The 226,861-nt window shown below is 72.9% G+C and carries 201 protein-coding genes, 1 tRNA gene, 3 rRNA genes, 6 pseudogenes and 1 riboswitch (2 of these 212 cut by a window edge); of the genes and pseudogenes, 114 read left to right on the top strand and 97 right to left on the bottom strand.

The window, feature by feature from the left end; translation table 11 throughout:
* The 5 genes from GXW83_RS32305 to GXW83_RS32285 all read left to right on the top strand — a co-directional run.
* On the top strand, window positions 1–294 hold the final stretch of the coding sequence (locus GXW83_RS32305) for an anti-sigma factor domain-containing protein (protein WP_182446540.1). Its footprint begins 480 nt before the window's first position; the window shows 294 of its 774 coding nt (coding positions 481–774); its start codon lies off the left edge, out of view; it ends in the stop codon at window positions 292–294.
* Between the two features lie 105 nt (window positions 295–399).
* Entirely contained in the window at window positions 400–966 is a 567-nt protein-coding gene (locus GXW83_RS32300) for a TetR/AcrR family transcriptional regulator (RefSeq protein WP_182446539.1), read from the top strand.
* Window positions 967–984: 18 nt separating this feature from the next.
* Window positions 985–1,569 carry a DUF4865 family protein gene (locus GXW83_RS32295; protein WP_182446538.1) on the top strand — a complete coding sequence of 195 codons (585 nt, stop codon included), beginning with the start codon at window positions 985–987 and terminating at the stop codon, window positions 1,567–1,569.
* Window positions 1,569–1,967 (top strand): carboxymuconolactone decarboxylase family protein, encoded by a 399-nt coding sequence (locus GXW83_RS32290; protein WP_182446537.1) that lies wholly within the window; start codon window positions 1,569–1,571, stop codon window positions 1,965–1,967. The genes GXW83_RS32295 and GXW83_RS32290 overlap by 1 nt, the downstream gene beginning before the upstream one ends.
* A complete protein-coding gene (locus GXW83_RS32285) occupies window positions 1,964–2,956 on the top strand; it encodes a phosphotriesterase (protein WP_182446536.1) in 993 nt (330 codons plus the stop codon). Before GXW83_RS32290 ends, GXW83_RS32285 begins: the two co-directional genes overlap by 4 nt.
* 138 nt (window positions 2,957–3,094) lie before the next feature.
* Here GXW83_RS32285 and GXW83_RS32280 read toward each other — a convergent pair whose 3' ends face one another.
* Window positions 3,095–4,747 carry an LCP family protein gene (locus GXW83_RS32280; protein ID WP_182446535.1) on the bottom strand — a complete coding sequence of 551 codons (1,653 nt, stop codon included), beginning with the start codon at window positions 4,745–4,747 and terminating at the stop codon, window positions 3,095–3,097.
* A gap of 431 nt (window positions 4,748–5,178) precedes the next feature.
* Between GXW83_RS32280 and GXW83_RS32275 the strand changes: the two genes are divergently transcribed.
* From GXW83_RS32275 to GXW83_RS32265, 3 genes are read left to right on the top strand one after another with little or no spacing between them, the layout of a single operon-like run.
* Window positions 5,179–6,312, top strand: a complete 1,134-nt coding sequence (locus GXW83_RS32275) for an ABC transporter ATP-binding protein (RefSeq protein WP_182446534.1) — start codon at window positions 5,179–5,181, stop codon at window positions 6,310–6,312.
* A complete protein-coding gene (locus GXW83_RS32270; RefSeq protein WP_182446533.1) occupies window positions 6,309–6,947 on the top strand; it encodes an ABC transporter permease in 639 nt (212 codons plus the stop codon). Before GXW83_RS32275 ends, GXW83_RS32270 begins: the two co-directional genes overlap by 4 nt.
* Window positions 6,944–7,615 carry an ABC transporter permease gene (locus GXW83_RS32265; RefSeq protein ID WP_182446532.1) on the top strand — a complete coding sequence of 224 codons (672 nt, stop codon included), beginning with the start codon at window positions 6,944–6,946 and terminating at the stop codon, window positions 7,613–7,615. The genes GXW83_RS32270 and GXW83_RS32265 overlap by 4 nt, the downstream gene beginning before the upstream one ends.
* A 66-nt stretch (window positions 7,616–7,681) precedes the next feature.
* Here the strand turns inward: GXW83_RS32265 and GXW83_RS32260 are convergent, their stop codons facing one another.
* From GXW83_RS32260 to GXW83_RS32245, 4 genes are all read right to left on the bottom strand, one after another.
* Entirely contained in the window at window positions 7,682–8,329 is a 648-nt protein-coding gene (locus GXW83_RS32260; protein ID WP_182446531.1) for an ATP/GTP-binding protein, read from the bottom strand.
* Window positions 8,271–8,654: a DUF742 domain-containing protein gene (locus GXW83_RS32255; RefSeq protein ID WP_225447595.1), complete on the bottom strand. Its 384-nt coding sequence runs from the start codon at window positions 8,652–8,654 to the stop codon at window positions 8,271–8,273. The genes GXW83_RS32260 and GXW83_RS32255 overlap by 59 nt, the downstream gene beginning before the upstream one ends.
* 324 nt (window positions 8,655–8,978) lie before the next feature.
* Entirely contained in the window at window positions 8,979–9,455 is a 477-nt protein-coding gene (locus tag GXW83_RS32250; protein WP_182446529.1) for a roadblock/LC7 domain-containing protein, read from the bottom strand.
* Entirely contained in the window at window positions 9,452–11,989 is a 2,538-nt protein-coding gene (locus GXW83_RS32245; RefSeq protein WP_182446528.1) for an ATP-binding protein, read from the bottom strand. Before GXW83_RS32245 ends, GXW83_RS32250 begins: the two co-directional genes overlap by 4 nt.
* Window positions 11,990–12,295: 306 nt before the next feature.
* Here GXW83_RS32245 and GXW83_RS32240 point away from each other — a divergent pair, with 306 nt between their 5' ends.
* Entirely contained in the window at window positions 12,296–13,252 is a 957-nt protein-coding gene (locus GXW83_RS32240) for an ABC transporter substrate-binding protein (RefSeq protein WP_182446527.1), read from the top strand.
* A gap of 159 nt (window positions 13,253–13,411) precedes the next feature.
* Here GXW83_RS32240 and GXW83_RS32235 read toward each other — a convergent pair whose 3' ends face one another.
* Window positions 13,412–13,933 (bottom strand): MarR family winged helix-turn-helix transcriptional regulator, encoded by a 522-nt coding sequence (locus tag GXW83_RS32235; protein WP_370466903.1) that lies wholly within the window; start codon window positions 13,931–13,933, stop codon window positions 13,412–13,414.
* Between the two features lie 131 nt (window positions 13,934–14,064).
* On the opposite strand from GXW83_RS32235, the gene GXW83_RS32230 reads away from it, so the two are divergent.
* The 5 genes from GXW83_RS32230 to GXW83_RS32210 all read left to right on the top strand — a co-directional run bounded on the left by GXW83_RS32230 (window position 14,065) and on the right by GXW83_RS32210 (window position 19,157).
* Window positions 14,065–15,444, top strand: a complete 1,380-nt coding sequence (locus tag GXW83_RS32230; RefSeq protein WP_182446525.1) for an MFS transporter — start codon at window positions 14,065–14,067, stop codon at window positions 15,442–15,444.
* A 192-nt stretch (window positions 15,445–15,636) separates the two neighbouring features.
* Complete coding sequence (locus GXW83_RS32225) at window positions 15,637–16,572, top strand: undecaprenyl-diphosphate phosphatase (protein ID WP_182446524.1); 936 nt, start codon at window positions 15,637–15,639, stop codon at window positions 16,570–16,572.
* Window positions 16,573–16,764: 192 nt separating this feature from the next.
* The gene (locus tag GXW83_RS32220; protein ID WP_182446523.1) at window positions 16,765–17,397 is read left to right on the top strand and encodes a co-chaperone YbbN; all 633 of its coding nucleotides are present in this window, start codon (window positions 16,765–16,767) and stop codon (window positions 17,395–17,397) included.
* Between the two features lie 145 nt (window positions 17,398–17,542).
* Window positions 17,543–17,887: a VOC family protein gene (locus GXW83_RS32215; RefSeq protein ID WP_182447703.1), complete on the top strand. Its 345-nt coding sequence runs from the start codon at window positions 17,543–17,545 to the stop codon at window positions 17,885–17,887.
* 155 nt (window positions 17,888–18,042) lie between these two features.
* Window positions 18,043–18,194: riboswitch (cyclic di-AMP (ydaO/yuaA leader) on the top strand.
* A gap of 12 nt (window positions 18,195–18,206) precedes the next feature.
* Complete coding sequence (locus GXW83_RS32210; protein ID WP_304940979.1) at window positions 18,207–19,157, top strand: M23 family metallopeptidase; 951 nt, start codon at window positions 18,207–18,209, stop codon at window positions 19,155–19,157.
* A 104-nt stretch (window positions 19,158–19,261) separates the two neighbouring features.
* Here GXW83_RS32210 and GXW83_RS32205 read toward each other — a convergent pair whose 3' ends face one another.
* The 8 genes from GXW83_RS32205 to GXW83_RS34985 all read right to left on the bottom strand — a co-directional run bounded on the left by GXW83_RS32205 (window position 19,262) and on the right by GXW83_RS34985 (window position 28,626).
* Window positions 19,262–19,564 carry a hypothetical protein gene (locus tag GXW83_RS32205; protein ID WP_182446522.1) on the bottom strand — a complete coding sequence of 101 codons (303 nt, stop codon included), beginning with the start codon at window positions 19,562–19,564 and terminating at the stop codon, window positions 19,262–19,264.
* 391 nt (window positions 19,565–19,955) lie between these two features.
* The gene (locus GXW83_RS35180; RefSeq protein WP_182446521.1) at window positions 19,956–21,593 is read right to left on the bottom strand and encodes a hypothetical protein; all 1,638 of its coding nucleotides are present in this window, start codon (window positions 21,591–21,593) and stop codon (window positions 19,956–19,958) included.
* A gap of 128 nt (window positions 21,594–21,721) precedes the next feature.
* A complete protein-coding gene (locus GXW83_RS32195; RefSeq protein ID WP_225447372.1) occupies window positions 21,722–23,476 on the bottom strand; it encodes a PrsW family intramembrane metalloprotease in 1,755 nt (584 codons plus the stop codon).
* Between the two features lie 107 nt (window positions 23,477–23,583).
* Window positions 23,584–24,351 carry a tRNA (guanosine(46)-N7)-methyltransferase TrmB gene (trmB, locus tag GXW83_RS32190; RefSeq protein ID WP_370466832.1) on the bottom strand — a complete coding sequence of 256 codons (768 nt, stop codon included), beginning with the start codon at window positions 24,349–24,351 and terminating at the stop codon, window positions 23,584–23,586.
* Window positions 24,352–24,451: 100 nt separating this feature from the next.
* Window positions 24,452–25,651 carry an L-2-hydroxyglutarate oxidase gene (gene lhgO / locus GXW83_RS32185; protein ID WP_182446520.1) on the bottom strand — a complete coding sequence of 400 codons (1,200 nt, stop codon included), beginning with the start codon at window positions 25,649–25,651 and terminating at the stop codon, window positions 24,452–24,454.
* Between the two features lie 129 nt (window positions 25,652–25,780).
* Window positions 25,781–27,316: a hypothetical protein gene (locus GXW83_RS32180; RefSeq protein ID WP_182446519.1), complete on the bottom strand. Its 1,536-nt coding sequence runs from the start codon at window positions 27,314–27,316 to the stop codon at window positions 25,781–25,783.
* A 728-nt stretch (window positions 27,317–28,044) separates the two neighbouring features.
* Complete coding sequence (locus GXW83_RS32175; protein WP_182446518.1) at window positions 28,045–28,452, bottom strand: hypothetical protein; 408 nt, start codon at window positions 28,450–28,452, stop codon at window positions 28,045–28,047.
* A 45-nt stretch (window positions 28,453–28,497) separates the two neighbouring features.
* A complete protein-coding gene (locus GXW83_RS34985) occupies window positions 28,498–28,626 on the bottom strand; it encodes a hypothetical protein (protein ID WP_255431339.1) in 129 nt (42 codons plus the stop codon).
* Between the two features lie 219 nt (window positions 28,627–28,845).
* Here GXW83_RS34985 and GXW83_RS32170 point away from each other — a divergent pair.
* The 3 genes and pseudogenes from GXW83_RS32170 to GXW83_RS32160 all read left to right on the top strand — a co-directional run.
* Window positions 28,846–30,243, top strand: a pseudogene (locus GXW83_RS32170) (asparagine synthase-related protein); the annotation flags it as partial.
* 961 nt (window positions 30,244–31,204) lie between these two features.
* Entirely contained in the window at window positions 31,205–31,702 is a 498-nt protein-coding gene (locus GXW83_RS32165) for a universal stress protein (RefSeq protein ID WP_182446517.1), read from the top strand.
* 52 nt (window positions 31,703–31,754) lie between these two features.
* On the top strand, window positions 31,755–32,429 hold the full coding sequence (locus GXW83_RS32160) for a DsbA family oxidoreductase (RefSeq protein ID WP_182446516.1): 675 nt from the start codon (window positions 31,755–31,757) through the stop codon (window positions 32,427–32,429).
* Window positions 32,430–32,489: 60 nt separating this feature from the next.
* On the opposite strand, the gene GXW83_RS32155 is transcribed toward GXW83_RS32160, so the two are convergent.
* Window positions 32,490–34,457: a sigma-70 family RNA polymerase sigma factor gene (locus tag GXW83_RS32155; RefSeq protein ID WP_182446515.1), complete on the bottom strand. Its 1,968-nt coding sequence runs from the start codon at window positions 34,455–34,457 to the stop codon at window positions 32,490–32,492.
* Window positions 34,458–34,648: 191 nt separating this feature from the next.
* Entirely contained in the window at window positions 34,649–35,434 is a 786-nt protein-coding gene (locus tag GXW83_RS32150) for a TetR/AcrR family transcriptional regulator (protein ID WP_182446514.1), read from the bottom strand.
* A gap of 376 nt (window positions 35,435–35,810) precedes the next feature.
* Here GXW83_RS32150 and GXW83_RS32145 point away from each other — a divergent pair, with 376 nt between their 5' ends.
* The 5 genes from GXW83_RS32145 (at window position 35,811) to rrf (ending at window position 44,875) form a co-directional block, all read left to right on the top strand.
* A complete protein-coding gene (locus GXW83_RS32145; protein ID WP_370466831.1) occupies window positions 35,811–37,154 on the top strand; it encodes an NAD(P)/FAD-dependent oxidoreductase in 1,344 nt (447 codons plus the stop codon).
* 191 nt (window positions 37,155–37,345) lie between these two features.
* Window positions 37,346–39,193, top strand: a complete 1,848-nt coding sequence (locus tag GXW83_RS32140; protein WP_225447371.1) for a SpoIIE family protein phosphatase — start codon at window positions 37,346–37,348, stop codon at window positions 39,191–39,193.
* Between the two features lie 523 nt (window positions 39,194–39,716).
* Window positions 39,717–41,235, top strand: a 16S ribosomal RNA gene (locus GXW83_RS32135).
* A 310-nt stretch (window positions 41,236–41,545) separates the two neighbouring features.
* A 23S ribosomal RNA gene (locus GXW83_RS32130) occupies window positions 41,546–44,670 on the top strand.
* 88 nt (window positions 44,671–44,758) lie between these two features.
* Window positions 44,759–44,875 (top strand): 5S ribosomal RNA (gene rrf, locus GXW83_RS32125).
* Together the 16S, 23S and 5S rRNA genes form the textbook arrangement of a ribosomal RNA operon.
* Before the next feature lie 72 nt (window positions 44,876–44,947).
* Here rrf and GXW83_RS32120 read toward each other — a convergent pair.
* From GXW83_RS32120 to GXW83_RS32085, 8 genes are all read right to left on the bottom strand, one after another.
* Entirely contained in the window at window positions 44,948–45,715 is a 768-nt protein-coding gene (locus GXW83_RS32120; protein WP_182446512.1) for a phosphotransferase, read from the bottom strand.
* A gap of 43 nt (window positions 45,716–45,758) precedes the next feature.
* Window positions 45,759–47,105 carry a glycerophosphoryl diester phosphodiesterase membrane domain-containing protein gene (locus GXW83_RS32115; RefSeq protein WP_182446511.1) on the bottom strand — a complete coding sequence of 449 codons (1,347 nt, stop codon included), beginning with the start codon at window positions 47,103–47,105 and terminating at the stop codon, window positions 45,759–45,761.
* A 76-nt stretch (window positions 47,106–47,181) separates the two neighbouring features.
* Complete coding sequence (locus tag GXW83_RS35175; RefSeq protein ID WP_182446510.1) at window positions 47,182–49,305, bottom strand: TraM recognition domain-containing protein; 2,124 nt, start codon at window positions 49,303–49,305, stop codon at window positions 47,182–47,184.
* A complete protein-coding gene (locus tag GXW83_RS32105; RefSeq protein ID WP_182446509.1) occupies window positions 49,305–50,663 on the bottom strand; it encodes an ATP-binding protein in 1,359 nt (452 codons plus the stop codon). Before GXW83_RS32105 ends, GXW83_RS35175 begins: the two co-directional genes overlap by 1 nt.
* 28 nt (window positions 50,664–50,691) lie before the next feature.
* Window positions 50,692–52,233, bottom strand: coding sequence for an SCO6880 family protein (locus GXW83_RS32100; RefSeq protein ID WP_182446508.1), 1,542 nt, complete (start codon window positions 52,231–52,233; stop codon window positions 50,692–50,694).
* Entirely contained in the window at window positions 52,230–53,318 is a 1,089-nt protein-coding gene (locus GXW83_RS32095; protein ID WP_370466829.1) for a hypothetical protein, read from the bottom strand. Before GXW83_RS32095 ends, GXW83_RS32100 begins: the two co-directional genes overlap by 4 nt.
* 204 nt (window positions 53,319–53,522) lie before the next feature.
* Window positions 53,523–54,347: a hypothetical protein gene (locus tag GXW83_RS32090; protein ID WP_225447370.1), complete on the bottom strand. Its 825-nt coding sequence runs from the start codon at window positions 54,345–54,347 to the stop codon at window positions 53,523–53,525.
* A 251-nt stretch (window positions 54,348–54,598) separates the two neighbouring features.
* Complete coding sequence (locus tag GXW83_RS32085; RefSeq protein WP_182446507.1) at window positions 54,599–54,907, bottom strand: hypothetical protein; 309 nt, start codon at window positions 54,905–54,907, stop codon at window positions 54,599–54,601.
* Window positions 54,908–55,248: 341 nt separating this feature from the next.
* Here GXW83_RS32085 and GXW83_RS32080 point away from each other — a divergent pair, with 341 nt between their 5' ends.
* On the top strand, window positions 55,249–56,301 hold the full coding sequence (locus GXW83_RS32080; protein WP_182446506.1) for a bifunctional lytic transglycosylase/C40 family peptidase: 1,053 nt from the start codon (window positions 55,249–55,251) through the stop codon (window positions 56,299–56,301).
* Between the two features lie 201 nt (window positions 56,302–56,502).
* Entirely contained in the window at window positions 56,503–57,243 is a 741-nt protein-coding gene (locus tag GXW83_RS32075; RefSeq protein ID WP_225447369.1) for a phosphatase PAP2 family protein, read from the top strand.
* 85 nt (window positions 57,244–57,328) lie between these two features.
* Here the strand turns inward: GXW83_RS32075 and GXW83_RS32070 are convergent, their stop codons facing one another.
* Window positions 57,329–58,957: an FAD-binding oxidoreductase gene (locus GXW83_RS32070; protein WP_182446505.1), complete on the bottom strand. Its 1,629-nt coding sequence runs from the start codon at window positions 58,955–58,957 to the stop codon at window positions 57,329–57,331.
* A gap of 91 nt (window positions 58,958–59,048) precedes the next feature.
* Entirely contained in the window at window positions 59,049–59,435 is a 387-nt protein-coding gene (locus GXW83_RS32065) for a hypothetical protein (protein ID WP_182447758.1), read from the bottom strand.
* Window positions 59,436–59,569: 134 nt separating this feature from the next.
* On the opposite strand from GXW83_RS32065, the gene GXW83_RS32060 reads away from it, so the two are divergent.
* Together GXW83_RS32060 and GXW83_RS32055 are read left to right on the top strand one after the other, a co-directional pair.
* Window positions 59,570–60,463: a hypothetical protein gene (locus GXW83_RS32060; RefSeq protein WP_182446504.1), complete on the top strand. Its 894-nt coding sequence runs from the start codon at window positions 59,570–59,572 to the stop codon at window positions 60,461–60,463.
* A gap of 115 nt (window positions 60,464–60,578) precedes the next feature.
* The gene (locus GXW83_RS32055; RefSeq protein WP_182447757.1) at window positions 60,579–60,824 is read left to right on the top strand and encodes a hypothetical protein; all 246 of its coding nucleotides are present in this window, start codon (window positions 60,579–60,581) and stop codon (window positions 60,822–60,824) included.
* Window positions 60,825–60,920: 96 nt separating this feature from the next.
* On the opposite strand, the gene GXW83_RS32050 is transcribed toward GXW83_RS32055, so the two are convergent.
* The gene (locus GXW83_RS32050; RefSeq protein WP_182446503.1) at window positions 60,921–61,259 is read right to left on the bottom strand and encodes a metal-sensitive transcriptional regulator; all 339 of its coding nucleotides are present in this window, start codon (window positions 61,257–61,259) and stop codon (window positions 60,921–60,923) included.
* 263 nt (window positions 61,260–61,522) lie between these two features.
* On the opposite strand from GXW83_RS32050, the gene GXW83_RS32045 reads away from it, so the two are divergent.
* Both GXW83_RS32045 and GXW83_RS32040 read left to right on the top strand, forming a co-directional pair.
* Window positions 61,523–62,143 (top strand): DUF47 domain-containing protein, encoded by a 621-nt coding sequence (locus tag GXW83_RS32045; RefSeq protein ID WP_182446502.1) that lies wholly within the window; start codon window positions 61,523–61,525, stop codon window positions 62,141–62,143.
* A gap of 5 nt (window positions 62,144–62,148) precedes the next feature.
* Window positions 62,149–63,144 carry an inorganic phosphate transporter gene (locus tag GXW83_RS32040; RefSeq protein ID WP_182446501.1) on the top strand — a complete coding sequence of 332 codons (996 nt, stop codon included), beginning with the start codon at window positions 62,149–62,151 and terminating at the stop codon, window positions 63,142–63,144.
* Window positions 63,145–63,269: 125 nt separating this feature from the next.
* Here the strand turns inward: GXW83_RS32040 and pstB are convergent, their stop codons facing one another.
* The 8 genes and pseudogenes from pstB to mshD form a co-directional block, all read right to left on the bottom strand.
* Window positions 63,270–64,046: a phosphate ABC transporter ATP-binding protein PstB gene (gene pstB / locus GXW83_RS32035; protein ID WP_182446500.1), complete on the bottom strand. Its 777-nt coding sequence runs from the start codon at window positions 64,044–64,046 to the stop codon at window positions 63,270–63,272.
* A 54-nt stretch (window positions 64,047–64,100) separates the two neighbouring features.
* The gene (pstA, locus tag GXW83_RS32030) at window positions 64,101–65,171 is read right to left on the bottom strand and encodes a phosphate ABC transporter permease PstA (RefSeq protein ID WP_182446499.1); all 1,071 of its coding nucleotides are present in this window, start codon (window positions 65,169–65,171) and stop codon (window positions 64,101–64,103) included.
* Window positions 65,171–66,235, bottom strand: a complete 1,065-nt coding sequence (gene pstC / locus GXW83_RS32025; RefSeq protein ID WP_182446498.1) for a phosphate ABC transporter permease subunit PstC — start codon at window positions 66,233–66,235, stop codon at window positions 65,171–65,173. Before pstC ends, pstA begins: the two co-directional genes overlap by 1 nt.
* Before the next feature lie 154 nt (window positions 66,236–66,389).
* Complete coding sequence (pstS, locus tag GXW83_RS32020; protein ID WP_182446497.1) at window positions 66,390–67,535, bottom strand: phosphate ABC transporter substrate-binding protein PstS; 1,146 nt, start codon at window positions 67,533–67,535, stop codon at window positions 66,390–66,392.
* Between the two features lie 259 nt (window positions 67,536–67,794).
* Window positions 67,795–68,235: an NUDIX hydrolase gene (locus tag GXW83_RS32015; RefSeq protein WP_182446496.1), complete on the bottom strand. Its 441-nt coding sequence runs from the start codon at window positions 68,233–68,235 to the stop codon at window positions 67,795–67,797.
* Entirely contained in the window at window positions 68,220–69,191 is a 972-nt protein-coding gene (locus GXW83_RS32010) for a CHAD domain-containing protein (RefSeq protein ID WP_182446495.1), read from the bottom strand. Before GXW83_RS32010 ends, GXW83_RS32015 begins: the two co-directional genes overlap by 16 nt.
* A gap of 43 nt (window positions 69,192–69,234) precedes the next feature.
* Window positions 69,235–71,334 (bottom strand): annotated as a pseudogene (locus GXW83_RS32005) (RNA degradosome polyphosphate kinase); the annotation flags it as partial.
* 403 nt (window positions 71,335–71,737) lie between these two features.
* Window positions 71,738–72,628: a mycothiol synthase gene (mshD, locus tag GXW83_RS32000; protein WP_182446493.1), complete on the bottom strand. Its 891-nt coding sequence runs from the start codon at window positions 72,626–72,628 to the stop codon at window positions 71,738–71,740.
* A gap of 156 nt (window positions 72,629–72,784) precedes the next feature.
* On the opposite strand from mshD, the gene GXW83_RS31995 reads away from it, so the two are divergent.
* Both GXW83_RS31995 and GXW83_RS35495 read left to right on the top strand, forming a co-directional pair.
* On the top strand, window positions 72,785–73,081 hold the full coding sequence (locus tag GXW83_RS31995; protein WP_255431338.1) for a type II toxin-antitoxin system RelE/ParE family toxin: 297 nt from the start codon (window positions 72,785–72,787) through the stop codon (window positions 73,079–73,081).
* A gap of 92 nt (window positions 73,082–73,173) precedes the next feature.
* The gene (locus GXW83_RS35495; RefSeq protein ID WP_225447591.1) at window positions 73,174–73,401 is read left to right on the top strand and encodes a helix-turn-helix transcriptional regulator; all 228 of its coding nucleotides are present in this window, start codon (window positions 73,174–73,176) and stop codon (window positions 73,399–73,401) included.
* A gap of 144 nt (window positions 73,402–73,545) precedes the next feature.
* Here GXW83_RS35495 and GXW83_RS35490 read toward each other — a convergent pair.
* The 5 genes and pseudogenes from GXW83_RS35490 to GXW83_RS31965 all read right to left on the bottom strand — a co-directional run.
* Window positions 73,546–74,541, bottom strand: a pseudogene (locus tag GXW83_RS35490) (sensor histidine kinase); the annotation flags it as partial.
* A gap of 556 nt (window positions 74,542–75,097) precedes the next feature.
* Window positions 75,098–75,919, bottom strand: a complete 822-nt coding sequence (locus tag GXW83_RS31980) for a response regulator transcription factor (RefSeq protein ID WP_182446492.1) — start codon at window positions 75,917–75,919, stop codon at window positions 75,098–75,100.
* A gap of 92 nt (window positions 75,920–76,011) precedes the next feature.
* The gene (locus GXW83_RS35170; RefSeq protein WP_182446491.1) at window positions 76,012–77,316 is read right to left on the bottom strand and encodes a S1C family serine protease; all 1,305 of its coding nucleotides are present in this window, start codon (window positions 77,314–77,316) and stop codon (window positions 76,012–76,014) included.
* An 88-nt stretch (window positions 77,317–77,404) separates the two neighbouring features.
* Window positions 77,405–78,451: a LacI family DNA-binding transcriptional regulator gene (locus tag GXW83_RS31970; protein ID WP_182446490.1), complete on the bottom strand. Its 1,047-nt coding sequence runs from the start codon at window positions 78,449–78,451 to the stop codon at window positions 77,405–77,407.
* Between the two features lie 105 nt (window positions 78,452–78,556).
* Complete coding sequence (locus tag GXW83_RS31965) at window positions 78,557–79,291, bottom strand: response regulator transcription factor (protein WP_182446489.1); 735 nt, start codon at window positions 79,289–79,291, stop codon at window positions 78,557–78,559.
* A 200-nt stretch (window positions 79,292–79,491) separates the two neighbouring features.
* Here GXW83_RS31965 and GXW83_RS31960 point away from each other — a divergent pair, with 200 nt between their 5' ends.
* The 7 genes from GXW83_RS31960 to GXW83_RS31935 all read left to right on the top strand — a co-directional run bounded on the left by GXW83_RS31960 (window position 79,492) and on the right by GXW83_RS31935 (window position 85,633).
* Entirely contained in the window at window positions 79,492–80,301 is an 810-nt protein-coding gene (locus tag GXW83_RS31960; RefSeq protein ID WP_182446488.1) for an alpha/beta hydrolase, read from the top strand.
* 59 nt (window positions 80,302–80,360) lie between these two features.
* The gene (locus GXW83_RS31955) at window positions 80,361–80,666 is read left to right on the top strand and encodes a MoaD/ThiS family protein (RefSeq protein ID WP_182447694.1); all 306 of its coding nucleotides are present in this window, start codon (window positions 80,361–80,363) and stop codon (window positions 80,664–80,666) included.
* A 1,399-nt stretch (window positions 80,667–82,065) separates the two neighbouring features.
* Window positions 82,066–83,037, top strand: a complete 972-nt coding sequence (locus GXW83_RS31950; RefSeq protein ID WP_182446487.1) for a hypothetical protein — start codon at window positions 82,066–82,068, stop codon at window positions 83,035–83,037.
* Between the two features lie 214 nt (window positions 83,038–83,251).
* A complete protein-coding gene (locus GXW83_RS31945; RefSeq protein ID WP_182446486.1) occupies window positions 83,252–83,977 on the top strand; it encodes a DUF2993 domain-containing protein in 726 nt (241 codons plus the stop codon).
* Window positions 83,978–84,218: 241 nt separating this feature from the next.
* Window positions 84,219–84,335, top strand: a complete 117-nt coding sequence (locus tag GXW83_RS35485; RefSeq protein ID WP_370466902.1) for an Ms5788A family Cys-rich leader peptide — start codon at window positions 84,219–84,221, stop codon at window positions 84,333–84,335.
* Between the two features lie 132 nt (window positions 84,336–84,467).
* Window positions 84,468–85,310, top strand: coding sequence for a sulfurtransferase (locus tag GXW83_RS31940; protein ID WP_182446485.1), 843 nt, complete (start codon window positions 84,468–84,470; stop codon window positions 85,308–85,310).
* 32 nt (window positions 85,311–85,342) lie between these two features.
* Window positions 85,343–85,633, top strand: a complete 291-nt coding sequence (locus GXW83_RS31935; protein WP_182446484.1) for a DUF1416 domain-containing protein — start codon at window positions 85,343–85,345, stop codon at window positions 85,631–85,633.
* Window positions 85,634–85,704: 71 nt separating this feature from the next.
* Here the strand turns inward: GXW83_RS31935 and GXW83_RS31930 are convergent, their stop codons facing one another.
* Window positions 85,705–86,067, bottom strand: a complete 363-nt coding sequence (locus tag GXW83_RS31930; protein ID WP_182446483.1) for a DsrE family protein — start codon at window positions 86,065–86,067, stop codon at window positions 85,705–85,707.
* A 217-nt stretch (window positions 86,068–86,284) separates the two neighbouring features.
* Between GXW83_RS31930 and GXW83_RS31925 the strand changes: the two genes are divergently transcribed.
* The 3 genes from GXW83_RS31925 to GXW83_RS31915 all read left to right on the top strand — a co-directional run bounded on the left by GXW83_RS31925 (window position 86,285) and on the right by GXW83_RS31915 (window position 88,443).
* Window positions 86,285–86,887, top strand: a complete 603-nt coding sequence (locus GXW83_RS31925; protein ID WP_182446482.1) for an FABP family protein — start codon at window positions 86,285–86,287, stop codon at window positions 86,885–86,887.
* 84 nt (window positions 86,888–86,971) lie between these two features.
* Window positions 86,972–87,472 carry a Fur family transcriptional regulator gene (locus GXW83_RS31920; protein ID WP_182446481.1) on the top strand — a complete coding sequence of 167 codons (501 nt, stop codon included), beginning with the start codon at window positions 86,972–86,974 and terminating at the stop codon, window positions 87,470–87,472.
* Window positions 87,473–87,474: 2 nt separating this feature from the next.
* Complete coding sequence (locus GXW83_RS31915) at window positions 87,475–88,443, top strand: folate-binding protein YgfZ (protein WP_182447693.1); 969 nt, start codon at window positions 87,475–87,477, stop codon at window positions 88,441–88,443.
* A 63-nt stretch (window positions 88,444–88,506) separates the two neighbouring features.
* Here the strand turns inward: GXW83_RS31915 and dtd are convergent, their stop codons facing one another.
* Entirely contained in the window at window positions 88,507–88,932 is a 426-nt protein-coding gene (gene dtd, locus GXW83_RS31910; RefSeq protein WP_182446480.1) for a D-aminoacyl-tRNA deacylase, read from the bottom strand.
* Window positions 88,933–89,148: 216 nt separating this feature from the next.
* Here dtd and GXW83_RS31905 point away from each other — a divergent pair, with 216 nt between their 5' ends.
* Both GXW83_RS31905 and GXW83_RS31900 read left to right on the top strand, forming a co-directional pair.
* Entirely contained in the window at window positions 89,149–89,697 is a 549-nt protein-coding gene (locus GXW83_RS31905; protein ID WP_370466828.1) for an aerial mycelium formation protein, read from the top strand.
* 6 nt (window positions 89,698–89,703) lie between these two features.
* Window positions 89,704–90,720 (top strand): asparaginase, encoded by a 1,017-nt coding sequence (locus GXW83_RS31900; protein WP_182446479.1) that lies wholly within the window; start codon window positions 89,704–89,706, stop codon window positions 90,718–90,720.
* 27 nt (window positions 90,721–90,747) lie between these two features.
* Here the strand turns inward: GXW83_RS31900 and GXW83_RS31895 are convergent, their stop codons facing one another.
* Together GXW83_RS31895 and GXW83_RS31890 are read right to left on the bottom strand one after the other, a co-directional pair.
* The gene (locus tag GXW83_RS31895) at window positions 90,748–91,320 is read right to left on the bottom strand and encodes a YbjN domain-containing protein (protein WP_182446478.1); all 573 of its coding nucleotides are present in this window, start codon (window positions 91,318–91,320) and stop codon (window positions 90,748–90,750) included.
* Window positions 91,307–92,677 carry a glycosyltransferase gene (locus GXW83_RS31890; RefSeq protein WP_182447691.1) on the bottom strand — a complete coding sequence of 457 codons (1,371 nt, stop codon included), beginning with the start codon at window positions 92,675–92,677 and terminating at the stop codon, window positions 91,307–91,309. Before GXW83_RS31890 ends, GXW83_RS31895 begins: the two co-directional genes overlap by 14 nt.
* Before the next feature lie 318 nt (window positions 92,678–92,995).
* Here GXW83_RS31890 and GXW83_RS31885 point away from each other — a divergent pair, with 318 nt between their 5' ends.
* On the top strand, window positions 92,996–93,739 hold the full coding sequence (locus tag GXW83_RS31885) for a class I SAM-dependent methyltransferase (RefSeq protein WP_225447590.1): 744 nt from the start codon (window positions 92,996–92,998) through the stop codon (window positions 93,737–93,739).
* A 45-nt stretch (window positions 93,740–93,784) separates the two neighbouring features.
* Here the strand turns inward: GXW83_RS31885 and GXW83_RS31880 are convergent, their stop codons facing one another.
* Window positions 93,785–94,363 (bottom strand): O-acetyl-ADP-ribose deacetylase, encoded by a 579-nt coding sequence (locus GXW83_RS31880; RefSeq protein ID WP_182446477.1) that lies wholly within the window; start codon window positions 94,361–94,363, stop codon window positions 93,785–93,787.
* Between the two features lie 251 nt (window positions 94,364–94,614).
* On the opposite strand from GXW83_RS31880, the gene GXW83_RS31875 reads away from it, so the two are divergent.
* Window positions 94,615–96,018, top strand: a complete 1,404-nt coding sequence (locus GXW83_RS31875; protein ID WP_182446476.1) for a PP2C family protein-serine/threonine phosphatase — start codon at window positions 94,615–94,617, stop codon at window positions 96,016–96,018.
* A 72-nt stretch (window positions 96,019–96,090) separates the two neighbouring features.
* Here the strand turns inward: GXW83_RS31875 and GXW83_RS31870 are convergent, their stop codons facing one another.
* The 3 genes from GXW83_RS31870 to GXW83_RS31860 all read right to left on the bottom strand — a co-directional run bounded on the left by GXW83_RS31870 (window position 96,091) and on the right by GXW83_RS31860 (window position 97,568).
* Window positions 96,091–96,456: a DUF2516 family protein gene (locus GXW83_RS31870; protein ID WP_182446475.1), complete on the bottom strand. Its 366-nt coding sequence runs from the start codon at window positions 96,454–96,456 to the stop codon at window positions 96,091–96,093.
* Between the two features lie 122 nt (window positions 96,457–96,578).
* Window positions 96,579–97,151, bottom strand: a complete 573-nt coding sequence (locus GXW83_RS31865) for a hypothetical protein (RefSeq protein ID WP_182446474.1) — start codon at window positions 97,149–97,151, stop codon at window positions 96,579–96,581.
* Between the two features lie 24 nt (window positions 97,152–97,175).
* Window positions 97,176–97,568, bottom strand: a complete 393-nt coding sequence (locus tag GXW83_RS31860) for a helix-turn-helix domain-containing protein (protein ID WP_182446473.1) — start codon at window positions 97,566–97,568, stop codon at window positions 97,176–97,178.
* Between the two features lie 753 nt (window positions 97,569–98,321).
* On the opposite strand from GXW83_RS31860, the gene GXW83_RS31855 reads away from it, so the two are divergent.
* Window positions 98,322–98,549, top strand: coding sequence for a hypothetical protein (locus GXW83_RS31855; protein WP_182446472.1), 228 nt, complete (start codon window positions 98,322–98,324; stop codon window positions 98,547–98,549).
* Window positions 98,550–98,599: 50 nt separating this feature from the next.
* A complete protein-coding gene (locus GXW83_RS31850) occupies window positions 98,600–99,277 on the top strand; it encodes a hypothetical protein (RefSeq protein WP_182446471.1) in 678 nt (225 codons plus the stop codon).
* A gap of 104 nt (window positions 99,278–99,381) precedes the next feature.
* Here GXW83_RS31850 and GXW83_RS31845 read toward each other — a convergent pair whose 3' ends face one another.
* From GXW83_RS31845 to GXW83_RS31835, 3 genes are all read right to left on the bottom strand, one after another.
* Window positions 99,382–99,681, bottom strand: coding sequence for a hypothetical protein (locus tag GXW83_RS31845; RefSeq protein WP_182446470.1), 300 nt, complete (start codon window positions 99,679–99,681; stop codon window positions 99,382–99,384).
* 198 nt (window positions 99,682–99,879) lie between these two features.
* Entirely contained in the window at window positions 99,880–100,017 is a 138-nt protein-coding gene (locus tag GXW83_RS31840; protein ID WP_182446469.1) for a hypothetical protein, read from the bottom strand.
* Between the two features lie 519 nt (window positions 100,018–100,536).
* Window positions 100,537–101,166 (bottom strand): TetR/AcrR family transcriptional regulator, encoded by a 630-nt coding sequence (locus GXW83_RS31835; RefSeq protein ID WP_182446468.1) that lies wholly within the window; start codon window positions 101,164–101,166, stop codon window positions 100,537–100,539.
* 101 nt (window positions 101,167–101,267) lie between these two features.
* Between GXW83_RS31835 and GXW83_RS31830 the strand changes: the two genes are divergently transcribed.
* From GXW83_RS31830 to GXW83_RS31820, 3 genes are all read left to right on the top strand, one after another.
* A complete protein-coding gene (locus GXW83_RS31830) occupies window positions 101,268–102,893 on the top strand; it encodes an FAD-dependent oxidoreductase (RefSeq protein WP_182446467.1) in 1,626 nt (541 codons plus the stop codon).
* Window positions 102,894–103,018: 125 nt separating this feature from the next.
* Window positions 103,019–104,230, top strand: a complete 1,212-nt coding sequence (locus GXW83_RS31825; RefSeq protein WP_182446466.1) for an NAD(P)/FAD-dependent oxidoreductase — start codon at window positions 103,019–103,021, stop codon at window positions 104,228–104,230.
* An 88-nt stretch (window positions 104,231–104,318) separates the two neighbouring features.
* A complete protein-coding gene (locus tag GXW83_RS31820) occupies window positions 104,319–104,993 on the top strand; it encodes a class I SAM-dependent methyltransferase (protein ID WP_182446465.1) in 675 nt (224 codons plus the stop codon).
* Between the two features lie 90 nt (window positions 104,994–105,083).
* Here the strand turns inward: GXW83_RS31820 and GXW83_RS31815 are convergent, their stop codons facing one another.
* On the bottom strand, window positions 105,084–106,379 hold the full coding sequence (locus tag GXW83_RS31815; RefSeq protein ID WP_182446464.1) for an amidase family protein: 1,296 nt from the start codon (window positions 106,377–106,379) through the stop codon (window positions 105,084–105,086).
* Between the two features lie 104 nt (window positions 106,380–106,483).
* On the opposite strand from GXW83_RS31815, the gene GXW83_RS31810 reads away from it, so the two are divergent.
* Window positions 106,484–107,137 carry a cysteine hydrolase family protein gene (locus tag GXW83_RS31810; RefSeq protein ID WP_182446463.1) on the top strand — a complete coding sequence of 218 codons (654 nt, stop codon included), beginning with the start codon at window positions 106,484–106,486 and terminating at the stop codon, window positions 107,135–107,137.
* A 9-nt stretch (window positions 107,138–107,146) separates the two neighbouring features.
* On the opposite strand, the gene GXW83_RS31805 is transcribed toward GXW83_RS31810, so the two are convergent.
* Window positions 107,147–107,653, bottom strand: a complete 507-nt coding sequence (locus tag GXW83_RS31805) for a DinB family protein (RefSeq protein WP_182446462.1) — start codon at window positions 107,651–107,653, stop codon at window positions 107,147–107,149.
* Window positions 107,654–107,781: 128 nt separating this feature from the next.
* On the opposite strand from GXW83_RS31805, the gene GXW83_RS31800 reads away from it, so the two are divergent.
* From GXW83_RS31800 to GXW83_RS31790, 3 genes are read left to right on the top strand one after another with little or no spacing between them, the layout of a single operon-like run.
* Window positions 107,782–108,204 carry a hypothetical protein gene (locus tag GXW83_RS31800; protein ID WP_182446461.1) on the top strand — a complete coding sequence of 141 codons (423 nt, stop codon included), beginning with the start codon at window positions 107,782–107,784 and terminating at the stop codon, window positions 108,202–108,204.
* A gap of 9 nt (window positions 108,205–108,213) precedes the next feature.
* Window positions 108,214–108,819 carry a thiol-disulfide oxidoreductase DCC family protein gene (locus GXW83_RS31795; protein WP_182446460.1) on the top strand — a complete coding sequence of 202 codons (606 nt, stop codon included), beginning with the start codon at window positions 108,214–108,216 and terminating at the stop codon, window positions 108,817–108,819.
* A gap of 10 nt (window positions 108,820–108,829) precedes the next feature.
* Window positions 108,830–109,654, top strand: a complete 825-nt coding sequence (locus GXW83_RS31790) for a TetR/AcrR family transcriptional regulator (protein ID WP_225447367.1) — start codon at window positions 108,830–108,832, stop codon at window positions 109,652–109,654.
* Window positions 109,655–109,677: 23 nt separating this feature from the next.
* Here GXW83_RS31790 and GXW83_RS31785 read toward each other — a convergent pair whose 3' ends face one another.
* Both GXW83_RS31785 and GXW83_RS31780 read right to left on the bottom strand, forming a co-directional pair.
* Window positions 109,678–110,976 (bottom strand): GNAT family N-acetyltransferase, encoded by a 1,299-nt coding sequence (locus GXW83_RS31785; RefSeq protein WP_182446458.1) that lies wholly within the window; start codon window positions 110,974–110,976, stop codon window positions 109,678–109,680.
* A gap of 10 nt (window positions 110,977–110,986) precedes the next feature.
* Entirely contained in the window at window positions 110,987–112,369 is a 1,383-nt protein-coding gene (locus tag GXW83_RS31780) for an MFS transporter (protein ID WP_225447366.1), read from the bottom strand.
* A 108-nt stretch (window positions 112,370–112,477) separates the two neighbouring features.
* Between GXW83_RS31780 and GXW83_RS31775 the strand changes: the two genes are divergently transcribed.
* A complete protein-coding gene (locus GXW83_RS31775; RefSeq protein ID WP_182446456.1) occupies window positions 112,478–113,239 on the top strand; it encodes a phosphoglyceromutase in 762 nt (253 codons plus the stop codon).
* A gap of 110 nt (window positions 113,240–113,349) precedes the next feature.
* Here the strand turns inward: GXW83_RS31775 and GXW83_RS31770 are convergent, their stop codons facing one another.
* A complete protein-coding gene (locus GXW83_RS31770; RefSeq protein ID WP_182447756.1) occupies window positions 113,350–113,526 on the bottom strand; it encodes a hypothetical protein in 177 nt (58 codons plus the stop codon).
* A gap of 122 nt (window positions 113,527–113,648) precedes the next feature.
* The gene (gene phoU, locus GXW83_RS31765; protein WP_182446455.1) at window positions 113,649–114,320 is read right to left on the bottom strand and encodes a phosphate signaling complex protein PhoU; all 672 of its coding nucleotides are present in this window, start codon (window positions 114,318–114,320) and stop codon (window positions 113,649–113,651) included.
* 172 nt (window positions 114,321–114,492) lie between these two features.
* Between phoU and GXW83_RS31760 the strand changes: the two genes are divergently transcribed.
* Both GXW83_RS31760 and GXW83_RS31755 read left to right on the top strand, forming a co-directional pair.
* Entirely contained in the window at window positions 114,493–115,788 is a 1,296-nt protein-coding gene (locus tag GXW83_RS31760) for a cell wall metabolism sensor histidine kinase WalK (protein ID WP_182446454.1), read from the top strand.
* Window positions 115,785–116,471, top strand: coding sequence for a response regulator transcription factor (locus GXW83_RS31755; RefSeq protein ID WP_034089141.1), 687 nt, complete (start codon window positions 115,785–115,787; stop codon window positions 116,469–116,471). The genes GXW83_RS31760 and GXW83_RS31755 overlap by 4 nt, the downstream gene beginning before the upstream one ends.
* 111 nt (window positions 116,472–116,582) lie before the next feature.
* Here GXW83_RS31755 and GXW83_RS31750 read toward each other — a convergent pair whose 3' ends face one another.
* On the bottom strand, window positions 116,583–117,230 hold the full coding sequence (locus GXW83_RS31750; RefSeq protein WP_182446453.1) for a hypothetical protein: 648 nt from the start codon (window positions 117,228–117,230) through the stop codon (window positions 116,583–116,585).
* Window positions 117,231–117,650: 420 nt separating this feature from the next.
* Between GXW83_RS31750 and GXW83_RS31745 the strand changes: the two genes are divergently transcribed.
* The 6 genes from GXW83_RS31745 (at window position 117,651) to GXW83_RS31720 (ending at window position 123,863) form a co-directional block, all read left to right on the top strand.
* The gene (locus tag GXW83_RS31745; RefSeq protein ID WP_030255707.1) at window positions 117,651–118,133 is read left to right on the top strand and encodes a CarD family transcriptional regulator; all 483 of its coding nucleotides are present in this window, start codon (window positions 117,651–117,653) and stop codon (window positions 118,131–118,133) included.
* A gap of 307 nt (window positions 118,134–118,440) precedes the next feature.
* Window positions 118,441–119,163, top strand: coding sequence for a 2-C-methyl-D-erythritol 4-phosphate cytidylyltransferase (gene ispD / locus GXW83_RS31740; protein ID WP_182447689.1), 723 nt, complete (start codon window positions 118,441–118,443; stop codon window positions 119,161–119,163).
* A complete protein-coding gene (ispF, locus tag GXW83_RS31735) occupies window positions 119,153–119,713 on the top strand; it encodes a 2-C-methyl-D-erythritol 2,4-cyclodiphosphate synthase (RefSeq protein ID WP_182446452.1) in 561 nt (186 codons plus the stop codon). Before ispD ends, ispF begins: the two co-directional genes overlap by 11 nt.
* Window positions 119,714–119,777: 64 nt before the next feature.
* Window positions 119,778–121,166 (top strand): cysteine--tRNA ligase, encoded by a 1,389-nt coding sequence (gene cysS, locus GXW83_RS31730; protein ID WP_182446451.1) that lies wholly within the window; start codon window positions 119,778–119,780, stop codon window positions 121,164–121,166.
* A 44-nt stretch (window positions 121,167–121,210) separates the two neighbouring features.
* Window positions 121,211–122,179, top strand: coding sequence for a 23S rRNA (guanosine(2251)-2'-O)-methyltransferase RlmB (gene rlmB / locus GXW83_RS31725; protein WP_182446450.1), 969 nt, complete (start codon window positions 121,211–121,213; stop codon window positions 122,177–122,179).
* Window positions 122,180–122,489: 310 nt separating this feature from the next.
* Complete coding sequence (locus GXW83_RS31720) at window positions 122,490–123,863, top strand: DoxX family protein (RefSeq protein WP_182446449.1); 1,374 nt, start codon at window positions 122,490–122,492, stop codon at window positions 123,861–123,863.
* A gap of 179 nt (window positions 123,864–124,042) precedes the next feature.
* Here the strand turns inward: GXW83_RS31720 and GXW83_RS31715 are convergent, their stop codons facing one another.
* From GXW83_RS31715 to GXW83_RS31705, 3 genes are all read right to left on the bottom strand, one after another.
* Complete coding sequence (locus tag GXW83_RS31715; protein WP_182446448.1) at window positions 124,043–124,807, bottom strand: nucleotidyltransferase family protein; 765 nt, start codon at window positions 124,805–124,807, stop codon at window positions 124,043–124,045.
* Between the two features lie 203 nt (window positions 124,808–125,010).
* Window positions 125,011–125,466, bottom strand: a complete 456-nt coding sequence (locus GXW83_RS31710) for a hypothetical protein (RefSeq protein WP_182446447.1) — start codon at window positions 125,464–125,466, stop codon at window positions 125,011–125,013.
* Between the two features lie 152 nt (window positions 125,467–125,618).
* Window positions 125,619–126,731 carry an ABC transporter ATP-binding protein gene (locus tag GXW83_RS31705; protein ID WP_182446446.1) on the bottom strand — a complete coding sequence of 371 codons (1,113 nt, stop codon included), beginning with the start codon at window positions 126,729–126,731 and terminating at the stop codon, window positions 125,619–125,621.
* Between the two features lie 336 nt (window positions 126,732–127,067).
* Between GXW83_RS31705 and GXW83_RS31700 the strand changes: the two genes are divergently transcribed.
* Together GXW83_RS31700 and GXW83_RS31695 are read left to right on the top strand one after the other, a co-directional pair.
* Window positions 127,068–127,141 (top strand) — tRNA-Thr (locus GXW83_RS31700).
* 722 nt (window positions 127,142–127,863) lie between these two features.
* Window positions 127,864–128,838, top strand: coding sequence for a hypothetical protein (locus tag GXW83_RS31695; protein WP_182446445.1), 975 nt, complete (start codon window positions 127,864–127,866; stop codon window positions 128,836–128,838).
* Window positions 128,839–128,953: 115 nt separating this feature from the next.
* Here the strand turns inward: GXW83_RS31695 and GXW83_RS31690 are convergent, their stop codons facing one another.
* The gene (locus GXW83_RS31690; RefSeq protein ID WP_182446444.1) at window positions 128,954–129,727 is read right to left on the bottom strand and encodes a class I SAM-dependent methyltransferase; all 774 of its coding nucleotides are present in this window, start codon (window positions 129,725–129,727) and stop codon (window positions 128,954–128,956) included.
* 100 nt (window positions 129,728–129,827) lie between these two features.
* Entirely contained in the window at window positions 129,828–130,988 is a 1,161-nt protein-coding gene (locus GXW83_RS31685; RefSeq protein ID WP_182446443.1) for a damage-control phosphatase ARMT1 family protein, read from the bottom strand.
* Window positions 130,989–131,316: 328 nt separating this feature from the next.
* Between GXW83_RS31685 and GXW83_RS31680 the strand changes: the two genes are divergently transcribed.
* The gene (locus tag GXW83_RS31680; RefSeq protein WP_182446442.1) at window positions 131,317–132,249 is read left to right on the top strand and encodes a phosphorothioated DNA-binding restriction endonuclease; all 933 of its coding nucleotides are present in this window, start codon (window positions 131,317–131,319) and stop codon (window positions 132,247–132,249) included.
* A gap of 147 nt (window positions 132,250–132,396) precedes the next feature.
* On the opposite strand, the gene GXW83_RS31675 is transcribed toward GXW83_RS31680, so the two are convergent.
* From GXW83_RS31675 to GXW83_RS31665, 3 genes are all read right to left on the bottom strand, one after another.
* Complete coding sequence (locus tag GXW83_RS31675; RefSeq protein ID WP_182446441.1) at window positions 132,397–132,948, bottom strand: hypothetical protein; 552 nt, start codon at window positions 132,946–132,948, stop codon at window positions 132,397–132,399.
* Window positions 132,949–133,204: 256 nt separating this feature from the next.
* On the bottom strand, window positions 133,205–137,245 hold the full coding sequence (locus tag GXW83_RS31670; protein ID WP_182446440.1) for a glycoside hydrolase family 3 C-terminal domain-containing protein: 4,041 nt from the start codon (window positions 137,243–137,245) through the stop codon (window positions 133,205–133,207).
* A 426-nt stretch (window positions 137,246–137,671) separates the two neighbouring features.
* Complete coding sequence (locus GXW83_RS31665) at window positions 137,672–138,277, bottom strand: TetR/AcrR family transcriptional regulator (RefSeq protein WP_182446439.1); 606 nt, start codon at window positions 138,275–138,277, stop codon at window positions 137,672–137,674.
* Between the two features lie 94 nt (window positions 138,278–138,371).
* On the opposite strand from GXW83_RS31665, the pseudogene GXW83_RS31660 reads away from it, so the two are divergent.
* Window positions 138,372–138,812 (top strand): annotated as a pseudogene (locus GXW83_RS31660) (anthrone oxygenase family protein); the annotation flags it as partial.
* 32 nt (window positions 138,813–138,844) lie between these two features.
* Here GXW83_RS31660 and GXW83_RS31655 read toward each other — a convergent pair.
* Complete coding sequence (locus GXW83_RS31655) at window positions 138,845–140,608, bottom strand: LCP family protein (RefSeq protein WP_182446438.1); 1,764 nt, start codon at window positions 140,606–140,608, stop codon at window positions 138,845–138,847.
* 148 nt (window positions 140,609–140,756) lie between these two features.
* Window positions 140,757–141,308, bottom strand: coding sequence for a hypothetical protein (locus GXW83_RS31650; protein WP_182446437.1), 552 nt, complete (start codon window positions 141,306–141,308; stop codon window positions 140,757–140,759).
* A 318-nt stretch (window positions 141,309–141,626) separates the two neighbouring features.
* On the opposite strand from GXW83_RS31650, the gene GXW83_RS31645 reads away from it, so the two are divergent.
* Genes GXW83_RS31645 through GXW83_RS31635 form a run of 3 tightly spaced genes read left to right on the top strand, consistent with a single transcriptional unit; the run spans window position 141,627 to window position 144,125 of the window.
* A complete protein-coding gene (locus GXW83_RS31645) occupies window positions 141,627–142,835 on the top strand; it encodes a sensor histidine kinase (protein WP_182446436.1) in 1,209 nt (402 codons plus the stop codon).
* A complete protein-coding gene (locus tag GXW83_RS31640; RefSeq protein ID WP_182446435.1) occupies window positions 142,832–143,542 on the top strand; it encodes a response regulator transcription factor in 711 nt (236 codons plus the stop codon). The genes GXW83_RS31645 and GXW83_RS31640 overlap by 4 nt, the downstream gene beginning before the upstream one ends.
* 34 nt (window positions 143,543–143,576) lie before the next feature.
* Complete coding sequence (locus GXW83_RS31635) at window positions 143,577–144,125, top strand: DUF1990 family protein (RefSeq protein WP_182446434.1); 549 nt, start codon at window positions 143,577–143,579, stop codon at window positions 144,123–144,125.
* A 4-nt stretch (window positions 144,126–144,129) separates the two neighbouring features.
* Here the strand turns inward: GXW83_RS31635 and GXW83_RS31630 are convergent, their stop codons facing one another.
* The 6 genes from GXW83_RS31630 to GXW83_RS31605 form a co-directional block, all read right to left on the bottom strand.
* Window positions 144,130–145,458 carry a cytochrome P450 gene (locus tag GXW83_RS31630; protein WP_182446433.1) on the bottom strand — a complete coding sequence of 443 codons (1,329 nt, stop codon included), beginning with the start codon at window positions 145,456–145,458 and terminating at the stop codon, window positions 144,130–144,132.
* Between the two features lie 24 nt (window positions 145,459–145,482).
* Entirely contained in the window at window positions 145,483–146,745 is a 1,263-nt protein-coding gene (locus GXW83_RS31625) for an MAB_1171c family putative transporter (protein WP_182446432.1), read from the bottom strand.
* Complete coding sequence (locus GXW83_RS31620; RefSeq protein ID WP_182446431.1) at window positions 146,742–147,272, bottom strand: hypothetical protein; 531 nt, start codon at window positions 147,270–147,272, stop codon at window positions 146,742–146,744. Before GXW83_RS31620 ends, GXW83_RS31625 begins: the two co-directional genes overlap by 4 nt.
* 38 nt (window positions 147,273–147,310) lie before the next feature.
* Window positions 147,311–147,808, bottom strand: coding sequence for a hypothetical protein (locus GXW83_RS31615; protein WP_182446430.1), 498 nt, complete (start codon window positions 147,806–147,808; stop codon window positions 147,311–147,313).
* Window positions 147,809–148,169: 361 nt separating this feature from the next.
* Window positions 148,170–150,035 (bottom strand): carbohydrate-binding module family 20 domain-containing protein, encoded by a 1,866-nt coding sequence (locus tag GXW83_RS31610; RefSeq protein ID WP_182446429.1) that lies wholly within the window; start codon window positions 150,033–150,035, stop codon window positions 148,170–148,172.
* A gap of 180 nt (window positions 150,036–150,215) precedes the next feature.
* Entirely contained in the window at window positions 150,216–150,635 is a 420-nt protein-coding gene (locus tag GXW83_RS31605; protein WP_182446428.1) for a helix-turn-helix transcriptional regulator, read from the bottom strand.
* A gap of 110 nt (window positions 150,636–150,745) precedes the next feature.
* Here GXW83_RS31605 and GXW83_RS31600 point away from each other — a divergent pair, with 110 nt between their 5' ends.
* The 3 genes from GXW83_RS31600 (at window position 150,746) to GXW83_RS31590 (ending at window position 156,996) form a co-directional block, all read left to right on the top strand.
* Window positions 150,746–151,384, top strand: coding sequence for an HdeD family acid-resistance protein (locus GXW83_RS31600; protein WP_182446427.1), 639 nt, complete (start codon window positions 150,746–150,748; stop codon window positions 151,382–151,384).
* 394 nt (window positions 151,385–151,778) lie between these two features.
* On the top strand, window positions 151,779–153,134 hold the full coding sequence (locus GXW83_RS31595; protein ID WP_182446426.1) for a S1C family serine protease: 1,356 nt from the start codon (window positions 151,779–151,781) through the stop codon (window positions 153,132–153,134).
* Between the two features lie 259 nt (window positions 153,135–153,393).
* Complete coding sequence (locus tag GXW83_RS31590) at window positions 153,394–156,996, top strand: putative Ig domain-containing protein (RefSeq protein WP_182446425.1); 3,603 nt, start codon at window positions 153,394–153,396, stop codon at window positions 156,994–156,996.
* Window positions 156,997–157,112: 116 nt separating this feature from the next.
* On the opposite strand, the gene GXW83_RS31585 is transcribed toward GXW83_RS31590, so the two are convergent.
* The 3 genes and pseudogenes from GXW83_RS31585 to GXW83_RS31575 all read right to left on the bottom strand — a co-directional run bounded on the left by GXW83_RS31585 (window position 157,113) and on the right by GXW83_RS31575 (window position 160,808).
* Complete coding sequence (locus tag GXW83_RS31585; RefSeq protein WP_182446424.1) at window positions 157,113–158,294, bottom strand: beta-propeller fold lactonase family protein; 1,182 nt, start codon at window positions 158,292–158,294, stop codon at window positions 157,113–157,115.
* A gap of 280 nt (window positions 158,295–158,574) precedes the next feature.
* Window positions 158,575–159,333 (bottom strand): SDR family oxidoreductase, encoded by a 759-nt coding sequence (locus GXW83_RS31580; RefSeq protein ID WP_182446423.1) that lies wholly within the window; start codon window positions 159,331–159,333, stop codon window positions 158,575–158,577.
* 39 nt (window positions 159,334–159,372) lie between these two features.
* Window positions 159,373–160,808, bottom strand: a pseudogene (locus tag GXW83_RS31575) (PLP-dependent aminotransferase family protein).
* A gap of 47 nt (window positions 160,809–160,855) precedes the next feature.
* On the opposite strand from GXW83_RS31575, the gene GXW83_RS31570 reads away from it, so the two are divergent.
* A complete protein-coding gene (locus GXW83_RS31570; RefSeq protein WP_182446422.1) occupies window positions 160,856–161,359 on the top strand; it encodes a carboxymuconolactone decarboxylase family protein in 504 nt (167 codons plus the stop codon).
* 202 nt (window positions 161,360–161,561) lie between these two features.
* A complete protein-coding gene (locus tag GXW83_RS31565) occupies window positions 161,562–162,860 on the top strand; it encodes a hypothetical protein (protein ID WP_182446421.1) in 1,299 nt (432 codons plus the stop codon).
* A gap of 85 nt (window positions 162,861–162,945) precedes the next feature.
* On the opposite strand, the gene GXW83_RS31560 is transcribed toward GXW83_RS31565, so the two are convergent.
* Window positions 162,946–164,040, bottom strand: a complete 1,095-nt coding sequence (locus GXW83_RS31560) for an NADH-quinone oxidoreductase subunit D (RefSeq protein ID WP_225447589.1) — start codon at window positions 164,038–164,040, stop codon at window positions 162,946–162,948.
* Between the two features lie 109 nt (window positions 164,041–164,149).
* Window positions 164,150–165,259: an SAM-dependent methyltransferase gene (locus GXW83_RS31555; protein ID WP_182446419.1), complete on the bottom strand. Its 1,110-nt coding sequence runs from the start codon at window positions 165,257–165,259 to the stop codon at window positions 164,150–164,152.
* A gap of 111 nt (window positions 165,260–165,370) precedes the next feature.
* Here GXW83_RS31555 and GXW83_RS31550 point away from each other — a divergent pair, with 111 nt between their 5' ends.
* Both GXW83_RS31550 and GXW83_RS31545 read left to right on the top strand, forming a co-directional pair.
* Window positions 165,371–166,690: a sensor histidine kinase gene (locus GXW83_RS31550; RefSeq protein ID WP_182446418.1), complete on the top strand. Its 1,320-nt coding sequence runs from the start codon at window positions 165,371–165,373 to the stop codon at window positions 166,688–166,690.
* 52 nt (window positions 166,691–166,742) lie between these two features.
* Window positions 166,743–167,432 carry a response regulator transcription factor gene (locus GXW83_RS31545; RefSeq protein ID WP_182446417.1) on the top strand — a complete coding sequence of 230 codons (690 nt, stop codon included), beginning with the start codon at window positions 166,743–166,745 and terminating at the stop codon, window positions 167,430–167,432.
* A gap of 101 nt (window positions 167,433–167,533) precedes the next feature.
* Here GXW83_RS31545 and GXW83_RS31540 read toward each other — a convergent pair whose 3' ends face one another.
* Complete coding sequence (locus tag GXW83_RS31540) at window positions 167,534–168,703, bottom strand: low specificity L-threonine aldolase (RefSeq protein WP_182446416.1); 1,170 nt, start codon at window positions 168,701–168,703, stop codon at window positions 167,534–167,536.
* A gap of 110 nt (window positions 168,704–168,813) precedes the next feature.
* On the opposite strand from GXW83_RS31540, the gene GXW83_RS31535 reads away from it, so the two are divergent.
* The 15 genes from GXW83_RS31535 to GXW83_RS31470 all read left to right on the top strand — a co-directional run bounded on the left by GXW83_RS31535 (window position 168,814) and on the right by GXW83_RS31470 (window position 185,326).
* Window positions 168,814–169,500 (top strand): 1-acyl-sn-glycerol-3-phosphate acyltransferase, encoded by a 687-nt coding sequence (locus tag GXW83_RS31535; RefSeq protein ID WP_182446415.1) that lies wholly within the window; start codon window positions 168,814–168,816, stop codon window positions 169,498–169,500.
* Window positions 169,501–169,598: 98 nt separating this feature from the next.
* The gene (locus GXW83_RS34650; RefSeq protein WP_225447364.1) at window positions 169,599–170,540 is read left to right on the top strand and encodes a Rossmann-like and DUF2520 domain-containing protein; all 942 of its coding nucleotides are present in this window, start codon (window positions 169,599–169,601) and stop codon (window positions 170,538–170,540) included.
* Window positions 170,537–171,454, top strand: a complete 918-nt coding sequence (gene panC, locus GXW83_RS34645; RefSeq protein ID WP_370466824.1) for a pantoate--beta-alanine ligase — start codon at window positions 170,537–170,539, stop codon at window positions 171,452–171,454. The genes GXW83_RS34650 and panC overlap by 4 nt, the downstream gene beginning before the upstream one ends.
* Before the next feature lie 82 nt (window positions 171,455–171,536).
* Entirely contained in the window at window positions 171,537–172,028 is a 492-nt protein-coding gene (panD, locus tag GXW83_RS31525) for an aspartate 1-decarboxylase (RefSeq protein ID WP_182446413.1), read from the top strand.
* The gene (locus GXW83_RS31520) at window positions 172,025–173,725 is read left to right on the top strand and encodes an L-aspartate oxidase (protein ID WP_182446412.1); all 1,701 of its coding nucleotides are present in this window, start codon (window positions 172,025–172,027) and stop codon (window positions 173,723–173,725) included. Before panD ends, GXW83_RS31520 begins: the two co-directional genes overlap by 4 nt.
* Window positions 173,722–174,699 (top strand): carboxylating nicotinate-nucleotide diphosphorylase, encoded by a 978-nt coding sequence (nadC, locus tag GXW83_RS31515; RefSeq protein WP_182446411.1) that lies wholly within the window; start codon window positions 173,722–173,724, stop codon window positions 174,697–174,699. The genes GXW83_RS31520 and nadC overlap by 4 nt, the downstream gene beginning before the upstream one ends.
* Window positions 174,700–174,767: 68 nt before the next feature.
* Window positions 174,768–175,553, top strand: coding sequence for a type III pantothenate kinase (locus GXW83_RS31510; protein ID WP_182446410.1), 786 nt, complete (start codon window positions 174,768–174,770; stop codon window positions 175,551–175,553).
* 93 nt (window positions 175,554–175,646) lie between these two features.
* Window positions 175,647–176,585: a hypothetical protein gene (locus GXW83_RS31505; RefSeq protein ID WP_182446409.1), complete on the top strand. Its 939-nt coding sequence runs from the start codon at window positions 175,647–175,649 to the stop codon at window positions 176,583–176,585.
* A gap of 327 nt (window positions 176,586–176,912) precedes the next feature.
* A complete protein-coding gene (locus GXW83_RS31500) occupies window positions 176,913–178,670 on the top strand; it encodes a hypothetical protein (RefSeq protein WP_182446408.1) in 1,758 nt (585 codons plus the stop codon).
* Between the two features lie 111 nt (window positions 178,671–178,781).
* A complete protein-coding gene (lysX, locus tag GXW83_RS31495) occupies window positions 178,782–180,305 on the top strand; it encodes a bifunctional lysylphosphatidylglycerol synthetase/lysine--tRNA ligase LysX (protein ID WP_182446407.1) in 1,524 nt (507 codons plus the stop codon).
* Between the two features lie 116 nt (window positions 180,306–180,421).
* Entirely contained in the window at window positions 180,422–180,580 is a 159-nt protein-coding gene (locus GXW83_RS31490) for a hypothetical protein (protein WP_182446406.1), read from the top strand.
* Between the two features lie 132 nt (window positions 180,581–180,712).
* The gene (locus GXW83_RS31485; RefSeq protein WP_182446405.1) at window positions 180,713–181,201 is read left to right on the top strand and encodes a BlaI/MecI/CopY family transcriptional regulator; all 489 of its coding nucleotides are present in this window, start codon (window positions 180,713–180,715) and stop codon (window positions 181,199–181,201) included.
* Window positions 181,202–181,219: 18 nt separating this feature from the next.
* Window positions 181,220–181,723 (top strand): amino-acid N-acetyltransferase, encoded by a 504-nt coding sequence (locus GXW83_RS31480; RefSeq protein ID WP_182446404.1) that lies wholly within the window; start codon window positions 181,220–181,222, stop codon window positions 181,721–181,723.
* A 134-nt stretch (window positions 181,724–181,857) separates the two neighbouring features.
* The gene (locus tag GXW83_RS31475; protein WP_182446403.1) at window positions 181,858–182,202 is read left to right on the top strand and encodes an Lsr2 family protein; all 345 of its coding nucleotides are present in this window, start codon (window positions 181,858–181,860) and stop codon (window positions 182,200–182,202) included.
* A gap of 610 nt (window positions 182,203–182,812) precedes the next feature.
* The gene (locus GXW83_RS31470; RefSeq protein ID WP_182446402.1) at window positions 182,813–185,326 is read left to right on the top strand and encodes an ATP-dependent Clp protease ATP-binding subunit; all 2,514 of its coding nucleotides are present in this window, start codon (window positions 182,813–182,815) and stop codon (window positions 185,324–185,326) included.
* 82 nt (window positions 185,327–185,408) lie between these two features.
* Here GXW83_RS31470 and GXW83_RS31465 read toward each other — a convergent pair whose 3' ends face one another.
* The 4 genes from GXW83_RS31465 to GXW83_RS31450 all read right to left on the bottom strand — a co-directional run bounded on the left by GXW83_RS31465 (window position 185,409) and on the right by GXW83_RS31450 (window position 190,127).
* A complete protein-coding gene (locus tag GXW83_RS31465) occupies window positions 185,409–186,518 on the bottom strand; it encodes a ferritin-like domain-containing protein (protein WP_182446401.1) in 1,110 nt (369 codons plus the stop codon).
* 220 nt (window positions 186,519–186,738) lie between these two features.
* A complete protein-coding gene (locus GXW83_RS31460) occupies window positions 186,739–188,307 on the bottom strand; it encodes an aldehyde dehydrogenase family protein (protein ID WP_182446400.1) in 1,569 nt (522 codons plus the stop codon).
* Between the two features lie 195 nt (window positions 188,308–188,502).
* Window positions 188,503–189,105: a TetR/AcrR family transcriptional regulator gene (locus GXW83_RS35165; protein ID WP_182446399.1), complete on the bottom strand. Its 603-nt coding sequence runs from the start codon at window positions 189,103–189,105 to the stop codon at window positions 188,503–188,505.
* Window positions 189,106–189,152: 47 nt separating this feature from the next.
* Window positions 189,153–190,127, bottom strand: coding sequence for an A/G-specific adenine glycosylase (locus GXW83_RS31450; RefSeq protein ID WP_182446398.1), 975 nt, complete (start codon window positions 190,125–190,127; stop codon window positions 189,153–189,155).
* Between the two features lie 159 nt (window positions 190,128–190,286).
* Between GXW83_RS31450 and GXW83_RS31445 the strand changes: the two genes are divergently transcribed.
* A complete protein-coding gene (locus GXW83_RS31445) occupies window positions 190,287–191,228 on the top strand; it encodes a hypothetical protein (protein ID WP_182446397.1) in 942 nt (313 codons plus the stop codon).
* A 33-nt stretch (window positions 191,229–191,261) separates the two neighbouring features.
* Here the strand turns inward: GXW83_RS31445 and disA are convergent, their stop codons facing one another.
* Together disA and radA are read right to left on the bottom strand one after the other, a co-directional pair.
* Window positions 191,262–192,320 carry a DNA integrity scanning diadenylate cyclase DisA gene (disA, locus tag GXW83_RS31440; RefSeq protein ID WP_182447688.1) on the bottom strand — a complete coding sequence of 353 codons (1,059 nt, stop codon included), beginning with the start codon at window positions 192,318–192,320 and terminating at the stop codon, window positions 191,262–191,264.
* Between the two features lie 176 nt (window positions 192,321–192,496).
* Entirely contained in the window at window positions 192,497–194,083 is a 1,587-nt protein-coding gene (gene radA, locus GXW83_RS31435) for a DNA repair protein RadA (RefSeq protein ID WP_182446396.1), read from the bottom strand.
* Window positions 194,084–194,192: 109 nt separating this feature from the next.
* Between radA and GXW83_RS31430 the strand changes: the two genes are divergently transcribed.
* Complete coding sequence (locus tag GXW83_RS31430; RefSeq protein ID WP_182446395.1) at window positions 194,193–195,887, top strand: sigma-70 family RNA polymerase sigma factor; 1,695 nt, start codon at window positions 194,193–194,195, stop codon at window positions 195,885–195,887.
* Window positions 195,888–195,901: 14 nt separating this feature from the next.
* On the opposite strand, the gene GXW83_RS31425 is transcribed toward GXW83_RS31430, so the two are convergent.
* A complete protein-coding gene (locus GXW83_RS31425; RefSeq protein ID WP_370466823.1) occupies window positions 195,902–196,729 on the bottom strand; it encodes a hypothetical protein in 828 nt (275 codons plus the stop codon).
* A 181-nt stretch (window positions 196,730–196,910) separates the two neighbouring features.
* On the opposite strand from GXW83_RS31425, the gene GXW83_RS31420 reads away from it, so the two are divergent.
* Window positions 196,911–197,591 (top strand): heme oxygenase (biliverdin-producing), encoded by a 681-nt coding sequence (locus GXW83_RS31420; RefSeq protein ID WP_182446394.1) that lies wholly within the window; start codon window positions 196,911–196,913, stop codon window positions 197,589–197,591.
* Window positions 197,592–197,597: 6 nt separating this feature from the next.
* Here GXW83_RS31420 and GXW83_RS31415 read toward each other — a convergent pair whose 3' ends face one another.
* The gene (locus GXW83_RS31415; protein WP_182446393.1) at window positions 197,598–198,413 is read right to left on the bottom strand and encodes an AIM24 family protein; all 816 of its coding nucleotides are present in this window, start codon (window positions 198,411–198,413) and stop codon (window positions 197,598–197,600) included.
* Window positions 198,414–198,546: 133 nt separating this feature from the next.
* Here GXW83_RS31415 and GXW83_RS31410 point away from each other — a divergent pair, with 133 nt between their 5' ends.
* The 5 genes from GXW83_RS31410 to GXW83_RS31390 all read left to right on the top strand — a co-directional run bounded on the left by GXW83_RS31410 (window position 198,547) and on the right by GXW83_RS31390 (window position 204,087).
* Window positions 198,547–199,482, top strand: a complete 936-nt coding sequence (locus GXW83_RS31410) for a Ppx/GppA phosphatase family protein (protein WP_182446392.1) — start codon at window positions 198,547–198,549, stop codon at window positions 199,480–199,482.
* A 414-nt stretch (window positions 199,483–199,896) separates the two neighbouring features.
* The gene (locus GXW83_RS31405) at window positions 199,897–200,733 is read left to right on the top strand and encodes a sugar phosphate isomerase/epimerase (protein WP_182447686.1); all 837 of its coding nucleotides are present in this window, start codon (window positions 199,897–199,899) and stop codon (window positions 200,731–200,733) included.
* 22 nt (window positions 200,734–200,755) lie between these two features.
* Window positions 200,756–201,520 carry a class I SAM-dependent methyltransferase gene (locus GXW83_RS31400; RefSeq protein ID WP_182446391.1) on the top strand — a complete coding sequence of 255 codons (765 nt, stop codon included), beginning with the start codon at window positions 200,756–200,758 and terminating at the stop codon, window positions 201,518–201,520.
* 116 nt (window positions 201,521–201,636) lie between these two features.
* On the top strand, window positions 201,637–203,481 hold the full coding sequence (ilvD, locus tag GXW83_RS31395) for a dihydroxy-acid dehydratase (protein WP_182446390.1): 1,845 nt from the start codon (window positions 201,637–201,639) through the stop codon (window positions 203,479–203,481).
* A gap of 93 nt (window positions 203,482–203,574) precedes the next feature.
* The gene (locus tag GXW83_RS31390) at window positions 203,575–204,087 is read left to right on the top strand and encodes a hypothetical protein (RefSeq protein ID WP_182446389.1); all 513 of its coding nucleotides are present in this window, start codon (window positions 203,575–203,577) and stop codon (window positions 204,085–204,087) included.
* Window positions 204,088–204,094: 7 nt separating this feature from the next.
* On the opposite strand, the gene GXW83_RS31385 is transcribed toward GXW83_RS31390, so the two are convergent.
* Window positions 204,095–204,544 (bottom strand): hypothetical protein, encoded by a 450-nt coding sequence (locus GXW83_RS31385; RefSeq protein ID WP_182446388.1) that lies wholly within the window; start codon window positions 204,542–204,544, stop codon window positions 204,095–204,097.
* A gap of 164 nt (window positions 204,545–204,708) precedes the next feature.
* Here GXW83_RS31385 and proC point away from each other — a divergent pair, with 164 nt between their 5' ends.
* A complete protein-coding gene (gene proC / locus GXW83_RS31380; protein WP_182446387.1) occupies window positions 204,709–205,518 on the top strand; it encodes a pyrroline-5-carboxylate reductase in 810 nt (269 codons plus the stop codon).
* Window positions 205,519–205,560: 42 nt separating this feature from the next.
* Window positions 205,561–206,211, top strand: a complete 651-nt coding sequence (locus GXW83_RS31375; protein ID WP_182446386.1) for an HAD family phosphatase — start codon at window positions 205,561–205,563, stop codon at window positions 206,209–206,211.
* Between the two features lie 3 nt (window positions 206,212–206,214).
* Here GXW83_RS31375 and GXW83_RS31370 read toward each other — a convergent pair whose 3' ends face one another.
* The gene (locus GXW83_RS31370) at window positions 206,215–207,777 is read right to left on the bottom strand and encodes a M23 family metallopeptidase (protein ID WP_182446385.1); all 1,563 of its coding nucleotides are present in this window, start codon (window positions 207,775–207,777) and stop codon (window positions 206,215–206,217) included.
* Between the two features lie 214 nt (window positions 207,778–207,991).
* Between GXW83_RS31370 and GXW83_RS31365 the strand changes: the two genes are divergently transcribed.
* The 6 genes from GXW83_RS31365 (at window position 207,992) to GXW83_RS31340 (ending at window position 213,947) form a co-directional block, all read left to right on the top strand.
* Window positions 207,992–209,215 (top strand): MFS transporter, encoded by a 1,224-nt coding sequence (locus tag GXW83_RS31365; protein ID WP_182446384.1) that lies wholly within the window; start codon window positions 207,992–207,994, stop codon window positions 209,213–209,215.
* Complete coding sequence (locus tag GXW83_RS31360; protein ID WP_182446383.1) at window positions 209,212–210,384, top strand: acetoin utilization protein AcuC; 1,173 nt, start codon at window positions 209,212–209,214, stop codon at window positions 210,382–210,384. The genes GXW83_RS31365 and GXW83_RS31360 overlap by 4 nt, the downstream gene beginning before the upstream one ends.
* 570 nt (window positions 210,385–210,954) lie before the next feature.
* Window positions 210,955–211,164 (top strand): helix-turn-helix domain-containing protein, encoded by a 210-nt coding sequence (locus GXW83_RS31355; protein ID WP_030261033.1) that lies wholly within the window; start codon window positions 210,955–210,957, stop codon window positions 211,162–211,164.
* 266 nt (window positions 211,165–211,430) lie between these two features.
* Window positions 211,431–211,529: a 30S ribosomal protein bS22 gene (locus tag GXW83_RS31350; protein WP_182446382.1), complete on the top strand. Its 99-nt coding sequence runs from the start codon at window positions 211,431–211,433 to the stop codon at window positions 211,527–211,529.
* 121 nt (window positions 211,530–211,650) lie between these two features.
* Window positions 211,651–212,721, top strand: a complete 1,071-nt coding sequence (locus GXW83_RS31345; RefSeq protein WP_182446381.1) for an NAD-dependent epimerase/dehydratase family protein — start codon at window positions 211,651–211,653, stop codon at window positions 212,719–212,721.
* On the top strand, window positions 212,721–213,947 hold the full coding sequence (locus tag GXW83_RS31340) for a lysophospholipid acyltransferase family protein (RefSeq protein WP_182446380.1): 1,227 nt from the start codon (window positions 212,721–212,723) through the stop codon (window positions 213,945–213,947). The genes GXW83_RS31345 and GXW83_RS31340 overlap by 1 nt, the downstream gene beginning before the upstream one ends.
* Before the next feature lie 93 nt (window positions 213,948–214,040).
* Here the strand turns inward: GXW83_RS31340 and GXW83_RS31335 are convergent, their stop codons facing one another.
* From GXW83_RS31335 to GXW83_RS31325, 3 genes are all read right to left on the bottom strand, one after another.
* Window positions 214,041–215,243 (bottom strand): DUF5667 domain-containing protein, encoded by a 1,203-nt coding sequence (locus tag GXW83_RS31335; protein ID WP_182446379.1) that lies wholly within the window; start codon window positions 215,241–215,243, stop codon window positions 214,041–214,043.
* A gap of 257 nt (window positions 215,244–215,500) precedes the next feature.
* Window positions 215,501–216,319: an ECF subfamily RNA polymerase sigma factor, BldN family gene (locus GXW83_RS31330; RefSeq protein ID WP_370466822.1), complete on the bottom strand. Its 819-nt coding sequence runs from the start codon at window positions 216,317–216,319 to the stop codon at window positions 215,501–215,503.
* Between the two features lie 405 nt (window positions 216,320–216,724).
* Complete coding sequence (locus GXW83_RS31325; protein WP_182446378.1) at window positions 216,725–217,615, bottom strand: HAD family phosphatase; 891 nt, start codon at window positions 217,613–217,615, stop codon at window positions 216,725–216,727.
* Window positions 217,616–217,723: 108 nt separating this feature from the next.
* On the opposite strand from GXW83_RS31325, the gene GXW83_RS31320 reads away from it, so the two are divergent.
* From GXW83_RS31320 to hemB, 6 genes and pseudogenes are all read left to right on the top strand, one after another.
* Entirely contained in the window at window positions 217,724–218,005 is a 282-nt protein-coding gene (locus GXW83_RS31320) for a glutaredoxin family protein (RefSeq protein WP_182446377.1), read from the top strand.
* A 314-nt stretch (window positions 218,006–218,319) separates the two neighbouring features.
* Window positions 218,320–219,110 (top strand): annotated as a pseudogene (locus tag GXW83_RS34635) (redox-sensing transcriptional repressor Rex).
* A 22-nt stretch (window positions 219,111–219,132) separates the two neighbouring features.
* Window positions 219,133–220,566 (top strand): glutamyl-tRNA reductase, encoded by a 1,434-nt coding sequence (locus tag GXW83_RS34630; protein WP_225447587.1) that lies wholly within the window; start codon window positions 219,133–219,135, stop codon window positions 220,564–220,566.
* Between the two features lie 7 nt (window positions 220,567–220,573).
* Complete coding sequence (gene hemC / locus GXW83_RS31310) at window positions 220,574–221,599, top strand: hydroxymethylbilane synthase (protein ID WP_182446375.1); 1,026 nt, start codon at window positions 220,574–220,576, stop codon at window positions 221,597–221,599.
* The gene (locus tag GXW83_RS31305) at window positions 221,596–223,263 is read left to right on the top strand and encodes a bifunctional uroporphyrinogen-III C-methyltransferase/uroporphyrinogen-III synthase (RefSeq protein WP_182446374.1); all 1,668 of its coding nucleotides are present in this window, start codon (window positions 221,596–221,598) and stop codon (window positions 223,261–223,263) included. The genes hemC and GXW83_RS31305 overlap by 4 nt, the downstream gene beginning before the upstream one ends.
* 6 nt (window positions 223,264–223,269) lie before the next feature.
* Complete coding sequence (gene hemB, locus GXW83_RS31300; protein WP_182446373.1) at window positions 223,270–224,259, top strand: porphobilinogen synthase; 990 nt, start codon at window positions 223,270–223,272, stop codon at window positions 224,257–224,259.
* 153 nt (window positions 224,260–224,412) lie between these two features.
* On the opposite strand, the gene GXW83_RS31295 is transcribed toward hemB, so the two are convergent.
* The 3 genes from GXW83_RS31295 to GXW83_RS31285 all read right to left on the bottom strand — a co-directional run bounded on the left by GXW83_RS31295 (window position 224,413) and on the right by GXW83_RS31285 (window position 225,527).
* Window positions 224,413–224,751: a rodlet layer protein gene (locus GXW83_RS31295; protein ID WP_182446372.1), complete on the bottom strand. Its 339-nt coding sequence runs from the start codon at window positions 224,749–224,751 to the stop codon at window positions 224,413–224,415.
* An 85-nt stretch (window positions 224,752–224,836) separates the two neighbouring features.
* Window positions 224,837–225,178 (bottom strand): rodlet layer protein, encoded by a 342-nt coding sequence (locus GXW83_RS31290; protein WP_182446371.1) that lies wholly within the window; start codon window positions 225,176–225,178, stop codon window positions 224,837–224,839.
* Window positions 225,179–225,188: 10 nt separating this feature from the next.
* Window positions 225,189–225,527 carry a rodlet layer protein gene (locus tag GXW83_RS31285; protein ID WP_182446370.1) on the bottom strand — a complete coding sequence of 113 codons (339 nt, stop codon included), beginning with the start codon at window positions 225,525–225,527 and terminating at the stop codon, window positions 225,189–225,191.
* Window positions 225,528–225,941: 414 nt separating this feature from the next.
* On the opposite strand from GXW83_RS31285, the gene GXW83_RS31280 reads away from it, so the two are divergent.
* On the top strand, window positions 225,942–226,655 hold the full coding sequence (locus tag GXW83_RS31280) for a hypothetical protein (RefSeq protein ID WP_182446369.1): 714 nt from the start codon (window positions 225,942–225,944) through the stop codon (window positions 226,653–226,655).
* Window positions 226,656–226,759: 104 nt separating this feature from the next.
* On the opposite strand, the gene GXW83_RS31275 is transcribed toward GXW83_RS31280, so the two are convergent.
* Window positions 226,760–226,861: the final stretch of a hypothetical protein gene (locus GXW83_RS31275; protein ID WP_182446368.1), read on the bottom strand. Its footprint extends 282 nt past the window's final position; only the last 102 of its 384 coding nucleotides appear in the window; the start codon falls outside the window, past its right edge; it ends in the stop codon at window positions 226,760–226,762.

The following is a 226,861-nucleotide window of genomic DNA, read 5'->3' as shown; positions in this document are numbered from 1 at the left end:
CTGGTCGGCGGCGGCAGCAGCACGGTGGTGGCCTCGCAGCAGCTGGGACAGGCGGCGTTCGTCTACCACGACCTGCCGACGCTGCCGAACTCCAAGGTGTACGAAATCTGGTACAGCCGGGGCGGGGTGATGGTCCCGGCCGGTCTGCTGGGCTCCGCGCAGGCGAGCGGGGCGACGCTGCTGCACGGTTCGCCGAGCGGCGCGGCGGGCGTGGGTGTGACGGTCGAGCCGGCCGGTGGTTCGCCGAGGCCCACCACCTCGCCGATCCTGCTGACCGCGCTGCCGGGGGCGTGACCGCCGCAGGCAACGGCCTGCGGAGTCCGCACAGGGGCCTGCCCGGGGTGCCGGGCGGGATCCCCGCGCTTGTGCGCTGTACATACTAGTAGGTACAGTTTTTCCATGAGCACACCCGAACGGCTGATCGAGAGCACTCAGGAACTGCTCTGGGAGCGCGGATACGTCGGCACCAGCCCCAAGGCCATCCAGCAGCTCGCCGGGGTCGGCCAGGGCAGCATGTACCACCACTTCAGCGGCAAGCCCGATCTCGCGCTGGCAGCCATCCGCCGCAGCGCCGAGCAGCGCATGGCGCAGGCCGACCAGGAGCTGTCAGGACCGGGCACGGCCCTCGAGCGGATCACCGTCTACCTGCGGCGCGAGCGGGACGTCCTGCGCGGCTGCCCGGTCGGGCGGCTCGCCCAGGATCCGGACGTCGTCGCCGACGAGACGCTGGTGCGGCCGGTCGCGGAGACCTTCGCCTACCTGCGCGCCCGCGTGGCCTCCGTCCTGGACGAAGGGCGGGAGCGGGGCGAGCTGGACCCGGGCCTCGATCCGGTCGCCACCGCCGCCACCGTCATCGCCGTGCTCCAGGGCGGTTACGTGCTGGCCCGGGCCGCCGGCTCGGTCGAGCCCTTCGAGCAGGCCGTCGAGGGCGCCGTCGCGCTCATCGCCGCCCGCGCCGCCGACTGAGCCGGGAGGACCCGCACCGTGCAGGCCATGCAGTACACCATCACCCTGCCCGCCGACTACGACATGTCGATCATCCGTGAGCGCGTCCGCACCCGCGGGCACCTGCTGGACGGCTTCCCCGGCCTCGGCTTCAAGGCGTACCTGATCCGCGAACGCGGTGTCGACGGCTCGCCGGTCAACGCCTACGCGCCGTTCTACCTGTGGCGCGACACCGGGGGGATGAACCGGTTCCTGTGGGGCGGCGGCGGCTTCGGCGGCCTCGTCGCCGACTTCGGCCGCCCGGCCGTCCGCAGCTGGACCACCGTCCACGAGGCGTCAGGACCGGCCCGGACGCGGCCGCCGGTCACTGCGATCCGCAGGCTGGAGGCCGTCCCGGACGGCGCCGACCCCGCCGAGGCGGTCACGCGCGCCCGCGCCGCCGCCGAGGCCACCGCCGGGACGCCGGGCGTGCACCGCACCCTGGTCGCGCTCGATCCGGACCGCTGGGAACTGGTCCTCCTGACGCTGTGGGCCGAACCAGCCGAACCGGCCGAACCGGAACCGGCCGGAACAACCGACCGCTACCGGATCCTCCACCTCTCCCAGGGAACGGACGAGAGCTGATGCAACCGCTCACCGAGGCGACGCTCGACCGCGCCGCCGGATACGCCCTGCTCGGACAACTCCAGGACGAGGACGCCCAACTCACCACGCTGCAGGCCCTGGACGGGCTCGCGCCGGGCTTTCCCGACTGGATCGTCACCACCCTCTTCGGCGGCACCTACCAGCGCGAGGGCCTCTCGCTGCGCGACCGGCAGGTCGCCAATCTGGCGGCGCTCACCGCGCTCGGCGGGGTCGAGCCGCAGCTCGCCCAGCATGTGCGGGCCAGTCTGCGGGTGGGGATGGCCCCGGCCGAGGTGGTCGAGGTGCTGGTGCACCTCGCGCCGTACGTCGGCGTGCCCAAGGCGCTGGCCGGGCTGCGGGTCGCCGCGCAGGTTCTGCCCGAGGACGGACAGCCGTGACCGCCGTCGTCCGCACCGTCCTCGGGGACGTCCCGGCGGCGGAGCTGGGCGTGGTCGACTCCCATGACCACCTGTTCTTCCGCAGCGTGCAGTTCCCGCCCGACCAGGCGCTGGACGATCCGGCGGCCGCCGTGGCGGAGCTGCGGGCCTTCGCCGGGCTCGGCGGCGGCACGGTCGTCCAGTGGACGCCCTTCGGCCTGGGGCGCGGTTCGGCGCGGCTGGCCGAGGTCTCCCGGGCCGCCGGGGTGCACCTCGTCGCGGCGACCGGGATGCACCAGGCCCAGCACTACCCGCCCGGCGCGGTGGAGCGGGCCACCGCGGGCGGCCTGGCCGCCCTCTTCGTCCGCGAGCTGACCTCGGGCCTGGTCCGCGCCGACGGCGAGGAGGGCGCGGAGGGCGAGCGGACCGCCCGGGGCGGCGAGGGCGAACTGCCCTGCCGGGCGGGCCTGATCAAGGTCGCCGGCTGCTTCCACAGCCTGGACCGGCACGCCCGTACGACCATGGCCGCCGCCGCCGAGGCGCACCATGCCACCGGCGCGCCGATCGGCGTCCACCTGGAGCACGGCTCGGCCGGGGCAGACGTGCTGGATCTGCTCTGCGACGAGCTGGCCGTGCCCGCGGAGCGGGTCGTGCTGGGGCACCTGAACCGGTTCCCCGAGCCCCGGGTGCAGCGCGGGCTGGCCGAGCGCGGGGCCTTCCTCTGTTTTGACGGTCCGTCACGGGCCAACCACACCACCGACTGGAGGCTGGTCGACGCCCTGGTCGAACTGGTGGAGGCGGGCCACGCAGGGCAGTTGCTGCTGGGCGGGGACACCACCACCGCCCAGGCGCGCGCGGCCACCGGCGGCGGACCCGGCATCCCCTACCTGCTGAAGACCCTCCGGCCGCTGCTGGTGCGGGAGTTGGGCCAGGAGACGGTGGACAGGCTGCTGGTCGGCAATCCGGCCCGGGCCTTTGCCACCGCCTGGCGGACCGCCCCGCCGCGCTGACCCGGCTGGGCCGCCCCCGCGCCGGGGCAGATTGCCCGTGGGCCCGACTGTCAGTGGGGCCCACTAGGGTCGGCGGACATGGAGGAAACAACCCGCTCCGGGGCGGGCGACCACCCCGGAGCAGAGCCGGCGGCCCGGTCAGGGCGCCGAGTCGGGCACCTTCGGGCTGTCGTTGTACGCCTGGGTCGGGGTCATGCCGACGCCGTTGAGCGCGACCGTGTACTGGGTGCTGACCGGCGCGCAGCTGTTCGTCTGGTTGCCGGTCTGGTCGTGGGCGCCGCTGAGCGCGACCTTGGTGTCGGCGGCCGCCGGGGACGCCTTGCCGCCGGGGAAGGTGCTGCCGCTGGTCCAGTCCCTGCCGATGACCAGCGTCAGCTGCGAGCCGCCGCCCTGCTTCAGCGCGGAGCCGGGCAGGCCCAGGCTGGCGGCGACCTCCTTGGCCTCCCCGGCCTCGGCGGCCGGGTAGCTGAGCGAGGTGGTCGCAGCCGAGGGGGCGTCGCCGACGCTGCTGTTGCTGCTGTAGCCCTGGTTGACCAGGGCGCTCTCGACGGTTCCGGCCCGGCCGCCCAGCCCGGTGCCGTTGAGCACCTGGACGGCGATCTGCGCGGCCGGGACGGTCGGCGCGGGCGCGGCGGTGGCGGTCGCGGTCGCGGTGGCGGCGGTGGACTTGCCGCCGCCCGCGGTGGTCAGCGACTGGTCGTTGGCGATGGTCCGGAACAGCGTCTGCGCGCCGGGGCCTATCACCACGCGGTTGTTGTTGGCGGGGTCCGGCTGGTTCTGCATGGTGGTGAAGGTGATCCGGTCGGTCGGCACCTTGTTGAGGTCGTCGGCCAGGTCGACCAGCTTGGGGATGCTGTCCAGACCGGTGTCCACGGTCAGCGCCTTGGTCGCGGCACCGGCCAGGTCGAGCAGCTTCACCGGGTTGCTCAGGGTGTCGGCGCTCTTCAGCTTGTTGATCATCTGGGTGAGGAAGATGTGCTGGGCGTAGGTGCGGCCGAGGTCGCTGCCGTCACCGAAGCCGTGGCGGGTGCGCAGGAACTCCAGCGCGCCCAGCCCCTGCAGGGTGTGCGTGCCCTTGGACAGCTTCAGGTGCGAGTCGGGGTCGTAGACGTTGGCGCTGACGCAGACGCTGACGCCGCCGATGGCGTCGGACATGTTCACGACGCCGCTGAAGTCGACCATGGCGAAGTGGTCGATGGGTATGCCGGTCAGCTGCTCCACGGCGGCCACGGTGCAGCCGGGCCCGTACTGCAGACTGCTGTTGATCATGCCCACGCCGCCGCCGAAGCTGGTGTGGTCCTTGGTGTCGGTGCAGGCCGGGAGCGTGGTCTCGAGGTCGCGCGGGATGCTCATCACCGTCGCGTTGCTGCGGTCCGCGGAGAGGTGGACCACCATCTCGACGTCGGCGTTGGCGCCGACGCCGCCGTCCGAGCAGTCGCCGCCGATCTTGCAGTCCGCGGCGGAGGAGCGGGTGTCCGAGCCCAGCACCAGGATGTTCAGCGGGGTGCGACCGAAGGCGTCCGGCTTCTCGGTCAGCGCGGGCTTCTTGCTGCCGTTGAAAAGGTTGTCCGCGGTGATGTTGCCGTTGAGCTTGTTGTACTCGTAGCCAACCCCGGCGGCGGCCAGCACCACCACGCCGGCCAGGGATATGCAAACGATCTTGACGGTCTTCTTACGCTTCCCCTGCCGGTTCTTGCGTGCGGCCGCCCGTCCGACCAGGCCGCTCGCGTCCGGAGGGGTACCGCCGCGCCGGGCTGCCGCCCGGCCGCTCGGCGCCTTGGTTCCGCTCATGAACGGGCCGCCTGACGGCTCCCGGTCGCCTCGGGGGGAACTCGTTCATGGTCACATCCTCGGTACGCCGCAGCGCCGGGTCTCGGTCGGCTGCACTGTCGGGCAGAGCCCAGGGGCTCCGGTTCGGTGTGCGCACCGCTGTAGTGCGGTGGACCCCGATGCGCGGGGGTCGGCTCTGGCGGCCCGAGCGGCTGGTTCCACGGGTGGGCAATCTAGCAAGCGATCGTGAGTAATACATAAAAGCTAGGTATCGAAGTTCACTTCTCAGGTGTAAGGGTCAACTCTGCCACACGGGTGAACGGACGCGACAGGGAGCACCGCGGTTCCCAGGGGCACCCAAGTCGAACAAATGAACGTTGACGGGCGTACCACGCGTCTCGGAAAATGTCAGGGTCCTGAACTTTGACATGCCCGAAGGGTTATGTACGGCTTTGATACTGATCGACGCGGTGACGAAGCGATACCCCGACGGCACGACTGCGGTGGATCGACTGACGCTCGAAATCCCGGCCGGTTCCATCACCGTCCTGGTCGGCCCCTCGGGCTGCGGCAAGACCACCACCCTGCGCATGATCAACAGGATGATCGACCCCACCGAGGGCCGGATCACCCTGGACGGCCAGGACATCCGCGACCGCCCGGTGACGGCCCTGCGCCGGTCCATGGGCTACGTCATCCAGCACGCCGGCCTTTTCCCGCACCGGACCATCGTCGAGAACATCGCCACCGTGCCCCGGCTGCTCGGCTGGGACCGGGGCAAGGCGCGCGCCCGGGCGATGGAGCTGATGGAGCGCGTCGGCCTGGATCCGGCGCTGGCCCGGCGCTACCCCTACCAGCTCTCCGGCGGACAGCAGCAGCGCGTGGGCGTGGCCCGGGCGCTGGCGGCCGACCCGCCGGTGATGCTGATGGACGAGCCCTTCTCCGCGGTCGACCCGATCGTCCGCAAGGGCCTGCAGGAGGAGCTGCTGCGGATCCAGGCCGAGCTGGGCAAGACCATCGTCTTCGTCACGCACGACATCGACGAGGCCACCGGCATCGGCGACATGGTCGCGGTGCTGCGCGAGGGCGGCCGGCTGGCCCAGTACGCGCCCCCGGCCGAGCTGCTCTCCGCGCCCGCCGACGCCTTCGTGGAGGACTTCCTGGGCCTGGACCGGGGCATCCGCAGGCTCTCCTTCTTCACCGCGGCCGGGCTGGAGCTCACCTCCCAGCCGATCATCGCGGTGGACAGCACCGCCGACCAGATCGCCGCCCGGACCCTGCCGCAGACCCCCTACCTGCTGGTCACCGACACCGAGGGCCGCCCGCTGGGCTGGGCGCACGGCCAGGAGCGGGCCGCGGGCGGCACCGAGCTGATCCCGTTCGGCCACAGCTTCCGGGCCGGCGGCGACTCGCTGCGCGCCGCGCTGGACTCCGCCGTGCTCTCGCCGACCGGCTGGGCCGTCGCGGTGGACGCGGACGGCCGGGCCGTGGGCGTGGCCGCGCAGGAGACCATCGCCGCCGCCATCCGCGCCGCCCACGCCGAGCGCTCCGGCGCCGCCCGCGCGGGGGATGTGGCCGTCCGATGAGCGGCTTCTTCACCATGCCCAGCGACCTGCAGCACACCTACCTGGGCCTGGTCGTCTGGCACCTGCAGCTGGCGCTGGTCCCGGTGCTGCTCGGGCTGCTGATCGCGCTGCCGATCGGCCAGCTGTGCGTCCGCTTCCGCTGGCTGTACGCGCCCATGCTGGGCGTCACCACCGTCTTCTACGCCGTGCCCTCGCTGGCCTTCTTCGTCGTGCTGATCGACTGGACCGGCCAGAGCGACACCACCGTGGAGATCCCGCTCACCGTCTACACCCTGGTGATCCTGGTCCCGGCGATCATCGACGGCGTCCGCTCGGTGCCGGTGGAGACCCATGCCGCCGCCACCGCCATGGGCTTCGGCCCGGCCCGCCGCTACTTCCAGGTGGACCTGCCGATCGCGGTCCCGGCCATCGTCGCCGGGCTGCGGGTGGCCACCGTCTCCAGCATCAGCCTGGTCAGCGTCGGCGCGCTGATCGGCGACCAGGGCGCGCTGGGCAACCTGCTGGAGGACGCGACCCTGTACCACCGGACGATCCTGGCGTGGAGCTCGGTGGTCACCACGGCCGTCCTGGCGATCCTCATCGACAGCCTGCTGGTGCTGCTGCGCCGGCTCCTCACCCCCTGGGCGGCGCGGTGAACCTGCTGCACTACATCGATGTCTTCTACACCAGCAAGGCCAACTGGAGCGGGGCCAACGGCATCCCGCAACGGCTGTGGGAGCACGTGCTGTACACGCTGATGGCGCTGGGCATCGCCGCCGCCATCGGGCTGCCGATCGGCCTGGCCACCGGCCACACCGGGCGCGGCGGCAACGCGCTGGCGTTCGTCGCCACGGCCGCCCGGGCGCTGCCCAGCTTCGGCCTGCTGGTGCTGCTGACGCTGCTCATGGGCCTGGGGCTGACGCCGGTCATGGTGCCGCTGGTGGCGCTGGCCGTCCCGCCGATCCTGGTCACCACCTACGAGGCGGTGCGCGCCGCGGACCGCTCGCTGGTGGACGCCGCCCGGGGCATGGGCATGGGCCCGATGCGGGTGCTGTTCCAGGTGGAGCTGCCGGTGGCGCTGCCGCTGATCCTCAGCGGGATGCGCTCGGCGGCGGTGCAGATCGTCTCGACCGCGACCATCGCCGCCTACGTCTCCTTCGGCGGGCTCGGCCGCTACATCGTCGACGGCCTCTACCAGGAGGACTACGGCAAGGTCGTCGGCGGGGCGTCCCTGGTGGCCGGGCTGGCGCTGGTGACGCTGGGCCTGTTCTGGCTGGCGGCGCGGGTGTTCGTCTCGCCCGGGGTCAGGCGCAGCGGGCGCTGACCGGCCCGCCCCGGGGCGCGGCGGCCGCACTGCGGGCCGCCGCGCCGGGAAGCCGGGCGGGGGTGTTCAGTGCTCGGCGCGGGCCAGGGCGAGTTCCAGCACGACCAGCAGCGCGTCGCGCACCGAGCCCCGCTCGCGGGCGTCGAACAGCACCAGCGGGACGTTGTCGTTGACGTCCAGCGCCCAGCGCACCTCGTCCAGGTCGTGGGTCAGGCTGCCGTCGAAGACGTTGACCCCGATGGCGAACGGCAGGTTGCGGTTCTCGAAGAAGTCGACGGCGGCGAAGCAGTCGTCCAGCCGCCGGGTGTCCACGATGACCAGGCCGCCGAGGGCGCCCTCGACCAGGTCGTCCCACATGAAGCCGAAGCGGTCCTGGCCGGGGGTGCCGAAGAGGTAGAGCTTCAGCGTCGGGTCCAGGGTGATGCAGCCGAAGTCCATGGCCACGGTGGTGGTGGTCTTGTGCGGGGTGTGGGTGAGGTCGTCCACGCCTGCGGCGACCTCGGTGATGCTGGCCTCGGTGGTGAGCGGTTCGATCTCCGATATCGACGCCACGGTCGTCGTCTTGCCGACGCCGAAGCCCCCGGCGATGACCATCTTGACCGGCAGCGGCGGGCGGAGCTGCGGCGCGGCGTGCCTGCCTGCGGCCGTGGCGGCGCTAGGCGGGGCGGTTGCCACGCGGTAGCCCTCGGGAGTCGGGGACGGCGCGGAGACCATCGATAACCCTTCGCAGTACGGATACATCCTGGGCGGTGCTGGCCTGGGGTACGTACACGGCCAACTGTCGTGCGCTGTGCAGGTCTCCGGCGATGACCCGGACCACGTTCAGGTGCAGGTGCAGCCGGGCGGCGAGCTCGGCGAGGGACTGCGGCACCCGGCACGCGGCGACGATGGCCTGGTGCTCGAAGGTCAGGCCGTCCAGTGCGGTGAGGCCTTCGGCCGTGGCGACGACCTGGGTCTCCAGCGGCAGTGGGGGGCTCTCGCTCCCGGAACCGCTTCCGGCGACGCGTCCGGCGGTGAGCAGGAACGGCCGCAGGGCCAGGCTGCTGCGTCCGGAGGGCGAATCGCCCTCGCCCGGGGGTCGGCGGCGGTGCCTGCGGGGACTGCCGGGGTCTGCGCGCCCGGTGCCGGGGGCCCGGGGGTGCGGGGGGCGCAGGGGGCGCGTGGGGCTCGGGAGGAAGGGCCGGGACGGGCTCCGGGTCGTCCGCCATGACATAGGGGCGCAACGGGCGGACGAGCCCCGCGTGCGGGAAGCCCTGCGCGCCCTCGGCGGGTGGTGCGCTGGCCACGATGCCGTTCCTCCCATGGTCGCCCCCGTGGTTGATGGATCCGTCCTGTCCGGTCGCCTCCGGCCGCACGCTGCGGCTCAGTTGGCGACCGGCGAGCCCACGCCGTTCTTCAGCTCGATGATCAGCTGCGGGCTGAGCGCGGCCCCGGCCCGGTTGGCGAACAGCGTCATCTCGTACGCGATGTTCCCCAGCTTGGCCTCCTTGGAGGCGACGACGCCGAGCACCGAGCCGTGACCGATCGCCGAGACCAGCAGGTGGCCGCCCTCCAGGTCGATGATGACCTTGTTGAGCGAGCCGAGCCCGTAGTTGCCCGAGGCGCCGGCGGCCAGGCTGGTGATGCCGGAGACGATCGCCGCGAGGCGCTCGGAGTCGGCGTGGTCGCGCAGCCGGGAGACGGCGATGAGCAGCCCGTCGGAGGACACCGCGATGGCGTCCACCACCCCGGCCGTCTCCGTGGCGAAACGGTTCAGCAGCCAGGTGAAGTCGGCCGCTGCGCTGCGCAGGTCACCGGGGACGGCGGGCTCGTTGGGGCTGGGGTCTGTGGGCGTGGTCATGAGCCCGTTCCTTCCGGACGTTCTGGTGTGCGTAGATCCTTGCGGGTGCTGTCCAGTTCGGCGCGACGGACGGCCTCCTCGAACTCCTCCATGGAGTCCCGGACGGCCTCGGCGTCCACCTCCCGCGGCGCGGGCGCCGCCGGTGCGGCGCCGGGACGCCCCTCCAGGGTGGCCCCGCGGACCCGGCGGCGCAGGCCGCCCGAGGGCTCGGCCGCCGGGCGGGCGGTGTCGGTGGCGGCGGGCTCGGCACTGGCCTGGCCGTGCTCGGGCTCGTCCGGCGCGCGGCGCGGCGCCCGCCGAGGCAGCGCCCCGCCGGTCGCCGGCGGCACCACCGGCACCGGCGCGGGCCCGGTCGCCGCCGGGGCCTGCGCGGCAGGGGCGTACGCGGCCGGGGCGGCGTGCGAAGGAGCGTTGTACGGGAGGCCCGAGGACGCGAGGGCCGTCGCCCGGGCCGGTGCGGACGGCGCCGGCACGGCCAGCGCGGCCGGGGTCGGCAGCGCCGGGGCGGGCTGCTGCGCGGCGGCCGGAGCGGCCGTCACCAGCTCCGGCGGGACGGTCACGGTGCTGGTCACGCCGCCGCCCGGGGTCCGGGCCAGGGTGACGGTGATGCCCCAGCGCCGGGCCAGGGTGCCCACCACGAACAGTCCGAGCACCTTGGTCGGCACCAGGTCCAGGCGTTCGCGCCGCACCAGCCGGGCGTTCTCCTCGGCCATCCGGTCCGAGCCCATGCCCAGGCCGTGGTCCACGATCTCGATCACCGCGCGCCCGCCCGACGCGCTGCGCACCGTCACCTCGACGTCGCTGTGCGCGGGGGAGAAGGAGACGGCGTTCTCCAGCAGCTCGGCCAGCATCAGCACCAGGTCGCCCAGGGCGTCCGGGGAGACCGAGGCGTCCGAGCGGGCGTGCAGCGACACCCGCTGGTAGCCCTCGATCTGCCCGAGGGCGGCCCGCACCGCGTGGCTCACCGGCGCCGGACGGCCGTCCAGCTCGGTCTCGCGGATGCCCGCCAGCAGCATCAGGCTGTCGGCGTTGCGCTGCATGCGCACCGCGATGTGGTCGATCCGGTAGAGCCGCTCCAGCAGCTCCGGATCGGTCTCGCTGCGCTCGGCCGCGTCTATCAAGGACAGTTGACGTGTCGTCAGATTGCTGACCCGGCGGCCGACGTTGCCGAACATCTCGGCGATGTTGCGCCGGCTGGTGACCTGGCGCTCCAGCAGCCCGGCGGCGGTGACCTGCACCTGGTTGAACGCCGAAGCCAGCTCGCCGATCTCGTCGTCCGCCAGCACCGGCACGGCCTCCAGCCGCGGTGGGCTCTCGTCGGTGGCGTCGTCGTCGGCGACCCGCGCCAGCTCCCGCCCGGAGACCTCGGCGACCTTGCGCGCGGCGCCCGTCAGCCGCTGCACCGGGCGCACCACCGAGTGCCTGATCAGCACCGACAGGGTCAGCCAGGTGGTGAACACCAGCAGCGCCAGGGCCAGCAGGAAGATCGCCCGCCACCCGGCGGAGGCGGCGTCGCCGTCGGCGCTGGACGCGATCTGCCCGGCCAGCAGCTGCACCGCGTGCTGCCGGATCGCCGCCTCGGCGGCGATCGTCGGGTACAGCGCCAGCGCCTGCGGCACCCCGACCGCGTCGTTCGGGTCGTCCGACAGCGGCGCCGGGTTGTCCTCCAGCACCGAGTAGGCGTAGGTGAGCTGGCTCTGCGAGGAGTTGTAGTCCACCGCGGAGAGCGCGGTGGACTGCGCGGCGTCGGCCAGCTCGTCGAAGCGCTGCTCCTGGTACTGGTACTGGTTGAGCTGGCCGACGGTGGCGACGAACTCGATCAGCGACTCGGAGTCGTAGGTCTGTGCGGACAGCAGCCCGGTCTCGTACGCGGCGTGCGCGCCGTCGGCCCGCAGCAGCGCGTCCAGGGTCTGCGACAGGGTGATGTCGCCGCTGTGGTTGCTGGTCAGCCCAAGGCCGTCGACCAGGTCGTTGGCGGCCGAGTTGTAGGCGTCGTCGATGTTGGCGGCGGCCATGGCGCCGGTGGTGATCTGCGAGCGGACGTCGCGCAGGTTGCCGACCTCGTTGAGCGCCTGCGCCTCGTCGACCGGCAGGTTCGCGCCGAAGGAGTTGCTGACCACCAGCGCCTGCGCGTCGGTGGCCTGCTGGGCCTGGCCGTAGGCGCTGCTGTCGACCGGCCCGGCGCCGTGCACGGTCGACTTCAGGTCGAAGCGGGTCCACAGCAGGATGGCCTGCTGCTGCTCGGCGCGGACGTCGTCGGCGAGCAGCGCGACCTGGGCGCTGCTGCGCATCAACTGGGCCTGGTTGCCGGTGGATTCGGCCTGGCCTATCTCATTGGCGATGATCACGCCGAACAGCACCGAGATGACCACGACCGGCACGATGACCAGGGCGTTGAGCTTGCGCCGGAACGGGGTCCGGTCGAGGCTGCGGCCGATCCTGGCGCGCAGGCCGGGCTCGTCGGGGGCGAGGGCAGCCGGTCCGGCCGGCGCCTGGACGCCGGATGTCTCCGGATGCGCGTCCTGGGGGGACATGCGGGGCTCCTCGTTCAGCTCCGTACCTGCGACATGACGATGCATCAGTAAATGTCCGACTCGCACGGGTACCCGTTCGTCCGAACGCGCAATCGTGCGGAGACTACCGGCAATGGTCGCTTCTTGTCAGAGGTGACTCTGTGAACATTGTGATACGAAGTCATCAAGATGCTTCCGGAACAGGGGGAAGGCACTCCAGTATCACCGGGTACGGAAGTTGGCTGCCGGTCCGGCAGACGGGCCGCACAGGCCCGTGAGCATGATCTCTAGCACCGCCCATAACCCTTGAACATCCGGAATGGAACAGTGACTACGACTACCAGCGGCCGTCCCACTCGTATCGCCGCCGCCCTCATCGCCTCTGCCGCCGCGGTCACGCTGGCGGCCTGCGGCTCCTCATCGAGCTCGAGTTCCGCGAACCCCCTCGCGCCCAAGACCTCTGCAGCCGCCGGTTCCATCGTCATCGGCTCCAACGACTTCACCGAGAGCACCCTGCTCGCCGACATCTACGGCGTGACGCTCAAGGCCCAGGGCGTCAAGGTGACCTACAAGTACAACATCGGCAGCCGCGAGGTGACCTACGGCCTGCTGCGGAACGGCGACATCCAGCTGATGCCGGAGTACAACGGCGCGCTGCTGGCGTACCTGGACAAGGCGGCGACGCCCACCAGCGTCTCCGACACCGACAACCAGCTGACCGCCAAGCTGGCCCCGGGCCTGGAGCTGCTGGACCCCTCCCCGGCGCAGGACAAGGACTCGCTGACGGTCAACGCCCAGACCGCCGCCAAGTACCACCTGACCAGCGCCTCCACCATCGCCGACCTGGCGCCCTTCGCGGGCGACCTGACCATCGGCGCGGCGCCGGAGTTCCAGACCCGGCAGGAGGGCCTGATCGGGCTGTCGGCCGAGTACGGGCTGAAGTTCAAGGGCTTCAAGGCCCTGGACGCGGGCGGCCCGCTGACCGAGGGCGCGCTGAAGGCCAACAACATCCAGGTCGGTGACATCTTCACGACCGACACCACGGTCACCGCCGACAAGTGGGTCGTTCTGCAGGACCCGAAGAACCTCTTCGGCTTCCAGAACGTCGTGCCGGTCGGCCAGAAGAGCGTGCTGACCCCGGCCGTGGTCTCCGCCCTGAACGCCGTCTCCGCCAAGCTCGACACGGCGACGCTGCTGCAGCTGGACAGCCAGGTGAGCGCCAAGGGCGCCGACCCGCTGCCGGTCGCCACCGCCTGGCTGCAGTCGGTCGGCCTGCCGTCCTGACCCGTTCCGCCCGCTCGGCCAGTGCCGCCCGCCGCGCTCCCGCGGCCGGGCGGCACTGTCGTTCCCGCCCGCGCCGGCGCTCGCCCGCCCGCGCCGGCGCTCGCCCGCCCGCGCCGGCGCTCGCCCGCCCGCGCCGGGCCCGCGCGCCGGGGTGACTGATCAGTCCAGGTCGTCGCAGCGGCCGAGGGCGTCCGGCTGGTGCTGCTCGACCCGGCGCAGCATCCGGCCCAGCTGCCCGGCCAGCACCGCGCGCTCCTCGGTGGAGGCGTCCTGCAGCACGTCCTCCTCGAAGACGGCCGCCATCCGCATGGACTCCAGCCACTTCTCCCGGCCCAGCTCGGTCAGCTCGATGATCACCCGGACCCGGTTGCTCTCGTCCCGGCTGCGGGTGACCAGGTCCGCCGCGGCCATCCGGTCGATCCGGTGCGTCATCGCGGCCGGGGTCAGCCCGAGCCGCTTGGCCAGCTCGCCCGGGCCCAGCCGGTAGGGGCTGCCGGCCACGATCAGCGCCTTCAGGACCTCCCAGTCGGCCGAGCCGATGCCGAGGTCGGTCAGCTGCCGCCCGTACGCCACCGACATCCGCCGGGCGAGCCGGGACAGGGTGCTGACGATCGTCTCGACCTGCGGATCGACGGTCGGGAACTCGCGCTGGTACGCCGCCACCTGCTCGCCGATGTCCAGCTCGGACGTCGGGGAGAGCGGGGGCCCTGCGTTGGCTCGGTCATGGGTCAAGTGTATAGCCTTGCGTTCTGAAGACTTTAGGTGTTTACTCTTTCATGAGAAACAGGATCGAGAGCGAAAGGCGGTGCAGCATGACCCGCACCCTGCGGCAGCAGAAGCAGGCAGGACAGTCCAAGAGCAACGGGCAGAACGGAACGGCGGCGTCCACGCTGCGCCGCGTCCAGCTCGGCAACGCGCTCAGCGCGTTCGGCAGCGGCTTCACCGTCCCCTACATGTTCGTGTACGTGGACCAGGTGCGCGGCCTCGGTTCGATGACCGCGTGGCTGATGTTCACCGTGTTCGCGCTCGCGGCCCTCGCCGTGCTGCCCTTCAGCGGGCGCGGCATCGACCGCTGGGGCCCGCGCCCGGTGCTGGTCGTCGGCGCGGTCACCGCCGCGCTCGGCGCCTTCGCCTTCGGGCACGCCACCGGCAGCGAGCACATCCTGGCTGCGGCCTTCCTGTTCGGGGCCGGAGTCACCACCGTGCAGCCCGCGCTGGCGACGATGATCGTCCGCTGCTCCACCCCGGCCACCCGCTCGCACGCCTTCGCCCTGCAGTTCACCCTGGTCAACCTGGGTATGGGCATCGGCGCGATGATCGGCGGCCAGATCGTGGACGTCCACCGCCCCGCCAGCCTGACGCTGCTGTTCAGCATCGAGGGGCTGATGTTCCTGGTGCTCGCGGCCGTCACCGGCAGCGTCCGGATCCCGGGCGCCCCGGCGCTCGCCCCCGCACCGGCCGCCCGGAGCGACCGGGGCACCGAGGCCCGCTCGGGCTTCCCGGCGCTGCTCCGGGACAAGGCGATGATCCGGGTCTGCCTGCTCGCCGGGCTGATCTTCTTCACCTGCTACGGCCAGTTCGAGTCCGGCGTCGCCGCCTACGCCACCTCCGTCGTCGGCACCTCGCCGTCGATCCTGGGCTTCGCCCTGGGCGCCAACACCCTGGTGATCGTGGTGCTGCAGATGATCGTCGTGCGGATGACCGCGCGCCGCCGCCGCAGCGCCGCCATCGCCGCCACCGGCCTGGTCTGGCTCGGCGCCTGGGCCATGGCCGGGGTGGCCGGGCTGATCCGCGGCGACGCCATGATCGCCACCGTCGCCATGGTCTCCGTCTACGCGCTGTTCGGCGTCGGCGAGGCGCTGCTGGCGCCCACCCTCGGGCCGATCGTCGCCGACCTGGCCCCGGCCCGGCTGCTCGGCACCTACAACGCGGCCTTCGCGCTGGTGAAGCAGATCGCGGTGGCCATGGGCCCGGCGGCCGGCGTGCTGCTGGTCGGCGCGGGCGCCTCGGTCGCCTACCTGGCCGTGATGGCGGGCTGCACCGTCCTGATCACGGTGCTGGCGCTGCGGCTGCGGCACCAGCTGACGCCGCTCCAGGACAACGCGGTGCACCCGGAGCGGGTGGTGGCAGGCTCCGCCGCGCTGCCCCGGCCCCGGCCCGAGCTGCGGCCGGAGCTGCAGTCCGTCGCCTGACCGGGATGCCCGGGCCGCCCGAGGCCGCCCGGCCCGTTCACCGGAACCTTCGACCGCCCCACGGCGGCCGGAGGTTCCGGTGAATTCGGGGCGTCCGAGCGGTGAACAAGGACGGCCCGGCGACGGGGGGTCTACAGCTCTGTAGTACTTTCTGACTGCCCAGTGTTTGCCCCTGTCTGCTGAAGGCCGTCGATGTCCGTCCTCACGTATCCAGAAGCGATCGGCGTCGGCCTGCTCCAGGGCGTCACGGAGCTTTTCCCCGTCTCCAGCCTCGGCCACAGCATCCTGGTGCCCGCCCTCATCGGCGGCTCCTGGAAGCGGGACCTCAATGTCTCCGCCGCCGGCTCCCCGTACCTGAACGTGCTGATCGGCCTGCACCTGGCCACCGCGCTGGCCCTGGTCGTCTACTTCTGGCGGGACTGGGTGCGGATCATCCGCGGCCTGCTCACCTCCGTCGTCCAGCGCCGGATCGAGACCGTGGACCAGAAGCTCGCCTGGCTGCTGATCGTCGCCACCGTCCCGGTCGGCATCGTCGGGCTGGCCCTGAACAAGGTGTTCCAGGACGCCCTCGGCACCCCCAAGGTCGCGGCCGCCTTCCTCGCCCTCAACGGCCTGGTGCTCTACGGCGCCGAGCGGCTGAAGCGCGGCGGCAGCGGCCGCCGCCGGGCCGGGGACGCCGCCGTCGACGAGCTGGGCCCCGACGGCCTGCCGCTGCACCCGGACGAGGTGTCCGACCTGCGCATCACCGGCAAGCTGAACTGGAAGCAGGCCGCCATCGTCGGCGGCGCCCAGGTGCTGGCCCTGCTGCCCGGCATCAGCCGCTCCGGCGTCACCATGAGCGCCGGGATCTTCAAGGGCCTGCGCCACGAGGACGCCGCCCGCTTCGCCTTCCTGCTCGCCACCCCGGTCATCGGCGCCGCCGCGCTGCTCAAGGTCCCCTCGCTGCTCGGCCCGGCCGGGGACGGCATCCGCGGGCAGGTGCTGGCCGGCTCGGTCGCCGCGTTCGTCGCCGGCTACGTGGCGACGCGCTTCCTCACCAAGTACTTCGAGACCCGGACGCTCACGCCGTTCGCCATCTACTGCACCCTCGCCGGGCTCGGCAGCCTGGCCTACCTCAGCTGGGGCTGACCGGCGCCTGGCCCGGCGGCCGTCCCGTCCCGTCCTGGTTGCGCCCGCCGGGCGGTGAGCGGCCCGGCAGTCACCCGACGGGGTGATTGCCGCACCGCGCCCCGGCGATGCACCGGGCGCGGCGCGGCCCGGCTGCTCAACTGATGCCGGGGCGGTAGGCGCCCCGGAGTCGGACCGAGGAGGGCCCCGCCGATGACCGGCCTCCGCGCCGCGTCCCGGGCGCTCGCCTGGGCCCTGGCCGTACTCGTCCTCGGCGGCTGCCTCGGCGGCTGCGTCACCGTCGTCGGCCGTGGACGCCCCGCAGCCGGGGCCGGCGCCGCCGGACGCCCCGGGCAGCCGTCGGACGAGAGCCTGGGCCTGGCCCGGCCGTTCCTGTCGCTGCCGCCGGTCACCCTCGACCCCGTCCCCGACAGCTACGACCCGGCCGCCGACGCCTCCGACGACGTCGCCCGGGCCCTCGCCGCCGCCCGCGCGGACGGCAGGCCGGTGCTGCTGGACTTCGGCTCGGCCTGGTGCGAGGACTGCCGCGCGATGTCCGCGTTGGTCGACACCCCCGGCGTGCACCAGGTACTGGCCCGGAACTACCACACCGTCGCCATCGACGTCGGCCACTTCGACCACAACCTGGCCCTCGCCCAGCGCTACGTCGACCTGGGAAGCGTCGGCATCCCGGCCCTGGTCGAGCTCGCCCCCGACGGCAAGCTCCTCGAAGGCGACAGCGACGGACGCTTCGCCAACGCCCGCGCCTTGGCCGCCGACCAGCTGGCCGACCTCCTCGTCGACTGGCTCTACAGCGGCGCGGGCCCGGCCGCCGCCCAGCACTGACCGGCGCGCCCGCCCACGGCTTCACCCGCCCGCAGCTTCACCCTTCGGCAGCTTCACCCGCCCGCGTCGCGCCGGAACCTCGCAGTCCCGGGCCGTACGGCGCTAGCGTGGCGGAGTGGTGACGAGCGAGGGCCCGACCGCGGGCATGGGCCGGTTGGACGAGATCGTGGTGGACTGCGCCGAGCCCGCGCGGCTGGCCCGCTTCTGGGCCGCGCTGGTGGGCGGCCTGCCGGTGGACCGCGCGCCCGACTGGTCCTACGTCGACCCGCCCGGCGGCCAGCCCCGGCTGGCCTTCCAACGGGTGCCCGAGGGCAAGCAGAGCCGGAAGAACCGGCTGCACCTGGACATCGACGTCCCCGACATCGCCACCGCCCGCACCGCCCTGATCGGGCTCGGCGCGCGGGCCGTCGGCGAGGTCCGGACGGACGACCAGGGCGCGTTCCAGGTCATGCTCGACCCGGAGGGCAATGAGTTCTGCCTGGTCCGCTGATGACAGGCGTGTGTCGATCCGGTGCACCGATGCGGACAAAAGCCGCGTATGCAACGTGAGTTGCCAGCTGCCTCCCCGAACCACTTGGAATCAATCGTCTCTAGGATTAACGTTTGATAACGCAGCACGAAGTTCTGCCGTTCGACGAGCGGCGTCGTGCTCTGTCGCCTAATCCTGCTGGGCGCCGCCCCGTGCGACGCCCAGGAGCCGGGGAACCACGTACCTGGGGTGAATCAGCCGCGAGGCTGTAGGGGACCTTCCTCCCCGAACCCGTCAGCTAACCCGGTCGGCGCTAGGGAAGGAAAGGAGCACGCCGATCGTGGCGTCGTACCAGTCCGCGTGGGCACCCGTGCAACCCGAGGCGCCGCAGCGCCCCGCAGGGATCGCGCCCTCGGCCGTCCTCGGCCTGGCGGCCATGGCCGCGGTCGGCGCCACCGGCGCGATCGGCCTGGCCACCCCGGCCCACGCGGCGACCATCGGCGACGCCAGGCCCACCGGCGCCAAGCCCTCGCTCAGCGTCCAGGACCACGCCACCGCTGAACTGTCCACCGGGACCACCGCGCTGATGGAACGCGACGCCACCGCCGCCGACCCCGGCACCGCCCTCGCCGACCGCATCCGCGCCCAGGCCGCGCAGCAGCGCGCCGACTCCGACGACGCCGCCCGCCGCCAGGCCGCGCAGGCCGCCGCCGCCAAGCTCGCCGCCGCCCGGGCCGACGCCGAGGCGGAGGCCCACGCCTCCGCGCAGCACGCCGCCGAGGCAGCCGCCCAGGCCGAAGCCCAGGAGGCCCAGGCCAGGGCCGAGGCCGAGGCCGCCGCGCAGGTCGTCCAGGCCGAGCAGCAGGCCCGCGCCGCCGCCGACCAGCAGCAGCTCGGCACCCTGGTCACCCCGGTGCAGGGGGCCGTGGTCGGAGCGGGCTTCGGCCAGTCCGGCACCTACTGGGCACAGTTGCACACCGGCCTGGACCTCTCCGCCGCGACCGGCGCGCCGGTCGTCGCCATCGGCGCGGGCACCGTCACCTCGGCCGGCTGGGCCGGCTCCTACGGCTACCGGGTCGTGGAGACCCTGCCCGACGGCACCGAGCTCTGGTACTGCCACCTCTCCGCGATCGGCGTCGGCTCCGGCGAAGTGACGCCCGGTCAGCCCATCGGCCGGGTCGGCGCCACCGGCAACGTCTCCGGCCCGCACCTGCACCTGGAGGTCCGCCCCGGCGGCGGCGAGCCGGTCGACCCGGCGCAGTGGCTCTCCGAGCGCGGCCTCAGCATCTGACCGCGGGTCCTCTTTGTCCTCTGATCCTCTGATCGGACTGCAGACACGAGAGGTCCGGACGGCTCAGCTGCCGTCCGGACCTCTCACCTCTCGCGTCCGGGCTGTCAGGCCCGGCGGTCCACCGCGGCCCAGGACGCCACCGCAACGCCACCGGCGACGGTCAGCACCGACGGCCAGGCGCCCAGCTTCTTCGCCAGCGGGTGCGAGCCCGCGAACGCGGCCACGTACAGGCCGCTCAACGCACCGGCCGTGACCGGCCCCGCCGTCCGCTTCCACTGCGTCGCCGCGACCGCACCCGCGGCGAGCAGCGCCGCACCGCCCAGCTCGCGCCGCTTCGTCGCCCGCGCGACACCGTAGCCGCCGATCAGGCCGGCTGCCGCGACCAGGGATGAGGGAATCCGCGCCATGTCCGTACGACCTCCTGCACTAGTCCTCCCAGCACCCTAACCCGCCCCCGGCCACCCCAATTGGCGCGGGGGCTGCGCCGAGCTAGTTGGTGCGGGTGTTGTGCAGGTGCAGGCCCATGTAGCCGATGCTCCATCCCCCGGGGGGCAGCCCCCGGACCCCCGGCGGGGTCGTGGGTCGCGCTGGGCTAGTTGGTGCGGGTGTTGTGCGGGTGCAGGCCCATGTAGCCGATGCTCCATCCCCCGGGGGGCAACCCCCGGACCCCCGGCGGGGTCGTGGGTCGCGCTGGGCTAGTTGGTGCGGGTGTTGTGCGGGTGCAGGCCCATGTCGCCGATGCTCCATCCCCCGGGGGGCAACCCCCGGACCCCCGGCGGGGTCGTGGGTCGCGCTGGGCTAGTTGGTGCGGGTGTTGTGCAGGTGCAGGCCCATGTAGCCGATGTAGATGCGGCCGGTGCCTGAGCAGTCGTCGTGGTAGTGGAGCCGGGGGGCGGTGCCGCCACCGCCTATGCGCAGGTGGGCGCCCATGAAGACTTCGCCGGCCGGGTTGACGTCCAGCGGGACCGGGAGTTCGCGTTCGCTCTTCCATTTGCCGTGGGAGCGGACGGTACGGGACTCGTCGCGGATCACCTTGCGCGGGGGGAAGGCGTGGCAGTCGGCCGGGGTGTTCTCGCACCAGCGGCGGAAGTCCCCGCCGGACTCGCCCCGGACCGCCGCCTCGGCGTAGTCCTGGAGGGCGAGCAGGGCGTCCCAGGCCATACGGACCCAGGTCGGGTGGTCCGTCTGCTGGTCCAGGTCGCGGGTCAGCCGGGGGTCGCCGGTGAACCGGAGCAGCGGGAACTCGTCCATCCGCTCCAGCAGCTCGGCGAAGGACGCCGGGTCGTTGTGCAGGTCGCGTTCGGCCGGGGCGTGGTCGGCGAGGTCCGGGTACCCGGCGGCGGCGAGGCGCCCGCGCAGCGAGCGGACCTCGGTGCGGGCCTCGCGCAGCTCGCTGTACTGCTCGTCGTACTCCGCGGCCAGCTCCGACTCGCGCTCCTCGGCCGCCCGCAGCCAGCGCCGTACCTCCTGGATCTCGCCCGCGCGCGCCCGCTCCTCCAGCGCCTCCTCCTCGTGCGTGTCCACCAGCAGCGATCCCGGCTGCACGCCGTCGATCTCCGCGCCGCTGTCGGTCAGCCCCCGGGCCCGCAGCGGCGGCAGCGCCGCCAGCGCGTCCGGCATGGGCGTCTGCACGGCGAGCCGGCGCGGCAGCCAGGCCAGCAGCCCGGAGGCGCGGCGCAGATCCGATTCGAAGGTGTGCCGGGCCATCACCCGGTGCCGCTGGGCGTCCGGCTGCCAGGCCGGGTCGAGGCCGGGGAGGTAGGTGCGGACCGCGCCGCCGAACACCCGGTGGTGCTCCAGCGCCCGGTTGAACTCCCGCTCGGCGCCGGGGGCCAGGGCGTACAGGACGGCCAGCCCGGCGCAGCCGCGCAGCAGCGGGTCGACGGTCTCGGCCAGCCAGTCGTCGAAGTCGGTGTGGGAGGGGGTGCTGGCGACGACGATGGGCAGCCGGCGGTCCGGATCGCACAGCTCGTCCAGGACCTCGTCCAGGTCGCCGCGCTCGATCACGGTCGGCATCGCATGCAGGGAGGCGGCGCCCGGGTGCTCGCCCTCGGTGGCGGAGAGGACGTCCAGCAGGCCGCGGGCCAGGGAGGGGACGGGCGCCTTGGCGACGGCCACGCCCCGCGCCGGGAGCAGCTCGGCATCCAGCCGCACCCAGGTGCGTCCGCCGGTGGGCGTGCTCACCGTGAGCGAGGTCTGCCAGATGCCCTGGAGCGTGAACTCCCGCAACCGCCAGCGCGCGAGTGACTCCTTCGCGCCCTTCGCGCCCCGCACGCGCTCCTTGAGCGAGCAGTCCAGAACAGCCTGCGAGCCGACGCGATGTCGGCCCTCCTCGGCGACCGGGCCGTCGTAGTGCTGCGCCTTCAGCCAGTGCCGGACCTGCTCCTCGGCCAGGGAGACGGTGTCTCTGTGGGCGTGGCCGCTGGTCACAGCCATGCGATAGATGCCATCCGTCATCCGCGGGCCTCCTGACGCATTGTCGGCGTCCCGCACGCAGCGTGCGGATAAAAGGGACAACGCCGGGGGCGACCCGGAAGGTTCCGACGGGCCGGGGATACGGAGGCTCAGTGGGAGGGATGCGCGGGCGGCTGGTGCGGCTCGGACGCCGGTGCGGGCTGCTCCGGGCCGGGCGCGGGCAGGGGCGCGGGAGCTGCCGACTGCGGCTGCGGTTGCGACTGCGGGAGGGGCGGGTGCGCGTGCGGCTGCGGCTGGTACGGGAACGGTGGCGGCTGGTGGCCCGCGCCCGGCACCGGCTGCGCCGGGAGGAAGCCGCCCGGTGCGCCGTACGGCGCCGGATACCCGGGCCCGTACGGCTGCGGGTACGCCTGCGGGTAGGGCTGCGGCGCGTACGGCTGCGATGCGTACGGCTGCGGCGCGTACGGCTGCGGCGCGTACGCCTGCTGTGCGTAAGGCTGTGGGTACGGCTGGGGGGCGTACGGCAGCGGCTGGCGGCGTGCGGCCTGCGGCGGCACGCCCCGATAGCCGTACACCGGCCGTACCGGCGGGTGCAGCCGCTGCCACTCCTGCTCGCCGACCCGCGCCAGCACCTCCCGGACCGCCTCCCGCCGCTCCCACAGGTGGTGCAGCAGCTCCTGCTCGCGCTCCGGGAACTCCGGGCCGACCAGGCCGCGTTCGGCGCGCTGCCGCAGGAACGCCAGCGAGGTCGCAAAGCCCAGGTACTCCCGCATGGTCCTGGCGCCGCTCGGGCCGAGCGTGAAGCGGGCCAGGTCCAGCGCCTGCCTGCGGGTGCGCATGGACGACAGCACCAGCGGCACCGGCGGCGATATCCAGCCCGCGCCCGCGTACACCGGCAGCTGACGGCCCACCGCCTTCAGCTCGTTCCGCCGGGACCACACCGCCAGCCACACCATCAGGCCGAACACCGGCACCATGAACAGGAAGTACACGCCGATGAAGCCGAGCGACCCCAGCACCGAGGAGCCGTTCCAGGTGCCGTGCATGAACATGGCCACGGCCCAGCCGCCGATCGGCGCGAGCACCTTCAGCCAGCGGCGGCGGGTCATCGCCGCGATCCCGAAGCCCACCCCGGTCATCGAGGTGAACAGCGGGTGCGCGAACGGCGACATCACCTCGCGCAGGATGAAGGTGACCACGGTCACCTCGATTCCCAGGCCCTCGTTCCGCCCGTCCAGCACCGAGCGGCCGATGTAGAGGATGTTCTCGGTGAAGGCGAAGCCGGTCGCGGTGAACCCGGCGTAGACCACGCCGTCGACGATGCCGCTGAAGTCCTTGCGGCGGAACAGGAACAGCAGCAGGACGGCGGAGCCCTTGCAACTCTCCTCGACCAGCGGCGCGACCAGGCTGGCCCCGAGCGTCTGCCCGCCGCCGATCTGGTGGCTGATCAGCAGATCCGTCGCCCAGGTGTTGGCCATGATGGCGACCAGGGTCGCCGCGCAGGAGCCCCAGGCGAAGCAGAACAGCAGGTTGCGCAGCGGCTTGGGCTCCACCCGGTCCAGCCAGGAGAACGCGGCCAGCACCAGCGGCACCGGCACCAGCGCCAGGCACATCCCGATGAGCAGCCCGGAGCCGCCGGTCTGCCCCTCGACCTTCCACAGGATGCCGACGCCGCACAGCGCCAGCAGCAGCGTCAGCGCTACCAGCCGCAGCGGCTTGCTCTCGAGGAGTTGCCGGCGCGGCGCGTAGCGGAACCGGCGCGGCAGCGGGAAGTCCGGGCCCCCGGCGGCCTGCGGCACGGGGAAGGCGCCGACCAGCGGAGCCGGGCCCGCGCCCGGCTCCCCGGCGGCCGGCGGGGGTATGTCGTCGCTGGGTACGGACCGGTCGGGAAGGGGGCTGCTCACCGTATGACCTTATCGGGGTCGCCGACGGCTGGGTACGGCGTTTCTGCTGTTCGCCAGGGTCGGACGCGGCCTTCGCCAGGGCCCGGACGGACCGCGCCAGGGGCGGGTCAGCGGCGCCGGAACAACAGGTCCTGGACGACGTGCCCCTTGTCGATCCCCTGCCGTTCGAACTTGGTCACCGGACGCCACTCGGGGCGCGGCGCGTAGCCGTTGCCGCCGGGGTGCAGGTTCTCCAGCTCCGGGGCGGCGCTCAGCACCTCCAGCATCTGCTCCGCGTACGGCTCCCAGTCGGTGGCGCAGTGCACGACCGCGCCGGGGCGCAGCCGGGAGACGGCCAGCGCCAGGAACGCGGGCTGCACCAGCCGCCGCTTGTGGTGCCGGGCCTTGGGCCACGGGTCCGGGAAGAAGATCCTTAGCCCGGCGAGCGACTCCGGGGCGAGCTGGTCGCGCAGCAGGACGACGGCGTCGCCCTCAGCGAGGCGGACGTTGTCCAGGGCGTCGGCCTCGATCCGGCGCAGCAGGTTGCCGTGGCCGGGGGTGTGCACGTCCACCGCGAGGATGCCGGTGGAGCGGTCGGCGGCGGCCATGGCGGCGGTGGCGTCGCCCATGCCGAAGCCGATCTCCAGCACCACCGGGAGGCCGGGCGAGCCGAACAGCCGGTCGAGGTCGAGCAGCCCCTCGCCGTCGACGCGGACGCCGTACGCCTCCCACAGCCGCGCCAGGGCCGCCCGCTGGGCGTCGCTCATCCGCCCCTTGCGCGGGTGGAAGCTGCGGATCCGGTGCTCGGAGTGCAGCGACGCGGGAACGGGCGCGCCGAGCGAGGGGATGTCCTCGGGGCGCACGGGAGCAGCTGGTGGCAGGAGATGGCGGGTCACAGTGCGGACCAGTCTACGTGCCGCCCGACGCCCGTCCCCTGGCCTCCGGCAGGCCCGGGCCCGGGCCCTGCGGTCAGCAGGGGCTGCGGTCCGGGGGAGGTCAGGCGGCGGCGAGGGCGGTCAGGGCTCGGCGGGCGACTTCGCGGCCGATCGGTAGGGAGGCGGTCGCGGCGGGGGAGGGCGCGTTCAGCACGTGCACGGTGCGCGGCGCCTCGGCGAAGGCGAAGTCGTCCAGGAGCGAGCCGTCCCGGCCGACGGCCTGGGCCCGGACGCCCGCCGGGGCCGGCCGCAGGTCCGCCTCGGCGCAGTCCGGCAGCAGCCGCTGCACCTCGCGGGCGAAGGCGCGCCGCGACAGCGAGCGGTGCAGCTCGGCCGTCTCCGCGCGCCAGTGCCGGGCGCCCAGCCGCCACGCGCCGGGCCAGCCCAGCGTCCCGGCCAGGTCGCGCGGGCTGATGGCACGCCAGTCGTAGCCCTCGCGGGCCAGCGCGGGCACGGCGTTGGGCCCGGCGTGGACGCCGCCGTGCAGGTCGCGGGTGAGGTGCACGCCGAGGAAGGGGAACGCCGGGTCGGGCACCGGGTAGACCAGCCCGCGCACCAGCTCCCGGGCGCGCGGCGCCAGCTCGACGTACTCGCCGCGGAACGGCACGATCCGCACGCCCGGCTCGTCCCCGGCCAGCCGGGCGATCCGGTCGCTGTGCAGCCCGGCGCAGTTCACCAGGACCCTCGCCCGGACCTCGGCGAGCGTGGTGCCGACCGTGACGCCGTCCGCCCGGCGGGCGATGCCGGTCACGGTGTTGCCGGTCCGCAGCTGCGCGCCGGAGAGCGCGGCGTATGCGGCGGCGACCGCCGGGTAGTCGCAGATGCCGGTGCTGCCGACGTGCAGCGCGGCGATCCCGGCGACATGGGGTTCGTATTCGGCCATTCCGGCCGGGCCCAGCTCGCGCACCGGCAGCCCGTGCTCGCGTCCGCGCTGCGCCAGCGCGTGCAGGCGCGGCAGCTCGGCGCTGGTGGTCGCCAGCACCAGCTTGCCGGTCTCCCGGTACGGCAGCCCGTGCTCACGGCAGAACGCGGCCAGCTCCCGGCCGCCCTCGACCGCGAACCGGGCCTTCAACGACCCGGGCCGGTAGTACAGGCCGCTGTGCACGACACCGCTGTTGCGGCCGGTCTGGTGCGCGGCCAGGCCGGTCTCCTTCTCCAGCACGATCACCCGCACCCCGGGGTCGGCCCGGCTGATCGCGTACGCCGTGGAGAGGCCCACGATGCCGCCGCCGACCACAACCACCTCAGCGTCGAACCCCACACTGCTCCTCTCCCGATCCCGAGCGGTCCCGAGCCCGCATGTCAGGGATCGTCCCACGAGGGTCCGACAATCCCGCCGGCCGGTCGTGGTCCCGGTCCCGGTCGCGCTTCGGTCGCGGTACGGCCGGGCTCAGGCGGGGGCGGCCAGCACCAGCCGGGCCCGGCGGGCCAGCTCCTCGGCCTGGACCTCGCCCTGGTAGCGCTCCAGCCGGCGCAGCATCTCCTGCACGTACTCGCGGGTGCGCTGCGAGGAGATCCGCCCGGCGACCTCCACCGCCCGGCTGCCGGCCGCGACCGCCGCGTCCAGGTCGCCGTCGTCCAGCTCGGCCAGCGCGGAGACCACCAGCCGCAGGCCGTGCGAGCGGACGTACTCCTCGGTCGGGCGGGCCAGCGCCTGCGCGGTGTACTCGCGCACCTTCAGCGGCATGCCCAGGTCGCGGTAGCACTCGGCGGCGTCGGCGGCGAGCCGGTCGTAGGAGTGGAAGTCGATCCAGGCCGGGTCGGCGTCGCCCGGGCGGGAGCGCTCCAGGCAGCTCTCCGCCGCCGAGAGCGACAGCGCGCAGGCGTGCGCGCTGCCCGCGCGGGCGTGCGCCCTGGCCTCCACCAGGTGGAAGAAGCTCATGGTCCGGGCCGTGGCCAGGCCCCGGTTGCGCTCGATGGCGGCCTGCGCCAGGTCCACGCCCTCGTCCGCCGCGCCCCGGTAGGTGGCCTGCAGGCTCATCGAGGCGAGCACATAGCCGCCGAGCGGCACGTCCGCCGCCGCCCGGGCCAGCCGCAGCGCCTGGATGTAGTAGCGCTGGGCGGCCTCGTGCTGACCGGTGTCGAAGGCCATCCACCCGGCCAGCCGGGTCAGTTCGGCGGTCGCGCCGAACAGCGCCCGGCCCACCTCGTCGCTGTAGGAGCCGAGCAGCAGCGGCGCGGCGTCCTGGCGCAGGCACTCGGGCACCATCGAGGAGCGCCAGTCGCCGCCGCCGTAGCGGGAGTCCCAGCGCCGGGCCTCCTCGGCGGCCTGCCGCAGCTTGGCTGCGTCGGTGTGCCCGACCCGGTGGCCGACGCCCCCGGCCGCGATCCGCCCCGCGCCGCCCGCCGCCGTACCGCCGCCGGCACCCGTCGTACCGCCCGCGCCGGGCACGATCAGCCCGGGACCGGCGCCGCCGCCCGCGCCGGGGGCCGGGGGCGCGCCCGGGGCCTCCCGGGCCACCGAGCCGTCCACGGGGGTGATCAGCCAGCGCGACACCGGGGTCGCGTACGCCGTGACCGAAAACGTACCCGAGAGGCTGTCCCACCATCCGCCCTTGCGGCTCCCCGCGGCGTCCGGATCCAGCAGCCACAGCTCGGTCGCGTGGTGCACGGCCTCCTGGACGTCCCGGGGGAAGGCCAGCCCGATCTCCGGCACGGGATCGCTGCCGCCGAGCCCGATCTCCTCCAGCGGGACGCTGCGCCCCAGCTTCCCGCCGATCGCCGTGGCGATCAGGTGCGGCACCGCCCCCTGCGGCACCATGCCCTTGGTCACCCACCTGGCCACCGACGTCTTGTCGTAACGGTAGGTCAGCCCCCGCTGCGCGCCGAGGTCGTTGACCCGGCGGGCGAGCCCGGCGTTGCTGATCCCGGCAAGCGACAGCAGCGTGCCGAGCTTCTCGTTCGGTCCTCGTACGCTGGTGGTCATACCTGGTGCCACCCCCTCGCGCCTCGCCGTCGATGCCCGGTTACACCCAGAGTAGTTCCCCGCGTTCCCAGGGTTAAGGGGCGGTGAGGGGGATGGCGGGATACCGATGCCGGGAGTACCGGTGCCATGCCCCTGCGGGGTGTGGCCGTGCGCCCCGCCGTGCCCCCTGCCGGGCCCTTCCGCGCGGAGGTTGGATGGCGCTTGTGGGTCGGCCTGCCGGAGCGGAGCCCCAGCCTTGAGGACCCGGTGGGCCGGGGGACACTGCCGCCGTACATTCCCCGCGCGGTGGCAGCTGGGACCGGGGGGTGTGCGGACACCTCCCGGTCTGCGTCAGGGGTTCCAGAGGATCGGCTCCGCCCGGGCGGAGCCGTGTTCGTCGTCTCGGCGCGGGCCTGTCCGGGCCGGGGAGGGAGCGGTCCGGGCATGCGCCCGACGCGTGCGTCCGACCTGTGCGCGGGGCCCGTGCGCCGGTGCGCGCCGGAGTGCGCCCCGCGGCGGGCGCCGGCCGGGAACGGCTGATCCCGGCTGTCGGCTGCCGTGCTCGCGGCGATCTGCCCCGGTTGACCCGTCCTGCCCGGAATCTTCCGCAAATCGATCGCGTCATCCCTGCGGATGACTCGCCGAGCCGGTGGCACCATGTCTCCTGACGGTGCAACAGCAGGCCGCGAGATCTTTGTCCACAGGCTGTGGAGGCGACCATGCGGTGGTTGGTGGGGTGGAACGGCGCGTCAGCCGTCGGAGAGCCGGTCCTGCGCGACCTGCGCCCCCTCGGCGGACGGCTGCTCTGGCCCGGCCCCGACCCGCTGTGGGCGGTCGGCGACTGGCGGCCCGAGGAGATCACCACCGTCAGCGTCTACCGGCAGCACCACCACACCACCGACCGCGTCGCCCGGGGCTTCCCGGACCTCCCGGCCGACCCCGACGAGCCCGCCGCCGACGACGGCGCGGTCGCCCGGCTCGCCGTCCTCGGCCGCTGCGCCGCCGGCGACCGCGAACTGCGCGCCGCCCTGCTCGCCGCCAGCGGCGGAGCCCTGCGCCACCTCACCACCTGGCCCGGCAGCTACACCGTCGTCCTGCAGCAGGGCGCCCGGACCACCGTCCTCGGCGACCTCGCCGGCGTCCGCGCCGTCTTCCACACCCCCTGGTGCGGCGGAACCGCCTACGCCACCGCCGCGCTCCCGCTAGCCGACCTGGTCGGCGCGCCGGTCGACCCGCTGCACCTGGCCGCCCGGCTCGCCCTGCCCGACTCGCTCGACGCCCTCGGCGACGGCAGCCCGTTCGCCGGCGTACGGCGCGTACTCCCGGCGCACGCGCTCAGCATCCGCTCCGGCTCACCGCAGACCTCCCTCTACGAACCGCTGCCCGGCTCCGTCGGCAGCGCCTCCGCCGTCAACGGCCCCGCCGCCACCGGCGAAGTCACCCGCAGCCTGCTGGAGGCCGTCCGCTGCCGGGTCCGCAACGACCCCGACGCGCCGCCCGCCCCCGACCGCCGGGTCAGCACCGACCTCTCCGGCGGCAGCGCCTCCAGCGTGGTCACGCTGCTCGCCGCCGGCATCCCCGGCCGCGTCCCCTCGCCCTCCTGCGAACCGGCCCCCGACCCCGCCCCGGCCGAGCCGTACGACACCGCCGAGGCATACCGGACCGCCGACGCGTACCGCACCCCGGGCGACGCCCACTGGGGCACCGCCCGTCCCAGCGTCGAGGAGCGCTGGGGCGACCCGCGCAGCTACCGCACCGTCCACCACGGCCCGCCCGTGCCCAGCGAGGAGCCCCGCACTACCGGCGCGGTCCGCGGCTCCTGGGTCCGCCCCGCCCCCGGCGCCGACACCCCGCGCCCCGCCCCGCCGGACCGGCTGCTGCTCGCCGTCACCTCCACCGACACCCACGAAGCCGCAGGCCGACCGCCCGCCCCCGCCCGCACCGCCGAACTGCTCCGGGCCCAGGCCCTGGCCGCCGCCGACCCCCGGCTGCGCCACCTGGTCGTCCCCGGCGGTCCCGAGGCCCTGCCCTACGCCGACCTGCTGGACGACCCGCTCTCCGGCCCGCTCACCGACGAACCCGGGCCCGCGCTGGTCAGCGCGGTACGACAGCGCCACCGCCTGGCCGAGGCCGGCACCGACCACCTCAGCGGCCACGGCGGTCGCCAGGTCCTGGACGGCCACCCGGCCCGCCTCGCCGACCTGCTGCTGGAACGCCGACGGCTGCCGCTGATGCGCCCGGTCGCCGCGCTGGCCCGCGCCGACGGCCAGGAGCACCCCGTCCACGGCACCCTGGGCACCCCCGTCGCCGTGCTCCGCGCCGCCCGCCGCCTGGCCCGCACCCCGTACGCGGACGGGCTGGAGGACGCCGCGGTCGCGCTCATGGCCCGGCGCACCCCGCAGCCGGACAATGCGGGCGGGGCCTCCGTCGAGGCCCTCAGTTGGTGCATCCCCGGGCCCGCGGTCCGCTGGCTCACCGACGACGCCCTGTCGGCGGTCGCGGTACGCCTGCGACTGGCCGCCCGGCGCGCCGGGCCGGACGAGCGCCCCGGCGCGCGCCGGGCCAGGCTCGCGCTGCACCGGCAGGCCGCCGAGTTCCGCGTCCTCACCCAGATCATCGAGGAGTCGCACGGGCAGCGGCTGCACGCCCCCTTCCTGGACAACCAGGTGGTCCGTGCCTGCCGCCTGGTGCCCGACTCCGCCCGGGTCCAGCCCGGCGCCCGGCACGAGATCCTGCGCACCGTGCTCACCGGCGCGGGCGTCACCGGCATCCCCGAGGGCTGGGGCCACGGCGTCCCACCCGGCCCGTACGCGGCGGTCGAGACCGTGCGCGCCGGGCTGAACCGCGCTGCGGGCGCGCTGGACCGGCTGTTCGCCGCGCCGCTCCTGGCCGAGCTGGGGCTGCTCGACCCGGACGCCTTCCGGGCCGCGCTGCACCGCGCCTGCGGCGGCGCGGCGGTGCCGCTGGACGGCCTCGCCGACATCGTCTCCACCGAGCTGTGGCTCCGCCGACTGCGCGCCCGGCAGGGCTCCTGCTGGACCGGCATGCCGCTGCGCGAACGCCTCGCCCTGATCAGCAACAGCCACGCTCCGGCTGCCGCTCCCGAGGCCGTTCCCGCTCCGGCAGGGGCCGACCGGGACGAGATCCCCGACTGGGCCCGAGCGGCGTTTTCCAGCCATCCCGCAGCCACCCCGACCGGGACCGCGTCCGGACCCGCCGACACCGCGCCTGCCCGGCTCCGCCCCACCGCCGCTCCCCACCGCCGCACCCCCGCCGCGACCGACGAGACCGTCCCCCGCCCCCGCCCTATCCGCCCTACCCCCCTGCCACCCCCCGCCCCCGCCGCACCCCCACCCCGCCCGAGCCCGCCGTCCCGCCGCCGTACCCGCCTGCCGCCGCCCGTCCCCGCCGCGCCCCCGCGCCGCCCGAGCCCGCCACCCGCGCCGAGGCCGCCGTCCCGCCCGCTTCTGCTCCGCCCGCCGAGGCCGCCCCTCCCGTGCCGCCGTACCCGCCTGCTGCCGCCCGTCCCCGCCGTACCCCCACCCCGCCCGCGCCCGCCGCCCGCGCCGAGGCCGCCCCCGCCGCCCCGACCGCGCCGCTCCACCCGCCTGCCGGGGCGGCGCGGCACGTGGCTGCGCCGGGTGGGCACGCTCCGGCGTCGGCCGGGCACGGGCCGGTCGGGGTCGGGGCGCCCGCCGGGCATGCCGGGGCTGCCGAGCACCGGGCGCACGGTCGGCCCGCCGCTGCCACGGGCCCCGCGCCCGGCGCCGGGGCGGCTGCCGACCCACGGCCCGACCCACGGCCCGACCCACGGCCCGACCCACGGCCCGACCCACGGCCCGACCCGACGCCCGACCCCATCGGCGTGCCCTGACCTCCCGCGCCCCCCCACCGCGCACGATGGGCTGCATGTACCTCGTCTCCCGCGAACTGCCCGCAGCCGGTGCGACCCCCGGGGTCGTCGTCGGAGTGGACGGCTCGGACGGCTCGCTGTGGGCGCTCGACCGCGCCGTCACCGAGGCCGCCGTCCACGGCGTCCCCCTCTATGTCGTCGCCGCCGTCAACCCCGCCCCGACCGGCTACACCCCGGGCATGGTGGACCTGGTGCAGGAGAGCGTCGAACGGCTGCTCGCCGGGATGTCCGAGGTCGCCACGCGCGGCATCGAGACGGTGCTTGCCCGCCACCCGGAGCCGCCCCGGCTGTCGCTGCACACCGTGCTGGGCAACCCGGTGGAGGCCCTGCTCGCGGCGGCCGCCGCCCACCACACGCTGGTGGTCGGCACCCGTGGCAACGGCGGCTTCGCCCGGCTGCTGCTGGGCTCCGTCTCGACCGCCCTGGTGCACCACTGCACCTGCCCGGTCCTGGTGGTGCCCGCGCCGGAATACCCGGCCGCCGCCCAGCGTTGAGTTCTCTGACCGCGCAGAGAAGTGCAGAGAAGTCGAGTCTGGGAGCCACCCCGTGAAGGTCGAGATCTACAGCGACATCGCATGCCCGTGGTGCTACATCGGCAAGCGACGCTTCGAGCGCGCCCTGGCGGCCTTCCCCCGCGCCGAACAGGTCGAGGTGGTCTACAAGCCGTTCCAGCTGGTACCGGACGCGCCGACCACGGCCGTGCCGCACCGGGCCTGGCTGGAGCAGCGCTACGGCCCGCAGTCGCGCGCCATGGACGACCGGGTCGCCGCGCTCGGCCGGGCCGAGGGCATCGGCTACGACTTCGACGCCGCCCTGCACGTCACCACCCTGCACGCGCACCGGCTGCTGTGGCTCGCCGCCGCCGAGTACGGCCTGCCCGTCCAGCACGAGCTGAAGGAGCGGCTGCTGTCCGCGCACTTCGCCGAGGGCGTCGACGTCGCCGACTTCGCCGCGCTGACCGAGGTGGCGGTGGCGGCCGGGCTGGACCGGGCCCGGGTCGAGGCGTTCCTGCCCTCGGACGAGGGCACCGCCGAGGTCCGGGCGGAGCTGGCCGGGGCGCACGCGCTGGGCATCACCTCGGTGCCGACGTTCGTCTTCGACGGCACCTGGGCCGTGCAGGGCGCGCAGGAGACCTCCACCTTCCTGCAGGCGCTGGAGCAGGCCGTGCCCGCCGCAGCGGCCGCGGGCGCCTGCGGCGACGACGGCGTCTGCGCCGTCTGACCCCGCGCGGTCCGACCCCGCGCCGCCCGACAGCCCGCCGCCCGCTCAGCCGCCGCCCGCTCAGCCGCAGCTGAAGCGGGCGTCCGCCCAGTCCGCGACGTCCGGCAGCAGCGAGCCGTCGCCCGGCGCGGTCACCAGCCGGATCGCCGACACGCCGCGCAGCGCGACCCGCACCGACACGGCCGGATCGTCGCCGTCCACCGTGCCGGACTGCCACAGCGTCCGGCCGGTCGTGTCGTCCAGGACCGAGAAGCGCACCGCGCCCAGGCCCAGCTCCATGTCGTCGACCCCGGCGAAGGCGTCGAACTCGGTGCAGCCGCCGTTGAGGTCGATCACCGTGGACGACGGCGCGGTGATGGTGATCCCGCGCGGGTAGGCCACCCCGCCGATCCGCACCTCGCCGGTCCGCTGCCACACCCCGCTGCCCGCGTCGGCCCGCAGGCTGGGGCCCTGGGCCGGGCCCTGCCCCGGCGCGGCGTACGGGAGCGCGTCCACGTAGTAGTCGGCGAGCGGTACCGGCGCCGGGGTGGGCTTCGGCCGGGGCCTGGGCGCGGGCCGGGCCACCACCGGCCGGGGCTTCGGCTTCGGCCGGGGCACCGCCCGCACCGCTGGACGCGGCGGCGCGGGCACCGGCGCGGGCCGCAGCACCGGGGGCGGGGGCGGTGTGGGGGACGGCGACGGCGTCGGCGCCACCACCGCCGGGACGGACGCGGCGACCGCCCGGCGCGGCTTGGGCGGCGCGGGCTTGGCATGGCCGCCGGTGAGCGCGAACACCAGCCCGGCCACGGCCACGACCGTCACCGCCGCCGCGATCCCCGCCTTGGCGGGCAGCCCGAGCGCCTCGGCCGCCGCCCCGCCCCCGGCCGCGCCGGCGGACCCGCCGCCTCCGGCCGCGCCCGCGGCACCCGCCGCAGCAGCCCCACCGGCCCCGGCCGCGCTGGTCGAACCGGCCGCGCCCGCCGCGCCCAGCGCCGCGCCGCCGACGGCCGCGCCGCCCGCCAGCCCGGCGGCGACCGCCGCGAAGTAGCCCGAGCCCACCCACACCAGCGCACCCACCGGGAGCAGCTCGCGCAGGCTGTGGTTGAGGTCCACCAGCTCCAGGTAGGCCGCCGAGCACCGGTCGCAGTCCTGAAGGTGCGCCCGGACGTCGGTGGCGGCCCGCTTGCCCAGCGAGCCGCGGGCGAACGCGGCCAGCCGGCCCGCGTGCGTCCGGCAGTCCGAGTCCTGCGCGTCCGCGACGTGCGCCTGCAGGAAGGCGGTGGCCAGCCGGTCCCGCGCCCGACTCGCCTGGACGGCGGTGGCGTTGGCGGTCTTGCCGATCAGCAGCGCCACCTCGCGCGGCGGCTCCCGCTCGACCTCGGTGTGCCACAGCAGCATCCGGTCGTCGGCGTCGAGCCGGCTGAACGCCTGCACCACCAGCGAGTGGTCGATCTCGGCCATCGCCCAGGTGTCCGCGCCCGGGTCGGTGACGTCGACGCCCGCCACGGCGGGCGAGGTGGCCGCGAACGCGGTGAAGTCGTCCACCAGGTGCTCGCGCCGGTCGCTGCGGCTCCAGGTGGCCGCGATGTTGCGGACCGCCGTCAGCAGGTAGGCGCGGACGGCCAGGTCCGGGCCCTTCCCGGCACGCAGCGCCTGCAGGGTGCGGGCGAAGACCTCGCCCGCCAGGTCCTCGGCGGTGAAGGCGTCCCGGCAGCAGGTCCGGGCGTAGCGGCGGACGGCGTCGGCGTGCCTGCGGTACAGCTCCTCGTAGGCGGAGTCCTCGCCGGCCCGCACGGCCGCCGCCAACAGCGCGTCCGACGGCGGCAGTTCGTCCTCGTCGACCGGGCCGCCGGGGGCCGGGACGACAGCCTGCGCCGTGCGTCGCCGACGGCCCGGCCGGGGCCCCGGCCCGTCGCCCTGCGTCGGCACCTGCGGCCCGGGCGGGGGCGGGACGTCCGGTCCGGGGTCCTGCGCACCGGGCGCGTCCGTGTCTGCGTCGTCCACTCCGGTGCCGCCCGAGTCACGCTCGTCCTGGCCGCCGTCACGCATGGCAGCCCTCGTGTCGATCCACGGCGAAAGAGTCCCATGGTGAACGCACGGCACCTGCCCGGTACGGCAGTTACCACTCGTCCGGGGAACGCCGACCGGAACGCCCGTACGACTCCCGGGCGGATGTCGCCGGGCGGCCCGGTCGGCGTTCCGGACCAGCGTTCCAGGTCGACGTTCCAGGACCCCGCGCGCTAGGCCCCCGCGCGCAGCCCCGCCAGCAGGATGCCCAGCAGCCGTGCCGCGGTACCGTCCGGGGCCGCGCCGACACCCGCGTGCGCGCCGTCGTCGTCAGCGCCGCCGCCGATCCCGCCACCGGCGCCGCCCGCGGCGCGCGGCGCGCCCGGCTGCGCGGGCACGGACGCGGTCAGCACCAGCACCACGTCGGCGACGCTCACCCCGGCCCGCAGCTCGCCCGCCTCCCGCGCCCGCTCCACCAGCCGCGACAGCAGCCCCAGAAGCTCCACCAGGCTGGCCGGATCGACGTCCGCGCCGGAGGCCGACGCGCCGTCACCCCCGGCGTCCGGCAACGCCGTCTGCGGCCCCGAGGCCCGGTCCAGCACCTCCGCCCGCCGGTACGCCTCCGGCGGCAGCAGTCGGCCCGCGCCGCTGGCCACCGCGCGCGACAGGTACCCGGCCAGCGCCTCCCACGGCTGCGGATCGCCCTCGAGCGCCTCCCGCGCCTGGGTGGTGAGCCACTGCACCTCCTCCGAGGCGATCCGGTGGACCAGCACCTCCTTGCTCGGGAACCGCCGGTAGACCGTGCCGACGCCCACCCCGGCCCGCCGCGCCACCTCCTCCATCGGCGCGCCGTAACCGAGTTCGCCGAAGACCTCGCGCGCCGCGCGCAGTACGCTCTCCAGATTGCGCCGCGCATCCACCCGCAGCTGGGTGCCGCGCCTGGGCGCGGCCACACCGTTCCGCTGCTCCGGGATCGCGCCTTCCGCGGCATGCGAAAGAACCTGCTCCTGCTGAACCATGACGATCGTCCTCCCCCCGTGGGCACCCCGTCTGATGCGATGCCCCCACACGCACACTCTATGTAGCGAACCATGCGGCGCTTGCCGAGCCCATTGATTCACAGACTTACTGACCCTAGTTGAGAGCGGAACTGACGGAACAGAGGACGTCCCGCCATCCGGCCGCACCGCCCGGCCACACCACCCGGCCGAAAGGCGCCCATCCGCACACGCGACCGGCCCCGGAGCCGGACCGGATCGTCTGCGCAGATCAGCGGAGCGCCCTGCGGACGCCCGACCAGCCACGACCGTTCCGCGCCCGACAACCGTCCCAACAGATCCGGCACAGAGTATGTACAAGCAGCCGCCGAGGGTGCGGAATGGAGCGGTGACACCGGTGACCCCACCCACCCGTATCCTGATCGTCGGCGGCGGCCATGTCGGCCTCTACACCGCACTGAGGCTGCAGCAGCGCCTGCACCCGGGCGAAGCCGAGGTCACGCTGGTCGACCCCAAGTCCTACATGACGTACCAGCCGCTGCTGGCCGAGGCCGCGGCCGGGGCGGTCGACCCCCGGCACGTGATCGTCCCGCTGCGCCGGGTGCTGACCGGGGTGCAGGTCGTGCACGGCCGCCTCAGCGGCCTGGACCACCCGGCGCGCACCGCCGCCGTCACGGTCCCGTCCGCCGTCGCCGGACTGCCGCCGCGGGAGCTCAGCCTGCCCTACGACGTGCTGGTCCTGGCCCCCGGCTCGATCGCCCGGATCCTCGCCGTGCCCGGGCTGGCCGAGCACGGCATCGGCTTCCGCAGCGTCGAGGAGGCCGTGTCGCTGCGCAACCACGTGCTCACCCAGCTCGACCTGGCCGCCTCCACCCGCGACCCGGCGCTCCGCGAGGCTGCGCTGACCTTCGTCTTCGTCGGCGGCGGCTACGCCGGCACCGGCGCCCTCGCCGAGCTGGAGGACATGGCCCGCTACGCCGTCCGGCACTACGAGGGGCTGAAGCCCGAGGACATGCACTGGGTGCTGGTCGAGGCCGGCAAGCGCATCCTGCCCGAGACCGAGCCCGACGTCGGCCTGCGCACCACCGAGGAGCTGCGCGGCCGGAACATCGAGGTCCGGCTCGGCACCCGGCTGCTGTCGGTCGCCGACGGCGTGGTGGAGCTCTCCGACGGCAGCCGCCTCGCCGCCCGCACCCTCGTCTGGACGGCCGGGGTGCGGGCCAACCCGGTGCTCCGGGCCACCCGGCTGCCGGTCGACGCCCGCGGCCGGCTGCGCTGCGACGCCAGCCTGCGCGTCCTCGGCACGCCGGGGGTGTGGGCGGCGGGCGACGCCGCGGCCGTGCCGGACGTCACCCGTCCGGGGGAGTGCTGCGCGCAGAACGCCCAGCACGCCGTCCGGCAGGCCCGGGTGCTCGCCGACAACCTGCTGGCCGAAATGCGCGGGCAGCCCGTCGGCGAGTACCGGCACGAGCTGAAGGGCTCGCTCACCTCCCTCGGCCTGCACCACGGCGTCGCCCAGCTCCGCGGCCGGGCCCTGCACGGCCGTACGGCCTGGCTGCTGCACCGCGCGGTGCACCTGCGCCGGGTGCCGACCTGGGACCGCAAGGCGCGGGTCCTCGCCGACTGGGTCCTGGCCGGTCTGCTGAAGCGGGAAATTGTTTCCATGGGAGCCCTGGAGCAGCCCCGCGCGGTGTTCGAAAGCTATGTCGAACGTGAACTCCGGGACAGCGATGGGGGATAGCGCGGACGGGGGCCGAAAGCGGTCCTGGAATCAGCCGGGGGACCGTGCTGATCGGGATCAGTCCGTGCTGCGGGCCTGATGTCGCACGGCGGAGTCTTCCGCCACACTGGTCCGAACGTCCGTCACCGCACCCCGACCCAGGGGCGTCGAGATGACCAAGCCGTGCCGACCGACCTGCCAGGAAAGGCCCTGTGAATCTCACGCGCTGGAGCGCCCGGCTCCCCGGAGGACAGAGACGCGCCTCGGCCGCCCCCAAGCCGCCTGCCCCGCCGCAGCCGGTACGGCGCGGCGGCGCCGGCACCCCGGGCAGCGCGGACGCCCCGCCTGTCATGGACCTTCCCGAACAGCACCCGGAGCCGGACGCCCCGGCCGCCCACGACCGCCTCACGGTCAAGGACGTCCTCGGGCACCTGCCGGCCCTGGTCGCCGTCGGCTACGGCCCCAACCACCGCATCGGCTACCTCAACCGCGCCTACACCGACGTCTTCGGCCCCCGGCCCACCGGCGTCCCCGCCCACCAAGCCATGCCCGAGCTGGACGAACTCGGCCTGTTGCCGCTGATGGACCAGGCGTTCCGCACCGGCCGGGCGCGCACCGTCAAGGCCCGCAAGGTCACTCACTCCTCGCCCACCAGTACGGATCGCCCCCGCTTCTACACCTTCGTCTGCGCCCCCGTCCGCGACAGCGAGGACCTCGGCCGGCAGCTCGACGCCCTCGCCGAAGCCCACCAGCACCACGGACGCGGCGCCGTCGCCCGCACGCCGCTCGGCCCGCTCAGCACCCTCGGCCCGCTCGGCGCCCTGCGCCGCAGCAGCCACGCCGCCGACGTCTGCGGCGTCCTGGTCTTCGGCGCCGAGGTCACCGACCAGGTCCAGGCCACCGAACGGCTCCGCGAGAGCGAGCGCCGCCACCGCGAGGCCGCCGTCACGCTCCAGCGCAGCCTGCTCCCGCAGAAGCTCGAACAGCCCGACGACCTCCGCGTCGCCGCCACCTACCAGCCCGGCGGCCCCGACGCCGCCGTCGGCGGCGACTGGTACGACGTCATCACCCTCGGCGGCGGACGCACCGCCCTGGTCATCGGCGACGTCATGGGCCGCGGCATGCGCGCCGCCGCCGTCATGGGCCAGCTCCGCACCGCCGTCCGCGCCTACGCCCGGCTCGACCTGCCCCCGCACGAAGTCCTGCAACTCCTCGACGGCCTCGCCTCGGAAATCGACCCCACCCTCATTGCGACCTGCGTCTACGCCGTGTACGACCCGAGCGAGCAACTGCTCACCTACTCCTCGGCCGGACACCTGCCGCTGATGATCCGCGAACCGGACGGCTCCGTCACCCGTCCGGAGGAACCCTGCGGGCCGCCGCTGGGCACCGGCGGCTGGCTGCACACCTCCGCCTCGGTCTCCCTGATCACCGGCGCCACCGGCGTCCTCTACACCGACGGCCTGGTGGAACGCCGGGGCCAGGACATCGACGAGGGCCTGGACGCCCTCGCCACCACCTTCGCCGGCGCCACCGGCCAGCCCGACGTCATCTGCGCCCGGCTGCTCCGCGCCATGGGCGTCACCCCCGACCACGACGACGACGTCGCCGCCCTCGTCTTCCAACTGCCGGAACGCGACAGCGAGACCGCCGAACTCTTCCGCGGCGCCTCGCTCGAGCTGCTCGGCGGCGCCGAGGCGGTCTCCAGCGCCCGGGCCTTCACCAGCGGCGTCCTGGCGTCCTGGCGGCTCGGCGAGGAACTGCTCGACCTCGGCGTCCTCGCCGTCAGCGAGCTGGTATCCAACTCCTTCACCCACGGCCACCCGCCGATGCGGCTGCGGCTGCGCCGCACCGACCGCCGGCTCACGGTCGAGGTCACCGACGCCGACGACCACCTCCCGCGCCGCCGCCAGGCCGCGCCCGCCGACGAATCCGGGCGCGGCATCGCCATCATCGCCACCATCGCCTCCAGCTGGGGCACCCGCCGCACCCCGGACGGCGGCAAGGCGGTGTGGTGCGACTTCCTGCTCCCAGCGCCCCGCCAGACACCCCGTCCCTGACCGGTTTGACATCACGTCACGCGCCGCCTAATGTACGTCGAGCTGTCTGGGCAGGAGCCCCGAACGCGCTGAGCGCGGCCGGTCCTGTGACAGCCATCCCCGGAAGAACCAGAACATGCGACCTATGGGTCTGCCATGTCCTGCTGCCTTTTCAGCGGCTAAACCCGGGAATGCGGTGGAATTCGCGTCGATGGCGTGGTTCCGCTAGAGTTTCACTCGTCGGAACGGGCCGGAAACGGCGCGGGACGGCGGGAAATCGGGCCGGAAACGGTCTGGTAGGCTTCATAACGAAGAACGAAGCGCCCGGAGAGACCGTTGAAAGGGTCTTGAAGGAAGCGTCCGTTCCTTGAGAACTCAACAGCGTGCCAAAAGTCAACGCCAGATATGTTGATACCCCGTCCGTTTTTTGGACGTGGTTCCTTTGATGCACAAAACACTAGCGAGGACGCAGTGCACGAGGTCGGCTGTTCCGCTGACTGTCGTGCCGCTCTTTCGCGGGTGTGCTCCGGATATCCGGAATACATTCACGGAGAGTTTGATCCTGGCTCAGGACGAACGCTGGCGGCGTGCTTAACACATGCAAGTCGAACGGTGAAGCCCTTCGGGGTGGATCAGTGGCGAACGGGTGAGTAACACGTGGGCAACCTGCCCCAGATTCTGGGACAACACCGGGAAACCGGTGCTAATACCGGATACGACGCATCTCCGCATGGGGTGTGCGTGGAAAGCTCCGGCGATCTGGGATGGGCCCGCGGCCTATCAGCTTGTTGGTGGGGTGATGGCCTACCAAGGCGACGACGGGTAGCCGGCCTGAGAGGGCGACCGGCCACACTGGGACTGAGACACGGCCCAGACTCCTACGGGAGGCAGCAGTGGGGAATATTGCACAATGGGCGAAAGCCTGATGCAGCGACGCCGCGTGAGGGATGACGGCCTTCGGGTTGTAAACCTCTTTCAGCAGGGAAGAAGCGCAAGTGACGGTACCTGCAGAAGAAGCACCGGCTAACTACGTGCCAGCAGCCGCGGTAATACGTAGGGTGCGAGCGTTGTCCGGAATTATTGGGCGTAAAGAGCTCGTAGGCGGCTTGTCGCGTCGGATGTGAAAGCCCGGGGCTTAACTCCGGGTCTGCATTCGATACGGGCAGGCTAGAGTGTGGTAGGGGAGATCGGAATTCCTGGTGTAGCGGTGAAATGCGCAGATATCAGGAGGAACACCGGTGGCGAAGGCGGATCTCTGGGCCATTACTGACGCTGAGGAGCGAAAGCGTGGGGAGCGAACAGGATTAGATACCCTGGTAGTCCACGCCGTAAACGTTGGGAACTAGGTGTGGGTCACATTCCACGTGGTCCGCGCCGCAGCTAACGCATTAAGTTCCCCGCCTGGGGAGTACGGCCGCAAGGCTAAAACTCAAAGGAATTGACGGGGGCCCGCACAAGCAGCGGAGCATGTGGCTTAATTCGACGCAACGCGAAGAACCTTACCAAGGCTTGACATATACCGGAAACGGCCAGAGATGGTCGCCCCCTTGTGGTCGGTATACAGGTGGTGCATGGTTGTCGTCAGCTCGTGTCGTGAGATGTTGGGTTAAGTCCCGCAACGAGCGCAACCCTCGTTCTGTGTTGCCAGCGGGTTATGCCGGGGACTCACAGGAGACTGCCGGGGTCAACTCGGAGGAAGGTGGGGACGACGTCAAATCATCATGCCCCTTATGTCTTGGGCTGCACACGTGCTACAATGGCCGGTACAATGAGCTGCGATACCGCGAGGTGGAGCGAATCTCAAAAAGCCGGTCTCAGTTCGGATTGGGGTCTGCAACTCGACCCCATGAAGTCGGAGTTGCTAGTAATCGCAGATCAGCATTGCTGCGGTGAATACGTTCCCGGGCCTTGTACACACCGCCCGTCACGTCACGAAAGTCGGTAACACCCGAAGCCGGTGGCCTAACCCGCAAGGGAAGGAGCTGTCGAAGGTGGGACCAGCGATTGGGACGAAGTCGTAACAAGGTAGCCGTACCGGAAGGTGCGGCTGGATCACCTCCTTTCTAAGGAGCACTTCTTACCGCCTCGGCGGTCAGAGGGCCATATCGTCAGCGCATGTCTGACGGTGGTTCGCTCATGGGTGGAACGTTGACTATTCGGCACGATCGGCTTGTCGCCGCTAGTACTGCATCTTTCGGGGTGCGTGGAACGCGGGGTCGGGTGGATCGGGTCGGGCACGTTGTTGGGTCCTGAGGGCACGGCCGTGAGGCTGGTCTTCAGCGCCGGCCCCAGTGAACTCCACGGCCTTCGGGTGTGGGGGTGATGGGTGGCTGGTCGTTGTTTGAGAACTGCACAGTGGACGCGAGCATCTGTGGCCAAGTTTTTAAGGGCGCACGGTGGATGCCTTGGCACTAGGAACCGATGAAGGACGTGGGAGGCCACGATAGGCCCCGGGGAGCTGTCAACCGAGCTTTGATCCGGGGGTGTCCGAATGGGGAAACCCGGCAGTCGTCATGGGCTGTCACCCGCTGCTGAACACATAGGCAGTGTGGAGGGAACGCGGGGAAGTGAAACATCTCAGTACCCGCAGGAAGAGAAAACAACCGTGATTCCGAGAGTAGTGGCGAGCGAAATCGGATGAGGCTAAACCGTTGTGGTGTGAGACCCGGCAGGGGTTGCCACTTCGGGGTCGTGGGAGAATTCTTGACCGGTCTGCCGGCCGGTCGGAGAGTCAGAAACCGTATGGGTAGTCGAAGGACATGCGAAAGGTCCGGCGTAGAGGGTAAGACCCCCGTAGACGAAACCTGTGCGGCTCTCTTGAGTTTTTCCCAAGTAGCACGGATCCCGTGAAACTCCGTGTGAATCTGGCGGGACCACCCGCTAAGCCTAAATATTCCCTAGTGACCGATAGCGGACAGTACCGTGAGGGAATGGTGAAAAGTACCGCGGGAGCGGAGTGAAATAGTACCTGAAACCGTGTGCCTACAAGCCGTGGGAGCGTCGCAGCGTGTGCTTGCACACAGCTGTCGTGACTGCGTGCCTTTTGAAGAATGAGCCTGCGAGTTTGCGGTGTGTTGCGAGGTTAACCCGTGTGGGGTAGCCGTAGCGAAAGCGAGTCCGAATAGGGCGGTTGAGTAGCGCGCCCAAGACCCGAAGCGGAGTGATCTAGCCATGGGCAGGTTGAAGCGCGGGTAAGACCGTGTGGAGGACCGAACCCACCAGGGTTGAAAACCTGGGGGATGACCTGTGGTTAGGGGTGAAAGGCCAATCAAACTCCGTGATAGCTGGTTCTCCCCGAAATGCATTTAGGTGCAGCGTCGTGTGTTTCTTGCCGGAGGTAGAGCACTGGATAGGCGATGGGCCCCACCGGGTTACTGACCTTAGCCAAACTCCGAATGCCGGTAAGTGAGAGCGCGGCAGTGAGACTGTGGGGGATAAGCTCCATGGTCGAGAGGGAAACAGCCCAGAACACCGGCTAAGGCCCCTAAGCGTGTGCTAAGTGGGAAAGGATGTGGAGTCGCAGAGACAACCAGGAGGTTGGCTTAGAAGCAGCCACCCTTTAAAGAGTGCGTAATAGCTCACTGGTCAAGTGATTCCGCGCCGACAATGTAGCGGGGCTCAAGTACACCGCCGAAGCCGTGTCATTGCAGTGTCAACTCCTAACGGGGGCTGTGATGGGTAGGGGAGCGTCGTGTGCCGGGTGAAGCGGCGGCGGAAGCCAGTCGTGGACGGTATACGAGTGAGAATGCAGGCATGAGTAGCGATACAAGAGTGGGAAACTCTTGCGCCGATTGACCAAGGGTTCCTGGGTCAAGCTGATCTGCCCAGGGTAAGTCGGGACCTAAGGCGAGGCCGACAGGCGTAGTCGATGGACAACGGGTTGATATTCCCGTACCCGCTTTGAAGCGCCAACGTCGAACCCGGTAATGCTAAGCCCGTGAAGCCGTCCCGGAGTCTTCGGACAAGGGGAAGTGGTGGAGCCGGTGAACCGAGCTGGTAGTAGGTGAGCGATGGGGTGACGCAGGAAGGTAGTCCAGCCCGGGCGGTGGTTGTCCCGGGGTAAGGGTGTAGGACGAACGGTAGGCAAATCCGCCGTTCACATAGTCTGAGACCTGATGCCGAGCCGATTGTGGTGAAGTGGATGATCCTATGCTGTCGAGAAAAGCCTCTAGCGAGTTTCATGGCGGCCCGTACCCCAAACCGACTCAGGTGGTCAGGTAGAGAATACCGAGGCGTTCGGGTGAACTATGGTTAAGGAACTCGGCAAAATGCCCCCGTAACTTCGGGAGAAGGGGGGCCGGTTGTGGTGATGGGGTTTACCTCCGGAGCTGTGGCCGGCCGCAGAGACCAGCGAGAAGCGACTGTTTACTAAAAACACAGGTCCGTGCGAAGCCGTAAGGCGATGTATACGGACTGACGCCTGCCCGGTGCTGGAACGTTAAGGGGACCGGTTAGCTGCACTTCGGTGTGGCGAGGCTGAGAACTTAAGCGCCAGTAAACGGCGGTGGTAACTATAACCATCCTAAGGTAGCGAAATTCCTTGTCGGGTAAGTTCCGACCTGCACGAATGGCGTAACGACTTCTCGACTGTCTCAACCATAGGCCCGGTGAAATTGCATTACGAGTAAAGATGCTCGTTTCGCGCAGCAGGACGGAAAGACCCCGGGACCTTTACTATAGCTTGATATTGGTGTTCGGTTCGGCTTGTGTAGGATAGGTGGGAGACTGTGAAGCGGCCACGCCAGTGGTTGTGGAGTCGTCGTTGAAATACCACTCTGGTCGTGCTGGATGTCTAACCTGGGTCCGTGATCCGGATCAGGGACAGTGTCTGGTGGGTAGTTTAACTGGGGCGGTTGCCTCCTAAAATGTAACGGAGGCGCCCAAAGGTTCCCTCAGCCTGGTTGGCAATCAGGTGTTGAGTGTAAGTGCACAAGGGAGCTTGACTGTGAGACCGACGGGTCGAGCAGGTGCGAAAGCAGGGACTAGTGATCCGGCGGTGGCTTGTGGAAGCGCCGTCGCTCAACGGATAAAAGGTACCCCGGGGATAACAGGCTGATCTTCCCCAAGAGTCCATATCGACGGGATGGTTTGGCACCTCGATGTCGGCTCGTCGCATCCTGGGGCTGGAGTAGGTCCCAAGGGTTGGGCTGTTCGCCCATTAAAGCGGTACGCGAGCTGGGTTTAGAACGTCGTGAGACAGTTCGGTCCCTATCCGCTGCGCGCGCAGGAGTCTTGAGAAGGGCTGTCCCTAGTACGAGAGGACCGGGACGGACGAACCTCTGGTGTGCCAGTTGTCCTGCCAAGGGCATGGCTGGTTGGCTACGTTCGGGAGGGATAACCGCTGAAAGCATCTAAGCGGGAAGCCTGCTTCGAGATGAGGACTCCCACCACCATCGAGTGGGTAAGGCTCCCAGTAGACGACTGGGTTGATAGGCCGGGTGTGGAAGCCCTGTGAGGGGTGGAGCTGACCGGTACTAATAGGCCGAGGGCTTGTCCATAGTTGCTACGCGTCCACTGTGTTGTTCTGAAGCAACGACCCCTTCCCGGGAGCGTCATGCCGGGGAGTGCGGGTCAACTTCATAGTGTTTCGGTGGTCATAGCGTGAGGGAAACGCCCGGTTACATTCCGAACCCGGAAGCTAAGCCTCATAGCGCCGATGGTACTGCAAGGGGGACCTTGTGGGAGAGTAGGACACCGCCGAACAACCTTTCGTGAAAGGCCCTCTGACCTCGAGTCAGAGGGCCTTTCCGCGTTTCCGGGCAGGTGCGCTCGGCTTCAGTCGGCGAGCTGGTCCGCATGGGCGGTGATGTATTCGGCGTCGGCCAGATAGCGGCGGTGATGGCCGTCGGCCAGGTGGCGGGCGAAGGCGAGGTTCCCGGCGGCGGCCCGCGTGGTCATGAAGTCCACCAGCGCGGTGAGCCGTTCGGCCACCGTCGCGGGCAGCAGCGCGCGGTGCTCGGCGCTGAGCCCGTACGCGTCGGCGAACAGCCGCAGTCTGCGGGCCTGCTCGGGCAGCGGCAGGGTGCCCTCGTCGGCGCCGGGGGCGTGCAGCGGGACAAAGCGGTAGGCGGTGTAGCTCGCGTCCCAGAGCCGTGGGCCCGGGTGGGCGGTGTCGAAGTCGATGAACGCCACCGGCAGGCCGTTACGGAAGACGCAGTTGTAGGTGGCCGCGTCCCCGTGACAGACCACCTCGACCGGCTCGCGGGACGGCAGCATCCACACGTCGTCCGGCCGGTGCGGGAAGTCGGCGGCGGCGTCGTGCAGGCCGCGCAGCAGCCGGGCGGCGGCGCGCAGGGCGTCGTCACTGCGGGCGTGGGCGGGCAGCGGGTAGTGGCCGACCTCGCCGTCGATGTAGGAGACGGTCTCCTCGTTGCCGTCCTCGCTGATGCCGAGGGCGCGCGGCGCGCCGGTGAAGCCCTGGGCGCGGAGGTGGTCCAGCAGCCGGTGCACGCTGGGCGTCCAGGGGCCGGCCGGGCGGGTGACGGTGTCGTCATGGCGCACGACATGGTTGACCCCGCCGACGAATTCGGTCTCCTCCTGCATGGAGTCGACGATAGCGGCGGGGCCGGTCCCTCGGGTCGGTCGGTCAGGCGGGCGGTGTGTCGTCGCTCGGGGAGGAATCCTGCGGCGGTTCGGCCGGGGCCGGCGGGGTCAGCGGCTCGGGCGCGACCGGCGGCGCGGGCGGCGCGGGCTGGTAGGCGGGCGGCCAGCCGGCGGGGGGCTGCTGTCCGGGCCAGCTGCCGTAGGGCTGCTGACCGGGCTGCGGCTGCCCGTAGGGGGCCGACTGTCCGTACGGCGTCGGCTGACCGTACGGGCCGGGCTGTCCGTACGGCCCGGGGCGGCCCGGCCAGCCGCCGTAGCCCGGCGGCGGGACGGGGACTGCCGCCAGGTCGATGCCGGCGTCCTCGGCGAGCTGCACGTCCAGGCTCTCCCGGCGGATCCGGCGGTCGATGTAGAGCAGGCCGTTGGTCAGCGGGGTCAGCGGCATCAGCACGACACCGGAGATGTACCCGGCCGCGAGCGTGCCGACGATGTACAGCCAGAGGCTGCCGAAGCTGGGCAGGTCGGAGACGCTCCACGGCTGGCCCGGCTGCGGGAACGTGGCCACCACGGGGCTGCTGGTCAGCAGCGAGACCGGGGCGCTGACCAGCTGGGTGACGAGCGAGCCCATGACCGACACCAGCAGGGTGATGCCCAGCGTGCGCCACCAGTGCCCCTGGTTGAGCCGCCAGGCCCGGGCGATCGCGGCGAACGGCCGCTGGTTCTCCAGGATGACGACCGGCAGGACCAGGGCCAGCCGGATGATCGCAAAGAGGAACCCGGCGTACGCGGCGATGACCAGCAGCATGCCGAGCAGTGCGCCCGCCGTGCCGAGCAGCGCGCCCAGGACAATGAACAGCACGGCCGCGACCGTCAGCCCGACCACGGCGCCTGCGGCGATCAGCAGCATCACGCCGAGCGTGCGCCACAGGTGCGGACGGGCCTCGGCCAGGACCTGCCGCATGGTGGCCGGGCGTCCGATCGCGGCGTGCCGCAGCACGGTGGTGGAGGTCAGCGAGGTGACGGCATAGCAGACGAAGACGCACAGGGTGAGCACCAGCAGGGCGCCCGCACCCAGCCCGAACAGCTCCATGCCCTGGTGCCTCGTCACCGTGTCCCGGTCGGCGATCTCCTGGTACACGTGGTGGAACGTGGAGTAGCACAGAGCGGTGTAGACGGCGGTGACGGCACCCGCAGCGAGGAAGATCAGCGCCAGCGGGCCGTAGATCGCCCAGAAGTACCGGCGGATGGTCCCGAAGATCCCATTGAGGATGTCGGCCAGGGTCAGGGGGTGCAGCGGTATGACGCCTGGCTTGGGTGCGAGGGGTACGTAGTTCCAGCCGCCGGGCCCCGGCCGCCCCGGCTGGCCGGGCCAACCCCCGTAGTTGCTCATGCTGCTCGTACTCGCTTCCCGCTGTCGCCGACACGGCGCGTTGATCACATCTGTGGCCCCCGAGAGTACGGGAGTGTCATGTGTTCGCGGCAGTCGGTTCGCCGGTTGCGGGCTCCGGCGGCAGGGAGAGGCGTTCGGCGGGGTGGCGCGGGCGGAGCAGCAGGAGTTCGCCGGCGGTCAGGGCGGGGGTGAGCTCGGCGTCCAGCTCGGCGGCCGGGCCGGTGGTCTCGGGCGGGCCGAACAGGGGCCCGGACGCCGGTCCCAGGACTCCCCGGGCGTCCGCGCTTGTCCACAGGCTGTGGACGGCCCGGTCGCCCCAGCGGGCCCGGGCCTGCTCGGGGGAGCGGAGTACGGCGACGGTGTTGATCCCGAGCGGGCCGCCCCGGGCCATCAGATCCGGCAGTCCGGGCAGCGGGGCGACGGCGGCGACGCTGTCCAGGACGCAGAGCAGTGGTGGGTCGAGCCGACCGGAGGATGACCGTACGGCCATGCGCCGGCCGAGCTCGGCCACGTCTTCCACAAGCGCGGTCAGGAGCGGCATCGCGCTGTGCGCTGAGCGGCTGACCCGGGACTCCTCCGCGCGGCCCGCCAGGTACAGCGTTCCCCGATTGCGCAGGAACGACTCCAGATCGAGGGCATCATGTGCCGACTCGGGCGTGCACGCCTTGAGGACGTGCAGATCGGAGAGGACGTCGAGGGCGGACAGCACCCGCTCCAGCGCCGCCTCGCGGACGTCGGTGGCGTTGGCGAGGACGGACTGCAGCTCGCCGCTCCAGCCCGGCGCGGCCGCGTGCGGATCGGCGGTGCGCAGGATGGTCACCGCCTCCTGCCGGGCCGTTCCGGCGGCCCAGCGCAGGACGTGCCGGAACGGGCGCCGGTCCAGGGCGGCAGCGTGCAGCCAGCAGCGCAGCAGGGTCTGGGCGGCCTCCTGGACGCCCTTCTCGCCGGGCGAGTTGCCCGGGCGCGTGGTCGGTGCGAGCAGGGCCCGGGCGCGGGCCAGCGCGACGGTCGGGTCCTCGCAGCGGTCGTGCGGGGCCCAGCGGACCCGCGTCTCGCTGTCGGCGTCGGTCAGCCGCAGGGGGTCGAACAGCCGGGCGTCGCGGTGCGCGGGCCGGGCCTCCCAGAGCGCCAGGTCGTCGCTGACGACCAGGACGGCCCCGGTGGCCTGGTCGACCGCCCGCCGCAGCAGCCGGCGCCTGGCCCCGGCGGACGCGGCGGGTTCGGGGGCCAGCAGGCAGACCGCGCCCGGCGGCAGTACCAGGGCCCGGCCGCCGGACCGGGTGCCGGGCGGGGAAGCCTTCGTCAGCGCCGTCGCCCCCGCAGGCACAGCCACGGGCGGCGGCGTGGACGGATCGGCGACGGGTACGGCGGGTCGCGCAGGGGCGGGCGCAGGCGGATGGGCGGGCGCGGGCACGGCGGGTGCGGCGTGGGCGCTGGGGGCCTCCCGGTCCGGTACCGGGCGCGGCGCGGGCACCTCGTACCCGGCCGGCCGCTCCGGAGCCGGGCCGGGCCCGGCGGCCGAGGGCGTCCCGTACGGGGGCGTCCCGTACGGGGGTGTCCGGTACCCGGGCGCGCCCGGCGCGGGCGCGGCCTGCCCGGCTGCCGGATACGGTCCTGCCGCCGGGTAGGGACCGGCCGCCCACGGGTCATCAAGCCCCGGCGGCTGCGGCTGCGGCTGCCGACCGGCGCGGGAGCGGTCACCCCGGCCACCGTCGGCCTGCTGCCGGTAGGGCTGCTGGTGCGGTTGCTGGTGCGGCTGGCCGTACGAGGGGTCGTACGGCGGCTCCTGGCGGGCCCTGGCCGCGGCGGTGGCGCGCCTCAGCCGGGTCCAGGCCGTGAGCATCGTCAGCATCAGCGCGATCAGCAGGGCCAGCAGCACGAAGAAGGTCGACCAGAAGGCCGTCGGCGAGGGCAGCTCGGCGGTGGGCGTCCCGGGCCAGGCCGCCACCAGCCGGTTGGGCTCGGTCGCCAGGACCCGGATCGCCGTGGGCGTGCCCTCGAACGGCAGCGGGTGCGGCAGGTGGCCGTGGCTGAACAGCCCGGCCAGCGCGGTCGCCGTCCACACCAGCACGGTGGTGCCCAGCAGGGTCGCCAGCAGCCCGACGATCGCCCCGTCCGGGATGCCGCGTCCGGGGGGCGGTGCCTGCGGCCCCCGACTCCGGGGGCCGTACGGGCGGGGGCCCGGTGCCTGTCCGACCATCAGGCAGCCGGGTCGTCGGCCAGATGTTGGGAGGCGCGGGTGCGTTCGATGATGGCGTCCTCCGTCATGGCCCGGTCGGTGAAGACGAGCGGGCGCTCCTGCTCCGTGATCAGGTGCTTGACGACCTGGACGTTGCCGTTGACGTCCCAGACCGCGATGCCCGGCGACAGCGTGGGGATGATCTCCACCGCCCAGCGCGGAAGCCCCAGCACCCGCCCGGTGGCCCGGGCCTCGTCTGCCTTCTGCATGTAGATGGTACGGGTGGAGGCCATCTTCAGGATCGCCGACGCCTCCTTGGCCGCAGCGCCGTCCACGACGTCCGAGAGGTGGTGGACGACGGCGATGAACGACAGGCCCAGGCGGCGGCCGAACTTCAGCAGCCGCTGGAACAGCTGAGCCACGAAGGGCGAGTTGATGATGTGCCAGGCCTCCTCCACCAGGAAGATCCGCTTCTTGCGGTCGGGCCTGATCCAGGTGTGCTCGAGCCATACTCCGACGATCGCCATCAGGATCGGCATGGCGATCGAGTTGCGGTCGATGTGCGACAGGTCGAAGACGATCAGCGGGGCGTCCAGGTCGATGTCGGTGGTGGTCGGCCCGTCGAACATGCCCCGCAGGTCGCCGTCGACCAGGCGGTCCAGCACCAGGGCCACGTCCAGGCCCCAGGTCTGGATGTCCGTCAGGGAGACCCCGAGCGGGTCGATGAAGTCGGTGTTCGGGGTGCGCAGCGTGTCGATGATGTCGGCCAGGACCGGCTGCCGGTCGGTGATGGTCGCGGTGATGTGCGCGTGCGCCGCCTTCAGCGCGAAGCCGGCGCGCTCGCCCAGGCCGCGGCCCATCGCCACCTCGACGATGGTGCGCAGCAGCGCCAGCTGGCCGGTGGTGGTGATCGCCGGGTCGAGCGGGTTGAGCTTCACCCCGCCGGCGAGGGCCGCCTGCGGGTCGAGCCGGACCGGAGTTATCCCCAGCGCGCGGGCGATCAGGTTCCACTCGCCGACGCCGTCCTCGCCCTGGGCGTCCAGGACGACGACCTGCCGGTCGCGGAACCGCAGCTGCCGCAGGACGTAGGTCTTCTCCAGCGCGGACTTGCCGTTGCCGGACTCGCCGAGGACCAGCCAGTGCGGCGCGGGCAGCTGCTGGCCGTAGAGCTGGAACGGGTCGTAGACGTAGCCCTTGCCGCTGTAGACCTCGCGTCCGATGATCACACCGGAGTCGCCGAGTCCCGGCGCCGCGGTCGGCAGGTACACGGCCTGCGCCTGTCCGGTCGAGGTGCGGACGGGCAGGCGCGTCGTCTCGTTCTTGCCGAACAGGAAGGCGCCGAAAGCGTCGGTCAGGCCGCCCACGGGTGCTGCTGCCATGCGATGCCTCCAGTGGGCGGGTCGGGGGTTAGCGGCGGATGCCGGTGGCGAAGGGGAGCGTGTTGACGAAGGCCCGGTGGTGCTCGCGGTCGCACCATTCGAGCTTCAGATAACTCTTACCCGCTGAGGCGCGGATTGTCCGCTTGTCCCGGGCAAGTGCCTCCGGCGTACGGGAGCTGACGGTGATGTAGCCGACGATGTTCACGCCCGCCGCGCCCGAGGCGAGATCCTCCCCGCGCTGGTCCACGCGCCCGCTGTGCGCCGCGTCGCGCGGGTCCACCGTGCGGTTCAGCTTCGCCTGCCGGCTGGCCTCGGCGTCGTCGTTGGTCTTCTCGGTCAGCATCCGCTCGATGGCGACGTCGGTCGGCTCCAGGTCCATGGTGACGCCCACGGTCCGGATCACGTCCGGGGTGTGGACCAGCAGCGGGGCCAGGAAGTTGACCCCGACCGGTGTCAGCGGCCACTCCTTGATCCAGGCGGTGGCGTGGCACCAGGGCTCCCGGGTGGCCGACTCGCGGGTCTTCGCCTGCAGGTAGTTGGGGTGGGTCGCGTCCAGCTCGGCGGGCCAGGCGTTCCGCTTGGACATGGCCTGCAGGTGGTCGATCTGGTGGTCCGGGTCGTACATGGAGTGCAGCAGCGAACTCAGCCGGGCCTGCCCCAGCGGCTGCCGCACCCGGATGTCGGCCTCGGCCAGTCGGGCGCAGATGTCGTTCAGTTCGCGCGACATGACCGCCGCCAGGCCCTCGTCGCCGCGCGCCCCGCGCCCGCTGTTGCGGCCCATGACGTGCGCCTCGGCGGCGAGGTCGCGGGTGTAGGGCATGCAGGCGACCAGGTAGGCGCGGTGCTGCTCGGACGAGGTCGAGACCATCGCCTGCAGCTGGTCGTACGAGTCCTTCAGCCACACCGGGGCGTCCGGGTCGCCGCGCCGGGCGACGTCCTTGGCGTGCGCGTCCGGGTCGGCCGGCAGGGTGCGGGCCAGGATCTGCAGCCGGGTGACGAAGCCGTCGCCGTTGGCGACGTGCTTCAGCAGCGTCCCGAAGCGTTCCACCAGCGACTCCTGGTCCTCCGAGTCGCGCAGCCCGACGCCGGGGCCCTCGATCTCGATGGCGGCGGTCACCGTGCGCCGGTTCAGGTGCATCAGGACGGCGACCTCGTCCGGGCCGAAGGGCGCGGCCAGCCAGCGGATCCGGCCGATCCCCGGCGGGGGGCCGATCTCGACCTCGCGCCCGTCCAGCCGGGTGCCGGCCTCGTGCACGTCCGACCGCCAGACGCCGTTGCCGCTGCGGACGGTGCGGCGGTAGGTGCGGTTGATCTCCGCCCACTTGTAGAAGGTCCGCTTGCGGTACGGCAGGTAGACGATGGCGAAGGCCAGCAGCGGGAACGCCAGCAGGCCGGCCAGCCGCAGCACCAGCACCTGCTGGATGGCGATGCCCCACAGCATCCCCAGGAAGGCGCCGAAGATGAGCAGGAAGACCTCCCCGCTCTCCCGGTTCTTCCCGATGACGGCGTTGGGCTTGGCCTTGCCGATCAGGTAGGTACGCCGGTAGCCCCCGACGGGTTGGGTGGTCAAGAGCGGCCTCCCTGGGCACTGGTGGAGCTGCTGTTACCGCTGCCGGCCGGGGCTGGAGCCTTGCTGCCGCCGGAGGACTGCACGGGCGGTGCGGGGGGCGCGGGCGCGGTGCGGGCCGCGTGCGCGGCGATCCCGGCACCGGCGCTGGCCGCGCCGCTGTTGCCGCCGCCGGAGCCGCCCGAGCCGCCGCCGGGCGAGTCCCCGCCGCGCCCGGCGTGGGTGCTGATGCCCTGCTTCATGAAGTTCGCCGGGCCGTTCAGCACCGCGGCGCCGGCGCTCACCGCGCTGGAGCGCTGGCGGCGCATCGCCGCCATCTCGTCGCCGAAGCCCGGGACGAAGCGGTAGATGGCGCTGCTGGCGAAGATCGACAGGATCAGGATGGCCACGCCCGACATGACCGTCGAGAAGGCGTCGTTCGCCCCGGCGTTGGAGGCGATGGCGCCGGCCAGGCCCAGGACGATCACGATCACCGGCTTGATCAGGTCCACCGCCACCATGACGCCCGCCCAGCGGCGGACGTGCTTCCACAGCTGCTTGTCGACCAGGCCGGCGTAGACGGCGGTGCCGAGGAGCGCGCCGACGTAGAGCATGGCGGCGCGGATCAGCATCTCGATCCACAGGACGGCGGCGGCGAGGATCGCCACCAGCGACACCAGGACCAGGATGATCGGGCCGCCGCCGAGGTTGCCGCCGGTCAGGGCGGAGGCGAAGGAGCCCAGATAGCTGGTGGTGTCGGTCTTCGTGCCGGAGGCGATGGCGGCGGTGATGCCGTCGGTGGCGCTGACGACGGTGTAGAGGATCAGCGGGGTGAAGGCGGAGGCGATCACGGTCAGCCACAGGAAGCCGATGGCCTCGCCGATGGCCTGGTGGAAGGGGACGCCGCGGGCGGCGCGTTTCGCCACCGCGAGGAGCCAGAGGATCAGGGTGAGGAAGGTGGAGGCGCCGAAGACCACCGCGTAGGTGCGCAGGAAGCTCGGGTCGGTGAAGTTCACGTTCGTGGTCGCGTTGATCCCCGCGGAGAGCTTGCGGATCACCCAGGCGGCGGCGGTGGCGCAGGCGCTCGCCAGGGACTGGAGAGGATCCACCGACGACGGCAGAATCCCCCCGGTCCCGGGGGGGAGCCGGAGGTTCCGTGCTCGCAGATGACCTTGCCGGGGCCGACCAGGCCGGTGCAGTTGTTCGCGCTGGGGCTGGGGGACGGAGCGCCGAAGGCCGTGCCGGCCATCAGCAGCGCGGTGAACTGCACGCAGGAGAGGGCTCCCGCGAGTAGCCCGACCCGGGTGGGGAACCTAGCGGGCATAGCGGAACCCTCCGAACTGGTTGACCGCACCGGCGATTGCGTTGGCAGATGACACCTGCTGGCTGGCGCCGATCGGCGCCGGTCCGTCGAAGGAGGAGTAGCTGGCGATCTTCCAATCGCCGCCGATCCAGGCCAGGTGCATCGTCAGGGTGTACCAGTACTCGGCGACAGGCTGCGTGGAGCCGGTCCCGGCAAGGCCGCCGAGCTGGTCGCTCCATACCTCGACGGTTGCGGTGTCGCCGTTGTAGCTGTCCGCCTTGACCCCGGCCGGCAGCGGTCGGCTGACGAGGGTGAGACCGGGACGGGCGACGCCGTCGGTCAGCCCGAGGGTCTTGTTCAGATTGCCGTACTGCGTGTCCGTGGTCGCTTCGAGCTGTGCCACTGCCGACGGGTCGATGACGGTCTGCAGGATGCTGTGGCGGCTCGCTGTCGCGTACATCTGGCTGGAGCCGAGGGCGACGCTGTAGTTGACCGCGGCGGACTGTGCCCCCTCGGAGGTGTGGGGGTAGCCGGTGGCGATGCCGTCCTGGGAGGTGGTCACCGGCTGGGCCCCGGTCGGGGCGGTCGCGGACGCCTTCGCGGCGCTGCCGGAGCCCGGGCCCGCGGCGGAGCCGGCTCCGCCGGTGGTCCCGCCCGCCTGGGTGCTGCTCCCGCTGGTGCGGTTGACCACCGCGATCACCACCAGCAGCAGCACCACCGCCCCCAGGACCGCCCCGAGCGTGCGCAGGGGGTGCCGTCCCGGTGCCGCCTCGGGCGGCGCTTCGCCCGCCGGGTAGCGGGTACGCGTGTGCGGCTGGTCGTCAGGCACGGACACGACAGCCCCCTTGGGACGAGGGTGAGCAGGACGGACGGGACTCGGACGGCGCTGCGGGCAGCACAGGGTGAAAGGGTGTCACCGAAGCGGCGGCTCGTGGGGAGAGCGTGACCGATCCGGTACGCACGACGGACACGACGGACAGGGCGGGGTGCCGGTCCGGACGCTCCGCGGGTGGGACCTGCCGGGCGGTACGGACCTGCTGGGCGGGACGGCGGCGGGCCGGGTGCCCGAACCATCCAGACGAATAATCAGATCGCCATCCCATACACAATGGTGAACAACGTACCGAGCGATCCGATGATGAACACGCCGGTGAGACCGGCGATGATCAGACCCTTGCCCTGCTCGGCGCTGAAGGTGTCCCGCAGCGCCGTCGCGCCGATCCGCTGCTTGGCCGCGCCCCAGATGGCGATGGCGAGGCAGCCGAGGATGGCGACGGCCATGACGACCTCCACCATCGTCCTGGCCTCCGTGCCCAGGCTGGCGAAGGGGCCCCAGTTGGGGGCGATGCCTCCGATGATGGTGCTGATGTCGTTCTTGTTCGCGCTGAGATACATAGGAACCACCCACCTGATCATCTATCAAAGCCCAGCACCCGGCCGTGGTGTAGGGCCCAGTCCTATTCTTGGCCAGAACCGAAGTCGACTTGGCCACTTTCCCAAGGATCGCCACTGAGTGATAGGCCACAGGTGCCACCATGGGACCTCATGGAGCCTGGAGCCGCTCGGATGAGACTACCGCTTACTCTGTGTATCGCAGCTGATTGCACTGGGCAACGCCTGGGTCCAGACTCTATGAGGGCAATCGCAAATCCCTTCGGACGAGGCAGGTGGCACATGCGTTCGACCTGTACTGCCATGGTGCGCGCCGCCGCTGACGCCCGTTCGGCCGGCCGCTGATGGCGGGGCGGCGGACCTGGATCGCGCTGGGCTCGGGCGGCGCCGCGGTCGCCGGGTTCCTGGCGCTGGTGGTGGTGGGGACGTACGCCGCCGCCGGCTCCATCCTCCAGGGCCAGCAGCAGAGCGCCGCCGCCCTGCAGCTCGCCCCGGGCACCGTCCCGGCCGCCTACGCCTCGATCATCCAGCAGTGGGGCACCCTGTGCCCGCAGCTGACGCCGCCGCTGCTCGCCGCGCAGATGTACCAGGAGAGCGGCTTCAACCCGCAGGCCGTCAGCCCCGTGGGCGCCCAGGGCATCGCCCAGTTCATGCCCGCGACCTGGGCGGTCTACGGCATGGACCCCACCCATGCGCACGCCTCGCCGGACGTCTGGGATCCGGCGGACGCCATCCCCTCCGCCGCCACCTACGACTGCCAGCTGGCCAAGGACACCAAGAACGTCCCCGGCAACGCCACCGCCAACATGCTGGCCGCCTACAACGCCGGGCCCTACGCGGTGATAAGCGCCGACGGCATCCCGGCCTACGCCCAGACCGAGGACTACGTCACCTCCATCAACAAGCTGGCCCAGTCCTTCGCCGCGGCCACCCCCATCGCCTTCTCCGAGCAGGCCGCCGGGGCCATCTACTACGCCCAGGCGCGGCTCGGGACTCCTTATCTGTGGGGCGGCGAGGGCCTGGCCTCGCAGAACTACGAGTTCGACTGCTCCGGGCTGACCCAGGCGGCGTACGCCAGCGTGGGGATCGCCATCCCGCGCGTGGCCGCCGACCAGTGGTACGCCGGCCCGCACCCCTCGCGCAGCCAGCTGCAACCCGGCGACCTGGTGTTCTTCTCGACCGATCCGAACGACCCCAGCAAGATCCACCACGTCGGCATCTACGTCGGCGGCGGCATGATGATCGACGCCCCGCACACCGGCTCGGTCATCCGCTACGACTCCATCGACGCCGAGGGCGACTACTTCGGCGCCACCCGGGTGACGGCCGGTGGCGCGGCCGCCCTGCCGACCCTGCAGCCGGGCGGCGGAATCGCCAACGGGGGCTCCCTGTCCTGAAGGTGACGGATCGGTGCCGGAAGGGGCGCGGGCTTGTGGCGGAGCGGTGATCGAAGCGTCACGTTCCCATAACTTCCTCCGCGGGCGGAACAGTTTGGGTGATTCGTTCCGTTGTGCACCTTGTCAGGGGAGGACACTTGATCGTGCCGTACCGGAATCCCGGCGGCCGGGGGCCTGGTTGGCGACAGTGGGAGGTGTGGCGTGGCAACGCTGCTGGCGGATGGTAGCGGTGCGATCAGCAGCGGCTCGATCGACTGGACGCTGGTCTCCGGCATCAACGGGCTGGCCCGCGACCTCCCCTCCTGGCTGGACTCCGCGCTGAGCTTCCTCGGCGAGTACGGGGTGCCGCTGGCGTCCGTGCTGATGATCGCCGTCGCCTGGGGCTGGGCCCGCCGCAGACCCGACGCCCCCGCCGCCGTCGCCGGAGTGCTCTGGGCCGGGCTGGCCTCCGGGCTCGCCCTGGTGCTGAACATCCCGGTCCGGGGCCTGGTCCAGCGGCAGCGGCCGTTCGTCGCCCACCCCGGCCAGCTGGACCTGCTGACCAACCATCAGGCCAACGGCTCCTTCGCCAGCGACCACGCGACCTTCACCATGGCGGTCGCCGTCGGCCTGCTGCTGGTCAACCGCCGGTTCGGGCTGATCGCGGGCGGCCTGGCCGCCGTCGAGGGCTTCCTGCGGGTCTTCATGGGCGTGCACTACCCGACCGACGTCGTCGGCGGCTACGCCCTGGGCACCGCCACCGTGCTGCTGCTCGCGCCGCTGGCCATGGCCGTGCTCGTCCCGCTGGTCCGCTCGGCGGCTCGCACCGGCGCCGGGCCGCTGATCGCGGCGTCCCCCCGGCGCGGCTCCCGGCGCACCGACCGCCGGGGGGACGCCCTCCCGCCGCTGTACGGGCAGCGGGACGGCGCCGACCACGACGGCGACCGGGACCTGGCCGCCTGAGCCGCAGGCCGGGCCCGGTCGGCCACGGCCCGGGCCGTCCCCGGTCAACCGCCCCGGCCCCAGCCGCTCCGGTCAACCGCCCCGGTCAGCCGACCGGGATGCTCTGCGGGAAGTGGAACAGGTTCCCCGGGTCGTAGGTCCGCTTGACCGACTGCAGCCGGGCCGCGTTGCTGCCGTAGTACGCCTGCTCCCAGCCGGTCAGCCGGGGGTCGACGTAGTTCTGGTACGCCTCGCCGCTCGCGTACGGGCGCATCGCCGACCAGACCCCGTCCAGCCAGGACCAGGAGCGGTCGGCGGCGGTGCCGCCGGTGACGCCGGCGGGGTAGTTGGCGGTGTACTGGGCGGTGAACAGCCCGCTGCGGTGCACGAAGGCGGTGGCGTTCCGGCCGACCCGGTTGATCGCCCCGCCGAGGGCGTCGAAGGCGACGCCCGCGCTGCCGCCGACCGGGCCGGTGCGCGGGTAGCGCTCGATCGCCGCGACCAGGGCGGCCGCCCCGGCGCTGCTGATCGGCTGGTTGAAGATGTCGGAGCGCGCGCCGTACGACTCGCGGGTGACCCGCCCGGCCGGGTTCTGCCCGGGCAGCGAGCCCGGCAGGTGCGCCGCCGCCTGCGACCAGCCCGAGACCCCGGCCATGACCTGCATGGTCTGCAGGTACGGGGCGGTGTGCACGGAGACCGAGGAGGGGGCGGTGCCGAGCCGGTCGATCAGGTTGCGCAGCTCGGACTCGGGGCCGAGGTAGTTGACCGTGGTGCCCAGCTGGTACTGCCCGTTGGCCCAGACCAGCAGGTGCAGATCGGCCCACATGGCGTCCGGCGCGCTCGGGGCCCACGCCTGCCAGGAGCGGATCACCTGCGCGGCCTTGGACCACGGCCAGGACAGGAAGGCGTAGGAGCACTGGGGCGCGGCGTGCGTGGTGAAGTCGAGCGAGGTGACGACGCCGAAGTTGCCGCCGCCACCGCCGCGCAGCGCCCACAGCAGGTCGGCGTCCCTGCCCGCGCTGACCTGGCGGATGCTGCCGTCCGCGGTGACCACCTCGGCGCCGGTGAGGCTGTCGCAGGTCAGCCCGTACGCGCGGCCGGTGACGCCGATGCCGCCGCCGAGGGTGAGGCCGGTCACGCCCACGGTCGGGCAGGAGCCCGCCGGGATGGTCACGCCGTGCCCGGCGAGGCCGGTGTACACGTCGATGAGCCGGGCGCCGGCGCCTATGGTGGCGTGGCCGGAGGAGGCGCTGACCCCGGAGAGCCGGCTGACGTCCAGCACCAGGCCGCTGCCGGAGGACCAGCCCGCGTAGCTGTGGCCGCCGCAGCGGGCAGCCACCGGCAGCCGGTAGGTGCGGGCGAAGGCCAGGGCGGTGGCCACGTCGTGCGCGTTGTCCACGTAGACCACGCCGCTGGGCGCCAGCGCGTCGTACTGCGGCTGGAACAGCTTGCGGGCGTTGTTGTAGCGGCTGTCGCCGGGGCGCAGCAGCAGGCCGTCCAGGTCCTTGTTGAGCGCGGCCCAGTCGGCGGCCTTGGGCGGGCCGGGGGTGGCGGTCATGGAGGTGCTGCGGCTCACCGAGGCCGCTGCGGGCGAGGAGACCGTGCCGGCGCCCGCGCCGGAGGCCGAGGCGCCGGCCTGCTTGGCGCCGGTGCAGGCGGTGAGCCCGGCGGCGGCCGCAGTCAGGACGCCTGCGCCGCGCAGGACCGTCCGTCGAGACGTGATCTTTTCGCCCATGTGTTCCATCCTCGACCGGAGCGGTGTCGTCGTGTACGGGAGGAGACGGCGGCGGACGCCCCTCCGGTTTCATGCTGCGCGCTGAGTCAGGTCACAGTCCGGGCTCAGCCCGCCCGATGCTCGGGGCGTGGCCGGGGCCGGGGGCATGGTCGGGGGCGTGGTCCGAGGTGTGGTCGGCCGGGTGGGCGGAGGCGTCCCGGCGGGACTTGTCCCGGGAGCGGCGGGCGGGCGCGGACCAGCCGCAGGCGCAGCGCGCGGTGCTGAACGATCCGGCCTCGGTGATGAAGGTCTCATGCTGTGGGCCGCTCGGCTCGGCCGCGGCCGAGAGGTCGGCGCCGCTCGGCGAGGGTTGGGCGGTCGGCGCGGAGGGGGTGGTCGGCGCGGAGGGGGTGGTCGGCGGGTAGGGCAGGGTCGCGGCGGCGCACGGGTACGGGGAGGAATCCATGGTTCCGCACCGGGGCGCCTGGTAGCTGTCCACGTCGTTCACGGTAACCCGGATGGCCCAGGGAGCGCGCGCCCCCCAACGCCGTAACCGCCGCTACCGGCGGTCGTTGTCCAGGGGGAGCCCGCCAGTGGGCGTGTGTCCGAGGGCCTTGAGGGAGATGTGTGTCCGTGCTGAATCGTGAGTCCGGCTCTCGCACAGGGGTGCGTTCGGTGCTGCTGGCCGCCGCCGCCGCGGCGGCCCTGACCGGTGCGCTGACGGGCTGCTCCGGCTCGGGCAGCGGATCGTCCGGCTCCGCCGTCTCCTCGGCCGATCAGGCCGTGAACTCCTCCGACGCGCTCTCCTCCGACCCGCTGACCGCCGTCCGCTCCGCCGCCGACATCACCGGCCGCTCGGGCTACGTGCAGGACGCCACCGCGCTGACGACGGTCTCCGGGGCGAAGCGGATGACGCTGCACGGCACGGCACAGTACGACTACACCACCCGGCTGGGCCGGATGGCCATCACCATCCCGCCCGGTGAGGGCACCACCGGCAAGCTCACCGAGGTCTTCGCCCCGGGCGTGGTGTACATGCAGAACAGCGGGGCCAAGGTCCCGGCCGGGAAGTGGATCGAGGTCAACCTGCAGGAGCTGGCCGACGGCAACCTGGTGAGCAGCGGCGCCACCGACCCGGCCTCGGCCGCCAACGCGCTGCGCGGCGCGCAGACGGCGGTGGCGGCGGGCACGCAGACGGTCGACGGGGTGGTCCTGAAGCACTACACCGGGACGCTCGACCTGGCCCAGGCGGCGGCCGAGACCGGCGGCGGCGCCGGGACCGGGCTGACCCTGGCCGCCCGGACCTTCACCGTGAAGAAGGTGCCGTACCAGCTGTGGCTGGACCAGCGCGGGCAGATCCGCAAGATCGTCGAGACCTTCACCTTCAGCAAGGTCCCGGGCTCCACCGCCGCGAAGGATCAGGAGGTGGTGGTCTCCACCAGCGAGTTCTCCGACTACGGGACTCCGGTGACGATCAGTCTGCCGCCGTCGGCGGACATCTACGGGGGTCAGTCGACGGCCAAGTAGTACCCGATCGGGGGGCTGGGAAATGGCCCAGACGTGCCATGCCAGCCCCTTGCGCGCTGCCTACTCTGGAGGCAGTCGAAGTCGACTGCCCGACGTTGACGAGGAGGTGGTGCGTGTGGCCGCGCACGACCCGGTGGCCCTCGCGGAGATCGACCTCTACGGCGAGCTGATGATCGCCGCCGCGGCTACCCCGTTCGAACGGCTTCCGGCGGACCTGATCGACAAGGTGCTGCGCGTGGTCCACGGCCCCGACCGCCGCGCGGAGCGGCGCGCGGACCGCTGCTCCGAGCACGGCCCCGATCGGCGGCACGGCCTCGCCGAGGCCAAGGTCCCGCCGCAGGGCACCGGCCCGGACGCCTGAGCCGGGCCCGGACAGCCGTACCGGCCGGGCCGCGCATGTCATGTACCGGCCGGGTCCGCGCGGCCGGGCCGGTCGGCCGCGGGGCTCAGGTCGGGTTCAGGTCCGCAGCAGCCGGGCGATGGCCGCCGTCGCCTCCGCGATCTTGTCGTCCGCCTCGGGGCCGCCCTCGGTGACCGCGTCCGCGACGCAGTGCCGCAGGTGCTCCTCCAGCAGGCTGAGCGCGAACGCCTGCAGCGCCTTGGTGCTGGCGGACACCTGGGTGAGGATGTCGATGCAGTAGACGTCCTCCTCCACCATCCGCTGGAGCCCCCGGACCTGGCCCTCGATCCGGCGCAGCCGCTTCACGTGCGCCTCGCGCTGCGGGCTGTAGCCGTGCGGCCCGGGCGGCGAGGCCGGTGCCGGCGCCTCCGGTTGCGGTTTCTCCACTGCCTCCATTGCCTCCACCCTGTCCATCGTATGGCGCTCCGGGACGGCCCGCGGGGTCCGTGGCGGAGTCGTGAATACTACTCAGGGCCGGGGGCAGCCTTCCGGGCGTCCTTCCGTCACACTGATGGGGCACAGTCTCCGAGCCGCACGTCGATCGGGCGTGCGCAAGGATAAGCGCAGGCAAGGGTGGATACGCTGCCCCCCGGCACGCGGAGTCACTGCACGCAGCGCCTAGCATCGACTCGTCCGCACCCTGTACTTCGGAGATCTTTGTGCGAATTCGTCTGACCCCCCGGGAGACGAGCTTCTATGACATGTTCGCTTCCTCGGCGGCGAACCTTGTCACGGGCTCGAACCTCCTGCTGGAGCTGCTCGGTGCAGATGTCGCCGCACGCCCCGACCTGGCCGAGCGCATGCGTGCCGCCGAGCATGCGGGCGACGACATCACCCATGCCATCTTCCACCAGCTGAACTCGTCCTTCATCACGCCCTTCGACCGGGAGGACATCTACAGCCTGGCGTCGTCCCTGGACGACGTCATGGACTTCATGGAGGAGGCCGTCGACCTGGTCGTCCTCTATGAGATCGAGACCCTGCCGCAGGGCATCGAACAGCAGATCGAGGTGCTGGCGCGGGCGGCGGAGCTGACCGCCGCGGCCATGCCGAACCTGCGCACCATGGACAACCTCACCGAGTACTGGATCGAGGTCAACCGGCTGGAGAACCAGGCGGACCAGATCCACCGGAAGCTCCTGGCGCACCTGTTCAGCGGTGCCTACGAGGCGATCGAGGTGCTGAAGCTCAAGCAGGTCGTCGACGTGCTGGAGGAAGCAGCCGACGCGTTCGAACATGTGGCGAACACGGTGGAGACCATCGCCGTCAAGGAGTCCTGAGCTACGTGGACATCCTCGGACTGGTCCTTGTGGTGGGTGTTGCCTTCGGCTTCGCCTACACCAACGGCTTCCACGACTCGGCCAACGCCATCGCCACCTCGGTGTCCACCCGGGCGCTGACGCCCCGGGCGGCGCTGATGATGGCGGCGGTGATGAACCTGGCCGGCGCGTTCCTCGGGACGGGAGTCGCCCAGACCGTCAGCAAGGGCATCATCGAGGCGCCGTCCGGTCGGCAGGGGATGGTGGTCCTGTGGGCGGCGCTGATCGGCGCGATCACCTGGAACCTGGTCACCTGGTACTTCGGCCTCCCCTCCTCGTCCACCCACTCGCTGTTCGGCGGGATGGTCGGGGCGGCGCTGGCGGGCGGCACCAAGGTCTTCTGGACCGGCGTGTGGGAGAAGGTGGTCATTCCGATGATCACGTCTCCGATCGTCGGCCTGGTGCTGGGCTTCGCCATGATGGTGGCCATCATGTGGATCTTCCGCCGGGCCAACCCGCACCGGGCCAAGCGCGACTTCCGGATGGCGCAGACGGTGTCCGCGGCGGCCATGGCGCTCGGCCACGGCCTGCAGGACTCGCAGAAGACCATGGGTGTGGTGGTGCTGGCGCTGACCATCTCGCACCACCTGACCGGTTCGGCCATCCCGTTCTGGGTGAAGACCAGCACGGCCGTGGTGCTGTCGCTGGGCACCTGGGCCGGCGGCTGGCGGATCATGCGCACCCTGGGCCGGAAGATCATCGAGCTGGACCCGCCGCAGGGCTTCGCCGCCGAGTCGGTGGCCGCGTCCATCCTCTACATCACGGCGTACGCCTACCGGGTGCCGGTCTCCACCACCCACATCATCACCTCGGCGATCATGGGCGTGGGCGCGACCAAGCGGGTGCGGGCGGTGCGCTGGGGGGTGGCCAAGAACATCGTCATCGGCTGGTTCCTGACCATGCCCGCCGCCGGGCTGGTCGCCGCGCTGGTCTACTGGATCTCCTGGGCGGTCGTCCGCTGACGCCGGGCCGTACGGCACACGAGGACGGAACGGAAAGAAGGCCCCGCCCCCGGTCTACGGGGGGCGGGGCCTTCTGCTACCCCGTGGCGGCACCGCCTAGCAGCGCCACGGGGTGGTCCGGTGGGTCACCCGAAGCGGCCGGAGATGTAGTCCTCGGTGGCCTGCACGGACGGGTTGGAGAAGATCTTCTCGGTGGCGTCGATCTCGATCAGCCGCCCGGGCTGGCCGACGCCCGACAGGTTGAAGAAGGCGGTGCGGTCGCTGACGCGGGCCGCCTGCTGCATGTTGTGGGTGACGATGACGATGGTGAACTGCTCCTTCAGGGTGCCGATCAGGTCCTCGATGGCGAGGGTCGAGATCGGGTCCAGGGCGGAGCAGGGCTCGTCCATGAGCAGCACCTGGGGCTCGACCGCGATGGCGCGGGCGATGCACAGCCGCTGCTGCTGGCCGCCGGAGAGGCCGGCGCCGGGCCGGTCGAGCCGGTCCTTGACCTCGTTCCACAGGTTGGCGCCGATCAGCGACCGCTCGACGGCCTCGTCTATTGCCTTCTTGTTGCGGACGCCGTTGAGCTTGAGCCCGGCCGCCACGTTCTCCTTGATGGACATGGTGGGGAACGGGTTGGGGCGCTGGAAGACCATGCCGACGGTGCGGCGCACGGCCACGGCGTCGACGTTGTCCCCGTAGAGGTTCTCGTCGTCCAGGAGGACCTTGCCCTCGACGCGGGCGCCGGGGATGACCTCGTGCATGCGGTTGAGCGTGCGCAGGAAGGTGGACTTGCCGCAGCCGGAGGGGCCGATGAAGGCGGTCACGGAGCGGGGTTCGACGGTCATCGAGATGTCCTCGACGGCCCGGAACTTTCCGTAGAAGGCGTTGAGCCCGCTGACGTCGATGCGCTTGGCCATGATGGGGTTCTTCTCTCGTTCCTGAAGTCTGAAAAGTCTGTGGCGGCCGGCGCGTCAGCGCGATGCCTTGGGGGCCTTCCAGCGGGCGATCCCGCGAGCGACCAGGTTCAGCAGCATGACCAGCGCGATCAGGACCAGTGCACCGCCCCAGGCCCGGGCCTGGGAGGCGGGCGTACCCGCGTTGTACTGCTGGTAGACGAACAGCGGGAGTGACGACTGCGGGCCGCTGAACGGGTTGGTGTTGATCAGGTCGGTGCCGAAGACCAGCAGCAGGATCGGCGCGGTTTCGCCGATGATGCGGGAGATGGCCAGCACGACGCCGGTGGTGATGCCGCCGATGGCGGTAGGAAGGACGATCCGAAGGATGGTCAGCCACTTGGGGACGCCCAGCGCGAGGCTGGCCTCCCTCAGCTCGTTGGGAACGAGTTTCAGCATCTCCTCGGTTGCCCGGACCACGACCGGCATCATCAGGATGGCCAGGGCGAGGCTGCCGGCGAAGCCGGTGTAGGGCATGTCCAGGATCATGATCCAGAACGTCAGGACGAACAGGCCGGCGACGATCGACGGCACGCCGCTCATCACGTCCACGAAGAAGGTGACGATCTTGGCGAGCCTGCTGCGGTTGCCGTACTCGACCAGGTAGACCGCGGTCAGGATGCCGACCGGGGCGGCGAACAGGGTGGCCAGGCCGACCTGCTCCAGGGTGGCCATCAGCGCGTGGTAGAGACCGCCGCCGCTCTGGTTGGGCGAGATCTCGTTCATCGAGTGCGTCAGGAAGGTGGTGTTGATGACACCGATGCCCTTGTTCACCGTGTAGTAGAGCAGGCCCACCAGCGGCAGCAGCGCCAGCAGGAAGGCGACCCAGACCAGGCTGGTGACCAGGCCGTTCTTGGCCTGGCGGGCGCCCTCGACGGAGCGGGTGAGCAGGTACTGGGCGAGCACGAAGAAGATCGCGGCCAGCAGCCCCCACTGGAGCTTGCTGTGGATCGAGAAGACCGTGCCGAGCAGCACGGCGAGGGCGACCGCGCCGACGACGCTCGCGGCCGGCGTCCACTTGGGAAGGCGGCGTCCGCTGAGGGTGGACGGCGTGCGGCCGCTGCGCGGCGCGGTGGAGATGGTGCTCATCAGGCGTTCGCCCCCGAGTATTCCTTGCGGCGGGCGATGATCAGCCGAGCACCGCCGTTGACCAGCAGCGTGATGACGAAGAGGACCAGGCCGGAGGCGATCAGGGCGTCCAGTCCGTCGCTGGACGCCTCGCCGAACTGGGTGGCGATGTTCTGCGCGATGGTGCTGCCGCCCGGGTCGGTGATGTGCAGGCCCAGGGTGAGCTGCGGGGAGAGGACCGTGGCCACGGCCATGGTCTCGCCGAGCGCGCGGCCGAGGCCCAGCATGGAGGCGCTGATGATGCCGGAGCGGGCGAACGGCAGCACGGAGGTGCGGATGACCTCCCAGCGGGTGGCGCCGAGGGCCAATGCGGCCTCCTCGTGCGCCCGGGGGACCTGGAGGAAGATCTCGCGGCTGACCGCAGTGATGATCGGCAGCACCATGATGGCCAGCAGCACGCCGACGGTGAACAGGCTGCGCGGCTGGTCGCCGGGCAGCTGCTGCTTGAAGACGTAGGTCCAGCCGAAGTACTGGTTCAGCCAGGCGTTGACCCCGAGCATGTGCGGGACCAGGAACAGCGCGCCCCACAGGCCGTAGACGATGCTGGGGACGGCGGCGAGCAGGTCGACCACGTAGCCCAGGCCCTGGGCCAGGCGGCGCGGGGCCAGGTGCGAGATGAACAGGGCCACGCCGACGGAGATCGGCACGGCGAGCACCATGGCCACGATCGCGCTGACGGCGGTGCCCAGGACCAGCGCGGACATGCCGAACACCATCGGGGTGTCGGTGATGTCGAAGCCCTGGGTGGTCAGGAAGTTGCCGCCGTCCTCGCCGATGGCGTGGACGGAGCGGACGGTCAGGAAGGCCGCGATGGCGGCCATGATCACCAGCAGCAGGATGCCGGAGCCCCGGGAGGCGCCGGCGAACAGCCGGTCGCCCAGGCGGACCACGCCGCGGAGCTTCTCGGGGGCGGGCTCGACCACTGCGGTGGCGGGGGCGGAACTGCTGAGCAGATCGGGCCGGAGGTCGTCCGGCTCGGACTTCTCCTGCGGGTTGCTCGGTGGAGCGGTGTCTGGGAGTTCCATGGATTCTCCGGTCTGGGTGGCGTCGTCACCGGGGACGGCGCCTGGCGGCGGTGCACCGGACTGAGGGGGAGGGCAGAACGGGGGGAGAACGGCCACTGCGGTCCGGCCCTGCCTCCCCCAGGGGCAGGACCGGACCGCAGCGGGGTGTGCCGGGTCAGCCGAGGTTGCTGATCTCCGCCTGGACCTTGGTCTGCAGGGCGGCGGGCAGCGGGACGTAGCCGAGCGAGGTGACCGACTGCTGTCCGGCGGTGCTGATGGTGTAGTTCAGGAAGGCCTTCAGGGCCGGCAGCGACGAGGCGTTGTTGCCCTTGTCGCAGACGATCTCGTAGGTGACCAGGGTGATCGGGTAGGCGTTCGGGGCCTTGGTCGCGTAGTTGATCTTCAGCGAGAGGTCGTCACCGGTGCCCACGACGGGGGCGTCGGCGATGGTGGTGGTCGCGTTGGCGGCCGAGACGGCGACCGGGGCCGGGGCGCCGGTGGCGATCTGGACGGTGGAGAAGTTGCCCTCGGTCGCGTAGGACATCTCGAAGTAGGAGATGGAGCCCTTGACGGCCTTGACCTGCGCCGCGAGCCCGGCCGAACCGTTCGCCGACTGGCCGCCCTTGGCGGGCCACACCTTGGTGGCCTTGTACGGGAAGTCGGTCGGGTCGGTGGCGTTCAGGTACGCGGTGAAGTTGTTGGTGGTGCCCGAGCTGTCGACCCGGTGGAAGGTCTGGATCGGCAGGTTCGGCAGGGCGGCCGACGGGTTGAGCGTCTTGATGGCCGTGTCGTTCCAGTTGGTGATCTTGCCGGTGAAGATCTTCGCCAGCGTCGGGGCGTCCAGGACCAGGCTGTTCACACCGGGAAGGTTGTAGGCGATGGCGATCGGGCCGCCGATCATCGGCAGGTCGATGCCCTGGCCGCCGGGGCAGACCGCCTTGGTCTTGGTGACGTCGGCGGGCTTCATGGCCGCGTCCGAGCCGGCGAAGGCGACCTTGCCGGCCTCGAAGCTGGTCAGGCCCGCGCCCGAGCCGGTGCCCTGGTAGTTCACGGTGACCGAGGGGCACTTGGTCTGGAAGTCCTTGACCCACTGCGTCACAGCGTTCTGCTGGGCGGTGGAGCCGGCGCCGAGCAGCTGGCCGCTGCCGCAGGCGGAGGCGGCCGAGCCGCCGGTCGAGCTGGAGGAGGCGGCCGGGGTGGAGCCGCCGGCGTTGGTGGAGCTGTTGTTGTTGGAGCCGCACGCCGCGAGCGTCAGCGAGCTGACGACCGCCACGGCGCCGATGGCGAGGGCCTTGGTGCGGCCGTTCCGCTGGAGCTTCACTTGGTGTCCCTTTCGGAGTGGCCCAGGTCTGTGGTCTGGGCCTTCGTAGTGGAGGGAGGGTCTTGCGGCCTCCGACACCACTGGACGCTATGCGGGGGAGGTGAAGCGACAGGCCAGCACACATGAACGGAGGGTGAACCTCGGACGGACGCCGGGATACGCCGTGCGGTAGTAACGGTTTCGCTACGGCAACGACACGGCCGGATAAAGCAGCTTTACGCCGGACTCGCGGCTTTGTAAGGGATCACTCGGTAAGGGATCACTCGCCCAGCCGGGTGAGCAGCGCGTCCACCAGCTCCCGGTCGTGCCCGTAGCTGAGCCGTCGACGCGCCCGGTCGGCACTGAGCCACTCCAGCCGGTCCGCCTCCCGGTTGGGGGTGAACCTCCCGGAGATCCGGACCGCCGACCAGTAGCGCACCCGCTTGGGGCGGCCCTTCACCCGGTAGTGCTGGGTCGGCAGCCGGGCGCCCAGCTGCACCCGCATGCCGGTCTCCTCCAGGGCCTCGCGCAGGGCGGCCTCCTTGGAGCGCTCGCCCTCCTTCAGCTTGCCCTTGGGGAAGCTCCAGTCGCACAGCTTCGGCCGGTGGATCAGCGCCAGCTCCAGCTCGCCGTCCCGGCCGCCGGGACGCCACAGCACCACCCCCGCCGCACGGATCTTGCCGTGTTCGGTGCCGGCGGGGAGGGTCAGCGCGTGAACCATGAGTCGGAGAGCCAATCCGGGTGGTGGAGTTCGGGCCAGGCGAGGCCGAAGGCGTGGCGGGCCGCCTCCACCTCCAGGCGTTGATCAGCATGGACCACGCCCAGGACGTACGCGGTGGCGGGGGTGATCCTGGCCGTGGCGCCGGCCAGGGCGGCGGCCTCGGCCGCGTCGGTGGCCTCCTCGTGCCGCAGCAGTAGCCGGCCCAGCTCCGTCAGCCCGGCCAGCGGCCCGGCCGCCTCCGGGCCCAGCAGCGGCGCGCAGACCTCCATGGCGTACCGGGCGCGCAGCGCCAGCAGCCGCACCTCGCGCCAGGGCAGGTCCTCGTCGGGCAGGTGCAGGCCGTCCCCGTTGTACGGCCGGGCGCTGCGGGCCAGCGGCAGCACGGCCACCGCCTCGGCCAGCCGGCGGCGGGCGGCTGCGGCGTGCGTCAGCAGCGCCCGGGCCGGGGCGGAGCCGGCCGGCAGGCGCAGCGGCAGGTCGGACGCCAGCAGCGTCATCCGGTCGGCGACCGCGTGGAAGCGGGCCGAGCCCAGCTCCTGCAGGGCCAGGCTGTGCGCCCGGGAGCGGGCCAGCGTCAGCTGCCGCTCCAGCAGCGCCCGGGCCTTGGGCGCGCCCGGCGCGGCGTCGCTGTCCACGCAGGCCAGCGAGTCCAGCGCGGTGGTCAGCCGGGCCAGCCGACGGGTGTACGCCTGCTCCTGGCCGACCAGGGTGTCCAGCCGCAGCAGCTCGTCCCGCAGCTCGCGGGCCCAGGCCAGGTCCAGCAGCGCGTCGAAGGTGTGCAGCGCGCCGGCGACGCGCCGCAGGGTGCGGGGCTCGATGGACGGCAGGCCGCGCAGGAAGCTCGCGGCGTGGGCGGCCAGGTGCGCGGCCAGGGCCTCGCCCGCGGTACCGGCCGTGGCCGCCCGGTCGGTGGCCGGCCCGGCGGGCGTGGCGAGCGCACCGAGTGCGTCGGTCATCGTGCGTAAGTCCCCGTTGTCGTCTCGGTCGGTGGGCGGGCTCTCAGTTTCTGGGGCCACCCTGCCCCCAGCCGTCCGTGCGGCGCGTGCGGCGGCGCGACTCGATCAGCAGCTCCTGCACGTTGCGCAGCGGTGTGCCGTCCTCGGCGTGGGCGTGGCGGGTCCAGGTGCCGTCCGGGCCCAGGTGCCAGGAGGACGTCTCGTCGGCGATGCCCAGCTCCAGCAGGGCGGCCAGCTCGGCGCGGTGGCCCGCGTCGGTGACCCGGAGCAGGGCCTCGATCCGGCGGTCCAGGTTGCGGTGCATCATGTCGGCGCTGCCGATCCACACCTCCGGGTCGCCGCCGTTGCCGAACAGGAATATCCGGGAGTGCTCCAGGAACCGGCCGAGGATGCTGCGGACCCGGATGTTGTCCGACAGGCCGGGCACGCCGGGCCGGATGGCGCAGATGCCGCGCACCCACACGTCCACCTGCACCCCGGCCTGCGAGGCCCGGTAGAGGGCGTCGATGATCGCCTCGTCGACGATGGAGTTCAGCTTGAACTGGATGCGCGCCGGCCGCCCGGCCCGGTGGTGCGCGATCTCGTCCTGGATGCGGGTGACCAGGCCCTGCCGCAGCGAGCGCGGGGCGACCAGCAGCCGCCGGTAGGACTCGCGGCGGGAGTAGCCGGAGAGCCGGTTGAACAGGTCCGAGAGGTCCGCGCCGACCTGCGGGTCGGCGGTGATGATGCCGAGGTCCTCGTACAGCCGCGCGGTCTTGGGGTGGTAATTGCCGGTGCCGACGTGGGCGTAGCGGCGCAGCGTCTCGCCCTCCTGGCGGACTACCAGCGACAGCTTGGAGTGCGTCTTCAGCCCGACCAGCCCGTAGACGACGTGGCAGCCCGCCTCCTCCAGCTTGCGGGCCCACTTGATGTTGGCCTGCTCGTCGAAGCGGGCCTTGATCTCCACCAGCACCAGCACCTGCTTGCCGGACTCGGCGGCGTCGATCAGGGCGTCCACGATCGGCGAGTCGCCGCTGGTGCGGTACAGGGTCTGCTTGATCGCCAGGACCTGCGGGTCGTTGGCGGCCTGCTCCAGGAAGGCGGTGACCGAGGTCGAGAAGGAGTCGTACGGGTGGTGCAGCAGGACGTCGCGCTCGCGGACGGCGGCGAAGATGTCCGGCTGCGAGGCCGACTCGACGTCCGACAGGCCGCGGGCGGTCCCGGCCACGAACGCCGGGTACTTCAGCTCCGGGTGGTCCAGGCCGGCGATGGCGAACAGCCCGGTCAGGTCCAGCGGCCCGGGCAGCGGGTAGACCTCGGACTGGTTGATGTTCAGCTCGCGGACCAGCAGGTCCAGGACGTACGGGTCGATCGACTCCTCGACCTCCAGCCGGACCGGCGGGCCGAAGCGGCGCCGCATCAGCTCCTTCTCCAGGGCCTTGAGGATGTTCTCGGTGTCGTCCTCCTCCACCTCGAGGTCCTCGTTGCGGGTGACCCGGAAGGCGTGGTGGTCCAGCACCTCCATGCCCGGGAACAGCTCCTCCAGGTGCGCGCCCATGACGTCCTCCAGCGGGACGTAGCGCTGCGGGGAGGCCTCCAGGAAACGGTTCAGCGACTGCGGGACCTTCACCCTGGCGAAGTGCTTGTGGCCGCTGACCGGGTTGCGGACCACCACGGCCAGGTTGAGCGACAGCCCCGAGATGTACGGGAAGGGGTGCGCCGGGTCCACCGCCAGCGGGGTGAGCACCGGGAAGATCTGCTGCCGGAACAGGGTCAGCAGGCGGGCCTGCTCCGTGTCGGTCAGCTCGCTCCAGCGGACCAGGTCTATGCCCTGCTCGGCGAGGGCCGGCTGGACGTCCTGCTGGAAGCAGGCGGCGTGCCGGGCCATCAGCTCGCGGGACCGCTTCCAGATCTGCTCCAGCACCTCGCGGGGCTGCAGCCCCGCCGCCGAGCGGGTGGCGACGCCGGTGGCGATCCGCCGCTTCAGGCCGGCGACCCGGACCATGAAGAACTCGTCCAGGTTGCTGCCGAAGATGGCCAGGAACTTGGCGCGTTCCAGCAGCGGCGTCTCCGGGTCCTCGGCCAGCTCCAGCACCCGCTCGTTGAAGGCCAGCCAGCTGCGCTCGCGGTCCAGGAAGCGGCCCTGCGGCAGCTCGTCGTCGGGGGACTCGGCCAGCTCCGCCAGCTCGCGGCTGTCCGGCAGGCGCAGCACGCTGGCCCCGTCGGCCTGCACGGCGGCGGGCACGGCTGCGGGCGCGGCGGTCTGCGCGGGCGCGGGGTCGGCCGCGGTGGTCCGGGGGCAGCCTTGGTGGGAGCCTTGGTGGGAGCAGCAGCCGTCTTGGCGGCGGCGGTCTTCGCGGCGGCGGCGGACTTGGCCGCGGGCCGGGGTGAAGCAGGGCGGGCGGTCATGGTGGGCGGCTCCTCCTGCGGGCTGTCATCCGTACGGGTCTGCGCGTGATCCGGGTGACGCTGCGGAGACTGTACGGATTGCATTTCGTGATCTTTGCAACGGCGATTGAACTCAAGGTAAATAGGGGATGGCCTACGGGATAGCTGAGGTGGTCACCTCAGCGCGGCAGTACGTCGTCCGCGGGTGCGCTGAACACCAGATCGACCTCGTGCACCGTGAACCCCAACCTCTCGTATACCCGGACGGCCGCGGGGTTATCGGCGTCCACGTACAGCAACACGGTGTGCAGGCCCCGTACCTCTCCGAGGTAGCGCAGGCCGGTCGCGGTCAGCGCCCGGCCCAGGCCGCTGCCCTGCTCCTGCGGGCTCACCCCGACCACGTACACCTCGCCGAGGCCGCCCTCGGCCTTGGTCCAGTGGAAGCCCACCAGCCGGCCCCCGCGCTCGGCCAGGAAGAAGCCCGCCGGGTCGAACCACGGCTCGGCGATCCGCTCCGACAGGTCCCGCTGCGTCCAGGAGCCCTGCTCGGGGTGGTGCGCGAAGGCCGCGGCGTTCAGCGCCAGCCAGGCCGCGTCGTCCTGGCCGGGGACGAAGGTGCGCAGGGTCACGCCCGGCGGCAGCACCGGCTCGACGTCCACCGGCAGGGCCCGGCGCATCTGCCGCAGCTCGCGGGAGAGCACCAGCCCGAACGCCTCGGCCAGCCGCCGCGCCGCCGGGTGGCCGCCGTGCGCCCACACCCGCCGCGCCCCGGCCGAGGCCGCTGCCGACGCCAGCTCGCGCCCGTGCCCGCGCCCGCGCCGGGCCGGATCGACCACCAGCTCGGCCGTCCCCTCGCCGTCCACCTGCGCGTACCCGACGAGCCCGCCCGCGTCGTCGTGCTGCAGCAGGTGCCGCACCCCCTCGCGCGGCCCCCGCAGCGCCAACCGGCCCTGCTCGGACACGGCAGCCTTCCCGTCCTCCGCCGCAGCCCGCTCCAGCAGCCGCCCCACCGCCCCCTGCGCCCCCGGATCCAGCGCAGCCACGACCTCTATGCCCTCGACTCCACTCATGCCCCGACCCTACGTCCCCCCACCCCACCCCAGCAGTCCACCGCGAACCCGCCGGAGCCTCACCCGATCGAGTGACCCCGGTCCGAAGGCCTGCCGCGCTCTGGCCCGGACATTTAGCCATAGAACAAGCTGGCGGAGGCGGACCCGGAGTCGTACGTGCTGGTCAACCAGGCCGTCCTGGTGCTTGCCGTGAACGGTCCCACCGAGGGGCGGCCACTGGTGGACCGCGTCCACGGCTCCGTCCTGCACAACCTCAAGGAACTGCGACCGGGATCATCGGGGCGGAGCGAGATCCGGGTGCTGTTCATGTTCGACCCCTGGCGCTCCGCCGTCCTGCTGGTGGCGGGCAAGAAGGCCGGGGACTGGACCGGCTGGTACGACCGGGCCATCCCCAGGGCCGAGGCGCTGTACGACACGTACCTGAGCGAGCGACGGAAGGAGAAGGGCCCGTGAGCGGACACATCCGCTGGAGCGAGTCCGGCCACCGGCAGCAGGCGGAACGGTTGGCGGGAGGGGAGGAGGTGTTCCTCGCCCGCGTGCGCCGGATGCTCGACCAGGCCCGCGCCTGGCGCCTGGTGGAACTCCGCAAGGAGCGCGGGTTCACCCAGGCCCAGGTGGCCGAGCGCATGGGCGTGAGCCCTGGCCGCGTCTCCCAGATCGAGAGCGGCCAGGTCTCCGGACAGGAGGTGATCGAGCGCTACGTCGAGGCCCTCGGCGGAAGCCTGGTCGTGGTCGCCGTCTTCGGCGACGGTGACCTGCGCAAGGTCGGCTGACCCCGGAGCGGGTCGGTGTCCAGGGGGTGGGACGGGGGTGTCAGGGGGTGGACGGGGGCGGGGTGGCCGGCTTCGGGGGAGCGGGGGCGCCGAGGCGGTCGGGGGCGTGGCCGGAGGCGGGGTGGGCGCGCCGGGCAGCCGGACCGTGGCCAGCGCGCCGCCGGTCGCCCCGCCCGGGCCGGGCTCGGCGGCGGCCAGCGCCACCTCGCCGCCCGCGTCCCGGATGGTCTGCGCCACGATCGCCAGGCCCAGACCCGACCCGGGCATCTGCCGCGCCGAGGGCGACCGCCAGAAGCGGTCGAACACGTGCGGCAGGTCCTCCGCCGGGATGCCCGGGCCCCGGTCGCGCACGGTCAGCGTCCCGAAGCGCAGGCCGACGTCGATCGCGCCGCCGGACGGGCTGAACTTCACCGCGTTGTCCAGCAGGTTGATCACCGCCCGCTCCATGGTGTGCGCGTCCGCGCGGACGAACCAGGGGTGCACGTCGACGTTGAAGGTCAGCCCCGGGCCGCGCAGCCGGGCCCGGTCCAGGGCGCGCGCCACGATGTCGTGCAGCGGCAGCACCTCCAGCGGCTTGGAACCCTTCGGCCGGGTCGGCCGGGACAGCTCCAGCAGGTCCCCGATGAGCGTGGACAGCTCCAGCATCTGCGCCTTCATGTTGCGCAGCATCCGGCTCCGGGTGTCCTCGGGCAGCGCCCGCCCGGTCTCCTCGCTGCGCACCAGCAGGTCCACGTTGGTCCGCAGGGACGTCAGCGGCGTCCGCAGCTCGTGGCCGGCATCGGCGATCAGCTGGGACTGCCGGTCCCGGGAACTCGCCAGCGCGGTGCTCATCGAGTTGAACGACTCGCTCAGCCGCGCGATCTCGTCACTGCCGTTGACCTCGATGGTGGTGCCCAGCTCCTCGGTCCGCGCGATGTGCTCGACCGCGTCGGTCAGCCGGTCCACCGGGCGGAGCGCTGCGCGGGCCACGAGCAGCCCGATGCCGGCGGCCCCCAGGGCGCCCAGTGCGGCGACGCCGATCAGGATGACGAGCAACTCCTGGAGCGATCGCTGTGTCTCGGTGAGCGGGTAGGCGGCCAGAAGCACCACCGGCTGCCCGGTGGTCGTGGTCTTCGGAGTCACCAGGACCAGCGCGGGCATTCCGTCCGTGTACGTCCCGTGCCGGAAGTGGGTCTTGGTGGTCGTGTAGTCGGAACTCACGGTCTCGATGCCGCGAGGTGCGTACTGAGGCAGGCAGACACCGGTGCCGGTGGGTGTGGACTCGATGACCTCGAGATCGCTCTGGACCGACTGTCCGCCGCTGGGGGGAATCCCCAGCGCCGGGTTGGATGCGGCTGCCGCGCTCTGCTCCTTGGCGGTCGCCGCGGCGTCCCCGGCCGTCACACCGCAGGCTGCGTTCAGGAACGTATTCCGGGCGATGTAGACGCTGTTCAGGGAGCGCTCTGCCTGTCCGTTGAACTGGTCCTTGACCACGAACCAGCAGGTGCAGGCGCAGACGGCGATGGCGACGGCGACGGCTGCGGCCGTGAGGACGGACAGCCGGCCGCGGAGCGACATGCGTTGGAACCAGCCGGACCAGCGGCGGCGGGAGCGGGGACGGGCCTCGGGGGTGGGGGTGTCCTCGTCGGGTGGGGTCTCGTGGTCGTTCATCGCTGGTCTGGTCCCCGTCGGAAGTGTCGTCGCCATGGTCGCGGCGTCAGCTGCTGCGCTCGACCGCGCGCAGCGCGTACCCGACGCCGCGGACGGTGTGCACCAGGCGCGGCAGGCCGCCGGCCTCGGTCTTGCGGCGGAGGTACATCACGTACACGTCGAGCGAGTTGGAGGAGGGCTCGAAGTCGAAGCCCCAGACGGCCTTGAGGATCTGCTCCCGGGTGAGCACCTGGCGCGGGTGCGCCAGGAACATCTCCAGCAGCATGTACTCGGTGCGGGTCAGCTCCACCGGGTGGCCCGCGCGGGTCACCTCGCGGGTGGTGGTGTTCATCCGCAGGTCCTCGAAGGCGAGGATCTCGTCGTTGGAGGGGCCGTCGCCGCCCAGCCCCGCCGCCTGGACGATGCTGTTGCGCCGGAGCAGCGCCCGCACCCGGGCCAGCAGTTCGTCCAGCTCGAAGGGCTTGGCGAGGTAGTCGTCCGCGCCGACGTCCAGGCCGGTGACCCGGTCGCCGACGGCGTCCCGCGCGGTGAGCATCAGCACCGGCACGGTGTCGCCGCGGGCCCGCAGCCGGCGGACGGCGGTGAGGCCGTCCATCCTCGGCATCATGATGTCGAGCAGCACCAGGTCGGGCTTGTTCTCGGCGATCGCGTCCAGGGCCTCGACGCCGTCGGAGGCGGTGGCCACCTCGTAGCCCTCGAAGGCGAGGCTGCTCTCCAGGGCGTCCCGCAGCGCGGGCTCGTCGTCGACGACCAGGACGCGTGCCAGCGCCTCCGCCTCGGAGGCGGCGGGGTCGTTGGGGAGGCGTTGGCGGCGGCAGGCATGGGGGCTGCTCCTCAGGGGTTCTTCTTTATGCGGACACGGTGGCATGTGTCCGTGATTGTCCAGCAACGACGCGCCCGGCGGAGAACGGCCGGGCGGATCGGATCCGCCCGGCCACCGCACCGCTGGGGAGGCACTGCTCAGCTGGTGATGCTCTGGCCGTTCTGGAGCTGGCCGAGGACCGCCTTGACGGCGTTGATCGGGATGGCGAAGCCGAGGCCGACGCTGCCGGCCTGCTCGCCGGAGCTCTCCTGGCCGGAGGAGGACGAGGAGTTGTACATGGAGGCGTTGATGCCGATGACCTGGCCGGAGCTGTTCAGCAGCGGGCCGCCGGAGTTGCCCGGGTTGAGCGAGGCGTCGGTCTGGATGGCGTTGTAGGTCGCGGTCTGGCCGCTGGAGCCGGAGCTGCCGCTGTTCCCGTTGCCGCTGCCGAAGCCGCCCTCGCCGGACCAGCTCGGGAAGCCGAAGCCGCCGTTGCTCTGGGTGGTGGCCTCGCTGACGTCGACGGTGACCTTGCGGTTCAGCGCGCTGACGATGCCCGCGGTGACGGTGCCGGTGAGGCCGTCGGGGTTGCCGATGGCGACGACCGAGTCGCCGATCGCCACCTGGCTGGAGTCGCCGAGCGAGGCGGTCTTCAGGCCGCTGACGCCCGCGGCCTTGATCACCGCGATGTCGCTGCCCGCGTCGGTGCCGACGATGCTCGCACTGGCGGTCGAGCCGTTGTGGAAGGTGACCTTGATGGTGGCGTTGCTGTCGCCGACCGACGAGGAGATCACGTGGTAGTTGGTGAGGATCTGACCGGTCGAGGTCAGGATGATGCCGGTGCCGATGTCCTCGCTGTTGCTGGTGTCCACGGTGATCTGGACGGTGGCGGGCGAGACGGCGGCGGCGATCGCGGCGATGTCGTTGGTGCTCTTGGAGTCGGAGGTGACCACGGCGGAGGTGCTGTAGTTGCCCGACTTCTGGGTGCTGGTGCTGATGTAGCCGCCCGCCACGCCGCCGGCCAGGGCGGAGATCAGGGCCACTGCCGCGACCAGCGCCAGCGGGCGCCGCATCCGGCGCTTCTTCGTCCCGCTGCCGTCGCTGCCGTCGGCCCCCTCGCCGCCGTGGCCGCCTTCGGCGAAGGCGGTCTGCGCGGTCCAGTCGCCGTTGCCGGCGCCTCCGGCCTGCGGGCCGGTGCCGTCGTACGCGCCGTAGCTGTGCGCGGGCGGCGGGGCGAAGCCGGGGAGGACCGTGCCGTCGATCGGCGCGTGCGCGGTGGGCTGGTAGCCCGGGACCGGCGGTACGGCCGGCATCGGGGTGGTGGCCTCGGCGCCGGCGGCCCAGGCGCCGCCGGCCGGGTAGCCGGGCTGCGGAGCGGCGTCGTAGCCGGGCCGGGAGCCGGTCTCGTAGGGGGACGCTCCCGGCTCGGGGGCGCTGGCAGGGTTCGGGTGCGTGTCGGTCATGAGAACAAGGTCCGCTGGAAAGATGAAAGCTCGCTGAGAGTCAGCTCATAAGCCGACCAAAGATTCACTATGCCGGATGAGGACCCGCTCATGGCCGCGTTTCCGCAGGTCCGCCGCATCCGCAGGAGCGGCGGACGACCAGCCGGCTGGGGAACCGGCGCAGCCGGGGGGTGTCCGAACCGGGCACCATCAGCGAGTCGTCCAGCACCAGGTCCACCGCGGCGCGGGCCATGGCGTCCCGGTCGGAGGCGACGGTGGTCAGCGGCGGGTCGCTGAACGCCGCCTCGGGCAGGTCGTCGAAACCGGCCACGGCGAGGTCCCGGGGGACGTCCAGGCCGACCTCGCGGGCCGCCCGGAGCACGCCGATGGCCTGGTCGTCGGTGGAGCAGAAGATGGCCGTCGGCCGGTCGGGGGAGCGCAGCAGCTCCACCGCGACCTGGTAGGCCCCGTACCGGTCGAAGGGCGCGTCGACCAGGCGGCCCTCGGTGGCCAGGCCCGCGCCGATCATGGCCCGCCGCCAGCCCTCGATGTGGTCGATCACCGGGTCGCCCGGGGCGGGAGCGGTGACCGGGCCGCCGAAGCAGGCCACGTACGGGTGGCCGTGCCCGAGCAGGTGCAGCACGGCCTTCTCGGCGCCGCCGACGTCGTCGGTGACCACGGCGACGTCGTCGGAGCTGGACGGGCGGCGGTGCAGCATCACCACCCGGGAGTCGTCGTAGGCGGCGAACTCGGCGGTCGCCTGCTCGGAGGGGCCCTGGCTGATCAGGATCAGTCCGGCCACGCGCATCCCGAGGAAGGCCCGGACGTAGTGGATCTCCCGGTCGCCGGTGTAGTCCGAGTTGCCCAGCAGCACGATCTTGCCGCGCTCGGACGCCACCCGCTCCACGGCGTGCGACAGCTCCGCGAAGAACGGCTGGCGGGCGTCGGGGACGACCATGCCGATGAGGTTGGTCCGCCGGCTCGCCATCGCCTGGGCCACACTGTTGGGGCGGTAGCCGAGCTCGGCTATGGCCGCCAGGACCCGTTCTCGGGTCGCCGGGGCGACCGGCCGGGGGCCGTTGTTGATGACATAGCTCACGACTGCCGTCGAGGTCCCTGCCAGCCTGGCCACATCGTCGCGCGTCACCTTGGGCACGGGGGCATCCTACGCGCCGCCGCGTGCCGTTCGTGGCCGGTGTTCACGCTCCGGGCACGGGTGCGCTGCCGTCGCCCCCGCCGCGGCGCGGGGACGACGCGGGCCTCAGACCTCCAGCTCGACGTCGGCGGCCTCCTGCGGGGCCGCCAGCGGGGCCTTGTCGGCGGCCTTCTCCGGGATGACGAAGCGGTAGCCGACGTTGCGCACCGTGCCGATCAGCTGCTCGTGCTCGGGGCCGAGCTTGGCGCGCAGCCGCCGCACGTGGACGTCCACGGTGCGGGTGCCGCCGAAGTAGTCGTAGCCCCAGACCTCCTGCAGCAGCTGGGCCCGGGTGAAGACCCGGCCGGGGTGCTGCGCGAGGTACTTGATCAGCTCGAACTCCTTGAAGGTGAGGTCGAGCACCCGGCCCTTGAGCTTGGCGCTGTAGGTGGCCTCGTCCACGGAGAGGTCGCCGTTGCGGATCTCCATCGGGCTGTCGTCCTGGACGACCTGCATCCTGCCGGTGGCCAGCCGCAGCCGGGCCTCGACCTCGGCCGGGCCCGCGGTGTCCAGGAGCACGTCGTCGATGCCCCACTCGGCCGTCACGGCGGCCAGGCCGCCCTCGGTGACGACCAGGATCACCGGCGCACCCGGCCCGGTGGAGCGCAGCAGCTGACACAGGCTGCGGATGTGCGGCAGGTCACGCCGCCCGTCCACCAGGATCACGTCGGCGCTGGGGGTGTCCACCAGGGCGGAGCCCTCGGCGGGGGCCACGCGCACGTTGTGCAGCAGCAGGCCGAGGGCGGGGAGGACTTCGGCGGAGGGCTGGAGGGCGTTGGTGAGCAGCAGCAGAGAACTCATACCCGGGTAGTCCCCTTTCCGGGTGACGGAGGGCTGGTAACTCCGGTATCCCCGGCGGGCACACCGCACTGTGCGCACCACCGGCCATGCGTCGAGCCGCGCGACAAGGCGATGGACGGACTGTGCGTTCAGCTGCTGAATGCACAAAAGGACCCGGGGGCGACTCTGCCCGGATCCCTTGGAGAAGGAGAATAGCCCACATGGACCCCAGGGCGAAGAGTCTGACCAGGAACGAGGGGGGCGTACGCCCGTGGAGCGCGCCTGCTGAGGCGCTCCTCTCCACCGCCGACGGGGTGCGGCTGCACGCCGCGTACAGCCCGCCGAGGACGCCCGGCGCGGAGGTCGCCGTCGTGCTGGCGCACGGCTTCTCCGGGGCGGTCGAGCGCCCGGCGGTGCGGCGCGCGGCGGCGCTGCTGACCGGGTACGCCGGCGTGGTCACCTTCTCGTTCCGGGGGCACGGACGCTCGGCCGGGCTCTCCACCGTCGGCGACCGGGAGGTGCTGGACGTCCAGGCGGCCGTCGCGTGGGCCCGCTCGCTGGGCTACCGCCGGGTGGTCACGCTCGGCTTCTCCATGGGCGGGGCGGTGGTGCTGCGGCACGCCGCGCTGCACCAGGGGGTGGACGCGGTGGCCGCCGTCAGCGCCCCGGCCCGCTGGTACTACCGGGGGACGGTGCCGATGCGGCGGCTGCACTGGGTGGTGATGCGGCCGCTGGGCCGGGTCGTCGGGCGGGTGGGGCTGCGCACCCGGATCGACCCGCAGGAGTGGCCGCAGCCGCCGCTGCCCCCGGTGGCCGCCGCCGCGCTGCTGCCCGCGCTGGGCATTCCGCTGCTGGTGGTCCACGGTGACACCGACCCGTACTTCCCGCTGGACCACCCGCGCTCGCTGTACGAGGCGGCCGGGCCGGACCATGCCGAGCTGTGGATCGAGGCCGGATTCGGGCACGCCGAGAACTCCGCGCCGGACGCGCTGATCGAACGCGTGGGCGAGTGGCTGGCGGGTGCGCGGTGACGGCAACCCGACGGACGAGACATGATGTCCCGATGCGAGCTTCCACGGAGGAGGGTGAGATGGCCGGGACGACGTCGGTCACCGACACCGGACCGGCCGACGCGGCACGGAGCGGTGTGATCCGCTACTGGGCGGCGGCCAAGGCCGAGGCCGGTACGGGCGAGGAGCCCTATCGGGCGGCGACGCTCCAGGAGGCCTTGGACGCGGCCCGGCGGCTCCACGCCGACCAGCCCCGCTTCGAGCGCGTCCTCGGCATGTGCTCGTTCCTGGTCGACGGCGCCCCGGTCGGCGGCCGCGACCATGCGGACGTCCACCTGGTCGAGGGCGGCGTGGTCGAGGTCCTCCCCCCCTTCGCGGGCGGGTGACGCGGACCATGTCCGACTACTACTCCCAGCAAAACCCCCAGCCGCAGGCCCAGCCCGGGCCGCAGCATCAGCCCCAGGCGCAGCCCCAGCCGCAGCCGCAGGCCCGTCCGGGGCAGCCGCCGTTCACCTCCGACGACGCCGAGGCCACGGCCTACCTGCCGCCCGTCCCGGACCAGGGCCCGGCCTTCGCCGCCGACCCGGCGCAGCCGCCGCCGACCTCGCGCTTCGGCCAGATCCACGAGAAGTACGCCACCGGCGAGGTCCACGTCCCCCCACAGGCCCACCAGCAGCCACAGCAGCCCGCACCGCAGTACCAGCAGCACCCGCCGCACCTCCAGGCCCAGCAACACCCGCACCAGCAGCCCGCTCCGCAGCACCCACAGGCGCAAGCCCAGCAGCAGCAGTTCGCGCAGCAGCAGCCGCAGCGGTTCGCGCCGCAATTCCAGCAGGGTCCGCAGCCGCACCCGCAACAGGCCCCACCGCACCCGCAGCAGCAGGCCGCGCCGCAGCACCCGCAGGCGCAGGCCCAGCAGCAGCCGCAGCCCGACCCGCAGCAGGCCGCGGCCTGGCCGCAGCACTGGGAGCAGCCGTCCGCCGCTCCGGCGCCGGACGGCTACGCGCCCTCGGCCCGCTCCACCCCGCCCCCGGCTGGCAGCCGCAGGCGGCGCCCCCGGCCCAGCAGCACCCGTACCAACCCGCTGCCCCCTACACCTCCGGCCCGACCGCCTCCCCCTACGCCCAGTCCACCGCCTTTCCCCCGGGCCAGGGCCCCAACTCCGCCACCCCACCGTCCGGCCCCTTCCCGCCAGGCCAAGGCCCGGCCGTGGCCGGTGGCCATCCCGGCGCGGGCACCGATCACCCCGGCCCCTTCCCGCCCGGCACGCCGGCCCCCGGCCAGACCGCCAACTTCCCGCCCGGTGCCGGTCCGGGCGCTGGCGCGCCGTCGCACGGCCCCGGCCCCTTCCCGACTGGCGCGCCCGCGTCGGACCAGGGCGCGGGCTTCCCGCCCGGCGCGGGTCCGGGCTCCGGCGCGCCGTCGCACGGTCCTGGTCCCTTCCCACCGGGCGCGGGCCCGGCCGGGACGAGTGGCTATCCCGGCGCGGGCACCGATCACCTCGGCTCCGGGCCGTCCCCGGCCGGCGCGCCCGCGTCGGGCCAGGGTGGGGGCTTCGCGCCCGGCCAGGGCACCGGTTATCCGGGGGCGGGCCCGGCGCAGGCCGGTGGGTACTCGCCCGCGTCCGGGGCTGGGCAGGCGTCGGGGCCGGGTGCGGCGCAGGTCGGTGGTTATGCGTTCGGGGCCGGGGCTGGGCAGGTGTCCGATCCGGCGTCCGCGTCCGCGTCCGCGTCCGGGGCTGGGGGCGCGGTTGCGCCGGAGGCCGGGGGGTGGGCGGATGCGCCGGTGGCGTACGGGCCGCCGGCGTCGTTCCGGGAGGCGTTCACCTCGGCGCAGCCGACCGGCCCGGCGGGGGCGTTCGCGCCGCCGCCTCCGGCGCCGCTCGGAGCGGAGCCCGGCGGGTCGCTGCGCGAGGCGTTCGCCGCCGCGCAGCCGACCGGGCCGCAGGCCCCGTTCGCGGTGCCCGCGCCTGCCGCCGCGCCGGTTCCGGCGGCGCGCAAGGGGTCGCCGATCATCGATCCGGGGCTGCAGCCCGCCGCGGCGACCCTCGGTCTGGCGGTGCTGATCGCGCTGGCCGCGCTCCTCGGGCGGACGGCCGTGGTCGTGCCGACGCTGCTGCTGCAGGCGGTGACCGCCGCCGGGTGGTTCCGGCTGAACGGCATGTGGCCCGCCCGGCAGGGCATCGCCCTGGCCGCCCTGGGCGGCTTCACCGCGGATGCGGCGATGCTGGCCGCGGGCGGCGGCACCGCTCCGGCGGTGCTGGCGGGCACGCTCGGCGGGTTCTTCCTGCTGGTGCTGATCCTGCAGATCTTCCGCCCGAGCAATCCGGACGAGCGTTTCTACGCGCTGACCGTCAGTGCCTCGGCCACGCTGATGACGGTGCTGGCCGGGGCCTATCCGGCGGCGGCGACGCTGACCCGTCACGGCTGGTCGACCGGCGCGGTGGTCACCGCCGGCGCGCTGGCCGCCGGCGCGGCGACGCTGGTGTCGGCGGTGCCCCGGGTACCGGCGCCGGTGGGTTTCGGCGCGGGCGCGGTGGCGGGGCTGCTGTGCGGTGCGGCGGTGGGCAGCGCGACCGGCCTGGGCCTGGACGGCGCGCTGGTCGGCCTGGCGGCCGGGGCCTGCGCGCTGGTCGGACGCCGGGTCGCGGCGTACGACTTCCCGTCGCGATTCGTGCACTTCACCGCCGGGATCGCGGTGCCGCTGGCCTGCGCGGCGCCGGTGGTCTACCTGGCCGGGCGGCTGCTCGCGCGCTGAGCGGGCAGACGACTGCCGGCCGGGCGTCCGGCACCGGGCGCCGGCCGTCCGGGCCGTCCGGGTCGAGCGCCTGAGCGACCGGCGACCGGGCGACCGGACGGTCCGGCGCCTGGGTCACACTGGAGCGGGCGTACTGGGAGCGGGCGAAGGGGCCGGGCAACCGAGGTTGCCCGGCCCGGCGTCTCCCCGGGCGAGGCCACGGAGGGAATCCCACATGCGTGCCATACGACGTACGATCATCGTCCTGGTGATCCTGTTCGGGCTGTTCGTAGCCGCGGACCGGATCGCCGTCCACGTCGCCCAGTCGCAGGTCGCCGACAAGCTGCAGACGGCCCGGGGGCTGGCGCAGAAGCCGAGTGTGAGCATCGAGGGCTTCCCGTTCCTGACCCAGCTGGCGGGCGGCAAGCTGGACGAGGTCAAGGTGCACGCCACCGGCATGACCGTGCACGGCACGAGCGGCGGCCCGAACGTCACGCTGCAGGACTTCGAGGCCGACCTGAAGGGCGTCCGGCTGGAGAACGACTACTCCACGGCGGTGGCCGACACCGCCACCGGTACGGCGGTCATCTCGTACGCCGATCTGACCGCCGCGCTGCCCAGCCACCCGGCCCTGAGCTACGGCGGCGACAGCAAGGTGAAGGTCTCGGCCACGGTGGACCTGCCGTTCTTCGGCAAGCAGGCGCTCTCCGGGACGGCGGACGTGAACGTGGTGAACGGCGACACCATCGGCCTGGCCGACATCAGCGGCATCACCGGCGGCGACAGCGCCTCCGCGCTGGGCGTCGCCGCGCTGCAGGCGGCGGGCGCCATGCTGGAGCCCCAGTTCCGGCTGTCGGGCCTGCCCAGCGGGCTCAAGCTGGCCCGGATCCAGGCCGAGCCGGACGGCATCGCGGTGAGCGTGTCCGGGACCGGCGTGTCGCTGAGCAGCACCAGCGACTGACCCCGGGCAGGGCCCAGACTGGGAGCGGGCCGCGCCCGGACGCCCGCACCTTCGCGGTGCGGGCCCCGACGCGTCCCTGTCGCGTCCGATCGGCGAGACGGAGTGTCCACCTTCGTCCCGCCGGATCGGGCCCGCGGGGCCGCCGAGGGTTCGGGCGCAGCCTGCCGGGGTGGCCGGACGCCCGCCGGGCCGCCCCTCATATCAATATGCGGAGCATTATGTCTCACTATTCAAGACATCAATGACAGCGCCGTCCTCGTTGCCTAGCATCGACAGCATGAAGCGACAGGTAGATCTCACGAAGCGGCGGGCGGTCGACCTGTGCCGCGTGGCTGCCTGCCTCTGTCGAATGCGCTGACGGGGTCCTTCGCGGCCTCCGCACGTCCGCTGATCTGATCCCTGCCGCGCCGTCTCACCATCCGAGCCTCCCCTTCGGACAACCCTGCGCGCGGCGACCCTTCCGCAATTGCCCCGGATGGAGAATCCCCCGATGAGCCGCAGTGACGTACTCGTAAGCGCCGACTGGGTCCAGGACCACCTGGACGACCCCAAGGTCGTCGTGGTCGAGGTCGACGAGGACACCGCCGCCTACGACAAGAACCACATCCGCAACGCCGTCCGGATCGACTGGAAGAAGGACCTCCAGGACCCGGTCCGCCGCGACTTCGTCGACCAGGCCGGCTTCGAGGCGCTGCTGTCCGCCAAGGGCATCGCCAACGACGACACCGTCGTGCTCTACGGCGGCAACAACAACTGGTTCGCCTCCTACGCGTTCTGGTACTTCAAGCTCTACGGCCACGGCGACGTCCGCCTGCTCGACGGCGGCCGCAAGAAGTGGGAGCTCGACTCCCGCGACCTGGTCGACGGCTCCGAGGTCCCCGACCGCCCGGCCACCCACTACCAGGCGCAGGCCCAGGACACCTCCATCCGCGCCTTCCGCGACGACGTCGTGGCCGCCATCGGCAACAAGAACCTGGTCGACGTGCGTTCGCCGGACGAGTTCTCCGGCCGCCTGCTCGCCCCGGCGCACCTCCCGCAGGAGCAGTCGCAGCGCCCCGGCCACGTGCCCAGCGCCCGCAACATCCCGTGGTCGAAGAACGCCAACGACGACGGCACGTTCAAGTCGGACGAGGAACTGAAGGCCCTGTACGAGGCCGAGAACGTCGACCTCGGCAAGGACACCATCGCCTACTGCCGCATCGGCGAGCGCTCCGCGCTCACCTGGTTCGTGCTGCACCAGCTGCTCGGCCAGACCAACGTCAAGAACTACGACGGCTCCTGGACCGAGTACGGCAGCCTCGTGGGCGTGCCGATCGAGCTCGGCTCCAACTGAGTCCCGGCCCACCCCTAAGGAGACCCAAAGACATGTGTGGTGCGAAGGCCGGCGGCCCCGATCTTGCAGGAGTTGACGTGGCGAGTGAGACGATCATCCAGGGCTCGGTGACCCGCGACGGCGAGCCCGTCAGCGGCTACGTGCGGCTGCTGGACGAGGGCGGCGAGTTCACCGCCGAGGTGCCCACCTCCGCGACCGGCCAGTTCCGGTTCTTCGCCGCCCCCGGCACCTGGACGCTGCGCGCGCTCATCCCCGGCGCGACCGTGGACCGGGTCGTCGCCGCGACCCGCGGCGCGGTGGCCGAGGTCGCCATCGCGGTCTGACACCACCAGGTCGTACCCCGTCGCCCCGCCCGGTCCGCCCGGGCGGGGCGACGGCTGTTCGGTGGGCCCGGTCAGTAGACCAGGGCCTGCACGCCGTCCGCCATGATCTCGCTGACGAACACCTGCGCGCCGGCGATCCGGACCCCGTCCAGCACGTCCTCCTGGGTGATCCCGCGCCGGGCCGCGCACTGCGTGCACAGCGTCACCTGCCCCCCGGCGGTCAGCGCCTCCAGCAGCTCGGGCAGCGGGGCGGCGTGCGGCAGCTCGAACTCGGCCGCCCGGCCGGGCAGGGCGAACCAGCTGGACTCGCCGGTCAGCCACAGCGACACCTCGACCCCGCTGGCGACGGCGACCGCCGCCACCGTGAACGCCTGCGAGCAGCGCTCCGGCGCGTCCGCGCCGGCCGTGACCTTGACAACCAGTTTCTTCGACATGCGGGCAACCCTATGCAGCGGACGCGTGGCGAGGCCCACCGCGAGCGGCGGGTGCGGGCACATTAGACTGGGGAACCGCGCGCCCGCCGTCCGTCACCGCACGAGGAGCAGACCATGCTCGTAGACTTCTACGACACCTTGCTGGCCATCATGGCCATCGTCATCATCTGGTTCGCCGCCTACTCGGTGAAGAAGCTCTACCAGGGCCAGCGCTGACATGATCGAGATCCCCTCCGGCCTGCACAAGGACGTCGTGTCGCTGGCCTTCCTCCTCGGCACCTGGGAGGGGGCGGGGGTGCACGCCGCGCTCCCCGGGCAGGGCGACCCCGAGACCGAGAAGTGCAACTTCGGCCAGGAGCTGGTCTTCCGGCACGACGGCCGCCCGTTCATCGAGTACCGCTCCCGCACCTGGGTGCTGGACTCCGAGGGCGCCAAGGTGCGCCCGCTGGAGAACGAGGCCGGCTTCTGGCGGGTCACCGGCAACCCGCACGGCACCACCGGTACGCGCGAGATCGAGTGCTCCCTGGTGCGTGACGACGGCACCGTCGAGATCTGGTACGGCGAGCTGGCCGACGGCAAGCCGCAGATCGACCTGGTCACCGACGCCGTCGCCCGGGTCGCCGACAGCGCCCCCTACTCCGGCGGCAAGCGGCTCTACGGCCTGGTCAACGGCGAGCTGATGTGGGTCGGCGAGAAGTCCGCCCCCGAGACGCCGCTGCGCCCGTACATGTCGGGCCAGCTGAAGAAGGTGCTCAACCCGGCGCAGCTGGTCGAGTCCGTGGCCGACCTCCCGGACGACGGCATCGCCTTCTTCCGCTGACTGCGGAGCCCTTCAGGGAACGTCCCGCGCCCCCCTAGACTCGGGGGTGCGGGACGTCGTCGTTGAGGGTTGAGGGGCACGGGAGTGACTGGCACCGACTGGCAGAGCGACTTGCGGGCGCGCGGCTACCGGCTCACGCCGCAGCGCCAACTGGTACTGCAGGCCGTGGGCGCGCTGGAGCACGCCACCCCGGACGACATCCTCACCGAGGTGCGCCGGACGGCGACCGGCGTCAACATCTCCACGGTCTACCGCACGCTGGACCTGCTGGAGGAGCTGGACCTGGTCTCGCACGCCCACCTGGGCCACGGCGCGCCGACCTACCACCTGGCCGACCGCGACCAGCACCTGCACCTGGTCTGCCGCGACTGCGAGCAGGTCACCGAGACCGATGTGGCGCTCGCCGCGCCGTTCGTGGAATCCCTGCGGGCCGTCCACGGTTTCGAGACGGACATGAAGCACTTCGCCATCTTCGGCCGCTGCCGCGACTGCAGCCGCGACCGGGAGCGCGCGCGCTCCGACCACCACGGCGCCCCCTCCGGCGCCGACGCCAGCCACCGCCCCGGTAAGGACGCCCACTCGTGACCGTGCCCCCCAGCCCGCTGCTCTCCCTGCCCGGCGCCGTCGCCGCCGACGGGGTGGACGAGCCCGTGGCCGCGCACTACGGCGAGCTGTTCCGCGAGCAGCGCGAGCTGGCGGCGGGGCGCGGCTTCGTCGACCTCTCGCACCGGGGCGTGGTCACCGTCTCCGGCCCGGACCGGCTGAGCTGGCTGCACCTGCTGCTGACCCAGCACGTCAGCGCGCTGCCGCCGCAGCAGGCCATCGAGGCGTTGATCCTGTCGCCGCACGGCCACATCGAGCACGCGCTGTACCTGGTCGACGACGGCGCCACCACCTGGGCGCACGTGGAGCCGGGCACCGAGGGCGAGTTGGTGTCCTACCTGGAGAAGATGAAGTTCTTCAACCAGGTCGAGATCGCCGACGCCACCGCCGACTACGCCGTGGTGCACCTGCCGGCTGGCTCCACGGCCGACGCCGCGGGCGCCGCCGCCGTCCGCGAGCTGCCGTACGGCCGGGACCTGTTCCTGCCGCGCGCCGCGCTGGCCACCGCGACCGCCGGCTACGGCGCGCCCGCCGGGCTGTGGGCCTACGAGGCGCTGCGGATCGAGGGCCACCGCCCGCGGCTGGGCTTCGAGACCGACCACCGCACCATCCCGCACGAGCTGGGCTGGCTGGAGAGCGCGGTCCACCTCAACAAGGGCTGCTACCGGGGGCAGGAGACGGTCGCCCGGGTCAACAACCTCGGCCGCCCGCCGCGCCGCCTGGTCTTCCTGCACCTGGACGGCAGCATGGAGGTGCTGCCCGGGCACGGCGCCGAGGTCAGGGTCGCGGCCGACGGCCCGGACGCGCGTCCGGTCGGCTTCGTGACCTCCTCGGCCCGGCACCACGAGCTCGGCCCGGTGGCGCTGGCGCTGGTCAAGCGGAACACCCCGGTGGACGCCGGACTGCTGGCCGGGGGCGTCCCGGCGACGCAGGAGGTCGTCGTCCCGCAGTGACGGCGCTGCGGTGACGGGGCTTCGGTGACAGGGCTGCGGTGACAGGGCTGCGGTGACGGATCGTCAGAAGTCCAGCACCAGGGTGAACGGGCCGTCGTTGACGAGCGAGACCTTCATGTCCGCGCCGAAGCGTCCGGTCTCCACGGTCGCGCCGAGCGCCCGCAGTCGGGCCACCACCTCGTCCACCAGCGGCTCGGCGACCGGCCCGGGCGCGGCGGCGTTCCAGGTGGGGCGGCGGCCCTTGCGGGCGTCGCCGTAGAGGGTGAACTGACTGATCACCAGCAGCGGCGCGGCCAGGTCCGAGCAGGACTTCTCGCCCTCGAGGATCCGCACCGACCACAGCTTGCGGGCCAGCAGCGCCGCCTGCTCGGCGGTGTCGTCGTGCGTGACGCCGACCAGGACGCACAGGCCGGGGCCGAGGATCGAGCCCACCACCTCGCCGTCGACGGTCACCTTCGCCTCGGTCACTACCTGAGCCACTGCGCGCATGGGCACCATTGTGCCCGGGGCGCACGGCCCGGAGCACGGGGGGCGCGGGGGAGCGGCCCCGCGCCCCTGGGGCGGTGGCGGCTCCGGCCCTGGGCTGGGCATATGCGCCGGTCGTATGAGCCACCCGCATTCGCCAGGGGGCCGATCGGGTGCTGCCTGCCTGCGCGACTGTGCCGACGGGTGGCACGATGCCAGACTCAGGACGGCGTCGAAGCGGTGACGGACCAGGGGACGGCTGACGTGGTGGGCGACGGGTACGCACGACAGGACGCGGTCGGCGCGCTCGCGCTGATGGGCCTCGAGGACCTGCGCTGCCGGCGCCGCCGGGCCCAGGAGGACGAGGCCGACCTCTCCTACCTGCGCCGCCTGCTGCAGGGCCGGGTGGACATCCTCTGCGCCGAGCTGGCCCGGCGCAGCGGCCGCCGGGCGGCGCCGGACACCCTGCTGGAACAGCTGCCGGTGATCCTGGCGGACGTCCCCTCGCAGGTCCGCAGCTCGGCCCGGCACGTCACGCTGGGCACTCCGCGCAGCGCCGAGTTCCAGTCGCTGGCGGACGAGATCATGGACGACATCGACTGCGCCGACCCGGAGGCCCGGTCCGACGCCGCGCTGCAGGCGGCGTGCATCCGGCTGACCACGCACGAGCGGGCGATCTCGCAGCGCCGCCAGCGGCTGCAGCGGATCGTGGACGAGTGCAGTGCGGAGATCACCCGCAGGTACCGTGAAGGGGAAGCACGCGTCGATGATCTGCTCCTCGGAGGCTGAACCGCCATGACCACCCCGCCCGTTCCGGCGTCCGCCGCACACGCCCCGGCACCCGCCTCCGCCGCGCCCGGCGCACCGACCTCGGCCGTGCTGGCCGAGGTCGTCCGCTCGGGATTCGTCGAGGGCCTGCACCGGGGTTCGCTCGTGGTGCTGGCGCCGGACGGCTCGGTGGAGTTCGCGTTGGGCGCGCCCGGGGCGCCGGTCTTCCCCCGCTCCAGCAACAAGCCGATGCAGGCCGCCGCGGTGCTGCGGACCGGGCTCGACCTGGACGGCGAGCTGCTGGCGCTGGCGGCGGCCAGCCACTCCGCAGAATCGTTTCACCTGGACGCCGTGCAGACCATCCTGACCAGCGCCGGGCTGGGCACGGACGCCCTGCAGACACCCCCCTCCTGGCCGCTGGACGAGGTCGAGCGGGAGGACTGGATACGCTCCGGCGGCCACCCCGAGCCGATCCTGATGGACTGCTCCGGCAAGCACGCCGCGATGCTCGCCGCCTGCGTCGCCAACGGCTGGGACACCGCCACCTACCTGGACCCGGCCCACCCGGTCCAGCAGCAGGTGCTGGCCACCCTCCAGCAGCTCACCGGCGAGCAGGTGCACACCCAGGGCACGGACGGCTGCGGCGCCCCGCTGCTGGCCGTCAGCCTGATCGGCCTGGCCCGGGCCTTCCAGGCCATGCTGCTGGCCGAGGAGGGCAGCCCCGAGCGCCGGGTCGCCGACGCCATGCGCGCCCACCCCGAGTACGTCGCCGGAACCCGCCGCATCGACACCTGGCTGATGCGCGGCCTCCCCGGCGCCATGGCCAAGATGGGCGCGGAGGCGGTCCAGGCGGTGGCCCTGCCGGACGGCCGCGCCCTGGCCTTCAAGATCGACGACGGCGCCTACCGCGCGGTCGGCCCGGTGCTGGCGGCGGTCCTGCGTCGGCTCGGCGTCCCGGCCGCGGGCGACACCCTGAACCGGATCGGCTGCGCGCCGCTGTACGGCGGCGGCAGGCCGGTCGGCGAGATCCGCCCGGCCTTCTAGGCGCCGCCCCCGCCCGCGAGGCGCCGCCTACCGGCCCTCGTCCGGGCCGCCGGGCTCCGACGGCTCGGTGGGGTGCTTCGCCCCGGCCCCGGCGCCGGCCCCGGTCAGGTGGGTGAAGGCGTCCAGGTTGCGGGTGGACTCCCCGCGCTTGGTGCGCCACTCCCACTCGCGCCGGATCGCCGAGGCGAAGCCCAGCTCCAGCAGCGTGTTGAAGGGCTCGTCGGCGTTGGTCAGGACCGTCCCCAGCAGCCGGTCCAGCTCCTGCGGGGTCACCGCCGCCAGCGGCAGCCGGCCGACGAGGTAGACGTCGCCGAGCCGGTCGATGGCGTAGGCCAGGCCGTACATCCGGGTGTTGCGCTCCAACAGCCAGCGGTAGAAGCCCTCGTGGTTCTCGTCCGGGCGGCGCACCACGAAGGCGTTGACGCTCAGCGTGTGCTCGCCGACCCGCAGCGAGCAGGTCGTGGACAGCTTCCGGGTGCCCGGCAGCGTCGCCACGAAGGTGTGGGGATCGCCCGCGGGCTGCTCCCAGGAGACGCCCGCCTCGTCGAGGGCGGTACGCAGTACGGTCAGGGCCGCGGCCCGGAGCTCATCGCTGTCCATGACCCGACGCTACCGCCCCCGCCGCCGCCCGCTGTCGCTCCACCCCCGCGTGCATGGCCTGCCGGTACACCTCGGCGGTGTCGGCGGCGGCCCCGGCCCAGCCGAAGGCGGCGGCGTGCCGGGCGGCCGCCTCGCCCATCCGGGCGACCAGCTCGGGGGCGTCGACCAGGCGGCGCAGCGTCGTGGCCCAGTCCCGGGGGTCGTGCCCGTCGACCAGGAAGCCGGTCTCGCCGTCCCGCACGGCCACCGGCAGGCCCCCGACGGCCGCCGCCACCACGGGCGTGCCGCACGCCTGGGCCTCCAGCGCGACCAGCCCGAAGGACTCGCTGTACGAGGGCATCACCAGCGCGGTCGCGGCCCGGTACCAGTCCGCCAGGGCGGCCTGCTCGACGGGCGGGCGGAAGCGCACGATGTCCGATATGCCGAGCTGGGCGGCCAGCTTGTGCAGGCTCTCCGGGCGGGCCATGCCGCTGCCGCTGGGGCCGCCGACGATCGGGACGACCAGCCGGTCGCGCAGCGCGGGCTCCCGGCGCAGCATCTCGGCGACGGCCCGCAGCAGCACGTCCGGGGCCTTCAGCGGCTGTATCCGCCCGGCGAAGAGGAGGACGGTGGCGTCCCGGGGGAGTCCGAGCCGGCTGCGCAGCCGGTCGCGGTGGTCGCCGGATCCGGCCGGGGCGGCGGCGGCCGCGGCGGTCGGTGCGGCGGCGGCATGGCTGACCGCGTCGCCCACCGCGCCGGTCGGCGAGGCCGAGGCGGGCCGGAACACCTCCAGGTTCACCCCGGGGTGCACCACCGCGAGCTGGTCCGAGCGGGCGTCGTAGTGGTGGACGAGCTGCTCGGCCTCCTCGGTGGTGTTGGCGATGAGGCGGTCGGCGGCGGACACCACCTGGGTCTCGCCGATGATCCGGGCGGGCGGCTCGGGCGTGTCGTCCAGGGCCAGCGAGGCGTTCTTGACCTTGGCCATGGTGTGCATGGTGTGCACCAGCGGGACGCCCCAGCGCTCCGAGGCGAGCCAGCCGACCTGGCCGGAGAGCCAGTAGTGCGAGTGGACCAGGTCGTAGTGGCCCGGCCGGTGGCCCGCCTCGGCGCGCAGCACGCCGTGCGTGAAGGCGCACAGCTGCGCGGGCAGGTCCTCCTTCAGCAGGCCCTCGAACGGCCCGGCGGTGATGTGGCGGACCAGGACGCCCGGGGCCAGTTCCACCGTGGGCGGCAGGTCGGAGGAGGTGGTGCGGGTGAAGATCTCCACCTCGATGCCGCGGTCGGCGAGGCGCTTGGAGAGCTCCACGATGTAGACGTTCATGCCGCCCGCGTCTCCCGTCCCCGGCTGGTGCAGCGGGGAGGTGTGCACGCTGAGCATGGCGATGCGGGAAGGCTGCTGGGGCACCGCTCGTCCTCACTTACGGGGTTGGGAACGCTGTCCTGGGCATGTCCCTGTCTGCGGCCGCTCGACGACCCTTCAACACGATTGCAACAGGCGCGGACGCCCATCGATTCCCCGGGTGGATCCGGGCAGGCGGGGCGGGGTCCGCAGGCCGCGTACGCTGCGGGTGTGTCCAAGGTGAGCGGCGGGGGTGTCGGCGGGGTCGGCGGGGGGACGCGGTCGGGCGTCCGGCGGGCGGCGCGTCCGGTCGGCGCGGTGACCCGGGGCACCACCAACCCCAACCGGCTGCGCCGGATGGACCGCTGGATCGCGGCGGAGCTGGCCCCGGCCCTGCGCCGGGCCGAGGCCGCGCCGGTGGCCGTCGACCTCGGGTACGGGGCCGCGCCGTGGACGGCGGTGGAGCTGTACCAGCGGCTGGCCTCGGTACGGTCCGACGTCCGGGTGGTCGGCATCGAGATCGAGCCGGACCGGGTCGCGCTCGCCCAACGCTACGCGCTCCCGCCCGGCCTCACCTTTCGCCGCGGCGGCTTCGAGGTCCCGCTGGACGCCCCGGCCGGTCCCGGCGGCGGGGCGCTGCTGATCCGGGCCGCCAACGTGCTGCGCCAGTACGACGAGGGCCAGGTCGCGGACGCCTGGGCGCTGCTGTGCGGGCGGCTGGCGCCGGGCGGGCTGCTGGTCGAGGGCACCTGCGACGAGATCGGCCGGCGCCAGGTGTGGGTCGCACTGGACCGCGGCGGCCCGCGCACGGTGACCTTCGCGGCCCGGCTGGGCGGCCTGGAGCGCCCGTCCGACCTGGCCGAACGGCTGCCGAAGGCGTTGATCCACCGCAATGTGCCGGGCGAGCCGGTCCATGCCCTGCTGCGCGACCTGGACCGGGCCTGGGCCGCCGCCGCGCCCTACGGGGACTTCGGCGCGCGGCAGCGCTGGATCGCCATGGCCCGGGCGGTCGCCGGGGACTGGCCGGTCCTGGGCGGCCCGCGCCGGTGGCGGCAGGGCGAGCTGACCGTCCGCTGGGAGGCCGTTGCGCCGACCGGATGATTTATTCGAACGAGTTATCGAATTGTATGGAGATTTGACATCCCCTCAGTCCACCATGGACCCATGCGCCACCCCCTCGTCCCCGTCGCCGCCTTCGTCGAGCCGCTCCAGCGCTCGTTCGAACACCCTGAACGCCTCCGCGTCGAACAGGACGAAGCGGGCCTCGGCCGGCGCCCCCGGGATCTCGCGGGCGGCCGCCCGGACGGTGGACAGGGCGATCCGGGCGGCGTCGGCCATCGGCCAGCCGTAGACCCCGGCGGAGACGGCCGGCAGCGCCAGCGTCCGCACGCCCAGCTCCGCCGCCACCCGCAGCGACTCGCGGTAGCAGGAGGCCAGCAGCGCGGCCCGGCCCGGATCGGCGGCGTCGTACACCGGCCCCACGGTGTGGATCACCCACCGGGCGGGCAGATCCCCGGCCGTGGTGGCCACCGCCTGCCCGGTGGGCAGGCCCCGGCCGTACTGCGAGGCGCGCAGCGCCCGGCAGGCGGCCAGGATCTCCGGCCCGCCGCGCCGGTGGATCGCGCCGTCCACCCCGCCCCCGCCGAGCAGCGAGGAGTTGGCGGCGTTCACCACCGCGTCCACCTGCTGTCGGGTGATGTCACCCTGAACCAAAGTGATCTCCATCACGTACCCCTCTCGTCGGTGTGCACGCTATCGGCCCCGGCAGCGCCCCTGCCCTGGGATTTCCGCCGCACCGTGCGGACGCCCACGGCCCCCGACCCGCGGGTGGATTCCGCCTGCCGGTGTGACGTGCCGTACGGAGGGGGTGTGGAGATCACGTTAGGGTCACGGGAAAGCTCCAGGATTGCGGTGTTGGATGGGCACTGCACCCGTCGCCCAACCGTTGCACAGCCGGGGAGAGGGAGGTATCGCTGATGCCCGCCATCGAGAGCGCGCACGAGCAGCAGTCGAGCGCGCCCACCGGCACGCCCATACCGCGCCCGCGCCTCGCCCCCGTCCCGGCGGCCCCGGCCTCCCCGGCGGCCCTGGCGCCTGCGGTTGCTTCGGCGCCTGCGGCTGCTCCGGCGCTGTCGGCGACGACCGCTGCCGCGGCGGTCACCGCCATGTCCGCCCTGGCCTCGATCTCTCCGGCGGTCGCGCTGTCCGTGCTGGTCGTCGACGACGATCCGGGCGACGCCGAGACCGTGCGCAACCTGCTCGCCGAGGTCGCCTCCGACGTCCAGGTCCGCTGCGCGCGCACCCTGGACGAGGCCGAGGCGATGCTCACCGCGGACACCGCCTGCGTCCTGCTGGACCTCGAACTGCCCGAAGCCGGCGGCCTCGACGGCCTGCGCCGGCTGCTGCGCCGGGCCCCGCGCACCGCCGTCCTGGCCGTCACCGGCACCGCCGACGTCTACCTGGGCGCCGCCGCGGTCGCCGCGGGCGCCCAGGACTTCCTGGTCAAGCAGGAGATGGACGGGCGGCTGCTCACCCGGGCCGTCCGCTACGCCGTCGAGCGCAAGCGCGCCGACGAGTCCCAGCGCCGCCTGGTCGAGGCCGAGCTGCGCGGCCAGGAGAACGCCCGGTTGCAGCGGCACCTGCTGCCGACCCCGCTGCTGGACGGCTCCGGCCTGACCTTCCACGCCCGCTACCGGCCCGGACGCCGCCGCGCGCTGCTCGGCGGCGACTTCTACGACGCCGTCCGCACCTCCGACGGCAGCGTCCACGTCGTCATCGGCGACGTCTGCGGCCACGGCCCGGACGAGGCCGCCCTCGGCGTCGCCCTGCGGATCGCCTGGCGCACCCTGGTCTTCGCCGGCCTCACCGGCGAGGCCCTGCTCGGCACCCTGCAACGGGTACTGGAGCACGAGCGCCGCAGCGAGGAGATCTTCGCCACGCTGTGCATGCTCGCCATCGACCCCGACGCCGAGTACGCCGAACTGCACCTCGCCGGGCACCCCGCGCCGCTGCTGCTGCGCGAGTTCCGCCCGCCGGAGCTGCTGCCGTACGACAACGGCGGCCCGGCCCTCGGGCTGCTGCCGCTGGACGCCCCGGCCGAGGCCGAGCAGTGGCCGCCGACCAAGGTCCGCCTCGGCGACGAGTGGAGCCTGATGCTCTACACCGACGGCCTGATCGAGGGCCGGATAGGCGCGGGCACGCGGCGCCTCGGGCAGGAGGGGCTGATCGGCATGGTCGCCGACCACCAGCAGAGCGGGCTGCGCGACGAACTGCTGATCGACACGGCCATGTCCGAGGTCGAGGACCTCAACGGCGGCGCGCTCGCCGACGATGTCGCGGTGCTGCTGCTGAGCCGCCCGCCGACCGCCCCCGCGGTCTGACCGGGGGCGCTCGGCGGGCGGCTCGGCCGCTCGCGCACCCGGGTTCACCCGGGCCGACTGCCGGACCTGGGGCTACCAGGGCCCGTACGGCCCCATGTGGTCGTTCTTGCCGTTCCGGCCCTTGCGCGGCGGCGTGATGGCCCGCACCCGCGGGCGAACGTCGACCATGTAGACGATCGCCGCGACCAGCCCGGCCAGCACCAGCATGGTGCTCAGGAAGCCGCCGATCGGGATGATCGACACGGCCACGGCCAGGCCCAGGATGATCAGCCAGAACGCCTTGGTCTGCTTGTCGACGGCCGGGAACGCGTCCTTGCGCCGGATCAGCGCGTCCACGAAGGCGACCAGCTCGAACAGCAGCACGACAATCGTGAGGTAGGCGAGGACGTTGTTGAAGCCGTCGACCAGGACGCCACTCACGGCATAGTGCGGGATCATCGTCTCTCCTCGGCCCGGGACTCCATGAAACGCATCGTCCCACGCGTCGCCCCCCTTGCGGGGGAAACGCCCGGGGCGCGCCGGGCGTGCCCGACGCGCCCCACGGGATCACCCGCCCGGTGTCACTCCTTGGACGCGCCCTTGCGCTGGGCGGGCCGCTTGGCGGCGGGCTTCGCCGGAGCCTCGGGCTCCACGAACTCGGCGACCTCGATCACCTCGTCCACGGCCGCGTCCGAGACCCGGTCCACACCGGCCGCGAAGGCGTCCGCCTTGGACTCGGCCTTGACCGCGATCCCGGCCAGATCGTCCGCGGTGTCCTTGCGCTGCCGGTCGACGACGACCTTGCCGCGCTCGGCCAACTCGTCGTACACCTCGCGGGCCTTCACGGCCAGCTCGGCGGCGCGGCCCACCGACTGCAGGGCCAGGCCCTGGGCCTTCTCCTGCAGCGACTTCAGGTCGGTCGGCAGGGTGCTGACGCTCTCGGCGACCTTGGCCTGCGCCTCGGTCAGCCTCGCCCCGGCCTCCTGAAGGCGGGCCGTGGCCTTCTCCTGCGCGGCCCGGCGGTCCGCGGCGATCGCGGCGGCCCGCTCGGGCACCTCGCGCAGCTTCTCCACGGCGAAGTCGCCGGCGCCGGCCAGGGCGTAGAGCGGGGTGGGGTCGGAAAGGGTCTTGCGCAGGTCATCGGTGATAGGCATGGGAGTTCCTCCCCTTAGTAGGGATCAAGAGTCGGGATCGACCCGGGTCGTGCTGTCACTGGTCCCGTGCTCCTTCTCGTTCTCCTTGAGGAAGGAGTCGTAGACGGCGAGCAGCACCTGCTTCTGCCGCTCGTTGATCAACGGGTCCGCAAAGATCGCCGCCCGGAGCCCCAGGCCGGCCTCTTCGCGCTCCTCGAGGATCCCCGCCTGCACGTACAGCGTCTCCGCCGAGATCCGCAGCGCCTTGGCGATCTGCTGCAGAATCTCCGCGCTCGGCCTGCGCAGCCCGCGCTCGATCTGGCTGAGGTACGGGTTGGACACCCCAGCCGCCTCCGCGAGCTGCCGCAGCGAGTACTGCGCGTGCCGCCGCTGCTCGCGGATGTACTCCCCGAGCGAGCCGACGTTCAGTGAGGCCATGGCTCCACTCTGCCCCCGAATGCTAACTATTGCAAGCACATCGCTTGCAACTGTCGTCGTTGCTCGTGTGCCTGAGCACTACAGATGGCCATTTTTCAGGGTTGATGGCCAAAGTTTTCGGGCTACTTGGCCAGACGGTGCAGGGTTCTCGGCCAAGGAGTCAGCATCGGGTGAGACCTTCGTTGCGTTCGATGATCTCGGTGATGTTGTCCCGGGCCCGGATTGGCGGCGGTGACACAGCCGGTCTCACCGGATGACCGGCACTCAGATGTCCATGTTCGGTTCACCGCGAACGGCGTACGCCAGCAGCCGGGCATCGTCCAAGCAGGCCGGGGGAGCGAAAGGCCGAACCGCTGCTCGATGATGCCGAGTGCCCGGCGGTCGGCGCCCGCACGTTGCTCGCCTTCGGGGGCTATGAGCGTGCTCCCGCCGGGCTGAAGCACCTGTCCGGCTATCAGATCGGGAAGCAGCAGCTCAGGCTGCCGGCCCCAGCGCACGTTCTCCTCGCCGAGTCCGAACCCGCAGAGTGTGACCCCGTCCCGGGCGTAGAAGACGAGGGCAGGAGGATGGTTCCTGCCACTCCGGGTCCTCCCACAGCTCAACGATGGTGCGTCCCTCGAAGCCGTGGGTCGTCCCCCGCCAGCTCCTGGTCCTGGGCCAGGCGGAACGCAGCCGCAAGATCCTTTTGGTAGGGACCGGTGTTCGCCCATCCATTACCGCCCACGGCTGGGTGCGGTCAACCCTGACGGGGCAATGAGCCTGTTCGCGCTCCTGGTCGACCATTCGCCGGAAGTATTCCAGCGCTTCGCAGAGGACTACTACGAGGTCTCCGTGGACCTGGGGGCGGTGGGCCAGGTGTATGCCCTGCGGCCACTGAGCCAGGAAGTCGTGTCGTCGCTGAACCCTGAGATCGGCTTGGCAGACCTGGCAGAGGACATTTCCGGGATCGGCCATCCGCATCCGGGCCAGCGGTCGGTCTGAATGCCGACTCGCGGGTGTCACCGGTCAGCATCTCTGGCAAGATCGCCCGCATGAGATTTCGCCGCGTCCACCTGCGCGCGGGCAAGGACGGCGGTCTGCCCGTAGGTCCGCTGACCGGCTCTCCGGACGAGGCGACCGAAGACGTTGCGGCCGTCGGACCCGACATCGAACACGATGCCGACGGGCGGGTCACCCCCGAGTCGTTGGCGGCGGTCCGAGCGGCCGCGGAGCGGGGCCTGCCGGTGGCCATGGCCAACTACGGGACGGTGTTGCACTCGGCCGGTGACCAGGCCGGCGCGCTGCACTGGTACACCAGGTCCTGGGAAGCTGGGAATGTCGTTGCCGGATTCAACCTCGGCACGTTGCACTGGAGGGCCGGGAACCGGCACCAGGCGCGGCTCATCTGGGAGCTGGCCGCTACCCGTGGCGACGTCGACGCCATGCTCGGCCTGGTCCGGCTGGCCTTCGAGCAGGACGACCGGCCGACGATCGAGCGCTGGGTGCCGCGGATCTACGCCCAGGATCTGGCCTTTCCGATCACTGCGGTAGGAGTCGCCTTCGGCGCGCGCGGCCACACCTCGGAAGCCCTGCGCGCCTTTACGATCGCCGGGAACCTGGGCGACGCCTATGCCATGGAGTACCGCGCGGAGATCCTCGAAGCCCGCGGCGAGCGCGAGCAGGCCGACACCCTGCGGGCCCGCGCGGCCGAGGCTGAACGCATGTACTGACCGAGGGCAGCGGCACTTCCCGGGGCTGTACCCGTCAGCCCCTCGAGCTGAACACCGGCCGTGCCGATCCAGTCGAGTCGATCGGACGGTTGGGCTGATGTGGTTCACGGGGTTCCGTCCTGGTCGATCAGCTGTGCCGCGAACCGCAACTGCTCCGCCGTCAGCGTCACCCCGTCGGGCCCGCGCACCGGGGAGCCGAGGTCGGCGTACCAGCGCAGGACGTCGGCCTGCCGGCGGCGCTTCTCTGCCGCGATGACCTGCTTGCCCCTCCTGGACCAGAACTCGGATCTGGCACGCTCGTCGGCGGCTATCTCCTCGAACTCGGCGCGCATCGACTGAAGGGCCAGGGCTGCGAGCGCGACGAGGCCGGCGAACACGCCCAGGGCGATGTACAGCCAGATCACGATTTCTCCCCCGGAGTCTCCCGCGCGGGTGCCACGGCGGGCCCGACGATCGGGTGCGGCCTGATCCGCGTCATGCCGGGATCGTCCAGGGGGCCGGGGTCTGCGGATCACACATCTGGACGGTCCTTGCTACGGCCTCCGGCGGGTCTCCGACTCGACGTGAGCCGCTCGCAGCCGTGGGGGACATCACTCGGCAGTTCACCAGAAGGCCGTGGCGGGCGCGTGCGGGGTGATCGCCTGGCTTCCCCGCCAGCCCGGGAGTGCGGGCAGGGGCCCGAACCAGTCCGGGTCGGTGGCCCTGGCGGCGCCCTCCGCGACAACCACCAGTGGGGTCATGGGTGTGACCTGTAGCGACGCCTTCCTGCTCAGGCGGAAACCTGCCCGGTGCCGGCCACAGCGGAGACGCGCTCCGACGCAGTGTTCCGTGCCGACTTGCCGAGTTTCCCGCCAGTCGATCGTCGTAACCCACCACTGCCGCCTCCGGTCTGGCCCCCACGCAGGACCTCACTTCATAGAGAGAGGCGGCGACGGGTGCGGGTTGTCACCGCGGCCGTTCTTTCGCCGCATCACCACCACGGCGGGCAGCGGGGCGGGCCCCAGAGCACGGCTGACTGCGACGCCTGCCACTGATCGCGCTCTCCCGCCGACGATGCCGAACTGTTCGGCGCCCCCGGTGGACCCTCTCGCGGTAGCCGGCCCGGCGCGCTCGGCGGTGCCTGATGGGCGGGTGACTGCTCGCAGCCGCCAGCCAGGGTGCGGGAGCCGGTCGGCCAAGCACTGCCGGGAGGGGGAGCCCAGCCGGGATTCCGGCTGCTGGCGGCAGTCGACGGTTCGGGAAGGGGACGCGCCGGGAGCCTAGGAGCCGGGCTGGACGGTGGTGCGCTCGGACCGTGCAGGGCTGACCAGGGGCAGGAATATCGTGTCCACGATGTCCTCGATGCCGTCGTCCGGCATGGCCTGGAAGGTCATCAGGGCGTGGTGGCGCAGCAGGTCCATCGGCAGCGACCGGATGCGCGGGGTCAGCCGGTCCGGGTCGGCCTCGCCGCGTTCGACGGCTGCCGCGAGGATCTGCTCGAGCACCGGCTCCTGTCCCCTGAGCAGGACCTCGCGCAGGTCGGAGAGGGTCTCGCCGGTCTCCTGGTAGTAGCCGCCGAGCTGCACGCCCAGCACGGTGGCGAAGTCGAGGCGGGAGTCGTTGACCTCGTGCAGCAGGGCGATCAGGTCGCCGCGCAGGCTTCCGGTGTCCGGCACCGGGGACGTCCGGGCCACTCCGGCGTGGGTGATGGTGGCGTGCAGCAGGTCGTTCCGGCTGGCCCACCGGCGGGCGAGCACCGGGCGACTGGTGCCGGCATGGGTGGCCACCGCCTCCAGGGTGAATCCGGCGTAGCCGTTCTCGCGCAGCACCGCCCACGCCGCGGCGAGCAGCGCCTCCTCGAGCGCGGTGCCGCGACGGCGCTGGGGTGACTGAACTTTTTCAGGATGCACTTGCGCATCTTATCAGGCGTGCGTACGCTCATGGATAAGATACGTAGCTGCATCTAATTGGCGGCTCGGTGCGTCGCATCGGCTGCTGGGGGAGGCCCGCCATGAACGAGCACCAGAGGAACGACATCCGGACCATCGACGACCGGACCATCGACATCCGGACCGACGTCCTCGTCGTCGGCGCCGGCCCGGTCGGTCTGACGCTGGCCTGCGACCTGGCCCGGCGAGGCGTCGCCTGCCTGGTCATCGAGCGGGACGCGACCGCCAACCGCGCGTCCAAGGCCAAGACCATCCAGTCCCGTTCGCTGGAGGTGCTGGACGACCTGGGCGCCGTCGGGCACGTGGTGCGCCGGGGCCTCGCCGACCTGCCGCTGCGGTTCCACGACGCGTCCGGCGGCGTGACCGACCGGCCGTCGATCACGGTCCGCGCCAGGGACTCCTTCCACACCCCCTACCCGGACGCGCTCTGGATCGGGCAGTTCGACGTCGAGCACGCGCTGCGCGAGCGGCTGCGCGAACTGGGCGGCTCGGTGCAGTACCGGACGGAGGCGGTCGACCTGGTGCAGGACGCGTACGGGGTCACGGCCACCCTGCGCACGCCGGACGGCGACCGCACGGTCCGGGCCCGCTACGCGGTGGGGACGGACGGCGGCAGGAGCACCGTCCGCAAGCTGGTCGGGCTCCCGCTGGAGGGCGAGACCCGCGAGCAGGAGCGCTGGTACATCGGCGATGTCACGCTCACCGGCCTCGACCGCGACCACATGCACGTCTGGCCGTCCGGCGAGGGCATGATCGTCCTCACGCCGCTGCCGCACAGCGAGCTGTGGCAGCTTCAGGCCCCCATCCCGGAGGGCGCGGAGCCGGCCGTCCCGAGCCGCGAGCTGTACCAGCGGCTGCTCGACGCGCGCAACGCCGGGGTGACCCTGACGAGCGCCGACTGGCTCTCGGTCTACCGCGTCAACATCCGTATGGTGACCGACTACCGCAGCGGGCGGGTACTGCTCGCGGGCGACGCCGCGCATGTGCACTCGCCCGCCGGCGGGCAGGGCATGAACACCGGCATCCAGGACGCCTACAACCTCGGCTGGAAGCTGGGCGCGGTCGTCCAGGGCGCCTCCCCCGACCTGCTGGACAGCTACTCCGCCGAACGGGCGCCGGTCGCCCGGGCCGTGCTCGCCCTGAGCACCGAGAAGCTGGACCGGACGACCGAGCGGATCGGCGGCGACGCCGACACCCTGGGCGCCGCCCTCGGCGAACTCGCCGACGACGCCGTGACGACCGGCCTCGGCATCAGCTACGCCGAGCACGGCGGCGACCACGCCGGCGACCGTCTTGGGGGGCCGGTCGCCGGGGACCGGGCGCCCAACGCCACCGGCCTGCGCGGCCCCGGCTTCACCGGCGGCCTGTTCGACCTCACCCGCGGCCCGCAGTGGAACCTGTTCGCCTTCGACAGCGACACCGACAGTGACGCCCTGGCCCTGGCCGACCTCGCCCGGCCGAACACCCTGCACGTGCACCGGATCACCACCGACCCCGGCGACGGAATCCTCGACGCCGACGGCCAGTTCCAGCGGATATACGCGCCGCACCGAGGCGAACTCGTACTCGTCCGCCCGGACGGCCACATCGCCGCCCGCCTCCCCGGCGACCGCGCCGCCGAGCTGGCCGACCACCTCCCCTTCGCGGCGGCACCGACCCGCAACACGGCGGCCGCCGCGCGCAGGTGAGGCAGGAACCGCTGCGCGGCGCTCCGGTCCCCCGGCGATGTCACATCGCGCGGCCCTGCGGTGTCTACACGTCGAACACGCCAGAAGGGGCCTCGGGACGAGGCCCCGAGACGAGGGAGACACTCATGAGCACCCACACCGAGGTCGTCGTGGTCGGCGGCGGCTACGCCGGGGTCATGGCCGCCAACCGGCTGACCCAGCGCCAGGACGTGTCCGTGACGCTGATCAACCCGCGCCCGGCCTTTGTCGAGCGGATCCGCCTGCACCAGCTGGTGTGCGGCTCTCACGGCGCGGTCGTCGACTACCGGGACGTCCTGGCCGAGGGCGTCCGGCTGGTGGTCGGCAGCGCGACCCGGATCGACGCGCCCGGGCGCAGCGTGACGCTGGCCGACGGCGGCAGCGTCGGGTACGACTACCTGATCTACGCCGTGGGCAGCGGCAGCGCCGCCCCGCGCGTGCCCGGAGCGGCCGAGTTCGCCTATCCGCTGGCCGATCTGGAGCAGGCGCGGCGGTTGCGGGCCGCCGTCGACGCCGTGCCCGCGACGGCTGCGGTGACGGTCGTCGGGGCCGGTCCGACCGGTATCGAGGCCGCCGCCGAGCTGGCGGAGCAGGGCCGCAGGGTGACCCTGGTCTGCGGCCGGGAGCTCGGCCCGTACCTGCACCCGCGCGGGCGGCGCGCGGTCGCCAAGCGGCTGGCCCGGCTGGGCGTGACCGTGCTCGGAGGCCCCGACGCCACGGTGACGGCGGTGACGTCCGACGCCGTACGGCTCAGCGGCGGGCACGACCTGCCGAGCGCGGTGACGGTCTGGACCGCCGGATTCGGCGTGCCGGATCTGGCCGCACGCAGCGGGCTGAGCACCGACGCGCTGGGTCGGCTGCTCACCGACGAGACGCTGACCAGCGTGGACGACGCGCACATCGTCGCGGCCGGGGATTCGGCGGCCCCCTCGGACCTGCCGCTGCGGATGAGCTGCCAGGCCGCCGAACCGCTGGGCGCGCAGGCCGCCGACACCGTGCTCAGCCGGATCGCGGGCAGCCGCCCGATACCGGTCGACCTGGCATTCGTCGGCCAGTGCATCAGCCTGGGGCGTCGGGTCGGCATCTTCCAGATCGCGCACCGGGACGACACCGCGACGCGGTTCCACCTCGTCGGCCGCTCCGGCGCGAAGCTCAAGGAGTTCATCTGCGTCTACACCGTCAAGCAGTTGGCACGCGAAGCACGCAAGCCCGGCTCCTACAGCTGGGCCAAGGACGCCAAGCGCCCGCAGCGCCTGCAGGCCCGCCCCGCCGAGGCAGCGCCCGCCACTGAACCTTCGCCACTGAACCTTCGCCGCTGAACGTTCAGCGCTGAACGCTCGCCGCTGAACGTCCGGCGTTGATCGGGCAGCAGCGGTGCAAGGGGGACGGGGGCTACGGTCGTCTGCCATGAGCGAAGCGACGTACCTGCACACCACCCGGGCGGCCTACGACACCGTCGCCGTCGACTACGAGCGGCTGCTCCGGGACGAGCTCGACGCCAAGCCGCTGGATCGCGCCATGCTCGCCGCCTTTGCCGAACTGGCGCAGGCGCCGGGCACCGGGCCGGTGGCCGAGCTGGGCTGCGGTCCCGGCCGCGTCACCGCTCACCTGCACGGCCTCGGCGTGGACGTGTTCGGCATCGACCTGTCCCCGGAGATGGTCGCGGTGGCCCGCCGCACCCACCCCGGCCTGCGCTTCGACACCGGGTCGATGACCGGCTTGGAGCTGGACGACGCCTCCCTCGGCGGCGTCGTCGCCTGGTACTCGACCGTGCACACCCCGCCGGAGCTGCTGCCGACCGTGTTCGCCGAGTGCCATCGGGTGCTGGCCCCGGGCGGACACATGCTGCTGGCGTTCAAGGTCGGGGACCAGCACTGGCACCGGGAGCAGGCGTACGGGCATGCGGTGTCGCTCGACATCTACTGGCTGCCGCCCGACCAGGTCGCCGAGCTGATGGCCGCAGCCGGGCTGGTGCTGGACGCCCGGATGGTCCGCGAACCCGACGACAGCGAGAAGCCCGGGCAGGGTCGGCAGGGCTTCTTCCTGGCCCACAAGCCGGACGAGGCGGAGGCCGCCCGGTAACCGGCCGAGGGACGCCGCCCCAGGCACCGCGCGGTCGCCGCGCGTGGGAGGCCGCCGGTTCGGCGGGAGGTGCCCTACGGCGCTGGCACCCTACGGCGCTCCGGGCACTACCCGCGCCAGCAGGGCCATCAGCTGCTCGTCCGCGCCCGGTGCCGCGACCAGGCACAGGCCGATCGGCGCGCCGTCGAGCAGCGTGCCGGGGACGCTGACGGCCGGGGCGCCCGCCCCGCTCGCCAGGCAGGTCAGGGCGACGGTGGCGGCCCTGCGCCCGGGGTCCGCCGCGCCGGAGGCGACCGGCGCCGCCGGTCCCGGGGTGGTCGGCAGGGCCAGCACGCTGCCCGGCGCCAACCGCTCGCCCAGCTGCCGCGCCGCCTCGGCGACCGTGGCCCGGGCCGCCTGCTGCTGCCCCGGAGTGACGGTGGCGGCCCGCGCGAACCGCTCCGCCACGCCGGGCCCGAACCGGGGCCGCGCCCGCTCGATCCACTCGCCGTGGCAGGCCCACGCCTCGGCGGCCTGCACGGTGATGAAGGCGGTTCGGACCTCCTGCCACCGCCCGGTGTCCGACCCCGGTCCGAACCAGGGGGTGCGGTCCACGGCGGCCATGCCGGTGCCGAACCGGTCCAGCAGCGGGCGCAACGCCTCCCGCACCCGGGAACTGACGGCCGACCAGAGATCGTCCGGTACGAGCAGCCGGTCGCTGTCGGGTGCGACGCCGCCGAGCCACGCCTCTCCGGGGCCGCCGAGCAGCGCCCGCAGACCGGCGTCCAGGGTGGCGGCGTCCCGCGCCAGCAGCCCGGGGACGTCGTAGGAGGGCGCGAGCGGCACGATCCCGGCGCGCGGCGCCCCGCGGTGGCTCGGGCGGAAACCGAACAGGCCGCAGTACGAGGCGGGCACCCGGATGGACCCGGCCGTGTCGGTGCCCAGGCCCAGATCGGCCGCGCCCAGCGCGACCGCCGAGGCCGATCCGCTGGACGAGCCGCCGCACAGCCGGTCCGGCGCGGCGGGGTTCCGTGGCGCGCCGTAGTGGGCGTTGTCGCCGTCCAGGCTGTACGCCAGCTCGTCGGTGTGGGTCTTGCCGACCACGCTCGCGCCGGCCGCCCGCAGCCGGGCCACGGCCTCGGCGTCCGCGAGGGCCGGGCCCTGGGCCCGCAGCCAGTCCGGGTGGCCGGCGCCGGTGGGCAGCCCGGCCACGTCCAGGACGTCCTTGACGGCGAGCCGGAGCCCGCGCAGCGGCCCGTCGCCGGTCGGCGGGAGGACGGGGGCGTCGCGCAGCCAGCCCACGAACGGTTCGATCCGGGAGGTCAGCACGGTGAGCCCTTCGCCTGGTGCGGTCCGGCGGAACGCCGCTTCGCGCCGGTCGATGCGGACGGTACGACCGGAGTCCACGGCACAGTCAACTTATCCGCCCGACGCCCGCAGCCCCGGCGACAACACCCCGACGGCGACAACACCCCGACGATTCCGGCCCGGGGCTGGCTACCATCGGCGGCGTGGACTACACCGAACCGCTGTGGGACAGTTCGGCGCTGCTGGTGATCGACGTCCAGCGGGACTTCCTGGACGGCGGGGCGTGTGCGATCCCCGGCACCGTGGGTGTGCTGCCGCGCCTGGCCGAGCTGGTCGGGGCGTTCCGGGCGGCCGGGCGGCCGATCGTCCACGTCGTGCGGCTGAGCGAGCCGGGCGGCAGCGATGTCGACCTGCCGCGCCGGGCGGCGGTCGAGGCCGGGCTGGAGCTGGTCGCGCCGGGCACGGACGGCAGCCGGCTGGTGCCCGCCGTCCTCGGCGGGCGGATGGCGGAGCTGGACGCGCCCGCCCTGCTGGCGGGGGAGGCGCAGTACCTGGCTGAGCGCGAGGCAGTGCTGTTCAAGCCGCGCTGGGGCGCCTTCCACCGGACCGGTCTGGAGCGGCTGCTGCGCGGGTGGGCGGTCAGCACGGTCGTGGTCGCCGGGTGCAATCTGCCCAACTGCCCACGGGCGACGCTGTTCGAGGCCAGCGAGCGGGATCTGCGCGCGGTGCTGGTCACCGACGCGGTGTCGCGGACCAGCGAGGAGCGGCTCGCCGACCTGGCCGGGATCAGCGTCCGCCTCGCCGGGACGGCGGAGGTCCGCGCGGCGCTGGCGGCTGCGGCCACGGCCCGTCCCTGAGGGGCGGCCCTACGGGCGGCTGCCCGGGTGGTCGCCGGTGGACCGGTCGATGAGCTCGCGGACGACGTCCATGTGGCCGGCGTGGCGCGCGGTCTCCTCGACCATGTGGATGAGCACCCACCGCAGCGACACGGTCTCGCCGGACCAGGCCGTGCCCAGGTCCTCGACCGACAGCTCGTCGATCACCCGGTCGGTGGCGGCCCGGGCCCGGCCGTAGAAGGCCAGGACGTCGGCGGTGGACTCGTGCGGCAGCACCCGCAGATCCGCGTCCTCGTCGTCGGGGTCGAACGGGAGCGGCTCGGTCTCCCGCCCGAAGGTCTGCGAGAACCAGCAGTACTCGACTGCGGCCAGGTGCTTGACCAGCCCCAGCAGGTTGGTCCCGGAGGGGGTCATCGGTCGGCGCACCTGCTCGTCGTCCAGCCCGTCCAGCTTCCACAGCACCACGTCGCGGTGCCGGTCCAGGCTGACGTGCAGGCTTTCCTTCTCGCTGCCGGTGAACGGCACTCGTCGTCCCATGCAGGCGACCGTAACAGCCGCCTGTGACAGTGGCTCCGAAAGGGACTTGAACATGTTCAAAAACGGGTCTAGTGTCCTGCTCGACGCGAAATTTGAACGCGTTCAAAAATCTCCCAAGGGGCGGAACCATGGACCTCACGGTCGTCACCTACGTCGTCTACCTGGCGTTGAGCATCGGCCTCACCGTCTGGGTGGCGCGCACGCTCAGCCGCAGCGGACGCGTCTTCCTGGCCGATGTCCTCCAGGGCAGCGAAAAGCTCGCGGACGCCGTCAACCACCTGCTGGTGGTCGGCTTCTACCTGGTCAACCTCGGATTTGTGGCGCTGTGGCTGCGCGGCGGCGACACCGACGTCGCCGACACCCGCTCGATCTCCACCGCGCTCTCGGTCAAGATCGGCACGGTGCTGCTCGTCCTCGGCCTGCTGCACCTGTGCAATGTGTACGTCCTCAGCCGGATCCGCCGACGCGGGCTGATGGAGCTCCAGCAGCGCCCGCCGGTCCCGCCGCGCGGACGCACCACCACCACGCCCCCGCTCGCGCCGCAGGTCTGAGGCCGGACCATGGCCGAGCCGGACACCGCCACGACCGTGCCGACGGAGCAGGAAGCGCCGCCGATCCGCTCACTGACCGTGCTGTACGACGCCGACTGTCCCCTCTGCCGCCATGTGCGCGGCTGGCTGGAACGGCAACTGCAGCTCGTCCCGCTGGAGTTCGTCCCCGCCGGGTCGGCCGGGGCAGTGCAGCGCTTTCCGGCGCTGGACCACGCCCGCACGCTTCGGGAGATCACCGTCATCAGCGACGGCGGTGAGGTGTACGAAGCCGCGGACGCCTGGATCGTCTGCCTGTGGGCGCTCAAGAGCCACCGGCCCACGGCCCATCGGCTCAGCACCCCGGCCGGGGCGAGGCTCGCCCGCGGCGCGGTGCTGGCCGCCGCCAAGTGGCGCGCAACCGCGAAGGGTGCGCGCACCTCCAAGCAGGGCGTCCGACCGACTGCGCAGGGGACAGCCGGTCGGATGCCCTGGATCTCGCCCTCGACCCCGGCCGGCGACTGGGTCTGGAACGGCCGCGCCTGGGAGCCGCCCGCGCCGTGCGGCGTGGATCCCGCCTGGGCCGAGGAGCGGTCGGCCGAGGAGCGCGATGCACGGCGCACCCCGCCGCCGGGCTAGCCTCAGGGGCGTGAACGACGCCCTGCCGCCCGAGCCCCCCGAGCCCGCCTCCGCTCACCCCGGCGAGCCGGGGGGCGGCCGCGCCCGGACGAAGACCGTCAAGAGCGAGCAGACCCGCGCACTGATCCTGGAGACCGCCATGCGGCTGTTCCAGGAGCGGGGCTACGACAAGACCACCATGCGGGCCATCGCCGCCGAGGCGGGCGTCTCCGTCGGCAACGCCTACTACTACTTCGAGTCCAAGGAGTTCCTGATCCAGGGCTTCTACGACCGGATGACGCACGAGCACGCGGTCGAGGCCCGGGCCCGGATGGCGGGGAGGACGGACTTCGCCGAGCGACTACAGGTCGCGCTGGACTCCTGGGTGGACTGCGCGGCGGACTACCACGAGTTCGCGGCGCAGTTCTTCCGGACGGCGGCGGACCCGGACAGCGCGCTCAGCCCGTTCTCCAACGAGTCCCACCCGGCGCGCGCCACCGCGGTGCAGATCTTCCGCGAGGTGCTGGACGGCTCGGACCTCGGGCCCAAGCTGGATCCGGAGCTGGAGCAGCTGCTGCCGGACCTGCTCTGGCTGCACCTGATGGTGGTCGTCCTGTACTGGGTCTTCGACCGCACCGAGGACACCGAGCGCACCCGTGCTTTCGTCAAGCGCTGCGCCCCGTTCGTCGCCAGGATCGTCGCGCTCTCCCGCTACCGCGTCTTCCGCCCGCTGGTCCGCGATGCGGTCGACATGATCCAGGACTTCGTCCTCCCCACCATCGGCAAAGCCGCGCCCACCCCCAAGCCCGCCCCGGCGGCAGCCCCCGCAAAACGCGGACGCCGCGCAAAGGATTGAGCTCCGACGGTCGTAGGAGCGGGTCAGAAGCTGTCGGGGCACCAGGGGCGGAAGTCGGTGCGCAGGAGGGCGCTGAGGCGGTGGGCGGCGCCGGGGCGGAGTTCGGTGAGGCGGCCGGCGGCGTGGAGCCGGGTGGCGGTGTCGGTGCCCAGGTACAGCGTGGCCAGGACTCCGGCGTCCAGGGCCAGTTCGGTGGGTTCTCCGGCGTCGGCGGCGGTCCAGCGGCCGGTGCCGTCCGGGGCCGTCTCCAGGGCGAAGCGGCCGTCGACGTAGCCGAGGGCGTCGGCGACCTGGAGGACGACGCGGCCGGGCGCGTCGTAGCTGCGGGCCGCGAAAGCCGTGGGCGCGTCGAGGATGCGCAGCCACATGAAGTCGTCGCAGCTGTTGCCGCCGTCCGTGCAGGCGCGGGGGTTGTCGAACAGCAGCGCCAGCGGCTCGTCCGGGGCCGCGTTGTCGATCCGGATGCGGACGACCCAGTCGATGGCGAGCAGGTAGCGCCACAGCGCGGCGGCGGCCGTGCGGTCCACCGCGATCAGGTCGGTGACGATGAGCTCCGTGGCGGAGACCTTGTTGGTCCACTCCTCGGTCACCCTGTACGCGACGTACCCGGCGGGCTGTCCGGCGCCGTCGCGGTAGAGGGCGACCAGCGGCTCCTTCCAGTCGGAGGGGGAGCGGATCAGCCCGCCGGTCTTCAGCCGCCAGTCCAGGGGCAGCCGGCTGATCGCGCCGGGTTGGGTGAGCCGGAAGCGGTCGTACAGCTCGGGGCCGATCGCGCGCCACTCGTCCAGGTCCAGCAGCTCGAAGCTGCCGTCGTCGGCCTCGGCGGGCACGCGGACGTTCCCGGCGCGGAGTTTGTCGACGGTGTAGCTCCGGAAGCCGGTGGCGGGGCCGAAGCCGTAGCGGCCGTAGATCGGGTACTCGGCGGCGATGAGGATGGCGAGGCTGTTGCCGCGCTCGGCGGCGGCGGTCAGGCCCCTGGTCATCATCCGGGTGAGCAGGCCGCGTCGGCGGTGGGTGGCGGCGACGGTGACGTTGGTGATGCCGTCGGCGGTGAGGGTCGCGCCGCCGGGGACGGTCAGCTCCCGGTCCAGGCTGCGGAAGGTGCCGACGCAGCGGCGCCGGTGGTACGCGCCGAGGGTGCGGCCGGGCGAGAACTGGGCCTGCCGGATCTCCAGCCGGCTGTGGCCTTTGGGGGCGAGGAAGCCACTGCTGACGGCCCTGCCCCAGTCCGCCAGATCGGCCTCCTCGACCGCTCTGATCTCGATGCCGCCGCTGTCGCCGCTACCGCCGTCGTGCCGTCCGCCGGGTGTCGTTGTCGCCATACCGGGCACCCTACGAGCAGCTGTCGGCCGGGGCACCCGCATTTCTCGGCTGGTTCGGCAGGGGCTCGCCGGGGCGCCGCAAGGGCCGGTTCAGCAGCCAGACGTAGCCGCCCGCGGCGACCGCGCCGAGCAGGGTGCAGCTGAGCCAGACGGCGTCGCCGCCGGACGCGGCCAGCAGGAAACCGGCGGTCATCGGCGCGACGAAGGACGCGGCCGACCAGGCCAGCGAGTAGACGCCCTGGTAGCGGCCACGGGCGTGGACCGGCGACAGCTCGGCGACCATCGCCATGTTGGCGGGGACGCCCAGCATCTCGCCCGCCGTCCAGACCACCACGGTCAGCGCGTAGAACCAGGCGGCCCCGGCGAAGGCGGTCAGCCCGAAGCCGCAGCCGGTGAGCAGCGCGGCGGCGGACAGCATCAGCGTCCGGCTGCGGCCCTCCACCACGCGGGTGATCGGGATCTGCAGCACCACGATGAGCAGCCCGTTGAGGCTGACGACCAGGCCGTAGTCGGTGGGGGAGTAGCCGGCCCGGCCCATGACGATGGGCAGGGCGACGCTGCCCTGGTTGGCCACGCAGGCGAGCAGGAAGGTGAGGCCGACCAGGGCCATGAAGGCGGGGTCGCGCAGCACGGTGAGCAGGCTGATCGACGGAGCCGGGGCGGGAGCCGGAGCCGGAGCGGGAGCCGGGGCGGGCACGGAGGCCGGTGCAGGTACGGGTACGGGCTCGGGTGTGGCGTCTGCCGCTGCGGCGGAGGCGTGCGGGTGGGCCGCCGGGCGGGTTTCGGGGACGCGGGCGAAGACCACCAGGGCGCACAGCAGCGTCGTCGCCGAGTCGCCGATGAACAGCAGCAGGTAGCCGTGGGCCGCGATCAGTCCGGCCACGGCGGCGGAGAAGGCGAAGCCGATGTTGATCGCCCAGTAGTTCAGCGAGAACGCCCGCACCCGGTCGGCGCCCGGCACCAGGTCCGCCATGATCGCGGACACCGCCGGGCGGGAGGCGTTGCTGGTGAAGCCGAGCACGGCGGCCGTGGTGGCGATCGCCCACGCGGGGCGGTCCAGGCCGAGCACCAGGGTCGCCGCCGCCGTGGCGGACTGCGCCGCCAGCAGGGTCGGCCGCCGCCCGATCCGGTCCGCGAGCACCCCGCCGGCGAGCGCCGCCAGGCTGCCGCCGAGCCCGTACAGGGAGGCGACCAGCCCGGCGAAGGCGGGGGAGAGGCCCCGGTCCACGGTCAGGTACAGCGCCAGGAAGGTGACGACGAAGCCGCCGAGCCGGTTCACCAGTGTGCTGGTCCACAGCCACCAGAAGGTCGCCGGGAGTCCGCCCACCGACTCCCCGGCCGCTGTCCTCAGGCGCTGCGCGATACCTGGCCGGGGCGGTGGCGAGATGGGCAAGGCAGGCTCCCCGAGCAGCAGGTGTAAGTATCGCATCGGCAGTGGAGAGCTTACGCAGCCCGGTGCCTCGGCCGCTACCGGGTTTCCGCCTCGACTAGGCTTCCGGTCATGGCTGATGCTCCCTACCGTCTTGTCCTGCTCCGCCACGGCGAGAGCCAGTGGAACGAGAAGAACCTCTTCACCGGTTGGGTCGATGTCGACCTCAACGCGAAGGGCGAGAAGGAGGCCGTGCGCGGTGGCGAGCTGCTCGCCGCCGAGGGCCTCCTCCCCGACGTCCTGCACACCTCCCTGCTGCGCCGCGCCATCCGGACCGCGCAGATCGCGCTGGACAAGGCCGACCGGCACTGGATCCCGGTCCGCCGTTCCTGGCGGCTGAACGAGCGCCACTACGGCGCGCTCCAGGGCAAGGACAAGGCCCAGACCCTGGCCGAGTTCGGCGAGGAGCAGTTCATGCTCTGGCGCCGCTCGTACGACACCCCGCCGCCGGTACTCGCCGCTGACGCCGAGTACTCGCAGGCGGACGACGCCCGCTACGCGCAGATCCCCGCCGACGTCCGGCCGCAGACCGAGTGCCTCAAGGACGTCGTCGAGCGGATGCTGCCCTACTGGTACGACGCGATCGTCCCCGACCTCGCGGACGGCCGCACCGTCCTGGTGACCGCGCACGGCAACTCGCTGCGCGCCCTGGTCAAGCACCTGGACGGGATCTCCGACGAGGACATCGCCGGACTGAACATCCCCACCGGCATCCCGCTGCTCTACGAGCTGGACGCCGACTACAAGCCGCTCACCCGCGGCGGCCGCTACCTCGACCCCGAGGCTGCCGCGATCGCCGCCGAGGCGGTCGCCAACCAGGGCAAGAAGAAGTAGCCGCAGCAGCGAGCCGCGGCAGAGCACGTCGGGCTCGGACTCCCTGGGCGGAGTCCGAGCCCGACGCGTTCCCTGCGGCCGTGCGCGGCCCGGCGAGGGCCACGGCGCGGCTAGTGGCAGCAGCCCCCGCCGCACTGGCAGGTGCCGCCGGACTGGCAGCCGCAGCCGCACCCGGAGCCGCACCCGCACGCGGCGAGCAGGGGCAGCGGGATCCGCAGGACTGCGTCGTGCGCGGCATCGGCCGTGGCGGCCTTCGTCGGGGCGGGCTGGGTCGGAGTCTGAGTCATGCGGACCCTCCTTCAGGCGGACATGCCTACACCTCAGTCAAGCCCCGGAGTTGACACCCCGTCAACGGGCGTACGGGAGCATGCCGCACGCCCGTCCGCGCGCCCCTCGGCCGGGCGTCCGGCTACTTGCCGGTGGGCTCGGGGACAAAGTCGTCCGCGTGCTCACCGGTGACCAGGAAGACGACCCGCTTGGCCACCGACACCGCGTGGTCCGCGAAGCGCTCGTAGTAGCGGCCGCACAGGGTGACGTCCACGGCCGTCTCGATGCCGTGCTGCCAGCGGTCGTCCAGCAGGTGCGAGAACAGCTGGCGGTGCAGCGCGTCCATGGCGTCGTCGTCCCGCTCCATCTCCAGCGCGGCGTCCACGTCCTTGGACGAGATGACCAGGCCGGCCTTGGCGACCAGGCGCTGGGCCAGCTGGCCCATCTCCAGGACGATCGGGTGCAGGTCGGCGGGGACGGCGGACTGCGGGTAGCGCAGCCGGGCCAGCTTGGCAACGTGGCGGGCCAGGTCGCCGGAGCGCTCCAGGTCCGCGCTCATCCGCAGCGAGGTGACCACGATGCGCAGGTCGGTGGCGACCGGCTGCTGCCGGGCCAGCAGCGCGATGGCGCGGTTCTCCAGGTCGTGGTGCAGGTGGTCGACCTTCTCGTCGGCCGCGATCACACCCTCGGCCAGCTCCAGGTCGGCGTCCAGCAGGGCCGTGGTGGCGCGGCCCATCGCCGAGCCGACCAGTCGGGCCATGTCGACCAGGCCGTCACCGATCGAATCGAGTTCCTCGTGGTACGCGTCACGCATGGTGCCATCCTCCTGCTGAGTCCTGTTGGTCCTACCTTGGGCCGTCCGTGCGTCCCCGCCGCTCAGCAGCGGTGAACCACTGCTGACGCCCAGGTGAATTCTCGGCGACCAGGGGCTGATGCCCTGCTCCAGGGGTTACAGCAGGTCACCGCCGTGCGCTTACGCTGAACATATGGATCTGAACGTGGCCGAAGCCGCTGCGAGCGCGATCGCCGGGCTCGGAGTCGGCCTCACCGCCGCGCTGTCCTTCCGGTGGAGCGAGAAGGAACGCCGCAAGCCCGCCAAACGCGTCGAACAGCAGCCCGAAGCCGGACTGCCCCCGGGTGTGGACACCGTACTGTCCGTGCTGCGCTCCTGCGCGGTCGTTCTCGACGACAGCGACCAGGTGATCAAGGCCAGCTCCGCCGCGTATGCGCTGGGGCTGGTGCGCGGCGGGGCCATCGCGGTCGACGCCATGCTGGTCATGGCCCGGCTGACCAGGCGCGACGGCGAGATACGCCAGGCCGACCTGGACATACCCCGGAGGATCGGCGGCAAGACCGGAGGGGACGCGCTGGCCGTGTCGGTGCGGGTCGCCCCGCTCGGCTCGCGGCTGGTGCTCGTCCTGGTGGAGGACCTCACTGAGGCCCGGCGGATCGAGGCGGTCCGCCGCGACTTCGTCGCCAACGTCTCGCACGAGCTGAAGACCCCGGTCGGCGCGCTGTCGCTGCTGTCCGAGGCCGTGCAGGACGCCAGCGACGATCCCGAGGCGGTCCGGCGCTTCGCCGGACGTATGCTCATCGAGGCCACCCGGCTGACCAGCCTGGTCCAGGAGATCATCGAACTCTCCCGGGTGCAGGACGACAACCGGCTGGTCGACCCCGAGTGGGTGCCGGTGGACGAGCTGGTCGCCGAGGCCATGGACCGCTGCCGGCACCAGGCCGCCGCCAAGCAGATCGTCATGGCGGCCGGCGGCATCGCCGGGCTCAACCTGCACGGGAACCGCGGCCAGCTGGCCGCCGCCCTGGGCAACCTGGTGGAGAACGCCGTCAACTACAGCCCGGCGCGGACCCGGGTCGCCATCGCCGCCCGCAAGGTGCCGGGCGGCTCCAGCGACACGGTCGAGATATCGGTCACCGACCAGGGGACCGGCATCTCCGAGAAGGACCGGGAACGGATCTTCGAACGCTTCTACCGGGTCGACCCGGCCCGCTCCCGGGCCACCGGCGGGACCGGACTCGGCCTGTCCATCGTCAAGCACGTCGCCGCCTCCCACGGCGGCACGGTCTCGGTGTGGAGCGTCGAGGGCCAGGGCTCCACCTTCACCCTGCGCCTGCCCGTCGCCCACCGGGACGGACGGGCGGCCGGCGGCGACGAGGACCCCGACGGCACCGAGATCGACGCCGACTTCGACGGTTCCGCCGCCGACGCCGACGACACCCCAGACCCCCTGCCCACCACTCTCCCTGCTCCGGAGGCCCTGCCGTGACCCGTGTGCTCGTCGTCGAGGACGAAGAGTCCTTCAGCGATGCCCTGTCCTACATGCTCCGCAAGGAGGGATTCGAGGTGGCGATCGCGGCCACCGGACCAGACGCCCTCGACCAGTTCGAACGCAATGGCGCCGATCTCGTCCTGCTCGACCTGATGCTGCCGGGCCTGCCCGGTACCGAGGTCTGCCGCCAGCTGCGGGCCAAGTCCAGCGTCCCCGTGATCATGGTCACGGCCAAGGACAGCGAGATCGACAAGGTGGTCGGCCTGGAGATAGGCGCGGACGACTACGTCACCAAGCCCTACTCCACCCGCGAGCTGGTCGCCCGCATCCGCGCGGTGCTGCGCCGCCGGGGCGAGCCGGAGGCCGTGGACGGCGGCCCCGGCGCGCTGGAGGCCGGACCGGTCCGGATGGACGTGGACCGGCACGTCGTCACCGTGGACGGCGCCAAGGTCGACCTGCCGCTCAAGGAGTTCGACCTGCTGGAGATGCTGCTGCGCAACGCCGGGCGGGTACTCACCCGGATGCAGCTGATCGACCGGGTCTGGGGCGCGGACTACGTCGGCGACACCAAGACCCTGGACGTGCACGTGAAGCGGCTGCGGGCGAAGATCGAACCCGACCCGGGCGCCCCGCGCTTCCTGGTGACCGTGCGCGGTCTCGGCTACAAGTTCGAGCCGTAGGCCGCAGACCCCCGCTGACGGCCGCGCCCCCGGAGGAATCGTCCTCCGGGGGCGCGGCCGTTCGTGCTCGGCGGCCGGTTCAGCTCGCGGCCGGTCAGCTCGACGCTCGGGTCAGGGCGTGCTGCTCGTGGTCGGCGTGGCCTTGGCGGTGCCCTTGCCGGTCGCGGCCTTCTCGGTGGCCTTGCCGCTGGGCTTGCCGGTCGGCGCGGCCTTGCCCGACACGGTGCCGGCCGGGGTCGACGGGCTGGTGGTGACCGCCAGGGTCGCCGTCGGGGTGGGGGCCGCGCTGGGCGCGTAGGAGGCGTACGGGCCGGTGCCCGCGCTGACCAGGGCCTGGATGGTGACCGAGCCGGCGTTGGCGAAGGTGAGGGTCACCGGGGTGTTCTGGCCGGGCGTCTGGGTCAGCGACGGAACCGTGGCGCTGACCTGGCCCGGGCCGCTGAGCAGCAGCGAGCTCTGCGGCGGGATGACGGCGGGCCCGCTGAGCGTGGCCGCGGTGCCGTCGGCGGTCACCGAGGTCAGCGTCTCGGCGGTGGTGCCGTTGTTGGCGATGTTCACGGACACGTTGGCCTGGGTGCTGCCGCCGACGGCGGTGACGACGTTGATGCCGTTCAGCTTCAGCGATCCGAGGGTGGTGGCTGCGACATTGGGCTTCACCTGGAGGGACGCAGCTCCGTCCCCCGCGGAGCAGGCGGCGAGGACGGGGGCGGTCGCAATGATGAGGGCGGCGACAGCGCCGCGACGAAGACTGCGGCTCACGGCGGAGGCTTCTCCTTGGACGATTTCGGTGGTCTGGCCGCGATCAGGTTACCGATCCCCTTTATCCGCTTCACACGGGGGAGCCCCGTGTCGCCCAGCCACTGTTGACGGCGCATCGGGGGACGTCCACGGCGCGGGGTTGACCGCAGTGCGCCGCGCGGGTGATCGCGGAGGGGCTCACCCGAAGATCAGATAACGATCCGATTACGGCTTACGGGTAAGATCCTTCCGGGGTTTGCCGGTGCTTTGTCGATCGTTCGCAACCGCTCCGACCTGCGGGAAGCCCGCGTCGAACTGGGGTCGCAGCACGCGGCAGGGGTCCTTGTCAAGCCCTGAGACTGGCTCTGACCTGCGAAAACGCCCTTCGGATATGGCTGAACCCGTGTTATTCTGGAAAGCCACGGAAGGGGTACCTGTCACATGACGTTCAAGGTTGGCGACACCGTGGTCTACCCCCATCACGGGGCCGCACTGATCGAAGCAATCGAGATTCGCCAGATCAAAGGTGTGGACAAGACCTACCTGGTGCTCAAGGTGCAGCAGGGTGACTTGACGCTGCGCGTGCCTGCAGAGAACGCCGAGTTCGTGGGCGTGCGCGACGTGGTCGGTCAGGATGGGCTGGACCGGGTCTTCGAGGTGCTGCGTGCACCGTACACCGAGGAGCCCACCAACTGGTCCCGCCGCTACAAGGCGAACCTGGAGAAGCTTGCTTCGGGCGACGTTATCAAGGTCGCGGAGGTTGTGCGCGACCTTTGGCGACGTGAGCGTGAGCGCGGGCTGTCCGCCGGCGAGAAGCGGATGCTGGCCAAGGCCAGGCAGATCCTGGTGAGCGAGCTGGCCCTCGCTGAGAACACCAACGAGGACAAGGCTGAGACGCTTCTCGACGAGGTACTCGCCTCCTGAGAGGCACCCTCGCGTGACGATGCGCTTGACCTGATGCAGTGCTGCCTCAGCGCCCGCCGTTAGCCGACGACGGGCGCTGAGGCATGTCCCGCGCCTGCCGGCGGTGCCTGCGCCGACGGGGCATGCCTCGGCGCACACTGCAACGGCCGGGGCGGCCGCCGGTGTGCGAGGCGTTGTCTGACGGCCGGTGAACCACCGACCGGTAGTGTGCCGGGACGAGCGGGTCGGGCTCCACGGAAGGTGCTTGGCCCGGCACGCCTTGGCCATACCCACTTCGTTGAAGGAACAAAACCTGAACGCCGCAGCAGTGGTACCCGCCGCAGGGCGGGGCGAACGACTGGGCCCCGGCGCCCCCAAGGCCCTGCGTGGACTGGGGGGCGTGCCGCTCCTCGTCCACGCCGTCCGCGCGCTCGCGCGCTCCCGCGCCGTCACGCTGGTCGTGGTGGTCGCGCCCGCCGACGGAGTCGCCCGGGTCCGCGGGATGCTGGCCGACGCCGGGGCCGAGGGCTCCGACAGCGGCCCGCGGGTCCTGGTCGTCCCGGGCGGCGCCACCCGGCAGGAGTCGGTCCGGCTCGGGCTGGCCGCGCTGCCGCCGGAGGTGGACGTGGTGCTGGTGCACGACGCCGCCCGCCCGCTGGTCCCGGTGGAGGTCGTGGACGCGGTCGCCCGCGCCGTCGACGAGGGCGCGCAGGCCGTCGTCCCGGCGGTGCCGCTGGCCGACACGGTCAAGCGGGTCGGCCCGGCGGACGGCCCCGGCCGGCCCGAGCCGGTGCTCGACACGCCCGACCGCTCGATGCTGCGCGCGGTGCAGACCCCGCAGGGGTTCCGCCGCGACCTGCTGCAGAGCGTCCACGACAAGGCGCTGAGCGACGGCTCGGACGCCACCGACGACGCCGGCCTGGTGGAGCGCTACGGCGGGCAGGTCGTGGTCGTCCCCGGTCACGAGGAGGCGTTCAAGGTGACCCGCCCGCTGGACCTGGTCCTGGCCGAGGCGGTCCTGGCACGACGGAGGGCGCACGATGACTTCTGAGCACCCCGGGAGCCGCGCGGCTTCCGCTTCCGCCGCTTCTGACCGGGCGCCAGAGCCCGGACCGGGCCCGGCGGCTGCCCCGCGGCTGCCGCGCACCGGTATCGGCACCGACGTCCACGCCTTCGAGGCCGGGCGCGAGCTGTGGGTGGCCGGGCTGCGCTGGGAGGGCCAGGAGTTCGGCCTGGCCGGGCACTCGGACGGCGATGTCGTCGCCCACGCGGCATGTGACGCACTTTTCTCCGCCGCCGGCGTCGGCGACCTCGGCACGCACTTCGGCACCGACCGCCCGGAGTGGGCCGGGGCCTCCGGGGTGCGGCTGCTGGCCGAGGCGGCCAGGATCGTCCGGGCCGCCGGATTCGAGATCGGCAATGTCGCGGTGCAGGTCATCGGCGTACGGCCGAAGATCGGCACCCGCCGCGAGGAGGCCCAGCGGGTGCTCTCCGAGGCGGTGGGCGCGCCCTTCTCGGTCGCCGGGACGACCTCCGACGGGCTCGGTCTGACCGGCAGGGCCGAGGGTCTGGTGGCCGTCGCCACGGCCCTGGTGTACTGACGTTCGGCATCCGGGTGCCCGGAGAGGCACCGGGCACCCCCTGGTTCCCACTACGCTTGACGCTGTGAGTATTCGCCTGTACGACACCAGCGCCAGCCAGGTACGCGACTTCGTCCCGCTCGTGCCGGGCTGTGTCTCGATCTACCTGTGCGGCGCGACCGTACAGGCCCCACCGCATATCGGTCATATCCGCTCGTACCTGAACTTCGACATCTTCCGTCGCTGGTTCGCCTACCGCGGCTACGACGTCACCTTCATCCGCAACGTCACCGACATCGACGACAAGATCATCGTCAAGGCGCGCGAGAGCGGGCGCCCCTGGTGGCAGATCGGCTACGCCAACGAGCGCGCCTTCAACGACGGCTACGCCGCGCTCGGCTGCCTGCCGCCCACCGGCGAGCCCCGGGCCACCGGGCACATCCCGGAGATGATCCAGCTGATGCGCGGCCTGATCGAGAGCGGCCACGCCTACGAGTCGGAGGGCAACGTCTACTTCAGCGTCACCTCCTACCCGGACTACCTGTCGCTGTCGCACCAGGAGCTGGAGAACCTGCGCCAGCCCGAGGGCGAGGGCGAGACCGGCAAGCGGGACCAGCGCGACTTCGCCATGTGGAAGGCCGTCAAGCCGGGCGAGCCCAGCTGGGAGACGCCGTGGGGCCCCGGCCGCCCCGGCTGGCACCTGGAGTGCTCCGCCATGGCGCACAAATACCTCGGCTCCGCCTTCGACATCCACGGCGGCGGCCGGGACCTGATCTTCCCGCACCACGAGAACGAGATCGCGCAGTCCAAGGCGTACGGTGACGAGTTCGCTAACTACTGGATGCACAACGCCTGGGTGACGCTCAGCGGCGAGAAGATGAGCAAGTCGCTCGGCAACTCGGTGCTGGTCTCCGAGATGGTGCAGACGTGGCGTCCGATCGTGCTGCGCTACTACCTGGGCACCCCGCACTACCGCTCGATGATCGAGTACAGCGAGGAGGCCCTGCGCGAGGCCGAGACCGGCTTCGCCCGGATCGAGGGCTTCGCTCAGCGGGTCACCGAGCTGCACGGACTGGTCGAGCCCGCGCCGCAGGTGCCCCCGGCGTTCGCCGAGGCCATGGACGACGACTTCGGCGTCCCGCAGGCCCTGGCCATCGTCCACACCGCCGTCCGGCAGGGGAACGCGGCCCTGGCGGCGGACGACAAGGAGAACGCGGTAGCGCGTCTGGCCGAGGTCCGTGCGATGCTCGGGGTACTCGGACTCGACCCGCTGGACCCGGCCTGGGCCGGACCGCAGCAGGGAGAGGACCTGCACGGCGTCGTCGACGCCCTGGTCAAGCTGGTGCTGGAGCAGCGTCAGGCCGCGCGGGAGCGCAAGGACTACGCCACCTCGGACGCCATCCGGGACCGGCTCGCCCAGGCCGGACTCGCCATCGAGGACCGCGCCGACGGCTCCCGCTGGACCCTCAGCTGAGTTTTCACGTTCTCACGTTCAACCACGAAAGCAGGACCGTACTGATGGCCGGCAACAGCCAGCGCAGGAACCGCCGCAACCCCGGCTCCAAGAAGGGCCCGTCGGTCGGTACCGGTGGCCACAGCCGGAAGTCCCTGGAGGGCAAGGGCCCGACCCCGCCCGCCTCCGAGCGCAAGGGGCACAAGAAGAACCGGCTGGCCAACGCCGCCGCCAAGCGCTCCGTCGCGGGCAACAAGTCCCGCGGCAACGCGCGGCGCGGCGGCAAGGCCGGCTCCGAGCTGGTCTACGGCCGCAACTCGGTTGTGGAGGCGCTGCAGGGCGGCGTGCCCGCCTCGGCGCTCTACGTCCAGCAGTTCATCGACAACGACGAGCGGGTGCGCGAGGCGCTGACGCTGGCCACCGAACGCGGCGTGCCGCTGATGGAGGCCCCGCGCCAGCAGCTCGACAACCTCGCCGAGGGCCACAACCACCAGGGCCTGATCCTGCAGGTGCCGCCGTACGACTACGCGCACCCGGACGACCTGCTGGCGCGGGCCGCCGACAACCACGAGAGCCCGCTGATCGTGGCGCTGGACGGGATCACCGACTCGCGCAACCTGGGCGCCATCGTCCGCTCCGTCGCCGCCTTCGACGGCCACGGCGTGGTCATCCCCGAGCGGCGCGCCGCGGGCATGACGGCCGGCGCGTGGAAGACCTCCTCCGGCGCGGCGGCGCGGGTGCCGGTCGCCCGGATGACCAACATGACCAGGACGCTGGAGGCGTACCAGAAGGCCGGCTGCTTCGTCGTCGGCCTCGCCGCCGACGGCGACGCCGACCTCAGCGACCTGGAGGCGCTCACCGGGCCGGTGGTCATCGTCATCGGCTCCGAGGGCAAGGGCCTCTCCCGGCTGGTCTCGGAGACCTGCGACCTGACGGTGCGCATCCCCATGCCCGGCGCCGCCGAATCCCTCAACGCGGGCGTGGCGGCCGGCATCGTGCTCTACGAGGCCGCCAGGCTCCGCGCCAAGCGCTGAGCCGACCGGCCGCGCGGGCGGGGCGGTGCGCCCCGCCCGCGGCGGGGGCGTCCGCGCGGTGGGCGCGTGGGCCGGTGTGCGCGCCGAGTCTTGCCGCAGAGGGTGTCCAAACGGACCCTCGGGCGGTTAGTGGTGTGTGGACACCAGAACACCTACGCGGCCCCAGAAGGCAGCGGCCGAGGGGATAGACGCCGAGCCGGGGCTCTACGGGGTCAAGGTTCCGACCGATCCGGCCCGGCTCAACACCACGACGGCGAGCTTTCGGGTGCGCTTGGGCGCTCCGGTGAGCCCGCTGTTCGAAGCCCCCCGCATGTCCGACGACACCCAGCAGCTGCTCGTCGTCCCCGGCTTCCCGGCCCTCGCCGGGGCGGGCGCACCGCTTTTCGGCAACCAGCAGCTCGCGCCGCAGCAGCAGCCCCGGCGCAAGCCCCGGGTCACCCCGATCACCTGGACCGGCGGTGCCGACCCGCTGCTGGACGCCCTGCGCCAGGGCGGCCTGGGCACCCCGGTGCTGCCCCGGCAGCAGATCCCGGACGCCACCCAGCCGATGTCCCGGATCGCGCCCGAGGAGACGTACCAGCCGTACCAGCCCTACCCGGGGCGGGACGCGCGCGACCGGGACCGCGAGCGCTACGAGGAGACGTACGAGCTGGGCGTACGCGAGCCGGGAGAACCGGTTCGCCACGCCTGGTACCCGGGGCGCCGGGTCGACCTCGGCCTGGTGCTGCTGCCGCTGCGGCTGTTCCTCGGCGGCATCTCCATCTACGCGGGCTTCAGCAAGCTCTGCGACCCGGTCTACTTCAACGGCGGCGCGCGCGGCTCGATGATGCACTGGCTGCAGTCGCTGCACCCGTGGCCGGTGGCGGCGCCGCTGCTGAACCAGGCGCTCACCCATCCGGTGGGCGCGGGCCTGGGCGTCGCCTTCGTCCAGATCGTCGTCGGCGTGCTGTGCGTCCTCGGGCTGTGGCAGCGGTTCGCGGCCGCGCTGGGCATGATCCTGGCCGTCGTCCTGCTGGTGACCGTCAGCTGGCGCTCGGCCCCGGTCTACGACGCCCCGGAGATCATCTACCTGGCCGCCTGGAGCCCGCTGCTGCTGGCCGGCGCCCCGCTGTTCTCGCTGGACGGCCGGCTCGCCATCGAGGCGTGGCGGCGGCTGGGCGAGCGCGCCCCGGTCTCCCGGCTGCGCCGCCGGGTGCTGCGGCGCGGCTTCGTGATCGCGGTCGTGGTCGCCGGCTCGACGCTGCTGCTGGGCTCGGCCATGGGCGCGGCGGTACGCGGCAGCCGGACCGTCACCACCGTCGTCCCGGACAGCACCGGCACCCCCAGCAGCCTGCCGACCAGCTACCCGGACCCGATGTGGCCCACGCCGACGGCGAGCACGCCGCACGGCAGCGCCAAGCCCTCGGCGCACGCCCACGCCTCCGCCTCGCCGCACGCCTCGGCCACCGCGAGCCCGTCGGCGCACCACACCGCGTCCCGGCACCACAGCAGCGGCACGGGCACCGGCACCGGCACGGCGTCCGGCACCGGCAGCAGCAGCGGAGCCGGCGCCGGGCACGGCCCGACCGGCACCGGCGGCGGCACCGCCCCCGCGCCCACCACCGGTCACCACCGGACCGGCTCGCCGTCGTCCGGGCCCACCTCCGGCAACGGCGTCCTGGGCGGCCTGCTCGGCGGCGGGTGACCTCCGGCCGAGAGGCCGGGGCCGGGCGCGGCGGGCGCGTCCGGCCCCGGCCCGGCTCCGGCTCAGCGCCGCTGACACGCACAGTGGCCCCGTACCTGACTGGCGATCAGTCGGTACGGGGCCACCGTGCGTGCGTCCCCGGCGTGCCGTTCCCGGCGGTCTCAGGGGGAGGCGTCCCGTCAGCCCTTGGCGCGGCTGGCGGCCAGCTCCTTGGCGGCCTCGGAGAGGTCCTTGGCGGTGTCGATGGCCCGCCAGTACACGCCCTGGGGCAGCTCCCAGCCGGACAGCCGGCGCTCGCGGGCCAGCCGCGGGAACGTGCTGCGCTCGTGGTCGCCCAGATCGGGCAGCATGGACGCGAACTGGGCGGAGAAGACGTACACACCCGCGTTGATCAGGTACGGCGACGGCGGCGCCTCGATGAAGTCCAGGATGTTGCCGAACTGGTCGGTGTCCACCGTGCCCCACGGCAGGCGCGGGCGGGCCAGGGCGAGCGTCGCGTGGGCGTCCCGCTCGGAGTGGAAGTCCGCCATGTCGCGCAGCTGGAAGCGGGTCCAGATGTCGCCGTTGGTGGCGTACCAGGGCTGGTCCTGGCGCGGCAGCGAGGAGGCGGCGAACTTCAGGCCGCCGCCTCGGCCGAGCGGCTCCGTCTCGACGACCGTGGTCACGTTGAGCGGGAGGTCCGACTCCTTGAGCCAGGTCTGGAGCACCTCGGCCAGGTGACCGCAGGAGATGACGACGTCCGTGACGCCCTCCTCGGCCAGCCACTGGAGCTGGTGGCCGATGATGGGGACGCCGGTGCCGGGGATCTCGATCATCGGCTTGGGACGCGTGTCGGTGTACGGGCGCAGCCGGGAGCCCTGACCGCCGGCCAGGATCACGGCCTGAGTGACGGGCGATGAGGCCAGCGGAGAACCCTCGGTGGAGGGGATGAGGTCAGCGGTCATGGGAGCACCCTATGGGGAGAAGGTGACAGCGGGTGCGCCGACCGGGACCTCGGCGGCTTCCCCGCGTTCAGTGTGCGTTCAGCGGGTTCGGCCGGGTAGGGGCCGGTCGGCCCGAATCCGCCCGCCCGGCCCGGCCGTTGTCGGTCGGCGGGCCGGGCGGGTCGGGGTCCGGCGGCCGGTGGGCGGGCCAGCCGGTGTGCCGGTCAGCCGGTTCCCGCCATCGTCCCGGCGGCGAAGGAGCCGTCGCAGACCGGGCGGGCGAAGGACTGCGCCCGGCGGACGTCGCCCCGGTACTTGCGGACGGCGGCCTGGCCCAGGTCCCGGGCGATACCGGTGCAGTAGCGGGTCAGCGAGGGCTGCTGCTCCATGGCCTGCTGCAGGGAGTTCAGCGCCACGCCGGGGTTCTGCGCGTCCAGCTCCCGCAGCAGCCGGCTGCGCAGGGCGTCCTGCGGGCTGCTGTGGCCGGTGCCGGCGCTCGTGCCGACAGCGGTGCCGCTCCCGGTCTGCGAGGACGCGGAGGCGGCGAGCTGCTGCTGATCGCCGCTGTTGTCGGAAGGGGCCCAGGGCACGCGGGTCACCGCGAGGGTTCCGGTCGTCACCAGGACGACGGGCAGGACGAAGGCGAGGGATCTGCCGAGACGGCGCGCTAGCTGCTTCACGACGGTGATGCTAGCGGTGGGTAATGATATGGCGACATTTAGTCACCCGAATGAGTGACGTCTCTTTTGTTTCACCCGGACAGCGCTTCTCCCCGGTGGGGACCACCCCACCGTGGAGAAGCGCACGTCACATCGGGCTGCCGGGCTCCGGGTCAGTCGCCGAGGCGCAGGCCGGTCGAGGTGGAGAAGACGTGGGTCTCGCCGGTGCGCGGGACGACGTGCAGCACCTCGCCCTTGCGGGGGACGGCGCGGCCGCTGACCCGGACCACCAGGTCCTTGTCCACGCCGCCGACGTTGGCCGTGCCGTAGACGTAGCCGTCCGCGCCCAGCTCCTCGACCACGTTGACGGTGACGGCCAGGCCGCGGCCGCCCTGGCCCAGGGCGTCGCCCTCGGAGACCAGGTCCAGGTGCTCCGGGCGGACGCCGATGGTGACCGTGCTGTCGCCCGCGTCGGCGGCCCCGCCGACGGCGGCGCGGTGCACCTCGATCGTCGAGTCGCCGAACTTCACGCCGCCGTCGACCAGCGGCACCTCGATCAGGTTCATGGCCGGCGAGCCGATGAAGCCGGCGACGAAGAGGTTGGCCGGGCGGTCGTACATGTTGCGCGGGGAGTCGACCTGCTGCAGCAGGCCGTCCTTGAGCACGGCGACGCGGTCGCCCATGGTCATGGCCTCGACCTGGTCGTGCGTGACGTAGACGGTGGTGATGCCCAGGCGGCGCTGGAGCGAGGCGATCTGGGTGCGGGTCTGCACGCGCAGCTTGGCGTCCAGGTTCGACAGCGGCTCGTCCATGAGGAAGACCTGCGGCTCGCGGACGATCGCGCGGCCCATGGCGACACGCTGGCGCTGACCGCCGGAGAGGGCCTTCGGCTTGCGGTCCAGGTACTCGGTGAGGTCCAGGATCTTCCCGGCCTCCTCGACCTTCCTGCGGATCTCCGTCTTGTTCACGCCGGCGATCTTCAGGGCGAAGCCCATGTTGTCGGCGACGGTCATGTGCGGGTACAGCGCGTAGTTCTGGAACACCATGGCGATGTTCCGGTCCTTCGGCGGGAGGTGGGTCACGTCGCGGTCGCCGATGCGGATGGCGCCGCCGTTCACGTCCTCGAGGCCCGCGAGCATCCGCAGGCTGGTCGACTTGCCGCAGCCGGAGGGACCGACCAGGACGAGGAACTCGCCATCGGCGATATCCAGGTCCAGCGCGTCCACGGCGGGCTTCTGGCCACCGGGGTATATACGGGTGGCCTTGTCGAACGTCACGGTAGGCATAGCTGTGCTTCTCCTTCACCGGCAGGAACGTGCCGGACGATCCGAGTAAAGGTGGATGTCGCGCCCTCTTCCGAAGTCTCGCTCCGAGAGAGGTCTAGTCCACTGTTTCAGCAGACTGCTGGTGACGGTACCTGCACGAAGCGGCCTTGTCAGCACCCCCGCCCACCCCAATGCGCCCGCCCCCCGCCCTTACAACCACCCAAACCCCACCCCTTTGCCACAAACCACCCACCCCGCCACACCCCCTCCCACCCACAAAACCACCAGGCACCACCCCCACTCCGTTCGGTACACTGCACCCTGGTCCTGCCGTGGCCCGCCGCGGACAGGCACCACGCCTCCTTAGCTCAGTTGGCCAGAGCACCGCTCTTGTAAAGCGGGGGTCGTCGGTTCGAACCCGACAGGGGGCTCACCGCACCACCTCGGATGAGCTGCAACTTTGGCCTTCTGGGGGCTCCATCGTCGGCCTCGGACACCTCGTCCGAGGCCGTCTGCGTGAGCGGACGGCATGATCTTGGCCGGATCGGCGGTGGACTGGGCAACCTTGCCCGGCCTGTTCGCCCGGGGGACGAGCCGGGCCGCCGCCTCCGCGATCGCCCCGTCGACCTGCGGGCGCAGGGTCGTGTACGTGTCCGAGGCGATGCCGATCGACGAGTGGCCGAGCATCTCCTTGATCGTGTGCAGGTCGCGCCCGCCGCGTGAGCCAGCGTGGCCGGGCCGTGCCGGAGGTCGTGCAGCCGGACCGGCGGCAAGCCGGCCGCCTCGGCCAGCTCGCGGAAGCGGTCGGTCACGGCGGTCGGGTGCAGCCACTCGCCGTTCTCCTTGGTGAAGACCCGGCCGGTCTCTCGCGCCATCGGCATCGGCCGGAGGAAGGGCTATGACCTGGCCCGTCGTGACGCCCACCCGTGCCGTGTGCTGCGGCTGGGGAAGCACTGCCGGGTGATCGGCAGATCTGCTTCGGGTGCTCGGGATCGAGGGACGCGGAGAGCCTGCCTGATGTGTGATCAGGGTGTCTGGGATGGGGTCGAGTTGCGGCGTGGGTTCGTGCTACCGTCCGTGGTCCACGAACTAAATAGGCGACCCCGGCGGTGCTGGAACACCCCGGGGTCCGGCACAAGGAGCCATACTCCTCATGCACGTCCATCGTAGCCGCCACACGTGCGGCTTCATGATCCTGCCCAACTACCTCCTCCAGGACCGGCGGCTGTCCTACACCGCTCGGGGCCTGCTGGCCGACCTGCTCTCGCGCCCCGATGGGTGGCGCGAGGACGGACGGCGCATGGCCGATACCAGTCCGCAGGGCCGACTGGCCGTCGCCAGGGCGCTGCGTGAGCTGACCGCCGCCGGTTACTACTGCGTCCTGCGGGTCCGCCAAGCCGACGGGACCTTCATCAGCGAGGCCCACGTCTACGACACCCCGCAGACGAACTCGCAGGTCGCTCCGGCTCCCACTGTTCCGGTCCCCGGTGGTGCGGCAGCCGATCTTCCTGGCGCCAACCCCGTAAAGGACCTGGAGAAAGAACCCACCCTCCCCACGCCGCGCAGGGAGGCCGGGCAGCGACGCACTGTTCCAGCCGCCCGGGAGGGCGGGTGGCAAGCAGCCGACATGGCGACCGCTCGCGGGGCCCAAGTGCCCGACGGCCCCGCGCAGCGAGCGGCGGAGACGCTGCTGCGGGTCGTCGGACCCGAGCCGCGCCTACGCGTGGGGACCGTTGAGGCCATGGCTCTCGCGCCACAGGTCGCGGCCTGGCTCGAGCGTGGATGCGGCGAGCGCGACCTCGGACAGGCCCTGCTGACCGGCCTACCCGATCGCGTCCACAGCGCCGCCGCGCTGCTGCGCGACCGCCTCGTGCGCAAGCTGCCGCCCGTCCCGGCCCCGATGGCCACGTCGGGGCCTGCCGTCGCGCCCCTGACCGAGTGCCCCACCTGCGGCGATCCGGTACGCCAAGTGGGCACCTGCCGCACCTGCGCCGGGCTCGGCTCACGCACGGTGGCAGTCGGCACCGGCGAGGCTGCCACCAGGCGCGGAGCCGCCCGTGTGCGTGCCGCCATGCGTCCAACCGGACAGCGGCTCGCTCCCAGCAGAGCTTCCGCGCTGGTGTGGTGACGTCCTCAGTACGGGTGCCCCTGGATCCTGATGATCGACGGCTCCCGGCCGCAGATCGAGCAGATTCAGGCCGAAGCCTCCCTGCTCGGCCGTCAGGGTCCTACTGGTCTACGGCTCAGGGGCAAGCCTCCTCAGGCTTCTGCCAGACCGACACGTGCGTGGTGCTCTCCGCCGTGAACGGCGAACGGTCCCAGCCCGCCCAGCGGTGCTTCAGGCTCAGTCCCGCCATACGCGCCATGAGGTCCATCTCGGCCGGCCAGGCGTACCGGAACGGGATGCGCCAGAACCGGCCCTTCCCGTCCGCCGTCACGGTGACATGGTTCGACGTGAACTGCTGGGTCACGACGTCGTACTGGTCGAAGCCCAGGTAGCCGCCGCCCTCACGACCGGGCTCCACCCGAAACGGGACCGAGTCCTGGCCCGGCGGCAGACGCCGCAGGTCCGGAACCCCCACCTCGATCAGGAACACCCCGCCCGGCCGCAGGTGTGCGGCAGCATTGCGGAAGACGGCGACCTGTCCGTCCTGCGTGGTCACGTTGCTGATGGTGTTGAACACGAGGTAGACGAGGGAGAACTGGCCGTCCACTCTCGTGGTGGTCATGTCGCCGATGGTGACCGCGACCTGGTTACCGCCCGGCTTGTCGGTGATCCGCGCCGCCATCGCCCGGCTCATGTCGATGCCGCTCACGGCCACGCCGCGGGCCGCCAGCGGGGCAGCGATTCGGCCGGTTCCGACGGCCAACTCAAGGACCGGACCGCCGGCAGCCAGGTCTTCGAGGACGTCCACCACCGGGTCCACCGCTTCAGGCGCATTCACGCCGCCCGGGGCGTCGTAGCCCGCAGCCACGCTCTCCGGGAACCAGCCGTCCGCGAGATTGTCTTCCTCCATGAGCCGCTACCCCACCAGCGGTACGGAGACGAGTCAACGCAATTTGCCGTCCGTCCCGGATGGGTCCGATCACTGGCTGCGCCCATCGGCGACACCTGCGTCAGGCGCAGACCTGGATGAGGCCGTACGTGCCGCTGGTGCGCCACGGCTCCCCTGTGGCGTCCAGCCCGGCAACCACCTGTCCGTCGAGGCCCACGATGACGTCCGACTTCAACGTCCGCAGGGCTGCTACCGGGGATGGGAAGTAGGCGACTCTCCCAGCGAACGAGGTTGTGGCGCCCCAGAGTCGGTCCTCAACGAGACGGCGGTAGTTGAGGTCGCCCTTGAGGATCGTCATCGTGGCGCCGGAGAGGTCGGCTCTGAGGTCGGCCGGCATGTCGCGGAAGGGCAGAGGCGCGCAGAGGAACGGGTGCGTGCGAACCGCCAAGGTGCCCCGGCTCATCGCCTCCCGGAGACGACCGCCGATCCGCGCTGCCTCGCGTCCTGGTGCGGCGTGAAGCCGCTCGACGGTTGCGAGGACGTCGGCGGTGGTCGCGTCCGACACGTAGGAGGGGAACGGTTTGACGTACAGGACCACCTCCGCCGCCTGACTGCTGGTGAGCAGGTGATCCACCAGGACCAAATCGGGCAGGAGCTCGCGTCCCGCGTTGTCGGCCATGACGCAGACCCGCGCCCTCTCCGCCGCGGCGAGCGCGGACCACAGCGGGGAGCTGTCGTTCGCAATCACGGTGGAGGTTCGGGCCTCGGCCGAAGAGGCTGTGACCTGGAAGCTGAGATCCGCCCGATTGCCCCAGAGCGCTGAGGAGAGCAGCACCTCGGCCCGCTTCTCGGCGGACAGGGATGGCAGGTCGTCGAGGGCGGCCATCTCCTCGTCAACGGTCTGCCCGGCCAACTCGGCGTTCTTGAACGGCGCGAACGGGTCGATCCCGTGCCAGGCTCCGGGACGGAAGTAGCCCGTGGCTTCGAGCAGCCTGCGGTAGAAGTAGCTCTCCGCCCACAGGAACGGCGCCTCGCCCCAGGGCCGCCCGAACAGGTCCCCGCCCCAGTCCAGCCACTGCTGGTGATCATGGGCGGTCTTGTCGAGGGGCTGGAGCACACCACCCGTGCTCTCGGCGAGGAGTTCCCCGACCGCCGCGCGCTGGGCCGGACCGTACGGCAGAGCGTCCAGTACCTGCTGGACGAGCTTGGGGTGCCGTTCATGGAAGACACCCCAGGCGAATGTTCCAGGGACGCCGATGCCAATCACGGGTGCCGTCGTCATGCGCGGATTCGTCTCCTTCATCATCGTGCCGCCCGGCCGAAGCCTTGCCGAGTCGACCCTACGCCCGCCCCCACCATCGCTTCGCGCGGTGCTACGAGGCTTACCGAGCTGCCGGGCTGGCGCTCCCGCTACGGCGGATGCGCTCCACTCGAACAGGGCACTGCGGACAAGGGCTCTGTCCGCATGCGTCGGAAAAACGGCAGCGCAATGGGTCGGCGATACGTCAGTATCGGGCGGGCGCCTCCGCGGCGCGCTTCGCTCCTGAGGCATCCGAGCCGATCATCACCGGCCGACGGTGGCGGCGATGCCACGAACTACGCTGTCGGCCATGGACTGGCTCGATCGGGTGGCGAAGTTGCGGCAGTGGAGGAGCAACGAGGTCCGTGCCCCGCACAAGCCGTTGTTGCTGCTGTACGCGCTCGGCAGCTTTCAGCAGGATGCCGACAGCGAACTGCGGTACAGCGTGGTCGAAGAGGAGTTGAAGCGGCTGCTGGTCGAGTACGGGCCGCCGAATCCGACGACGCCTGCGTACCCGTTCCACCATCTGGTCAGTGACGGTGTCTGGGAGGTCAGGACCGATCGTGGGCAGGGGAGCCCGGGGAGTGGGGTCAGGATTCTCCGGTCCAGCGGCGCCACCGGCAGGCTCGTACCGGAGTTGCGCACGGCGCTCGCCAGGGAGCCTTCGCTGCTGGGGCGGCTGGCCAGAGTGCTGCTGGACGTCAACTTCCCGCCGTCACTGCACACCGAGCTGTGCGAGGCCGTCGGTCTCGACCTGGAGCTTGCCGAGGTTGCGCCTTTGACCGGCTTGCTGGGTGAAGCGGAGACCGCTGTGCGTCGACAGCGGGACCGCCGAATGCGTGAGATCGTCCTGACGGCGTACGAGTTCCAGTGTGCTTTCTGCGGCTACGACGGGATGCTCGGTGCGAGCAGCGTCGGCCTGGAGGCCGCTCACGTGCGTTGGTGGTCGTACGACGGTCCGGACGAGGTCGACAACGGTCTGTGCCTGTGTTCGTTGCACCACAAGCTTTTCGACAAGGGTGTCCTGGGGCTGGGCGAGGGTCACCGCATTCTTGTTTCGCAGCGCTTCGTCGGCCGGAGCGAGGCGAGCAGGCAGCACGTGCTCGCGCTGGCCGGGCGACCGGTGACAGGACCGCAGCCGGGCGTTCCGTCCGTCGCAGGACGGCATCGGGACTGGCATGCCCGACAGGTGTTCCATGGTGCGCCTCGTACGCCCGCAGTAACCGCTGTACCGGTTGGGTGAGTGCCGGTTCGTCGCCGTTCAAGGCTTCACCGGGCGAACCCCTCTCCCTCTCGTGACCAGGCATCGAGCGGCCGCGGCGCGTCAGGGATCGGGGCCGGGGCCTCCAGCCCTGATCCCTGACGACAACCAGCCTGGTAGCGCTGGGAGTCAGCGGTGCACGGTGACGGTGAAGTCCTGCTTGTGGGCGACCGAGAGGTAGCCCGGGTTCAGGACGGGCCTGCCGTACGCGTCGAGCAGGACGAAGCCGTTGGGAACGTTGGGCTCCACGTGCCAGGTCCCCGGACGGGTCGAGGCGCCGAAGGTGATGCGGAAGTCGATCCGGGCCCACCGGCCCGGGGCGAGCGTCAGATGGGTGGGCGCCGAGTCCAGGGAGAGCCCGAAGTCGGAGTACCCCGTCCTTCCCACGGCCTGCCAGCGGTGCGTCAGCGGATTGAGCCAGCTCACGGAGAGGCCCTTCTCGCTCGCTGTCTGCCCGCTCCACACCGACACGAGGAAGTCGGTGGCCGCCATGGAGTACCGCGACCGCTCCATGTACCAGGTGTGCAGGGAGACCGTGGTTCCGGCGCGGACCGAGCCGGGGACGCCGACGGTGCTGCTGTACAGCGCTCCGACCGGGCCGGGCGCGGACGCGGCCGAGGCGGTGGCGGTCCCGCCGGGAACGAAGCCGAGGAGTGCCGCCGCAGCAGCCAGTCCCAGCATGCGGCGCAGGTTTTTCTTCACAATGCCCCCTGTTGATGTTGATCGCAGAAGGGATCGTAGCGACGGCGCCGCCCGGCCGCTCCGCAGGGCACCCGGCCCGCTGGGGAGCACGTGCCGGCTGCCCTCGGACGATGCCCGGCCGCGCGGCGGCTCGGCATCGGCCCCGGACGCCGGAGGCGCTCCCCGAACCGGCGCAGGTGGGCCGCCGAAACGCCGGCTGGCCCCGCCACCGGGGTGGCGGGGCCAGCCGGTGGGGTTACTGGACGACGGACCAGATGAAGGTGGCTGTGCCGGAGACTCCCTTCGGGTCGGTGGCGGTGACGGTGACGGTGTAGGTGCCGAGGGCGGTGCTGGAGCCGGAGACGGTGCCGTTGGAGGCGATCGTGATGCCCGGCGGCAGGCCGGTCGCGGTGTAGGTGAGGGACTGCGAGGTGTTGGAGTCCACGGCCTGCATGGCGAAGGAGACCGCCGCGCCCTTCGGGCTGCTGTAGCCGAAGGGGTTGACCACGCCGACCGTCTCGGCGCCCGGCACCCCGGAGTTGGCGGTGACGTTGGCGCTGACGGCGGTGTTGGCCAGGGAGACGCCCGCGCCGGAGGCGCCGGCGGCGATCTGCCCGGTCAGGGTCTGGGCCAGGCTGGTGGAGCCGGTCAGCGGCAGGTTGTTGGACGCGTCCCCGACCTTGATCGAGTACGTGCCCGCGTGGGCCTCCCACTGGTTGTCGGTCGGCGACCAGGCCGCCAGGTCGTGGATGGTCAGCGGGAAGCTGACCGTCGCGCTCTGCCCGGGGGTGAGCGTGACCCGCTGGAAGCCCCTCAGCTGCTCCGGCGGGTCCTGGCTGGCTGCCGGGTCGCCGACGTACAGCTGGGCCACGTCCGCGCCGGCCACGGACCCGGTGTTGGTGACCGTCGCGGTCGCCGTGGCCGTGCCGTTGGCGTTGAAGGCGCCGACGTTGAGGTTGGAGAAGGAGAATTTCGTGTAGGACAGGCCGAAGCCGAACGGGAAGGCGGGGGTGATGTTCTGGGACTGGTACCAGCGGTAGCCGATGTCCACGCCCTCGCTGTAGACCGTCCCGGTCGAGGTGCCCGGCCACTGCGCGGTGGTCTGCGCCGGGACCTGGCTCAGGCTGCTCGGGAAGGTGACCGGCAGCTTGCCGGACGGGTCGGCGGTGCCGAAGATCAGCGCGGCCGTGGCGGCGCCGGTCTCCTGGCCGCCGTACCAGTTCTCGAACACCCCGGCGACCGAGTTCAGCCACGGCATGACCACCGGCGAACCGCTGTTGATGACCACGATGGTGTTGGGATTCACCGCCGCCACGTCCGCGATCATCGTCTCGTCCGCGCTGGACAGGTCGAGCGTCTTCAGGTCGCTCTCCTCGCCCTCCGGGGCGCTGACGTAGACGATCGCGTCGGTGGCGGCCTGGGCCGCGGCGACCGCCTGCGGGATGTCGGTGGTGCCGTTGTCGTCGCCCGCGGTGTAGGTGACCTTGGTGTTCGGCCCGACCGCGTTCTGGATGCCGGTCAGCGGCCAGACCGCGTTCGAGCTGTCGACCCCGCCGCTGCCGCCGCCGGCGATCTCGACCGCGGCGCCGCCGTCGGTGCCGATCACCGCGATGGAACCGGTGGCGTTCGGGTTGAGCGGCAGCAGGCCGTTGTTCTTCAGCATGACCGTGCCCTCCTCGCCGAGCTGCAGCGCCGTCTGCTGGTGCGCCGCGGTGGTGACGGTGGCGGAGAGGGAGCCGCTCTGCGGGTTGTCGAACAGGCCGAAGGCGAACATCTGGGTCAGGATCCGGGCGACGATCGCGTTGACGGTCGCCTGGCTCAGCGTCCCGGCCGTGAGCGCGGCGGTGATGTCGCTCGCGTCGGAGAACGGCATGGCGATGTCCATGCCGCCCTCGGCGTCCGCGACGGCGGAGCCGGCGGCGCCCCAGTCGGAGGCGACGAAGCCGCCGTAGTCGGCCTGCTCGTCCAGTCCGTCCTGCAGCAGGTCGGCGTTGGCGCAGGAGGGGGCGCCGTTGACCACGGCGTACGAGCACATCACCGAGGCCGGAGCGGACTGGTTGATGGCGGCCTGGAACGGCGCCAGGTAGAGCTCCTCGAGCGCCTGCTGGCCGACCGTCTCGTTGTCGCCGCCGTTCGGATACTGCTCCTGGTCGTAGGCGGCGGCGTGCTTGACCATGGCCATCACGCCCTGGCTCTGCAGGCCGTCCACCTCGGCCGAGGTGATCTGGCCGGCCAGGTACGGGTCCTCGCCGTACGTCTCGTAGGTCCGGCCCCAGCGCGGGTCGCGCACCAGGTTGGTGGTCGGGCCGAGGGAGATGTTCACGCCCTTGCCGGCGAACTCGGCGCCCTTGGCCGCGCCCTCCTGCTTGATCAGCGCCGGATCCCAGGTCGCGGCGGCGTTCTCGCCGTCGGGGAAGGCCGTCACGCCGCCGTTGCCGTCGCCGACCCCGGACGGGCCGTCCTCCATGTTGTCCGGCGGGATGCACAGGTTGGGAACGCCGGGCACCTGGCCGATGTAGGACGAGGCGCCGTCTCCGGAGAGCAGGCTGGCCTCCTCCGACTGGTCCATGGTGTTGAGCACCTGCTGGACGCGCTGGGCGACCGGGGCGGTGGAGCCGACCCACGGGCAGACGCCGTTGCCGCCGTTGCCGTTGCCGCCGGTGACCGGCGCGGTGGTGGTCAGGCCGTAGACGTCGAACTCGAAGATCGAGTAGCCGAACTGGGTTCCCCGCGCCGTGCCGTACATGCGGATGTAGCGGTCGGTCACGGAGGCGGTGAACGTCTGGTTGCCGCCGGTGCCGGTCGTCGTGGAGTAGATCGTGGTCCAGGTCGCGTTGTCGTTGGACACCTGGATCTGGAACGCCGTGGCGTACGCGGCCTCCCAGAGGATGCCCACGCTGCAGATCTGCTGCGGGGAGCCGAGGTCGACGTCCAGCCACTGCGGGTCGCCGGCCGCGCTGGACCAGCGGCTGCCGGGGTCGCCGTCGGTGGCGTCGGCCGCCGGGTAGTCGGTGGCGTCCTGGGTCGAGGAGGCCGTGGTCGGCTGGTCCAGGGCGAGGTCCTGGGTGCCGCAGTACTCGGTGGGGCCGGAACCGCCGCCCCCGCCGCCTCCTCCGCCGCCGCCCGATCCCTGGGTGAAGGCCAGATAGTGGAAGTTCCAGCCGTTGGAGTCCTGGTCCAGGGTCAGCGTCTGCACGCCGGCCGGCAGCGTGACGCTGGCGGTCACGGTGGCCCAGGTCTCGTATCCGCCGGTGTTGGGGACGGCGACGGAGCCGCTGAGGTTGGTGCCCGAGGCGTTGGCGATGTGCAGGGCGTCGCTGATCCCGTACGGCGAGGAGACGCGGAAGCTGGCGGTGTAGACGCCGGCGGTGGCGACGTTGACGGTGTACTTGAACCACTGCCCCGGCGTGGTCCAGCCCATGTCGTAGGCGCCGCCGGCCACCCCGGAGTCCTGGGTGTCCGCGGTGGTCTCGAGGTCGACGCCGTCCGAGCGGTAACTGTCGGCCGTCCCGTTGGCGGAGGTGACGTTGTACGCCGTGCCCTGGCCGCCGGTGTCGTAGTTGGCCACCTGGACCGTGCCCGGGACGGCCGCCGGAGTACCGCCGAAGGGCTGGTCGCCGCTGGAGCCGCCGCCCCCGCCGCCTCCGCCGCCCGAGCTCAGGGCGAAGGCCACGTTGTGGAAGTTCCAGCCGTTGGAGTCCTGGTCGATGGTCAGCGTCTGCACACCTGCGGGCAGCGTGACGCTCGCCGCGACCGTGGTCCAGGTCTCGTATCCGCCGGTGTTGGGGACGGCGACGGAGCCGCTGAGGTTGGTGCCCGAGGCGTTGGCGATGTGCAGGGCGTCGGTGATCCCGTACGGCGAGGACAGCCGGAAGCTGGCCGTGTAGATCCCGGCGGTGGCGACGTTGACGGTGTACTTGAACCACTGGCCTGCGGTGATCCACCCCATGTCGTACGTGCCGCCGGCCGCGCCGGTGCCCTGGGTGTCGGCGGTGGTCTCGAGGTCGATGCCGTCCGAGCGGTAGCTGTTGGCGGACCCGTTGGTGGACGTGACGTTGTACGCGACGCCCTGGCCGCCGGTGTCGTAGTTCGCCGCCTGGACCGTGCCGGGAACGGCGGCGGCGGTGCCGCCGAAGGGAGCGGAGCCGGCGGCGTAGGCGGTGGTGCGCACACCGACCAGCGACACGGCGCACAGGGCCGCGACCGCGAGCAGCGCGCGTAACGTGGGCCGGCGGCGGCGCGGACGCGGTCTGCCGCGCACGGGCGCGGTCGGCCGCAGGTGGGGGAGAGGTCGCATTGCTGTCCCTTCAGTTGCCTGATCTGGGTGGGTCCGTGGATCGGCGGGCCGACCTGCCCGGCCGGGGCCGGAGTCTGCCCGCAGACGTCCGCGAACGGCTCGCACCTGCGCCCCCGGCTCGGCCGGGGCGGCTGACGCAGACCGGATCCGCGGATGTCCGCAGCGGCGTGTCGGTGGTGCGGTGGCGGCGGCAGGGCATGACGAAACGAATTGCCGCACAAAGGCGGTTCAGCGCGCCGAATGTCGTCCCGCCACCCTGGGAGAGCGCTCTCTAGACAGAGGTTTAGGGCAGGGATTCGGACATGTCAAGGCTCCGCGACGGATCGGACGCCTGGCGCCGATCGCCGCGGCTGCGGCCTTGTGTCCACCGGCGACGGGCGGCCGGGAACCGCAACCATGCCGGATCAGGGAGTATGTGACGATCACTCAGGCCGGACCGTCGAGCGGGGCCGGGTCAGGCCCCGGGGAGGAAGCGGTCGGCCAGGAGGGCGAGCCGGTCGGGGTCCGGGCGACGGGGAGCCGGCCGGCCCGGGTGAGGGTGGCCAGGCCGTGCAGGGCGGCCCAGAAGGTTTCGGCGAACAGGCCCGGGTCGTTCGGGTGGGCGTGGTCGGCGAGGGGGTCGAGCAGGGCCTGGAAACCTTCGCGGAGGGGGGCCGGGGTGGCTTCGTCGGCGAAGGCCAGGCCGTTGTCGAGGCTGAACATGGCGTCGTACAGGGCCGGATTGGCTGCGGCGAAGTCGGTGTAGGCGCGGGCCAGGGCGATGACCGCCTGCCGGTCGGCCGCGCCCTGCGGGGCGGCGGCGCGCAGGGCGGCCGCCAGCTCGGTGAAGCCCTCCAGGGCGACCGCTGCCACGATCTCGTTCTTGCCCCGGAAGTGGCTGTAGAGCACGGGCTGGCTGTACTCGATCCGCTCGGCCAGTCGGCGGGTGGTGACCGCGTCCCAGCCGTGGGCCTCGGCGAGCTCGCGGGCCGTGGAGACGATCAGCCTGTGGCGGTTGGCCCGCTCGCGTTCCTTGCGCTCGTGTACCGGCATGCGGCGATGCTAGCACCGCTAGACAACCAAGCGTCGGTATGTCTAGCATCGATTCATAACCTAGCAGTGCTAGAAATCACCCCGGGGAGGGGACATGCAGGACGTACTGGCCGCTGTCACGGTCGTCGTGGTCGGGCTGATGGTGGGCGTGGAGTTCGCGGTGGCGGTGTTCGTCAATCCGATCCTGGACCGGCTCCCGGACGACGGCGGGCTCGGCGCCCGCAGCGACGGGGCCCGGGTGCTCGGCCGGATCATGCCGTTCTGGTACGTCGGCTCGGTCGTACTCGGCTCGGCGTGGGCGGCGCTGGCCTGGGGCGACGCGCGCGCCCCGCTGATCGCCGCGGGCGCGGCGCTGCTGGTGCTGAGCGTGGTGATGTCGCTCCTGCTGCTGGTGCCCATCAACGCGCGGGTCGCCACCTGGAGCCTGGAGGGCGCGCCGGCGGACTGGAAGCAGCAGGTGGGGCGGTGGGACCGTTACCACTACGTCCGGGTGGGCGTCATCGTGAGCGGCTTCGCACTGTTCGTCGTCGCCCTGCTCCAGCCGGGCGGCGGCCCGGCCTGCGGCGGTCAGGGGGCGGAGTTGGGGACGTCCGGGTTGTCGGCGAACTCCGACTGGGGGGTGTGGCCCGGCTCGGTGTACTGGGTGCCGACCACGGCGCAGCGGTTGTCCTGGTCGGCGGTCTGCGGGGCGGTGCCGCTGAGGGCGGCGGCGGTGTCCAGCGGGGCGGCCGAGGGGGTGGAGTGCGGGAAGGCGTCGCCGCTGGTCCAGTCCCCGCCGACGACCAGGGTCAGGCCGCTGTCGTCGGTCCGGTGCAGGGCGGTGGACGGCAGACCGAGGATCGCGGCCGTCTCCTGCGCCTGGGCGGCGTCGCCGGGGCCGTAGTCGAGCGTCGTGGTGGCGGGCGCGGCGGTGTCGGGGTAGCCGGCGGTGGCGGGGTTGAAGCCGTCGCCGGTCAGTTCGGCGGCGATGGCGTCGGCGCGCCCGGAGACGCTGGTGCCGTTGCGGACGGTGACGGTGATCGAGGACAGCGGCGGCGCGGTGGGGGCGGTGGTGGGCGTGGGCGTGGGGGCTGCGGTCGGGGACGACGTGGCGGTGGCGGTGGCCGATGCGGAGGCGGATGCGGTGGCCGTTGCGGAGGCGGACGGGGCGGGGGCGGCGGGGGTGAGGGACTGGTCGTTGATGACCGAGCGGAACAGGGCGGGCGCCTGGCTGGTGTCCTCGGACACGTCCTCGCCCCACTCGGCCATGTTCGGGCCGTCGTAGGGGACGTTCTGCATGGTGGTGAAGGTGATCCGGTCGGTGGGCACCTTGTTCAGGTCGTCCACCAGATTCAGCAGTTTGGGGATGCTGTCCAGGCCGGGGCTGACGGTCAGCGACTTGGTGGCCGCGTCCGCGATCCGGTACATGGCTATCGGATCGCTGAGGGTGTCGGAGTCCTTCAGCTTGTTGATCATGTCGGTGAAGAAGATGTGGGTCGCGGAGGTGCGGTCGCTGCTGTCGCTGCCGCTGCCGAAGGCGTGCCGGGTGCGGAGGAACTGCAGTGCCGCCTTGCCCTCCAGCGTGTGCGTGCCTGCGGTGAGCTTGAGCCCGGAGTAGACGTCATACATATTGCTGCTGACGCAGACATTCACGCCGCCCAGGGCGTTGGATATGTTGACCACGCCGCCGAAATCGACCATGGCGTAGTCGTCCACGGTGATGCCGGTGAGCTTGTGCACGGCCTCGGCGGTGCAGGCGGGCCCGTACTGCAGGCTGCTGGTGATCTGCGCGGTGGCCTCGCCCGCGCAGGACGGCAGTTGCGTGACGGTGTCGCGGGGAATGCTGATCACCGTGATGTTGCTGCGGTCGGCCGAGAGGTGCACCAGCATCTCGACATCCGCGTTGGCGCCGCTGCCCGCGTCGCCGCCGTCCGCCGCGTCGACCGCGGTGGCCCGGGTGTCGGATCCGATCAGCAGCAGGTTGAGCGGGGTCCGGCCGAGGGGGTCCGGCTTCTCCACGCCCACCGCCGCCGCCCGGTTGTCGCCGGTGAAGAGGGGCGCGCTCTTGATATTGCTCTGCAGGTGGAAGTAGACATACGACGCCCCCGAGCCGCAGACCAGGGTCACGACGGCGGTGGCCAGGGCCAGGATGCGCAGGGCTCTCCGGCGCCGGGGCCGTCTGCCGCTCGGCCCGTCGTCCGGGACGGTCTCGCCGCCGGTTCCGCCATCGGCGCCGCCATCGGCCCCGCCCTCGGCTGCGCTGTCGGCCGCGCCTGCGGCCCCGCCGTCGGCGTCCCCGGTCGGCGCTGCGTCGGCCGGGACGTCCTCTCCGGCCGATCGTTGCCTGCTCATGCGCCCCTCCGCGTTCCCGGCCACGTCGCGTCGCCCGCCTGGCGGCGGAGACCGAAGGTCCGGAAGTGAACGGACGGGCGCGATATGACAGTCATTTATGAGCGGGACGTTCACGCGTCGCTCATGGTTCCGTCCGGGCCGGTCATGATCAGACCCGGGCGGCGGCGACGCGCGGCGCGCTGCCGAATCCGGTGGCGGGCGGCAGGGCGGCGGCGCGCAGGCCCAGGCCGATGGTGCGGGTGAGCAGCATGGCGACGGCCATGAAGATGAGCCCGTCGGTGATCGCGGCGGCGCTGACCTGGTGCGCGACGGCCCAGCTCGCCAGCTGGGTGGGGAACCAGTGGACCGAGCCGTAGGAGAAGGCCGCGCGGGCGCCGATCACCAGCGTCCACAGCAGGGCGTAGGCGGCTCCGGTGCGGCTGACCGGCTTGCCGGTCTGCGGGCTGCGGTGGACGGTCATCAGCGCGGTGGCGGCCAGGCCCGCCACCAGCCCGGCGGCGACACCGGCGAGCTCCACGGCCAGGCCGCTGCCGTGGGTGACCGGGGATTCCAGGAACAGCGGGACGATGCCGCCCGCCATCAGCAGCGGCCGCAGGATGCGGAAGGCGCCGACCTTCTTGTGCCGGCCGAGGTCGCTGTGCAGCACGGCGACCAGCACGGTGCCGTTGACGATCATGGCTTCGGTGAGTTCGGACATCATGGCTGACTCCCTGGTGAACTGGTGAACTGGCGGCTGATGGCACTACCTTCGCCGTCCGCGGCGATCGGCGGATCGGAGTCCGGGCTGACCTCCGGCATGATCCGCGCGGCGGGCGCGGTACCAGGCCCGGGGCGGCGGTCTCAACCCGCCGGTCAACCCCTGCTCCGACGCGGCCGGGCGGCAGCGGTCCGTACCGTGGCGGAGCCCGGCCGCGCGGCCGGGTGCGCGCGCACCGCCTGGTGGGCGACAGGTACGACCAGGGAGCCTGCTGTGCACGGAGCGTCGGGACTGCTGTCGTGGAGGCGCGATAATGCCGGGATGCTGCGTACGACGATCTGCCTGGCCCGGGCCTTCGGTTTCGCGGTCGTCGGGGTGCTGGTCTTCCTCGGCGGCCCGGTCGGCCTGCCCTCACGGGTCCTGCAGATCACCGTCTACGCGCTGATCGGGCTCGGCCTGCTGGCCTGGACCTGGCTCGAACTGCACCCGTCCGGCGAGCGCGACCGCGCCCGGATGGTGCCGCTGCTGGGGGTGCTCTGCGTCGCCGGAAGCCTCGGCTGCACCCTGCCGCACGGCGACAGCCTGGTGGCCTTCGCGGTGACGGCCGCGGTCGCCGCGGGCGGCGACATCGCCCTGATTGCCGGGTGGACCGTGCTGGGCTGCGGAATCCTGGCGGTCGAGATCGGCGCCGTGGTCTACGGCGACAGCATCGGCACGGTCCTGGGATATCCGCTGCTGCTGCTGGTCGGCCTGCTGATCGGCCATAACCGGCGCGCCTACCGGATATCCGCCGAGCAGTCGGAGGCCATGCTGGCGCAGTCCGAGGCGATGCTGGCGCAGGCGCGGGAGTTGCAGGCCCAGCAGCGCCGGACCGAGGTGCTGGACGAGCGCACCCGCATCGCCCGCGAGATCCACGACGTGCTCGCCCACTCGCTGGGCGCGCTGAGTATCCAGATCCAGGTCGCGCGGGCGGTGTTGACCGACCAGGAGGATATCGGGCGGGCGGTGGACGTCCTCAACACCGCGCACCGGATGGCGTCCGAGGGGCTGGCCGAGACCCGGCGCGCGGTCCACGCGCTGCGTACCGACGCGCTTCCGCTGGCCGACGAGATGGCCCGGGCGGCCGAGGCGCACGCCCGCAACCACAGCGCCCAGGTGAGCTTCGACGTCGACGGCGCTCCCCGGGCGCTGCCGCCGGACGCCACCGTGGCGCTGCTGCGCATCGGGCAGGAGGCCCTGGTCAACGCCGCCAAGCACGCGGCCGGACAGTCCGTCGCGGTGCGCCTGGAGTACACCGGCGGGCTCACCCGGGTGACCGTCACCAACGCCCTGGGCGAGGGCGGCGCCCCGCGCGGGGAACCGAGGAGCGGCGTGGACGGCGGCTACGGCCTGATCGGGATGCGCGAGCGGCTGCGGCTGCTGAACGGCACCCTGGCCGCCGGTCCGCAGGACGGCCGGTGGACGGTGACGGCGGAGCTTCCGCACAGCGACGACACGGCGGACGCCCGACCCGCCACACTGATCACATGACCGCCACCGGCTCCGCCGCCCCCTTGCGCATCGTCATCGCCGACGACCAGGCCAGCGTCCGGGAGGGCCTGGTGCTGCTCCTCGGCGGCCTGCCCGACATCGACGTGGTCGGCGACGCCCCCGACGGCGCGCGGGCGCTCGAACTCGTCGCCGAACTGCGGCCCGACGCCATCCTGTTGGACCTGCGGATGCCGGTGCTGGACGGCATCGAGACCACGCGCAGGCTGGCCGCCGAGCATCCCGGCGTGGCCGTGGTGGTGCTCACCACCTACGCCGACGACCACTCGGTGCTGGACGCGCTGCAGGCCGGGGCGCGCAGCTACCTGACCAAGGACGCGGACCGCACCGACATAGCGCGGGCGCTGCACGCCGCGGCGGGCGGGCTGAGCGTGCTGGACCCGCGGGTCCAGGCGACGCTGCTGGCTGCCGCGATGGCCCCGCAGCCGGGCCCGGCGTCCACACCGGCGTCCGCCCAGCCGGAGCGGCAGCCGGTGCAGCAGCCGGTGGCGCTGCCGGACGGGCTGACCCAGCGCGAGGCCGAGATCCTGGCGCTGATCGCGCAGGGGCTGAACAATCCGGAGATCGCCGCCCGGCTGGTGGTCAGCAGCCACACCGTGAAGACCCACATCAACCGGATCTTCGCCAAGACCGGCTCCCGGGACCGCGCCGCCGCCATCAACTACGCGAAGCTCCACGGCCTAGGCTGAAGGCGCACACCGGGGGCCGTGGAGCGGAGGCGCGATGGACGACGGGTTCAGCTATCCCGAGGTGGGCGCCACCCGTCCGGCCGCCGGCGGGCTGCCCGGCGCCGAGGCCGGGCCGCTGCCCGCCGGCTACCGGCACCTGCGGCACCGGACCCTGATCGGCAGCGGGCCGCAGGTGTGCGCGGCGGCCGGGGAGGCCGTGCTGAGCTGGCGGATGCACCGCGCGATCGGGGTGCGGGTGACCGCCACGGACGACCGGGCCCGGCCGGGCGTACGGGTGCGGGTGCTGATCGGCCGGGGCGGGATCGGCCCGGCCGGGCTGTGCGAAGTGGTCTGGGCGGTCGAGGAGCCGGACCGGCGCGGCTTCGGCTACGGCAGCCTGCCGGGGCACCCGGAGTGCGGCGAGGAGGCGTTCCTGGTGGAGCTGGCCCCGGACGGGCGGGTCTGGTTCACCGTCACCGCTTTCAGCCGCCCGGCGTGCTGGTACACCCGGGCGGCCGGGCCGCTCGTCCCGCTGTTCCAGCGCCTGTACGCCCGGCGCTGCGGCACGGTGCTGCGCCGACTGGCCGCGCCCGCAGCCGGCTGACCGGTCAGGCCCTGCCGACCCCGGCGCCGTCCGCCGCCGGTCCCGCCGGTTCGTCCTGCGCCGCTTCGCCCTGTGCCGCTTCGTCCTGTGCCGGTTCGCCCTGTGCCGGGTCGAGCAGGACCGGCAGTGCGGCCAGGCCGCGGGTGCGGATCGAGGGGCGTCGGCGGAGCTCCTCGCGGGGCAGCGCCAGGACGGCCTCCGGGTGCTGCTCCAGCAGCACGCTCAACGCCGTGGTGGTCTCCAGCCGGGCGAGGGCGGCGCCCAGGCAGTAGTGCGGTCCGTGGCCGAAGCCCAGGTGGCCGCTGCCGGTCCGGGGCCGTTCCGGGGAGAGGGCGTCGGGGTCGTCGAAGGCGTCCGGGTCGCGGTGCGCGGAGCCGACGGCGATCAGCACCGGCTCCCCGGCCGGGATCAGCACCCCGCCGATCTCCAGGTCCTCCACCGGGAAGCGCCGGATCGCCAGCTCCACCGGGCCGTCGTGCCGGATGACCTCCTCCACCAGGGCCGGGACGACGGCCGGGTCGGCGGCCACCCGCTGCCGCAGGCCCGGCTCGGTGACCACGGCCAGGACGGTCGCGGTGATCGCGCTGATGGTGTTCTCGTAGCCCGCGAGCAGCAGCAGGAAGGCCAGGCTGAGCAGCTCGTCCGCGCTCAGCCGGTCGTCGCCGTCGTGCGCGGTGACCAGGGCGGAGAGCAGGTCCGCGCCGGGCTCGGCGCGTTTGGCGGCGATCTGCCGGGCCAGCGAGGCGACCACGCCCTCCAGCGCCTCCTGGAGCTGGGCGCGGGTCGCGGTGGCCGGGGCCAGCAGCAGCGCGGTCCAGCCGTGGAAGCGCCGGGATTCGGCCCGGTCGACGCCGAGGATGTCGCAGAGCAGGGTGAGCGAGAGCGGCGCGGCGTACGCCTCGACCAGGTCCACCGGGCCGCTCTGCCGGGCGGCGTCCGCCAGCAGCCCGGCGGCCACCTCGCGCACCCGGTCGCGCAGGGCGTCCATCCGGGCGGCGCTGAACGCCGGGGCGACCAGGCGACGCAGCCGGGAGTGGTCCGCGCCGTCCATGTTCAGCAGGTTGGCGTCCAGCACCGGGGGCAGCGACAGGCCGGCGTACTTGCCGGGGGCGGCGTTGCGGCGGTCCAGCGACAGCCGGGGGTCGGCCAGCGCGGCGCGGGCATCGGCGTACCGGGTGACCAGCCAGATCGGCACGCCGTCCGGGCCGAGGACCTGGTGCACCGGCGCGGCCTCGCGCAGCTGCGCGTACCGGGGGTACGGGTCCGGGCCGAACGCCGTGTCCAGGCTGGGCAGGGCGGCGGTGTCGGACGGCGTCGGGGCGTGGGGCGACATGGCTTCTCCGGTGGTGATGGCAGGTCAGGTGCGGCTGGTCGGCTGCAGGCCGTGCGGATCGGTGTCCGCCAGCACGGAGGCGACCACGGGGGAGTCGACGAGCGCGGCGGCGACCCGGACCAGCCAGGCGATCTCGGCGGCGGCGTCGGCGCCGCCCGGGTCGGCGCCGGTGCGGGCGTCGCGCTGCGGGGCGAGCGCGGTCCGCTCGGGGGTGATGCCGAGCGCCACGGCCCGCATGGCGGCGGCGAGTCGGGCCGCCTCGACCACGGCGGCGAGCTGGTCCGGGGCGAGCCCGGCCCGGCCGCCCGCCTGCTCGGCGGCGGCCGCGACGCCCGGGTCGAGGAAGGGGCGCAGCTCCAGCCGGGCGTCGCGGATCTCGACGTACCGGCGGGTGAGCCGGTAGCCGGCCCGCAGTGCCACCCGGCCCGGCCGACGGCGCCCGCCCAGCAGCGAGGCCCGGTCGCCGGTGTCCAGCACGACGTACGGGACGGCCGTGGTCAGCGCGTCCCACAGCGGGTACAGCCGCCAGTACGGGCGGTGGGCGCGGGCCCAGTCGGCGGCGGCGGAGAGCCGCGGGCCCCAGCGGGGGATGGTCCAGCCGATCGGCGGCATCAGCACGCCGATGCCGACCGCGAGCCGGGCGACGTCCTCGAAGCGTCCGGCGTCGAGGGCGACCCAGCGCTGCGCCACGTCGGCGATCCGCACCGCGCAGTAGGGCAGCGCCAGCAGGTTGCCGAAGGCGTTGATGCGCAGGCCGCGGCGCAGCCAGGGCCGGCCGCCGATCCGGGCGAGTTGCAGGGTGATCCGCACCACCACGATCTGCAGCACCGCGTAGGTGGCGATGTAGACCATCAGGTACGCGTTGATGTACGGCTGGCGGGCGTTGTCCGGCACGTAGGTGGTCGGGTCCTCGGCGCTGATCGGGGCGGCCAGGAAGAGCACCGCCATCAGCACCACCACGGCCGTCAGCGCCAGCCCCGAGCGCCGGATCAACTGCCGTGCCCGGTGCGGCGGGTAGCGCCACAGCACGCAGGCGGCGAGCACGCAGAAGGTGTACGGCATGACCAGGCCCTGGCTGACCAGGATGGCCAGGTTCGGGTAGTGGGCGGCGCGGTCGAGGGCCACCCACACGTCCGGGGAGGCGATGAAGAAGATGCCGCCGAGGCAGACGAACGCGGCGACCACCGCGACCAGCGGCAGGTTGCGCCGGCGGCGCAGGTCGCGGGCCTTGTAGAGGCAGGCGAGCCAGGCGGTGACGGCGGCGATGGGGTAGAGGACGCTGTTCACGGGGCTCCTGGCGTGGTGCCGTCGCCGAGCGAGCGGCTGATCCGGTCGACGACGCCGCCCTCGCCGCCGGCGATCGACCACTGCGACTCGGCCGTGAAGCGGTTGATCCGGGCGAACAGCATGGTGGCGATCAGCTCCGCCTGCTGTTCCTCGGGTGTGGAGTAGTTGCTGCGGCCGTTGATGCTGCGCACCAGGCGCGGATCGAGGTGGGTGTAGACGAAGCGGCCGGCGTCGGGGTGGGCCAGCGGGTCGGTGAGGTGCCCGGCGATCAGGTGGCCGATCTCGTGCAGCCCGACCACGTCGCGGTGCGGCCCGGTCAGCCCGGCGGTGATGAAGATGATGTCGCGGTCGTCCAGGGCGGCCACCATGCCGCAGGGCAGCGCGGACGGCAGGTCGATCTCCATCAGGGTGAGCGGGCGTCCGCGCAGTTCGCCGAGGTTGCGGCAGAACTGTTCGAGGTCGAATGGCGAGGGCAGGTCCAGATCCTTGACGAGTTTCGCGCACTGCCGACGGAGCGACCGCGACATGTCTGTCTCCTTCGGGACGATGACCCATCCTGTCACCATCACGGGGACGCCGGAGCCCCTGGTTCCCTGCTGCCTTCGGCGGTCTGGGCGGTGACCGGATCGGCGATCGGCGGAAGGTTGTTGGCGCGGCGCAGCACGTCCAGGATGGCCTGGACCGGGACCAGGTCCTCCCCGGCCAGACCGGCCGAGCGCAGCGCGATGGAGCGCACGCCGAGGTCCTTGAGCAGGGTGGCGGCCTCGATCTCCTCGGCGATGCCGCGCTCCACCTCCGGCGGCAGCGCGTCCTGGTGGAAGTAGCCGGGCGGGACGTGGAAGAACTGCGCCAACGCGTCGATGGTGCCCATGGTGGGGTTGGCGTTGCGGCCGCTGCGCAGGTTGGCGATGTTGGTTGCGGAGATGCGCAGCAGGCCGCGTTCGCTGATCAGCGCCGACATCTCGTTGTCGGAGTAGGGCGACTGGCGGTCCTTCGGAGTGACGGCGGCGATCAGTCCGTTGAGCTTCTCAGCCAGCGTCCGCGGCTGTCGGGCAGCAGCCATGCGCCACCTCTCGAAATCGTCCCCTCACTTGAGTGAGGGCCAAGGGCTCCTGTACGCACTTGAATTGGTCCGGTGCGCCCGCCTAGGCTACCGAGTGAACCACTCCGTGGGGAATGGTTCACCGAGTGGTTGGGATATCCAACCCCTTGGCCGGCTGCGCCAATTGAAGAACAGTGCGCAACGCTGCGTGAAACGGGCCACGGGGATTGTATACCTGTACGCCTGTCATGGACCTGCTATCAGGCCGCGAGCCGCTGCCGTGCCCCAGCGACGCACGGCAGCCGGACGGACGCGCGTGGGCGGCGGCCGGGGGTGCGGCCGCCGCCCACGCGGTGCTGGAGTCCCGGTGCGGGCTACTGCCCTACTGCCAGGTGTCGTTCAGGGTGGCCGAACCGGAGGCGCCGGTACTGGCGCTGCGGTTGCCGCCGTCCTCCCAGGTGACGTTCCCCGAGCCGTCCTTGATGATGTACTTGTACTGGAAGGACGTGTCGGCGGGCAGTTGCACGGTGCCGCTCCACACCGGGTACCCGGCCGAGGAGAGCGGGACGGCGGACGCCGGATCCCAGTCGCCCAGCGCCGGGATCGAGCCGACGACGTACACGTTCTGGCCCCACACCGTGGTCCTGGTCTCGTTGAAGGTCTCCGAGACGGTGCCGGCCGCCGGGGCGGTGGGGGTGCAGCCGGTGCTGCAGGCGGCCTTGGTGTAGACGGCGACCGAGTCGCCGGCGTTGACCGTCACCGTGGCCTGGCCGGAGCTGTTCACGCTGACCGCGGGGCCGGTGCAGCCGCCCGCGGCGGTGGTGTCGCCGTGGATGACGTCGCAGTAACTGCCCGCCGCCAGGCCGGTGGTGAAGGTCTCGGTGACCGCTGAGGAGCCGTTGTTGATGGCGATCCAGGCGCCGCTGCCCCGGCTGAAGGCGATGGCGTTGCCGCCGTTGTCCCACCAGTTCGCCACCGGCTGGCCCTGGGCCGCGTTGTGCCAGCCCACCATGTTGGCGATGCCCGGCACCCGGTCGGTGCAGACCCAGGCGCCGGACGAGCAGTCGGTGGCGGTCACGAAGCCGTTGGCGTCGGCTGGCGGCGAGTCGTTCGCGTCGGCGAAGGCGAAGCCGGAGTAGACCGTGGGCTGCACGCCGTAGTTCCAGGCCAGCATGAACTCGGTGGCCAGGGTGTACTGCGAGCCGTTCTTGTAGTTCAGCGTGGAGCCGTCGCGCTCGGTGTCGTGGTTGGCGACCATGGCGCCGTCCTTGTCGCTCGGCTCCAACCCCCAACTCTGGCCGAACGTCTTGAGGTTGGCGATGCTGCCCTGGAACTGCGCCTTCAGCGCGTCCGCGTAGTCGAAGCCGATGACGCTGCCGTTGCCCTCGAACGCCGAGGGCGCCAGGTTCCCGGTGCCGCCCAGCGCCACCTCCTGGAGCACGTAAGGGCGTTGGCCCCACGCGGTGTTGTTCAGCCGGGACTCGATATTGGCCATGTCGGCCTGGTTGATGTGCTTGGCCGAATCCACCCGGAAGCCGTCGACGCCGTAGCCGATCAGCTTGTTGAGGTAGGCCGCGATCTTCGCCCGGACGTCGTCCGACTCGGTGTCGAGGTCGGCCAGGTCCTCCAGGTCGCACTCCTGCACCTGGGTCTGGCTGTTCCAGTCCTGGATGGACATGTCGGCGTTGGGGCAGTTGGCCGGGGAGGTGTGGAAGTCGGCCGGGCCGTACGGCACTTCGGAGTACGTCTTGGACGACACGTTGAAGCCGTCGCCGCCGTACGAGTCGGTGCTGGTCTGGTCGTTGCCGGACATGTGGTTGATCACCGCGTCCACATAGACCTTGACCCCGGCCGCGTGGCAGGTCGCCACCATGGACTGGAACTGCGCCTCGTCGCCCATCCGGCTGTTGAGGTCGTAGCCCACCGGCTGGTAGACGTCGTACCAGGGGTGGCTGCTGCCCGGGATGCGGATGGAGTCCTCCGGCGGGGCGACCTGGACCGCGCCGTAGCCCTTGGGGCCGAGCACGCTGGTGCACTCGGCGGCCACCGAGGGCCAGTTCCACTCGAAGAGGTTGGCGATCACGTCGCCGCCGTTCGGGCTGCTCGCGTGCGCGGTGCCGCCGAGCGTCAGCGGCAGCAGCGTCCCGGCGACCAGGGCTCCGGCGAGGGTCAGCCCGCCCGGCCCGAACCGGCGACGGGGGCGGGTGCGGGGCGGCGCTGCGGACGTCGATGTGCGCAGGGGTGTCATGTGCGGCTCCCGGGTGGGGGTGGGGAGAGCGGTCGCCGCCGCGGCGGCCGGCCCGCGGCTGTCCCGGCCGGAGCCAGCCGCGAGGGTGACCGGCTGGGTGAACGCACTGACGATCGCGCCGCCCCCGCAGCGTCGTCAAGAGTTTCTGCAAAGTTTTTCAGAATCAGCCTGCAAGAAATTTCACTGCTGGGCCGAGGTGTGGGCGTGGGTGGCCGAGGCGTGCGCGTGAGCGTGCGCATGGACGGCGGTCGCGGGGGTGGCCATGGCCAGCACGGCGTCCAGGGTCTGGTCCGCCAGCCGGTAGCGGACCACCCGGCCGTCGCGGATGCCGGTGACCGCGTTGGCGGTCTTCAGCAACCGCAGCGCCTGCGAGACGGTGGTCGCGTTCATGCCGGTGGCCAGAGCCAGGTCGGTGACGCTGATCGGGCCCGCGTGGCGGATGCACAGCAGCAGCGAGAGCCGGCCCGGATCGCTGAGCAGCGAGAAGCGGGCAGCCCAGGCGGCGACGTGCCCCGGCTCGCCCAACGCCTCGATCGCCTCGCACGCCCGGTGCTCGTCGATGGACGCCTGCTGGGCCCGCTCGGCCGGGACGAGATGCATGGCACAACTCTCGCACACGCCCGATCCAGCGCCCGCCCGGATGGCGGAGACCGACCAACCATGACATAAAGGTGCATATTCCGCCCAGGCTTCGACCCGGAGGAACCGCCATGTCGTACGGAGTCCCGCCCGACAGCAGGCCCGGCACCAGGCCCGGCAGCGGACCCGGAGACGGGCCCGAGGACGCGATCCTCGGGACGCCGCTGGCGGGCCTGCTGGCCAGGGCGTCCTGGCCGGTGGCCCTGGCCCTGGGCGTCGGCACGCTGCTCATCGGCGTCTTCACCCTGGTCTGGCCGGGCAAGACGCTGGTGGTCGTGGCCGTGCTGTTCGGCATCTACCTGCTGCTCAGTGGCATCCTGCAGTTCGCGCACGCGTTCAACGACCGCTTCGGCGCGGGGACGCGGGTGCTGATGTTCGCCAGCGGGACGCTGTCGGTGGTGCTGGGGCTGCTGTGCTTCCGCAGCGCGGAACAGTCCGTGGTGCTGCTCGGCCTGTGGATCGGCATCGGCTGGCTGTTCCGGGGCTTCGCCGAACTGGCCGCCGCGATCACCGCCCCGGAACTGCCCGGACGCGGCTGGATCGTCTTCCTCGGCATCGTCAGCGTGCTGGCCGGGATGGTGCTGATCACCTCGCCGGTCACCAGCATCGTCGTGCTGGCGGTCCTGGCCGGGTGGTGGCTGGCCGCGCTCGGCGTCTTCGAGATCGTCACCGCGCTGCGGCTGCGGCACTCCACCCGCACCCTGGACTGAGCGGGCCGGGGACAACAGCGTCGTCCCCGGCCCGCTCGGACGACCGCCGAGCTGCGTTCGCCGTGCTCGGATATCCGGTGCCCGTGGCGGCTCCTCACCTGATCGGCCCACTGGCGTCGCGCCGGGGCGGGCCGGGGCCGAGGATCGGAGCGGAGGCAGTCCTGCCTCCATTCTCATGCAGTGCTCACGGTACTTACAGTTGGTAGCTCGCATGATGGAGGCAGGGCAGCACCGCTTAGCTCGCCCGGTCCAGAACCGTTTGGGGGCCGTCATGAGCACAAGTCACGGAGCAACGCCGACCGGAGCCGGTGGCACGGGCGGCAGCTGGGGTCCGCCCCCGGCGCCACAGGACGACACGCGGATCATCCCGCCGTCGGCCGAGATGCCGCCGCCCATGCCGCCGTACCCGCCCACGGCCTCGTACTACGGCCACGGCCATGGCTACGGCTCGGTGCCGCCCAAGCGGCACTGGGTGCGCAGTCTGGTGGCCTTCGTGGTGGTCGCGGCGGTGGCGCTGGCGGCCGGCGTCGGCCTCGGGCGCAGCGTCTGGCGTCCGGCGGCGTCCGCGTCGGCCGGCGGGTCCAGCCCGACCGCGCCCGTCCAGCCGTCCCAGCCGCAGTTCGGCGGCTCCAACGGCGGCAGCAGCAGCGGTGGCAGCGGCAGTACCGGTGGCGGCAGCGCCACCGGCGTCGCCGCCAAGGTGGATCCTGAGCTGGTGGACATCAATACCACTCTCGGTTACCAGGATATCCAGGCGGCCGGGACCGGGATTGTGCTGACCTCCAACGGCGAGGTGCTGACCAACAACCACGTGATCGCCGGGGCGACCACGATCACCGCGACCGACATAGGCAACGGCCACACCTACACCGCGACCGTGGTCGGCTACGACCGCACCGGTGACATGGCCGTTCTGCAGCTGAAGGACGCCTCCGGGCTGGCGACGGCGACCCTGGCCGACTCCTCCCAGGTCGCCGTCGGCGCCTCGGTCACGGCGATCGGCAACGCGGGCGGCACCGGGGCGACCCCGACGGCCGCCGCGGGCAGCGTGACCGGCGTCGACCAGTCGGTGACCGCGAGTGACGAGGTGACCGGGTCGGCCGAGCAGCTGACCGGCATGATCCAGGTGAACGCCAACGTCCAGCCGGGCGACTCCGGCGGGCCGCTGGTGAACTCCTCCGGCGCGGTGATCGGGATGGACACCGCCGGTTCGCAGTCCTCGGGCTCCTCCGGCTTCCAGCAGCAGGCCGAGCCGCAGGGCTTTGCGATACCGATCAACACCGCCTCGGCGGTGGCTAAGCAGATCGAGGCGGGTACCGCGAGCAGCGCGGTGCACGTGGGGCCGACGGCCTTCCTGGGCGTCGAGGTCTCGACCGGTTCGTCGTCCAGCGGCGCGGGCGCGGGTTCGGGCACCGGCCAGGGCTTCGGCAGCGGCTCGGGCACCGGCTCGGGCAGCTCCGGCAACGGCGACTCGGGCACCGGCTCGGGGACGGGCTCCGGCACCGGCTCCGGCACGGCCGCCGGTGCGCCGGTCGCCGGGGTGATCGCCGGCTCCCCGGCCGCGCAGGCCGGTCTGGCGCAGGGCGACGAGATCACCTCGGTCGGCGGCAAGACCGTCGGTACGGCCGACCAGCTGACGACCCTGATGGCCTCGCACAACCCCGGTGACCGGGTGGCGGTCGTCTGGACCGACAGCAGCGGCGCGCAGCACAGCGCCACCGTGGACCTGGTGAGCGGCCCGGCCAACTGACCCCCTCGCAAGGGCGCGACCGACACGACTCGGCCCGTGCAGGTGATTTCCCGATAATCACCCGCACGGGTTTCTTCTTGTCGTACATCGAATAACCGCACATACAGGTGTTCGTATATACCGGGGTCTCTCGCTGAATCTCTCCGCAATCGCCATACACCGCGCACTCCTCCTGCCATTCTGGCGCCGCAGCCCGATGAGGTTGCAGATGCACGTGCCATGGGAGGGTCAGGTAATGAGGCAAGGGAAAAAGGGGTGGATGGCCGCATTGGCCAGTGCCACCCTGATCGCGGCAGCGGGGGCCGCGATTCCGGCAGGGGCGGCTGCGGCAGCGTCGCCGCCGCAGCTGGATCTGAGAGTTCTGCTGGTCGGGGGAGTGGGCGGGGCCGCGGCCGATCCGACCACGGCGGCCTGGGCGTCGGCCCTGACCACCGAGGGGGTGCCGTTCACCGAGGTCGACGCGGCCGGCGCGGCGGGCAGCGAGACGGTGTCGCTGCCCGCGCTGTCCAGCGGGACGCACGGCGCCTACAACGGCGTGGTGATCGCCGACTCGCCGACGTACTTCGCCGCCGGTCAGCTCACCGCGCTGGACGCGTACGAGTCGGCGTTCGCCGTCCGGCAGGTCGACGGCTACAGCTATCCGAACCCGGCGCTGGGCCTGACCGACACCGGCGCGGGGGCGCTGGACGGCACCTCGGGCCGGCTCACCGCGGCCGGGCTGCAGGCCCTGCCGGAGCTGAAGGGCACCATCCCGTTCGGCACCGGCTCGTACGGCTACCCGGCGTCCGCCGTCGCGGGCGCCCCGGTCACCCCGTGGCTGGAGAACTCCGACGGCGGCATCCTGGCCGCCGTCTACCAGCACCCGGGCACCGACGCGCAGGCGGGAGTGGTGGAGCTGACGCTGGGCTTCGACTATAACGCCGCGCAGACGCAGTGGCTGCTGCTCGCCCCGGGCCTGATCAACTGGGTGACCGACGGCATGCACCTGGGGCTGTACCGCAACTACGTCGAGATGGACATCGACGACACCTTCACCCCGGACGACGCCTGGGACACCGCCGACCACACCATCGACTACGCCGACGCCGACGCGCTGCGGATGCGCGCGGCCGACGTCGACTACGCGGCCACCTGGTCCCAGGCGAACAACTTCCGCATGGACCAGCTGTTCAACGGCGGCGGCAGTGTCGAGTACCAGGCGAACAACTCCGGCGCCGACCCGGTGCTGGCGGAGTTCCAGAAGAAGGATCCGGCGACCGGCAAGCCGTACGCCGACGACTTCGGCTGGCTCAGCCACACCTACGACACCCCGTACATGGATGTGGGCTGCGCGACGCAGAACTACATCGAGGCGGAGCTGAACGAGAACACCAGCTGGGCGGCGGGCAAGCCGGGCAGCACGCCGGGCACCGGCGGCCTGGGCCTGACCAGCAGCACCGACGCCAGCCAGGCGCTGGGCTACGAGAACCCGCAGGTCTTCGTCCCGGGCAACCACTCCGGCTTCGCGGACCTCGTCCCCGGCAACCCGGCCACGGTGGACCCGCCGGACCTGGACGAGGCCGACGGCGGCACCGGCGGCAGCCTGGCCGCGGGCAGCTACGTGTACGCGGTGACCGACCAGTTCACCGACTCGCCGAGCGCGGGCCAGTCGGCGGCGTACGTCACGGCGCCGATCACCGTGCCCCAGGGCGGTTCGGTGACGCTGCAGATGGAGGCCATCTGCCACGCCTCGGACTACCAGATCTACCGCGAGGCGCAGGGCAGCAACGACTGGTCGCTGATCGACACCTATGCGACGCCCTCCTCCGCCACCCTGCCGGACAACAGCTCCGGCGACCCGGCGTCCACCACCGACGTCACCGGCGGCGGCGAGAAGGAGCTGAGCTACACCGACACCGGCGCCTCGGGCACCCCGCAGCCCGGCTGGACCCCGCCGACCCAGGAGAACGCGGTCGAGGGCCCCTGGGAGCAGAACCCGTACTTCATCCCCGCGCTGGAGGCCGTCGGCATCAAGGACGTCGGCGACGACGCCTCCAAGGCGTACCCGAACCCGCCGGACGCGCAGTTCGGCATCGGCGCGGACTACAACGGCGCGGCGTACGCGCCCGCGCAGGCCTTCCTGGACGGCACCGCGCAGGTGGCCCCGCGCCACCCGATCAACATCTACTACAACGCCTCCACCGAGGCCCAGGAGGTGGACGAGTACAACACCCTGTACGAGCCGCCGTCCATGGGCGGCCAGTGCCAGGCCAGTTCGACGACCACCTGCGAGACGGCCCCGGCGACCTTCGCCGACATCGTCAACAGCGTGGTCTCCGGGATGATGCAGAACATGCTCAGCAACGACCCGCGGCCGAGCTACGTGCACCAGACCAACATCATCGGCGCGCCCCCGGCCGGGCCCGCCACCACCGGGACGCCGCCGAGCACGCCGGACACCACCGGCGACGGCCTGCTGTACTCGGTGCTGAACCCGCTGCTGGCGCAGTACGCGAGCTACTTCAGCCCGCTCACCCCGTACGAGCAGCCCACGCTCGGCGCGATCGGCGACATCCTCGGCGAGCAGACCGCCTGGAGCGCCGCCGAGGCCGCCGGGACGGTGACCGCCTCGGAGACCGACGGCGCGGTGACCGTCGCCAACGCGGGCACCTCGGCCGTCGCGGTGCCGATCACCGCTCCGACCGGCACCACCGTCAACGGCGCGGCCTTCGGCCAGGCGTACGGCGGCACGCTCTCTGCGTGGACCTCCGTCGCGGGCAGCGGCAGCACCACGCTGCAGCAGAACACGGCGCCGCTGATCACCAGTGCCGCGACCGCCTCGGCGGGCGTCGGCACCGCCTTCACCACCACCCTCACCGCCACCGGCGCGCCGGCCCCGGCGCTGAAGGAGTCCGGGGCACTGCCCGGCGGCGTCAGCTTCACCGACAACGGCGACGGCACGGCGACGCTGGCCGGAACCCCGGCGGCGGGCAGCGGCGGCAGCTATCCGCTGACGGTCACCGCGGCCAACGCCTCCGGTTCGGTCACCCAGGACTTCACCCTCACGGTGTCGTCCACGCCCGCCGTCAGCAGCCCGGCCACGGCGGCGTTCAGCACCGGCACCGCCGGCAGCTACCCGGTGACCAGTACCGGATACCCGGCGCCGGTCCTGACCGAGAGCGGCGCGCTGCCCTCGGGCCTGGTCTTCAAGGACAACGGCGACGGCACCGGCTCCATCTCCGGTACGGCGGCGGCGGGCACGGCGGGCAGCTACCCGGTGGTGCTGACCGCGACCAACGCCAACGGTGCGGGCAGCGAGACGGTGACGGTCACGGTCAGCCAGTCCACCGGACCGGTCATCACCAGTGCTGCGGCGCTGACCCTGGCCGCGGGCAAGGCCGGGACGTTCACGGTGACCACGACCGGCACCGCGCCGATCACGCTGACCGAGTCCGGCGCGCTGCCCTCCGGGGTGGCCTTCAAGGACAACGGCAACGGCACCGCGACCCTCTCCGGCACACCGGCGGTCACCGCCGACGGCGTCTACCCGCTGACCCTGACCGCCCGGAACGGCGTCGGAAGCACCACCCAGGAGTTGGATCTGACGGTCAATCAGCTGCCGGTGTTCACCACCGCCGATTCGGCGACGGCGCTGGGGATAGTGCCGTTCAGCTTCACGATCAAGACCACGGGCTACCCGGCGGCGACGCTGAGCGAGTCCGGGGCGCTGCCCTCGGGGCTGAAGTTCACCGCCGGGAGCAACGGCACCGCCACCATCTCCGGCACCACGGCGGCGCTGCTGGGCACCTACCGGCTCACGCTCACCGCCAAGAACGCCGCGGGCACGGCCACGCAGGCGTTCACCCTCTCCACCGTCCTGTGATCCGGGCCAAGTTGGGCCACAGGCACTGCTGAGAGACACCGAGGACTCCTGCGGGTCCGCACCCCGAGGGTGCGCGACCCGCGGGAGTCCTTCTGCACATCAGGATTGACGTGACGTCAGGTGGTGGCGATGCCCTCGCCGCCGACGGCGCCGGGCACGGTGACCGAGCCGATCGCGGTGAGCGAACCGTTGTGGTGCACCCGGAACTCGTCCACGATGCCGGCCGCCCCGGTCTGCACGTACAGGTTGCGGCCGTCGGCGGAGGCGGCCGCGTCCACGGTACCGGCGTTGGTGGCCGTGTTGCCGAGCGCCGTCAGCTCTCCGCCCGGGCCCGAGCGGAAGCCGGACACCGTGCCGCTGCCCGCGTTGGAGGCGTACAGGTGGTTGCCGGTCCGGGTGATCCAGCAGGTGGCGGACTGGCCGGTGGGCACCGAGCCGAGCGGGGTGAGGGTGCCGTTGCGGTGCACGGTGAAGGTGGCGACCGCGTTGGGCCCGGCCTGGGTGACCACCAGCCGCCCGGCCCGGTCGAAGGTGAAGCCGAACGGCACGGTACCGGCCTCGACATCGGTCACCGGTGCGGCCGAGGGCGCCTGGTGCCGGCCGAGCGGGAAGACGTCGATGCTGTTGGCGCCGGCCTTGGTGGTGACCACCAGCGCCGAGCCGTCCGGGGTGAACGAGACCTGCCCGGGCGTGTGCGTGAACTGCGGCGTCGCGGCCGGGTCCAGGCCCAGCGCGCGGTGCCAGGAGGCGACCCGCACCAGGCCCCGGCCGGTCCGCTCGAAGCCCTGGATCGAGCCGCCGTCCAGCGCGTTCAGCACGTACACCAGGTTGCCGTGGACGGCGATGCTGACCGGGAACTCCCCGCCGGAGCCGATCACCTGGAGCCGGACCAGCTGGTCGCCGCAGACCTGGAACACGGTCACGGTGTTGCTGCCCGCGTTGACGGCGTAGAGCAGGTGATGTGCCGGGTCGTAGGTCAGCGAGTGCTCGGAGGCCAGGTGGTCCACGGCCGACCCGGCCAGCACCCCGCCGAGGCCGCCGGTGCGGTAGACCCCGGCCTGGGTCAGCCGGCCGTCGGCGGCGCGGTCGTAGGCCACCACGGTGTTGCCGTTGACGTTGTTGCTCTGGACGAACACGGCCGAGTCGGCGGCGCGGGCGGCCGTCGCATGGGCGGCGGTGGCGGCCTGGGCCGGTGCGGCCAGCAGCGCGGTGGCGGCGGCCATCACCGCGCCGACGGCGGCCAGCCGGGCGGTGCGCTTCGAACGGGTGCTGCGGGTGCTGCGGGTGCTGGAATTCATCGGGAAACTCCCTGCGCATGCAAATCGGGACAGCGGACTTTCGACGACACCGACGAGACCGTGAATTCCGCGCGGTACGGCGGATATTCACGGTCCGTTGGAGTGAGCCCCGGGCCGTCGGCGTGCTCATCACACTAAGCGCAGAAAAGCCGTCAGAACCGGCTCACCGCACCGGCGTTCGTAGTCCGTAAGAATTACCCCGACTGCTCCGAACGGCTGGCCCGGCGGGGTGCCGTCCCCGCTTCCGCCCCGCCGCCCGCTTCCGCCCGCCGCCGCGCGGCTAGCGCCCGCCGGAGACGTCGATGAACGCCCCGGTGCTGTACGAGGCCGCGTCCGACAGCAGCCAGACGATCGCCTCGGCCACCTCCTCGGCGGTGCCGCCGCGCCCCATCGGCTGCAGTGGTCCGATCCGGTCCACCCGGCCCGGCTCACCCCCGGCGGCATGGATGCCGGTGGCGATGATGCCCGGCCGGACGCAGTTCACCCGGATGCCCTCGGCCGCCACCTCCTTGGAGAGCCCGAGGGTGAGCGTGTCCACCGCGCCCTTGGAGGCCGCGTAGTCCACGTACTCGTGGGGCGAGCCCAGCCGCGAGGCGGCCGAGGAGACGTTGACGATCGCGCCGCCCCGGCCGCCGTAGCGGGTGGACATCCGCAGCACGGCCTGCCGTGCGCACAGGAAGGCGCCGACGACATTGGTCGACAGCACCCGCTGCAACCGGTCCGCGGTGATCTCGTCCACCCGGCACTGCCGCTCCAGCACCCCGGCGTTGTTCACCAGCGCGGTCACCGGGCCCAACGCGTTCTCGGCGGTGTCGAACAGCCGCTCCACGTCCTGCTCCAGGCCGACGTCGGCCCGTACCGCCACGGCCGCCGGGCCCAGCGCCTCGACCTCGCCGACCACGGCCCGCGCCGCCTCGGCGTCCGAGCGGAAGGCCACGCACACCGCGTAGCCGTGCCGTGCCGCGAGCCGCGCGGTGGCCGCGCCGATGCCCCGGCTGCCGCCGGTGACGACGACGACTCCGGTCCTGCTGCTGCTCATGGGCCCTCCAAGGTCGATGGACGAGACGGTGTCGGACGGTCAGACGGCTTCCAGGGTGCGGCACAGGGCGTCCAGCGCCGCGCTGAAGGCGTGCTCGGCCGGGGTGCCGTAGCCGACGACCAGGGCGTCGGCGTCGCCCGGGTCCGGCACGTCCGGGTGGCGGAACGCGCCGAGCCCCTGGACCGCCAGCCCCAGCCAGGACGCGCCGCGCACCACCTCGCGCTCGGTGCCCGGCGGCAGCCGCAGCACCGCGTGCAGCCCGGCCGCGATGCCGTCGGCCCGCACCCGGGGGCGCGCTCGGCCAGCGCCGCCACCAGCCGGTCGCGCCGCCGCCGGTAGCGCAGCCGCATCGCCCGGACGTGCCGGTCGTACCCGCCGCAGGCGACGAACTCGGCCAGGGTGAGCTGCGTCAGCGCGTCGGTCTGCCGATCGGCGGCGGTCCGCTCGGCCAGCACCGGCTCCACCAGTCGGCCCGGCAGCACCATCCAGCCCAGCCGCAGCGCCGGCGCCAGGCTCTTGCTGGCGGTGCCCAGGTAGACCACGTGCTCCGGGTCGAGCCCCTGCAACGCCCCCACCGGCTGCCGGTCGTAGCGGAACTCGCCGTCGTAGTCGTCCTCCAGGACGATCCCGCCGGACTCCCTGGCCCAGTCCACCACGGCGGTGCGGCGGTCCGGATGCAGCGGCACGCCGATCGGGAACTGGTGCGCCGGGGTGAGCAGCACCGCCGGGACGTCCCGGCGCCGCGCCAGCTCGTGGACCTGCGCGCCCTGCGGGTCCACCGGCAGCGGCACCGTCCGCAGCCCGGCCCGGGCGGCCAGCTCCCAGTGCGGGCCCAGGCCGTACGACTCCACGGCCAGCCGCTGCGCCCCGGCGCGCCGCAGCGCCCGGCTGAGCAGCGACAGCCCCTGGGCGAAGCCCGCGCACACCACGATCTGCTCCGGATCGGCCCGCACGCCCCGCGCCCGGGCCAGGTACTCGGCCAGGACCAGCCGCAGCTCGATCCGGCCCAGCCCGTCGCCGTAGCCGAAGGCGTCGCCGGGGGCGGCGGTGACCGCCCGGCGGGCCGCCGCCAGCCAGGCCGTCCGGGGGAAGGCGGAGAGGTCGGGCGAGCCCGGGACGAGGTTGTGCGGCGCGGTGCGGGGCCGGGCCGCCGGCCGGTGCGCGGTGGCCCTGCTGCTCGCCGTCCGCTGGGCGACCCGGGTGCCCGAGCCCTGCCGGGCGGACAGCCAGCCCTCGGCGACCAGCTCGCCGTAGGCGTCGGCCACGGTGTTGCGGGCCAGGCCCAGATCGGCGGCGAGGGCGCGCGAGGAGGGCAGCCGGGTGCCGGGGGCCAGCCGCCCGCTGCGGACGGCCCCGCGCAGCGCCCGGATCAGCCCGGCCCGGACCCCGCCGGGGCCGCGCAGGGCCAGATCGAGATGCAGGTCGCCGCCCTGCCCGCCGCCGGGCGGGGACGAAGTGGCCCGGGAATCCGTCATGGAAATGGACCATAGCTGTGGGCCGGTCTGCTCGTAGCGTTGCCGTCATGACGACACCGACGACGACACCGACGAACAACGCGACCCACGGCGGGAGCCACGACCACCACGCGCCCCGGATGAGCTTCTTCACGGCCGCCCCGGAGATCTACCAGGCGATGGTCGCCCTGGACCGGTCGGTCAGCAAGGGCTTCGATCCGGCCCTGGCCGAGCTGGTCAAGATCCGCGCCTCGCAGCTCAACCACTGCGCCTTCTGCCTGGCCATGCACACCCGCGACGCGCGCAAGGGCGGCGAGAGCGAGCAGCGGATCTACCTGCTCAGCGCCTGGGAGGAGGCGGGCGCCTTCTTCACCCCCAGGGAGCAGGCCGCGCTGGCGCTGACCGAGGCGGTCACCGTGATCACCGACGGCTTCGTGCCGGACGCGGTCTACCAGCGGGCCGCCGACCACTTCGACGAGGCGGAGCTGGCCCAGCTGATCGGGCTGATCTTCACCATCAACGCCTGGAACCGGATCGCGGTGACCACCCGGATGGACCCGGCATCGGTCTGAACAGGCATGACCGGCCGTACCGGCGATCTGACCCAATGTAACGGCATATTCCTGTCAAGGGTGTCTTTGGTACCTCAGCTGACATGTTGCTTCCGGTCACGCTAGATTTCTGGCCATGCCACGTGGTCGCCATCGCCAAACCTCGCCTCTGAACAGGCTGCTCCCACCCATCGCCTGCGGAGTGCTGGCGGTCGCCTCACTGGTGTCCGCTCCGCTCACCGGCAGTCTCACGCTGCTCCGGGTCCTGGTCGTGGCGACAGCCGTCGGCGCCGCCTCGGCCGCCGTGCTGCTGCGGCTGCGCGAGCGCGCCGGGGAGCTCGAACTGGAGACCGAGGTCTCCGCCCGGGCCCGGGACGAGGCCCGCTTCGAGGACCGCATCGCCGAGCTGGAGTACCAGGCCGAGACCGCCGAGGAGCAGGTCAAGCGGCTGGAGCGGCGGCTGCTGGCGCAGCGCAGCCAGCTCGCCCGCGCCGAGGGCGACAACCAGCGACTGCTGCGCGAGCGGGCCCGGCTGGCGGCCGAGCAAGCGGCGCGCGCCGCCGAGGAGGCCCGCCGGCGCGAGGCCGCTCTCCGCGGCATCCGGCCGACGCCCACCGCCTACCTCAAGGCGGCCTCGGTGCTGCGCGGCCTGGAGCGGCGCGCGGCCGTGGGCCAGGCCCAGCGGATCGCCGCCAAGGGCTCCGGCCGGATCCTGGACCGCGTCCCGGCCCTGGTGCCGGTGGCCGTGCCGCCCCCGGTCGCGGGCCCGGCCCCGGCCTCGGTCCGGCTGACCGTGAGCCGCCCCGAGCAGCAGCCGCAGGCCCGTCCCGAGATCGCCGCCCAGGCCGCCCCGGCGGCCGCAGCTCCGACCGTCCCGGCCGCAGCAGCCCCGTCCGCCCCGGCCGCAGCCGCTTCGACTGGAGCGGCCCCCACCGCAGCCGCCCCGGCAGCGGCTCCGGCCGCCCCCGCCGCTCCCGCCCCGGCCGCAGCGGCCCCCGCCGCCCCGGCTGAGGTCGACGCCCGGGCTGCCGCTCCCGCCCCGGCGCGGGCTAAGGCCGACGCCGATGCGGATGCGCCGATCGTCGCCCAGGGGCCCGCCTGGGCGCGTGCGGCGCTGCCGCCGCTGCGTCCGGCGGTGACGATCCTGCCCGCCACGCTTCAGCGCGGCGCGGTGCGCGGATCGGCCCACGCGGGGACCAGCGGCCACGGCACGGCGGCGGGCACCTTCAACTTCTTCAGCCGCCAGGAGACCGCGATCTCCACCGACCTGGGCCCGGTCCCGGCCGATCTGGCCGACGTCGTCGGCGAGGAGGCCGCCGCCGCGCAGCACCGCTACGACGCGGTCTCCCGCGCCGCCGAGCCCGCCGCCGAGCAGGCAGGCGCCGCGCTCGACGCCGCTGCCCACGGCCGCGGCGAGGACGCCGCCCAGACTGGCGGAGCGCGCGCCGGGGCCGGTTTGGTGGACCTGACCGCCGAGGACGAGACCGAGCCGATCGACGTCCGGGTGCTGCGCGCCCTGTAGCCGACGGGAACAGCAGCGGAGGCGGGGCCCGGCCGGGCCCCGCCTCCCTTGCGTTGTCGGCTTCCGGCCGTCGGCCGCTGGTCGGCTACTTGTCGATGTCGCCGACGACGAAGAACAGCGAGCCGAGGATCGCCACCATGTCCGCCACCAGCGTCCCCGGCAGCAGCTCGGTCAGCACCTGGATGTTGTTGAACGAGGCCGAGCGCAGCTTCAGCCGCCAGGGCGTCTTGTCGCCGCGCGAGACCAGGTAGTAGCCGTTCACGCCGAGCGGGTTCTCGGTCCAGGTGTAGGTGTGGCCCTCGGGGGCCTTCAGCACCTTGGGCAGCCGCTGGTTGATCGGCCCGGGCGCCAGCTCGGCGATGCGGTCCAGGCAGGCGTCGGCCAGGTCGAGCGCGTTGTGGGTCTGCTCCAGCAGGCACTCGAAGCGGGCCAGGCAGTCGCCGTCGGTCCGGGTGACCACCCGCAGCACGTCGCCCAGCTCGCCGTAGGCCAGGTAGGGCTCGTCGCGGCGCAGGTCGAAGTCGACGCCGGAGGCCCGGGCGATCGGCCCGCTCGCCCCGTACGCGTGGACGGTGGCGGGAGCGAGCACGCCGACGCCCCGGGTGCGGGCGCGGAAGATGTCATTGCCCAGGACCAGGTCGTCGTAGACGCCCATCCGGCCGCGTACGGCGGCGACGGCGGCGCGGGCGCGGCCGTACCAGCCGGCCGGGAGGTCCTCCTTGAGGCCGCCGACGCGGTTGAACATGAAGTGCATCCGGCCGCCGGACGCCTCCTCCAGCAGCGACTGCAGCTGCTCGCGTTCGCGGAAGGCGTGGAAGACCGGGGTGATCCCGCCCAGCTCCAGCGGGTAGGAGCCGAGGAACATCAGGTGGTTGAGCGCCCGGTTCAGCTCCGCCAGCAGGGTGCGCGTCCAGGTGGCCCGCTCCGGGACCTCCATGCCGAGCATTCGCTCCACGCCGAGGACCACGCCCAGCTCGTTGGCGAACGCCGACAGCCAGTCGTGCCGGTTCGCCAGCATGATGATCTGACGGTAGTCGCGCGCCTCGAACAGCTTCTCCGCGCCGCGGTGCATGTAGCCGACGATCGGTTCGGCCGAGGTGATCAGCTCGCCGTCCAGCCGCAGCCGCAGCCGCAGCACGCCGTGGGTCGAGGGGTGCTGCGGGCCGATGTTCAGCACCATGTCGCTGGTGCCCAGCTCGGTGGCGGCCCCGGCGCCGATCCCGACCACCGTCTCCCGCTGCGTGCCGCTGCCGTGCGTGCCACTCGTCGGCGTTCTGCCCGTCGGCGTCCTACTCGTCATGGTCCCAGAGTCTGTCATCTCCGAGGCCGTGCCATTCCTCCGGCAGTGCGGCCGTGCCCACCGACTGCACCGCCCAGACGAAGGAGCCCAGGCCGCCCGGCTCGGTCAGCTCCGCCGCCTGCCCGGCCGCCGCCAGCGCCCGGACGTACCCGGCCGGGTCGGCGGACGCCAGTTCCAGCGGCGGGCGGGCCCCGCTGACGCCGAGCAGCCGCAGCGCCGCGCGCTGCGTCGTCCACAGGCTGTGGACAATCCGCCCGCCATGGGCCTGGACGGCCGCCGCCAGGCAGGCGTCCAGGGCGACGTGCGAGGTCAGGTCGCAGCTGCCGTCCGGGACCGGCCGCACCTCGCGCCCCTCGCGGAAGGCGGCGAGGCTGCCGAAGGGCGGCCGGTCGGCGGCGTGGTGCGCGTAGTCCACGGCCACCGCCACCCCCCGGCCCAGCGAGCCGACCGCCTCCGCCCAGGCGGTGTCGCGCGGCAGCCCGATCTCCGCCCGGAAGCCCGGCTCCGGAGCGGCCCCGCCCTGCGGTGCGTCCGCCCGGGCGGCGCCCGGCCGGGCACCGGACAGCGGCCACCAACGCTCCAGCCACCGCCCGTGCCCGCCGCCGACCGGATCGCCCAGCCGCTCCTCGCCGGTGGCCGGATCCACCAGCACCAGCCGGACCACCCCGTCCTCGTCCACCTCGGCCACGTCCACCGGGACGTTGTCCAGCCACTCGTTGGCGATCAGCACCCCGGCCGCCGCCGGTTCGATCCGGTCCGACCAGCCGATCCACCCCGGCAGCCGGTCCGGGCGGTCGGCCAGCTCCACCGCCCGCAGCGTCAGCCGCGCCGCCAGCCCCGGATCGAGCGCCCGCGCCCGCTCGCCCAGCGCCAGCAGCAGCTCGCCGCGCCCGGCGCCGACGTCGGTGACCACCAGCTCCGCCGGACGGCCCAGCCCCTCGTCCACCTGCCGCACCAGCTCCAGCAGCGCGGCGGCGAACAGCGGTGAGGCGTGCACCGAGGTACGGAAGTGCCCGGCCGGGCCCACCGGCTGCCGGAAGAAGCCCCCGGGCCCGTACAGCGCCGCCTGCGTCGCGTCCCGCCAACCGATCATCGCCATGCCACCACCATCCCAGCGGGTGGTGATGGCAACCAACTCCGACCTGCGGAGGATCCCCGGCTCACTCCGGCGGTGGACCCAGCAGCGCTCCGGGCTGCCTACGCTTGGAACGTGCAGACGATGTACAGCTGGCTCCGCAGGCATCCCACGGTGGCAGATGCCGCGTGGGCGGCTCTGCTGTTCCTGCTCTGCGCCCTGGAGGTCGCCGTCGACTGGGACCAGGGCCAGCACGACCTGGCCCTGGCCGGGTGCACCGTGGTGCTCTGCGCCATGCTGGTGATCCGCCGCCGCAGGCCCGATGTGGCCGTGCTGGTCGGCATAGGGGTGGGCCTCGGGCAGGTCGTCGTCGGCTCCCCGGTCAACTTCGCCGATCTGGCGCTGCTCGTCCTCGCGTACACCGGCGCGGCCTTCGCGCACGTGTGGACCTCCCGGATCGCCCTGGTCGCCGGGCTGGCCGCGGGCCCGCTGGCGTGGCTGCGCTTCTACAGCGCGCAGGCCGCCGCCGACCGCCCCGCGGGCACCACCCACTCCTGGACCGACGCCGCGATGAGCGCGGTGTTCTCGACCCCGTTCGTGCTGTGCTGGGTGCTCGGGCGGCTCACCCGCATCCGCCGCGCCTACTACGTCCAGCTGGAGGACCGGGCCGAGCGGCTGGAGCGCGAGCGCGACGCCCAGGCGAAGATCGCGGTGGCCGCCGAACGCGCCCGGATCGCCCGCGAGCTGCACGACGTGGTCGCCCACAACGTCTCGGTGATGATCGTCCAGGCGGACGGCGCCTCCTTCGTCATGGACTCCTCGCCCGAGCAGGCCCGGCAGGCACTGGCCACCATCGCCGGCACCGGCCGTCAGGCGCTGGAGGAGATGCGCCGGCTGCTGGGGCTGCTGCGCTCCGCCGACAGCGGCGGCGACTACGTCCCGCAGCCCGGCGTGGAGCAGCTGCCCGACCTGCTGGAGCAGGTGCGCAACGCCGGGCTCCCGGTCGCCTTCGAGGTCGAGGGGGAGCCCCGGGAGCTGCCGCGCGGCCTGGAGCTGACCGCGTACCGCATCGTGCAGGAGGCGCTCACCAACGCCCGCAAGCACGGCGGCCCGCGGACCGCCGCCACCGTCCGGCTGCGCTTCGACGACCGCGGCGTGGACGTGCTGATCGAGGACGACGGGCGCGGGGCCAGCGCCGAGCTGGCCCGGGGCGGCGGCGCGGACGGCTTCGGCCACGGGCTGATCGGGATGCGCGAGCGGGTCGGCATGGTCGGCGGCACGCTGGCCGCGGGCCCGCGCGCCGACGGCGGCTTCCGCATCGACGCCCGGCTGCCGCTCAAGCCGACCCGTACCCCGGCCGCCGCACCGGCGCCGGCGCCCGCCCCGCCGGTCGCCGTTCCGGTCGCGCCCCCGGCCCCGGCCGCCGACCTGAGCGGCGACAGCCGCGCCTCCTAGCCCGCCATCACGGCCCGCCCCCCTTCCGACCACCCCCCTGCCAAGGAGTCCCATGCCCATCCGCGTCATGCTCGTCGACGATCAGGAGCTGCTGCGCACCGGTTTCCGGATGGTGCTCCAGTCGCAGCAGGACATCGAGGTGGTCGCCGAGGCCGGTGACGGGGCGCAGGCGCTGGAGGTGCTGGCCGCCACCGAGGTCGACGTGGTGCTGATGGACGTGCGGATGCCGCGCATGGACGGGGTGGAGGCCACCCGCCGGATCTGCGGCCGGGCCGCCGCAGGGCCCGAGGGCGGCGGCCCGCGCGTGCTCATCCTGACCACCTTCGACCTGGACGAGTACGCCTTCGCCGCGCTCAAGGCCGGGGCCAGCGGCTTCCTGCTGAAGGACGTGCCCCCGGCCGAGCTGGTCGCGGCGATCCACGCGGTGCACGGCGGCGAGGCCGTGGTCGCGCCGACCACCACCCGCCGCATGATCGACCGCTTCGCCACCGTGCTGCCCAGCTCCCAGCCGCCGCAGGACACCCCGGAGATGGCCCGGCTCACCGAGCGGGAGCGGGAGGTGCTGCTGCTGGTCGCCACCGGGCTGTCCAACGGCGAGATCGCCGCGCGGCTGTCGCTCTCCGAGGCGACGGTCAAGACCCATGTGGGGCGGATCCTGACCAAGCTGGAGCTGCGCGACCGGGTGCAGGCGGTGGTGCTGGCCTACGAGACCGGCCTGGTCCGCGCGGGCGGCGGACAATAACCGTCATCTGTCAGCTGTCATCCCACCGCTGACAGCCGTCAGCTGACAGCCGATCACCGTCAGCCGTCAGCGGTCAGCCGTCAGCGGTGGGACGACCGCCGTCAGCGCCCCGCCACCCGCTCCAGGAACGCCGACACCCCCGCCCGTACGTCCTGCGCCGACCACTCCAGCGCGCTCGCCGCCACCGTCACCTCGGTGCAGGAGATCCCCGGCAGCCCCGGTTCGCGCCACATCCCGAACAGCGACTGCCGGGTCTGCTCGGCCAGCAGCGTCCCGGCCTCGTTCAGCGCCTCCGCCGGCAGCGGCAGCCACAGCTGGAACTGGTGGGTGTGCGGCGGCTCGGGGAACACCCGGGCGCCGGGCAGCGGCGCGAACCCCTCGGCCAGCGCCGCCGCGACCACCTTGGCGTGCGCGACGTACGACTCCAGCCGCGGCAGTTCGCGCTCCAGCCCGGCCAGCGCCGACAGCGCGGCCGGCCACTGCTCGAAGAGCTGCCCGCCGTAGCGGTGCCGCCAGGTCTTGGCCTGGGCCGTGAACTCCGCCGGACCGGCCAGCGCTGCCCCGCTGAGCCCGCCGAGGGACTTGTAGAAGGAGACGTAGACCGAGTCGGCCAGCTCGACGATCTCCGGCAGCGGGCGGCCGAAGTGCGGCACGGTCTCCCACAGCCGGGCGCCGTCCAGGTGCACCACGGCGTCCCTGGCCCGGGCGGCGGCGACGGTCGCCGTCAGCTCGTCCCAGCCGGGCAGCAGGAAGCCTGCCTCGCGCAGCGGCAGCTCCAGCATCAGCGTGCCGAAGGGCTCGGCGAAGCCGGCCACCTCCTCGGCCGTGGCCATCCGCCGCTCCTGCGTCGGCCAGACGCTGCGCAGGCCGCTGAGCTGGGAGTAGGCGAAACGTTCATGCACCTCCGGGTGCGCCTGCGGGTGCATGGCCACGGTGCGGTCCCCGGTCCGGTCGGCCCAGCAGCGCAGCGCGACCTGCTGCGCCATCGTCCCGGTCGGGAAGAACGCCGCCGCCTCCGTGCCGAGCAGCCCGGCCACCCGCCGTTCCAGCGCCTCGACCACGCCGTTGCCGTAGACGTCGGGGCGCTCGTCCAGGTCGTAGGCGGTCTCCGCGGCGGTGGCGAGATCAGCCAGCCGCTCCCGCAGCGTCATCGGGCGGGAGGCGGAGAGCGTCCGCTCGCAGCCGCGCAGGGCCGCGAACCGCCGCCGCGCCGGGTCCTGCTCCCCGTCGTCGCCATCCGTGCCGTACCGGTCGTCCCTGTCATCAGCCATAGGCCGATCATCCCCCAGCGGCAATGTGCCGAATGTCATGCCCTGCCGCAGCCGGACCATCCGGTACGGTGACCGGCCAGTGACGATCCGCAGACGTTCCCGGAGGACTCGTGTTCGCTCATGTCGCCAGGTCGCTGCTGGCACCGGTCACCCGGCTGGTCTACCGGCCGGTGGTCGAGGGGCGCGGGAACGTGCCCCGGCGCGGCCCGGTGATCCTGGCCAGCAACCACCTCTCCTTCATCGACAGCATGGTGATCCCGCTGGTCGCGCCGCGTCCGGTGGTCTTCCTGGCGAAGGCGGAGTACTTCACCGGCACCGGCTTCAAGGGCTGGCTCAGCCGCAGCTTCTTCACCGCGATCGACGCCGTCCCGGTCGAGCGCGGCACCCACCGCGCCGCGCAGGCGTCGCTGGACGCCGCGCTGGAGGTGCTGAACCAGGGCAAGGCGTTCGGGATCTACCCGGAGGGCAAGCGCTCGCTGGACGGCCGGATCTACCGCGGCCGGACCGGCGTCGCCTGGCTGGCGCTGACCTCGGGCGCGGTCGTGGTGCCGGTCGCCCTGGCCGGGACCGAGGCCATCCAGCCGGTGGGCGCGCGCTTCCCGAGGATCCGCCGGGTCAGCGTCCGCTTCGGCGAGCCGCTGGACTTCAGCGACCGGGCCGCCGCCGTCCGCGAGCGCCGCACCCCGGTCGGCCCGGTGCGCCGCGCGGTCACCGACGAGATCATGGATGCCATTCAGGCCCTGTCCCAGCAGGACCGGGCCCCCGCCTACAACGAGGGGCAGCGGATGGCCGCGTAGCCGCCCGCGCAGCCCCTCCCGGGCCGTCCGCTCCGCCGTAGGATGGCGGCGGACGTCCGGTACCCGTTGCGGACTGGAACGGAAGAGGGAGCACGAGGGTGAGCACTGACGGCTTCGACCTGCCCGTCGACGGGCCGGGGGGCGATCCGGCCGATCCGGGCAACCGGCCCGCGCGGCTCGCGGTCGGCGTGGTCGGCACCGGCCGGGTCGGACCGGCCCTGGGCGCCGCGCTGCAACTGGCCGGGCACCGGGTGGTGGCCGCGTCCGGCGTCTCCACCGCCTCCCGGCGGCGCGCGGAGACGCTGCTGCCGGGCGTGCGGCTGGTGACCCCGCCCCAGGTGATGGCCGCCGCCGACCTGGTGCTGCTGACCGTGCCGGACGACGCCCTGGCCGCCCTGGTGGCGGGCCTGGCCGAGACCGGGGCGGTACGCCCCGGCCAGATCATCGTGCACACCTCCGGCGCGCACGGCGTGGCGGTGCTCGAACCCGCGACCCGGGCCGGAGCGCTGCCGCTGGCGCTGCACCCGGCGATGACCTTCACCGGGACGGCCGTGGACGTCGCCCGGCTGGCCGGCTGCCCGTTCGGGGTGACCTCGCCGGAACAGCTGCGCCCGGTCGCCGAGGCGCTGGTCGTGGAGATGGGCGGGGAGCCCGAATGGGTGCCCGAGGAGGTCCGCCCGCTCTACCACACCGCCCTCGCGCACGGCTCCAACCACCTGGTGACGCTGGTCGCGCAGGCCATGGAGGTGCTGGCCGCCGCCGGGGTCGCCGAGCCGGGCCGGATGCTCGGACCGCTGCTCGGCGCGGCCCTGGACAACGCCCTGCGCAGCGGCGACGCGGCGCTCACCGGCCCGGTGGCGCGCGGCGACGCCGGTACGGTGCGGACCCACGTCTCCCAGCTGCGGGCGTCCGCGCCGCAGGTGCTGGACAGCTATCGCGCGATGGCGCGGGCCACCGCCGACCGGGCGCTGGCCAACGGGATGCTGAAGGCGGAGGCGGCCGAGGCGCTGCTGGACGTCCTCGCGGAGGAGGGGCAGTGAGTCTGGAACCCGTGCGCACGGCGGCCGAGCTGGACCGCCTCGCAGACGACAGACCGGCCTCCGGGCAGGCGTCCCGGCCCGGCGGTGGGTCCGGCGGCGGCCCGCGCGCGGTGGTGATGACCATGGGCGCGCTGCACCCGGGCCATGCCGCGCTGATCCGCGCCGCCCGCGAGCGGGCCGGGGCGGACGGGACGGTCGTGGTGACGGTCTTCGTCAACCCGCTGCAGTTCGGCGCGGGCGAGGACCTGGACCGCTACCCGCGCACCCTGGACGCCGATCTCCGGCTGGCCCGCGAGGCCGGGGCGGACGTGGTCTTCGCCCCGTCCGTGGACGAGGTCTACCCGGGCGGCGAGCCGCAGGTGCGGCTGGCGGCGGGCCCGATGGGGGAGCGCTTCGAGGGGGCGTCGCGCCCCGGCCACTTCGACGGGATGCTGACCGTCGTCGCCAAGCTGCTCCACCTGACCCGGCCGGACGCCGCCTTCTTCGGCGAGAAGGACGGCCAGCAGCTGGCGCTGATCCGGCGGATGGTGCGGGACCTGAACTTCCCGGTGGAGATCGTCGGCGTGCCGACCGTGCGCGAGCCGGACGGCCTGGCGCTGTCCAGCCGCAACCGCTACCTCTCGCCCGAGGAGCGGACTCGCGCCCTGGCCCTCTCCCGGGCGCTGTTCGCCGGGCGGCAGGCCGCGCCGCAGGGCCCCCGCGTCGTGCTCGAGGCGGCCGGGGAGGCCCTGACCGAGACCCTGTCCGGCGCCGGGATCGCGCTGGACTACCTGGCCCTGGTCGATCCGGCCGACTTCACCGCGATCGACCGGGACGACTACCGGGGCGAGGCCGTGCTGGCCCTCGCCGCGAAGGTGGGCGGCACCCGGCTGATCGACAACGTACGGATCAGCTTCCCGCCCGAGACGCCCTGAGCCGGGCGCCAGCCCCGGACCCAGAGCACAACCAGACCTGTCCCCGCCCATCCGGCATGCACTTCACCCAGGAGGCGTGACCATGCTCCGCACCATGCTCAAGTCCAAGATCCACCGGGCCACCGTCACCCAGGCCAACCTGCACTACGTCGGTTCGGTCACGGTCGACCGCGACCTGCTGGACGCCGCCGACCTGCTCCCCGGCGAGCTGGTCCACATCGTCGACATCGACAACGGCAACCGGCTGGAGACCTACACCATCGCCGGGGAGCGCGGCACCGGCATCATCGGCATCAACGGCGCCGCCGCGCGCCTGGTCCACCCCGGCGACCTGGTCATCCTGATCGCCTACGGGCAGATGGAGACCGCCGAGGCGCGGGTGTTCGAGCCGCGCGTGGTCTTCGTGGACGCCGACAACCGGATCACCGGCCTGGGCGGCGACCCGGCCGACGCCCCGGCCGGCAGCGGCCTGCGGCGCGGAGATGCGGATGAACGTGCGATTCCCGCGCAGGCGTACCGTGACGTCGACGGTGCGGTACCAGGCGCACCCACGCACGCTCGGAGTGAGGCATGACTTCAACCTGCAGACTCGCCGCCCCGGCCCCCGGGTGGACGGCCGCGACCGACGTCGTCGTCGTCGGCTCGGGCGTGGCCGGGCTCACCACCGCGCTGCGGCTGCGCGCGGCCGGGCTCCGGGTGCTGGTCGTCACCAAGGCCATGCTGGACGACGGCTCCACCCGCTGGGCGCAGGGCGGCATCGCCGCCGCGCTCGGCGAGGGCGACAGCCCCGAGCAGCACCTGCAGGACACCCTGGTGGCCGGGGCCGGGCTGTGCGACGAGGACGCCGTGCGGACGCTGGTCACCGAGGGCCCGGACGCCGTCCGTCGGCTGATCGCCACCGGCGCCGCCTTCGACCAGGACGCCGACGGCGAGATCCTGCTCACCCGCGAGGGCGGCCACCACCGCCGCCGGATCGCCCACGCCGGCGGCGACGCTACCGGCGCGGAGATCTCCCGCGCGCTGGTCGAGGCGGTCCGGGCGGACGCCGGGGTCGAGCTGATCGAGCACGCCCTGGTGCTGGACCTGCTCACCGACGTCAAGGGCCGCACCGCCGGGCTGACCCTGCACGTCATGGGGGAGGGGCAGCGCGACGGCGTCGGCGCCGTCCACGCCCGCGCGGTGGTGCTGGCCACCGGCGGCATGGGCCAGGTGTTCTCCGCCACCACCAACCCGGCCGTCTCCACCGGCGACGGCGTCGCCCTCGCGCTGCGCGCCGGGGCCGAGGTCACCGACCTGGAGTTCGTCCAGTTCCACCCGACCGTGCTGTGGCTCGGCCCGGACGCCGAGGGCCAGCAGCCGCTGATCTCCGAGGCCGTGCGCGGCGAGGGCGCGTACCTGGTCGACGCCGACGAGGTGCGGTTCATGGTCGGACAGCACGAGCTGGCCGAGCTGGCCCCGCGCGACATCGTCGCCAAGGGCATCATGCGGCGGATGCAGCAGACCGGCGCCCCGCACATGTACCTGGACGGACGGCACTTCGGCGCGGCCATGTGGGAGGAGCGCTTCCCCACCATCCTGGCCTCCTGCCGCAGCCACGGCATCGACCCGGTGACCCAGCTCATCCCGGTGGCCCCGGCCGCGCACTACGCTTCCGGCGGCGTCCGCACCGACCTGCGCGGCCACACCTCCGTGCCCGGCCTGTACGCCTGCGGCGAGGTCGCCTGCACCGGCGTCCACGGCGCCAACCGGTTGGCCTCCAACTCGCTGCTGGAGGGCCTGGTCTTCGCCGAGCGGATCGCCGCCGACATCGTCGAGCGCGACCGCGCGGGCCGACTGACCCCCCGCCACGAGGACACCTCCCGCCCGGTGCCGCGGGTGCCGCTGCTGGCGTCCGAGGCGCGCGCCGAGATCCAGCGGCTGATGACCGGCGGGGTCGGCGTGCTGCGCAGCGCCGCCAGCATGGCCGAGGCCGCGGCCGGACTGGACGCCCTGGTCGCCCCGGACGCCGTGGTCGAGCACGACCCGGACGACCTCCACGGCCACGGCGGCGCCGGCAAGGGCGAGGCGCCGCAGGTGGAGACCTGGGAGGCGACCAACCTGCACCTGGTGGCCACCGCGCTGACCGCCGCCGCCCGGCTGCGCGAGGAGACCCGGGGCTGCCACTGGCGCGAGGACTTCCCCGACCGCGACGACGACCGCTGGCGGATCCACGTGATCACCAAGGCCGGCACCGACGGCCTCACCACGACCCCCGAGGAGCACCGAGCATGAGCGCGCACGACCACGACGGCCACGACCACCAGGAACTCCCGCTGGCCGACGGCTGCGGCGAGGGCTGCACCTGCGGTGACGGCGGGTACGAGACCGGCCTGGACCCGCAGCTCGCCGCGCTGCTGGAGCAGGCCGGGCTGGACCCGGTCGAGGTCGAGGACATCGCCACCCTGGCCCTGGCCGAGGACCTGGCCGGCGGCGAGGACGTCACCTCGGTCGCCACCGTCCCCGAGGCCGCCGTCGCCACCGCCGACTTCACCGCCCGCACGGCGGGCGTGGTGGCCGGGCTGCGGGTCGCCGAGGCCGTGGTCTCGCTGGTGGCCGAGGAGGAGTTCAGCGTCGAGCGGCACGTCGAGGACGGCGACCGGGTCGAGGCCGGGCAGGTCCTGCTCAGCGTCACCGCCCGCACCCGCGACCTGCTCACCGCCGAGCGCAGCGCGCTGAACCTGCTCTGCCACCTCTCCGGCATCGCCACCGCCACCCGCGCCTGGGCCGACGCCCTGGAGGGCACCGGCGCGGTCGTCCGCGACACCCGCAAGACCACCCCCGGGCTGCGCGCCCTGGAGAAGTACGCGGTCCGCTGCGGCGGCGGCGTCAACCACCGCATGGGCCTGTCCGACGCGGCCCTGGTCAAGGACAACCACGTGGTGGCGGCCGGCGGCGTCGCCGAGGCGTTCAAGGCCGTCCGCGCGGCCTACCCGGAGCTGGACGTCGAGGTCGAGGTGGACCGGATCGACCAGATCCAGCCGGTGCTGGAGGCGGGCGCCGACCTGATCCTGCTGGACAACTTCACCGTCCCCGAGCTGCGCGAGGCGGTCGCGCTGGTGGCCGGCCGCGCCAAGCTGGAGTCCTCCGGCGGCCTGACCCTGGACAACGCCCGGGAGGTCGGCGGGACCGGTGTGGACTACCTGGCGGTGGGGGCGCTGACCCACTCCTCGCCCGTCCTTGACATCGGTCTGGACCTGCGCGGATAGTCCACCGACCGCCCCCGCACGCCGCACCGCCCCTGTCCGCTGCCACAGACAAGAACGGTTACCCGCCCATGCTGCTCACCATCGATGTCGGCAACACCCACACCGTTCTCGGCCTCTTCGACGGCGAGGAGATCGTGGAGCACTGGCGGGTGTCCACCGACCCCCGCCGGACCGCCGACGAGACGGCGGTGCTGATGCAGGGGCTGATGGGCGCGCACCCGGCGCTGGGCGAGGACACCGTGGACGGCCTGGCCATCTGCTCCACGGTGCCCTCGGTCCTGCACGAGCTGCGCGAGGTGACCCGCCGCTACTACGGCGACGTCCCGGCGATCCTGGTGGAGCCGGGCGTCAAGACCGGCGTGCACGTCCTCACCGACAACCCCAAGGAGGTCGGCGCGGACCGCATCGTCAACACCCTTGCGGCCAAGCACCTCTACGGCGGCCCGTGCATCGTCGTGGACTTCGGCACGGCCACCACCTTCGACGCCGTCAACGAGCGCGGCGACTACCTGGGCGGCGCCATCGCCCCGGGCATCGAGATCTCGGTGGACGCGCTGGGCCAGCGCGGCGCCAAGCTGCCCAAGATCGAGATCATCCGGCCGCGGAACGTCATCGGCAAGAACACCGTGGAGTGCATGCAGTCGGGCATCCTCTACGGCTTCGCCGGGCAGGTCGACGGCGTGGTGAACCGGATGGCCGCCGAGCTCGCGGCCGATCCGGACGACGTCCAGGTGATCGCCACCGGCGGCCTGGCCCCGCTGGTGCTGGGCGAGGCCGGCAGCATCGACGTCCACGAGCCGTGGCTGACCCTGATCGGGCTGCGGCTGGTGTACGAGCGCAACACCGCCGGCTGACCGCCCCGCCCCGGGCCGACTGCCGCTCCGGGTACGACAGCTGACGGCGTGTCGATAATCAGAATTCAGGCATTTCCGGCATAGGCTCCAGGCATGCCTACGCCTCATGGGTCTCGCGGCGGCATGGCCTTCAGCGCGGACGAGCTGCGGGTGCTGCGCCGCGCCCTTGCCCACATGCTGAACCCCGCGACTCCGGCCGCCCCGTCCCTGCCCGGATGGGCCCGCAGCGCCTGGGTCGAGGACGTCCAGGACGTGCTCCGCCTGGCCGAGTCCATCGACGACGCCGTGCACGAGGCCGGCCGGATGCGCGCCTTCGCCCTCGCCGACCTCGCCCGCTACCGGTCCGCCCTGCCCGGCACCGCCTCCGGCTACCTGGAACGGCTGGAGGAGGCGGTGTCCGACGGCTACCTCCCCGACGACCAGGATCTGGCGGCGCTGCGGAACCTCACCGCCCTGCCCTGCGCGCCGTCGGAGCGGGTGCGCCGGCTGGGCCTGCGCTCCCGCTGCGGAGCGCTGGCCCAGGCCGCCACCCGGCGGGCCCTGGAGAGCGGGCCGCAACGCCCGGTCGCGGCAGCCGCGCTGACACCCGGTCCGGGGAGCGGCCCGGCCGTCCCGGAGCACGCGGGCGTCCCCGCCGCCCGGCCCGCCACCGATCCCGCCGCCCGGCCCGCCACCGATCCCGCCGCCGGCCAAGCCGCCGAGCCCGGCGCCGGCCACGGCAGTGTGGCGGACTTCGCCCGGGCGTCCCGCTCGCTGCGCCAGCGCGACAAGTCCCGGCCGGCCGCACCAGCGACCGGGGGGCACCCCCACCCCCTTCCGACCCGACGTGGAGGAGCGATTCCCATGGCCGCCTTTGACCCTGCCGCCCAGTCCGACGAGCCCGGACAGGGGTCGGTCCCGGCCCCCGCCCACGGCGCGGTGGCCCCGGTCCGCTCCATCCCCACCCCCGGCGACCTGTGGCCGCGCGGCGTCCGCGCGGGCGCCGACGCCGCGGCCGAGGAGGAGGCCGAGCTGGCCACCGGCACCGGCTGAGGCACCGGCCCGTCCGAGCGGAACAGCGAAGCAGCAGAACAGCACCGAACAGGCAGCGCGCGGCGCGGCCCGGCCGATCCGGCGGGGCCGCGCCGTCCCGCGTCCGCATACGTGCACGTGTCCGGGTCCGCGCCGACCGGGCTGACCTGCGCGGACGGCCGCCGGGGTCACGGCCCGATCACGGCTGGGGATCGATTGGGCGGGCGATCCCGACGCCAATCGCCCAAAGCGCCCATTGTCGCCCCGGCCGCGGGCGGCGGCGGTGGCGGCGGCCCCGCGGGCAGTGGTGTGATCACGCTCTCCACACCATTCCTCCGGGGGATCTCCATGCCTCACCCGCGCATGCGCACCGCCGTACGGCTCGGGGCGACCGCCGCCGCGACCGCCCTCCTGTCCGCCGGTTTCGCCGGGATCCCGGCCCAGGCCGCCGCACCCGAGAACCTGTTCGCGCTGATGGCCCCGGACGCGCAGACCATCCTGCCGCAGTCCGCGCTGCCCCAGGGCTCGGCGTTCCGCACCATCAGGCCCGTGGTCCTGAGCGAGGGCAGCCGGATCACCGGCGTCACGATCACCGTGGACGCCTCGGAGCTGGTCGGCGTCGCCGAGCTGTCGCTGCCCTCCCAGTGCCGCTACACCGACAAGGCCGAGCTGCGGGCCAGCTGCACCGTCGGCACGGTCGGCAGCCTCGACCCGGCCGGGGTCGACCTGGGCATCCGCGCCGTCGCCGGGGCCCCCGCCGGCGCCCAGGGCCGGATCACCTTCGCGGCCACCGCCACCAACGCCGTCGAGGACACCGAGGGCGGCGTGGACGACACCACCCCGGTCACCGTGGGCGACGGCGCCGACCTGGCCGCCCAGCAGCTCGGCAGCCTGACGGTGAAGCCCGGGGGCTCCACCGCCTTCACCCCCCAGGTGACCAACCTCGGCGACCGCGACTCCCACGGCGTGGTGATGTTCATCGGCGCCGAGTCGCTCGGCCTGGACGGCTCCTCCGGCTTCAGCATCGGCGGGAACTACAGCAACTGCCACTACGGCGTCGGCGACGTCGGCGATCCGGCCGACAGCGACACCGGCGTCCTGTGCCGCTTCGACAGCACGGTGATCCACCCGGGCGAGGTCCTGGTGCCCTCGGCGCCGGTCACCGTGCTCGCCGCCCGGTCGGCGCGGTCGGGCATGGTCGCCTATGGCTTCGACGTCACCGGCGGCGCCCTGGACACCCAGACCACCAAGGGCCACCCGGGCACCGGCCCGGCGCTGACCCTGGTGCCCGCACCGGCCGCGCGCCAGGCCCGGCCCGGCCCGGGCAACGTCGACATCGACTACGACAACAACGTCGCCTACTCGCCGATCAGCACCGGCCAGGCCGACGACGTCGCCGCCGTCGGCGCGGACGTCCACGGCACGGTCGGCCGCGCCCTGCCGGTCACCGTCGGTGTCAGGAACGTCGGCACCCTGCCCACGCCCCCGCTGGACGGCGCCCCCTCGCCGAAGGACACCGCCATCGTGATGGCGGCCTTCCCCCAGGGCGTGAGCATCACCCGCGCCCCCGCGGACTGCCAGTCGGTCGACCTGTCGGACCCCACCCAGACGGCCCGGCTGCCCCAGGCCGTGCGCTCGGCGCTGAGCGCGCACCGCCCGGCCGACGACGGCGGGCTCCCCGGCGACATCGGCGCGGTCTACGGCTGCCTGGTCGACCACGTGCTCAAGCCCGGCCAGAGCGCGCTGTTCAGCTTCACCGCCAAGCCGACCAGGGTGCTGGACCAGGCCCAGGGCGAGGTGGTGGCGGTCGGCCCGGACGACGACGCCACCCCGCAGAACAACCTGGCCGCGCTGACCGTCTCGGCGGTCCGGGCCGGAGCCTCGTCCGCGCCCACCGCCGCCCCCTCGGCCCCGGCGTCGGCCTCGGCCTCCGCGCCCGCCACCGCGGCTCCGTCCGGCCCGGCCGCGCCCGGCTCGGGCAGCCTGGCCGGGACCGGCGGCGGTGACGACTCGCTGCCGCTGGCCGGGGTCGGCGCGGTGGCCGTGCTGCTCGGCGCGGGCGCGGTGGCACTGACCCGCCGCCGCAGGTCCGGCGGGCGCGGCTGAGCCCCGGCCGACCACCGGTCGGCCACCCGGCGGCGGCCGGCGCCCAGCGCGCCGGCCGCCGCGCGGGCCATCGGTTAGAGCACCGGCCCCCACCCTGGATACCCTGGGGCCGTGACTGATCAGACCCCCGTGCCAGCAGCTGATGACCTCCCCGAGCAGATGCGGGTGCGCCGCGAGAAGCTGGAGCGCCTGCGCGCCTCCGGCGTCGACCCGTACCCGGTGGGCTTCCCCCGGACGACGACCCTCGCCGACCTCCGCGCCGCCCACCCCGACCTGGCGGCGGACGTCGCCACCGGCGAGCGCGCCGGGGTCACCGGCCGCGTCGTGCTCAGCCGGCCCGGCGGCAAGCTGTGCTTCGCCACCCTCCGCGACGGCACCGCCGACCTCCAGGTGATGCTGTCCCTGGACCGGCTCGGCGCCGACAGCCTGGCCTCCTGGAAGGCCGACATCGACCTGGGCGACCACGTCGGCGTCGAGGGCGAGGTCATCACCTCCAAGCGCGGCGAGCTGTCGATCATGGTGGACCGCTGGGCGCTCACCGCGAAGTGCCTGCGCCCGCTGCCCGACAAGCACAAGGGGCTGACCGACCCGGAGGCCCGGGTCCGGCAGCGCTACGTCGACCTGATCGTCAACCCCGAGGCGCGGGAGCTGCTCTACCTGCGCAGCAAGGTCGTCCGCTCGGTCCGCCGCACCTACGAGGAGCGCGGCTTCACCGAGGTCGAGACGCCGATGATGCAGCCGGTCCACGGCGGCGCCAACGCGCGCCCGTTCCGGACCCACATCAACGCGTACGACATGGACCTGTTCATGCGGATCGCGCCGGAGCTGTACCTCAAGCGGCTGGCGGTCGGCGGCGCGGAGAAGATCTTCGAGATCAACCGCAACTTCCGCAACGAGGGCGCGGACTCCACGCACAACCCCGAATTCACCATGCTGGAGTCGTACGAGGCGTACGGCGACTACGACACCCAGGCCGAGCTGATCCGCGCCACGATCATCAACGCCGCCCGGGACGCGCTGGGCACCACGGTGATCCGGGGCGTGGACCCGCACGGGGTGGAGCACGAGATCGACCTGGCCGAGCCCTGGGCCGAGATCACCGTCTACGGCGGCATCTCGGAGAAGCTCGGCACCGAGATCACCCCGGACAGCACCGTCGAGGAGCTGCGCAAGCTGGCCGACGCGGCCGGCGTCCCCTACGAGAAGAAGTGGGGCCACGGGCAGATCGTGCTGGAGATGGTCGAGCGGCTGCTGGAGGAGGACGCGATCAAGCCGACCTTCATCCGGGACTACCCGACCGAGGTCTCCCCGCTCACCCGGCAGCACCGGAGCAACCCCGGGGTCGCCGAGAAGTGGGATCTGATGATCTTCGGCACCGAGATCGGCACCGGCTACTCCGAGCTGGTCGACCCGGTCGAGCAGCGGGCCCGGCTCACCGCGCAGTCGCTGCTCGCGGCCGGCGGCGACGTGGACGCCATGCAGCTGGACGAGGACTTCCTGCGGGCGCTGGAGTTCGCCATGCCGCCCACCGGCGGCCTTGGCATGGGCGTGGACCGGCTGATCATGCTGCTGACCGGCAAGAACATCCGCGAGACGCTGCTGTTCCCGCTGGTGAAGCCGGACAGCCAGGGCTGACCCCGGAACAGCGCGCGCACAGCGCTCACCCCGGCCCCTGGAGCGCACAGGGGCCGGGGCTAACCTTCTGGTGGACGGTTCCCCCATCCAGTCACCCACCGAGGCGGTCCGGAACAATGCAGTACCTTGAGGCGCTGACGCCCCCCACCGTGATGTGCATCGCTTTCGCGCTGATGATCCGCACCCTGTTCCGCAACCAGGGCGGGGCCGCCGCGGCCCGCGAGGACGCGGCCGCGGACGCCATCATCCTGAAGCAGGGCGCCCCGCAGGACTGAGCTTTCCCCGGCACTTCCCGTTCCTCCCCGGCGCCGCCCGGGCGCGGCTCTGCCGCTTTGTCCGGAAAAGGTGATATTTGCACTGTTGGAAGCCCGCAAGGTTTCCATCGGACGCACGGGAAGAGAACCGCGATGGCACGCCGGCTCGGTGAACTTGAGAACGAGGTGATGTCCCGCCTCTGGCAGTGGAATCGCCCGGTGACGGTTCGTGAGGTTCTTGAGGATCTGCTCCAGGAACGCGAACTCGCCTACACCACGGTCATGACCGTGATGGACAAGTTGTTCCAGAAGGGATGGCTCCGCCGGGAACAGGAGGGGCGGGCCTTCCGTTATGAGCCGGTTTCCTCACGGGAGGCTTATACGGCCGCCCTGATGAACGACGCGTGGGCGACGAGTGACAACCCGGCGGCGGCTCTGGTGCACTTCTTCGGGATGATGTCCCCGGAACAGCAGGAAGCGCTCCGCGACGCATTGCGGGTGGTCGCCCCGCAGCTGTCCGAACAGCCCCCGGAAGAGGCGCCCGAACAGTCGGTCGAGCCCCCCGCCGAAGAGGCCGCCGAGCAGCCCGCCGAAGAAGAGCCCGGCCCGGGACCGGATATCCCGGAGCAGCCGGGCGGCTGAGCGCGATAGCGTCCTGCCATGGAGGTCACCATCCGCCGGGCGCGGACGAGCGATGTACGGGCAGTGCGCCGACTGGTTGACGGCTACGCGCGCGAACGAATCCTGTTGAACAAGCCGACGGTCACGCTCTTTGAATCCGTACAGGAGTTCTGGGTCGCCGAACGGGACGACGACGCCGAGGTCGTGGCCTGCGGCGCGCTCCATGTGATGTGGGAAGATCTGGCCGAGGTGCGCACCCTGGCGGTCGATCCGGCCTGCCGCGGGACCGGTATCGGGCACGTCCTGCTGGAGAAGCTCATCTCCACCGCACGCTGGATCGGTGTGCGCCGGATTTTCTGCCTCACCTTTGAGGTCGACTTCTTCAGCAAACACGGCTTCAGTGAGATCGGCTCCACGCCGGTCGACGGCGACGTGTACGAGGAGCTGCGGCGCAGCTACGACGAGGGCGTCGCGGAGTTCCTCGACCTGGAACGGGTGAAGCCGAACACCTTGGGCAACACCCGGATGCTCTTGCATCTCTGAGTGTCCCCGGGCGGTCCCCGGCGTTGTCCCGGGGGCTGCGGATGCGGCCTTCTCGTGCAGGGGGTTTGAGTTTTCCGCAGAAAAGCGGTTTCCTTTCCTACAAGTAATCCGAGCTTTTGAGGAAAGGGAAGCCCGTGGCGCAGAAGGTCCAGGTCCTTCTTGTCGACGATCTCGAGGGCGGAGAGGCGGACGAGACCGTGACGTTCGCTCTCGACGGGGTTGCCTACGAGATCGATCTCACTCATGAGAATGCAGGCAAGCTGCGCGAGCTGCTCGCCCCCTACACGGCAGGCGGCCGCAAGCAGAGCGGGCGCGTCAGTGCCGTCCGCGGCGGCCGCGCCCGCGCGCCGCGCCCCGTCGGGGGCAACCCGGACACGGCGAAGATCCGCGCCTGGGCCAAGGAGGAGGGCTACGACGTGAACGACCGCGGCCGGGTGCCCAGCCACCTCCGCGAGGCGTACGAGAAGGCCCACGGCTGATCCGGCCGTCCAGGTGCGACCGGCCGAGCCGCCCCGTCCGGGCGCGGGCAGCCGTTCCCGGCCCCGGCGGGGCGTCCAGGGGTCCACAGGGCCCCGGGCCCGCGTCCGGGGCCGCAGCGGCGCCGCGCGGGGCGCGGGCCGCCTCGGGGTGTGCTGCTCGGGTGTGGCACACCCTGCCCAACGGGCGACGGACGGCCCCGGTTACGCGCGTCGCCACACCGGACGCCCGATGTCACACAGTTGGCCCGCACCGTTCGTCCCGCTTCTCGCCGGGCGAACACCCGGTCGTGGTCGAACGGGAATGGATGGCGGTGCCGCACGGGTATGAAGCCTGTGTGGAGGCACGGACGGCCGGGGTCGGAGAGCCGGTCCTGCGGCGTGTCGTCGGGAGCGTTCGCCGTCGGCGTAGCGATTCCAGGTGGATCTGCTTGGCCTGCGGGAACACCATCCCGGAGCATTCGGTTGGAGTCATTGTCGGCCGCCGCGTACATAACGGGGCGTCGGCTGTCGGCGGTAGACGTGAGCTGTTCCGGTCGCCGGGACTAGCATGCGGAAGGACAGGGAGGGGACCGACCCCTCACTGCCCGACCGCTCTGAGGAGCGATTAACGATGTTCGAGAGGTTCACCGACCGCGCGCGGCGGGTTGTCGTCCTGGCTCAGGAAGAAGCCCGGATGCTCAACCACAACTACATCGGCACTGAGCACATCCTCCTGGGTCTGATCCACGAGGGTGAGGGTGTCGCCGCTAAGGCCCTGGAGAGCCTCGGGATTTCGCTCGAGGCGGTCCGCCAGCAGGTTGAGGAGATCATCGGGCAGGGGCAGCAGGCCCCGTCCGGCCACATCCCCTTCACTCCTCGGGCGAAGAAGGTCCTGGAGCTGTCGCTCCGGGAGGCCCTCCAGCTCGGCCACAACTACATCGGGACCGAGCACATCCTGCTCGGCCTCATCCGTGAGGGCGAGGGCGTGGCCGCCCAGGTCCTCGTGAAGCTCGGCGCCGACCTGAACCGGGTCCGGCAGCAGGTCATCCAGCTGCTGTCCGGCTACCAGGGCGGCGGCAAGGAGTCGGCCACGGCCGGGGGCCCGGCCGAGGGCACTCCCTCGACCTCGCTGGTCCTCGACCAGTTCGGCCGCAACCTGACCCAGGCGGCCCGCGAAGCCAAGCTCGACCCGGTGATCGGGCGCGAGAAGGAGATCGAGCGGGTCATGCAGGTGCTGTCCCGCCGCACCAAGAACAACCCGGTGCTGATCGGCGAGCCCGGCGTCGGCAAGACCGCCGTCGTCGAGGGCCTGGCCCAGGCCATCGTCAAGGGCGAGGTCCCGGAGACGCTGAAGGACAAGCAGCTCTACACCCTCGACCTGGGCGCCCTGGTCGCCGGCTCCCGCTACCGCGGTGACTTCGAGGAGCGCCTCAAGAAGGTGCTCAAGGAGATCCGCACCCGCGGCGACATCATCCTGTTCATCGACGAACTGCACACCCTGGTGGGTGCGGGCGCCGCCGAGGGCGCGATCGACGCGGCCAGCATCCTCAAGCCCATGCTGGCCCGGGGCGAGCTGCAGACCATCGGCGCGACCACGCTGGACGAGTACCGCAAGCACCTGGAGAAGGACGCCGCGCTGGAGCGCCGCTTCCAGCCGATCCAGGTGGCCGAGCCCTCGCTGGCGCACACCATCGAGATCCTCAAGGGTCTGCGCGACCGCTACGAGGCGCACCACCGGGTGTCCATCACGGACGCCGCGCTGGTCGCCGCCGCGACGCTGGCGGACCGCTACATCTCGGACCGCTTCCTCCCCGACAAGGCGATCGACCTCATCGACGAGGCCGGCTCGCGGATGCGCATCCGCCGCATGACCGCGCCGCCGGACCTGCGCGAGTTCGACGAGAAGATCGCCGACGTGCGCCGGGAGAAGGAGTCCGCGATCGACGCGCAGGACTTCGAGAAGGCCGCTTCGCTCCGCGACAACGAGAAGCAGCTCCTGCAGGCCAAGGCCAAGCGGGAGAAGGAGTGGAAGGCCGGCGACATGGACGTCGTCGCCGAGGTGGACGAGGAGCTGATCGCCGAGGTCCTGGCGACGGCCACCGGCATCCCGGTCTTCAAGCTCACCGAGGAGGAGTCCTCCCGGCTGCTGCGCATGGAGGACGAGCTGCACAAGCGCGTCATCGGCCAGAAGGACGCCATCAAGGCGCTCTCCCAGGCCATCCGGCGCACCCGTGCGGGCCTCAAGGACCCGAAGCGCCCCGGCGGCTCGTTCATCTTCGCCGGCCCCTCCGGCGTCGGTAAGACCGAGCTGTCCAAGACGCTGGCGGAGTTCCTCTTCGGCGACGAGGACGCGCTGATCCAGCTCGACATGTCCGAGTTCAGCGAGAAGCACACGGTCTCCCGACTGTTCGGCTCGCCTCCCGGCTACGTCGGGTACGAGGAGGGCGGCCAGCTGACCGAGAAGGTCCGCCGGAAGCCGTTCTCGGTGGTCCTCTTCGACGAGGTCGAGAAGGCCCACCCGGACATCTTCAACTCGCTGCTGCAGATCCTGGAGGACGGTCGGCTGACCGACAGCCAGGGCCGGGTGGTGGACTTCAAGAACACCGTCATCATCATGACCACCAACCTCGGCACCCGGGACATCTCCAAGGGCTTCAACCTGGGCTTCGCCGCCCAGGGCGACGTCTCCACCGGGTACGAGCGGATGAAGGCCAAGGTCGGCGAGGAGCTGAAGCAGCACTTCCGCCCCGAGTTCCTGAACCGCGTGGACGACATCGTGGTGTTCCACCAGCTGTCCGAGGAAGACATCATCCAGATCGTCGACCTCATGGCCGCCAAGGTGGACGACCGGCTCAAGGACCGCGACATGGGCCTGGAGCTGACCCCGGCCGCCAAGTCGCTGCTGGCCAAGCGCGGCTACGACCCGATCCTGGGCGCCCGGCCGCTGCGCCGGACCATCCAGCGCGAGATCGAGGACGTCCTCTCGGAGAAGATCCTCTTCGGCGAGCTGCGGGCCGGGCACATCGTCCTGGTCGACGTCGAGGGCGAGGGCAAGACGGCGAAGTTCACCTTCGTCGGCGCCGACAAGTCGCCGATCGCGGACACCCCGCCGGTGGCCGCGGGCCCGGATCTCACCAAGGGCTGACCGGCACGGACGAAACAGGGCCCGTCCCCCGCTCCTCGTGAGCGCGGGACGGGCCCTGTTTCCGTCTCAGTCGGCGACCGTCTCAGTCGGCGACCGCGCCGGAGGCGATGGCCGCCTCCACCTCGGCGATCCGGGCCGCCTCCTCGGCGGCGAAGCGCTCCGCGTCGAGCTGCTCGGCGATGTCCTCGTCCTGCTGCATCAGCAGGTCCAGGTTGGAGTCGCCCAGCTCGAAGACGCCCATGTCCAGGTAGGCCCGCTGGAGCCGCGGTCCCCACAGGCCGATGTCCTTGACGCAGGGCACGATCCGGGAGAACAGCAGCTTGCGGAAGAAGGTCAGGTACTCGCTCTGCTCGCTGATGGCCTCCGCGTCGGCGAGCGGGATGCCGAAGTTCTCCAGCACCTCCGTGCCGCGCAGCCGGTCCCGCATCAGGTAGCAGCCCTCGATGACGAAGTCCTCCCGCTCGGCCAGCTCGGCGCGGGTCAGCTGGGAGTAGTAGTCGCGCAGCGCCATCCGGCCGAAGGCCACGTGCCGGGCCTCGTCCTGCATGACGTAGGCGAGCAGCTGCTTGGGCAGCGGCTTGCTGGTGGTGTCCCGGATCAGCCCGAAGGCGGCCAGTGCCAGGCCCTCGATGAGCACCTGCATGCCGAGGTAGGGCATGTCCCAGCGGGAGTCGCGCAGGGTGTCGCCGAGCAGCGCCTGCAGGTTGTCGTTGATCGGGTAGAGCATGCCGATCTTCTCGTGCAGGAAGCGGGAGTACAGCTCGGCGTGGCGGGCCTCGTCCATGGTCTGGGTCGCGGAGTAGAACTTGGCGTCCAGATCGGGCACGGACTCGACGATCCGGGCGGCGCAGACCATCGCGCCCTGCTCGCCGTGCAGGAACTGGCTGAACTGCCAGGAGGCGTAGTGCCGGCGCAGTTCGGCCCGGTTCTGCGGGCTGAAGCTGTCCCAATAGCGGGTGCCGTGGATGGTGAGCGACTCGTCGGGCAGGCCGAGCGGGTCGTACGGATCGACCTCCAGCGACCAGTCGATGCGCTTGGCCGCGTCCCACTGCTTGTCCTTGCCCTTCTGGTAGAGCGCCAGCAGCCGGTCCCGGCCGTCGTCGTACTCCCAGGTGAAGCGCGCGGAGCCGGAGGCCGGGACGGTCCAGAGGCCTTCGGCGACGGGGTTGGCGTAGCGGTCGTGGGTCGTCATCGACGGTCTCCTCGGCGTGTGCGTCGCGGGGCGGTGCAGGGCACATCCAGGAGCGTCACACGGAAGTTACTGACGGGTCAACAGTCTTGCCGGGGCGGGACCGCACTCCTGGGGCGCCCGGGCACGGCCGGTGGCGGAGCGGCGCACGGGCGCAGCCGAACGGCGCCGCGCGGGGGCTGCGCGGCGCCGTCGGAGAGCACGGGGGCGGCGGGTGCCGGGGTCAGCGGGAGGGGTAGAGCGAGTACCCGGGGAAGTTGCCGTAGAGCTTCTCCTCGGCGCCGTCCGGCCCGTGCGTGACCGCCTGGACGAGCAGGTCGCCGCCGACGAACGCGCCCTTCCAGGAGGCGCCGAGCCCGCCGAAGACCTCCTCCCGGTCGCCGCGCGAGCGGGGCTTGTTGACGCCGATCTTGAAGGCCAGCAGGTCCGGTGCGATCCGGGCGGCGAACGCCTCGTCGTCGGTGGCGATGCTGGCCACCAGCGAGCCGTTGCCGGCGTTCATGGCCGCCAGCAGCTCCGCCTCGGTGTCCACCAGGACGATGGAGTCCAGCGGCCCGAACGGCTCGGAGTGGTGCAGCGCCCAGCTGCTCGGCGGCTCCAGCACGCAGGCCGGGGCCAGGTAGGCGGCGGTGTCCTGGCCGGGCAGGAAGGTCCCCTCGGCCAGGGAGCCCCGGTACAGCGGGACCGCGCGGGCAGCCACCGCCTGCTCGAAGTGGCGGGCCAGCTCCTTGGCCTTGGCCGCGTGGATGACCGGGCCGAAGTCCAGCTCCGGGAAGGGCGTCTGCGGGTCGTCGTCGGCCACCGCCAGTGGATGCCCGAAGCGCAGCCCGCCGACCACCCTCAGGTAGGTCTCCAGGAAGGCCGGGAACAGCCGGCGCTGGACGACGTAGCGCGGGTAGGCGGTGCAGCGCTGCTTGGCGTACTCGAAGCCCTTGCGCAGGTGGGCGGCCAGGGTCGGCCAGTCGCTGTAGTCCCAGACGCCCCAGGTGTTCAGGCCCTCCTGCTCCAGGAAGTGGCGGCGGTTCAGATCCGCCAGCGAGGTCGCGGCCCGGCGGCCGTTGGCGCGTCCGCCGACGAAGGCCAGCGCGCCCAGGCCGGGGGAGCGGATCAGCGAGTCGGCGATCTCCGAGCCCATGCCGGAGAGCAGCGACACCGGCAGCCCGGCCCGGCGCATCAGCGCGTGGGCCAGGGTCAGGCAGTGGAAGCCGCCCTGCGAGGGGGTCTTGGCGATGACCGCGTTCCCGGCCAGCAGCTGCACCAGCTCGGCGTGCACCTGCACGCTCATCGGGTAGTTCCAGCTGGCGATGTTGGACACCGGGCCCGGCAGCGGACGCCGCGGGCTGTCGGAGTGCAGCCCCAGCTGGCGTTCGATGTTGGCGAGGTACCAGCGCACCCCGTCCAGCGCCCGGTCCACGTCGGCGCAGGCCAGCCTCCAGGGCTTGCCGATCTCCCAGACCAGCAGCAGCGCCAGCAGCTCCCGCTGCTCGGCCAGGGCGTCCACGGCGGCGCCCACCCGGGCCGCCCGCTCGTCCAGCGGTACCGAGGCCCAGCGCTCGTGCTCGGCGATGGCGAAGTCGACGGCGGCCGCCGCCTCCTCGACGCCGACGCGCGGCGGCCCCGGGATCGGGCTGCCGTCCAGCGGCGTGGTGTGGAAACCGGGGGTGCCGACGGCGTGCCAGTCGCCGCGGACCAGGTTCAGCAGCCGGTCCGGGGAGAACGCCTCGGGTGCGGTCCGGATGCAACGGGCGTAGGTCTCGGCCCAGGATGTGCCGGATTTGAGCTGGAGGGTCACGGTGCGCTCCTGATCGAGGGAGGAGGGAGCGTTCGGCCTTGCAGGTCATCCAGCCTTGCACGATCAGGGCGTGCGCGGGTATGGGAGCTGGGCCGGGAGTGGGGCAGCTCACGCTCCTCCGGCGCGGCCTCCCGGCGTCCGGGAACCGACATCCCCGCGTCCGGGAGCGGCCTCCCCACGCCCCGGCGGGCCTGCCTAGCTCCGGGCGGGCTTGCCGATCTGCTCGGCGACGTCCAGCGCGACCCGTACCGCGACCTCCTGGCGGGTCTGCGGGTCGGGCAGCTCCGGGGCGGCCGGATCGTGCTCGGCGACCGAGTCGGAGATGAAGTGCGTGACGTTGACGACCATCAGCGACACCGCCGCGCGGACCCGGTCCTCGAAGGTCGGCTCGGGGCCCTGCATCAGCTTGGTCAGCTTGATCATCCGCTCCTTGAAGCGGCTGCCGACGCTCAGCTCGCGGATGGTGGGCTGGTTCTCGTGGAAGAAGCGCAGCAGCCGCTGCCGGTCGGCCATGCCCTCGGCGAAGCGGCGGACGATCTCGTCCCGTACGGCCGGGCTGTAGGGCTGCTGCTCGCCCCAGGCGATGGCCTCGTCGATGGGCGCGGACATGCTGTCCACGATCCCGGCGAGGATGTCCTCCTTGGTGCGGAAGTGGTAGTACAGCGCGGCCTTGGTCACCCCGAGCCGGTCGGCGATCTCGCGCAGCGAGGTCTTCTCGTAGCCGTGCTCGGCGAACAGCTCCAGAGCGATGTCCACAATGCGCGCCCGGGTGTCCCCGCGAGGTGTCTGGGTCGTCATCGCTCCGCCTGTGGACCTGTGTGGTGGTGGTTTGTTCGAGACTGAGCTTACCGCGCGTCCGGCGCGGGTACTAGCCGGTCGGCAAGTAGGTTGGCGTGTCCCCGCAGATCGCCCACCGGCACCGGCGCGCCGCCCGGGAGCCGGTAGACCCCGGGCGCGACCGGCTCCACCAGGCCGTCCGCGACCAGGCCGTCCAGGGCCCGGGCCCGCTGCACCTGGTCCGGCCAGACCGCGTCCAGGTCGGCCTGGGCCACCTCGGCGCGGGTCGCCCGCAGCACCGCCAGCAGCTTCCCGCGCACCTGGCGGTCGGTCCCGGCGTAGGTCTGCCCCCGGCGCGGCGGCCCGTCGTGCGCCGGGCTGCCCGCCAGCCGCCAGGCGCACTGCGCCGACACCGGGCAGCGTGAGCACTCCGGCGACCGGGCCGTGCACACCAGCGCGCCCAGCTCCATCACGGCGACGCCCCAGGTGGCGGCGGTCTCCGGGTCGTCCGGCAGCAGTGCGGCGGCGGTGCGCCGCTCGGCGGCGGTGGTCGCGGTCGGCGGGAACTCGGTGCCGTCCACGAGCCGGGCCAGCACCCGGCGGACGTTGGTGTCCAGCACGGCGTGCCGCTGCCGGAAGGCGAAGGAGGCGACGGCCGCGGCCGTGTACTCGCCGACGCCGGGCAGCGACAGCAGCTCGGCGTGGTCGGTCGGCACCGAGCCGCCGTGGCGCTCGACGATCGCGGTCGCGGCGGCGTGCAGCCGCAGCGCCCGGCGCGGGTAGCCCAGCCGCCCCCAGGCGCGGACGGCCTCGCCGGGCGGGTCGGCGGCCAGCGCCGCCGGCGTCGGCCAGCGCTCCAGCCACTCGGCGTACAGGGGCAGCACCCGCTTCACCGAGGTCTGCTGGAGCATGAACTCGCTGACCATCACCGCCCAGGCGCCGGCGTCCGGCTCGCGCCAGGGGAGTTCGCGGGCGTTGGCGGCGTACCAGGCGAGGATCTCGCGGTGGAGGCGCGGGGCGGAGAGGGCGGCGTTCGTGTTCATGACGGTGTCGATGGTCGCACACCTCCGGTCACAACCGGGTAACCGGATTGGTCGCAGGAAACCATTCGGATGGCCGATCAGGCCGATGATGTGAAAGAAGGGACCACGGGTACGGCGGTGTTGCTCTGACCGGGGGTTGATCTCTCGTAAGGTTTGCTCGTGCCTTCTCTGCGCAATCCTGTCGGGCCTCTGCCCTCGTCCATCTACTGGCGGCGCCGCGTTGTCGTGCTGGTCGTCCTCGTCGCGGTGCTCGCCCTGGTCGGGTGGCTCCTCTTCGGCGGGGGAGGCGGCGGCACCAGGAGCGTGACGGGGGGCAGGGGCACCCAGCCCGCGAAGTCGATCACCCCCGGGCCGACCGGCTCCACCGCGCCGTCCGGCTCGGGCAACGGCGGCTCCAGCGACGGCGCGCCGAGCGGCGGGGCGAGCAGCGGTACGGGCAAGGGCGCGGGCGGCAGCGGCGGATCCGGGCACGGGTCCGGCGGGTCCGGCTCCACGCCGGGCACCGGGGCGCCGGGCGGCGGGCAGCCGGTCACGGTCACCGAGGGCGGCCCGGGCAGCGGGGCCGCCGGCTCGGGCGGTTCGAGCGGCAGCAGCGGCTCCAGCGGCGGCGCGGGCACCGGCGCCGGCGCGGGCACCGGCGCCGGGGGCACCCCGGTCGTCGCCGGCAGCCCGGCCACCATGGCCCTCCCGGTGTGTCTGGCCTCCGACCTGGAGCTCTCGCTGACCAGTACCGAGCCCACGTACACGGCCGCGCAACTGCCGGCCTTCCAGCTGGCCATCACCAACACCAGCGGCGGCGCCTGCCGGACCGACCTCGGCGCCGCCTCGGCCGTGGTGGTCGTCAGCACCAGCGGCAACAGCCACGTCTGGTCCTCCGGCGACTGCCCGGCGGACACCGCCTCGCAGTGGTACGCCGTCCCCGGCTCGGGCACCCCGATCACCGCCACCTTCCAGTGGAGCCGGATGACCTCGGCCCGGGGCTGCACCCCCGGCACCGGCGGCGCGGCGGCCGGGCCCGGCACCTACGTCGTCCAGGTCAGCCTGAAGGGCGTCACCGCCCAGCCGTCGTACCAGTTCCGGCTCGCGCCGTTCGGCAGCTGACGGGCCGTCTGGGCCCGCGCCGCGCGCGCGGGCTCAGACGTAGCGTTCCAGGATGGACGACTCGGCCAGCCGGGACAGCCCCTCGCGGACCGAGCGGGCACGGGTCTCGCCGACGCCCTCGACGGCCTGGAGGTCGTCGAGGCTGGCGGCGAGCAGCTTCTGCAGCCCGCCGAAGTGCTCGATCAGCCGCTCGATGACGGTGTTGGGCAGCCGCGGGACCTTGGCCAGCAGCCGGTAGCCGCGCGGGCTGACGGCGGTGTCCAGGGCCTCCGGGGTGCCCGGGTAGCCCAGCGCCTTGGCGACCGTCTGCAGCTCCAGCAGCTCGGGGTGGGAGAGCGCGTCCAAGTCGGCGAGGACGTCGTTGACGGTGCGGCCCCGCTTGGCGGCGCGGTCCGGGAAGTAGTCCCGGGCGACCAGTTCGCGGTCCGGCTCGACCCCGGCGATCAGCTCCTCCAGCTGGAGCGACAGCAGCCGGCCGTCGGTGCCCAACTCCACCACGTAGCCCGCGATCTCCCCGGCGATGCGGCGGACCAGCTCCAGCCGCTGGGCGACGGCGGAGACATCACGGACCGTCACCAGGTCCTCGATCTCCAGGGCGGAGAGGGTGCCGGCCACTTCGTCCAGGCGCAGCTTGTAGCGCTCCAGCGTGGCCAGGGCCTGGTTGGCGCGGGAGAGGATCGCCGCGGAGTCCTCGATGACCCGGCGCACGCCGTTGACGTACAGCGCGATCAGCCGCATCGACTGGCTGACCGAGACCACCGGGTAGCCGGTCTGCTTGTTGACGCGCTCGGCGGTGCGGTGCCGGGTGCCGGTCTCCTCGGTGGGGATGGTGGCGTCCGGGACGAGCTGGACCCCGGCCCGGACGATCCGGGTGATGTCCTTGTCGAGGACGACCGCGCCGTCCAGCTTGCACAGCTCGCGCAGCCGGGTCGCCGAGAACTCGACGTCCAGCACGAAGCCGCCGGTGCTCAGCGCCTCCACCTGCTTGTCGAAGCCGAGCACGATCAGCCCGCCGGTGCGGCCGCGCAGCACCCGCTCCAGGCCGTCGCGCAGGGGCGTGCCAGGGGCTACGGCGCTGAGCGAGGCCCGCATCAGGGCCTCCTCGCGGGAGGAGCGATCCGCCCGGTCGTTGGCTGCCACGGGACGACTCCTCCGGTGGGGTGAGGGGGTGCGCGACTGAGTTTACCGGTGGGCGCCGCAGGCCGTGGCTGGATATAGGCGGGATGGGGGGCGACGGGTGTCCGCGGGCGCTCCCGGCCGCGCCCGGACTAGCCGGGATCGACCTCCTCCCAGCCGTCCATCAGCTCGGCCGGATCGTCCGGGACGTCCAGGAACGCGGGCAGGCCGCTGCCGCCCCGGCCCGCGCCGGAGCCGGAGGCAGAACCGGGGCGGGAGCCGGGCCCGGCGCCGTTTCCGGAGCCCGACGTCCGGCCCGCGCCCGCGCCGGAACCCGCGCCCGCGCCCCCGCCCGAGCGGCGGCCGGAGCCGCGCCTGCCGGGGATCGCCGCCATGGCCTCGGCGATGGTGGAGACCTCGGTCACCCGCATGCCCCGGGGGACCTTCCCCGGATCCGGCGGGACCAGGGCGTGGGTGAAGCCCAGCCGCGCCGCCTCGGCGAGCCTGCGCTCCACCCCGGTGACCCGGCGCACCTCGCCCGCCAGGCCCACCTCGCCGATCGCCACCAGGTTCGGCGGCAGCGGCGTGTCGGCCGCTGAACTGGCCACCGACAGCGCGATCGCCAGGTCCACCGAGGGCTCGGTGAGCTTCACCCCGCCGACGGTCGCCGTGTAGATGTCGAGCTTGCCCAGCCGCACCCCGGCGTGCCGCTCGACCACGGCCAGGATCATGGCGATCCGCGGCGACTCCAGGCCGGAGGTGGTCCGCCGGGGCGAGGGGATCTGCGAATCCACCATCAGCGCCTGTACCTCGGCGACCAGCGGGCGGCGCCCCTCCAGGGTGACGGTCAGGCAGGTCCCCGGGACCGGTTTCTCCCGTTTCGTCAGGAACAGCCCGGACGGGTCGGGCAGGCCGACGATGCCGGAGTCGCTCAGCTCGAAACAGCCCACCTCGTCGGTCGCGCCGTAGCGGTTCTTGATGCCCCGGATGATCCGCAGCCGGGCGTGCCGGTCGCCCTCGAAGTGCAGCACCACGTCCACCAGGTGCTCCAGCAGCCGCGGCCCGGCGATCGAGCCGTCCTTGGTGACATGGCCCACCAGCAGCGTGGACATGGCCCGGGTCTTGGACGCCCGGATCAGCGCCGCCGTCACCTCCCGGATCTGCGCCGGGCCGCCGGGCGCGCTGTCCAGCTGGCCGGAGGCGATGGTCTGCACCGAGTCCAGGATCAGCAGCGACGGGTTGACCTGCTCGATGTGGCCCAGCACCGCCCCCAGGTCGGTCTCCGCCGCCAGGTAGAGGTGCGGGGACAGGGCGTTGATCCGGTCCGCCCGTAGCCGGACCTGGCTCGCCGACTCCTCGCCGGTGACGTACAGGGTGCGGTGGGTCTCGCTGGCGGCCTTGGCCGCCACGTCCAGCAGCAGCGTCGACTTGCCCACACCGGGCTCCCCGGCCAGCAGCGCGACCGCGCCCGGCACCAGGCCGCCGCCCAGCACCCGGTCCAGCTCGTCGATGTTGGTCGGCCGGGAGGCGGCCACCCGGGCGTCCACCTGGCCGATGGGCAGGGCGGCGCTGCTCACCGGGCCGGCGGCGGTGGTCCGCACCGGGACCGCGCCGACCTCCTCGATGGTGCCCCAGGCGTTGCACTCGGTGCAGCGGCCGGTCCACTTGGGCGGGGTGGAGCCGCACTCCGTACACCGGTACGAGGAGCGGACCTTGGGAGACGTCGATCGTGCTGCCATGCCGTGAACGCTACAACCCGGCACTGACAGCGCCGCCCACTCACCCGAAAGGGGTACGCCGCCCGCAAGCTCCGGTGGGCGGCGCGGGCCGGGCCCTAACGTCGGGGAGGTGACCACCCGGACCCAGGCCAGAGCCGTTCCCCGGCAGCGCGGCCTCGACGAGGCATGGGAACACCTGACCGACGCGCTGTACACCTACTGCCTCTCCGTCCTGTGCGACCAGGCGGAGGCGGTCGCCGCCGTACGCGAGGTGCGGCGGCTGGCGGCGCGGCACCGGCGGCGGCTGCGCCGGCCGGCGCTCCAGCGCGCCTGGCTGTACGCGCTGGCCCGGTACTGCTGCCTGCTGCGGATGGAGAACGCCGACCCGCTGCCGGGCGGCGGCCGACCGCAGGCCCCGGGCCTGGGCAGGCTCGCCTGGCCCGAGACGGCCGGCTCCACCCCGGCCCAGCGCGAGGCGCTGGAGCTCACCGGACGCCACGGGCTGGGCACCGGGGAGCTGGCGGCGGTGCTGGGGATGCGCGACGAGCAGGCCGGGGCGCTGGTCGCCCGGGCCGTGTGCGAGATGGAGCGGACGGCGGCGGCGCTGAGCGTCCTGGACGCCGACGGCTGCCCGGAACTGCGGCGGCTCGGCGGCGAGCGCGGCCCGGTGCTCGGCCCGGCGCTGCGCGGCGAGCTGGTCCGCCACCTGGACGACTGCCCCACCTGCCGGGGCACGGCGGAGCGCGCCGCCGCACTGGGCCCCTGGCCGGGAACGCTGCGCGCGCCCGGGACGCCGGGGCTGGTGGCCGCCCCCGGCGAGCTGCGGCAGGACGCGGGCGCGGAGGGCTTCGTCGCCCAGCTCGGCCGCCGGGACGACACCGCCCGCGAGCCCCGCTTCGACCGGCGCGGCTTCCCGGTGCACCGCGCCGCGCCCAGCCAGCGCGCGGTGCTGCTGCGGCAGCGGGCCGTGGCCGGCTCGGTCATCGCGGCGGTGGTGGCCGCCCCCGTCGTCGCGTTCTGGTCCACGCACCAGCGCCACCCGGTCCAGTCGGCCCCGGTCTCCTCGGTCAGCGTGGCGACGCCCGAGCCCGAACCGGCCGGCCCGCAGTCGCCGGGGCCGTGGGAGCCGCCGGAGCCGGGGCCCACCGCGTACGGCCCGGGCGGTCCCGGCGCCGGTGCGGCCGCCCCCGCCGGTCCGCCCGCCGCAGGCCCGGCCCCCGGCGGCGCGGGGACGGCCCCCGGCCCGGCGGGCGCGTCCGGGGCCTCGGTGGCGTCCGCGCAGCCCGCCGCGCAGCTCGAGGTGACCGCCGCCGAGGTCGGCGGACGGACCGTCGTCACCCTGGCCGACAGCGGCAGCAACCCGACCGCCTGGCAGATCACCGGCGGCGCGCCCTGGCTGCGGCTCAGCCGGGGCTCCGGCACGCTGCGGCCGGGGGAGCGGGCCACCGTGCTGGTCACCGTGGACCCGGGGCTGACCCCGGTCGACCCGTGGACCGCCCGGCTGACAGTGCAGCCGTCCGGCGCGGTGGTGACCCTGCGCGGCCCGGGCACCGGACGCCGGACCCTGCCGCCGCCCTCGGCGCCGAGCAGCAGCCCGACCGCTCCCGGCGGGCCGGTCGCCCCCACCGCCCCGAGCGGGCCGACGCCCGCGCCCAGCGGCAGCGCCGGAGCGCCCGGCACGCCGACTGCGAGCCCGACCGCGCCGCCGACCGGTCAGCCGGTCTCCACGCCCAGCGCCCCGGCCTCCGGCACGCCCGCCCCGGTGGCCTCGGCCACACCGCCGGCCACCGACCAGCCCCAGGGCCGCCACCGCCGCCCGGGCTGACGCCCGCCCGCAGGTCAGGCCGGGTCGGCCGGGTGGGGGGCGACCGGGGCGCCGAGGGTGGCCAGGTGGCGGGTGCAGAGCTGTTCCAGCACGGCGTAGCCGGCCTCGCCCATCAGCTCGGTCAGCTCCGCGCGGTAGCTGACGTACACCGGCTCCGCGCCGACGTGGGCGTCCGGGCTGCCGGTGCACCACCACTGCAGGTCGTGGCCGCCCGGCCCCCAGCCCCGGCGGTCGTACTCGCCGATGCTGACCTGGAGGTAGCGGGTGTCGTCCGGGCGGTCGATCCAGTCGTAGGTGCGCCGGATCGGCAGCTGCCAGCAGACGTCCGGCTTGGTCTCCAGCGGCTCCAGCCCCTCGGCCAGGGCCAGGGTGTGCAGTGAGCAGCCCTCGCCGCCGGGGAAGCCCGGGCGGTTGAGGAAGATGCAGGCGCCGTCGACCCGGCGGGTGCGCAGCTCGCCGTCCTCGTCGGGCTCGCTGATGCCCTTGGGGCCGTTGCCCTGCCGGTGGTACTGCCAGGTCTCCGGGGTGAGCCGGGCGGCGTGGCCGAGGACGCGCTGCTGGTCGTCCTCGTCGGACCAGTGCGCCCCCAGGGTGCAGCAGCCGTCGCTGGCCCGGCCGGGGCGGATGCCGTGGCAGCCCCGGCCGAAGATGCAGGTCCAGCTGGAGGTGAGCCAGGTCAGGTCGCACCGGAAGACCTGTTCGGCGTCGTCCGGGTCGGCGAATTCGACCCAGGCGCGGGCGAAGTCCAGCGGGACCTCGCGCTTGCGGGCCGCCGCTGCGGCCTTCTTCGCAGCCTTCTCGACTGCCTTGCGATCGGTGAGCGTGACGTCTACGGCTGGCACGGCTCCAGCCTATGTCCTCGGCGCCGCAGATCAGAGCCGGTGTTCACCGGGGTGGCGGCATCCGGTGACGGCAGTGGGCCCGATCGGTTAGGTTTTACCGACAGCATGTCGGTAAAGAATGGCCGGTGACCGCGACCGTGGGCGCGGCAGGGCGGCGACGCCCAGGACTGGGGAGGACCGGATGACCGAGCAAGCCGCCGCCGAGCCGCAGGCGGGCTTCGCCGCACTGCTGCGCAGCGCCACCGCGCGGGAGCACCAGGAGGCGGAGCAGTCCGCGTTCATGGGGAACCTGCTCGGCGGGCGCCTGGGCGTCGACGCCTACGCCGAGCTCGGCGGGCAGCTGTGGTTCGTCTACCGCGCCCTGGAGGACGCCGGGCTGGCGCTGGCCGCCGATCCGGTGGTCGGCCCGTTCGTCGACCCGGCCCTGCACCGCGCGCCCGAGCTGGAGCGGGACCTGCTCCACCTGCGCGGGCGGCACTGGCGCGACGGGCTGGTCCCGCTGCCCGCCACCGAGGCGTACGCCGCCCGGCTGCGGGAGGTGGCGGAGAGCTGGCCGAACGGCTTCCTCGCCCACCACTACACCCGCTACCTGGGCGATCTGTCGGGCGGTCAGATCATCCGCGGCATCGCCGAGAAGACCTGGGGCTTCGAGCGCAAGGGCGACGGCGTGCGGTTCTACGTCTTCGAGGCGGTGGACAACCCGGCCGCGTTCAAGCGCGGCTACCGGGCCCGGCTGGACGCGGCGGGCGAGGCGATCGGCGAGATCGAGCAGCGGCGGATCGCCGACGAGAGCCGGCACGCCTTCCGGCTGAACACCGGCCTCTTCCACGACCTGGGCGGGCTGCACCCGTTGAGCGCCTAGCGGCGGCTACTCGACCCGGGTCGAGAACAGGCCGCCGGTCGGGCCGTCCTTGTCCGGGCCCTCGGCCTTGCGCAGCGCGTTGGCCAGCCCCTCCAGCGTCATGGACTGCAGGATCACCTTGCCGTGGCCCTGGAGGGTGGCCAGCGACAGGCCGTCGCCGCCGAAGACGGCGTTCATCATGCCCTGGCGGTTGAGCGCGCCGACCCGCTCCACGCTGTAGCTGATGCCCTCCTCGAAGGCCACGATGCAGCCGGTGTGCACCTGCAGCGCGCCGCCGAAGTCCTGCAGCTCCAGGTCGATGAAGTTGCCCGCGCCGCCGATCAGCACGGTTCCGTAGCCGGTGAACTTCTCCAGCACGAAGCCCTCCCCGCCGCGCATCCCGGCGCGCAGCCCGGAGAAGGCGATGCCGAAGTTCACGCTGGACTCCGCCGCGATGAAGGCGTCCTTCTCGGCCAGCCAGGCCCGGCTGCCGTCCAGCTCCAGCGCGCGCATCTCGCCCGGGATGTGCCCGGCGAAGCCGAGCGTGCCCTCGCCGCCCTGGGCGGTGAAGTACTGGAAGGCGGCGCTCTCCCCGGCGAGCATCCGCTGCCCGACCTGCATCGCGGTGCCCATGGCCTGTCGCAGCAGCCCGCCCATGCCGCCCTGCTGACCGGGCATCGAACCCTGCTGCCCGTTGGAGGGCGTCGACAGCCGGGTGTCCATGCTCACATTGGTGGTCTTGAAGAGGAACTTCCCTGCCTCGCTGTACACCGTCTGCCCCGGCTGGAGTTGGACGACGGCCATCTGCATGGCATTGCCGACGATCTGGAGTTGCAGGGCCACAGGGGATCTCCTCGGGGGCGGGACGAAGGGCCGGCGTGAAGGGGCCGGTACGAAGGGGAGAACGGCACAGCCGCCCCGGCCGGTTCCTGACGCGGGATGATCGTTGCCCGCGCATCGCGTAGCGTGGAGAGTTATGCGACTTGGCGTGCTCGATGTGGGATCCAACACCGTCCACTTCCTCGTGGTGGACGCCCACCCCGGCGCCGCGCCCGTGCCCGCGTACTCCCACAAGATCGAGCTGAGGCTGGCCGAGCTTCTCGACGACGAGGGGGCCATCAGCGAGGACGGCGTGCGGCGGCTGGTGGACATGGTCGACTCCTCGATGCGGGTGGCCGAGGACAAGGGCGTCGAGGAGGTCCTGCCCTTCGCCACCTCCGCCGTGCGCGAGGCCGCCAACGGCGAGGAGGTGCTCAAGCGCGTCGAGCGGGAGACCGGCGTGCAGCTGCGGGTGCTCTCCGGCGGCGACGAGGCCCGGCTGACCTTCCTCGCGGCCCGCCGCTGGTACGGCTGGTCGGCGGGGCGGCTGCTGCTGCTCGACATCGGCGGCGGCTCGCTGGAGATAGCGTGCGGCGTGGACGAGCAGCCGGACGCGGCCATCTCGCTGCCGCTGGGGGCCGGCCGGCTCACCGCCGCCTGGCTGCCCGGCGACCCGCCCACCTCGGAGGCGGTGCGGGCGCTGCGCCGCCACGTCCGGGCGCAGATCGCCCGGACGGTGGGGGACGTCGCCCGGCTGGGCGTGCCGGACCACGTCGTCGGCACCTCCAAGACCTTCAAGCAGCTGGCCAGGATCACCGGCGCGGCCCGCGAGGCCGACGGCCCGTTCCTCAAGCGCACGCTGACCCGGGAGGCGCTGGCCACCTGGCTGCCGAGGCTGGCGACCATGACCACCGCGCAGCGGTCCGTCCTGCCCGGCGTCTCCGAGGGCCGGGCCCGGCAGCTGCTGGCGGGCGCCCTGGTCGCGGACGGCGCCATGGACCTGTACGGGGTGCAGGAGCTGGACATCTGCCCGTGGGCGCTGCGGGAGGGCGTGATCCTGCGGCGGCTGGACCAGATGGAGGGCGTGGAGTAGCAGCCCCGGGCCCGCCCCGCGCGCCGGTTGTCCGGATTGCGTGACAGGGGGCGAGGTGCTGTCCCCGGGCGCGGCCGACACGCATACGCTGTCTTCGTGGCGGAACCAGCTGAGGAAGAGCCGACGCGGGATTCCCGTTCCGGGGAGCCCCCGGACCGGCCCCGCGCGGGGCGTGCGGCCAAGGCGACCGGAGCAGCTGCCAAGAAGGCGGCGGCGGTCAAGAAGGCGGTTGCCGGAAAGACGGCCGCCGAGAAGACAGCCAGGAGGGCGGCCGAGAAGCCCGCTGGAAAGGCGGCCGGGAAGGCCGCCGCCCGGCGGTCGGCCGCGAGGACGGCGGCGCCCCGGGCGTCGGCGCGCGCCGTGCCCGGGGCGCCCGCGCGGCCGCCGGTACTGCCGGGCCCGCACCCGGCCGGGCTGCTCACCTCCGGCCCGGCCCTCCGCGTCCCGGACGCCAAGGTCGCGCTGTCCACCGCCTCGGTCTACCCGGAGAACACCGCCGCCGCCTTCGAGATCGCCGGACGCCTGGGCTACGACGGCGTCGAGGTCATGGTCTGGACGGACCCGGTCAGCCAGGACATCGAGGCGCTGCGCCGCCTCTCGGACTACCACGGCGTGCCGATCCTGGCGGTGCACGCGCCCTGCCTGCTGATCACCCAGCGGGTGTGGGGCACCGACCCGTGGTCCAAGCTGGTGCGGGCCCGCGCGGCGGCGGAGAAGCTGGGGGCGTCCACCGTCGTCGTCCACCCGCCGTTCCGCTGGCAGCGGCAGTACGCCCGGGACTTCGTCCAGGGGGTGTGGCGGATGGCGGAGGAGACCGACGTCCGCTTCGCGGTGGAGAACATGTACCCGTGGCGCTACCGGGACCGCGAGGTCGCCGCCTACGCGCCCGACTGGGATCCCACCACCGAGGACTACCGGCACTTCACCGTGGACCTCTCGCACGTCGCCACCTCCCGCACCGACGCGCTGGCCATGGTGGACCGGATGGGCGACCGGCTCGCCCACGTCCACCTCGCCGACGGCTCCGGATCGGCCAAGGACGAGCACCTGATCCCGGGGCGCGGCACCCAGCCCTGCGCCGAGCTGCTGGAGCGGCTGGCCGGCAGCGGCTTCGGCGGCCACGTGGTGCTGGAGGTCAACACCCGGCGCGCCCCGGGCCCGGTCGAACGCGAGGCCGAACTGGCGGAGGCGCTGGCCTTCACCCGGCTGCACCTGGCGACGGCCGCCCGGATAGGTTCGGGAAAACGCTGACTCGAGGATCGAGGCCCGGACCATGTCGTCCTTCCTGCCCGGCAGTGAGCTGTCGTCGTCCTTCGGCGCGGTGGCCGCCCAGTACGACGCCGCCCGCCCCGGCTACCCCGACGAGCTGTTCACCGCCGTCGAGCGGCTGAGCGGCCGTCCGCTGCGCGGCGCCCGGGTGCTGGACGTGGGCGCAGGTACCGGCATCGTCACCCGGCTGCTGCGCGGGCGCGGCGCCGACGTCGTCGCCGTCGAGCCCACGCCGGGGATGGCGGAGCAGCTGCGCCGGGTCTCCCCGGAGATCCCGCTGGTGCGCGGCGACGGCGACCGGCTGCCCTTCGCCGACGGCTCGGCCGACTTCGTCACCTACGGCCAGGCGTTCCACTGGACCACCCCGGCCAGGTCGGTGCCGGAGGCCCGCCGGGTGCTGCGACCGGGCGGGGCGCTGGCGGTGTTCTGGAACGTCAAGGACCGCACCCAGGGCTGGCCCCGGGAGCAGGAGCAGCGCCTGATCGCCGCCTGCCCGCAGTACCACGGCTACGGCGCGGTCAACGACAGCGCGCCCGAGCTGGAGCGGCTGGGCCTGTCGGTGCGGCGGGCGGTGCTGCGCTGGAGCCGCTCCATCCCGGTCGAGCAGGCCCTGGCCGACCTGGGCTCGCGCTCCTACGTGGCGGTGCTGGACGCGTCCCGCCGCGAGCAGGTGCTGACGGCGGAGCGCGCGGCGCTGCTGCGGGTCTTCCCGGACGGCGTCGTGGTCGAGGACTTCGACCTGGACGTCACGGTCGGCGTGGCGGCGTGACGGCCGCGGGCGTGGACCGGGCGGTGTCCACGCCCTGTATCGCATGGCGGACGCGGCGTCCGAAGGGCGGTATCGCGGCGTAGGCTCGAGGGTCAACGACGAAGGAGTTGAGCACAGTGCCCGAGCTGAGGTCCCGTACGGTCACCCATGGTCGGAACATGGCTGGAGCCCGCGCCCTGCTCCGGGCCGCCGGTGTAGCCCGCGAGGACTTCGGAAAGCCGATCATCGCGGTGGCGAACAGCTTCACCGAGTTCGTGCCCGGGCACACGCACCTCCAGCCGGTGGGCCGGATCGTCTCCGAGGCGGTCGCGGCGGCCGGGGGCATCCCGCGCGAGTTCAACACCATCGCCGTGGACGACGGCATCGCCATGGGCCACTCCGGGATGCTCTACTCGCTGCCCTCGCGCGACCTGATCGCCGACTCGGTCGAGTACATGGTCCAGGCGCACTGCGCGGACGCGCTGATCTGCATCTCCAACTGCGACAAGATCACCCCCGGGATGCTGATGGCCGCCATGCGGCTGAACATCCCCACCGTGTTCGTCTCCGGCGGCCCGATGGAGGCCGGCAAGGCCACCCTGGTCGACGGCACCGTCCGCAAGCTGGACCTGATCAACGCGATCGCGGACGCCGTCAACGAGAACGTCTCGGACGAGGACATCGCCCGGATCGAGGAGAACGCCTGCCCGACCTGCGGGTCGTGTTCCGGCATGTTCACCGCCAACTCGATGAACTGCCTGACCGAGGCCATCGGCCTGTCCCTGCCCGGCAACGGCTCGCTGCTGGCCACCCACACCGCCCGCAAGGAGCTCTACCAGGCCGCCGGGCGCACCGTGGTGGAGATCACCAACCGCTACTACGGCCAGGACGACACCACCGTCCTGCCGCGCTCGGTCGCCACCCGGGGCGCGTTCGAGAACGCCGTCGCCCTGGACGTCGCCATGGGCGGCTCGACCAACACCATCCTGCACCTGCTCGCCGCCGCCCAGGAGGCCGAGCTGGACTTCGACATGAGCGACATCGACGCCCTGTCGCGCCGGCTGCCGTGCCTGTCCAAGGTGGCCCCGAACGGCTCGTACTACATGGAGGACGTGCACCGGGCCGGCGGCATCCCGGCCATCCTCGGCGAGCTGTACCGGGGCGGGCTGCTGAACGAGGACGTCCACACCGTGCACAGCCCGTCGCTGGCCGACTGGCTGAAGACCTGGGACGTGCGCGGCGGCTCGCCGACGGCCGAGGCCGTCGAGCTGTGGCACGCCGCGCCCGGCTGCGTCCGCTCCGCCTCGGCGTTCTCCCAGTCCGAGCGCTGGGAGACGCTGGACACCGACGCCGCCGGCGGCTGCATCCGGGACGTGGAGCACGCCTACTCCACCGAGGGCGGCCTGGCGATCCTCTACGGCAACCTGGCCGTGGACGGCTGCGTGGTCAAGACGGCCGGCGTGGACGAGGCGCTGTGGCGCTTCCAGGGCCCGGCCGTCGTCGCCGAGTCGCAGGAGGACGCGGTCGAGGCGATCCTCACCAAGCGGGTCAAGGAGGGCGACGTCGTCGTCATCCGCTACGAGGGCCCCAAGGGCGGCCCGGGCATGCAGGAGATGCTGTACCCGACCTCGTACCTGAAGGGCCGGGGCCTGGGCAAGGCGTGCGCGCTGATCACCGACGGGCGCTTCTCCGGCGGCACCTCGGGGCTGTCGATCGGGCACGCCTCCCCGGAGGCGGCCTCCGGCGGCGCCATCGCGCTGGTCCAGGACGGCGACCTGATCACCATCGACATCCCGGCCCGGTCCATCCGGCTGGAGGTCTCCGACGAGGAGCTGGCCGCCCGCCGCGCCGCGCTGGAGGCCGGCCACGGCTACCGGCCGCGCAACCGCGACCGGCAGGTCTCGGCCGCGCTGCGGGCCTACGCGGCGATGGCCACCAGCGCCGACCGCGGCGCCGTCCGCGACGTCTCGCGCCTGGGCTGACCGGGCCGCGCACCGCGACCCGACCGGGCGCCGCGACGCGGGCCGTCCGCTCCCTGCCGGGGGCGGGCGGCCCGCTGCCGCATAATCGGAGGCGTGTCTGACACCCGCGCCACCAGGCCCGCCCCCGGACCGGGACCGGCCCCCGAGCCGATCCGCTTCTTCGGCACCGGCTGGCTCACCCACGACACCGGCTACTGGCTGCGCCGCGTCGGCGTGAGCGCCGGTGCGTTGGCCGCCACCTGCGCCGGCGCGCTGCTGATGCGCCTGGCCGTGCAGGGGGTGCTGGTCGCCAGATCCGGATCGCTGGTGGACGTGCTGCTGACGGCGGCCGTGGCGGTGTGCACGGTCGCCGCCGCCGTCCGCTCCTGGACGCTGTTCGCCCGCGGCCGGGCGGCGCTCAGCGGCTGGATGGCCGAGGAGCGGTCGGTGACGCCCATGCTGGCCATCGGCTTCGTCGGCGCGCTGGCCGCCTACTTCGTCCGCAGCCTGGTCGAGGCCCCGGGCGAGGCCGAGAAGCGCGCCCGCTACGAGCGTGCCCAGGCCGGTGCGGCCGGTTCGCGGCCCCGCGCCGGTGCGGCCACCGGCCCCGGGCGCGACCGCCGCTGACGCCCGGTCAGCTGCTGTGCCGGGAGCCCATGACCTGGCCGACGACGCCGATGACGACGCCCAGGACCGCGGCGTGCCACAGGCCGGTCCATATGCTGGCGAAGACGCCGGAGCTGCTCAGGAAGAACTGGGTGAGGGTGTTGGTCACGGCCAGCCCGGCGGCCGGGACCAGCGCCGTCTGCCACGGGTGCTCCGCCGCCCAGCGGCGCAGCCGGCGGTCGCCGCCCTTGCGGCTGACCACCGAGCCGACACCGCCGACCAGGAAGAACAGGAACAGCCCGATGCTGGCCGGGCCCGCGAGCAGGCTCAGCGACCAGTGCAGGCTGATCAGGTCGATGCCGGCGGCTGCGGCGGCACCGACGACGCCGACCGCGCCCGCCGCACGCCACGGACCGAGCGTGGTGGAGGCGACGGCGAGGTGGCCGGTTTCGCGGGTCGAGACATCGCTGCTTGTCATATCTCAACGGTGCTCCCCCCGGCCCCGCGAAGCTATAGGGGACAACCCTGAGTTTGCCCCGATGCCGTTAAAACCCGTGGTAGGGGCCGGTCGGCCGGGGCCCGCGGCGCGAGTGCCCGGCTGCTGGACGTTCCCGGCCCCGGCCGCGGTGGCAGGATGGCGCCATGACGCAACGAGTCGCCGTCCTCGGCACCGGCAAGATCGGCGAGGCCCTGGTCTCCGGGCTGCTGCGGGCCGGAAAGTCCCCGTCGGACGTCCTGGTCACCGCCCGCCGCCCGGAGCGCGCCGCCGAGCTGCACCAGCGCTACGGCGTGCGGGCCGTCTCCAACGCCGAGGCGGCCGCCGCCGCCGACACCCTGATCCTCACCGTCAAGCCGCAGGACATGGGCGCGCTGCTGGACGAGCTGGCGCCGCACATCTCGGTGGACCGGCTGGTGATCTCCGGCGCGGCCGGGGTGCCCACCGCCTGGTTCGAGGAGCGCCTGGCGCCCGGCACCCCGGTGGTCCGGGTGATGACCAACACCCCGGTGCTGGTGGACGAGGCCATGAGCGTCATCTCGGCCGGATCGCACGCCTCCGAGGCGCACCTGCTGCGCACCGAGGAGATCTTCAAGCCGGTCGGCCGCACCCTGCGCGTCCCCGAGTCGCAGCAGGACGCGGCGACGGCGCTGTCCGGATCGGGCCCGGCGTACTTCTACTTCCTGGTCGAGGCGATGACCGACGCCGGCATCCTGCTGGGCCTGCCGCGCGCGGTCGCCGCCGACATGATCGTGCAGGCCGCGGTGGGCGCCTCGGTGATGCTCCGGGACTCCGGCGAGCACCCGGTGAAGCTGCGCGAGGCGGTCACCTCCCCGGCCGGCACCACCATCGCCGCCATCCGCGAGCTGGAGAACCACGGCGTCCGGGCGGCGCTGCTGTCCGCGCTGGAGGCGGCCCGCAACCGCTCCCAGGAGCTGGCCTCGGGCGGCAGGTGACCTGCGCCGCCCCGGCCCGGGGCGCCCCCGTAGGGTGATCCCGTGCGCTACGACCTGGTGATCTTCGACAACGACGGTGTGCTCGTGGACAGCGAGCCCATCTCCAACCGGCTGCTCGCCGACTACCTCACCGAGCTGGGCTTCCCCACCACCATCGAGGACTCCTACCGGGACTACATGGGCGCCGCCGCGCACACCGTCCACGACGTGGTCGCGGCCCGCTTCGGCGGCGCCACCCTGCCCGAGGGCTTCGACCAGGACTTCCACGCGCGGGTCTTCGCCGCGTTCCAGGAGCAGCTGACCCCGGTCGCCGGGGCCGCCGAGCTGCTGAAGCGGGTGCAGGCGTCGGGGGTGCGCTACTGCGTCGCCTCCTCCGCCCACCACGCCTGGATCCGGACCGCGCTGACCCGGACCGGGCTGCTGCCGTTCTTCACCGACGAGCAGCTGTTCAGCGCCCAGGACGTCGGCCGGGGCAAGCCCGCGCCCGACCTGTTCCTGCACGCCGCCCGGACCATGGGAGTCCCGCCGGAGCGCTGCGCGGTGCTGGAGGACAGCCCGCTGGGCGTGGCCGCCGCCCGGGCGGCCGGGATGGACGTCTTCGGCTACACCGCGCTGACCCCGCCCGAGCGGCTGGCGGACGCCACCGCGCGCTACACCGACCCGGCGCAGGCCCCGGCGCTGCTGGGGCTGTAGCCGCTAGGCGGGCCCTGGCCCGGGCCCGGTCGGGGACCGGTCCGGGACGGCGAAGCGGCGGCCGCGCAGCGGGGCGCCGCGCAGTTCGGCCAGTCGGAACGGCAGCCCGGCACCGCTGCCCGGCAGCGGGCGCGAGGCCCGGGTCTCGGCCCGCAGCTGCAGGGCCGGCTCGGAGCCGTCGCCGGAGTTGCCGACGGCGGCGACCGGCGTCCCGGTGGTGAGGTGCTGGCCGCGCCGCACCCGGACGCTGTCCTGGCGCAGCCAGGAGAGCACCACCAGCGCGCGGCCGGTGTCGATGGCGACGTGGTTGCCCTCGGGGTGGTCCGCGCCGGAGCGGTACGGCTCGTGGTCGGGCAGGCCGTCCACGGCGGCCACCACCACCCCGTCGCAGGGGCTGACCACCGGGTGCCCGTAGACCGCGTACCGCTCGTTGACGGCCGGGGCCAGGCCCAGCGCCCGGCGTCCGCGCCACTGCGGGCCCGCGCCGAGCCGCACCAGCTCCACGGCGTAGCGGTGCGAGCGCCCGCCGCCGGGCAGCAGCGACTCCTGCGCGTACCGGTTGACGGCGGGCCCGCCGCCCTCGGTGAGGGTGAACCGGCCGCCGCGCAGCGGTGACGCGAGGACCAGCGGGTGGGCGCTGGGCGAGGGCCGGATCGGTGCGCTGCGGCGGTGGGTCCAGACGGCCAGCGCGGGCACGGCGGCGGCCAGGGCGGTCTCCGGCAGGCCCGGCGCGGTCCACGGCAGCCCCGGGCCCAGCAGCGGCAGCGCCCGGGCGGCGGCGAGCACGGCGGCGGCCAGCGGCAGCAGCGGCAGCAGCCGGAACCACGGCGGCAGGGTGTGCGCGGGCGCGGTGCGCAGCACGTACCAGGCGAACGCCGGGGTCTGCGCCAGCAGCAGCGCCCAGCCGGAGGCGGTGTCGGTGAGGAAGGGGATCGTCAGTTCCACGGCGGTGGCGGCGGCGTAGCCGAGGACGGTGCGCTGCAACGCGGCCGCGGCCGGCGCGGGCGGCGCGGCGGGCGGCGGGACGGGCGGCGCGGCGGGCGTGGCGCGTCCGGCGGGCGGCGGCGCGGGCTTCCAGGGCGGGGTGAGCGCCGGGTGCGGCAGCCGGATGCCCAGCGGCGGGGTGCGGATGTCGTAGTCGTAGCCGAGGGCGTCGTCCAGCGCCGCCGGGTCGTCGTCGCCGGGCCGGCCGGGGCCGGGTACGGCGGCGGCGGGGGCGCTGCCCCGGGCGAGCAGCGCGCCGGGACCGGTGACCAGGGTGGTGAGCCGCCCGGCGGCGTCCGTCCCGGCCCAGACCAGCTCGGCGCCGCGGGCGAAGCCCAGCCGGTGCAGCTCCTGCTGCGGCCGGACCGAGCGCAACGGCCCGTGCCGGTCGCGCAGCGCGTCCACCGTCTCCTGCAGCCGCGCCAACGGCACCCGGGCCAGCAGCTCCGGGGCGAACAGCGCGGGGCTGAGCGCCTCCGCGCGGAACACCGCGGTCAGGGCGCGCGCGGTCGGGCCCTGCGCCACCGGGCCCGGGGAGGCGATCCGGCGGAGTGGGGCGAGGAGGCGGTCGCGCGTACCCATGGGGGCCCTTCTGGTGCGGTCGGCGGCTGGGCCGGGAACGGACGGTGCTCTCTGCGCGCCTGTTCCCTCACGTCAGGTAACGAGCGGAGCGCCGGGCGGGAATCGACGTGGGGCCGCGCGGCGCGATCTTTTGCCCGGGGCCCTTCCGGTGGACCGGCGAAATCCGTACGCTCACGCCAACCTGTTCCGGTACCGGCGAGTAAGGACGTGCGTCATGGCTGCGGAGACGGCTGCGGGCAACGCCGGTGCGGTGCCGCCGGGGCTGCGCCGGGCGCGGGTGGCGCTGCTGGTCAGCTATGTGGTGCAGGGCGCGGTCTTCGCGCTGCTGGTGACCCGGATCCCGGCGATCCAGACCCAGTACGGCATCAGCAACGCGCTGCTGCCGGTGTTCCTGGCGGCCGTGCCGGTGCTCGCCGGGGCCGGCTCGATCTCCATGGAGTGGGTGGTCAAGCGCACCTCGCCGCGCGCGGTGCTGCGGGTGGTCCAGCCACTGGTGTGCCTGACCCTGCTCGGCGTCGGGGCCGGTGACCGGCTGGCCGAGGCGGCGGTCGCGCTGGGCGCCTTCGGGCTGATGGTCGGCGGCCTGGACGCCAGCGAGGCCATGTCGGCGGTGGCGCTGCAGCACCGCTACGGCCGCTCCATCATGCAGGGCTTCTACGCGGCCTTCAGCCTGGGCGGGATCGTCGGTGCGGTCCTGGCCTGGGCCGGGGCGCACTGGCACCTCAGCCAGCTGGCGCTGTTCGGCACGACGGCCGCGGTGGCCGTCCCGATCGTGCTGGTGGCGAGCGTCTGGTACGCCGGGCCGCAGGAGCTGGGCCGCGCCGTCGAGGAGGCGGTGGCCGCCGCCGCCCGCTCCATCCCGTGGAAGCCGCTGCTGCCGCTGTGCCTGGCCATGTGCGTGGCGTACATCGCCGACTCCACGGTCTCCAACTGGAGCGCCAAGTACATGCAGGACCTCATGCACACCTCCAGCCAGATGTACTCGGTGCCGTACGCCGCCTACATGGTGGTGATGCTGGTGGGCCGGATGCTGGGCGACAACCGGGTGCAGCGCTGGGGCAGCGTCCGGACGGTGCGGCTGGGCGCGGTGGTCTGCGCGCTGGGCTTCGCCCTGGTCGCGGTCGCCCCCGAGCAGTGGACGGCGGTGGTGGCCTTCGCCGTGGTCGGCCTGGGCGTGTGCGTGGTCGTCCCGCAGGTCTTCGCGGCCGGCGGGCGGCTGTTCCCGGGCGACGCGGACGCGGCCGTGGCCCGGCTGAACATCTTCAACTACGTCGGCTTCCTGGTCGGTTCGCCGCTGGTGGGCGGCATCGCGGGCGGCTCCGGCTACCGGGTGGCGATGCTGGTGCCGATGGTGCTGGTGCTGGCGATCCTCGGCGTGACCAAGGCGTTCGGGGCCGCTGCGCCGCAACCGTCGGCAGTCGATACCGTGGCGGTATGACGCCGCTGCAGCTGTTCTGGGACGAGGCCGACACCCGTTACGACTTCGGGCCCGGCCATCCGATGGACCCGGTGCGGCTGGAGCTGACCATGTCGCTGATCCGGGCGTTCGGCCTGGACCGGCTGCCCGGGGTGACCGTGACCGGCGCGCACCCGGCGGGCGACTCCACGCTGGCGCTGGTGCACGAGCCGCAGTACGTGGCGGCGGTGCGCAAGGCCGCCGAGACCGGCCAGGCCGACCCGGAGCGCGGCCTGGGCACCGAGGACAATCCGGCCTTCGCGGCCATGCACGAGGCGTCCGCGCAGATCGCCGGGCAGTCGGTGGCGGCGGCCGAGGCGGTCTGGCACGGGCCCGGGCCGTCGCGGGCGGTGAACTTCGCCGGGGGGCTGCACCACGCCATGGCCGGCAGCGCCTCCGGCTTCTGCGTCTACAACGACGCCGCCCTGGCCGTCGCCCGGCTGCTGGAGCTGGGTGCGGAGCGGGTCGCCTACGTGGACGTCGACGTCCACCACGGCGACGGCGTCCAGGCCGCGTTCTACGACGATCCGCGGGTGCTGACCATCTCGCTGCACGAGCACCCCCGCACGCTGTTCCCGCAGTCCGGCTGGCCAGAGGAGACCGGCGGCCCGGGGGCCGAGGGCACGGCGGTGAACCTGGCGCTGCCCGCCGGGACGGCCGACGCGGGCTGGCTGCGGGCCTTCCACGCCGTCGTCCCGCAGCTGCTGGAAGCTTTCCGGCCACAGGTGCTGGTGAGCCAGCACGGCGCGGACACCCATCTGGAGGATCCGCTGGCGCACCTGGCGGTGACCCTGGACGCGCAGCGGGCGGTCGCCGCCTCCGTGGCCGCCCTGGCCGACCGGCACGCCCGGGGCCGCTGGCTGGCCCTGGGCGGCGGCGGGTACGCGGTGGCCGAGGTGGTGCCCCGGGCCTGGACCCACCTGGTGGCCATCGCCGCAGGTCGGCCCATCGCACCGGAGACGCCCACGCCCGAGGAGTGGCGCGCGGAGGTGTTCCGCCGTACCGGGCAGCGGGCGCCCGAGCGGATGACCGACGGCATGGACGCGGGCTGGCGGGAGTTCGACGACGGCTACGACCCGGCCAACCGGCTGGACCAGGCGGTGCTGGCGACCCGCCGCGCGGTCTTCCCGCACCACGGCCTGGTGGTCTGAGCGCGGGTCGGGGGCGCGCACCGAAAAGTTCGCGCCCCTGCGTTGGGGGCCGCGCCCGACCGCGCTCCGTGCCCTGGGCGGCGGTCGGCAGGCGCGCGGGTGTAGGAAGGGACGCACCCGAAGGCAGTCCCCCGCTCCGGAGTGCCGGCCCCCGGACGGGCCGCAGCGACCCCGGCCTCCGGACGCGCGGACGCCCCCGGCAAAGGCTGCCGCCACCGCTGCGACCTGCGCTTTCGCTGCTCCTCCCGGCTCGCCCAGGCCCGGCGGGGAGGCGGCCGGCGCCCCGGCGGCGACCGCGCCGGCGGCCCCGGCAGGCGCCGCGCGGCGGCCCGGGGGAGGGCCCGCAGCGGGTGCGCGGGCCGACGGAATCGGCCACGGTGAGCGAGCGGACTGCTACGGAATGCCTACCGCCTACGTACTGCAACAGGCCGGTATGTCTCAGTAGCGATTGGCTGCTTCTCCCCCTTCCCACTGGTACCACCCATAACTACTCTGGGGATACGCGTGTGTTGGCTGGAGTCACCGGAGGGGAAGCCGGTGCCCGTCACACGGATAAGGGTCGGTGTTGTCATGGCGTCTGGAGAGCGGCCTCTGAACGAGGTCAACTTCCTCACCGTGGCGGAAGTCGCCTCGGTGATGCGAGTGTCGAAGATGACCGTGTACCGCCTGGTGCACAGCAGCGAGCTGCCTGCGATCCGCGTAGGCCGCTCCTTCCGGGTACCGGAACAGGCGGTCCACGACTATCTCCGCGAGTCCTACGTGGGGCGGGAGACCGCGTAGGTCCGAACGGTAGCGAGTGCACAGCGCCACCCGGCCCGGCCGGAGAACGCCCCGCGCGGGGCCGCCTCCGGCCGGGCCGAGGCCGTCCGGGGGCGGTTCGGGGCCGTTCGGGGCCCCGCCGAAGCCCCGGCCGAAGGTCGGTCAGAAGTGCCTCCGGGGGGCGGATTACTCCCTGGGCCCAGGTTTCGGTACGCTGGTGGCTTACGTCAGTCGTTTGGACTCTGACTCCCGCTCCTGCGGGTTTGTCCAGTGAGTGAGGGTTGTCAGTGGGTTCCGTAATCAAGAAGCGTCGCAAGCGTATGGCCAAGAAGAAGCACCGGAAGCTTCTCAAGCGCACGCGTATCCAGCGTCGCAACAAGAAGTAGTACCCGAACGCCGCCACGCGCGGCCGCAAGGTGTCCCGCCGCCCGTTCCGACGCTAGTGTCGGAGCGGGCGGCGGTGCCATGTGACACGGCCGAGCAGCGGAGGCGGGAAGGGACTGTCCAGTGGGAAGAGTCGTACTCGTCACCGGGGTCGCCCGGCACCTGGGCAGCCGGTTCGTGCAGTCGATCCGCCGTCAGCCGGGCGTGGACCTGGTCGTCGGCGTGGACGTCCAGCCCTCCACCCATGACCTGGCCGGGACCGTCGACGCCGCCGGGCTCGCCGAGTACGCCTTCGTCAGCGCCGACATCCGCCGCCCCACCGTCGCCCGGGTGATGGCGGAACACGGCGTCGACACCGTGGTGCACCTCAACGTCAGCACCACCACGCTGGGCTCCACCAGCCGGTCGACGGTCAAGGAGACCAACGTCATCGGCACCATGCAACTGCTCGCCGCGGTGCAGAAGTCCCCGTCGGTGCAGCGGCTGGTGGTGAAGTCGACCACCAGCGTCTACGGCTCCGCGCCCCGCGACCCGGCCGTCTTCCAGGAGCGGATGCAGCCCAAGGTGCTGCCCAGCGGCGGATTCGCCAAGGACGCGGTCGAGGTGGAGGGCTACGTCCGGGGCTTCTCCCGGCGCCGGCCCGACGTGGCGGTGTGCGTGCTGCGCTTCGCCAACATCGTCGGACCGCACGCCGACACCCCGCTGAACGAGTACTTCTCGCTGCCGGTGCTGCCCACCGTCCTCGGCTACGACCCCCGGCTGCAGTTCGTCCACGAGGACGACGCCGTGGAGGTGCTGCGGCTGGCCGCGGTGGACCCCCGGCGCGGCACGACCAACAGCGGCACCTTCAACGTCGCCGGGGACGGCGTGCTGCTGCTCTCCCAGGCCGCCCGGCGGCTCGGGCGGCCCACCGTGCCGCTGCTGCTCCCGGCGGTCAGCTGGGTCGCCGGGATGGCCCGGCAGACCAGGATGCTGGACTTCGCCCCCGAGCAGCTGCGGCTGCTCACCCACGGCCGGGTCGTGGACACCACCCACCTGCGCGAGACGTTCGGCTACATCCCGGCATTCAGCACCGAGGCGGCCCTGGCGGACCTGGCCCGCAGCACCCGGGCGGGGCTGCTGCCGCCGACCCGGGTCGCGCGGTGGACGTCCAGGGCCGCCGACCTGCTGCCGGCCGGCGGAGGAGGCAACTGATGAGTTCGGCGAACGAGCGGGCCGGGAACGAGGCCAAGGTCATCCCGATCGGCGGGCGCAGGAGCGGCCGGGCCAAGCCCGTCGGCACGCCCGCGGCGCCCTCCCCGGCCCATGCCCCGGCGCCGGTCCCGGTGCCCGCCCCGGCCCGGTCCGCGGGCCAGGCCGCGGGGCGCTCCCCGGGCGCGGCGGCGGCCGCGGCCGAGCCGGGCCCGCAGGCCGGGCCCCGGGCGGCCCGGCCGGGCGGTTCGCCGGTCGCGCTGGCACCGGTCGCGGCGCCCGCGCCGCAGGCCGAGCGCCGGGGGCAGGGCATGGCCGAGAGCCTGGCGGGCGCGGTCGGCAGCGCCCTGTCCGGCCCGCTGGGCGGTCTGGCCGAGCGGGCGCTGGGGAAGGGCTGGGAGCGCAGGGCCGCAGGCGGCCTGGACTTCCTGCGGCGGCGGCTCACCGGCGAGTACCAGGTGGACGAGTTCGGCTTCGACCCGGAGCTGACCGAGAAGGTGCTGCTGACCGCCGTCCGCCCGATCGCGGAGAAGTACTTCCGGCTGGACGTCCGGGGCGCGGAGAACCTGCCCACTGAGGGCGGCGCGCTGGTCGTCGCCAACCACTCCGGGGTGCTGCCCTGGGACGCGCTGATGACCCAGGTCGCCATCCACGACCACACGCCCACCCAGCGGCACCTGCGGATGCTCGCCGCCGACCTGGTGTTCGTGCTGCCGGGCGTCAACGAGCTGGCCCGCAAGGCCGGGCACACCCTGGCCTGCAACGAGGACGCGCAGCGGCTGCTGGAGGCGGGCGAGATCGTCGGCGTCTGGCCGGAGGGCTTCAAGGGCATCGGCAAGCCCTTCTCCGAGCGCTACAAGCTGCAGCGCTTCGGCCGGGGCGGCTTCGTCTCCTCGGCGCTGAAGGCGGGGGTGCCGATCGTCCCGTGCTCGATCATGGGCGCGGAGGAGACCTACCCGATGATCGGCAACGCCCGGACGGTGGCCCGGCTGCTCGGCCTGCCGTACGTGCCGCTCACCCCGACGTTCCCCTGGCTCGGGCCGCTGGGCGCGGTCCCGCTGCCGACCAAGTGGACCATCCAGTTCGGCGAGCCGATCCCCACGGACGACTACCCGGCCGAGGCGGCGGACGACCCGATGCTGGTGTTCAACCTGACCGACCAGGTGCGGGAGACCATCCAGCACACCCTGTACCGGCTGCTGGTGCAGCGGCGCTCGGTCTTCTTCTGAGCCTGCTGCCCTTCCTGGACGATTCCGGACGAGTCCGGACGCACGGGCGGGCCCGGCGGCGCGCTGCGCTGTCGGGCCCGTCTCGCTGCGCTGTCAGCCGTCGCCGCCGGACAGGCCGATGCCGATGGTCGGCAGCAGCCCGGGGACCAGCGGCGGCACGGTGAGGCCGTCGCCCGCCGGGGTGGAGGCCGCGGCGCTCGGCTGCTTGGCCCCGGCCGGGGGCGTGGTCGACGGCGAGCCGCCGCCGTCGCCGCCGAGCAGGCCGCCGGTCAGCCCGGGGACCAGGGCGCCGCCGCCGGAGCTGGGCGTGGCGCCGGGAGCGCCGCCGGTCATCGAGCCGGTGCCGGAGGTGGTCGCGCCCTGCGGCGCACTGCTCGGCCGGACGCCCATGGTGCTGCTGCCGGTGCCGGAGACCGTCCCGGCGGAGGGCGTGGCGGCGGTACCGGGCCGGTAGCCGCCGCCGGTGCCGCCGGACCCGCCGGGCGCCAGGTGCAGCGGCGCCAGCTCGGCACTTATCCCCGACAGCAGTTGCTGCAGCCGCCCGGCCATCGGGTCGGCCTGGCTGGGCAGGTGCGGGGAGATGGCGTCCAACTGCTGCTGCTGGCTGCTGGCGAAGGCGGCCAGGCTCTGCATCGGAGCCAGCGAGTGGCTCTGCTGGTAGATCGCCTGGAGCAGGTTCCGGCCCTGGGTGCCCTCGGCGTTCATGTCGCTGAGCGCCTTGGTGACCTCGGCGGCGACATGCGGGCTGAGGGTGTGCTCACCGGGCTGGCGGTCGATCAACTGCCGTGCCTCGGCCATGCGCTGGGAGGCCTCGCCGAGCAGCAGCCTGCCGCGCTGGGCGTCGGAGCCGGCGAAGTCCAGCCGCCAGTTCTCCAGCCCGCGCTTGACCCCGTACAGGGTGTCGCCCGGGATGGCCGAGGAGCTGGCCGCGGCGACGCCGCCGAAGGCGCTCACCACCACCCCCGCCGCCAGGCCGCTGACCGCGAGCTTGCGGCCCCAGCGGCCGCTGGGGCGGAACCGCCCGGCCGGCGCCGCGCGGTGGCTGCCGCGATCGCGCTGGGCCGGTACGCCGCCGCCCCCGGCGAAGGCGCGTTCGAACTCGGCCATCAGCTGGGCCCGCTGCACCATGTGGACCTCGGGGTCCAGGCTCGGTGCGGACTGCGAGCCCAGGATGTCCAGGGCGTCCACCATCGTCAGCAGTTCCGGGAACTGCTGGGCGGCGGCTGTGCTGGGACGGTCCTCCACAGCGTCTGCGAAGGCTCTCGCCCTGCGGTGCTCTAGCACGTTGGCTGTCATGGGCAGCACCTCCTCTCGTCGTTGTCGACAACTCGGCCGACCGGACGGTTGCGCAGTCGTGCCTCGAACCACCCGAAAGGGTGAGGCGGGGCCCCGGCGGGGCCAAGCACACTGTGCAACGAGCGGTGGGGACGCTCGGTTACGCGGGCCCGGGCGTGCGGGTGACGGGTCGCGGGCCGGTCCGCCGGGGCTGTCCGGGGCGGGCTCGCGCAAGGGTTCGGAGACGGGTGCGGGGACGGGCTCATGGGCGGCGGCGACTACCTGGCGTCGCTCGGCAGCAGTCGGGCCAGGGTGCGCACGGCCCGGTACTGGAGGGTCTTGATGGCGCCCTCGTTCTTGCCCATGATCCTGGCCGTCTCCGCGACCGACAGGCCCTGCAGGAAGCGCAGCGTGACGCACTCCTGCTGCTGCGGGTTGAGCCGGTGGACGGCGTCCAGCAGCGCCGCGTTGGAGAGCGACTCCAGCACGGAGTCCTCCGGGCTGCGCTCGCACTCGTTGGAGTCGAGCATCTCGCCGGTGGTCACCTCCAGCCGGAAGCGGCTGGACTTGAAGTGGTCGGCGACCAGGTTGCGGGCGATGGTGACCAGCCAGGCGCCGAAGTCGCGGCCCTGCCAGGTGAAGGTGCCGATGCGGCGCAGCGCCCGCAGAAACGTCTCGCTGGTGAGGTCCTCGGCGGTGGCCTTGCTGCCGACGCGGTAGTAGATGTACCGGTAGACCGTGTCCGCGTAGTGGTCGTAGAGGCGGCCGAAGGACTCGCTGTCGCCCTCCTGGGCCCGCTCGACCAGGCGCATGATCGGATTGTCGGCCGACTCCTGGACGTCGTCCTTGTCCCAGGACGGGTTTCTCGGGCGCGGGGAGGCGGCGGAGGCGCGGCTGCGCTGGACGACGGGCGTGCGCGGGGGCTGCGGGCCGAATGGCGCGTCCACGCCGCCGGCCACGGCGAGTGCGGTCATCGGCAGCGGGCCGAGCGGGAACAGCTGGTCGCGCACCATGGCGCGCAGCAGGTCCAGCCCGCCTGCGGCCGAGCCGGGGGCGAGGGAGGGTGCAGGCGCGTCGTTCCGGACGTGTGGGTACACGGGACTCCCAGAGGCAGAACTGTTTACGTGCAGTGCGGGCCCGCTCGCCCAGCGTGGGACACATGGGCACCGGCGTGCGTCAGACGAGGATAACGCTTTGTGCAGCAACGGCTACACCCTGTTGCTTATTTCACCGCTTCCGTCACATCTGTTACTCGTTGGTGGCAGGATGTGACCGACTATGGCCAGCGGCATCCGACCGCCGCTGCGGATTCGTGATCGGGCGGTGTCCAGGAGTGATCGTGCGAGGGCCGATTCCCTGCGGTGCGGCTCGACGGCCCGGGAAATCGCAGGGAATCCGGAGCGGGTCGAACGATCAGAAACGATCAGCCAGTTGGCCGCTCCGTCACCCGGGACGTCAACCCGCTGCAGCCGGGACACCCCGACGCGTCACCGCCCGGGCGGTCAGCGTCGGCGGTGCCGGTACAGCGCCATGGCGGCGGCGGTGCCGCCCGCAGCCGCGCCCAGCCCGGCGGCGGCCGGGATGCCCACCCGGGCGGCCTTCCGGCCGGTCCTGAAGTCCCGTACCCGCCACCCCTGTTCCCGGGCGTGGCGGCGCAACTCGGCGTCAGGGTTGATCACATAGGGGTAGCCGACCAGCGACAGCATCGGGATGTCGTTGGAGGAGTCGCTGTACGCCGCGCAGCGGGCCAGGTCCAGGCCCTCGCGCTGGGCCAGCGCCTTGACCGCCTCGGCCTTGGCCGGGCCGTGCAGCGGCTCGCCGACCAGGCGCCCGGTGTAGACGCCGCCGACGGCCTCGGCGACCGTGCCCAGCGCGCCGGTCATGCCCAGCCGCGCGGCGATCACCCGGGCCGCCTCCTGCGGGGCGGCGGTGACCAGCCAGACCCGCTGCCCGGCCTCCAGGTGCATCCGCACCAGCGCCCGGGTGCCCGGCCAGATCTTCTCGGCCATGTACTCCTCGAAGACCTCCTCGCAGATCCGCTCCAGATCGGCGACCCGGTGCCCGGAGACGATCGACAGCGCGCTCTCCTTGGCGTCCGCCATGTGCCCGGCGTTCTCCGCGCCGTGCAGCCGGAAGTACGTCTGCTGCCAGGCGAAGCGCAGCAGTTCGCGGTGGCTGAAGAACTTGCGCTTGTACAGGCCCCGGCCCAGGTAGAAGATGGCCGCGCCCTGGACGATGGTGTTGTCGCAGTCGAAGAAGGCGGCGGCCCTGGGGTCGCCCGGCTCCGGCGCCGCGGTGTCGGGCGCGGCCTCGGCGGCGGCCGCTCCGGAGGCCGCGCCGGCGAGCACGGCGGGGGAGCGCTTCTCCTGGGGGAGCCTTCGCAGCGTGGCCATGGTGTCGAGCATAGCCAGAGCGGGCTCCCGTATCCGTACCAGCGGGAGGGAACGCCTGCTGACGGTGGGCGCAACGGAGGGGGTACGGGCGGGGCGCAGAATGGTGGGGTGAGCCCTCTGCTGCGCCGCGGCGCCCCCCGCAAGGAACCGTCCGATCACCTGGTCACGCTGATCGGCAAGCCGGACTGCCATCTGTGCGACGACGCCCGGGCGGTGGTCGCCCGGCTGGCCGGCGAGCTGGGCTTCGCCTGGGAGGAGCACGACATCAACCAGGACGAGGAGCTGTACCGGAAGTACTGGGAGCAGATCCCGGTCACCCTCGTCGACGGCAGGCAGCACGACTTCTGGCGGGTGGACGAGCGCAGGCTGCGCACCGCGCTGGGCGGGTAGCCGGACGCGCGGTCTTATGAGATGCATGGTGGTTGCGCTTACCATCGAGAGGTTTTGTGTCGGGGGGCCGACCGTCGAAGGAGTGACACGTGCCCACCGGCTCACCGCGAACCCCGTGCGCAGCACGCGTGATGCGCATCACTCCTGGCGGACAAAACGGACACCATCTTTGTGCACACGTTCACAAACGCATAACCTGGCGTTCGCAGCCCAGCTTCAGACACAGGAGCACCGTGGCAACTGGACGTTCCACCTCATCCACCCCGCCGCCGACGGGGGGCGCCGGCACGCCGCGCCGCTCCCGCGGCCGGGGCATCCCCGACGCCACGGTCGCGCGCCTGCCGCTCTACCTGCGCGCGCTGACCGCCCTGTCCGAGCGCTCGGTACCCACGGTCTCATCCGAGGAACTCGCCGCCGCAGCCGGGGTCAACTCGGCCAAGCTCCGCAAGGACTTCTCCTACCTGGGCTCCTACGGCACCCGCGGCGTCGGATACGACGTGGAGTACCTGGTCTACCAGATCTCCCGTGAGCTGGGTCTCACCCAGGACTGGCCGGTGGTCATCGTCGGCATCGGGAACCTGGGCCACGCCCTGGCCAACTACGGCGGCTTCGCCTCCCGCGGATTCCGGGTCGCGGCCCTGCTGGACGCCGACCCGGCGCTGGCCGGGCGCACCGCCGCCGGCCTGCCGGTGCGGCACATGGACGAGTTGGAGGAGATCATCCGGGCGGAGCACGTCTCCATCGGGGTGATCACCACGCCCCCCGGCGCGGCCCAGCAGGTCTGCGACCGGCTGGTGGCGGCCGGGGTGACCAGCATCCTCAACTTCGCCCCCACGGTGCTGTCCGTCCCCGACGGCGTCGACGTCCGCAAGGTGGACCTGTCGATCGAGCTGCAGATCCTGGCCTTCCACGAACAGCGAAAGTCCGGTGAGGAGCACCTCCCGGAGGAGCCGCCCGCAGTAGTCTCGCGCCCTGGGGCAGGAGCGAAGGCAGTGGCGGCCGCCGCTGCGCGCCGCAGCCTCGGCGCCGTCTCCCGCGCCCGGGGCAAGGCCCCGAGGGCGAGCGCGGCGACGACGGCGACCTGCCGGCGGTGGTGCCGGCGTGAACACGGGAAGCGAGGCAGAAGCATGAGCCTTCTGGTACTCGGCCTCAGCCACCGCACCGCGCCGGTCGGGCTGCTCGAGCGGGCCGCCCTCACCGGCGACGCCCCGCGGCGGCTGCTGCACGCCGCGGCCGCTGCCGCGCCCGTGGGCGAGGCGGCGCTGGTCTCCACCTGCAACCGGATCGAGCTGTACACCGACGTGGACAAGTTCCACGCCGGGGTGGACGAGCTGTCGGTGCTGCTCGCCGAGCACACCGGCGTCTCCATCGAGGAGCTGACCGCGCACCTGTACGTCCACTACGAGGACCGCGCCGTGCACCATCTGTTCTCGGTGGCGTGCGGGCTGGACTCGATGGTGGTCGGCGAGGGGCAGATCCTCGGCCAGCTGCGCGACGGGCTGTCGCTGGCGCAGGAGCAGAGCACCGCCGGGCGCGGCCTCAACGAGCTGTTCCAGCAGGCGCTGCGGGTCGGCAAGCGGGCGCACACCGAGACCGGCATCGACCGGGCCGGGCAGTCGCTGGTCACCTTCGGCCTGGAGCGGGTCGCCGAGGCGACCGGTCCGATCGCGGGCAAGCGCGCCCTGGTCGTCGGCGCCGGCTCGATGAGCTCGCTGGCCGCGACCACCCTGGCCCGCGCCGGTGTGTCCGAACTGGTCATCGTCAACCGAACCGAGGACCGGGCGGTCCGGCTGGCGGCCGCGCTCGCCGACCACGGCGCCTGGGCGGTGCCCTTCGCCGACCTCGGCTCCGCACTGGCCGGGGCGGACCTGGTGGTCTCCTGCACCGGGGCGGCCGGAACCGTCCTCAGCGCCGCCGACATCACCGCCGCGGCGGCCCGCAGATCCGGCAGCACCCCGCTGGCCCTGCTCGACCTGGCCATGCCGCGGGACGTGGACACCGAGGCCCACGGCCTGGACGGGGTCCACGTGGTCGACCTGGAGACCCTGGCCGAAGCCGCCGCGCAGACCGACGGCGCCGCCGGGGCACTGGACGTGGAGGCGGTCCGCCGGATCGTCGCCCAGGAGGTGGACTCCTTCGGCTCGGCGCAGCGGGCGGCGGCCATCACGCCGACCGTGGTGGCCCTGCGGACCAAGGCGTCGGAGGTCGTCCGGGCCGAGCTGGAACGCCTGGACGGGCGGCTGCCCGAACTCGACGCCCGCAGCCGCTCCGAACTGGCGCAGACGGTGAACCGAGTGGTGGACAAGCTGCTGCACTCGCCGACCGTGCGGGTCAAGCAGCTCGCCGGGGAGCCGGGCGGCGCCTCCTACGCGGAGGCGCTGCGGGAGCTGTTCGATCTCGACCCCGCGGCGGTCCAGGCCGTCGCCGGGGCGCCGGTCCGCGTCCCGGCACAGGCGCCCACCCCGGGGGTGGCGCGGGATGACCGAGCCCCGCCCGGCCTCCGTGCCCCGCCAGCACCCCGTACCGACGCACAGCACCCATACCGAGCACGACCGGGATGATCATGTCATGAGTGGCCAACTCAGCAACACCCCCACCGCCGGCCCACCGGCCCTGCGCCTGGGCACCAGGCGCAGCGCCCTGGCGATGGCCCAGTCCGGGCAGGTCGCCGAGGCGGTGTCCCGGGCCACCGGACGCCGGGTCGACCTGGTCGAGATCACCACCTACGGCGACACCTCGCGCGAGCACCTGGCGCAGATCGGCGGCACCGGGGTCTTCGTCTCCGCGCTGCGCGACGCGCTGCTCGACGGCACCATCGACTTCGCCGTGCACTCGCTGAAGGACCTGCCGACCGCCGCCCCGCAGGGGCTGCGGCTCGCCGCCGTGCCCCGCCGCGAGGACCCCAGGGACGCCCTGGTCGCCCGGGACGGCCTCACCCTGGACGAGCTGGTCGCCAAGTGCGCGCACGACGGCGCCCCGGTCCGGATCGGCACCGGCTCCCCGCGCCGCACGGCCCAGCTGAACGCCTGGGCCGCCGCCACCGGGGCCGCCGTGGAGACCGTGCCCATCCGCGGCAACGTGGACACCCGGATCGGCTACGTCCGCTCCGGTGAGCTGGACGCGGTCGTCCTGGCCGCCGCCGGGCTGAACCGGCTCGGCCGGCTCGCCGAGGCCGGCGAGCTGCTCGCCGACACGCTGATGCTGCCCGCGCCCGGACAGGGCGCGCTGGCCATCGAGTGCGCCGCCGCCGACAGCGGGCTGGCGGACGCGCTCGCCGTACTCGACGACGCCCCCACCCGGGCCGCCGTCACCGCCGAGCGCGCGCTGCTGGCCGCGCTCGAAGCGGGTTGTTCCGCCCCGGTCGGGGCACTGGCCGAGGTGCGACGTGGCTCCTCGGCCGAGCGGGCCGACGAGCTGCACCTGCGTGCACTGGTCGGCACCGTCGACGGCTCGACCGTCGTGCAGTTGTCCGCCACCGGCGCCCACGCGCCCCAGGCGGCGTCCGAGCAGGCAGCAACGGCCCTGGGCCGCGAGCTGGCGGCCCGGATGCTCGCCGAGGGCGCGGCCGGTCTGATGGGGGAGCGAGTCAAGTGAGCCCCACTCATGACATCCACGGGGCGGCCCGCCGCCCGGCCGGCCAGGTCACCTTCCTGGGCGCGGGCCCGGGCGACCCCGGACTGCTGACGCTGCGCGCGGTGGAGGTGCTGGCCTCGGCGGACGTGCTGGTGGCCGACCCGCTCACGGCGTCCGCCGTGCGCGTGCACTGTCCGTTCGGCGTCGAGCACCACACCGCCGACCAGCCGCTCGGCGGTGACGCCGACGCCCAGCTGCTCGACGGCGGCCCCATCGTCCAGCTGTTCCCGGCCGTGCAGGCGGGCAAGCACGTGGTCCGCACCGTCGACGGCGACCCCGGCCTCGACGGCCGCGCCGCCGAGGAGATGCTGGCCTGCGCGCAGGCGGGCATCGCCTTCCAGGTGGTGCCCGGCGTGGCGCAGTCGGTCGGCGTCCCGGCCTACGCGGGTGTGCCGCTGCGCACCGGCGGCGCCACCGACGTCCGCTTCGTGGACGCGCAGCAGCCGCTCGCCGAGACCACCTGGAGCAACCTCGGCGGCTGCGACTCGACCCTGGTCGTCCGCACCCTGCTGGGCTCGCTGCCCGCCGCCGCGCAGACCCTGGTGGCCCACGGCCGCAAGCCCGACACCCCGATCTCGGTCACGCTGGAGGGCACCACCACCCGGCAGCGCACCTACTGCGCCACGCTGGGCACCCTGGCCGCCGAGCTGAAGGCGGCCCGGGTGCTGCCCTCGCCGGTGTCGGCCCCGGTGGACCCGGCCAGCAGCGTGATAGCCGTCGTCGGCGAGCAGGTCGCCCAGCGCTCCTCGCTCTCCTGGTTCGAGACCAAGCCGCTGTTCGGCTGGAACGTCCTGGTGCCGCGCACCAAGGACCAGGCCGGCGCGCTCTCCGAGCAGCTGCGCTCGTACGGCGCGGTGCCCTCGGAGGTGCCGACCATCGCGGTCGAGCCGCCGCGCACCCCGCAGCAGATGGAGCGGGCCATCAAGGGCCTGGTCACCGGCCGGTACGAGTGGATCGCGTTCACCTCGGTCAACGCGGTGAAGGCGGTCCGGGAGAAGTTCGAGGAGTACGGGCTGGACGCCCGCGCCTTCGCCGGGATCAAGGTCGCCGCGGTCGGCGAGACCACCTCGCAGGCCCTGGTCGACTTCGGCGTCAAGCCGGACCTGGTGCCCAGCGGCGAGCAGTCCGCCGCCGGGCTGCTGGAGGACTGGCCGCTGTACGACCCGGTGTTCGACCCGATCGACCGGGTGCTGCTGCCGCGCGCCGACATCGCCACCGAGACGCTGGTCGCCGGGCTGGTCGAGCTGGGCTGGGAGGTCGACGACGTGACGGCCTACCGGACCGTCCGCGCCTCGCCGCCGCCGGCCGAGACCCGGGAGGCCATCAAGGGCGGCGGCTTCGACGCGGTGATCTTCACCTCGTCCTCGACCGTCCGCAACCTGGTCGGCATCGCCGGCAAGCCGCACAACGTCACCGTCATCGCCTGTATCGGCCCGGCGACCGCCAAGACCGCCGAGGAGCACGGGCTGCGGGTGGACGTCCTCGCCCCGGCCCCCTCGGCGGCGGCGCTCGCCGAGGCCCTGGCAGACTTCGGAGCGGCCCGCCGCGACGCAGCAACCCAGGCCGGCGAGCAGGTGTACCGCCCGAGCGAGCGCCGCCCGGGCTCGCGCAGGAAGGCCCGCTGAACCGTCATGGACTCCACCCCGATCCAGACCCCCGTCGTCCGTCCGCGCCGGCTCCGCACCACCCCGGCGGTGCGCCGGCTGGTCGCCGAGACCCGGCTGCACCCGGCCGAGCTGATCCTGCCGCTGTTCGCCCGTGAGGGCATCAGCGAGCCGGTGCCGGTCGGCTCCATGCCCGGCGTCGTCCAGCACACCCGGGACACGCTGCGCAAGGCCGCGGTGGAGGCGGCCGAGGCGGGTGTCGGCGGGATCATGCTGTTCGGCGTGCCGCTGGTGCAGGACGCGACCGGCTCCGAGGGCACCAACCCGGACGGCATCCTGCAGCAGGCCATCCGCGACGTGGTCGCCGAGGTCGGCGACGCGCTGGTGGTCATGTCCGACCTGTGCCTGGACGAGTACACCGACCACGGCCACTGCGGCGTGCTGGCCGCCGACGGCTCGGTGGACAACGACGCGACGCTGCTGCGCTACGCCGAGATGGCCGTGGTGCAGGCCGACGCGGGCGTCCACATGGTCGGCCCCTCGGGGATGATGGACGGTCAGATCGCGGTCGTCCGGGAGGCCCTGGACGCCGCCGGGCACCAGGACGTCTCGGTGCTGGCGTACTCAGCCAAGTACGCCTCGGCCTTCTACGGGCCCTTCCGGGAGGCGGTCGGCTCCTCGCTGAAGGGCGACCGCAAGAGCTACCAGCAGGACCCGGCCAACGCCCGGGAGGCCCTGCGCGAGCTGGAGCTGGACCTGGCCGAGGGCGCGGACCTGGTGATGGTCAAGCCGGCCATGGCCTACCTGGACATCCTGCGCAAGGTCGCCGATGTCAGCCCGGTGCCGGTCGCGGCCTACCAGGTCTCCGGCGAGTACGCGATGGTCGAGGCGGCCGCCGCCAACGGCTGGATCGACCGGGAGCGCATGATCATGGAGACGCTGACCTCGATCCGCCGGGCCGGGGCCAACCAGGTGCTCACCTACTGGGCGGTCGAGGCCGCCCGGATGCTCGGCTGAGCCGACGACGACGGCTTGGGGGAACAGGCCGGCGGGCCAGGAAGAGGAGGTCTTCCTGGCCCGCCGGTGCACATCCTGGAGGGTCACTCGATCGGGTGATCGTCGGGTCAGTGGCGCCGCAGGGCGCCGGTGTGGTGCGAGGCTGGAACGAAATCAGCCGATGAGGTGCGACAGGGCGCCGTCGCCCGCACCCTGGGTGGTGTGGCCGACGTTGCAGGTCTGGTGCAGCTGCTGGTCCGCGATGGGCAGGTCCGCCTGGACGGGGACGAGGCCGACCTGCACGTGGTGGATCTCCGGCAGGCAGATGTTCGGGTTGTCCAGGGTGTGGAAGTTGGGGCTGTTGTCGCCGTGGGTGCCGGTGACGTTGGTGCCGCCCGCGCCCTGGAGGGAGGTGGTCGAGCCGTCGGAGTTGCCGATGGCGGCGGCCGGGGAGACGACGATGGCGACAGCGCCCGCGGCGAGACCGACGACGGAGAGGGCCTGCTTCAGCATGTTCGAACCTGGTTTCTGTGAGTTGCGTTGACTTGTACCGCTCATGACGCTTGTACCGCTTCTACCGCGCGCAGCTGAGTGGGAGTCAGCCGAGGAGGTGGGAGACGGCCCCGTCGCCTGCGCCCTGCGTGCCCTGCCCGGACTGGCAGGTCTGGTGCAGCTGCTGGTCGGCGACCGGGACGTCCGCCTGGACCGGGACGAGAACCCCGACCTGGGCGTGGTGCACCTCTGGCAGGCAGAGGTTGGTGTTCTCCAGGGTGTGGTGGCTGGGGCTGTTGTGACCGTGCGTCCCGGTCACATTGGTGCCCCCGGCCCCCTGGAGGGAGTTGGTCGTGCCGTCGGAGTTGCCGATGGCGGCGGCCGGTGAGACGACGAGCGCCGCTGCGGTCATGGCGAGACCGACCACGGAGAGGGTCTGCTTGATCATGGGGGGCTGATCAGCCGATCAGGTGCGACAGCGGAGCGTCGCCCGCGCCCTGGGTGGCCTGGCCGACGTTGCAGGTCTGGTGCGACTGCTGGTCGGCGATCGGCAGGTCCGCCTGGACCGGGATGAGACCGACCTGCACGTGGTGGACCTCGGGCAGGCAGATGTTCGGGTTGTCCAGGAAGTGGAAGTTCGGGCTGTTGTCGCCCCAGGTGCCGGTGACGTTGGTGCCGCCCGCGCCCTGAGCGGACAGCGTCGACCCGTCGCTGTCGCCGATGGCGGAGGCGGGAGCGGAGGTCATCGCGAGCGTGGCGGCGGCGATACCGGCGGCAGCGAAAGCCTTCTTCAGCATTGCGGATCCTTTTCTGGGTGCTGTGTGGTCACACGTCCGGGTCGTTATCGTGAACGAATCCCATGACCGGTCGATGCGCATCCGCCGGAGCGGCCTCCGTCTCCCTGTTCGGTGCCCGACCAGGGCGTCCGAATGCGGGGACTCCTGCCTGCCGCCTCTGCGGTGGATGCGTTCTGATCAACGATCGCCCCTGGCAGGGGCAACGGTGGTTACTCCTTTCAGGTCAACGGGATTCCCCCTGGGGATGAAAACACCTGGTCGGCCATGGTTGCTCAGGGTGAATTCGCGCATTGTCGCGGCCGGTGAATCGTTCAGGCAGGTTGCTCGTGGCCGAAGCAACCTGCGAGCGTGTTCAATCCGCTGCCGGCGGCGCACCGCGGTCGGGCGGGTTACGGAAAGATGGGATCCCCACTGATGAATCTCTCCGCGCGAGCGACCGCGATCGCCGCCGCCGTGTGTGCCTCGGCCGGCCTGGCGGCCGGGACGGCCGCCGCCACCCCGCTGACCCCCGCCCAGACGGCGGCGGCCGAGAACGCCGCGGCGCAGGAGCAGGTTCCGTTCGACCTGCCGCTGGGCGGGGCGGCCCGGCAGCTCACCGGATCGACGGCGAGCACCGCCGGGGTGGACGGCGCGGTCCCGGCCGCGCTGGTGCTGCCGCCCTCCTCGCAGGCCGGGCAGTCCGCCGGGCCGTCCGGTCCGACCGCGCAGACCCAGGACCCGCAGCTGGTGCCGGACCCGCTGGTGCCCGCGCTGGACACCACCCGCAAGACCCCCGCCGTCGGCGTCACGGCGCCGCTGGCCGCGCCGCTGAGCGGGCCGGACGACCACGCCAAGCCCAACGCGGTGGACCTCTCCGTGCCCAGCGCGCCGCTGCGCACGGTGGGCTCGGCGGTGTCCCTGGGCCACCCGCTCACCTACCACAGCGGCAGCACCCGCTCGATGACGCCGGATCACGGCACCGTCGACCTCGGCAGCCTCAACCCGTCGGTGACCGAGCCGCAGCTGCACACCGACCCGCGCGGACGGCTCGACCTGGACCAGGGCGGCAGCCGCAAGCCGCTCACCCAGGGCGTGGACGAGCTGGTGGCGTCCGCCGGGGCGCTCGGCCAGGGGCTGCAGCAGCACTGACCTCCGGCCCGGGACGGCGCAGGGCCCCGCAGTCGGATGATCCGACCGGCGGGGCCCTGTCAGCGGTGCTGCGAGAACGGTCCTAAGAGAACGGTCCTGCGGTTTCAGCCCGGGAGGGCCGAGGCGAGCGTGTTGACGACCGGCAGGCTGGCCAGCCCGCCGCCGGCGCTCAGCGGGCCGGTGACCGTCGAGGTCGCCACCGGGGA

The organism is Streptacidiphilus sp. PB12-B1b (assembly GCF_014084125.1).
Lineage (GTDB): Bacteria > Actinomycetota > Actinomycetes > Streptomycetales > Streptomycetaceae > Streptacidiphilus.
Note: the sequence above shows the minus strand (reverse complement) of the source record. Positions and strands in the feature narration are given on the sequence as shown.

Excerpts from the sequence above, each read along its gene's own strand:
- GXW83_RS32300 (WP_182446539.1), top strand. The coding sequence starts at position 400 with ATGAGCACACCCGAACGGCTGATCGAGAGCACTCAGGAACTGCTCTGG.
- GXW83_RS32290 (WP_182446537.1), top strand. The coding sequence starts at position 1,569 with ATGCAACCGCTCACCGAGGCGACGCTCGACCGCGCCGCCGGATACGCC.
- GXW83_RS32280 (WP_182446535.1), bottom strand. The coding sequence starts at position 4,747 with ATGAGCGGAACCAAGGCGCCGAGCGGCCGGGCGGCAGCCCGGCGCGGC.
- GXW83_RS32270 (WP_182446533.1), top strand. The coding sequence starts at position 6,309 with ATGAGCGGCTTCTTCACCATGCCCAGCGACCTGCAGCACACCTACCTG.
- GXW83_RS32260 (WP_182446531.1), bottom strand. The coding sequence starts at position 8,329 with ATGGTCTCCGCGCCGTCCCCGACTCCCGAGGGCTACCGCGTGGCAACC.
- GXW83_RS32250 (WP_182446529.1), bottom strand. The coding sequence starts at position 9,455 with ATGACCACGCCCACAGACCCCAGCCCCAACGAGCCCGCCGTCCCCGGT.
- GXW83_RS32245 (WP_182446528.1), bottom strand. The coding sequence starts at position 11,989 with ATGTCCCCCCAGGACGCGCATCCGGAGACATCCGGCGTCCAGGCGCCG.
- GXW83_RS32230 (WP_182446525.1), top strand. The coding sequence starts at position 14,065 with ATGACCCGCACCCTGCGGCAGCAGAAGCAGGCAGGACAGTCCAAGAGC.
- GXW83_RS32225 (WP_182446524.1), top strand. The coding sequence starts at position 15,637 with ATGTCCGTCCTCACGTATCCAGAAGCGATCGGCGTCGGCCTGCTCCAG.
- GXW83_RS32220 (WP_182446523.1), top strand. The coding sequence starts at position 16,765 with ATGACCGGCCTCCGCGCCGCGTCCCGGGCGCTCGCCTGGGCCCTGGCC.
- GXW83_RS32215 (WP_182447703.1), top strand. The coding sequence starts at position 17,543 with ATGGGCCGGTTGGACGAGATCGTGGTGGACTGCGCCGAGCCCGCGCGG.
- GXW83_RS32205 (WP_182446522.1), bottom strand. The coding sequence starts at position 19,564 with ATGGCGCGGATTCCCTCATCCCTGGTCGCGGCAGCCGGCCTGATCGGC.
- GXW83_RS35180 (WP_182446521.1), bottom strand. The coding sequence starts at position 21,593 with ATGGCTGTGACCAGCGGCCACGCCCACAGAGACACCGTCTCCCTGGCC.
- GXW83_RS32180 (WP_182446519.1), bottom strand. The coding sequence starts at position 27,316 with ATGACCACCAGCGTACGAGGACCGAACGAGAAGCTCGGCACGCTGCTG.
- GXW83_RS32165 (WP_182446517.1), top strand. The coding sequence starts at position 31,205 with ATGTACCTCGTCTCCCGCGAACTGCCCGCAGCCGGTGCGACCCCCGGG.
- GXW83_RS32155 (WP_182446515.1), bottom strand. The coding sequence starts at position 34,457 with ATGCGTGACGGCGGCCAGGACGAGCGTGACTCGGGCGGCACCGGAGTG.
- GXW83_RS32150 (WP_182446514.1), bottom strand. The coding sequence starts at position 35,434 with ATGGTTCAGCAGGAGCAGGTTCTTTCGCATGCCGCGGAAGGCGCGATC.
- GXW83_RS32120 (WP_182446512.1), bottom strand. The coding sequence starts at position 45,715 with ATGCAGGAGGAGACCGAATTCGTCGGCGGGGTCAACCATGTCGTGCGC.
- GXW83_RS32115 (WP_182446511.1), bottom strand. The coding sequence starts at position 47,105 with ATGAGCAACTACGGGGGTTGGCCCGGCCAGCCGGGGCGGCCGGGGCCC.
- GXW83_RS35175 (WP_182446510.1), bottom strand. The coding sequence starts at position 49,305 with ATGGTCGGACAGGCACCGGGCCCCCGCCCGTACGGCCCCCGGAGTCGG.
- GXW83_RS32105 (WP_182446509.1), bottom strand. The coding sequence starts at position 50,663 with ATGGCAGCAGCACCCGTGGGCGGCCTGACCGACGCTTTCGGCGCCTTC.
- GXW83_RS32085 (WP_182446507.1), bottom strand. The coding sequence starts at position 54,907 with ATGTATCTCAGCGCGAACAAGAACGACATCAGCACCATCATCGGAGGC.
- GXW83_RS32080 (WP_182446506.1), top strand. The coding sequence starts at position 55,249 with ATGGCGGGGCGGCGGACCTGGATCGCGCTGGGCTCGGGCGGCGCCGCG.
- GXW83_RS32070 (WP_182446505.1), bottom strand. The coding sequence starts at position 58,957 with ATGGGCGAAAAGATCACGTCTCGACGGACGGTCCTGCGCGGCGCAGGC.
- GXW83_RS32050 (WP_182446503.1), bottom strand. The coding sequence starts at position 61,259 with ATGGAGGCAGTGGAGAAACCGCAACCGGAGGCGCCGGCACCGGCCTCG.
- pstB (WP_182446500.1), bottom strand. The coding sequence starts at position 64,046 with ATGGCCAAGCGCATCGACGTCAGCGGGCTCAACGCCTTCTACGGAAAG.
- pstA (WP_182446499.1), bottom strand. The coding sequence starts at position 65,171 with ATGAGCACCATCTCCACCGCGCCGCGCAGCGGCCGCACGCCGTCCACC.
- pstC (WP_182446498.1), bottom strand. The coding sequence starts at position 66,235 with ATGGAACTCCCAGACACCGCTCCACCGAGCAACCCGCAGGAGAAGTCC.
- GXW83_RS32015 (WP_182446496.1), bottom strand. The coding sequence starts at position 68,235 with ATGGTTCACGCGCTGACCCTCCCCGCCGGCACCGAACACGGCAAGATC.
- GXW83_RS32010 (WP_182446495.1), bottom strand. The coding sequence starts at position 69,191 with ATGACCGACGCACTCGGTGCGCTCGCCACGCCCGCCGGGCCGGCCACC.
- mshD (WP_182446493.1), bottom strand. The coding sequence starts at position 72,628 with ATGAGTGGAGTCGAGGGCATAGAGGTCGTGGCTGCGCTGGATCCGGGG.
- GXW83_RS35495 (WP_225447591.1), top strand. The coding sequence starts at position 73,174 with ATGCTCGACCAGGCCCGCGCCTGGCGCCTGGTGGAACTCCGCAAGGAG.
- GXW83_RS31980 (WP_182446492.1), bottom strand. The coding sequence starts at position 75,919 with ATGCCACCGTGTCCGCATAAAGAAGAACCCCTGAGGAGCAGCCCCCAT.
- GXW83_RS35170 (WP_182446491.1), bottom strand. The coding sequence starts at position 77,316 with ATGACCGACACGCACCCGAACCCTGCCAGCGCCCCCGAGCCGGGAGCG.
- GXW83_RS31965 (WP_182446489.1), bottom strand. The coding sequence starts at position 79,291 with ATGAGTTCTCTGCTGCTGCTCACCAACGCCCTCCAGCCCTCCGCCGAA.
- GXW83_RS31960 (WP_182446488.1), top strand. The coding sequence starts at position 79,492 with ATGGACCCCAGGGCGAAGAGTCTGACCAGGAACGAGGGGGGCGTACGC.
- GXW83_RS31955 (WP_182447694.1), top strand. The coding sequence starts at position 80,361 with ATGGCCGGGACGACGTCGGTCACCGACACCGGACCGGCCGACGCGGCA.
- GXW83_RS31945 (WP_182446486.1), top strand. The coding sequence starts at position 83,252 with ATGCGTGCCATACGACGTACGATCATCGTCCTGGTGATCCTGTTCGGG.
- GXW83_RS35485 (WP_370466902.1), top strand. The coding sequence starts at position 84,219 with ATGACAGCGCCGTCCTCGTTGCCTAGCATCGACAGCATGAAGCGACAG.
- GXW83_RS31940 (WP_182446485.1), top strand. The coding sequence starts at position 84,468 with ATGAGCCGCAGTGACGTACTCGTAAGCGCCGACTGGGTCCAGGACCAC.
- GXW83_RS31935 (WP_182446484.1), top strand. The coding sequence starts at position 85,343 with ATGTGTGGTGCGAAGGCCGGCGGCCCCGATCTTGCAGGAGTTGACGTG.
- GXW83_RS31930 (WP_182446483.1), bottom strand. The coding sequence starts at position 86,067 with ATGTCGAAGAAACTGGTTGTCAAGGTCACGGCCGGCGCGGACGCGCCG.
- GXW83_RS31925 (WP_182446482.1), top strand. The coding sequence starts at position 86,285 with ATGATCGAGATCCCCTCCGGCCTGCACAAGGACGTCGTGTCGCTGGCC.
- dtd (WP_182446480.1), bottom strand. The coding sequence starts at position 88,932 with ATGCGCGCAGTGGCTCAGGTAGTGACCGAGGCGAAGGTGACCGTCGAC.
- GXW83_RS31900 (WP_182446479.1), top strand. The coding sequence starts at position 89,704 with ATGACCACCCCGCCCGTTCCGGCGTCCGCCGCACACGCCCCGGCACCC.
- GXW83_RS31895 (WP_182446478.1), bottom strand. The coding sequence starts at position 91,320 with ATGGACAGCGATGAGCTCCGGGCCGCGGCCCTGACCGTACTGCGTACC.
- GXW83_RS31890 (WP_182447691.1), bottom strand. The coding sequence starts at position 92,677 with ATGCTCAGCGTGCACACCTCCCCGCTGCACCAGCCGGGGACGGGAGAC.
- GXW83_RS31885 (WP_225447590.1), top strand. The coding sequence starts at position 92,996 with ATGGACCGCTGGATCGCGGCGGAGCTGGCCCCGGCCCTGCGCCGGGCC.
- GXW83_RS31880 (WP_182446477.1), bottom strand. The coding sequence starts at position 94,363 with ATGGAGATCACTTTGGTTCAGGGTGACATCACCCGACAGCAGGTGGAC.
- GXW83_RS31875 (WP_182446476.1), top strand. The coding sequence starts at position 94,615 with ATGCCCGCCATCGAGAGCGCGCACGAGCAGCAGTCGAGCGCGCCCACC.
- GXW83_RS31870 (WP_182446475.1), bottom strand. The coding sequence starts at position 96,456 with ATGATCCCGCACTATGCCGTGAGTGGCGTCCTGGTCGACGGCTTCAAC.
- GXW83_RS31865 (WP_182446474.1), bottom strand. The coding sequence starts at position 97,151 with ATGCCTATCACCGATGACCTGCGCAAGACCCTTTCCGACCCCACCCCG.
- GXW83_RS31860 (WP_182446473.1), bottom strand. The coding sequence starts at position 97,568 with ATGGCCTCACTGAACGTCGGCTCGCTCGGGGAGTACATCCGCGAGCAG.
- GXW83_RS31855 (WP_182446472.1), top strand. The coding sequence starts at position 98,322 with ATGAGCCTGTTCGCGCTCCTGGTCGACCATTCGCCGGAAGTATTCCAG.
- GXW83_RS31850 (WP_182446471.1), top strand. The coding sequence starts at position 98,600 with ATGAGATTTCGCCGCGTCCACCTGCGCGCGGGCAAGGACGGCGGTCTG.
- GXW83_RS31840 (WP_182446469.1), bottom strand. The coding sequence starts at position 100,017 with ATGACCCCACTGGTGGTTGTCGCGGAGGGCGCCGCCAGGGCCACCGAC.
- GXW83_RS31830 (WP_182446467.1), top strand. The coding sequence starts at position 101,268 with ATGAACGAGCACCAGAGGAACGACATCCGGACCATCGACGACCGGACC.
- GXW83_RS31825 (WP_182446466.1), top strand. The coding sequence starts at position 103,019 with ATGAGCACCCACACCGAGGTCGTCGTGGTCGGCGGCGGCTACGCCGGG.
- GXW83_RS31820 (WP_182446465.1), top strand. The coding sequence starts at position 104,319 with ATGAGCGAAGCGACGTACCTGCACACCACCCGGGCGGCCTACGACACC.
- GXW83_RS31805 (WP_182446462.1), bottom strand. The coding sequence starts at position 107,653 with ATGGGACGACGAGTGCCGTTCACCGGCAGCGAGAAGGAAAGCCTGCAC.
- GXW83_RS31800 (WP_182446461.1), top strand. The coding sequence starts at position 107,782 with ATGGACCTCACGGTCGTCACCTACGTCGTCTACCTGGCGTTGAGCATC.
- GXW83_RS31795 (WP_182446460.1), top strand. The coding sequence starts at position 108,214 with ATGGCCGAGCCGGACACCGCCACGACCGTGCCGACGGAGCAGGAAGCG.
- GXW83_RS31785 (WP_182446458.1), bottom strand. The coding sequence starts at position 110,976 with ATGGCGACAACGACACCCGGCGGACGGCACGACGGCGGTAGCGGCGAC.
- GXW83_RS31775 (WP_182446456.1), top strand. The coding sequence starts at position 112,478 with ATGGCTGATGCTCCCTACCGTCTTGTCCTGCTCCGCCACGGCGAGAGC.
- GXW83_RS31770 (WP_182447756.1), bottom strand. The coding sequence starts at position 113,526 with ATGACTCAGACTCCGACCCAGCCCGCCCCGACGAAGGCCGCCACGGCC.
- phoU (WP_182446455.1), bottom strand. The coding sequence starts at position 114,320 with ATGCGTGACGCGTACCACGAGGAACTCGATTCGATCGGTGACGGCCTG.
- GXW83_RS31760 (WP_182446454.1), top strand. The coding sequence starts at position 114,493 with ATGGATCTGAACGTGGCCGAAGCCGCTGCGAGCGCGATCGCCGGGCTC.
- GXW83_RS31745 (WP_030255707.1), top strand. The coding sequence starts at position 117,651 with ATGACGTTCAAGGTTGGCGACACCGTGGTCTACCCCCATCACGGGGCC.
- ispF (WP_182446452.1), top strand. The coding sequence starts at position 119,153 with ATGACTTCTGAGCACCCCGGGAGCCGCGCGGCTTCCGCTTCCGCCGCT.
- rlmB (WP_182446450.1), top strand. The coding sequence starts at position 121,211 with ATGGCCGGCAACAGCCAGCGCAGGAACCGCCGCAACCCCGGCTCCAAG.
- GXW83_RS31720 (WP_182446449.1), top strand. The coding sequence starts at position 122,490 with ATGTCCGACGACACCCAGCAGCTGCTCGTCGTCCCCGGCTTCCCGGCC.
- GXW83_RS31715 (WP_182446448.1), bottom strand. The coding sequence starts at position 124,807 with ATGACCGCTGACCTCATCCCCTCCACCGAGGGTTCTCCGCTGGCCTCA.
- GXW83_RS31705 (WP_182446446.1), bottom strand. The coding sequence starts at position 126,731 with ATGCCTACCGTGACGTTCGACAAGGCCACCCGTATATACCCCGGTGGC.
- GXW83_RS31695 (WP_182446445.1), top strand. The coding sequence starts at position 127,864 with ATGCACGTCCATCGTAGCCGCCACACGTGCGGCTTCATGATCCTGCCC.
- GXW83_RS31690 (WP_182446444.1), bottom strand. The coding sequence starts at position 129,727 with ATGGAGGAAGACAATCTCGCGGACGGCTGGTTCCCGGAGAGCGTGGCT.
- GXW83_RS31685 (WP_182446443.1), bottom strand. The coding sequence starts at position 130,988 with ATGACGACGGCACCCGTGATTGGCATCGGCGTCCCTGGAACATTCGCC.
- GXW83_RS31680 (WP_182446442.1), top strand. The coding sequence starts at position 131,317 with ATGGACTGGCTCGATCGGGTGGCGAAGTTGCGGCAGTGGAGGAGCAAC.
- GXW83_RS31675 (WP_182446441.1), bottom strand. The coding sequence starts at position 132,948 with ATGCTGGGACTGGCTGCTGCGGCGGCACTCCTCGGCTTCGTTCCCGGC.
- GXW83_RS31670 (WP_182446440.1), bottom strand. The coding sequence starts at position 137,245 with ATGCGACCTCTCCCCCACCTGCGGCCGACCGCGCCCGTGCGCGGCAGA.
- GXW83_RS31665 (WP_182446439.1), bottom strand. The coding sequence starts at position 138,277 with ATGCCGGTACACGAGCGCAAGGAACGCGAGCGGGCCAACCGCCACAGG.
- GXW83_RS31655 (WP_182446438.1), bottom strand. The coding sequence starts at position 140,608 with ATGAGCAGGCAACGATCGGCCGGAGAGGACGTCCCGGCCGACGCAGCG.
- GXW83_RS31650 (WP_182446437.1), bottom strand. The coding sequence starts at position 141,308 with ATGATGTCCGAACTCACCGAAGCCATGATCGTCAACGGCACCGTGCTG.
- GXW83_RS31645 (WP_182446436.1), top strand. The coding sequence starts at position 141,627 with ATGCTGCGTACGACGATCTGCCTGGCCCGGGCCTTCGGTTTCGCGGTC.
- GXW83_RS31640 (WP_182446435.1), top strand. The coding sequence starts at position 142,832 with ATGACCGCCACCGGCTCCGCCGCCCCCTTGCGCATCGTCATCGCCGAC.
- GXW83_RS31635 (WP_182446434.1), top strand. The coding sequence starts at position 143,577 with ATGGACGACGGGTTCAGCTATCCCGAGGTGGGCGCCACCCGTCCGGCC.
- GXW83_RS31630 (WP_182446433.1), bottom strand. The coding sequence starts at position 145,458 with ATGTCGCCCCACGCCCCGACGCCGTCCGACACCGCCGCCCTGCCCAGC.
- GXW83_RS31620 (WP_182446431.1), bottom strand. The coding sequence starts at position 147,272 with ATGTCGCGGTCGCTCCGTCGGCAGTGCGCGAAACTCGTCAAGGATCTG.
- GXW83_RS31615 (WP_182446430.1), bottom strand. The coding sequence starts at position 147,808 with ATGGCTGCTGCCCGACAGCCGCGGACGCTGGCTGAGAAGCTCAACGGA.
- GXW83_RS31610 (WP_182446429.1), bottom strand. The coding sequence starts at position 150,035 with ATGACACCCCTGCGCACATCGACGTCCGCAGCGCCGCCCCGCACCCGC.
- GXW83_RS31605 (WP_182446428.1), bottom strand. The coding sequence starts at position 150,635 with ATGCATCTCGTCCCGGCCGAGCGGGCCCAGCAGGCGTCCATCGACGAG.
- GXW83_RS31600 (WP_182446427.1), top strand. The coding sequence starts at position 150,746 with ATGTCGTACGGAGTCCCGCCCGACAGCAGGCCCGGCACCAGGCCCGGC.
- GXW83_RS31595 (WP_182446426.1), top strand. The coding sequence starts at position 151,779 with ATGCCGCCGTACCCGCCCACGGCCTCGTACTACGGCCACGGCCATGGC.
- GXW83_RS31590 (WP_182446425.1), top strand. The coding sequence starts at position 153,394 with ATGGCCGCATTGGCCAGTGCCACCCTGATCGCGGCAGCGGGGGCCGCG.
- GXW83_RS31585 (WP_182446424.1), bottom strand. The coding sequence starts at position 158,294 with ATGAATTCCAGCACCCGCAGCACCCGCAGCACCCGTTCGAAGCGCACC.
- GXW83_RS31580 (WP_182446423.1), bottom strand. The coding sequence starts at position 159,333 with ATGAGCAGCAGCAGGACCGGAGTCGTCGTCGTCACCGGCGGCAGCCGG.
- GXW83_RS31570 (WP_182446422.1), top strand. The coding sequence starts at position 160,856 with ATGACGACACCGACGACGACACCGACGAACAACGCGACCCACGGCGGG.
- GXW83_RS31560 (WP_225447589.1), bottom strand. The coding sequence starts at position 164,040 with ATGGTGCTGAACATCGGCCCGCAGCACCCCTCGACCCACGGCGTGCTG.
- GXW83_RS31555 (WP_182446419.1), bottom strand. The coding sequence starts at position 165,259 with ATGGCGATGATCGGTTGGCGGGACGCGACGCAGGCGGCGCTGTACGGG.
- GXW83_RS31545 (WP_182446417.1), top strand. The coding sequence starts at position 166,743 with ATGCCCATCCGCGTCATGCTCGTCGACGATCAGGAGCTGCTGCGCACC.
- GXW83_RS31540 (WP_182446416.1), bottom strand. The coding sequence starts at position 168,703 with ATGGCTGATGACAGGGACGACCGGTACGGCACGGATGGCGACGACGGG.
- panD (WP_182446413.1), top strand. The coding sequence starts at position 171,537 with ATGCTCCGCACCATGCTCAAGTCCAAGATCCACCGGGCCACCGTCACC.
- GXW83_RS31520 (WP_182446412.1), top strand. The coding sequence starts at position 172,025 with ATGACTTCAACCTGCAGACTCGCCGCCCCGGCCCCCGGGTGGACGGCC.
- nadC (WP_182446411.1), top strand. The coding sequence starts at position 173,722 with ATGAGCGCGCACGACCACGACGGCCACGACCACCAGGAACTCCCGCTG.
- GXW83_RS31510 (WP_182446410.1), top strand. The coding sequence starts at position 174,768 with ATGCTGCTCACCATCGATGTCGGCAACACCCACACCGTTCTCGGCCTC.
- GXW83_RS31505 (WP_182446409.1), top strand. The coding sequence starts at position 175,647 with ATGCCTACGCCTCATGGGTCTCGCGGCGGCATGGCCTTCAGCGCGGAC.
- GXW83_RS31500 (WP_182446408.1), top strand. The coding sequence starts at position 176,913 with ATGCCTCACCCGCGCATGCGCACCGCCGTACGGCTCGGGGCGACCGCC.
- GXW83_RS31490 (WP_182446406.1), top strand. The coding sequence starts at position 180,422 with ATGCAGTACCTTGAGGCGCTGACGCCCCCCACCGTGATGTGCATCGCT.
- GXW83_RS31485 (WP_182446405.1), top strand. The coding sequence starts at position 180,713 with ATGGCACGCCGGCTCGGTGAACTTGAGAACGAGGTGATGTCCCGCCTC.
- GXW83_RS31480 (WP_182446404.1), top strand. The coding sequence starts at position 181,220 with ATGGAGGTCACCATCCGCCGGGCGCGGACGAGCGATGTACGGGCAGTG.
- GXW83_RS31470 (WP_182446402.1), top strand. The coding sequence starts at position 182,813 with ATGTTCGAGAGGTTCACCGACCGCGCGCGGCGGGTTGTCGTCCTGGCT.
- GXW83_RS31465 (WP_182446401.1), bottom strand. The coding sequence starts at position 186,518 with ATGACGACCCACGACCGCTACGCCAACCCCGTCGCCGAAGGCCTCTGG.
- GXW83_RS35165 (WP_182446399.1), bottom strand. The coding sequence starts at position 189,105 with ATGACGACCCAGACACCTCGCGGGGACACCCGGGCGCGCATTGTGGAC.
- GXW83_RS31450 (WP_182446398.1), bottom strand. The coding sequence starts at position 190,127 with ATGAACACGAACGCCGCCCTCTCCGCCCCGCGCCTCCACCGCGAGATC.
- disA (WP_182447688.1), bottom strand. The coding sequence starts at position 192,320 with ATGCGGGCCTCGCTCAGCGCCGTAGCCCCTGGCACGCCCCTGCGCGAC.
- radA (WP_182446396.1), bottom strand. The coding sequence starts at position 194,083 with ATGGCAGCACGATCGACGTCTCCCAAGGTCCGCTCCTCGTACCGGTGT.
- GXW83_RS31420 (WP_182446394.1), top strand. The coding sequence starts at position 196,911 with ATGACCGAGCAAGCCGCCGCCGAGCCGCAGGCGGGCTTCGCCGCACTG.
- GXW83_RS31410 (WP_182446392.1), top strand. The coding sequence starts at position 198,547 with ATGCGACTTGGCGTGCTCGATGTGGGATCCAACACCGTCCACTTCCTC.
- GXW83_RS31400 (WP_182446391.1), top strand. The coding sequence starts at position 200,756 with ATGTCGTCCTTCCTGCCCGGCAGTGAGCTGTCGTCGTCCTTCGGCGCG.
- GXW83_RS31385 (WP_182446388.1), bottom strand. The coding sequence starts at position 204,544 with ATGACAAGCAGCGATGTCTCGACCCGCGAAACCGGCCACCTCGCCGTC.
- proC (WP_182446387.1), top strand. The coding sequence starts at position 204,709 with ATGACGCAACGAGTCGCCGTCCTCGGCACCGGCAAGATCGGCGAGGCC.
- GXW83_RS31370 (WP_182446385.1), bottom strand. The coding sequence starts at position 207,777 with ATGGGTACGCGCGACCGCCTCCTCGCCCCACTCCGCCGGATCGCCTCC.
- GXW83_RS31365 (WP_182446384.1), top strand. The coding sequence starts at position 207,992 with ATGGCTGCGGAGACGGCTGCGGGCAACGCCGGTGCGGTGCCGCCGGGG.
- GXW83_RS31360 (WP_182446383.1), top strand. The coding sequence starts at position 209,212 with ATGACGCCGCTGCAGCTGTTCTGGGACGAGGCCGACACCCGTTACGAC.
- GXW83_RS31355 (WP_030261033.1), top strand. The coding sequence starts at position 210,955 with ATGGCGTCTGGAGAGCGGCCTCTGAACGAGGTCAACTTCCTCACCGTG.
- GXW83_RS31340 (WP_182446380.1), top strand. The coding sequence starts at position 212,721 with ATGAGTTCGGCGAACGAGCGGGCCGGGAACGAGGCCAAGGTCATCCCG.
- GXW83_RS31335 (WP_182446379.1), bottom strand. The coding sequence starts at position 215,243 with ATGACAGCCAACGTGCTAGAGCACCGCAGGGCGAGAGCCTTCGCAGAC.
- GXW83_RS31325 (WP_182446378.1), bottom strand. The coding sequence starts at position 217,615 with ATGGCCACGCTGCGAAGGCTCCCCCAGGAGAAGCGCTCCCCCGCCGTG.
- GXW83_RS34630 (WP_225447587.1), top strand. The coding sequence starts at position 219,133 with ATGAGCCTTCTGGTACTCGGCCTCAGCCACCGCACCGCGCCGGTCGGG.
- hemC (WP_182446375.1), top strand. The coding sequence starts at position 220,574 with ATGAGTGGCCAACTCAGCAACACCCCCACCGCCGGCCCACCGGCCCTG.
- hemB (WP_182446373.1), top strand. The coding sequence starts at position 223,270 with ATGGACTCCACCCCGATCCAGACCCCCGTCGTCCGTCCGCGCCGGCTC.
- GXW83_RS31295 (WP_182446372.1), bottom strand. The coding sequence starts at position 224,751 with ATGCTGAAGCAGGCCCTCTCCGTCGTCGGTCTCGCCGCGGGCGCTGTC.
- GXW83_RS31290 (WP_182446371.1), bottom strand. The coding sequence starts at position 225,178 with ATGATCAAGCAGACCCTCTCCGTGGTCGGTCTCGCCATGACCGCAGCG.
- GXW83_RS31285 (WP_182446370.1), bottom strand. The coding sequence starts at position 225,527 with ATGCTGAAGAAGGCTTTCGCTGCCGCCGGTATCGCCGCCGCCACGCTC.
- GXW83_RS31280 (WP_182446369.1), top strand. The coding sequence starts at position 225,942 with ATGAATCTCTCCGCGCGAGCGACCGCGATCGCCGCCGCCGTGTGTGCC.